The organism is Pseudomonas sp. BP11-1-1 (assembly GCF_052112105.1).
Lineage (GTDB): Bacteria > Pseudomonadota > Gammaproteobacteria > Pseudomonadales > Pseudomonadaceae > Aquipseudomonas > Aquipseudomonas alvandae.
Genome location: NZ_JAUTYU010000003.1, coordinates 229,197 through 459,882, shown reverse-complemented (window position 1 = coordinate 459,882; position 230,686 = coordinate 229,197). Strand labels below are relative to the sequence as shown.

179 protein-coding genes and 5 pseudogenes (2 of these 184 only partly in view) are annotated in these 230,686 nt (G+C 62.5%); 75 read left to right on the top strand and 109 right to left on the bottom strand.

The window, feature by feature from the left end:
* On the bottom strand, positions 1–178 hold the 5' end (the start) of the coding sequence (gene gspK, locus Q7C33_RS08710) for a type II secretion system minor pseudopilin GspK (RefSeq protein WP_407683299.1). Its footprint begins 767 nt before the window's first position; the window shows 178 of its 945 coding nt (coding positions 1–178); it begins with the start codon at positions 176–178; its stop codon lies beyond the left edge, outside the window.
* A 26-nt stretch (positions 179–204) separates the two neighbouring features.
* Complete coding sequence (gene gspG, locus Q7C33_RS08705) at positions 205–654, bottom strand: type II secretion system major pseudopilin GspG (RefSeq protein ID WP_264432253.1); 450 nt, start codon at positions 652–654, stop codon at positions 205–207.
* A gap of 173 nt (positions 655–827) precedes the next feature.
* On the opposite strand from gspG, the gene gspI reads away from it, so the two are divergent.
* Entirely contained in the window at positions 828–1,208 is a 381-nt protein-coding gene (gspI, locus tag Q7C33_RS08700; RefSeq protein WP_217859629.1) for a type II secretion system minor pseudopilin GspI, read from the top strand.
* A gap of 1 nt (position 1,209) precedes the next feature.
* Here gspI and Q7C33_RS08695 read toward each other — a convergent pair whose 3' ends face one another.
* A complete protein-coding gene (locus Q7C33_RS08695) occupies positions 1,210–1,638 on the bottom strand; it encodes a type II secretion system protein N (RefSeq protein ID WP_407683218.1) in 429 nt (142 codons plus the stop codon).
* Between the two features lie 92 nt (positions 1,639–1,730).
* On the opposite strand from Q7C33_RS08695, the gene gspH reads away from it, so the two are divergent.
* Positions 1,731–2,189: a type II secretion system minor pseudopilin GspH gene (gene gspH, locus Q7C33_RS08690; RefSeq protein WP_407683217.1), complete on the top strand. Its 459-nt coding sequence runs from the start codon at positions 1,731–1,733 to the stop codon at positions 2,187–2,189.
* Positions 2,189–2,800, top strand: coding sequence for a prepilin-type N-terminal cleavage/methylation domain-containing protein (locus Q7C33_RS08685; protein WP_407683216.1), 612 nt, complete (start codon positions 2,189–2,191; stop codon positions 2,798–2,800). Before gspH ends, Q7C33_RS08685 begins: the two co-directional genes overlap by 1 nt.
* Positions 2,801–2,822: 22 nt before the next feature.
* Here the strand turns inward: Q7C33_RS08685 and Q7C33_RS08680 are convergent, their stop codons facing one another.
* Genes Q7C33_RS08680 through Q7C33_RS08670 form a run of 3 tightly spaced genes read right to left on the bottom strand, consistent with a single transcriptional unit; the run spans position 2,823 to position 5,104 of the window.
* Positions 2,823–3,779, bottom strand: a complete 957-nt coding sequence (locus Q7C33_RS08680) for a FecR family protein (RefSeq protein ID WP_407683215.1) — start codon at positions 3,777–3,779, stop codon at positions 2,823–2,825.
* 54 nt (positions 3,780–3,833) lie between these two features.
* Positions 3,834–4,379 carry an RNA polymerase sigma factor gene (locus tag Q7C33_RS08675; protein WP_198796762.1) on the bottom strand — a complete coding sequence of 182 codons (546 nt, stop codon included), beginning with the start codon at positions 4,377–4,379 and terminating at the stop codon, positions 3,834–3,836.
* Positions 4,376–5,104 carry an STN domain-containing protein gene (locus Q7C33_RS08670; protein ID WP_407683214.1) on the bottom strand — a complete coding sequence of 243 codons (729 nt, stop codon included), beginning with the start codon at positions 5,102–5,104 and terminating at the stop codon, positions 4,376–4,378. The genes Q7C33_RS08675 and Q7C33_RS08670 overlap by 4 nt, the downstream gene beginning before the upstream one ends.
* Positions 5,105–5,265: 161 nt before the next feature.
* Between Q7C33_RS08670 and Q7C33_RS08665 the strand changes: the two genes are divergently transcribed.
* Complete coding sequence (locus Q7C33_RS08665) at positions 5,266–5,574, top strand: hypothetical protein (RefSeq protein ID WP_181289710.1); 309 nt, start codon at positions 5,266–5,268, stop codon at positions 5,572–5,574.
* 9 nt (positions 5,575–5,583) lie between these two features.
* Here the strand turns inward: Q7C33_RS08665 and Q7C33_RS08660 are convergent, their stop codons facing one another.
* Entirely contained in the window at positions 5,584–6,507 is a 924-nt protein-coding gene (locus tag Q7C33_RS08660; RefSeq protein WP_407683213.1) for a transcriptional regulator GcvA, read from the bottom strand.
* Between the two features lie 114 nt (positions 6,508–6,621).
* Here Q7C33_RS08660 and gstA point away from each other — a divergent pair, with 114 nt between their 5' ends.
* Positions 6,622–7,233 (top strand): glutathione transferase GstA, encoded by a 612-nt coding sequence (gstA, locus tag Q7C33_RS08655; RefSeq protein WP_030140567.1) that lies wholly within the window; start codon positions 6,622–6,624, stop codon positions 7,231–7,233.
* Here gstA and Q7C33_RS08650 read toward each other — a convergent pair whose 3' ends face one another.
* Entirely contained in the window at positions 7,234–7,611 is a 378-nt protein-coding gene (locus tag Q7C33_RS08650) for a hypothetical protein (RefSeq protein ID WP_407683212.1), read from the bottom strand.
* A 167-nt stretch (positions 7,612–7,778) separates the two neighbouring features.
* Positions 7,779–8,120 (bottom strand): hypothetical protein, encoded by a 342-nt coding sequence (locus Q7C33_RS08645; protein ID WP_030140565.1) that lies wholly within the window; start codon positions 8,118–8,120, stop codon positions 7,779–7,781.
* Positions 8,121–8,263: 143 nt separating this feature from the next.
* Here Q7C33_RS08645 and Q7C33_RS08640 point away from each other — a divergent pair, with 143 nt between their 5' ends.
* Both Q7C33_RS08640 and Q7C33_RS08635 read left to right on the top strand, forming a co-directional pair.
* Positions 8,264–8,506: a hypothetical protein gene (locus Q7C33_RS08640; RefSeq protein ID WP_033864527.1), complete on the top strand. Its 243-nt coding sequence runs from the start codon at positions 8,264–8,266 to the stop codon at positions 8,504–8,506.
* 148 nt (positions 8,507–8,654) lie between these two features.
* Positions 8,655–10,052 carry a hypothetical protein gene (locus Q7C33_RS08635; RefSeq protein WP_407683211.1) on the top strand — a complete coding sequence of 466 codons (1,398 nt, stop codon included), beginning with the start codon at positions 8,655–8,657 and terminating at the stop codon, positions 10,050–10,052.
* A 162-nt stretch (positions 10,053–10,214) separates the two neighbouring features.
* On the opposite strand, the gene Q7C33_RS08630 is transcribed toward Q7C33_RS08635, so the two are convergent.
* Positions 10,215–11,402 carry a XylR family transcriptional regulator gene (locus Q7C33_RS08630; protein WP_030140562.1) on the bottom strand — a complete coding sequence of 396 codons (1,188 nt, stop codon included), beginning with the start codon at positions 11,400–11,402 and terminating at the stop codon, positions 10,215–10,217.
* Between the two features lie 154 nt (positions 11,403–11,556).
* Between Q7C33_RS08630 and xylA the strand changes: the two genes are divergently transcribed.
* The 6 genes from xylA to leuD all read left to right on the top strand — a co-directional run bounded on the left by xylA (position 11,557) and on the right by leuD (position 19,061).
* Positions 11,557–12,873 (top strand): xylose isomerase, encoded by a 1,317-nt coding sequence (xylA, locus tag Q7C33_RS08625; RefSeq protein WP_407683210.1) that lies wholly within the window; start codon positions 11,557–11,559, stop codon positions 12,871–12,873.
* A gap of 148 nt (positions 12,874–13,021) precedes the next feature.
* On the top strand, positions 13,022–14,023 hold the full coding sequence (xylF, locus tag Q7C33_RS08620) for a D-xylose ABC transporter substrate-binding protein (protein WP_030140560.1): 1,002 nt from the start codon (positions 13,022–13,024) through the stop codon (positions 14,021–14,023).
* A 158-nt stretch (positions 14,024–14,181) separates the two neighbouring features.
* On the top strand, positions 14,182–15,738 hold the full coding sequence (gene xylG, locus Q7C33_RS08615; protein WP_407683209.1) for a D-xylose ABC transporter ATP-binding protein: 1,557 nt from the start codon (positions 14,182–14,184) through the stop codon (positions 15,736–15,738).
* Positions 15,739–16,875 carry a sugar ABC transporter permease gene (locus tag Q7C33_RS08610; RefSeq protein WP_030140558.1) on the top strand — a complete coding sequence of 379 codons (1,137 nt, stop codon included), beginning with the start codon at positions 15,739–15,741 and terminating at the stop codon, positions 16,873–16,875.
* Positions 16,876–17,030: 155 nt separating this feature from the next.
* The gene (gene leuC, locus Q7C33_RS08605) at positions 17,031–18,452 is read left to right on the top strand and encodes a 3-isopropylmalate dehydratase large subunit (RefSeq protein WP_407683208.1); all 1,422 of its coding nucleotides are present in this window, start codon (positions 17,031–17,033) and stop codon (positions 18,450–18,452) included.
* A 3-nt stretch (positions 18,453–18,455) separates the two neighbouring features.
* Positions 18,456–19,061 (top strand): 3-isopropylmalate dehydratase small subunit, encoded by a 606-nt coding sequence (gene leuD, locus Q7C33_RS08600; protein WP_407683207.1) that lies wholly within the window; start codon positions 18,456–18,458, stop codon positions 19,059–19,061.
* A 597-nt stretch (positions 19,062–19,658) separates the two neighbouring features.
* On the opposite strand, the gene Q7C33_RS08595 is transcribed toward leuD, so the two are convergent.
* Together Q7C33_RS08595 and treA are read right to left on the bottom strand one after the other, a co-directional pair.
* Entirely contained in the window at positions 19,659–20,576 is a 918-nt protein-coding gene (locus Q7C33_RS08595) for a LysR substrate-binding domain-containing protein (RefSeq protein ID WP_030141551.1), read from the bottom strand.
* A gap of 62 nt (positions 20,577–20,638) precedes the next feature.
* A complete protein-coding gene (gene treA / locus Q7C33_RS08590) occupies positions 20,639–22,243 on the bottom strand; it encodes an alpha,alpha-trehalase TreA (RefSeq protein WP_407683206.1) in 1,605 nt (534 codons plus the stop codon).
* Between the two features lie 147 nt (positions 22,244–22,390).
* On the opposite strand from treA, the gene Q7C33_RS08585 reads away from it, so the two are divergent.
* Complete coding sequence (locus tag Q7C33_RS08585) at positions 22,391–23,692, top strand: SDR family oxidoreductase (protein ID WP_407683205.1); 1,302 nt, start codon at positions 22,391–22,393, stop codon at positions 23,690–23,692.
* Between the two features lie 16 nt (positions 23,693–23,708).
* Here Q7C33_RS08585 and Q7C33_RS08580 read toward each other — a convergent pair whose 3' ends face one another.
* Positions 23,709–25,709: a sigma-54-dependent Fis family transcriptional regulator gene (locus Q7C33_RS08580; RefSeq protein ID WP_258647406.1), complete on the bottom strand. Its 2,001-nt coding sequence runs from the start codon at positions 25,707–25,709 to the stop codon at positions 23,709–23,711.
* 179 nt (positions 25,710–25,888) lie between these two features.
* On the opposite strand from Q7C33_RS08580, the gene Q7C33_RS08575 reads away from it, so the two are divergent.
* From Q7C33_RS08575 to Q7C33_RS08565, 3 genes are read left to right on the top strand one after another with little or no spacing between them, the layout of a single operon-like run.
* A complete protein-coding gene (locus Q7C33_RS08575; protein ID WP_217859645.1) occupies positions 25,889–26,911 on the top strand; it encodes a Gfo/Idh/MocA family oxidoreductase in 1,023 nt (340 codons plus the stop codon).
* Positions 26,908–27,699 carry a TIM barrel protein gene (locus Q7C33_RS08570; RefSeq protein WP_407683204.1) on the top strand — a complete coding sequence of 264 codons (792 nt, stop codon included), beginning with the start codon at positions 26,908–26,910 and terminating at the stop codon, positions 27,697–27,699. The genes Q7C33_RS08575 and Q7C33_RS08570 overlap by 4 nt, the downstream gene beginning before the upstream one ends.
* 59 nt (positions 27,700–27,758) lie before the next feature.
* Positions 27,759–28,685 carry a sugar ABC transporter substrate-binding protein gene (locus Q7C33_RS08565; protein WP_030141556.1) on the top strand — a complete coding sequence of 309 codons (927 nt, stop codon included), beginning with the start codon at positions 27,759–27,761 and terminating at the stop codon, positions 28,683–28,685.
* 168 nt (positions 28,686–28,853) lie between these two features.
* Here the strand turns inward: Q7C33_RS08565 and Q7C33_RS08560 are convergent, their stop codons facing one another.
* Positions 28,854–30,284, bottom strand: a complete 1,431-nt coding sequence (locus Q7C33_RS08560; RefSeq protein ID WP_198796750.1) for a diaminobutyrate--2-oxoglutarate transaminase — start codon at positions 30,282–30,284, stop codon at positions 28,854–28,856.
* Between the two features lie 37 nt (positions 30,285–30,321).
* Entirely contained in the window at positions 30,322–30,537 is a 216-nt protein-coding gene (locus Q7C33_RS08555; RefSeq protein ID WP_030141558.1) for an MbtH family protein, read from the bottom strand.
* 199 nt (positions 30,538–30,736) lie between these two features.
* Here Q7C33_RS08555 and fhuF point away from each other — a divergent pair, with 199 nt between their 5' ends.
* Positions 30,737–31,474: a siderophore-iron reductase FhuF gene (fhuF, locus tag Q7C33_RS08550; protein ID WP_407683203.1), complete on the top strand. Its 738-nt coding sequence runs from the start codon at positions 30,737–30,739 to the stop codon at positions 31,472–31,474.
* Between the two features lie 9 nt (positions 31,475–31,483).
* On the opposite strand, the gene Q7C33_RS08545 is transcribed toward fhuF, so the two are convergent.
* The 10 genes from Q7C33_RS08545 to Q7C33_RS08500 form a co-directional block, all read right to left on the bottom strand.
* A complete protein-coding gene (locus tag Q7C33_RS08545) occupies positions 31,484–33,127 on the bottom strand; it encodes a cyclic peptide export ABC transporter (RefSeq protein WP_407683202.1) in 1,644 nt (547 codons plus the stop codon).
* On the bottom strand, positions 33,124–36,906 hold the full coding sequence (locus tag Q7C33_RS08540; protein WP_407683201.1) for a non-ribosomal peptide synthetase: 3,783 nt from the start codon (positions 36,904–36,906) through the stop codon (positions 33,124–33,126). The genes Q7C33_RS08545 and Q7C33_RS08540 overlap by 4 nt, the downstream gene beginning before the upstream one ends.
* Positions 36,903–45,920 (bottom strand): non-ribosomal peptide synthetase, encoded by a 9,018-nt coding sequence (locus tag Q7C33_RS08535; RefSeq protein WP_407683200.1) that lies wholly within the window; start codon positions 45,918–45,920, stop codon positions 36,903–36,905. Before Q7C33_RS08535 ends, Q7C33_RS08540 begins: the two co-directional genes overlap by 4 nt.
* A gap of 11 nt (positions 45,921–45,931) precedes the next feature.
* A complete protein-coding gene (locus Q7C33_RS08530) occupies positions 45,932–55,396 on the bottom strand; it encodes an amino acid adenylation domain-containing protein (protein WP_407683199.1) in 9,465 nt (3,154 codons plus the stop codon).
* A 41-nt stretch (positions 55,397–55,437) separates the two neighbouring features.
* On the bottom strand, positions 55,438–60,252 hold the full coding sequence (locus Q7C33_RS08525) for a non-ribosomal peptide synthetase (protein WP_407683198.1): 4,815 nt from the start codon (positions 60,250–60,252) through the stop codon (positions 55,438–55,440).
* Between the two features lie 70 nt (positions 60,253–60,322).
* On the bottom strand, positions 60,323–61,276 hold the full coding sequence (locus Q7C33_RS08520) for a TauD/TfdA family dioxygenase (RefSeq protein WP_407683197.1): 954 nt from the start codon (positions 61,274–61,276) through the stop codon (positions 60,323–60,325).
* A 159-nt stretch (positions 61,277–61,435) separates the two neighbouring features.
* The gene (locus Q7C33_RS08515; protein WP_030141567.1) at positions 61,436–62,365 is read right to left on the bottom strand and encodes an iron-siderophore ABC transporter substrate-binding protein; all 930 of its coding nucleotides are present in this window, start codon (positions 62,363–62,365) and stop codon (positions 61,436–61,438) included.
* 63 nt (positions 62,366–62,428) lie between these two features.
* Positions 62,429–63,478 (bottom strand): FecCD family ABC transporter permease, encoded by a 1,050-nt coding sequence (locus Q7C33_RS08510; RefSeq protein WP_198796743.1) that lies wholly within the window; start codon positions 63,476–63,478, stop codon positions 62,429–62,431.
* Positions 63,475–64,458, bottom strand: coding sequence for a FecCD family ABC transporter permease (locus Q7C33_RS08505; protein ID WP_030141569.1), 984 nt, complete (start codon positions 64,456–64,458; stop codon positions 63,475–63,477). The genes Q7C33_RS08510 and Q7C33_RS08505 overlap by 4 nt, the downstream gene beginning before the upstream one ends.
* Positions 64,455–65,258, bottom strand: a complete 804-nt coding sequence (locus Q7C33_RS08500) for an ABC transporter ATP-binding protein (RefSeq protein ID WP_217859654.1) — start codon at positions 65,256–65,258, stop codon at positions 64,455–64,457. Before Q7C33_RS08500 ends, Q7C33_RS08505 begins: the two co-directional genes overlap by 4 nt.
* A gap of 290 nt (positions 65,259–65,548) precedes the next feature.
* Here Q7C33_RS08500 and Q7C33_RS08495 point away from each other — a divergent pair, with 290 nt between their 5' ends.
* On the top strand, positions 65,549–67,777 hold the full coding sequence (locus Q7C33_RS08495) for a TonB-dependent siderophore receptor (protein ID WP_407683196.1): 2,229 nt from the start codon (positions 65,549–65,551) through the stop codon (positions 67,775–67,777).
* Positions 67,778–67,973: 196 nt separating this feature from the next.
* A complete protein-coding gene (locus Q7C33_RS08490) occupies positions 67,974–69,188 on the top strand; it encodes a multidrug effflux MFS transporter (protein ID WP_030141572.1) in 1,215 nt (404 codons plus the stop codon).
* 7 nt (positions 69,189–69,195) lie between these two features.
* Here the strand turns inward: Q7C33_RS08490 and fabF are convergent, their stop codons facing one another.
* The 3 genes from fabF to Q7C33_RS08475 are packed head-to-tail and all read right to left on the bottom strand — an operon-like array spanning position 69,196 to position 74,647.
* Positions 69,196–70,482 (bottom strand): beta-ketoacyl-ACP synthase II, encoded by a 1,287-nt coding sequence (fabF, locus tag Q7C33_RS08485; RefSeq protein ID WP_407683195.1) that lies wholly within the window; start codon positions 70,480–70,482, stop codon positions 69,196–69,198.
* Complete coding sequence (locus tag Q7C33_RS08480; RefSeq protein ID WP_407683194.1) at positions 70,479–73,541, bottom strand: efflux RND transporter permease subunit; 3,063 nt, start codon at positions 73,539–73,541, stop codon at positions 70,479–70,481. Before Q7C33_RS08480 ends, fabF begins: the two co-directional genes overlap by 4 nt.
* Positions 73,538–74,647 (bottom strand): efflux RND transporter periplasmic adaptor subunit, encoded by a 1,110-nt coding sequence (locus Q7C33_RS08475; RefSeq protein ID WP_407683193.1) that lies wholly within the window; start codon positions 74,645–74,647, stop codon positions 73,538–73,540. Before Q7C33_RS08475 ends, Q7C33_RS08480 begins: the two co-directional genes overlap by 4 nt.
* A gap of 218 nt (positions 74,648–74,865) precedes the next feature.
* On the opposite strand from Q7C33_RS08475, the gene Q7C33_RS08470 reads away from it, so the two are divergent.
* The gene (locus Q7C33_RS08470) at positions 74,866–76,326 is read left to right on the top strand and encodes an efflux transporter outer membrane subunit (RefSeq protein ID WP_407683192.1); all 1,461 of its coding nucleotides are present in this window, start codon (positions 74,866–74,868) and stop codon (positions 76,324–76,326) included.
* Between the two features lie 131 nt (positions 76,327–76,457).
* Here Q7C33_RS08470 and Q7C33_RS08465 read toward each other — a convergent pair whose 3' ends face one another.
* Both Q7C33_RS08465 and Q7C33_RS08460 read right to left on the bottom strand, forming a co-directional pair.
* On the bottom strand, positions 76,458–77,078 hold the full coding sequence (locus Q7C33_RS08465) for a TetR/AcrR family transcriptional regulator (protein ID WP_030141577.1): 621 nt from the start codon (positions 77,076–77,078) through the stop codon (positions 76,458–76,460).
* 103 nt (positions 77,079–77,181) lie between these two features.
* Positions 77,182–78,138: a threonine dehydratase gene (locus Q7C33_RS08460; RefSeq protein WP_407683191.1), complete on the bottom strand. Its 957-nt coding sequence runs from the start codon at positions 78,136–78,138 to the stop codon at positions 77,182–77,184.
* 104 nt (positions 78,139–78,242) lie between these two features.
* Here Q7C33_RS08460 and Q7C33_RS08455 point away from each other — a divergent pair, with 104 nt between their 5' ends.
* The 3 genes from Q7C33_RS08455 (at position 78,243) to Q7C33_RS08445 (ending at position 81,147) form a co-directional block, all read left to right on the top strand.
* Entirely contained in the window at positions 78,243–79,037 is a 795-nt protein-coding gene (locus Q7C33_RS08455) for a helix-turn-helix transcriptional regulator (protein ID WP_198796736.1), read from the top strand.
* Between the two features lie 145 nt (positions 79,038–79,182).
* Complete coding sequence (locus Q7C33_RS08450) at positions 79,183–80,187, top strand: response regulator (protein WP_407683190.1); 1,005 nt, start codon at positions 79,183–79,185, stop codon at positions 80,185–80,187.
* A gap of 3 nt (positions 80,188–80,190) precedes the next feature.
* Entirely contained in the window at positions 80,191–81,147 is a 957-nt protein-coding gene (locus Q7C33_RS08445) for a sensor domain-containing diguanylate cyclase (RefSeq protein ID WP_407683189.1), read from the top strand.
* 469 nt (positions 81,148–81,616) lie between these two features.
* Here the strand turns inward: Q7C33_RS08445 and Q7C33_RS08440 are convergent.
* Positions 81,617–82,588 (bottom strand): annotated as a pseudogene (locus Q7C33_RS08440) (hypothetical protein); the annotation flags it as partial.
* A gap of 18 nt (positions 82,589–82,606) precedes the next feature.
* Positions 82,607–84,166 carry a carbohydrate porin gene (locus Q7C33_RS08435; RefSeq protein WP_407683188.1) on the bottom strand — a complete coding sequence of 520 codons (1,560 nt, stop codon included), beginning with the start codon at positions 84,164–84,166 and terminating at the stop codon, positions 82,607–82,609.
* 168 nt (positions 84,167–84,334) lie between these two features.
* Between Q7C33_RS08435 and Q7C33_RS08430 the strand changes: the two genes are divergently transcribed.
* From Q7C33_RS08430 to Q7C33_RS08405, 6 genes are all read left to right on the top strand, one after another.
* The gene (locus Q7C33_RS08430) at positions 84,335–85,609 is read left to right on the top strand and encodes an ABC transporter substrate-binding protein (RefSeq protein ID WP_407683187.1); all 1,275 of its coding nucleotides are present in this window, start codon (positions 84,335–84,337) and stop codon (positions 85,607–85,609) included.
* Between the two features lie 21 nt (positions 85,610–85,630).
* Positions 85,631–86,596, top strand: a complete 966-nt coding sequence (locus Q7C33_RS08425) for a carbohydrate ABC transporter permease (RefSeq protein ID WP_407683186.1) — start codon at positions 85,631–85,633, stop codon at positions 86,594–86,596.
* Complete coding sequence (locus Q7C33_RS08420; protein ID WP_407683185.1) at positions 86,593–87,435, top strand: carbohydrate ABC transporter permease; 843 nt, start codon at positions 86,593–86,595, stop codon at positions 87,433–87,435. The genes Q7C33_RS08425 and Q7C33_RS08420 overlap by 4 nt, the downstream gene beginning before the upstream one ends.
* A gap of 31 nt (positions 87,436–87,466) precedes the next feature.
* Complete coding sequence (locus tag Q7C33_RS08415) at positions 87,467–88,606, top strand: ABC transporter ATP-binding protein (protein ID WP_217859677.1); 1,140 nt, start codon at positions 87,467–87,469, stop codon at positions 88,604–88,606.
* A complete protein-coding gene (locus tag Q7C33_RS08410; RefSeq protein ID WP_258647469.1) occupies positions 88,603–90,105 on the top strand; it encodes a glycoside hydrolase family 32 protein in 1,503 nt (500 codons plus the stop codon). The genes Q7C33_RS08415 and Q7C33_RS08410 overlap by 4 nt, the downstream gene beginning before the upstream one ends.
* 75 nt (positions 90,106–90,180) lie before the next feature.
* Entirely contained in the window at positions 90,181–91,173 is a 993-nt protein-coding gene (locus Q7C33_RS08405) for a LacI family DNA-binding transcriptional regulator (protein WP_407683184.1), read from the top strand.
* A gap of 70 nt (positions 91,174–91,243) precedes the next feature.
* Here the strand turns inward: Q7C33_RS08405 and Q7C33_RS08400 are convergent, their stop codons facing one another.
* Positions 91,244–91,669, bottom strand: coding sequence for a VOC family protein (locus Q7C33_RS08400; protein ID WP_030141599.1), 426 nt, complete (start codon positions 91,667–91,669; stop codon positions 91,244–91,246).
* Between the two features lie 122 nt (positions 91,670–91,791).
* Here Q7C33_RS08400 and Q7C33_RS08395 point away from each other — a divergent pair, with 122 nt between their 5' ends.
* Positions 91,792–92,670 (top strand): LysR substrate-binding domain-containing protein, encoded by an 879-nt coding sequence (locus tag Q7C33_RS08395; RefSeq protein WP_407683183.1) that lies wholly within the window; start codon positions 91,792–91,794, stop codon positions 92,668–92,670.
* Between the two features lie 27 nt (positions 92,671–92,697).
* Here the strand turns inward: Q7C33_RS08395 and Q7C33_RS08390 are convergent, their stop codons facing one another.
* The 15 genes from Q7C33_RS08390 to Q7C33_RS08320 form a co-directional block, all read right to left on the bottom strand.
* Positions 92,698–94,308, bottom strand: a complete 1,611-nt coding sequence (locus tag Q7C33_RS08390; RefSeq protein WP_323154927.1) for a gamma-glutamyltransferase family protein — start codon at positions 94,306–94,308, stop codon at positions 92,698–92,700.
* A 43-nt stretch (positions 94,309–94,351) separates the two neighbouring features.
* Positions 94,352–95,131, bottom strand: a complete 780-nt coding sequence (locus tag Q7C33_RS08385; RefSeq protein WP_024616526.1) for an amino acid ABC transporter ATP-binding protein — start codon at positions 95,129–95,131, stop codon at positions 94,352–94,354.
* Positions 95,132–95,133: 2 nt separating this feature from the next.
* On the bottom strand, positions 95,134–95,910 hold the full coding sequence (locus tag Q7C33_RS08380) for an amino acid ABC transporter permease (RefSeq protein ID WP_323154928.1): 777 nt from the start codon (positions 95,908–95,910) through the stop codon (positions 95,134–95,136).
* 12 nt (positions 95,911–95,922) lie between these two features.
* Positions 95,923–96,729 carry an ABC transporter substrate-binding protein gene (locus Q7C33_RS08375; RefSeq protein ID WP_407683182.1) on the bottom strand — a complete coding sequence of 269 codons (807 nt, stop codon included), beginning with the start codon at positions 96,727–96,729 and terminating at the stop codon, positions 95,923–95,925.
* Positions 96,730–96,807: 78 nt separating this feature from the next.
* The gene (locus Q7C33_RS08370) at positions 96,808–97,476 is read right to left on the bottom strand and encodes a GntR family transcriptional regulator (protein ID WP_323154930.1); all 669 of its coding nucleotides are present in this window, start codon (positions 97,474–97,476) and stop codon (positions 96,808–96,810) included.
* Positions 97,477–97,697: 221 nt separating this feature from the next.
* The gene (locus Q7C33_RS08365) at positions 97,698–98,639 is read right to left on the bottom strand and encodes a helix-turn-helix domain-containing protein (protein ID WP_407683181.1); all 942 of its coding nucleotides are present in this window, start codon (positions 98,637–98,639) and stop codon (positions 97,698–97,700) included.
* A gap of 187 nt (positions 98,640–98,826) precedes the next feature.
* A complete protein-coding gene (locus Q7C33_RS08360) occupies positions 98,827–99,591 on the bottom strand; it encodes a 2-keto-4-pentenoate hydratase (RefSeq protein WP_030141602.1) in 765 nt (254 codons plus the stop codon).
* A complete protein-coding gene (locus tag Q7C33_RS08355; RefSeq protein WP_407683180.1) occupies positions 99,588–101,195 on the bottom strand; it encodes a bifunctional 3-(3-hydroxy-phenyl)propionate/3-hydroxycinnamic acid hydroxylase in 1,608 nt (535 codons plus the stop codon). The genes Q7C33_RS08360 and Q7C33_RS08355 overlap by 4 nt, the downstream gene beginning before the upstream one ends.
* A 14-nt stretch (positions 101,196–101,209) precedes the next feature.
* Positions 101,210–102,061 (bottom strand): alpha/beta fold hydrolase, encoded by an 852-nt coding sequence (locus tag Q7C33_RS08350; RefSeq protein ID WP_407683179.1) that lies wholly within the window; start codon positions 102,059–102,061, stop codon positions 101,210–101,212.
* 26 nt (positions 102,062–102,087) lie between these two features.
* Positions 102,088–102,690, bottom strand: coding sequence for an amino acid synthesis family protein (locus Q7C33_RS08345; protein ID WP_198795894.1), 603 nt, complete (start codon positions 102,688–102,690; stop codon positions 102,088–102,090).
* Between the two features lie 14 nt (positions 102,691–102,704).
* Positions 102,705–103,154 carry a VOC family protein gene (locus Q7C33_RS08340; RefSeq protein ID WP_217859683.1) on the bottom strand — a complete coding sequence of 150 codons (450 nt, stop codon included), beginning with the start codon at positions 103,152–103,154 and terminating at the stop codon, positions 102,705–102,707.
* Between the two features lie 11 nt (positions 103,155–103,165).
* The gene (locus Q7C33_RS08335) at positions 103,166–104,206 is read right to left on the bottom strand and encodes a VPS10 domain-containing protein (RefSeq protein ID WP_407683178.1); all 1,041 of its coding nucleotides are present in this window, start codon (positions 104,204–104,206) and stop codon (positions 103,166–103,168) included.
* Positions 104,207–104,219: 13 nt separating this feature from the next.
* Positions 104,220–105,014 (bottom strand): SDR family NAD(P)-dependent oxidoreductase, encoded by a 795-nt coding sequence (locus Q7C33_RS08330; protein ID WP_030141608.1) that lies wholly within the window; start codon positions 105,012–105,014, stop codon positions 104,220–104,222.
* A 26-nt stretch (positions 105,015–105,040) separates the two neighbouring features.
* On the bottom strand, positions 105,041–106,531 hold the full coding sequence (locus Q7C33_RS08325; RefSeq protein WP_407683177.1) for an aldehyde dehydrogenase family protein: 1,491 nt from the start codon (positions 106,529–106,531) through the stop codon (positions 105,041–105,043).
* A 10-nt stretch (positions 106,532–106,541) separates the two neighbouring features.
* On the bottom strand, positions 106,542–108,083 hold the full coding sequence (locus Q7C33_RS08320; RefSeq protein WP_323154937.1) for an acetolactate synthase large subunit: 1,542 nt from the start codon (positions 108,081–108,083) through the stop codon (positions 106,542–106,544).
* A 275-nt stretch (positions 108,084–108,358) separates the two neighbouring features.
* Between Q7C33_RS08320 and Q7C33_RS08315 the strand changes: the two genes are divergently transcribed.
* Positions 108,359–109,111 carry an IclR family transcriptional regulator gene (locus Q7C33_RS08315; protein ID WP_217859686.1) on the top strand — a complete coding sequence of 251 codons (753 nt, stop codon included), beginning with the start codon at positions 108,359–108,361 and terminating at the stop codon, positions 109,109–109,111.
* Between the two features lie 197 nt (positions 109,112–109,308).
* Here Q7C33_RS08315 and Q7C33_RS08310 read toward each other — a convergent pair whose 3' ends face one another.
* The 4 genes from Q7C33_RS08310 to Q7C33_RS08295 all read right to left on the bottom strand — a co-directional run bounded on the left by Q7C33_RS08310 (position 109,309) and on the right by Q7C33_RS08295 (position 115,032).
* Positions 109,309–110,634, bottom strand: coding sequence for a hypothetical protein (locus tag Q7C33_RS08310; protein ID WP_030141612.1), 1,326 nt, complete (start codon positions 110,632–110,634; stop codon positions 109,309–109,311).
* Positions 110,635–110,716: 82 nt separating this feature from the next.
* Complete coding sequence (locus tag Q7C33_RS08305) at positions 110,717–112,066, bottom strand: aminotransferase class III-fold pyridoxal phosphate-dependent enzyme (protein WP_407683176.1); 1,350 nt, start codon at positions 112,064–112,066, stop codon at positions 110,717–110,719.
* A gap of 11 nt (positions 112,067–112,077) precedes the next feature.
* Complete coding sequence (locus Q7C33_RS08300; protein WP_407683175.1) at positions 112,078–113,499, bottom strand: aldehyde dehydrogenase family protein; 1,422 nt, start codon at positions 113,497–113,499, stop codon at positions 112,078–112,080.
* 84 nt (positions 113,500–113,583) lie between these two features.
* Positions 113,584–115,032 carry an APC family permease gene (locus Q7C33_RS08295; RefSeq protein ID WP_030141615.1) on the bottom strand — a complete coding sequence of 483 codons (1,449 nt, stop codon included), beginning with the start codon at positions 115,030–115,032 and terminating at the stop codon, positions 113,584–113,586.
* Between the two features lie 493 nt (positions 115,033–115,525).
* On the opposite strand from Q7C33_RS08295, the pseudogene Q7C33_RS08290 reads away from it, so the two are divergent.
* From Q7C33_RS08290 to Q7C33_RS08275, 4 genes and pseudogenes are all read left to right on the top strand, one after another.
* A pseudogene (locus Q7C33_RS08290) lies at positions 115,526–116,719 on the top strand (PDC sensor domain-containing protein); the annotation flags it as partial.
* Between the two features lie 102 nt (positions 116,720–116,821).
* The gene (locus Q7C33_RS08285; protein WP_407683298.1) at positions 116,822–117,577 is read left to right on the top strand and encodes a methyl-accepting chemotaxis protein; all 756 of its coding nucleotides are present in this window, start codon (positions 116,822–116,824) and stop codon (positions 117,575–117,577) included.
* 100 nt (positions 117,578–117,677) lie between these two features.
* A complete protein-coding gene (locus tag Q7C33_RS08280; protein ID WP_323154943.1) occupies positions 117,678–118,847 on the top strand; it encodes an efflux RND transporter periplasmic adaptor subunit in 1,170 nt (389 codons plus the stop codon).
* Positions 118,848–118,850: 3 nt separating this feature from the next.
* Entirely contained in the window at positions 118,851–121,946 is a 3,096-nt protein-coding gene (locus Q7C33_RS08275) for a multidrug efflux RND transporter permease subunit (RefSeq protein WP_407683174.1), read from the top strand.
* A gap of 12 nt (positions 121,947–121,958) precedes the next feature.
* On the opposite strand, the gene Q7C33_RS08270 is transcribed toward Q7C33_RS08275, so the two are convergent.
* The gene (locus tag Q7C33_RS08270; protein ID WP_407683173.1) at positions 121,959–122,456 is read right to left on the bottom strand and encodes a winged helix-turn-helix transcriptional regulator; all 498 of its coding nucleotides are present in this window, start codon (positions 122,454–122,456) and stop codon (positions 121,959–121,961) included.
* Between the two features lie 162 nt (positions 122,457–122,618).
* On the opposite strand from Q7C33_RS08270, the gene Q7C33_RS08265 reads away from it, so the two are divergent.
* Together Q7C33_RS08265 and Q7C33_RS08260 are read left to right on the top strand one after the other, a co-directional pair.
* Positions 122,619–123,245, top strand: coding sequence for an isochorismatase family cysteine hydrolase (locus Q7C33_RS08265; protein ID WP_407683172.1), 627 nt, complete (start codon positions 122,619–122,621; stop codon positions 123,243–123,245).
* A gap of 11 nt (positions 123,246–123,256) precedes the next feature.
* Positions 123,257–124,552 carry an MFS transporter gene (locus Q7C33_RS08260; protein ID WP_407683171.1) on the top strand — a complete coding sequence of 432 codons (1,296 nt, stop codon included), beginning with the start codon at positions 123,257–123,259 and terminating at the stop codon, positions 124,550–124,552.
* 806 nt (positions 124,553–125,358) lie between these two features.
* Here Q7C33_RS08260 and Q7C33_RS08255 read toward each other — a convergent pair.
* From Q7C33_RS08255 to Q7C33_RS08235, 5 genes are all read right to left on the bottom strand, one after another.
* Complete coding sequence (locus Q7C33_RS08255) at positions 125,359–126,249, bottom strand: hypothetical protein (protein WP_030141623.1); 891 nt, start codon at positions 126,247–126,249, stop codon at positions 125,359–125,361.
* A gap of 186 nt (positions 126,250–126,435) precedes the next feature.
* A complete protein-coding gene (locus tag Q7C33_RS08250) occupies positions 126,436–127,284 on the bottom strand; it encodes an ureidoglycolate lyase (RefSeq protein WP_407683170.1) in 849 nt (282 codons plus the stop codon).
* Between the two features lie 25 nt (positions 127,285–127,309).
* Positions 127,310–128,050: an SDR family oxidoreductase gene (locus tag Q7C33_RS08245; RefSeq protein ID WP_407683169.1), complete on the bottom strand. Its 741-nt coding sequence runs from the start codon at positions 128,048–128,050 to the stop codon at positions 127,310–127,312.
* On the bottom strand, positions 128,047–129,429 hold the full coding sequence (locus tag Q7C33_RS08240; RefSeq protein WP_407683168.1) for an MFS transporter: 1,383 nt from the start codon (positions 129,427–129,429) through the stop codon (positions 128,047–128,049). Before Q7C33_RS08240 ends, Q7C33_RS08245 begins: the two co-directional genes overlap by 4 nt.
* A gap of 298 nt (positions 129,430–129,727) precedes the next feature.
* Positions 129,728–130,666, bottom strand: a complete 939-nt coding sequence (locus Q7C33_RS08235) for a LysR family transcriptional regulator (RefSeq protein ID WP_030141627.1) — start codon at positions 130,664–130,666, stop codon at positions 129,728–129,730.
* Between the two features lie 114 nt (positions 130,667–130,780).
* Between Q7C33_RS08235 and Q7C33_RS08230 the strand changes: the two genes are divergently transcribed.
* The 4 genes from Q7C33_RS08230 to Q7C33_RS08215 all read left to right on the top strand — a co-directional run bounded on the left by Q7C33_RS08230 (position 130,781) and on the right by Q7C33_RS08215 (position 134,892).
* Entirely contained in the window at positions 130,781–131,962 is a 1,182-nt protein-coding gene (locus Q7C33_RS08230; protein WP_407683167.1) for a fumarylacetoacetate hydrolase family protein, read from the top strand.
* Between the two features lie 46 nt (positions 131,963–132,008).
* Complete coding sequence (locus tag Q7C33_RS08225) at positions 132,009–133,793, top strand: IlvD/Edd family dehydratase (RefSeq protein WP_323154952.1); 1,785 nt, start codon at positions 132,009–132,011, stop codon at positions 133,791–133,793.
* Between the two features lie 143 nt (positions 133,794–133,936).
* Positions 133,937–134,437, top strand: a complete 501-nt coding sequence (locus Q7C33_RS08220; RefSeq protein WP_030141629.1) for a type VI secretion system amidase effector protein Tae4 — start codon at positions 133,937–133,939, stop codon at positions 134,435–134,437.
* The gene (locus Q7C33_RS08215) at positions 134,437–134,892 is read left to right on the top strand and encodes a type VI secretion system amidase immunity protein Tai4 (protein ID WP_030141630.1); all 456 of its coding nucleotides are present in this window, start codon (positions 134,437–134,439) and stop codon (positions 134,890–134,892) included. Before Q7C33_RS08220 ends, Q7C33_RS08215 begins: the two co-directional genes overlap by 1 nt.
* Before the next feature lie 10 nt (positions 134,893–134,902).
* On the opposite strand, the gene mug is transcribed toward Q7C33_RS08215, so the two are convergent.
* From mug to Q7C33_RS08190, 5 genes are all read right to left on the bottom strand, one after another.
* Positions 134,903–135,421, bottom strand: a complete 519-nt coding sequence (mug, locus tag Q7C33_RS08210; protein WP_407683166.1) for a G/U mismatch-specific DNA glycosylase — start codon at positions 135,419–135,421, stop codon at positions 134,903–134,905.
* A gap of 229 nt (positions 135,422–135,650) precedes the next feature.
* The gene (locus tag Q7C33_RS08205; protein WP_407683165.1) at positions 135,651–137,387 is read right to left on the bottom strand and encodes an OPT family oligopeptide transporter; all 1,737 of its coding nucleotides are present in this window, start codon (positions 137,385–137,387) and stop codon (positions 135,651–135,653) included.
* A 248-nt stretch (positions 137,388–137,635) separates the two neighbouring features.
* Positions 137,636–138,121, bottom strand: coding sequence for an ester cyclase (locus tag Q7C33_RS08200; RefSeq protein WP_033864606.1), 486 nt, complete (start codon positions 138,119–138,121; stop codon positions 137,636–137,638).
* Between the two features lie 62 nt (positions 138,122–138,183).
* A complete protein-coding gene (locus tag Q7C33_RS08195; protein ID WP_030141634.1) occupies positions 138,184–139,662 on the bottom strand; it encodes an APC family permease in 1,479 nt (492 codons plus the stop codon).
* 61 nt (positions 139,663–139,723) lie between these two features.
* Positions 139,724–141,217, bottom strand: a complete 1,494-nt coding sequence (locus tag Q7C33_RS08190; RefSeq protein ID WP_198795872.1) for an aldehyde dehydrogenase — start codon at positions 141,215–141,217, stop codon at positions 139,724–139,726.
* A 277-nt stretch (positions 141,218–141,494) separates the two neighbouring features.
* Here Q7C33_RS08190 and Q7C33_RS08185 point away from each other — a divergent pair, with 277 nt between their 5' ends.
* The 6 genes from Q7C33_RS08185 to Q7C33_RS08160 all read left to right on the top strand — a co-directional run bounded on the left by Q7C33_RS08185 (position 141,495) and on the right by Q7C33_RS08160 (position 146,770).
* Positions 141,495–142,229 (top strand): FadR/GntR family transcriptional regulator, encoded by a 735-nt coding sequence (locus Q7C33_RS08185; protein WP_198795871.1) that lies wholly within the window; start codon positions 141,495–141,497, stop codon positions 142,227–142,229.
* A 102-nt stretch (positions 142,230–142,331) separates the two neighbouring features.
* Positions 142,332–143,075 (top strand): PDC sensor domain-containing protein, encoded by a 744-nt coding sequence (locus Q7C33_RS08180; RefSeq protein ID WP_030141637.1) that lies wholly within the window; start codon positions 142,332–142,334, stop codon positions 143,073–143,075.
* Between the two features lie 97 nt (positions 143,076–143,172).
* Positions 143,173–143,943 carry a substrate-binding periplasmic protein gene (locus Q7C33_RS08175; protein ID WP_217859701.1) on the top strand — a complete coding sequence of 257 codons (771 nt, stop codon included), beginning with the start codon at positions 143,173–143,175 and terminating at the stop codon, positions 143,941–143,943.
* Between the two features lies 1 nt (position 143,944).
* On the top strand, positions 143,945–145,291 hold the full coding sequence (locus Q7C33_RS08170; RefSeq protein ID WP_217859702.1) for a diguanylate cyclase: 1,347 nt from the start codon (positions 143,945–143,947) through the stop codon (positions 145,289–145,291).
* A 25-nt stretch (positions 145,292–145,316) separates the two neighbouring features.
* Complete coding sequence (locus Q7C33_RS08165) at positions 145,317–146,051, top strand: substrate-binding periplasmic protein (protein WP_407683164.1); 735 nt, start codon at positions 145,317–145,319, stop codon at positions 146,049–146,051.
* 188 nt (positions 146,052–146,239) lie between these two features.
* Positions 146,240–146,770, top strand: coding sequence for a cupin (locus tag Q7C33_RS08160; RefSeq protein WP_407683163.1), 531 nt, complete (start codon positions 146,240–146,242; stop codon positions 146,768–146,770).
* A 30-nt stretch (positions 146,771–146,800) separates the two neighbouring features.
* Here the strand turns inward: Q7C33_RS08160 and treS are convergent, their stop codons facing one another.
* Positions 146,801–148,867 carry a maltose alpha-D-glucosyltransferase gene (treS, locus tag Q7C33_RS08155; protein ID WP_407683162.1) on the bottom strand — a complete coding sequence of 689 codons (2,067 nt, stop codon included), beginning with the start codon at positions 148,865–148,867 and terminating at the stop codon, positions 146,801–146,803.
* A 284-nt stretch (positions 148,868–149,151) separates the two neighbouring features.
* Here treS and Q7C33_RS08150 point away from each other — a divergent pair, with 284 nt between their 5' ends.
* Entirely contained in the window at positions 149,152–149,985 is an 834-nt protein-coding gene (locus tag Q7C33_RS08150) for an SDR family oxidoreductase (protein ID WP_407683161.1), read from the top strand.
* Between the two features lie 5 nt (positions 149,986–149,990).
* On the opposite strand, the gene Q7C33_RS08145 is transcribed toward Q7C33_RS08150, so the two are convergent.
* From Q7C33_RS08145 to Q7C33_RS08125, 5 genes are all read right to left on the bottom strand, one after another.
* Positions 149,991–151,244 (bottom strand): lipase family protein, encoded by a 1,254-nt coding sequence (locus Q7C33_RS08145; RefSeq protein WP_407683160.1) that lies wholly within the window; start codon positions 151,242–151,244, stop codon positions 149,991–149,993.
* Entirely contained in the window at positions 151,241–152,224 is a 984-nt protein-coding gene (locus Q7C33_RS08140) for an alpha/beta hydrolase fold domain-containing protein (RefSeq protein WP_407683159.1), read from the bottom strand. The genes Q7C33_RS08145 and Q7C33_RS08140 overlap by 4 nt, the downstream gene beginning before the upstream one ends.
* Positions 152,221–153,237 carry a phosphoglycerate dehydrogenase gene (locus tag Q7C33_RS08135; protein WP_030141646.1) on the bottom strand — a complete coding sequence of 339 codons (1,017 nt, stop codon included), beginning with the start codon at positions 153,235–153,237 and terminating at the stop codon, positions 152,221–152,223. The genes Q7C33_RS08140 and Q7C33_RS08135 overlap by 4 nt, the downstream gene beginning before the upstream one ends.
* 30 nt (positions 153,238–153,267) lie before the next feature.
* A complete protein-coding gene (locus Q7C33_RS08130) occupies positions 153,268–154,665 on the bottom strand; it encodes an OprD family outer membrane porin (RefSeq protein WP_407683158.1) in 1,398 nt (465 codons plus the stop codon).
* A gap of 84 nt (positions 154,666–154,749) precedes the next feature.
* The gene (locus Q7C33_RS08125) at positions 154,750–156,039 is read right to left on the bottom strand and encodes a CitMHS family transporter (RefSeq protein ID WP_181286378.1); all 1,290 of its coding nucleotides are present in this window, start codon (positions 156,037–156,039) and stop codon (positions 154,750–154,752) included.
* Between the two features lie 257 nt (positions 156,040–156,296).
* On the opposite strand from Q7C33_RS08125, the gene Q7C33_RS08120 reads away from it, so the two are divergent.
* Positions 156,297–157,502: a citrate synthase gene (locus Q7C33_RS08120; RefSeq protein WP_030141650.1), complete on the top strand. Its 1,206-nt coding sequence runs from the start codon at positions 156,297–156,299 to the stop codon at positions 157,500–157,502.
* A gap of 61 nt (positions 157,503–157,563) precedes the next feature.
* Here Q7C33_RS08120 and Q7C33_RS08115 read toward each other — a convergent pair whose 3' ends face one another.
* The 3 genes from Q7C33_RS08115 to Q7C33_RS08105 all read right to left on the bottom strand — a co-directional run bounded on the left by Q7C33_RS08115 (position 157,564) and on the right by Q7C33_RS08105 (position 160,732).
* On the bottom strand, positions 157,564–158,937 hold the full coding sequence (locus Q7C33_RS08115; RefSeq protein WP_407683157.1) for an MmgE/PrpD family protein: 1,374 nt from the start codon (positions 158,935–158,937) through the stop codon (positions 157,564–157,566).
* Positions 158,938–159,011: 74 nt separating this feature from the next.
* Positions 159,012–159,320, bottom strand: a complete 309-nt coding sequence (locus Q7C33_RS08110) for a DUF4387 domain-containing protein (protein WP_198795860.1) — start codon at positions 159,318–159,320, stop codon at positions 159,012–159,014.
* Positions 159,320–160,732 (bottom strand): acyclic terpene utilization AtuA family protein, encoded by a 1,413-nt coding sequence (locus tag Q7C33_RS08105; RefSeq protein ID WP_407683156.1) that lies wholly within the window; start codon positions 160,730–160,732, stop codon positions 159,320–159,322. Before Q7C33_RS08105 ends, Q7C33_RS08110 begins: the two co-directional genes overlap by 1 nt.
* Positions 160,733–161,217: 485 nt before the next feature.
* On the opposite strand from Q7C33_RS08105, the gene Q7C33_RS08100 reads away from it, so the two are divergent.
* Entirely contained in the window at positions 161,218–161,466 is a 249-nt protein-coding gene (locus Q7C33_RS08100) for a hypothetical protein (RefSeq protein ID WP_030141654.1), read from the top strand.
* A gap of 21 nt (positions 161,467–161,487) precedes the next feature.
* Here the strand turns inward: Q7C33_RS08100 and Q7C33_RS08095 are convergent, their stop codons facing one another.
* Positions 161,488–162,363, bottom strand: coding sequence for a LysR family transcriptional regulator (locus Q7C33_RS08095; protein ID WP_198795858.1), 876 nt, complete (start codon positions 162,361–162,363; stop codon positions 161,488–161,490).
* A gap of 123 nt (positions 162,364–162,486) precedes the next feature.
* Between Q7C33_RS08095 and Q7C33_RS08090 the strand changes: the two genes are divergently transcribed.
* From Q7C33_RS08090 to map, 5 genes are all read left to right on the top strand, one after another.
* On the top strand, positions 162,487–163,356 hold the full coding sequence (locus tag Q7C33_RS08090) for an NmrA/HSCARG family protein (protein ID WP_407683155.1): 870 nt from the start codon (positions 162,487–162,489) through the stop codon (positions 163,354–163,356).
* A gap of 122 nt (positions 163,357–163,478) precedes the next feature.
* Complete coding sequence (gene chrA / locus Q7C33_RS08085) at positions 163,479–164,840, top strand: chromate efflux transporter (RefSeq protein ID WP_198795856.1); 1,362 nt, start codon at positions 163,479–163,481, stop codon at positions 164,838–164,840.
* An 89-nt stretch (positions 164,841–164,929) separates the two neighbouring features.
* Positions 164,930–165,202: a hypothetical protein gene (locus tag Q7C33_RS08080; protein ID WP_407683154.1), complete on the top strand. Its 273-nt coding sequence runs from the start codon at positions 164,930–164,932 to the stop codon at positions 165,200–165,202.
* Positions 165,203–165,367: 165 nt separating this feature from the next.
* Positions 165,368–165,580, top strand: coding sequence for a ParD-like family protein (locus Q7C33_RS08075; protein ID WP_030141658.1), 213 nt, complete (start codon positions 165,368–165,370; stop codon positions 165,578–165,580).
* A complete protein-coding gene (map, locus tag Q7C33_RS08070) occupies positions 165,577–166,353 on the top strand; it encodes a type I methionyl aminopeptidase (RefSeq protein WP_030141659.1) in 777 nt (258 codons plus the stop codon). Before Q7C33_RS08075 ends, map begins: the two co-directional genes overlap by 4 nt.
* Before the next feature lie 27 nt (positions 166,354–166,380).
* Here the strand turns inward: map and Q7C33_RS08065 are convergent, their stop codons facing one another.
* From Q7C33_RS08065 to Q7C33_RS08045, 5 genes are all read right to left on the bottom strand, one after another.
* The gene (locus Q7C33_RS08065; protein ID WP_407683297.1) at positions 166,381–167,283 is read right to left on the bottom strand and encodes a LysR family transcriptional regulator; all 903 of its coding nucleotides are present in this window, start codon (positions 167,281–167,283) and stop codon (positions 166,381–166,383) included.
* A gap of 184 nt (positions 167,284–167,467) precedes the next feature.
* Positions 167,468–170,485 (bottom strand): EAL domain-containing protein, encoded by a 3,018-nt coding sequence (locus Q7C33_RS08060; protein ID WP_407683153.1) that lies wholly within the window; start codon positions 170,483–170,485, stop codon positions 167,468–167,470.
* Positions 170,473–171,492 carry a substrate-binding domain-containing protein gene (locus Q7C33_RS08055; RefSeq protein WP_030141662.1) on the bottom strand — a complete coding sequence of 340 codons (1,020 nt, stop codon included), beginning with the start codon at positions 171,490–171,492 and terminating at the stop codon, positions 170,473–170,475. The genes Q7C33_RS08060 and Q7C33_RS08055 overlap by 13 nt, the downstream gene beginning before the upstream one ends.
* A gap of 286 nt (positions 171,493–171,778) precedes the next feature.
* On the bottom strand, positions 171,779–172,186 hold the full coding sequence (locus tag Q7C33_RS08050; protein WP_030141663.1) for a VOC family protein: 408 nt from the start codon (positions 172,184–172,186) through the stop codon (positions 171,779–171,781).
* A gap of 23 nt (positions 172,187–172,209) precedes the next feature.
* Positions 172,210–172,635: a YciI family protein gene (locus Q7C33_RS08045; protein ID WP_030141664.1), complete on the bottom strand. Its 426-nt coding sequence runs from the start codon at positions 172,633–172,635 to the stop codon at positions 172,210–172,212.
* A 296-nt stretch (positions 172,636–172,931) separates the two neighbouring features.
* On the opposite strand from Q7C33_RS08045, the gene Q7C33_RS08040 reads away from it, so the two are divergent.
* A complete protein-coding gene (locus tag Q7C33_RS08040) occupies positions 172,932–173,627 on the top strand; it encodes an EthD domain-containing protein (protein WP_225936047.1) in 696 nt (231 codons plus the stop codon).
* A gap of 100 nt (positions 173,628–173,727) precedes the next feature.
* Here Q7C33_RS08040 and Q7C33_RS08035 read toward each other — a convergent pair whose 3' ends face one another.
* From Q7C33_RS08035 to Q7C33_RS07940, 20 genes are all read right to left on the bottom strand, one after another.
* On the bottom strand, positions 173,728–174,861 hold the full coding sequence (locus Q7C33_RS08035) for an FAD-dependent oxidoreductase (RefSeq protein WP_407683152.1): 1,134 nt from the start codon (positions 174,859–174,861) through the stop codon (positions 173,728–173,730).
* A gap of 391 nt (positions 174,862–175,252) precedes the next feature.
* Entirely contained in the window at positions 175,253–176,722 is a 1,470-nt protein-coding gene (locus Q7C33_RS08030; RefSeq protein ID WP_198795852.1) for an NAD-dependent succinate-semialdehyde dehydrogenase, read from the bottom strand.
* Positions 176,723–176,738: 16 nt separating this feature from the next.
* Positions 176,739–177,755 carry a dihydrodipicolinate synthase family protein gene (locus Q7C33_RS08025; protein WP_198795851.1) on the bottom strand — a complete coding sequence of 339 codons (1,017 nt, stop codon included), beginning with the start codon at positions 177,753–177,755 and terminating at the stop codon, positions 176,739–176,741.
* 25 nt (positions 177,756–177,780) lie between these two features.
* Positions 177,781–178,791, bottom strand: a complete 1,011-nt coding sequence (locus tag Q7C33_RS08020) for an ornithine cyclodeaminase family protein (RefSeq protein WP_198795850.1) — start codon at positions 178,789–178,791, stop codon at positions 177,781–177,783.
* Between the two features lie 98 nt (positions 178,792–178,889).
* Positions 178,890–179,840 (bottom strand): LysR family transcriptional regulator, encoded by a 951-nt coding sequence (locus tag Q7C33_RS08015; RefSeq protein ID WP_261978301.1) that lies wholly within the window; start codon positions 179,838–179,840, stop codon positions 178,890–178,892.
* Complete coding sequence (locus Q7C33_RS08010) at positions 179,837–180,562, bottom strand: FadR/GntR family transcriptional regulator (RefSeq protein WP_258647560.1); 726 nt, start codon at positions 180,560–180,562, stop codon at positions 179,837–179,839. Before Q7C33_RS08010 ends, Q7C33_RS08015 begins: the two co-directional genes overlap by 4 nt.
* 2 nt (positions 180,563–180,564) lie before the next feature.
* On the bottom strand, positions 180,565–181,350 hold the full coding sequence (locus Q7C33_RS08005) for a cyclase family protein (protein WP_030141671.1): 786 nt from the start codon (positions 181,348–181,350) through the stop codon (positions 180,565–180,567).
* Positions 181,337–182,344, bottom strand: a complete 1,008-nt coding sequence (locus tag Q7C33_RS08000; protein ID WP_030141672.1) for an NAD-dependent epimerase/dehydratase family protein — start codon at positions 182,342–182,344, stop codon at positions 181,337–181,339. The genes Q7C33_RS08005 and Q7C33_RS08000 overlap by 14 nt, the downstream gene beginning before the upstream one ends.
* On the bottom strand, positions 182,335–183,327 hold the full coding sequence (locus tag Q7C33_RS07995; RefSeq protein ID WP_258647564.1) for a fumarylacetoacetate hydrolase family protein: 993 nt from the start codon (positions 183,325–183,327) through the stop codon (positions 182,335–182,337). The genes Q7C33_RS08000 and Q7C33_RS07995 overlap by 10 nt, the downstream gene beginning before the upstream one ends.
* A complete protein-coding gene (locus Q7C33_RS07990; protein WP_407683296.1) occupies positions 183,324–183,896 on the bottom strand; it encodes a cupin domain-containing protein in 573 nt (190 codons plus the stop codon). The genes Q7C33_RS07995 and Q7C33_RS07990 overlap by 4 nt, the downstream gene beginning before the upstream one ends.
* A 63-nt stretch (positions 183,897–183,959) precedes the next feature.
* Positions 183,960–184,913, bottom strand: a complete 954-nt coding sequence (locus Q7C33_RS07985) for a PDR/VanB family oxidoreductase (protein ID WP_407683151.1) — start codon at positions 184,911–184,913, stop codon at positions 183,960–183,962.
* Entirely contained in the window at positions 184,910–185,956 is a 1,047-nt protein-coding gene (locus Q7C33_RS07980) for a Rieske 2Fe-2S domain-containing protein (protein ID WP_407683150.1), read from the bottom strand. Before Q7C33_RS07980 ends, Q7C33_RS07985 begins: the two co-directional genes overlap by 4 nt.
* Positions 185,953–187,026, bottom strand: a complete 1,074-nt coding sequence (locus Q7C33_RS07975) for an aromatic ring-hydroxylating dioxygenase subunit alpha (RefSeq protein ID WP_198795845.1) — start codon at positions 187,024–187,026, stop codon at positions 185,953–185,955. Before Q7C33_RS07975 ends, Q7C33_RS07980 begins: the two co-directional genes overlap by 4 nt.
* 45 nt (positions 187,027–187,071) lie before the next feature.
* On the bottom strand, positions 187,072–188,274 hold the full coding sequence (locus Q7C33_RS07970) for an MFS transporter (protein ID WP_030141678.1): 1,203 nt from the start codon (positions 188,272–188,274) through the stop codon (positions 187,072–187,074).
* 126 nt (positions 188,275–188,400) lie between these two features.
* On the bottom strand, positions 188,401–190,935 hold the full coding sequence (locus Q7C33_RS07965; RefSeq protein ID WP_030141679.1) for an efflux RND transporter permease subunit: 2,535 nt from the start codon (positions 190,933–190,935) through the stop codon (positions 188,401–188,403).
* Positions 190,936–190,939: 4 nt separating this feature from the next.
* A complete protein-coding gene (locus Q7C33_RS07960) occupies positions 190,940–192,034 on the bottom strand; it encodes a WD40/YVTN/BNR-like repeat-containing protein (protein WP_407683149.1) in 1,095 nt (364 codons plus the stop codon).
* Between the two features lie 70 nt (positions 192,035–192,104).
* Entirely contained in the window at positions 192,105–193,469 is a 1,365-nt protein-coding gene (locus Q7C33_RS07955) for a DUF1329 domain-containing protein (protein WP_030141681.1), read from the bottom strand.
* 12 nt (positions 193,470–193,481) lie between these two features.
* Positions 193,482–195,161, bottom strand: a complete 1,680-nt coding sequence (locus Q7C33_RS07950) for a DUF1302 domain-containing protein (RefSeq protein WP_198795841.1) — start codon at positions 195,159–195,161, stop codon at positions 193,482–193,484.
* A 184-nt stretch (positions 195,162–195,345) separates the two neighbouring features.
* On the bottom strand, positions 195,346–195,711 hold the full coding sequence (locus tag Q7C33_RS07945; protein WP_030141683.1) for a Rieske (2Fe-2S) protein: 366 nt from the start codon (positions 195,709–195,711) through the stop codon (positions 195,346–195,348).
* A 15-nt stretch (positions 195,712–195,726) separates the two neighbouring features.
* Entirely contained in the window at positions 195,727–196,665 is a 939-nt protein-coding gene (locus Q7C33_RS07940; protein ID WP_030141684.1) for a VOC family protein, read from the bottom strand.
* Positions 196,666–196,984: 319 nt separating this feature from the next.
* Here Q7C33_RS07940 and Q7C33_RS07935 point away from each other — a divergent pair, with 319 nt between their 5' ends.
* Both Q7C33_RS07935 and Q7C33_RS07930 read left to right on the top strand, forming a co-directional pair.
* A complete protein-coding gene (locus Q7C33_RS07935; RefSeq protein ID WP_030141685.1) occupies positions 196,985–197,896 on the top strand; it encodes a LysR family transcriptional regulator in 912 nt (303 codons plus the stop codon).
* 216 nt (positions 197,897–198,112) lie between these two features.
* Positions 198,113–199,270: an alpha/beta hydrolase family protein gene (locus Q7C33_RS07930; protein ID WP_407683148.1), complete on the top strand. Its 1,158-nt coding sequence runs from the start codon at positions 198,113–198,115 to the stop codon at positions 199,268–199,270.
* Between the two features lie 87 nt (positions 199,271–199,357).
* Here the strand turns inward: Q7C33_RS07930 and Q7C33_RS07925 are convergent, their stop codons facing one another.
* A complete protein-coding gene (locus Q7C33_RS07925; protein WP_442095324.1) occupies positions 199,358–199,900 on the bottom strand; it encodes an NADPH-dependent F420 reductase in 543 nt (180 codons plus the stop codon).
* 72 nt (positions 199,901–199,972) lie between these two features.
* Positions 199,973–200,284, bottom strand: a pseudogene (locus Q7C33_RS07920) (SDR family NAD(P)-dependent oxidoreductase); the annotation flags it as partial.
* A 4-nt stretch (positions 200,285–200,288) separates the two neighbouring features.
* Here Q7C33_RS07920 and Q7C33_RS07915 point away from each other — a divergent pair.
* Positions 200,289–200,630, top strand: coding sequence for a winged helix-turn-helix transcriptional regulator (locus Q7C33_RS07915; RefSeq protein WP_407683145.1), 342 nt, complete (start codon positions 200,289–200,291; stop codon positions 200,628–200,630).
* A 39-nt stretch (positions 200,631–200,669) separates the two neighbouring features.
* Here the strand turns inward: Q7C33_RS07915 and Q7C33_RS07910 are convergent, their stop codons facing one another.
* Complete coding sequence (locus Q7C33_RS07910) at positions 200,670–201,557, bottom strand: LysR family transcriptional regulator (protein WP_030141688.1); 888 nt, start codon at positions 201,555–201,557, stop codon at positions 200,670–200,672.
* Between the two features lie 94 nt (positions 201,558–201,651).
* Here Q7C33_RS07910 and Q7C33_RS07905 point away from each other — a divergent pair, with 94 nt between their 5' ends.
* The 5 genes from Q7C33_RS07905 (at position 201,652) to Q7C33_RS07885 (ending at position 206,700) form a co-directional block, all read left to right on the top strand.
* On the top strand, positions 201,652–202,698 hold the full coding sequence (locus Q7C33_RS07905) for an Ldh family oxidoreductase (protein ID WP_198795838.1): 1,047 nt from the start codon (positions 201,652–201,654) through the stop codon (positions 202,696–202,698).
* Position 202,699: 1 nt separating this feature from the next.
* Positions 202,700–203,428, top strand: a complete 729-nt coding sequence (locus tag Q7C33_RS07900) for an ABC transporter substrate-binding protein (protein ID WP_030141690.1) — start codon at positions 202,700–202,702, stop codon at positions 203,426–203,428.
* Between the two features lie 51 nt (positions 203,429–203,479).
* Complete coding sequence (locus Q7C33_RS07895) at positions 203,480–204,784, top strand: CitMHS family transporter (protein WP_030141691.1); 1,305 nt, start codon at positions 203,480–203,482, stop codon at positions 204,782–204,784.
* Between the two features lie 148 nt (positions 204,785–204,932).
* Positions 204,933–205,817 (top strand): glycosyltransferase family 2 protein, encoded by an 885-nt coding sequence (locus tag Q7C33_RS07890; RefSeq protein ID WP_407683144.1) that lies wholly within the window; start codon positions 204,933–204,935, stop codon positions 205,815–205,817.
* A 187-nt stretch (positions 205,818–206,004) separates the two neighbouring features.
* Entirely contained in the window at positions 206,005–206,700 is a 696-nt protein-coding gene (locus Q7C33_RS07885) for an NAD-dependent epimerase/dehydratase family protein (RefSeq protein ID WP_407683143.1), read from the top strand.
* 152 nt (positions 206,701–206,852) lie between these two features.
* Here the strand turns inward: Q7C33_RS07885 and Q7C33_RS07880 are convergent, their stop codons facing one another.
* The 4 genes and pseudogenes from Q7C33_RS07880 to Q7C33_RS07865 all read right to left on the bottom strand — a co-directional run.
* Positions 206,853–209,009 (bottom strand): glycosyltransferase, encoded by a 2,157-nt coding sequence (locus Q7C33_RS07880; protein ID WP_407683142.1) that lies wholly within the window; start codon positions 209,007–209,009, stop codon positions 206,853–206,855.
* Complete coding sequence (locus Q7C33_RS07875; RefSeq protein WP_030141695.1) at positions 209,002–209,688, bottom strand: 2OG-Fe(II) oxygenase; 687 nt, start codon at positions 209,686–209,688, stop codon at positions 209,002–209,004. Before Q7C33_RS07875 ends, Q7C33_RS07880 begins: the two co-directional genes overlap by 8 nt.
* Positions 209,682–211,028, bottom strand: a pseudogene (locus tag Q7C33_RS07870) (polysaccharide pyruvyl transferase family protein); the annotation flags it as partial. The pseudogene Q7C33_RS07870 and the gene Q7C33_RS07875, both read right to left, overlap by 7 nt.
* A gap of 138 nt (positions 211,029–211,166) precedes the next feature.
* A pseudogene (locus Q7C33_RS07865) lies at positions 211,167–212,390 on the bottom strand (ABC transporter ATP-binding protein); the annotation flags it as partial.
* 183 nt (positions 212,391–212,573) lie between these two features.
* Between Q7C33_RS07865 and Q7C33_RS07860 the strand changes: the two are divergent.
* From Q7C33_RS07860 to Q7C33_RS07815, 10 genes are all read left to right on the top strand, one after another.
* Positions 212,574–213,392, top strand: a complete 819-nt coding sequence (locus Q7C33_RS07860; RefSeq protein ID WP_030141697.1) for an ABC transporter permease — start codon at positions 212,574–212,576, stop codon at positions 213,390–213,392.
* Positions 213,393–213,538: 146 nt separating this feature from the next.
* Complete coding sequence (locus Q7C33_RS07855; protein WP_334597870.1) at positions 213,539–215,989, top strand: glycosyltransferase; 2,451 nt, start codon at positions 213,539–213,541, stop codon at positions 215,987–215,989.
* Positions 215,990–216,235: 246 nt separating this feature from the next.
* Positions 216,236–218,644: a phospholipid carrier-dependent glycosyltransferase gene (locus Q7C33_RS07850; RefSeq protein WP_407683141.1), complete on the top strand. Its 2,409-nt coding sequence runs from the start codon at positions 216,236–216,238 to the stop codon at positions 218,642–218,644.
* 12 nt (positions 218,645–218,656) lie between these two features.
* A complete protein-coding gene (locus Q7C33_RS07845) occupies positions 218,657–219,679 on the top strand; it encodes a glycosyltransferase family 2 protein (RefSeq protein ID WP_198795832.1) in 1,023 nt (340 codons plus the stop codon).
* Between the two features lie 32 nt (positions 219,680–219,711).
* Positions 219,712–220,458, top strand: coding sequence for a class I SAM-dependent methyltransferase (locus Q7C33_RS07840; RefSeq protein ID WP_407683140.1), 747 nt, complete (start codon positions 219,712–219,714; stop codon positions 220,456–220,458).
* Positions 220,455–220,862 carry a GtrA family protein gene (locus tag Q7C33_RS07835; RefSeq protein ID WP_030141701.1) on the top strand — a complete coding sequence of 136 codons (408 nt, stop codon included), beginning with the start codon at positions 220,455–220,457 and terminating at the stop codon, positions 220,860–220,862. The genes Q7C33_RS07840 and Q7C33_RS07835 overlap by 4 nt, the downstream gene beginning before the upstream one ends.
* Positions 220,862–222,145 (top strand): NAD-dependent epimerase/dehydratase family protein, encoded by a 1,284-nt coding sequence (locus tag Q7C33_RS07830; RefSeq protein ID WP_407683139.1) that lies wholly within the window; start codon positions 220,862–220,864, stop codon positions 222,143–222,145. The genes Q7C33_RS07835 and Q7C33_RS07830 overlap by 1 nt, the downstream gene beginning before the upstream one ends.
* A complete protein-coding gene (locus tag Q7C33_RS07825) occupies positions 222,135–223,721 on the top strand; it encodes an FAD-dependent oxidoreductase (RefSeq protein ID WP_407683138.1) in 1,587 nt (528 codons plus the stop codon). The genes Q7C33_RS07830 and Q7C33_RS07825 overlap by 11 nt, the downstream gene beginning before the upstream one ends.
* The gene (gene wecB / locus Q7C33_RS07820) at positions 223,718–224,827 is read left to right on the top strand and encodes a non-hydrolyzing UDP-N-acetylglucosamine 2-epimerase (protein WP_407683137.1); all 1,110 of its coding nucleotides are present in this window, start codon (positions 223,718–223,720) and stop codon (positions 224,825–224,827) included. Before Q7C33_RS07825 ends, wecB begins: the two co-directional genes overlap by 4 nt.
* Entirely contained in the window at positions 224,818–225,945 is a 1,128-nt protein-coding gene (locus tag Q7C33_RS07815; RefSeq protein WP_407683136.1) for a glycosyl transferase, read from the top strand. Before wecB ends, Q7C33_RS07815 begins: the two co-directional genes overlap by 10 nt.
* 1 nt (position 225,946) lies before the next feature.
* On the opposite strand, the gene metC is transcribed toward Q7C33_RS07815, so the two are convergent.
* The 4 genes in view from metC to Q7C33_RS07795 are tightly spaced (at most 44 nt apart) and all read right to left on the bottom strand, a layout consistent with a single transcriptional unit that may run on beyond the window.
* Positions 225,947–228,697, bottom strand: a complete 2,751-nt coding sequence (gene metC / locus Q7C33_RS07810; protein ID WP_407683135.1) for a cystathionine beta-lyase — start codon at positions 228,695–228,697, stop codon at positions 225,947–225,949.
* Between the two features lie 44 nt (positions 228,698–228,741).
* Positions 228,742–229,341, bottom strand: a complete 600-nt coding sequence (locus tag Q7C33_RS07805) for a cysteine dioxygenase (protein ID WP_198795826.1) — start codon at positions 229,339–229,341, stop codon at positions 228,742–228,744.
* A gap of 27 nt (positions 229,342–229,368) precedes the next feature.
* Positions 229,369–230,205: an amino acid ABC transporter ATP-binding protein gene (locus Q7C33_RS07800; protein ID WP_030141708.1), complete on the bottom strand. Its 837-nt coding sequence runs from the start codon at positions 230,203–230,205 to the stop codon at positions 229,369–229,371.
* A protein-coding gene (locus tag Q7C33_RS07795) for an amino acid ABC transporter permease (protein WP_407683134.1) crosses the window boundary here: on the bottom strand, positions 230,192–230,686 show its 3' portion. Its footprint extends 294 nt past the window's final position; only the last 495 of its 789 coding nucleotides appear in the window; the start codon falls outside the window, past its right edge; the stop codon is at positions 230,192–230,194. Before Q7C33_RS07795 ends, Q7C33_RS07800 begins: the two co-directional genes overlap by 14 nt.

The following is a 230,686-nucleotide window of genomic DNA, read 5'->3' as shown; positions in this document are numbered from 1 at the left end:
AGCGTTGCTGCCAGAGCGCCTGGCGGGTCCATTCCAATACGCCATTGGACAGCCAGGCGCCCCGCACCCGCTGGCTTTCGCTTTCCACGCTACGAGTCACCTGGACCTGTCGGGCGATCATGCCAGCGGCGATCACCGCGACCACGGTCGCCACCAGCAAGGCGCTGATCACCGCCATGCCACGCTGGGCTGAGCGATTCACGACTAGAGCTGCCAGGAGCCGATATCAGCGTTGACACCTTCGCCGTCGGGCTGCCCATCGGCGCCGAGGGAAAACACATCGACCTCACCGTTAGTGCCCGGATTGAGGTAGTTGTAGGCGCGGCCCCACGGGTCCTTGGGCAGCCGTTCCAGGTACGCGCGCCAATTGCCGCTGGTGGCGTTCGCGGGTTTTTCCGCCAGGGCCTTGAGCCCTTCGTTCATGGTCGGGTAGCGCCCTTGGTCGAGACGGAACAGCTTGAGTGCCTGCATCAGCCCCGCAACATCCTGGCGGGCCGCCGTGGCCCTGGCCTGGTCCGGGCGGTCAAGCACCTTCGGCACGACCATGGCGGCAAGGATGCCGAGGATGACCACCACGACCATGATCTCGATCAGGGTAAAACCTTGCTGCCGGCGAGGGCCACGTGTGGGACGGCCAGACGATGCGACACCCATCTCGACACTCCTTGGCTGGCGCCGCATTCTGGCGCTGGTTGAGGTTTCCATTCGCTGCGGATTGTTCCAGCGGCATATGTCACTGGTATAAAAAATCCTCAGGAGCTTTGGTCAGCAATCCGTCAAACGCGGGCATTAGGCTGAAGCACATTTCCCCGACGATGCTCATTGCCATGACCCGACAGGTACCCCGGCAACGCGGCTTTACCCTGATCGAAGTATTGGTGGCGCTGCTGATCGTGGCGGTGGCGATGTCAGCGGCTGTTCGCGCCAGTGCACAAATGAGCCAGAGCAACGCGCTGTTGCGGGATCGCTCGATGGCGCTGTTGGCGGCCCAGAACAGCCTGGCCGAATTGCGTCTGCGCGGGGCCACAGATAAGGGCAGCGCCATGCAACGCTGTGATCAAGGACGCTTGAAACTCAGCTGCGAGCAGCAGGTAACCCGCAGTGGCGACCTGCTGAGCGTGAAAGTGCTGGTGCATGAACGTGAACATGACGGACCGCCGCTGGCGCGCCTGGAAACGCTGCTCAGCCGCCCTGTCACCCCGCCATGAATCAGCGCAACGACGGCAGCGCCACCGGCGCCGGCAGACGAGCCATCGACAGGCGAGACTCCACGCCGGCCCGCTCGATGACCACGGCATCAGCCTCGATTCCGCGCAGTCGCACACCTTCGCCCAATGGCTCACCCGCACGAAAAGCCCGCGGCGGCGAGTCCTCGATGCTGAGAATCGCCACCGCGCCATGGGGTCCGGCCAGCAGGCCACTGAGCTTGATCTCCAGGTTCTGCGGGGAACTGGCGAACCATTGCGCCGCGGCTTGGCCAGTCGCTGCCAAGGGCGGCAAGGGTTCGCTATTGGCCTGGGCTTGCACGGGCGCCGAATCGTTGAGCAAGAAGCCCCAGGTGACAAGCCCCGCCACGCTGGCCAATACGGCGACAGCCTGGACCAGCGTGGCCGGATCGAGGCGATGGAAATGGCGCATGAGCGGATCCTCCGTGACGTCCAGTGCTTCAGGCTACCAGCGCTTTCTCACGGTTTTATTGCAAATTCACCCCAGCGAAAGGCGTAGCGACCATGAATGAATGGCGACACCGACAACGCGGCTTCACGCTGATCGAATTGATGGTCGTGCTGGTGATCATCGGCATCGCCAGCGCCGCCATCAGCTTGAATATCCACGCCGACGCTGCCAGCGGCCTGCGCGAAGATGCCAAGCGCCTGGCCTTGCTGCTGGAAACCGCCCAGGCCGAAGCGCGCAGCGATGGTCGTCGCATCGCCTGGGTCGCCGACAGCCAGGGTTACCGTTTCGTGCGGCTGGACGCTGTCGGCGCACAGGATCGGGAGTTCATCAACGACCCGCAACTGCGCCCCAGGCACTGGAGCGCGGGACCGGTGCAGGTGCGCATCCACCCAGGGAAAACGCTGGTGCTCGATGCCGAATGGATTGCCCCGCCCCTGCACGTCATTCTGTCCAGCAACCAGGCCAGCGTATCGGTGACGCGCACGGCGGCTGGCCGCATCGAGGTGCATTGATGGTCCGGCAGAACGGCTTCACGCTGATTGAAGTGATGGTCGCCATCCTGCTGATGACCATCGTCAGCCTGATCGCCTGGCGCGGGCTCGACGGTGTGACCCGCGCCGACGCCCACCTGCAGGACAGCGCCGAACAGCACGCGCAACTGATGCGCGCATTCAACCAGCTGCAGCGTGACTTCGCCCTGCGCGCCACCACTGAACTGGCCGAGCCGCCACCGCCCGATGAACCCACCGCCACCCGCCCCTCGGCGCCTGCCGCGATCAGCATTCGCAGCAGCGACAGCGACCCTTTGCAGTTGGAATTGATACGCGCCGCGGCGGACCAGGACGGCAGGATGCAACGGGTGAGGTGGTGGATTGAAGACGGCACGCTTTTCCGTGCCTCGGGCGTCGCCCGGTCACGCTATCCCCTCCCCGCGCCCAAGGAGCGTGTCGCGGTGTTGAGTGAGCTTGAGCGCGTTGATGTGCGTGTATGGCGCGCCGACCGGGGCTGGCGCCATCTGACTGGCAGCAAGGAGGAAAATCCGGCGGGTCTGGAAATCAGCTTCAGCCGTCGCACGGCACACGGCACCGAGCGCTACCGCCAGGTGCTGGCACCGCTTCAATAGCAGCCCACTGGAATGAAAACGCCTAGCTGACCAGCACCACGCCGCCCGGTAGCTCGGTGATGGTGGCGCCGTAGGCATCGCGAATCAGTACGGCGACATTCGCCAGTTGCGCCAGGCTGAAGCGCGCCTGAACCTTGCGCCGCCCGAGCTCAGCGTTCATCAGCACGATCATGCCGGGACGGTAGCGATTGATCTCATCGATCACGCTCGCCAGGGGGGCATCGTTGAACACCAGCATTTGCTGACGCCAAGCCATGACTTGCTGGGTATCGAAAGAGGTGGGTTGGCCTTGTCGCTGCGCGGTATAGGTCAATTGTCGGCCCTGCTCCAGGTTCACGCGCCGCCCCTGATGCTTCAGTTGCAAGCGGCCCTCCAGGCACGTCACGCACACGCTACCCTCGGTGGCCCGCACATTGAACCGCGCGCCATCGGCGAACAACTCGCCATTGCCGGCAAGCACACGCAACGCCGTGCTGGCCTGGATTTCCACTTCACCGCTCAGTACTTCGATGGCGGCGTCACCAAGGGCCTCGCTGCGCTGGCTGATGCGCGTCTGGGTATTGAGTTCAAGCACCACGCCCTGCGTCAGGTCGACGTGGCGTTGCTCGCCGACACCGGTATGAAAATCCGCGCCCATGGGCCAGCCATCCAGCAGTGACGGACGCATGACCAGCACCGCAACCGACGCGGCAATCGCGCCGCCGAGAAACGCTCGGCGCCCGAAACGCCGCGGGTGGTTGACGACCTTTGCCGCCTGCTCCTGCTGGAGCATTTGCTCGGCGGGCGCCATGGCCTGCCACAACTGGCGGGCCAGGAAAAAGGCACGGGCGTGCTCGGAACTTTGCGCACTCCAGCGCCGGAACGCCTCGGCGTCGGCGTGGGTGGCGTGCCCTGAAGTCAAGCGCACCAGCCAATGGAACGCTTCTTCCCGGAGCTGGTTAGCCGTGGCACTGGCCGATTCAGATGCGCTTATAGACATGTTTTTCAAACGTGAAATGACTCAAGAAGGAATGCGCGACGAGCGCCTTATTACCTAAGACTGTTTTCCCGCGCCGGGACCGAACCGCTGAATCACTTTTCTTTCCAGGCGATCGGCACAGTATTGCAGCGCAGCCTTGAGTTCCTTCTCGACCATCCGGGTGGAGATGCCGAATCGCTGGGCGATCTCCTGATGCGGTGTCTGCTCCATGCGTGATGCCATCAATATTTGCCGGCGCCGGGGCGCAAGCTCGGTCAGCGCCTGCATCAGCGCGCGAATTTCAATCTGGCCACCGACGATCACCGCCGGGTCCTGATGTTCGTCGGCGGTTTGCATCAGTTCTTCGATTTCAGTGCCGGTGAGCAAGCGTGCATCCTGCGCACGACGGTCAGCCGCGATGTTCAGGGCCATGCGGAACAGGTAGGCGCCCGGCTTCTGCACATCTGCCGGAGGTTCCATGCGGTCTACCCGAAGATAGGTTTCGTGCAATACGTCGTTGGCCAGGTCATCGGAGCCCAGACGTCGGCGCAAGCGTGCGCGAAACACATCATAGGAAGCCAGGAACACCTTGAGCATGGCGCTCTGCTCCTTTTCCGTCATGGCTTTACCGCTCCTTCCCATGGGTTGCATTCCGTGCCTGCCGAAGCGGCGCCCGGCACCACCAGCACCGTCACCGGCTGCGGCAACGAAGACGGCGGGACACGGCCGATGTCCAATGTGCTCAGGCCCTCGATAATCGCCGCATCGCGCCGGGCGTCACCGGTGGACGCCAGCAAGCGACTCTTGCGCACCTCGCCCGATCCTCCGACCCACAGCTGTAGCGCCACTCGATAATGGCCCGGACGCGTCACCGCAGAACGGCAAAGCGCCTGCTCCAACGCGACCTGCAATGCACGGGCAAAATTGTCCTCGCGCACCGTGGAACCACCGTTGCGCGAAGACGCATCGGCGCGGCTGGGTAGCTCTGCCTTTTTCACGGTAAAAGCATCCGCACCGGTATAGAGCGCCGCCAAGCCGCTACCGGCCAGCAACTGTTCCAACGCCTGGCGGGCATTCAGACGCCCGTGCACAGCGGTCGAACGTCGCCCGTGCGCCAGTTGACGGTCCACCAGGATCGCCATCCCGCTGGCCCTGCTGTACAGGTCAAGGGCGACGGTCATTTCCTGGGCGGGTATCGCAAACTCGACAGAACGCGCCAGCCTGTCGCCCGCCTCGTGGGGCGCAGGCGTGGCAGACCACGCGTCGCGTTGCGGCATCAATGCATGGAGCAACAGGAACAGTACCGTGGGCGCGAGGCAGCACCTGCTCAGCGCTTCTCTTGACATAGACATCTTCCGGCCCGAACGGCGTGTCGACGCCCTGCGTTGGCGCATCATGAGACGTGTACATGTCGTTTGTGTGACTGGCGCTGCAAAAAAAACATCGTCATACCTTGCTCCAATACGAGGTAGATTCAGGCTTCTACCGTTGGAAAAGGAGCTTCGCCATGGACTGTCGTGTATACGCGCTGCTGCTTGCTGCCCTTCCCTTGTGGGCCCAAGCCGCCGAGCCGGCGAATGAGGGATGCATCAATGTCGAGGTGAACGGCTACAAGGCGCTGTCCTACGAATGCCTGAGCGAACAGATGGCCAACCCGAAGGGTACGGCGGCAGCGCGCAAGAACCAGGAAGCGTTGAACGTGCCGATAGAGCAGCGAGCGCCGAACAAGCTGGGTCTGTACAACCAGTCGGCCACGCGGATTCGCATGGGCAATACGTTCGGCCACTCGGCGTTGCCGCAACGTCCGCCGCAGTAGGATGGACGTTTAATCCAGCGACAGAGTACCCGGTGTGTTTGCCCCCCTGATCGAATCGATCAACCAGGCCCTGAACGCCTCGACCTTTTTCGAGTGGGCTGCTTCGATGGGTGTCACCAGATAGAAACCGAGATCGGACTTCAACCTCAGGGCAAACGGCGCGACCAGTCGACCCGCCTTCAGATCGTCGTCGACGTAGGTCGAGCGGCCGATGCAAACGCCCAAGCCGTCGATGGCCGCCTGCACGGCCATCATCGCCAGGTCGAAGGTCAACCGTGAGCCTTCGGCCAGGGCGCTCGGTTGGCCGGCGGCCCCCAGCCAGAGGCTCCAATCGTCCCGCGTCATGCCACTGACCTGCAACAAGGTGTGATGGGTCAGATCGCCGGGCGCCTTCAGCGCATTGGGTCCCACCAGCAGATTCGGACTGCACACTGGAAAAACCTCATCGGACATCAGCCAGTCAGCGCGCAGGCCCTTCCAATCTCCGGAGCCGTAACGAATGGCCGCGTCGATTCCAACCTTGCGAAAATCCACCAGGTCGGTGGAAGCCGAGACACGTACATCGATGTTGGGATAGGCCTCCTGGAACGAGGCCAATCTAGGCAGCAGCCATTTTGATGCGAAGGACACCAGGGTACTCACCGTCAGCGCACTGTCATGGACCGAATCCAACAAGGTTTCGGTGCAATGACGCAACTCATGGAATGCCGAACGAACGCCTGGAAAATAGGCGCGACCTTCATCGGTCAATGCGAGGCCGTCCTTGAGCCGCAGGAACAGGCGCACGCCCAGTTCGTCCTCCAGCCGCCGGATCTGATGACTGATCGCTGTCTGGGTGACATTCAATTCGAGGGCAGCCTGGGTGAAGCTCATGTGGCGCGCGGCTGATTCGAACGCCTTCAGGCCGTTGAGTGAGGGGATTTTGACGGCCATGGAGGTCAACGTTGCTCATGAGATTTTGTCATACGCTAGCACTCGAAATGTCCTTTGAAAATCTTCCGGTTGGCGCCGATCCTCAGCGGCACTCAACGCCATCAGGAAAATCCCATGAAATTGTATTTCGCGCCCATGACCTGTTCATTGTCCCCGCACATCGTGCTGCGGGAACTGGGCATTGCCTTCGAGCTGATCCGCGTCGACAACAAGACCAAGCGAACCGTCGGCGGGCAGGACTTTCTCGCCATCAATCCCAAGGGCTACGTCGCGGCGCTGATGCTGGATAACGGTGAAGTGCTGACCGAAGGTCCCGCCATCGTCCAGTACCTGGCCGATCAGGTTCCGGGCAATCACTTGGCACCAGCCAATGGCACCTGGGAGCGGGTTCGGTTGCAGGAATGGCTGAACTTCATCAGCTCGGAAATCCATGGCGGCTGTGCCCCGCTGTTCAACGCCGAGATCCCGGAAACGACCAAGGCCATCTTCAAGCAGAAGCTGTTCAAGCGGCTTGATTACCTGGCCGGCGCTCTCGAACAACACAGCTATTTGCAGGGGGATTTCGGCCTTGCCGACGCGTATTTGTTCACGGTGCTCAAATGGCTGCCGTTTTTCGCCATCGACATCGAGCATTGGCCGGCGCTGGCGTTGTATATGGCTCGGATCGAGACGCGCCCCAGCGTCAGGGCTGCGATCGAAGCCGAGGCGAACGCCGGCCAAGGCTGATCATTGGGCCACGAAAGGATAATGCTCGATACGACAAGGATGTTCGTTGCCGTCGCCTTTGCAGATGCCGTCCAGGTAGCGGTATTTGATCCGGATCGCCTGGTCTTTTACAGGCCATTTGCGCCGGGCAAGCGTGGCCTGGTAGTCAGCGGTTTCCGGGATGAAACTGATCACCGCACCCTCTTCCGGACATTCCACGTCGGGCGAGGCAGGGCTGGTTTTCAGAACCTGGGCGCGGAGACCGGGGAACGGCTGTTTCACCACCTCAGTGACCCGCAATTGCATGTCGCAGATTTGCCACGTCGCGGCGTGCACCGGGGCGCAGAGGGCAGCGAACGTCAGGAAGAATGGCACGGAGTGCGCTGGGAACAGGTTCATCTCAGTCCTTTTTGTCGAGGGTGGCGTCGAATGCGCCATCCTCTCACACCACGATACGCAAGGCGCGCCGGACAAAAAAAGCCCCGCGACCGAATACGGTGCGGGGCAAGGGAATTGGTTGGTTGCGGCCAACCAAAGGAGCACGGAGAAAAGCGTTTACGGACCGGTCAGATGCAATCCTGGGCGGCGCGCTCAAAATTCGAAGGCAGGAAGTTGGAAGCCAGCAAATGCCGCTCATAGACGAACACCTTGCCGCCGCTACCCGCCTTGTAGGCTTCCAGCACGTTGTCCGCCGCCACTTTGCTCGGCACGACGATGCGGTAGCTGCGCTGGGTCTGCGAGACCGTCGGATTCAGCGCGCGGTCCTGCAATTTCGGTACGACGCATTCGGCGTATTCGGCCGGCGTCTTGCTGGTCTGCAAGGTCAGGGTCGGATCGTTCGGAGCCGAGGCACATCCGGCCAGCAACAACGGGGGCAAAGCCAGGGCAAGGAAAAATAAGGGGCGCATGTTTCAGGTCCTGCGGTGTTGGGCTGCGTTTCGATGGGGCTGATTCTCCAATGAACGCCGGCAAAGCAGAACTTGCATTTCGTAATGGTCACTATTACTGATGGCAATAGTTGCAAGCCCTGAAAAAACCTATGAGGTATCTGATGAGAACATTTGATCTGATTCGCGGTGCGGTTTTGCCCGACTTCCGGGAACGGGTGGCGGAGTATCTGGTCCCGTACGAAACCGTGCTGCTGGGCGACACCGAAGCCGACCCGCAACTCAACCGGGACACGGCGAATCAACTGCGCGGTTATCTACGCGGCCTGAATACCACGCGAGTGTTGGGCATGGCGGACTGGGAGGAGCTGGACCGGCGGGTCGTTAATACCTGGCTATCCAGCTGAATGGCTGGCCCTCGGTGGAGAGAATCCGTCACTGGCCAAACGCAGGTAAACCTCTTAATCTGCGCCCCCCTGAAAGCGCTCGGCCAGGATGGCACTGATGGACCTCCCCCGACGCAGTTGACTGACTCCACACTGATCAAGGACGTTCATGCTTCATCTATCCAGAATATCGACCGCCACGCTGCTGGCTGCCCTCTGCGCCTCGGCCCTGGTGGGCTGTGCGTCTCGATCCGATAAAATCGCCGAGCACAACAAACGCGTCGCTGCCGAACGCGACGCGCAGAACCTGGCCATGACGGCCCGTGTACTGGCCCAGCCCCTGCCTTTGGATAACACCTTGCGAATGGGGCCCACCGCAGTGCTGATGGTCGACGTGCCCGCCGCGGGCACCCAGCCGGCCACCCAGGCGCGACTCTTCGCCAATTGCGAGGCCCTGATGTTAGCGATGGACTATCGCCAGGCAGAAGGCTGGTACAAGCCTTTCGTGTTGCCGGCGGACCCGCAGCAACCAGCACGCACCACGGCTCAGCAAATGTGCCAAGCAGTGGAGGACGGCGGATGGAGGCAGCTTCCTGGCGATGGTGAAGACATCTTAATGGTCGACTCCGGCAGCCTGGACCTGGACAATGCTCGACGCTCGATATGGGCAGGCATCGACTTTGCTCGCCTGCGCCTGGAGGCAAGCAAGACCTACGACCGTCAGCTTGAGCGCGTCGAGATCAATTGTTCTACACAGCAGGCCAACACCCGCCAGGTCTATCGCATGAGCAACCAAGGCCTGTTGCCGCCGCCTCTGCAGCCGCTCGACAGCGCTTTGAATGCGAAGCAACGTACGCGCTTGGTTGGCGCTGTTTGCGCCGAACCCGCCAAGCTGGCAAAACTCGACACAGTGGGCGCACTGCGCAAGAAACTACCGCCGGACATGCCTACGCCAGAAATACCGTCAGCGTTGCTGGCACAAGTCAGCGCATTGCCCCAAGGACACCCGACCCGCACGCTCAGTCACCTGCAATTTACCTATGACGCCACTTCGCCCATGGCGCCAGGCGCCGTGGTCAAGAACACCCCTATGGATCTCTATTTGCAGCCAGGCCCGGCTCGCGGCATCTGGCGCGAGCAGGCCATGGGCGCATTGGGCAGCGAAAAGCTCAGCGTTCGCTGGCGCGGCCTGATCGAGCTTGCCTCGGCGAGTAGCGCTGAGCCAAAGGTTCCAGCCGAGCGAACAAGCCGTCTCATGCGGATCGATTTGAAGGGGGATTGGCAAAACCTCAAGCCAGGTAGCGCCATCGGCTACAGCAAGAGCTTTGTGAGCAGTGAGGGCAAGCCTTTCGAGCAGACCTTTGAATGTTCAGTCGGTGAGTCCTTTCCCGCCGCGCAGAAAGTTGCCTCATTGCAAGGGTCGGCGCTCAACGTGAATTGCAACGCGGACAATGGACTCAAAACCAGCAGTTCGTACCTCTATCTGGAGGCTTATGACCTGTTCGTGGAAACCGCCGATCGCTCCATGCTGCTTGTCCAAGAGAAAACCCTCAAGGCAGCGGATTGATGCCTCACGAAAATCCTGTGGCGAGGAAGCTTGCTCCCGCTGGGCTGTGCAGCAGCCCCAAAAAGGCCAGTCGGGATCAGCCTGGCTCACCGCAGTGATTGGCTCAGGGGCCGCTTCGCGGCCCAGCGGGAGCAAGCTCCCTCGCCACAAGAACCCCTCGTACTACTCGCCCGCCATATTCGTGCCTTGCTGATATTCTCGTGGCGTACAACCGAACTCCCGACGAAACACCGTGTGCAGGTACTGCGCCGACTTGAAGCCACAATTGCGGGCGATGTCGGCGATCGCTGAGTCGGTATTCTCCAGACCACTGGCCGCCGCAGCCAATTTGAAGCGCAGGATTTCGTCGTGAACGCTGCACCCGCGCACCTTGCGAAAATGCGCTTCCAGGGATGAACGCGACACGCCGACATACGCCGCCACCTGGGCGGTCTTGATGCCCTGGCAGGCGTATTGGCGAATGAACAACAGGGCCTGCATGACATAAGGATTGCCCAGCGGCTGGTGCAAGCTCGACGCCTGGACGTTGATCGCCTCCGGCGGGATCAGCACCTGCGTGCCCGTGGACGGCATGCCATGCAGCATCTGGTGGAGCAGTCGCGCAGCGGTCCGGCCCATGGTTTCGGTGCCCTGCACCACCGAGCTCAGCGGCACCCGCGTCAGGCTGCGGGTCAGTGGATCGTTATCGATGCCGATCAACGCCACCTGCTCCGGCACGGCAATGCCTGCGGTCAGGCAGGCCTGCAGCAGCTGCCGGGCCCGCGCGTCGCTGACGGCGATGATGCCGATGGGTTTGGGCAGGCTTTGCAGCCAGGCGATCTGCTGCTCGACAGCGCTGTCCCACAGCGGCGCGCTAGTGCCCATGCCGCGATAGACCTCGGCTTGCAGGCCGTCGCGTTGCATCAATCGGCGAAAGGCCTTCTCCCGTTCCTGGGCCCAGCGATTGGCTTGGGATTCCGGCAGGCTGAAGCAGGCGAAGCGCGTCAACCCGGCTTCGATCAGGTGCTCGTAGGCCAACTTGATCAGCGCATGGTTGTCCGTGGCGACATAGGGAATGCCCTTGGGATAGGCGCGCTCGTCCTGGTACGAGCCGCCCACGGCTACCACCGGCATCTTGATCCCGGCCAGCGCCTCGCCGATCAGCGGGTCGTCGAAATCGGCAATGATCCCGTCGCCCTGCCAGCGCTCGATCCCCTTCAACCGACAGAGGAAATCTTCCTCGAGGAACAAGTCCCAGGACGCGCGGGTGCTGCTCAGGTAGTTGCCGATGCCGCTGATGATGCCGCGGTCGTAGATCTTGCTGCCGTTGAACAACAGGGCGATGCGGTGGACGGGCGGGACGATTTTCATTATTTGAACCCTGGACCGATGGACAGAGCCTAGGCGCGCCAGCGGCGAATCTCAATACTCAAAATCGAACTGTCCTTTGGTGATTTTCATAATCAGCAGGCCCAGGGCCGGCGTTAGTATCGGGACACCGCCAAGAATAAAAAGGAATCCGTCCATGTCGTACTTTCCCGATGTCCAGCCGATTCGCTTCGAGGGCACAGGCAGCGACTCGCCGCTCGCCTTCCGCCATTACGATGCCGACAAGATCGTGCTCGGCAAACCCATGCGCGAACATCTGCGCATGGCTGTCTGCTACTGGCACACCTTTGTCTGGCCAGGGTCCGATGTGTTTGGTGCCGGGACCTTCAAGCGCCCCTGGCAGCACGCCGGCGATCCGCTGGAGTTGGCGATCGGCAAGGCCGAGGCGGCGTTCGAGTTTTTCTCCAAGCTGGGCATTGATTACTACTGCTTCCACGACACCGATGTCGCGCCGGAAGGCCAGTCGCTGAAGGAATATCGCAACCACTTCGCGCAGATGGTCGACCACCTTGAGCGCCACCAGGAACAGACCGGGATCAAATTGCTCTGGGGCACCGCCAACTGTTTCAGCAACCCGCGTTTCGCCGCCGGCGCCGCCAGCAACCCGGACCCGCAAGTCTTCGCCTGCGCCGCCGCCCAGGTGTTCAGCGCCATGAACGCCACCCAGCGTCTCAAGGGCTCGAATTATGTGCTGTGGGGCGGTCGCGAAGGTTATGAAACCCTGCTCAATACCGATCTCAAGCGTGAGCGGGAACAGTTGGGCCGGTTCATGCGCATGGTGGTCGAGCACAAATACAAGATCGGCTTCAAGGGCGACCTGCTGATCGAGCCCAAGCCCCAGGAGCCGACCAAGCATCAGTACGATTACGACACCGCCACGGTGTTCGGCTTCCTGCAGCAGTTCGGCCTGGAGAAGGAGATCAAGGTCAACATCGAGGCCAACCACGCGACGCTCGCCGGGCACAGCTTCCACCATGAAATCGCCACCGCGGTCTCCCTGGGAATCTTCGGCAGCATCGATGCCAACCGAGGCGATCCGCAGAACGGCTGGGACACCGATCAGTTCCCCAACAGTGTCGAGGAAATGACCCTGGCCACTTATGAAATCCTCAAGGCCGGGGGCTTCGGCAACGGCGGTTTCAACTTCGATTCCAAGGTCCGTCGCCAAAGCGTCGATGGCGTCGATCTGTTCCACGGCCACGTTGCCGCCATGGACGTGCTCGCGCTCTCCCTGGAACGCGCGGCGGCCATGGTGCAGGACGATCAGTTGCAGAAATTCAAGGACCAGCGCTACGCCGGCTGGCAGCAGCCGTTTGGCAAGGCGCTGCTCGCAGGTGACTACAGCCTCGAAACCCTGGCCGAGCACGCATTTACCAACGACCTGAATCCGCAAGCCGTCAGCGGTCGCCAGGAGATGCTCGAAAACGTCGTCAACCGCTTCATTTACTCCTGACAGCGGACAACGTTGCGGGCGCGGCAAGGCTGTTACATTCGCGCGACAAATCTGTGCCCGCAACGCCAAGCAACGCTCTACAGTTCTACCGGCATCACGTTCATCGTCAGGCAGTGTCTTTCAAAAAACAATAAAAGGACGCACCACCATGAAAACATTCAAACGTACCCTGCTCGCCGGCGCGCTCGCCCTGCTATCGCTTCCCGTCATGGCCGACGCCGCCCACCCGAAAATCGGTTTCTCCATCGATGACCTGCGCCTGGAACGCTGGTCGCGGGACCGTGACTACTTTGTCGCGGCGGCGGAAAAACTCGACGCCAAGGTCTATGTCCAATCCGCCGATGCCAACGAGCAGAAGCAGATCTCCCAGATCGAAAACCTGATTTCCCGTGGCGTCGACGTGATCGTCATCGTGCCGTTCAACGCCACCGTGCTGACCAACGCCGTCGCCGAAGCCAAGAAAGCCGGGATCAAGGTCGTCTCCTATGACCGGCTGATCCTCAACGCCGACATCGATGCCTACATTTCCTTCGATAACGAAAAAGTCGGCGAGATGCAGGCCGGCGGTGTATTGAAGGCAGCGCCCAAGGGCAACTATTTCCTGCTAGGCGGCGCACCGACCGACAACAACGCGAAGATCCTGCGCGAAGGCCAGATGAAGGTGCTGCAACCGGCCATCGACAAGGGCGACATCAAGATTGTCGGCCAGCAATGGGTGAAGGAATGGAACCCCACCGAAGCCCTGAGCATCGTGGAGAACGCCCTGACCCGGAACAACAACAAGATCGATGGCATCGTCGCCTCCAACGACGCCACCGCCGGCGGCGCGATCCAGGCCCTGGCCGCGCAAAAGATGGCCGGCAAGGTGCCGATCTCCGGGCAGGACGCCGACCTGGCGGCGGTCAAGCGGGTGATCGACGGCACCCAGACCATGACCGTCTACAAGCCGCTGAAACTGATCGCCTCCGAGGCCGCCAAACTCTCGGTGCAACTGGCGCGCAATGAGAAACCCACCTACAGCTCCCAATACGACAACGGCAACAAAAAGGTCGACACCATCCTGCTCACGCCTACTGCGCTGACCAAGGACAACATCGACCTGCTGGAAAAGGACGGGTTCTACACCAAGGCGCAGATCGCCGGGCAGTGACCTGACCAGGCAATCAAGTGAAAAACTGTGGGAGCGAGCTTGCTCGCGATGACGGTGGTTCAGCTTGCATCAATGCTGGATGTACTGCCGCTATCGCGAGCAAGCTCGCTCCCACAGGTTCAGTGACGCCCGGAGCCCCTTTTTTACGAGCCCTCGCCATGTCCGAATACCTGCTGCAAATGAACGGCATCGTCAAGACCTTCGGCGGTGTCAAGGCCCTCAACGGCATCGACATCAAGGTCAGGCCGGGTGAGTGCGTCGGCCTGTGCGGCGAGAACGGTGCCGGCAAATCCACCTTGATGAAAGTCCTCTCGGCGGTCTATCCCTATGGCACCTGGGAGGGCGAAATCCTCTGGGACGGCCAGCCGCTGAAGGCGCAATCGATCAGCGAAACCGAAGCCGCCGGCATCGTCATCATCCACCAGGAACTGACCCTGGTTCCCGACCTGTCCGTGGCCGAGAACATCTTCATGGGCCACGAACTGACATTGCCCGGCGGCCGCATGAACTACCCGGCGATGATCCACCGCGCCGAAGCCCTGATGCGCGAACTCAAGGTGCCGGACATGAACGTCTCGCTGCCGGTCTCGCAGTACGGCGGCGGCTACCAGCAACTGGTGGAGATCGCCAAGGCCTTGAACAAGCAGGCGCGCCTGCTGATCCTCGACGAACCCTCCTCGGCCCTGACCCGCTCGGAAATCGACGTGCTGCTGGACATCATCCGCGACCTCAAGGCCAAGGGCGTGGCGTGTGTCTACATCTCCCACAAGCTCGATGAAGTGGCTGCCGTGTGCGACACCATTTCAGTGATCCGCGACGGCAAACACATCGCGACCACGGCCATGGCCGACATGGACATTCCGAAGATCATCACGCAAATGGTCGGACGGGAAATGAGCAACCTCTACCCCACCGAACCCCATGAAATCGGCGAGGTGATCTTCGAGGCGCGCCACGTCACCTGCTACGACGTCGACAACCCCAGGCGCAAACGGGTCGATGACATTTCGTTCGTGCTCAAGCGCGGCGAAATCCTCGGCATCGCCGGGTTGGTCGGCGCCGGCCGCACTGAGCTGGTGTCAGCGCTGTTCGGCGCCTACCCCGGCCGCCATGAGGGCGAAGTCTGGCTGGACGGGCAGCTTATCGACAGCAGCACGCCGCTCAAGTCGATCCGCGCCGGCCTGTGCATGGTCCCCGAAGATCGCAAGCGCCAAGGCATCATCCCGGACCTCGGCGTGGGCCAGAACATCACCCTGGCGGTGCTGGAAAATTTCTCGAGGATGACCCGCATCGACGCAGAAGCCGAGCTGGGTAGCATCGACCGGGAAATCTCGCGCATGCACCTCAAGACCGCGAGCCCGTTCCTGCCCATCACCAGCCTTTCCGGTGGCAACCAGCAGAAAGCCGTGTTGGCGAAGATGCTCCTGACCAAGCCCCGGGTATTGATTCTCGACGAGCCCACCCGAGGTGTGGATGTCGGCGCCAAGTACGAGATCTACAAGCTGATGGGCGCGCTGGCGGCCGAAGGCGTGTCGATCATCATGGTGTCCTCGGAACTGGCCGAAGTACTGGGTGTATCCGACCGTGTGCTGGTGATCGGCGAGGGCCAACTGCGCGGCGATTTCATCAATCAGGAACTGACCCAGGAACAGGTGCTTGCCGCCGCGCTCAGCCATCCCGAAAGCAATAACAACAATGATCGGAAGTCCGCGTAGATGAATCAGGTCAAACAAGTCTTCACCCGCTACAAAATGCTCGCGCTGGTGATCGCCGTGGCGGTTATCTGGCTGTTCTTCAGTTGGCAGACCGAGGGCGGCTTCCTGACCCCGCGCAACCTCTCCAACCTGCTGCGGCAGATGTCCATCACCGGCATCCTGGCGTGCGGCATGGTGCTGGTGATCATCAGCGGCGAGATCGATTTGTCGGTGGGTTCATTGCTCGGTTTGCTGGGGGGGCTGGCGGCGATACTGGATGTGGTCTATCACATTCCGCTGCTGGCAAACCTGAGCCTGGTCGTCCTGTGTGGACTGATGATCGGCCTGGCCAACGGCTATATGACCGCCTACCTGCGCATCCCTTCCTTCATCGTCGGCTTGGGCGGCATGCTGGCGTTTCGCGGGATCCTGCTGGGCATCACCGGCGGCACCACCATCGCCCCGGTGTCGCCGGAGCTGGTGTATGTGGGCCAGGGTTATCTACCCCACGCGGTCGGCACCGGCCTGGGCGTGTTGCTGTTCGCGCTGACGCTGTTCCTGACCTGGAAACAGCGCCGCAATCGCGCCCTCCACGGCCTGGCAGCTCATTCGCTGGTGCGTGACGTGGTGCGGGTGGTGTTGATCGGCGCGGTGTTGGCCGGGTTCGTCTACACGCTCAACAGCTACGACGGAATTCCGGTTCCGGTGCTGCTCCTGCTGGTCCTGCTGGGGGTGTTCAGCTACGTGACCAGCCAGACCGTGTTCGGCCGACGCGTCTACTCCGTGGGCAGCAACATGGAGGCCACGCGCCTGTCCGGGATCAACGTGCAGGCGGTGAAACTGTGGATCTTCGGCATCATGGGCGTGATGTGCGCCCTCGCCGGCATGGTCAACACCGCGCGCCTGGCAGCCGGTTCGCCCTCGGCCGGCAATATGGGCGAACTGGACGCCATCGCCGCCTGCTTCATCGGCGGCACGTCCATGCGCGGTGGCTCGGGCACGGTCTATGGCGCGCTGCTGGGGGCGCTGGTCATCACCAGCCTGGACAACGGCATGTCGATGCTCGATGTCGACAGCTACTGGCAGATGATCGTCAAGGGCAGCATCCTGGTCCTGGCGGTGTGGGTGGACGTCAGCACCCGCACCGCCCGACGCTGATCCACGCCGGTTCGGGCGGCCATGGAAGGGCCGCCCCGCTCGCCCGTCATGATTGATCACAATCCGTGTGCAACGCCTTCACTCCCGTGCGCTTGATGCGACGCCGGCAGTCAATATGCTGTGTGCAGACCCGCCAGGAATGAAGAAGAGCCTGCATGAACAGCCCCCGAACGCTTTATCAGAAGCACATCGACAGCCATACCGTATGCTCGCTGGATGACCAGGGCCACGTGCTGCTGTACATCGACCGCCAGGTCGCCAACGAATACACCAGCCCTCAAGCCTTCAGCGGCCTGCGTGAAACCGGCCGCAGCGTGTGGCGGCCGAGCGCGACGCTGGCGGTGGTCGATCACGTCAACCCGACGGCGCCCCAGCGCATCGCAGCCATGCCGGATGCCGGCGGCGCCCGGCAGGTGTCGTATTTTGCGGAGAACTGCCGCGACTTCGGCATCGAGCTGTTCGATGTGCTGGACAAACGGCAGGGCATCGAGCATGTCGTCGCCCCTGAGCAGGGTTTCATCCTGCCGGGCATGGTGGTGGCCGCGGGCGACAGCCACACCACCACCTACGGTGCGCTGGGGGCTTTTGGCTTCGGGATCGGCACGTCTGAAATCGAGCATTTACTGGCGACGCAGACGCTGGTCTACAAGCGCCTGAAAACCTTGCGCGTCACGGTCAACGGCACGCTCGGGGCAGGCGTCACCGCCAAGGACATCATCATGGTGCTGATTGAAAGAATCGGTGCCTCGGGCGCCACCGGTTATGCGATCGAGTTCACCGGCCCGGCGATCACCGCCCTGAGTGTCGAAGCCCGCATGACCATTTGCAACATGGCCGTTGAAGCCGGCGCTAGGGGCGCGTTCATGGCGCCGGATGACAAGGTGTTTGACTATCTGCAAAGCAAACCGCGCGCGCCCCGTGGCGAGTTGTGGGAGCGGGCCGTGACCAAATGGCGAGCGCTGCACAGCGATGCAGGTGCAGTCTTCGACCGGGAAGTGACGCTCGATGTTGATGCGCTGGAGCCCATGGTCACCTGGGGCACCAGCCCTGATCAGGCTGCAGCGATTGGCAGTCGTGTACCTGACCCTTCGACAGAACCCGACCTGATCCTGCGCCAAGGCCTGCAGCGCGCGCTCGATTATATGGGCCTTGAGCCAGGCATGCCGCTCGCCGACGTGGTGATCAACCATGCCTTCATCGGCTCGTGCACCAATGCGCGGATCGAAGATTTGCGCGATGCGGCACGGGTCGTACAGGGCAAGCACGTTGCCGCCCATGTGCGGGCGATGATCGTGCCCGGCTCGACCTTGGTCCGTGAGCAGGCCGAAGAGGAAGGCCTGGCGGCGATATTCCGCGACGCCGGTTTCGAATGGCGCCAATCCGGCTGTTCGATGTGCCTGGCGATGAACGATGACGTTCTCGCGCCTGGAGATCGCTGTGCCTCCAGTACCAATCGCAACTTCGAAGGACGCCAGGGCGCAGGCGCGCGCACCCACTTGATGAGCCCGGCCATGGTGGCCGCCGCCGCGATTGCCGGTCACTTGACCGACGTTCGTCCACTGTTGCCGGAGGCCTGAAGCATGCAACCTTTCACCATCGTACGCGGCACCGCCGCGCCGCTGCTGGCCGCCAACATCGACACCGACGTGATCATGCCCAAGCAGTTCCTCAAGGGCATCGACCGCAACGGGCTGGACCGTGGCGTGTTCTTTGACTTGATGTGGCTGGAGCCTGGCGTTCCCAACCCTGAATTCGTCCTCAACAAACCTGGCTGGCGCGGTGCAACGTTCCTGGTGGTGGGTGAGAATTTCGGCTGCGGCTCAAGCCGGGAACACGCGGTGTGGGGCCTGAAGCAAATCGGCATTCGGGCGCTCATCGGCAGCAGCTTTGCGGGGATCTTCTACGACAATTGCCAGCGCAACGGGGTGTTGCTGATTCAACTGCCTGAAGCGCAGCTCAGGAAAATCGCCCAAACGGTCAGCCGCGCCGAAACCGCCAGCATCAGCGTCGATCTGCCAGCGCAACAGATCAGGTTGTCCGGTGGCGAGGTGATTGCCTTCGAGATCGATGAACTGCGCAAGCAATCCTTGCTGCTCGGGCTGGATGCCATTGGCACGACGCTTCAACGAGCGGAGCAGATACGCCGCTTCGAAAGCAGGCACCTGGCGGAGAATCCCTGGCTGTAGCGCAAGGAAGACTGTGGGAGCGAGCCTGCTCGGGAAGAGGCCGGCATATCCAACATTGAAGTTGGCTGACAGACCGCTTTCGCGAGCAAGCTCGCTCCCACAGGGGTTGCGGTGCCCCTGCAACGCGTGGTCTGCCATAAATTCAATGTGGGAGCGAGCCTGCTCGCGAAGAGGCCGGCACATTCAACATTATCGTCGACTGTGATTCCGCTTTCGCGAGCAAGCTCGCTCCCACAGGGATCTGAGGTGGCCACACAATTCGTGTCTTCCAGAAATTCAATGTGGGAGCGAGCCTGCTCGCGAAGAGGCCGGCACATTCAACATTATCGTCGACTGTGATACCGCTTTCGCGAGCAAGCTCACTCCCACAGGGATCTGAGGTGGCCACACAATTCGTGTCTTCCAGAAATTCAATGTGGGAGCGAGCTTGCTCGCGAAGAGGCCGGCACATTCAACATTATCGTCGACTGTGATACCGCTTTCGCGAGCAAGCTCGCTCCCACAGGGGTTGCGGTGCCCATGCAACGCGTGGTCTGCCATAAATTCAATGTGGGAGCGAGCTTGCTCGCGATGGCGGTTTCGCTGTCGCCTCTACCCCTACCCAGCCGACAGATCCCGAAAATACGTCTCAAGAAACTCGACACACACCCGCAGCTTCGCCGACTGGCTGAGCCGGGTCGGATACACCGCCCAGACATTGGCACTTTGCGAATACGCCGGCAGCACCTGAACCAATCGCCCCTGTTCAAGCAGGGGCCCGGCGTCCCACATCGAGCGCAGCATGATGCCGCCGCCGCTCAACGCCCATTCAAGGACAATCTCACCATTGTTGGAAGACAACGGGCCACCGACGCGCACCGTCTCCTCCCGCCCGTTCTTGCTCAACGTCCAGATACCGAAGGCGTTGTCGCGCTCCTTGAGCACCAGGCAATCATGGCCCTTGAGGTCTTCCAGCGACTGCGGCGTGCCGCGTCGTTGCAAATATTCGGGAGCCGCGCAGAGCACGCGCCGATTGCTCACCAGCTTGCGGCCCAGGTGCTGGCCCGGCAGGTCATCGCCCACGCGGATTTCCAGGTCGAAGCCCTCGCCAACGATATCAACGACGCGGTCAAACACATCCAGGCGGATGTCGAGGCCAGGGTACGTCTGTGACAGCTTGCCGATGGCCGGCGCGACATGATTGCGGCCGAAACCGAAACTGCTGCAGATGTTCAGCGAGCCGGTGGGTTGATGACGTGCGTTGGCGATTTCGCCGACGAACTCTTCGAAATCCCCCAGCAGCCTTTCGGCCCAGATCCACACACGCTCGCCGTCGCCGGTCAAGGCAATGCGCCGGGTCGTGCGATGCAGTAACCGCGTGGACAACGTCGACTCCAGGACAGCAATGCGCTTGCTGACATAGGCCGGGGAATACCCCAGCGCCTCTGCGGCGTTGGCAAAGCCGTTTTTCCGAATGACGGTCACAAAGACCTTCAAGTCTTCCGGCGAGGGGAACTGGTGACGATTCGTGTTCATTGATCCAATCTCGGTGCTATTCCTCACGGATTTCGCGAAGAATAGCACCGAACCGGCCCGACTCAACCGCCGTATTTACCGAGCAGTTTCAGCGTTACCCCGTTCGTCCAGCCGAAGCCGTCCTGCAATTCATATTCACCGCCGCCTCCGCCGCTGCCTTGTCCGGACACGTCGTATTTCTCCACCAGCTTGTCTTCCTTGCGATAAAGCGCCTGGACCTGTTGCAGGAAGCGGCGGCCAATCTCCCGGGCCAGATCCGTTTGGCCGTAGCGCTCCAGTCCCTCGACGGCGACCCATTGCAGAGGCGCCCAGCCATTGGGTTCGTCCCACTGCTGGCCGTTGTTGACTTGGCTGGTGGCGATGCCGCCCGGACGCAGCAAGCCCTTGCGCACGGCGTCGGCGGTACGGTTGGCCCGTTCGCTGGAAGCCAGGCCGGTATAGAGCGGGAACAGCGTCGCTGCGGTGAGCGCCGGGCGCTGGCGGTTCTGCTGCCAATCGTAGTCCACGTAGTAACCACCGTCGGCGTTCCACAGGTGCGTCTCGATAGCGCGTTGACGCTGCTCGGCGCGCTGCCCATAGGCGTTGACGCACGCGACGTTCTCTACGGTTTCACAGGCCTTGGCGATGGTGCGCTCCAGGTGATACATCAGGCTGTTCAGGTCCACCGGCGCGATGGACGTCGTGCGGATGGTCGCCAGGTCCTTGCCATTCCCCAACCAACGGGAACTGAAATCCCAGCCGCTTTCGGCACCGGCACGCAAGTTGCGCCAGACTTCGTCCTTGGGTCGGTCGGCTGCCTGTTCAGCGGTCTTGACGTCCTGCAACCACGACTCCTGGCGAGGCGTCGGGCTGGCGTCCCAATAACGGTTGAGCACGCTGCCGTCGGCAAGCTTGACGACATGGCGCCCAGCCTCGCCCGGCTTGAGGGTCTGCGCCCCTTCCATCCAGTAGGCGTATTCCTTTTGCAGTAGCCCAAGGTAGCGCCCGTAGGCCTGCTCGCCTTCGATGTGCGCCTGCAACTCCACCATGTAGGCGAAGAATGGCGGCTGCGATCGACTCAGGTAATAGCTGCGATTGCCGTTGGGAATGTGCCCGTAGGTGTCGATCATATAGGCGAAATTCTCCGTCATCTGGCGGACCTGCGCCCTGTCACCGCTTTGCTCCAGCCCCAGCATGGTGAAATACGAGTCCCAGTAATACATCTCGCGAAAACGTCCGCCGGGCACCACGTACGGCTGCGGCAAGGGCAGCAGGCTGCTGTACTGCGGGACTTGCGTGTAGGTTCGGCTGAGCACCGGCCAGAGGTTATCGATGTGCTCGTCGATCGGCGCGCCGGGCTTCGGCGTCGGACTCTCCGCCTGGCCGGATTCGATGAAGTTGTCCTTTACGAAGGCGTCGAGATCGAAGTCAGCGCTGCCCCGGCGGGCCAGGTAATCCGCGCGGATCTGCGAGGGGTCGCGCTTGGGCAGCGCGTCGACGAAATGCTTCTGGTCGGTAAAAAGCTGTTGCCCTTGTACCGCTTCAAACAGCTCGGGGTATGCCTGGTCGGGCGGCACCGGGGTGCGACTTCGCGCGTCCTCGTAACTCCAGGTCGCAGGCGGTTGGCTTGAACACGCGACGCAGAGCAGCGCGGTGAAGGACAGGCTGGCGAGATAAACAGAACGCATCTCAGGCTCCTTGATGGGGTGACTTCCTGAAAAAGTGACTGACGGGAACGAACCTCGGTTCACTCGGATTTCCTTTCCTCACTTCGATGGAACCCCGGTTTCACCCCCGCTCTCTATCGCAGAACCAACAGAGCGGAGGTATTGATCATGATTTCCCCGGCAACCGGCATGAGGACGGGCGAGCGCTACGCCGTCGAAAGCGTCGAGCGAGCGCCGCATTTTCCCGGCTTCTTCCTCGATGGAAAGTATTACCTGGGCCCTGAACTGAACACGGCGGTGGGTTGGCTGGAAGGCCAGACATTTATCTACGACCAACTCGATCCCGAGGGCGAACCGGTGTACCCCAACAGGGTCGCCGGCACCATCGAGGACCTGACGCTGGTCATGGCTGACGGTGTGCGCCTGAAGCTGACGCCGTTGCAGCCCGAAATCGACCGGCCTGCGGTCGGCGCAGGCCCCTCCGGACAATCCAAGTCGTCTCCCTTGGCCGAAAAACTCGTGGTCATCACCGGCGCCTCCAGCGGCATCGGCCGCGCCACCGCGCAAGCGTTCGCCCGGCAGCGGGCGCGCCTGGTCCTGGCGGCGCGCGACCGTGCGGCGCTCGATGAGGTCGTCGCGGAATGTCAGGCAGAGGGAGCCCGCGCGCTTGCGGTGTGCACCGATGTCACCAGCAGCGAGCAGATGCAGGCGCTGGCCGCCGAAGCCGCGACGTTCGGTGACGGTCGCATCGACATCTGGATCAACAATGCCGGCGTGGGCGCGGTGGGCGATTTCGAGCAAACGCCGCTGGAAGCCCATGAGCAGGTCTTGCAAACCGATTTGCTCGGTTACCTGCGTGGCGCCTACGTGGCCTGGCCGTATTTCAAGAAGCAAAAACGCGGCATCCTGATCAACACGCTGTCGTTGGGCAGTTGGGTCGCCCAGCCTTATGCCGCTGCGTATTCGGCGAGCAAGTACGGACTGCGCGGTTTGTCCGAAGCCTTGCGCGGTGAGCTGGGGGAATACCGGGACATTCACGTTTGTGACATCTATCCCGCCGTCATGGATACGCCGGGCTTTCGCGATGGCGCCAATTTCACCGGCCATGCGCTCAAGCCACCACCACCGGTGTACGACCCGCATCGCGTCGCCGAGGCAATGGTCAGTTGTGCCCTCAACCCCAAGCCCACCACCACCGTCGGCAGTGCGGCGGTACTGGCGAGAGCCGCACACTTTCTGCTGCCGGGTTTCCCGCAACTCTCGGGCTGGCTGACGCGCTGGGGACTGAACCGCAGCCCGGCATCGGACACGTCCTCGGGCAACCTGTTCGCCCCACCCAGCGGCCAGCGACGTGTCGAAGGCGGTTGGCGCAAGCCGGCGCGGCGACCCACGCCCTTGCTGGTGGCGGGTGCCGCGTTGTTGCTGGGCGGTTGCCTGGTGGCGTTGGGTCGCGAACGAGGTCGAGGCTGAATCAGCCTATTTCGGATCAGTCCAATCCCGAACGGAACGCTTCGACCTTGAGCCCGAATCGGCTCATCTTGTTGTACAAACCGCCACGGGACACGTTCAACTGTCGGGCGGCCAGGCGGATATTGCCTCGCGTGTCCCTGAGGGCGGCGATAATCGCGTTCATTTCATGGGTGCCAAGATCCACGGCCGCTCGTGGCGCGGGAGCGGAATGCCGCGCCAACGGCTGGCCTCCCTGCCTGATGTCCAGTGCAAGATCGGTCGCCTGGATCAGCTCGGTGGCGGCCAGGTTGGTCGCGCGCTCGATGACGTTTTCCAGTTCGCGGACATTGCCCGGCCAGTGGTACGCGCCCAAGCGTTCCAGCGCCTCGGCTGACAGGTCGCGCATGGGTTTCCTCAGCGACCGGGCGCAACGCGCGAGAAAATGCCGTGCCAGCATCGGCACATCTTCAAGGCGCATCCGCAGGGGCGGCACCGTCAGGCCCAGCACGTTGAGTCGGTAGTAAAGGTCCTCGCGAAAGGCGCCTTCGGCCACGGCCTGGCTCAGGTTGCGGTGGGTGGCGGCGATGATGCGGACGTTGACCCGCAACGATTTCTTCGCCCCCACGCGGGTGATTTCGCCTTCCTGCAGGACGCGTAGCAAGCTGACTTGCGCATCGAAGGACATGTCACCGATCTCGTCGAGGAAAATCGTCCCGCCGTCCGCCAGTTCGAACTTGCCCGCCGAGCCGCCGCGCGCCGATCCGGTGAACGCGCCTTCGACGTGGCCGAACAGTTCGCTCTGCACCAGGTCGCGGGGAATGGCGCCGCAATTCACTGCGACGAAAGGCCCGCCGCGACGCTCGCTGGCATTGTGGATGGCTTGGGCGAACAGCTCCTTGCCAGTGCCGCTCTCACCGAGAATCAGCGTGGTCGAGTCGCTGCGGCTGGCGATTCGGCCCAGGTGCAACGCGTCCTGGATAGCGCGTGAATGGCCCTGGATGGTTTCGAAGGTGTAGCTGGCCTGGGTGCCGATGATGCGGCGGGTGATTTCGCGGATGCGCCGGTTCTCGCGCAACGAAACAACGCGACCGCCCTGCTCCAGCGGACAGACCGACACCAGGCAGGCGAGGTGGCTTCGATCGTGCAGCTCGAACGTGCAGTCCAGGTCCCGCACCCCTTCCCCGGTGCTGCGCAGGATTTCACCGCTCAGTTCGGTCTGCCCCAGGCTCTGGAACGGCTTGCCCAGCCAGGCAGGGTCGACACGAAACAACTGCCGGGCGTAATGGTTGAGGGCCTTGATGTCGCCGTTTTCGTCCAACACCACCAAGCCTTCGTTGAGCACTTCCAGGACCGTTTGCTGTTCTTCCAGCAACGCATGCAGCGTCATTTGCCGGGCGACGGCTTCGGCCGCGGCCTGGACGGTGCCCAAGGTGTGGAAGTGAAACCAGCCGGGTTCGGCGGTCAAGGTCAACATCGCCAGCGTCCGACCGTGGGCGTCGCGGATCGGCGCGGCGGCGCAATGCATATGCCGCTGGCGCAGGCCTACACCGAAGTTCTCGCCAGCCAGCACATACACCAGACGGTCTTCAACCAGCGCCAGTCCGGTGCAGTTGGTGCCTTGTACCGTCTCCAGCAACCGACTGCCGATGGGCGTGAGGTCCAGGCCGCAGAAGTACAAGGTGGTGCCTTCGGCATCCGTCAGGTTGATATGCCCGTTGGGGTTGTAGGCAAGCAAGCCGCGCATGACCTGCGCCGCCGCGGCAATCAACAGTCGATTCGCCGCCAGCGTCTCGGTCAACTCAGCGGGCGCGACGAAACGGTACTCGCCGTCCTCCGGATCGAGGCCGGCATCGACGCTGCGCCGCCAGGAGTTCCAGATCACCTGCCTGACACCCGCGGGACGCTCGGTGATGCCCTTCAAGCAGGCGCGCCAGGCCTTATCCAGCGCCGGGCTTGATCCGCCATTCAACGACGCGGGGCCAAGGGCGGTCAGGTAGTCACGGTCTTCGAGGTTCAAGGCCATCGGCTGTGTGTTCATGGCGGGCTCTATGTTCATATTTTCGACATGTCAGTATAGACATGTCATTCAAATGAACACCCTTGCGCATCAACCATCAATAAAACCTATAGGTTTCAGTCAGTTAGAAACTGGCACAGCGCTTGCTCCCTACCTTGTACCGACAACGAGTCGCGAACAACAAAAAAAGGGAGTCATTCATGAGTACGTCGAACACCCTCCGCCTGGGCCTTATCGGTGCGGGTCGCATGGGCAGTTTTCACGGCCTGACCGCCGCTCGGCACATCCCAGGCGCATGCCTTGCCGCCATTGCCGATCCTACGCCGGGCCAGGCCGCACGCCTGGCAGCGGAACTGGGTGTGCAGAAGGTCTATACCGATCCGAAGCAGTTGCTGGACGACCCGGACATCGACGCCGTGCTGATCGCCGCGCCCGCCCGCAGCCACGCCGAACTGGTGATCAGCGCGGCGCAGGCCGGCAAAAGCGTGTTCTGCGAAAAACCCATGGCCATCACCCTTGAGGAAGCCGATCGTGCCATTGCCGCCGCTGCCGATGCGAGGGTGACGCTGCAAGTGGGTTTCAACCGGCGCTTCGCCAAGAGCTTCCGCACGGCCCACCTGGACGTGATCGCTGGCCGGATCGGCACGCCACAATTGCTACGCTCGCTGACCCGCGATCCGGCGCTGAACAATCCCGCTGCCTCGCCGCAATGGGTGATTTTCCTGGAAACGTTGATCCACGATTTCGACACGTTGCGTTATCTCAATCCGGGTGCCGAAGCGGTCGAGGTGTTTGTCATGGCCGACGCGCTGATTGCGCCGGATTTCAAACACAAAGGGTTCCTCGACACGGCAGTGGTCACGATTCGATTCGACAACGGCGCCATCGCCACGGCCGAGGCGAACTTCCAGGCCGTATACGGCTACGATGTTCGCGGGGAAGTGTTCGGCAGCGCCGGCATGCTGACCATGGGCAGCGTCAACGACGGCGACTTGCTGCGCTACCTGGCCAGTGGCGTGCAGGCCGATACCCAGCGCATGGACACCGACTTGCTGCGTGACGCCTATGTGGCCGAGCTCAATCACTTCGTCGATTGCGTGCGCAGCGGCGAAAAACCCCGCGCCAGCGGTGAAGACGCCCGGGCCGCGCTGGCGATTGCCCGCGCCTGCATCGAGTCTTTCCAGCAAGGCAAAGCGGTGCGTGTTCAAGGAGCGCTTTCATGAGTGTCATACCGTTCAAACTGGCGGTCAGCGCCGAGATGGTGTTCCTCGACCTGCCCTTTGTCGAACGCGTCAAACGCATCCACGCGCTGGGCTTCAGCGTCGAGATCTGGAACTGGACGACCAAGGACATCCAGGCCCTCGCTGCCACTGGCGCTGACTTCACGTCGATGACCGGCTACATCGCAGGCAACCTGACCGACCCCGAGGACATCCGGCAATTGCTCGAAAGCGCCCGGGAATCCTTGGCCGTCGCGGCGCAATTGGGGTGCCCGAGCCTGAACCTGCACGGCACCGGCCTGGGAGACCAGGGTTTGCCGGTAAAACCCGTCGCCCAAGCCACCGGCCGCATGTGGCTGAGCGCCTGCAAGACGCTGGAAAAAATCGCCCGCCTGGGGGAAGACGCCGGCCGGATGTTCCTGCTGGAAAACCTCAACACCGAAGTCGATCATCCCGGCACACCGTTCGCCCGCGCCGACGACACGTTGGCGCTGATCGAGGCCGTGGGCAGCCCGCACTTGAAGATGAACCTGGACCTCTATCACGCGCAGATCGGCGAAGGAAACCTGATCGAGCTGATCCAGCGCGCCGGCGACGCCATCGGTGAAATCCAGGTCGCCGATGTGCCTGGCCGGATGGAACCGGGCACCGGTGAAATCAACTATCCGGCGATTGCCAGGGCGTTGTCCGGCATGGGATACAGCGGTGTGGTCGGCCTCGAAGGCTGGGCCAGTGGGGACAGCGAAGTCGCGCTTGAGCGCTTCAGGCAGGCCTTTACGCTGGATGGGTGAGGTCCGTGCAGAAAAATTCTTGATGTCGTTCACTTCATAACAACAAAAGGAAAACCATCATGCGTCGTTGCACACTGCTGTTCGCCACGCTGCTCCTGATCTTCAGCCAATGGGCCGCCGCCGACTATCGCATCGGCGTCAGCATCGCCAGGGTCGACGATAACTTCATGACCTACGTGCGTAACGGCCTCGACGAGGCCGCCAAGAAGGACGGCGTCCAGATCCAGTTCGAGGACGCCCAGGGCGATGTGGTTCGCCAGCTCAACCAGGTCCAGGGCTTCATCAACCAGAAAGTGGACGCGGTCATCGTCCTGCCGGTGGACACCTCCGCCACCGCCAATATCACCCGCGCCGCGGTCGAGGCGAAGACGCCGCTGGTCTACGTCAACCGTCACCCCGACGAACGTACGCTGCCCAAAGGCGTGGTCACGGTGGCGTCCAATGACATCGAGGCCGGCCAACTGCAGATGCGTTACCTCGCCGAAAAACTGGGGGGCAAGGGCAACCTCGCGATCATCATGGGCGACCTCGCGCAAAACGCCACCCATGACCGCACCGAAGGGGTCAAGCAAGTGCTCAAGGACTTTCCCGACATCAAGGTGGTCGAGCAACAGAGTGCCGAGTGGCAGCGCAACAAAGGCATGGACCTGACCAGCAACTGGCTGCTCGCCGGCAGCCGTTTCGATGCCATCGTCGCCAACAATGACGAGATGGCCATCGGTGCGGCCATGGCGTTGCAACAGTCCGGCAAGGCCAAGGGTGAGGTTGCGATTGTCGGCATCGACGGTTTGCCGGACGGCCTCGCGGCGATCAAGCGCGGAATGTTGGTCGCCTCGGTGTTCCAGGACCCCAAGGCCCAGGCGACCAGCGCAGTACAGGCCGCCCTCAAGATGATCAAGGGCGAGCCGGTGGAATCCGAGGTGTGGGTGCCCTTCCAGTTGATCAAGCCTGAACAACTGGCGGTGTTCGAGCAGCGTTACAAGTAGCAACCTCGATACGGTGACGTTGTTCAGATGGCAAGACGATGGGTGGCGAGGGAGCTTGCTCCCGCTGGGCTGCGCAGCAGCCCTAAAAATCCTACGGTTGCTACGCAACCGAGCGGGAGCAAGCTCCCTCGCCACGGGTTGGTCGACTGCCTTGATGAACAGCGGTGATCAAGCGATGTGCAACGCCCTGCCCTTGGTCTCGGCGAGGGCATTGTTCAATGCCACGCGGAACAGTTCGACCAGCACATCGATTTCTTCGGCCTGGATGATCAGCGGCGGCAGGAATCGCACCACGGCGCCATGACGCCCGCCCAGTTCCAGGATGACACCCAGACGTAGGCATTGACGCTGGATGGCCTGGGCCAATGCGGTGTCCGCAGCGGGAACGCGGCTGTCGCTCGGCGTGTCGCTGACCACTTCCACGCCCACCATCAACCCGCGGCCGCGCACCTGGCCCAGGCAAGGGTATTCGCCCTGCAACTGGCGCAGTTGCTCCATCAGGCGCTGCCCCATGACCTCGGCGTGCCCTGGCAGGTTCTCGCTGATGATATGGCGCAACGTCGCGGCACCCGCGGCCATCGCCATCTGGTTGCCACGGAACGTGCCGGCATGGGAACCGGGTTTCCAAGTGTCCAGCTCTTCGCGGTAGACCATCACGGCCAGCGGCAGGCCGCCGCCGATGGCTTTGGAAAGCACCAGGATGTCCGGCTCGATGTCGGCATGCTGGAAAGCGAACAGCTTGCCGGTACGACCCAGGCCGGTCTGCACTTCGTCGATGATCAGCGCCACGCCATATTTGCGCGTCAACTGACGCAAGCCTTGCAGCCAGCGTACCGGCGCCGGGATCACCCCGCCCTCGCCCTGCACCACTTCCACGACCACCGCCGCCGGGGGCAACACGCCCGACTCCGGGTCGCTCAACAGCTGTTCGATGAAGTGCAGCCCGGCATCGATGCCGGCTTCACCGCCGATGCCGAACGGGCAACGGTAGTCATACGGGTATGGCAGGAACTGCACGTCGGCCATCAGCGAGCCCAGCGCCTGTTTCGGCCCCAGGTTGCCCATCAGGCTCAACGTGCCCAGGGTCATGCCATGGTAGCCGCCGGAGAACGTCAGGATCGGCTTGCGCCCGGTGGCGATCCGCGCCAGCTTCAGCGCCGCCTCGATGCCATCGGCACCGGTCGGGCCGCAGAACTGGATGCGCGCGTGACGGGCGAAGTTCTCCGGCAAGGCGTTGAACAGGTCCTCGACGAAGCGATCCTTGACCGGCGTCGTCAGGTCCAGGGTGTGCAAGGGCAAGCCGGAATCGAGCGTCTGGCGCATGGCCGCAATGGCCACCGGGTGGTTATGGCCCAGCGCCAAGGTGCCCGCGCCGGCGAGACAATCCATGAACAATTGACCCTGGGTGTCGCGCACATAAAGACCATGGGCTTCCTGCAGGGCCAATGGGATACGTCGCGGATAGGAACGCGCATTCGATTCCCGGGCCGCCTGGCGTTGCAGGTACGGATTGGTATTCAGTTCACGCGGCGCCTGGTGGCGGAACTGCTCCAGCGTGAAGGTGGCGCTGGAGGATGAACGGGGCTGGACACTTTCCATTTTGACTCCCTGAAAATGAGAACGCGGTCGTGGGCGATCAACCCTGTCCTTGTGCCTGCATGGCTTGGCGCAGGCTCAGCGGGCGCATGTCGGTCCAGACCTTTTCGATGTAGGCCAGGCACTCTTCCTTGCTGCCCTGCATGTCCACGGTGCGCCAGCCCTCGGGCACGCTGCGGTAGTCCGGCCAGATCGAGTACTGCTCCTCTTCGTTGACGACAACCAGAAACCGCGTATCCGGGCTATCCAAACTCATTGCTTGCTCCTTGACTGGCATGACGGGAAAGATCGCTACGATACAATACTAATGGTAGCGATTCTCATTAATATTTTAAAAAACTTACATGGCTCGCCTATTTCAAGGTCGGCGAACAGTCGCAAGACGCTGGTGTGCTGTTTATACTTCGCCCCCTCTGAACGATAACCCCTCTCAATTCGCGGTCACGGATGAGTCAATGATTCCCAGCCTTGCTCCGCTGTTCACCGGGCCGCTCGCAGCCTTCGAAGAGAAGCTGCAATTGCGCAGCCATCCGCAAACCGACCTGTCGGCGGACCTGTTCTTCCAGCCCGAGACGTTCAGCGCGTTCGTCGACGAACTGCTGGCGCGCTACAAGACCGATGAGCGCCTGGCCCTGGTGTCGCTGTGGTCCAAGTGGTATTTCAGCACCTTCCTCGCGCCGGTGATGGCGGCCAATCTGCTGCTGCAACGGGAGCTGCCGCTCGCCCTGAACGACGTCGGGCTGAAACTTGGCGACGACGCCAGGCCACAGGCCTTGCACCTGCGCGATGCCGGGCAACCCCTGCTGGAATGCATGGCCTTCGAACGGTTCCATACGCTGATCGAGCAGCACCTGGAACCGGTCATCGAAACGCTGGCGAGCGTCAGCCGCGCATCGCCCCGCTTGTTCTGGAGCAACGCCGGCAACACCTTCGAGTTCGTCACCACGCGGATCGACCTGCACCCCCTGGCCAACTCCGACAGCACCCTGCCCGCCCGGGAAATCCTCAGCGCCCGCCTGCGTCCCGATGGCCGGCGCAACCCGCTGTTCGCCCCCGTGCGCTATCACGACGTCGGCGAAGACGAGCCCCAGCGCCTGCGGCGGATCTGCTGCATTCGCTACCGCCTTCCCGGCGTCGGCTATTGCAGCAGTTGTCCCCTCGATGAATGCAAACGGCAGGATCAGGACGCCTGAGCGCGCCGATCATTTCGCCAACTGAAAGGGGCTCTCCGTCGCTCGGTCGTAATCAACGAGGTGACCGTAGTCGAGACGATAGATCCGGTCCGCGACGTCGAAATAACGGTCGTCATGGGTAATCGCGATCACTGTCTTGCCGGCCGCCTTCAGTTCGGGCAGCAACTCGTTGTAGAACACATGGCGGAACACCGGATCCTGGTCGGCCGCCCATTCGTCCAGCAGGAACACTTCACGGCCTTCCATCATCAGCAGCAGCAACGCCAGGCGTTTGCGCTGGCCTTGGGACAACGCGGTGGTGGACAGGCGTCCGGCGGCGAATTCGACCTTGTGGGCCAGCCCCAGGCGGTCGAGATAATGATCCACCCGAGCCTCCAGTCCTTCATGGTCGCCCGCCTCACCCAGCACATCGGCGAACAGATAGAAGTCGGCGAAGATCGCGGCGAAGTGCTCGCGGTGCCATTCGCTGGTGCTGGCATCAAGCACCACGCCATTGAGTGATACCTCGCCAGCAGCGGGCACATAGAGCCCGGTCAACAGCTTGGCCAGGGTCGATTTGCCGCTGCCGTTGCCACCGACGATGAAAATCAACTCGCCGCGCCGGATCGTCAGGTCGATCGGCCCCAACTCAAAAGCAAACTCCTCGTTCTTGCCGGCGTAACGGTAATGCACGTCCGACAGGCGCAGCTCGCGAAACGGCTGCGCCGCCTGCGCTGGCGTCTTGAACTCCACCGTCTCGCCCAGCGCCAGGGCGTCGATGGCCTGCAACGCAACATGGCCGCGAATGACCGCGGGAATGGCGTCGAGGATCATCGAGATCGGCGTGCGCAGGAACATGATCGCCAGGACGTAGCCGACCACCACCTGCTGGCTCAGCAACCCCAGCCCCTGGCCGAGGAAAAACAGCGTGCCGATCAGCACGAAGACCAGCAACGTCGTCCAGTTCAGGTTAATCGCCCACAAGGTGTCGGCGCGTACCGATGCGTCCAGCGAGGCCCGGGCGATGGGTTCGAGCTTGCGTTGATAAAGCAGGTGCCGGCGCTCCCGGCTCAGGCCCAGTTCGCAACGCCCCTGGATCGCGGCTTCGAACTGCTCGGTGAGTTGGTCGTCCTGTTGCCGGACGGCCTGCATCAAGGTCTTGACCTTACGTCCGAGCAGCACGTCAAGGCCGACGCCGGCGGCGATCACCGCTAGCGTCAAGGCGAAAAACGGCAGGCTCAACCAGGCCATGTACGCCAGCCCCGCCAACAACAGCAAGCCGTTGTACAAGGAAATCGGCAGTTGCTTGAAGGCCGTGGCGACGGTGGTCACGTCCTTGGTCAAGGCGTTGTAGATGCGTGGGCTGCCCAACCGCTCGATGCGTTCCAGCGCAGTGCCCAGCACCTTGCCCACCAGCCGCAGGCGCAGCTGGTACACCAGCCGATGGCCGATCTGCACCAGCAACCATTGCGAGGTGACCCCGCTGATGAACAACAACACCAACAAGCCACCGAACAGCAGCAAGCCCTGGCCGAGATTATCCAGCCCTTGTTCCAGGCAACGGTTGATGTAGCCGATCAGGCCGATACTGGTGGCCGCGCTCAAGGCACTGCTCAGCACCGCGAGGAAAATGCGCCACCGCGCGTCATGCAGCAGTTCTTTCAATAACATCATGGGACCGACACCACCTTGGCAGAGGTTTGCAACAGTAAAGGCAGCAGGTTTTCCGCCAGTCGCGGATCGCCGAGCATCTCATGATGCCCCACATCCAGCGTCCACTGGCTGACGGGTTGTCGTGCGAGGGCTTGCCACTGCGAGCGCAAGTCGCCGTGGGCATTGCCGCGCCATAGCCAGACCGGCACGTCGACGATGGGCAAGGCCTGCTCATACAAACGGGTCTTGATCGCGCGATATTGCGTCATCAGCGCCAGCAGCCCAGCATCCGCCGCTGCCCATTGCAGATGCCCGCGCACCTGCTCATCGTCCAACAACCGAGCGACACCCTCGGCATAGTCAAGGCCGGCCAACAGGCCAGTCAATCGCTCCCGTAGCGATTCTCCGATCGGCTGGCCGTGGCTGCGGCAATAAAACGCGAAATCGGCAATCAACTGACCGGCTTCGTCGCCCTCGCCGGCCAGGCTGCGCTGAGCATCATGATCGAGCACCACCAGGCCTTCGACGCTGAAGCCGCTGGCTTGCAGATGCGGCACCAGCAACAAGGCAAGGCGCGCCGCCAGGCTCCAGCCCAACAGCACCAGCGGACGCTCCTTGAGCTGGACCGGGATACTCGCCACGTATTGCCGCAACAGCGCGTCCATATCGTCGTCGGCCCAGCCATTTTCCAGGGCGGCAAGACCAAAGACTGAAACTTCGCCGCGCAGGTTGTCCACCAGCGGCTGATACGCCTGCAAGTGCCCTTGCGCGCCATGCACCACCAGCAAGGCCGGTGCCTGCGGGTCGGCATCGCCCAGGTTTTTCCATGGACCGCTGCTCTTCTCGCCCAGGCCCTGCACGAGATCACGCACTGTGTGCCGTTCGAACAAGAGGTTGGTCGGCAGGCTGAGGCCCAGCCGTTCGCGGATCAGCGACACCACTTTGATCGCCGCCAACGAATGCCCGCCGACGGTGAAGAAATTGTCGGTGACGCCCAGGTCATCGACACCCAGCACGTCGCACCAGATCGCGAGCACGGCGGTTTCCAGTTCGCCCACCGGCGCCACGCGGGTGTTCTGCAGGCGCTGCCGGGCGCGTTCGAGCAGGTGCTTGCGATCGAGCTTGCCGTTGCTGTTCAGCGGCAAGGCCTTCAGCGCAAAGATACCGCTGGGCAGCATGTAGTCCGGCAGTTGGCGAGCCAGGCTGGCGCGCAACGGGTCCGTCCCCTGGAACTGAACATCGTCCGTGACCACGAAGGCCAGCAACCGAGCGTGATCGCCTTCGCCATCCAACAGCACAGCCGCCTGCGATACGCCCGGCTGGGCCAGCATCGCTTGCTCGACCTCCGCCAGTTCAAGGCGAAACCCGCGGATTTTCACTTGCTGGTCGTTGCGACCCAGAATGCGCAGGGCTCCGTCGGCCTGGCGCAAGGCCAAGTCACCGGTGCGGTACAGGCGTTGACCGCTGGCGGGATCGACACCGAAGGCAGCGCCACCGACACTGCCGACGTAACCCCTGCCGACACTGGCGCCACTGATGCACAACTCGCCGGCCTGGCCGGATGGCACTGGCCGTTGCTGCTCGTCGAGCAAATGAACGCGGTTGTCCCCCAGCACCTCGCTCAAGGCGCAGCCATCCACGCCCTGCGCCAGATCAATGGCCCGCCACAGCACGCCGACGGTGGTCTCGGTCGGACCGTAGTGGTTATACAGCCGGCAAGTCGGTCCGGCTTGGGCCAAACGTGTCAGCAACGCCTCGCCGATCGGTTCTCCGCCCAGCACCAGCACTTGGCGCGGAAGGACGTCGGCGGCCTGCTCGCCCATCAAGGCTGCGAGGTGCGACGGGACGATTTTCAGCACGTCGAGGGGATAACGCCGAAGCTCTTCGGCAAAGGCCTGGGCGTCGGTCACGGTCGATTGCGCCAGCACGTGCACGCAGCCGCCCTGCAGCCACGCCGGGAACAACACGGTGTTGCCCAGGTCCGCGAGCAGCGAGGACACCAGCCCGTAATGCCCGCCCTCGGGCAGTTGCAGCGCACCGGTCACTTGGGTGACGTAATGACGCAATTGCCCTTGTTCGATCTGCACCCCTTTGGGCTTGCCGCTGGTACCCGAGGTGTAGAGCACGTAGGCCAGGTCTTGCGCAGTGCCGGAGTGCGGCGTATCGAACAGCGGCCCGTTGCTCGCCTGGGACCAGCACAGCGTGCGCGCCGACGTTTCCGGCGCCAGGCCCTCCAAGTGCAGCAGCAATGCCGGTTGAGCATCTTCGAGTATCCCGGCCAGGCGCAGCGGCGGCTGCTGGGGATCCAGCGGCAGATAGGCGGCGCCGACCTTGAAACAGGCGAGCATCGCCACCAGCATTTGCGCGCCGCGTGGCAGATACAGCCCCACCACCGCTTCACGGCCCACGCCCGCCTGATCCAGGCTGCCGGCGACGCGGTCACTCAGGGCATCGAGTTCAGCGTAGGAAAACAACTGGTCGGCATAACGCAGCGCCGGCCGATTGGGGTGTGACTGGGCGTGCCGGCGCAGGGCCGCGACGATGTCCAGGTCCGCTCCGAAGTCAGGACGCGTCGACGACGCCAGGGACTCCTCGGGCAGACGCGCATCGAAGCCGTCGACAAGTCCATTGGGTGATTGCACCAATTGGCCGAGCCAATGTTCGAGACGCTTGAGCAACGCCTGCATTTGCTCGTCGCGATACACCCCGCAATCATAGGCCAGCGCCAGCTCGCCATTGCCCTGGGCGTCAAGGCTCAATTGCAGTTGCAGCTCGACCGGCGTGTCGAACGACAGCCACTGCAACGCGCCCAGTTGCGGCACGTGCACTACCTGCAACCCGGCCTGGAAACTGGCCCGCCACTCCGGCAACAACTGCGCCTGGCCGACGTATTCCTGCCAGTCGACGGCACTCTCCAATTGCCGGGCCAGTTGCCGGGCCAGGTTCACCAGGGTGCTGTGCTCGGACAGTTGCACCACCATCGGCAACGTCTGTTCGAACACCCCAAGCGCGCCGGTCAATTCCTCGTAGTTGTCACGGGGGTCGTGCTGCACACCGAGTTGGCCTTGGCGTTGGCCGTTGAGCCTGCCTAGCAGCGATCCCCAAGCGGCTAGCACCAGCTGTTCGATGGCCACGCCTTCACGATCGGCCAATGCCGTAAGCAGCGGCGCAAGAGTCGGCGCCAGTGGCTGGCGGACCACCGCGTGACGTCCGCTGGCAATACCGTAGCGCTCGACGAGGCGCATGCCCGGGATGTCCTGCAAGGCCAGGTTGCGCCAGAACTGCGCGCCCTGCTCGGCGTCTTCATCCAGTTGCAGGCCATTGATCCACTCGACGTAGTCCGCGTACTGCATAGGTTCGTCATCGAGCAACGCGGCGCGACCGAGCAAGTGCTCGCGCAACTGGACCAGGCTGCGCGCGTCCAGCGAGTACACCGGGACCGCCAGCAACAGCTGATCATCGAGCAGCCAGGCGAGCATGTCGGGCTGTTCGGCCTGGCAACGACGCTGGGCCTCGTCCAACCATTTTTGCCCATCGTGGCCGTCGACCGTGCGCCCCTGGCGCCAGTCCAGGCGCAATGCCTGGGGCTCGATCACACGTTGGCGCAACCCGGTGGCGCCCAGCGGACGCTCGTAGCGCAGGCACAGCGCCTGGTGCTGCGCCAGGCTGTCGCGCAAGCATTGCTCGACGGTGCCTTCGGCAACGCCTGTCAATGACATGCGCACCCAGCGCCAGGCGTGCGGATTGGCCTGGGCCAGTTGTTTCTGCTGGGGTGAAAGCGTGAGTCCAAGGTCCATCATGGGGTCAACTCTTCAAGTGTTTCTTCGATCTGCGCCGGGGCGGCCATGACTTGGTGGCGGGCATAGATTTCACCCATCGCCACGACGATTTTGCGCTCGCCCTCGAACGGATCCCGGGCGTGCGCCGCCAGCATGTTATCGAGCATCACCACGTCGCCCTGTTGCCAGTCGAAGCGCACCGCGCAACGGTCGTAGGCGGCATTGATGGCGTCGATCGCCGCCGGTTCGAGCTCCGAGCCGTCACCGTAGAACACTTGCCTCGGCATGGCGGACTCGCCGTCGCGCAGGAACTGTTCGCGGATATCCGCATCGAGAAATGCCGGATGGTACAACTGGATCTGGTTGAAGAAGCTCTCTTCGCCCGTCAACGGGTGCAAGATCACCGCCGGGCACACCTGGCGGGTGTGCAGGTCGTTGGCGCCGCGCCATTGGAACTCTATGTTGCTCTCACGGCAGATCCGCTCGACCTCGGCCCGATCTTCGGTCTGGAAGAAGTGCTGCCAACTGACGTCCAGGCTGGTGCTGAAATTGCGTACATACATCAGTTGCTTGCGGCGCAGGTTGGCCTGCAGCCAGGCCGGCAGGTCACGATAGACCTGGCGGCTGTCGACGATCGGCGTCGCGCCACCGGACGTCGCCGGCGTCTCGCAGTAGAACCACTGCCGACGTGGCCAGCGGTGTTGGTGCGCACTCTCGTTATGGAACAGGATCATCCGATCCTTGGGGTATGGCGTCGACTTGTAGATGTTCTTGCCGCCCTCTTTCTTCGGCAAGTCACCGTACTGTCCGTACAACTGCGGACACAGCGCCTGGCAGAACGCCTCGAAGTCCGCCGGGGTCGGCAGGTCGAAGCCACGGAACAGGATGCCGCCATGCTCACGCAACCAGTTCTCGACCTTGTCGCGGTTGGCTTCGGCCCAGATGGCCGGGGCCAGCTCGCGGTCGCGCAGGGAAACCAGCAACGGAAACTTCGAGTCCTCTCGCAGAGGTCGGGCTTCGATGGGCTCCCGGGTCGCCGCCGATCCGCTCTGGCGCATCTTGCCCAATTTGCTCATTTTGCGTTGCAGCGGATTGTCCGTGGACATGGCAGCAGCTCCTTTTACAGTCGCAATCATGGTATCGATGGGGGTGTCCGGCGCGCCAAGGGCCAGTTCCAGCAGCGACTCGAAAGCGCCGCGCAAGCGTTCGACGGTGGCCGGGCGGAACAGGCTGGTGCGGTACACCCAGCGCAGGCTGATCGCATCAGCGTCTTCGCTGGCGAACAGCGCCATGTCGAACTTGGAATGGTGTTGCTCGCCCGTCAGCGGCTCGACCTGCAGATTGCCCAGTTGGCGCTGCTGGCGCGGCGTGTTGTCGAGCACGAACAGGGTCTGCAAGAGCGGGTGCACATTGGCCACGCGCGGCAGCTCCAGGCATTCGACGACCCGTTCGAACGGCGTGTCCTGCCAGGCGAACGCTTGCAGGCACAGCTCGCGGACTTGCAAGGCTTGCTCACGGAAGCTCAATTCCGGTTGCACACGGATACGCAAGGCCAGCAGGTTGACGAAGAAGCCGATCAGCGATTCGGTGGCCGGATGGTCACGGTTCGCCACGTCCGTTCCGATCACCAGGTCGCGGCCCTGCGTCTCGCGTTGCAGCACAGCGGCGTAGCACGTCAGCAGGACCATGAACGGCGAAGTGCCGCTGTCCTGGGCGAAGGTTTTCAAGCGGCCCACCGTGGCGGGCGACAATTGGAAATCCACCGCCGCCCCGGCGCCGCTGTCACGCTCCGGACGTGGAAAATCGAACGGCAGTGGCACCTGCGCGGGGATGCCCGCCAGGGTCCGTCGCCAGAAATCCAGGCCTTCGCGCTGACGCAACTGGACCGCAGCCGAACCTTGCCAAACGGCGTAGTCGACGTACTGGATCGGCAATGCTTGCTGGGCCGGCAGCACGCCGGAGCTGTAGGCCTCGTAACCTTCGATCAGCTCATCGACCAGCACCGCGCCGGACCAACCGTCGGAGGCGATGTGGTGCATGACCATCTGCAACACATGATCCTCTTCGCCAAGGCGATACAGGACCACCCGCAGCGGCGCGTCGTTGCCGAGGTCGAATGGTCGCAACGCCATGTCCCGGGCGTCGACTGTCCACTGGTCTTCAGTCGACGCAACGGCTTCCAGGACCACCGTCGACTGCGGGTGGATGCGCTGGCGCAACTCGCCGCCACGGGAGTGATAGGTGGTGCGCAGGATGGCATGGCGATTCACCAACCGCTGCAACGAACGCTCCAAAGCCTGGGCATCCAGTTGCCCACGCAAACGGACGTTGCTGCTCATGTTGAAGCTGCTGTCGGCCAGATCCAGTTGTTGCATCAACCAGACCCGTTGTTGCGCCGAGGACAGTGGCTGTTCGATGCCTTGGTCAACCGCCGGAATCGTCAGGGAAGCCAGATCCTGCTCGGCGGCGAGGCCCTCGATTCGCTCGGCCAGTTGCGCCAACACGGGTGTTTCGAACAACCAGCGCAAGGGCACCTCGAAGCCCTGCTCGCGCAGGCGACCACGGACCTGGGCGGCCATCAGCGAATGCCCGCCCAATCGGAAGAAATGCCCGTCGGCTGGCACATCCCGCACGTTCAATATCGAAGCCCAGATCTGCGCCAGCAAGGCCTCGCTGGCCGACAGTGCGCGCCCGGTCGCTGGCACGCTGCCGACAACCGATTGCAAGCGCGGCAGTTGTTTGCGATCGACCTTGCCATTGCTGTTGAGCGGCAGTCGGTCCAGTGCTTGCAGGTGCGTCGGCACCATGTAGACCGGCAAGCGCGCCTGCAAATACTCGCGTACAGCCGCTTCATCAGGTGCAGCGTCCGGATCCGCGACCCAAAACGCGACCAGGTGCTCGCCTTGCACCGCCACGACAGCTTGCAGCAACTGGGGATGGCTGAGCAGGACGGCCTCGATTTCCCCCAGCTCGATGCGATAGCCACGCAACTTGATCTGGTCGTCGGTCCGTCCCAGGTAGTACAGCTGGCCGTCAGGCTGCCAGCGCGCCAGATCGCCAGTGCGGTACAAGCGACCGCCGTGACCGAACGGGTCGGCAATGAAACGCTCGGCGGTCAGCCCCGGCTGCCCGGAGTAACCCCGGGCCAAGCCGTCCCCGGCGATATAGAGTTCACCGACGCAGCCTGGAGGCACTTCGCACAGGTGTTCATCGAGGACATGGCAGCGGGTGTTGAGGAGCGGCCGGCCTATCGGCGCCACTGGCAATTGCAGCGCGTCGATGGGCGTCTGGGTCGACCATACCGTGGTCTCGGTCGGGCCGTAGACGTTGATCAATCGAGCGACATGCTGCTTCAGTTCGCTGGCCAGTTCCGCCGACACCGCCTCGCCGCCGGCCAGGGCCAATCGCCCTTCCAGCACCTGGCGATCACCTTGCAACAACATCGCCCAGGTGGCGGGCGTGGCCTGGATCAGATCGACCGATTGTTCCTTGATCAAGCGTGCCAGCAACTGCGGATCCTGGCGCTGTTCCTCGTCCGCCAGTACCACGGCGCCACCACGCACCAGCGGCAGGCATAGCTCCAGGCCGCAAATGTCGAAGGTGACGGTGGTCAAGGCCAGGTAACGCTGCACATTGTCCAACGGCAAGGCCTGCTCCATGGCCAACAGGAAGTTGGCGAAGTTGCCACGACTGATCTGCACGCCCTTGGGCTGTCCGGTGGATCCCGAGGTGTAGAGGGTGTAGGCCAATTGCCCGAGGTGCGTCGGCAGTCCCGGCGCCTGCGCGGCGAATTGCGCCAACGGCAGGTCCGTCCACGGGCAAACGCGCAGCTCGGCAGGCCAATCGGCCGTCGCCGAATCGCAAAGCAGCAAATGCGGCTGCGCCCGGTTGAGCACCTGCGCCTGGCGGGCCGGGGGATGGGCTCGATCAAGCGGCAAATAGGCGGCACCGGCCTTCTGGATGCCCAACATACACACCAGCAAGCGTTCATCCCGAGGCAGGCAGAAGGCAACCAACGATTCGCGCCCGACGCCCTGGGCCAGCAACCAATGGGCCAAGCGGTTGGCTTGGGCCTCCAGCGCGGCGTAGCTCAGTTGACGGTCGGCGCAGTACACGGCGATGCGCTCGGGATGCACGGCGGCTTGCACTTCGAAGCGCGTCACCCAATCCGCTTCGCCATGCAATGGCAACGACTGCCCTTCAGTCGCCAAGGCCGCAACCGAGCACAGCGGGATCTCCAGCAAGCGCGCATCAAGATCCAGGCTCGCCAGGCTGGCGAGCAACGCCTGGTAATCCTCCACCAGACGCCGAGTGATGTCGGGTCGCAACAATGCCGTCGCGTATTCGACGATCAAACCGGTGCTCGCCTCGGCACCGCGCCCTTGGGTGAACAGGTTGAACGTCAGGTCGAACTTCGCGCTCACCACGCCACCCGGCAGCGCCAACGCCTGGGCACTGATGCCGGGCAGGTCCAGGCTGCGGGAATCCTGATGATCGACCTGATAGTTGAACATCGTCTGGAACAGCGGTGTGCGATCCAGGCTGCGCTCGACATCCAGCACGTCCAACAACTGCTCGAACGGCAGCGATTGATGGGCCAGGTCCTCGCTCAGCTTGCTGTTCAGGGCTTGGACGAACGCTTGCAGGCTCTGGCGGCCATCGATCTGCACACGGTGGGCCAGGGTGTTGACGAACAGCCCGACCAACGCCTGGCTCTCGACTGATTCACGCCCCGCCACCGGCAAGCCCACGGCAAAATCATTGCGCCCGCCGTGGCGCCAGAGCAGCAGCTGATAAGCCGCGAAATACAGCACGAACGGCGTGACGCCAAGCGCCCTCGCCCGGGCTTCGACCGCAATGCTCAGCGAGCCGGGCAGGACATATTCGTCTCGCGCGCCAGCGTACGCCTGCACCGCGGGACGGGTGGGTTGCTCGGGCAGTTCCAGCGGCTCGTTGCCCAGGCCTTCCAGGCGCTGTTGCCAATAGGCCAACAAGTCCTTGCCATGCGTGCCCTCCAAGCGTTGCCGCTGCGTCTTGATCAGCGGCAGCAAAGCGCTTGCCGCCGGCAGGCTCCTCTCTTGATAAAGCGCTGCCAGGTCCTGGACCAGCAAGCCCATGGACCAGCCGTCCACGGCGATGTGGTGCACGTTGAACAGCAGGCGGTACTCAGCGGGTGCAATACAAAACACATCGATGGCCAGTAGCGGCCCCTGCGTGAGGTCGAACACGCGCTTGGCCGCGCTGGCAATGCTCGCTTGCTGTTCCGAGTCACTCAGGGCGCCGATGTCATGGACGCTGAAGATCGGCGCGGCCATATCGTCCAGGCGCTGCCAGACTTGCCCTCGTTCTTCGAAGAAACGGCAGCGCAACGCGTCATGACGGGCCACCAGCGCCTGGCAGGCGCGTTGCAGGCGAGGCACATCCAGCTCGCCGCGCAAGGCCAGCAACTGGGTGACGTTGTAGGCGGTTTCAGCCGGCTCGAACTGCTGCATGAACCACACCCGTTGCTGGGCATGGGACAGCGGCTGCGGTTGCTCCCCATCGCCGTTCGACTCAACGGCTTCAACGACCGGCGCGACGACCGGCGCGAGCACTTTGGCCAGTTGCCGAGGGGTCGGGTTTTCCAGCAATTGCCGCGGCATCAGGCGCAGGTCGGCCTGACGCAAACGCGCGATCAACTGCAAGCTGAGAATCGAGTCGCCGCCCATGGCAAAGAAATCGGCGTCCGGCCCCAGGCCAGGTTGTCCGAGCATCTCGCGAAAAGCCGTCAGCACGGCAAGCAATGCCGGCTCGGCGCGGCAGTCGATGCACAGGGCCATGGCTGCCAGGGTCGGATGCTGCAAGACATCCCGCGGTTGCAGCTTGAGGCCTTCCCGGGACGCCAGGCCGATCAATTGCAGACTGAGGATCGAGTCCCCGCCGAGGGCGAAGAAATCGTCCGTGCGGCCGACCTGCGCACACCCGAGGACCTGGCACCACAGTTGCGCCAGGCGCTGTTCGGTGGCGCCGCTCGGTTGCTCGGCGGCTTCGGCGGCTGGTTCATCGGTGGCCGGATCAGGCAATGCACGCCGATCCAACTTGCCGTTGGCCGTCAATGGCAGCGTGTCCAGTGCCAACCAATGGGCCGGCACCATGTGCTCCGGCAGTTGACGCTTGGCTTCGGCTTGCAGTGTGGCCAAGGTTTCGGTGGTCATCGTAGGGCTGAGATAGGCCACCAGTTGCGTCCGCCCTTTTATCTCACACGCCAGCACCGCGCCTTCGCGAACCTGAGGCTGGCCATTGAGCCAGGCACTGATCTCGCCCGGTTCGACACGGAAACCGCGGATCTTCACTTGGTCGTCCTGGCGCCCGAGGAACACCAGACCCCCATGGCGATCCAGGCGAACCCGGTCACCGCTGCGATAAAAACGCTGGCCGTGGGCATTGGAGCCGAACGCACGCGCCGTCAATTCAGGCTGACCGAGGTAGCCTTGGGCAACCTGGGGACCACCGATCAGCAGCTCACCGGCGACACCGAGCGGCACCGACCGGTCGTGGCCATCGACGATACGCAATTCACAGCCGGACAGCGGCTGGCCCAACGGCAGATACTGCCCCGCTTCGAACACGTCGGCGTCGAAGATTTCTCCGCAGACCACACCGACCGTGGTTTCCGACGGGCCATAGTGGTTGAAAACGCGCAGTTGCGGCGCCAGTTCACGCACCTTGGCGAACAGCGCCTGGTCGAAACCTTCGCCACCGAGGATCAACAGGTCCTTGGGCAAGACACGACGGGCGTCGTCCAGTGCCAGCAAGCCACGCAGATGCGAAGGGGCGATCTTCAGGCAGTCCACCGGATGCTGGTCGAGAAAATCCGCCCAGCCGGGCGGATCGAAGGCCAACGGTGCCGGTGGCAAGACCAGCGTGTCCCCTGCGTTGAGCGCGGCGAAAACCGAGGTCAAGCCAAGGTCGGCGGCGACGGTTGCCAAGGTCGCCCAACGACTGCGCGGTTTGGCTTGCAAGCGTTGGCCGACGGCATTGGCATAATGCGCGAGGTTGGCATGAGTGACCTGCACGCCTTTCGGCTGGCCGGTCGAGCCCGAGGTGTAGATCAGGTACGCAGGCAATTGCAGCTGGCTGAGGCTTTGGTTCTGGCCGATGTTCGCATTGACAGACCAGTCGGCGGCGCTCAGCACCAGGCGCGGGAGGTCCACGCCGGTCTCGGGCGCTTGCGCCAATGTCAGCCACAGGCTCGCGCCGCTGTCTTGCAGCAGTTGCGCGAGTCGCCGGGCCGGTTGCGCCGGATCGAGAAACAGGCAAGTCGCACCACGCTGCCAGCACCCCAGGGTCGCCAGCAGTTGTTCGGCACAGCGCGGCATGCACAGCGCGACCACCTGCCCCGGCCCAACACCCTGCCCGGCCAGCCGTGCGGCCATCTGACGACTGGCCGCGCCAAGCGTGGCGTAATCGATGCTCTGCTCCGCGCTGCACAACGCCACCGCGTTCGGCGTGTGCGTGGCCCAGTGCAGCACTTGCTGGTCCAAGGGCAACGCAGTCGCTTCCAGGGCAGGACCGCGCAGTTCGCTCGGCGTGGACACCAGTTGCAGCTCCGACAGGCGCCGCTGCGGATGAGCCGAGCCCTCGTGGAGAATCGCCAGCAAGTCGTCGAGCATTTGCTCGACCGTGGCCGCGTCGAACAATTCGTCGCTGTATTCCAGTTCGCAGCGCAGCTGTGCGTCAGCGGTACGGACCATGCGCAACGTCAGGTCGAAACGCGCGTGGCGTTGCGGCGGGTCGAGCACTTCGACCGCCACGCCGGGCAAGGCCAGGGTGCGGCTTTCCGGCAGATCGACCTGGACGAACATGACCTGGAACAGCGGGTTCGAACGCGGGCGCTCAAGGCTTTCGAGGATGTTTTCGAAGGGCAACTGCTGATGGTCGAACGCCGCCGCAACGGTGTCGCGAGTGCGCACCAATGCACTGCCGAAGTCCGGGTTGTCTTGCAGGCGCTGGCGAATCACCAGGGTATTGAGCAATGGGCCGATCAACGGTGCGAGTTCCGGACGGTCACGTTGCGCCGCCGAGGTGCCCAGGCACAGGTCCGTCTCGCCGCTGTAGCGCGACAGCAGGCAGCTGAACGCTGTCAGGCCGTAGATGTACAGCGTCACCCCGTGATTACGGACGGCCGCCTCGATCGCCGTTGTGAGGTGCGGCGGGAGTTCCCGGGCCAGGACCGCGCCACTGTGGCGGCGTTGTGTGGTCAAGGGGCGCGGGCGGTCCAGCGGCAACGCCATTGGCGCCGGTGCATCGGCCAGTTGGTCGCGCCAAAAATCGATGTGCTGTTGGCAACTGTCGCTGTCCAGCCATTCACGCTCCCACGCGGCGTAATCGGCGTATTGGATGGCCAACTCGGGTAGCGCGACAGCCTGGTTCGAGGCGAGCGCCCGGTAAGCCCCCGCCAATTCGAGGGTGAGTTGCTGGGCCGACCAGGCGTCATAGGCAACGTGGTGAATGGTGAAAAACAGCCAGGTGGAATGCTCCTGGGCGTCGCTGAATGCTTGCCAGCGCCAAGGCATCGACTGCGCCAGGTCGAAGGGTTCGGCGAGTTGGCGGGCGTATTCATCGGCGCACCATTGCTCGTGTTCGGATGCGGCGACGGTCAAGCGCTCGACGCCCGGCAGCTGCACCTGTTGTGGCGCGCAATGGGGCTGCAACTGTCCGCTGGCATCAGGGCTGTAGCGCGTGCGCAGGATCTGGTGGCGATCGACCACCTGCTGCATTGCCTGCTGCAAACGCGCGCCGTCCAGGCGTCCATCGAAGCGCAGCACCGAGCACAGGTTGTAGAGCGCGCGACTGCTCAGCGCTTCAGCCGACAGGAAACGCCTTTGCGCCTGCGCCAACGGCCTGTGCTCGCCGTCGTCGAGCACGGCGGGGACAATCGGCAGGCGCCAGCTGTCGATGCCCTTCTCGGCCAGGCGCTGGCGAAAGACCTTCTTCTTGTCCGCGGGCAAGGATGCCAGCCGCTGCGCAATCTCCAGGAAAGCTTGTTGCGTCATCGTACTCATCCTCACATTTCCATCTCGGCCAACAGGCGCTGCATTTCGTCCAGGGCTTCGTCGGTCGACGGCCCCTGGGGTTTTTCTATCTGTTCGGCGAGCGCGGCGATCGTCGGGTTCTGGAACAGGCTGCGCAGTTCGAGCTTGACGCCGAAACGGCTCTCGACTTGCGTCATCAAGCGCATGGCCAACAACGAATGACCGCCCAGCTCGAAGAAGCTGTTGAACACCCCGACCTGCGGCAACGCCAGCAGCTCCTGCCAGATGTCCGCCAATTGCTGCTCCAGCTCGCTGCGCGGCGCTACACCCTGGATCGCCACCGGCTGCGGTGCCGGCAAGGCCTTGCGATCGATCTTGCCGTTGGCGTTAAGGGCCAGGCGCGGCTGTTCGATGAAGCCAGCCGGAATCATGTAGCCCGGCAACACGCCTTCCAGATACCGACGCAGCGCCGCCTGATCGACCGGGTTCGGTGCCTGCAACCAGGCAAACAGACTCTGACTGCGCGAGTCGATCATCACCACCGCCTCCTCCACGCCGGGGTAACGGCGCAGCAGCGATTCGATTTCACCGGGCTCGATGCGGAAACCGCGCACCTTGACCTGGAAATCACCGCGACCGACATAAGCCAGCCGCCCGTCGTTGCGGCGGCGTACCAAGTCGCCGGTGCGGTACATGCGGCTACCCGCTTCGCCGGCATAGGGGTCGGGCAAATACGCCGCCGCCGTGGTGGCCGGCGCGTGCTGGTAACCCCGGGTGACGCCGGAGCCGGCGATATACAGCTCGCCCGTCGCCCCCAGCGGCACCGGGCGGAGCATGTCGTCGAGCACGTAGCAGAGGGTATTGAGCAGAGGCATGCCGATGTCGGCGACGCCGGACGGCACGTCCTGCAATGCCTGGGTGGTCGACCAGACGGTGGTTTCCGTCGGGCCGTAGGCGTTGATCAGCGCCACGCCACGGCTGCGCAGTTCATTCACCAGCTCACCGGGCACCGCCTCGCCACCGATCAGGCCACGCAGCGGCGGCCAATCGACCTGGCCGGTTTCCAGCAGTATCTGCCAACCCGCGGGTGTGGCCTGGAATACCGTGGCCCGGCGCAGCAGCCCGAACAATTGATGTCCATCAACCACCTGCTCGCGGCGCGCCAGCAGGATAGCCGCGCCGTTGACCAGCGGCAGGAACAGCTCCGGCTTGCACATATCGAAAGCGTACGTGGTGCTGGCGAGCCAGACATCCTCGGCGCCGAGCGGCAGCAAGCGATCGAGGCCGGCCAGCAAGTTGCTCAGGTTGCCCCGGCTGACCTGCACGCCTTTCGGTGTGCCGGTCGAGCCCGAGGTGTAGATCACATAGGCGCGCTGCTGCGCATCGATCGGCAACGCGAGGTTGGCGTCGCTGCGGGTGTCCAGCGGCAACCGGTCGAGCAGGACGTGATCGACGTCGCCTAAAGCCTCGGCGCACAGGCTTTCGCTGAGCACCAGGGCCGGACGCGCATGCCCGATGATGAAGCCCAGCCGCTCGCTCGGGTGCTGCGGATCCAGTGGCAGGTACGCCGCGCCGGCCTTGTGGATCGCCAGCAGGGTTGGCAGCAGCCATGGGCCACGACTCAGGCAGACGGCAACCAGGTCATCGGTGCCGACACCTTGCGCACGCAGCCAATGGGCCAGGCGATTGCTGATGGCGTTGAGTTGCGCGTAGCTCAGTTGCTGGTCCTGGCAATCCACCGCCAGCGCCTCGGGCGACAGGACGACCTGCTGTTCAAAACGGGCGATGACGTCCATCACCGGCGCCAAGGATTGCGCAGGTCGATTCCATGGGCGCTGGGCCAAGGCATGATCGGCGTTGGCCAGGTCGATGTCCCAGAGACGCGCATCCGGTTGTTGCAACATGCCTTCGAGCAGGCAGCGGAACTCATCGGCATAACGTTGTGCGGTGTGTGCCAGGAACAGGTCGGTGTTGTATTCCAGCACGCATTGCCAGTCCTCGCCCTGCTGCTCGATGTGCAGGCCGATGTCCACCAGGGCACTGTCGCTTTCAACGTTGAGCCGCTGTGCCGGCAAGCCGGCGAAATGCTGCTCGAGCGTTGCGTTGGCGTCGCGCTGGATCAGGTTGAACAACGCCTGGAACAGCGGCGTGTGGCTGAGATCGCGGCGCACTTGCAGAGCTTCCACCAAGCGTTCGAACGGCACGTCGGCATGCTGTTGCGCCGCCAGGTGCGTGGCTTGCAATTGCTGCCAGAACTGCTCGACCGATTGCCGGGGATCGAGGTGGCTGCGCAGGACCTGGGTGGTGGCGAAATAGCCGATCAGGTTGTCGGTGTGGGCCTGATGTCGATGGGCGACCGGCAGGCCGATCCAGATGTCCCGTTGGCCCGAGTGTCTGGCCAACAAGGTTTTCCAGGCGGCCAGCAACGGTGCGAAAGCGGTCAGGCCGTGGCGCTGCGCCGTCTCGCGCAGGCGCTTGACCAGGCTCGCCGGCAGGTTGAAGCGCAGGCGCTGGCCCTTGTAGCCCTGCTCGGCGGGCCGCGGCATGTCGGTCGGCAGGTTCAGCACCGGCGGCTCGCCCGCCAAGGTACGGCGCCAGTAGTCAAGCTGCGATTCGATCCGCGCCTGCCCCGCGGGGCTTTGCCAACTGGCCGCGATGTCGAAAAACTGCAGCGGCAAGGCTGGCAGGCAAGCGTCGCGTCCTTCCAGCAAGGCTTGGTAGATGTGTTGCAGTTCGGCGAAGAGGATTTCCAATGAGCGCGCATCGGCAATGATGTGGTGCAAGGTCACTTGCAGCACGCTTCGGCCCGGGCCTTGGTACACCCGCACCCGCCACAGCGGCGGCGCGGTGAGGTCGAACGGACGCTGCGCCTCCTGGCTGAGCTTCTGGGCGAAGCCGCTGGAATATTCGTCGTTTTCCAGCGGTTCGAAGCTCAGCGGCATCGCGCCGAGGTCTTCGACATGCTGGCGTGCGCCCTCGGCGGTGTCGCTGAACACCGTCCGCAGGCTGTGTTGGCGAATCACCAGGTGCGCCAGCGCCTGTTCCAGCAATGCGGGTTGCAGGAGGCCGTCCAGGCGCAAGGCCAGGGACAGGTGATAGGCCTGGGTATCGCCCTGCAAACGGTCGAGGAACCACAAGCGTTGCTGAGTGAAATGCAACGGTGCGAGGGGGGCTTCGAACGGACGCAGAATGCCGTCGGCCTCGGTGCTGGCCTCGGCCAATGTCGCGGCGAGGTCGCGCAGCACCGGTTGTTCGAACACGCTGCGCAACGGCAGGCGCCGACCATGCTGTTCGGCGATTCGTGCCACCAGCCGCGCCGCCAACAGCGAGTGCCCGCCCAGGGCAAAGAAATTATCGTCCGCGCCAACGTCGGTGCATCCCAGCAGCTCTTGCCAGAGGCCAGCCAAGGTCTGCTCCCACTCGCTCGACAATGCGCCCTGCTGGCCGTCACGCTGCTGCGGTGCTGGCAGAGCCTTGCGGTCGACCTTGCCGCTGGGGCTCAACGGCAGGGTGTCGAGGCGAACGAATTGGCTGGGCAGCATGTAGTCCGGCAACTGTGCGCCGAGGCTGGCGCGCAGCGTCGTTTCGTCCAGCGCATCGCCAGCGTAGTAACCCACCAACCGCGCCGATTCCCCGCTGCCGAGCAGCACCACGGCCGCCTCGCGAACCCCGGGGACGCGGGACAACAGCGCTTCGATCTCACCCAGCTCGATACGGAAACCCCGCAGCTTGACCTGGAAGTCCAGGCGCCCGAGGTAATCCAGGCTGCCATCGCTATTGCGGCGCACCCGGTCACCGGTACGGTACATGCGCGCGCCGGCCACGAACGGATCCGGCAGGAACGCCGCGGCGGTCAGGCGCGCGGCAGCGAAATAGCCGCGACCCAGGTTGGCCCCGGCCAGGTACAGCTCACCGGGCACGCCGGCGGCGACCGGTTGCAGGTCGGCGTCGAGCACGTAGGCGGAGGTATTGGCCACCGGTTGCCCGATCGGCACCTCGACCGCGCTTTCGTTGCCACTGCGCACTTCGAAGGTGCTGTAGACGGTCGCTTCCGTCGGCCCGTAGCCGTTGATGACCTTGGCGCCCCTGCCCTCGATGGCTTCGGCCAGCGCGCACGGCAGGGCTTCGCCACCGGAGACGGCTCGCACGCCCTGCCAACTGCGCGAGGTGTGCGCCACCAACATCCGCCAAGTGGCCGGCGTGGCCTGCATGACGGTGGGTTGTCCGGTCAGCAACAATTGATCGATCGCTTGCGGATCCCGCGCCTGCTCCCGATCGGCCAGGAGGATGCTGGCGCCATGGGCCAAGGGCAGGAGCAACTCGACGATGGCAATGTCGAACGTCGCGGTGGTCAGGGCCAGGACCCGGTCGCGGGGCGTCATCGGCAAGACCTGATCGACGGCCAGCATCAGGTTCATCAGGTTGCCACGGCTGATCGCCACGCCTTTGGGCCGGCCGGTGGAACCCGAGGTGTACAGCACGTAGGCGAGTTGACCGGCGATGCAGGCCACAGGCTTGCACGGGAGGGCCGAGCCGCTGGCGTCGATGTCCAGCAACGGCAGCCCGGTGTTCCACTGCGCCAACACGCCGAGGCTCGCGGTGGTGCCCAGGCATAACGTGGGCTGCGCCGCTTCGAGAATGTGACGGCCACGCTCCGGCGGCGTGTCTTCGGCCAGCGGCACATACGCCGCACCGGCCTTGAGCACCGCCAGCATGGCCATAGGCAGGCGTGCGTCGCGGGGCAGGCTCAACGCCACGCGGTCTTCGACACCGACGCCATGGGCTTGCAACGTCGCCGCGAGCGCCTCGGCGGCCTGGTCCAGCTCGGCGTAAGTCAGTTGTTGATTGCCGGCCACGACGGCAATCGCCTCCGGCTGGTGGGCAACCTGAAGCGCGAACGCTTCGAGGATGTCCCGTTGACCGGCCACCGCGCGGCCATCGATCCGCGCCAGCGCCCGTTCGGCGGGCTGCCATGCCAGTTCACCCAGCGGCTCGGCAGCTTGCTCGATCAGCGCATCGAGCAAGGCCAGGTATTGCTCGGCCATGCCTTGCACGGTCTGCTCGCGGAACAGATCGCTGCTGTATTGCAAGCTGAGGCTGATGCCATGCTCGCTGTCGCGCACGTCCAGGTGCAGGTCGCACAAGGCGCTGTCGGGGCGGTTGTCCAGCGGTTCGGCGATGACGTCGGTGAGTTCGAAACGCTCCAGGGCGTTGCCCGGGAAGTAGTTGAACATCACTTGGAACAGCGGGTTGTAGCTCACCTGCCGGACCACGCCCAGTTGTTCGATCAAGTAGTCGAACGGCAAGTCCTGGTGGGACTGGACCGACACCGACAAGGCCTGCAACTCGTTCATCAGTTGCAGCGGGCTGCGCTCGCCAGAGATTCTCTTGCGGTACACCAAGGTGTTGACGAAGCAACCCACCAGCGGTTGCAGCGCCGCATGGTGCCGGTTGGCCGCCGGTACACCGACGAGGATGTCGTCTTCGCCGCTGCGACTGCGCAATAACAATTGGAAAGCGGTCATCATCGGAATGAAGTTGCTCCAGCCATGACACGCGCTGAAGGTCCTGAGCCGTGCCGCCAAGTCCTCGGACAAGCGACACTCGACGCGTCCACCAGCCTGGCTGGCCTGGGCGGGACGAGGAAAATCGGCGGCCAGGTCGAGCACCGGCAGCTCGCCGGCCAGTTGCTCGCGCCAGTAGGCCAGCTCTTGCTCACACGCCTTGCTGCCCATCCATTGGCGCTGCCACACGGCGTAGTCGGCGTATTGCATTGCCGGGGCGGGCCGTGGGATCGCGACGCCCTTGCGACGATTGCGGTACTGCTCGCAGAGCCCGTCGATGATCAGTTGCAGGGACCAGCCATCGGCAACGATGTGGTGGCAATTCAACGACAAGACGAACGTCTCCGGCGCCAGGCGATACAGCCTGGCGCGCAGCAGCGGCGCCGCGTCGAGGGCGAACGGCGTCATGGCGTCGCGGCGCAGTCGTTCGTGCAGCGCGTCTTCGCTCGCCACATCGATGACCGGCAACTCAATCTCGCTGTGCGCCAGGACAACCTGGCTCGGCCCTTGAGCCGCGCCGATGAACCCGGTGCGCAGCACCTCGTGCTGGTCGAGGATCGCTTGCAAGGCCGCGTGCAGGTCAGCGACGTGCAGCTCGCCGGTCAGGCGCACGGCGCCGGCCAGGTTGTACGCCGGGCTGTCGGGGTCGAGTTGTTGCAAGAACCACAACCGTTGCTGGGCAAACGAGAGCGGCAGCGTTTCCGGACGCGGCAGCAACGTCGGCGACGGCTTTACCGCGCCGGCCTGGTTCTCCAGCCAATCGGCCATGGCGGTGATGGTCGGACGCTCGAAGACCACGCGCAACGGCAGGTCCTTGCCGCTGAGCTTGCCGATCAGGCCGATCAACTGGGTCGCCAGCAGCGAATGGCCGCCCAGCTCGAAGAAGTTGTCCTCGACACCCACCTGTCCCAGGCCGAGCACGCTTTGCCAGGCTTCGACCAACTGGCCTTGCAGCTCGCTGCTCGGCGCCACATAGCGGGCCTGGCTTTGCGCGGCAAAATCCGGCGCGGGCAACGACTTGCGGTCGATCTTGCCGTTGCCGTTGAGCGGGAAACGCTCCAGGAACACGAATGCGCTCGGGATCATGTAGGCCGGGAGATTGCCCAGCACATGCTCGCGCAACGCCTCGATACTGCTGGCGTCATCGGCCACGACGTAAGCCACCAGCACCTTGGCGCGCTGCTGGTCGTCACGGGCCACGACCACGGCTTCGCGCACGCCGGGGTAACGGGTCAGGCAAGCCTCGATCTCGTCCAGCTCGATGCGATGGCCGCGAATCTTGACTTGGTGGTCGGTGCGTCCGACGTATTCCAGGTCGCCGTTGGGCAGGAAGCGCGCCAGGTCACCGGTGCGGTACAGGCGCGAACCGTCGTTGGCGATCGGATCCGGCAGGAAGACTGCCGCCGTACGCGCCGGGTCGGCCATGTAGCCGCGCCCGACGCCGACGCCGGCGACGAAGATCTCCCCGACCGCGCCCACCGGTATCGGCTGCAAATCAGCATTGAGCAGGTACAAGCGATTGTTCAGCGTGGCACGGCCGATCGGCACGTTGATGCGTTGTTCCGGCAAGCGCTCGAGCAGCGGATGAAACGCTACGTCATCGGAGCATTCCGCCGGCCCGTAGGCGTTCATCAGCGGGATCGCCGGGTAGCGCTCGAACCAACGACGCGCCAAGGCTGGCGGCAAGGCCTCGCCCGTGGCGAGCACCCAGCGCAGGGGGGACGTTTCCAAGCCGGCGTCCAACAGACTTTGCATCAGGGACGGCACCGCTTCGAGGATGCTGATGCCGTGGCGTCCGATGGCCGAGGCCAGTGCCTCGGGATCCTGCACGACGCAATCGCCAAGGATCACGGTGCGGGCCCCGAGCACCAGCCCGGCGAGGGTCTGCCAGACTGAAATGTCGAAGCACTGCGGCGCAGTCTGGGCGATCACGTCGTTCGCATCGAGCCCCAGCCCCGGCAACTTGCCGAGAATGTTATTGAGCATGCCCGCCTGCGCCACCATCGCGCCCTTCGGCGTGCCGGTGGAGCCGGAGGTGAAGATGCAATAGGCCAACGATGTGTCGTGCACGGCGATGTTCAGGTCATCGTCGCTGTAGCTGCCCAGTACCGAAGGGTCGTAGCGTACGGCCTTGGGGCGCTGGTCGAGCAGGTCGAGGGCCTGCATCGCCAGCTCGCCCTGCCCTGCGCTATGAATCAGCAACGGTGTGCGGCTCTGGCGCAGCACCTGGGCCAGGCGCTGGGCCGGGTTGCGCGGATCGAGCGGCAGCCAACCGGCACCGGCCTTGAGCGTGGCGACAATCATCACCACCAGGTCCAGGCCCCGCTCGTCGAACACCGCGATCAAGTCGTCACTGCCCACACCTTGGGCGCGCAAGTGCCGGGCCAATCGGTTGGCGGCGCGGTTCAACTGATCGAACGTCAGGCTTTGCTCACCATGGACCATGGCGACGCGCTCTGGGGTCTGGCGAACCTGTTCCTGGAAACGCTCGACGTACAGCGGTTGCAGCAGTTGCTCGTCGGGTTCCAGCCCGCCACCGGCCCAAACCTTGTGCTGGTGGGTGATTTCACTTGCATCGAGCATCGCCAGTTGATGCAACGGCGTGCCGGCGTTTGCGTCGAGGGCTTCGCCCATGTTCAACAACAAGGTGCGGAAATGCCGCAGCATCTGCTGGACTTCTTCGCGCAGGAACCAGTCGGTTTGATAGGTCAACTGCAGGTGCAGGCGCTCGCCCGGCACGATCACCACCGTGATCGGGTAGTTGGTGTGGGTGCGGTTGGCCATGTCACTGATCAGGTAGTCCAACTGCCCCTGGCGCAGGTCGGCGGCAATGGGCGCATTCTCGAACACGAACAGGCTCTGGAACAGGTCCTGGCGCTGCACGTCGCTCCAGCGCTGGATGTCCGCCAGGGAAACACTCTCGTGCTCGCGCAGGCTCAGGTTCTCGGTCTGCAAGGCTTTCAGCCACGGGCCAAGCCCATCCTCCGGGCCACAACTCCAGCGCAGCGGCAAGCTGTTGATGAACAGGCCGACGATGCTTTCCATGCCTTGCAGGTGCACCGGACGGCCGGCAACCGTAATGCCGAACACCAAGTCGCGATCGCCGCTGTAGCGCGCCAGCAACAAAGCCCAGGCGCCTTGCACCAGGGTGTTGAGGGTCAGGCCATGCCGGGCCGCGACGTTCTGCAATGCCTGGGTCTGCCCGGGCTCCAGGAATTCGACACAGTCCTCGACCGGTTCGGCAGCGCCTTGGACACGGCCGACGTGACCGAAGCCAAACTCGTTGGGCGTGTCGAAGCCCGCCAAGCGCTGTTGCCAGAAAGCTTGGTGATCTTCCGGTTTCTGGGTTTCCAGCCAGCGAATGAAGTCGCGATACGGGCGCGGTGTCGGCAAGTTCAGTCGACGTCCTTCCCGGGCGGCGCGATAGCCGTTGAGGAAGTCCATCATGATGATCGAGAAGCACCACGCATCCATGAGGATGTGGTGGTAGCTGCGCACGAACTGGTAGGTGTCGGGCGCCAGCTTGTACAACCGGACGCGCATCAGTGGCGCCTTGGTGAAATCCAGCCCTTCGGCGCGTTCTTCGCCGAGCAATTGCTCGAGGCGGTCCTGCTGCTCGCCTTCGCTCAGGAGCGACCAATCCTCGTAGGTGATCGGCAGTTCGACCTGCTTATGCACCACCTGCATCGGGCGCTTCTGCTGCTTCCAGACGAAGGAGGTGCGCAGCAGTTCATGGCGCTCCACCACCTGCGCCCAGGCCTGGCGGAAGGCCGCGAGATCGAGGTCCGGCATGACCATGACATGGCGATATTGCAGCAGATACATGCCCTTGCCAGGGTGCATCAAGCTGTGGAACAGCAATCCTTGCTGCATGGGAGCCAGCGGGTAGATCGCTTCGATGTTGCGCGAAAGAGCCTTGACCTTGTCGTTCATGCTGACGGTATCCGAACCTGTAATGTTTGGGACGCGGGGGCTCATTGCTCGAGTTGTTCGAGCAGCCCCAGGAATTCATCGTCGGACAGGCCTGAGTCGGCGAAATCCGAAGCCGTGGCGCGGCCCACCGAGGGGGCCTGGCAGTGCTCCAGCAAGGCGCTGATCCGCTGCTGGAACTGACGCGCCAGTTCGTTCACCAACACCGGGTCGTGGACCTGCGGTGCGTAGCGCCACTCGACATGTAGCTGGCCTTCGTTGACCAGCGCCGTCACATCCAGCCAGTGCATGCGGTGGGTGCTCTCGGCGCGCATGCCGGGGCACATCGGCCGCGCGAGACGCCAGAGGCTCGATGCGCCGATCCATTGGTCGACCCGCCCCAGGTAGTTGAAGGTCAGCAGCGAGGCGGCACCCAGGCCGTGGGCCGGATCCTGGCGCAACAGGCCGTAGCCGATGCCTTGTTCGGGGACGCGGCGCAGGGCTTCCTTGGCCGCGATGATCGACGACTCCAGGTCCCACGAAGTTTCGACCGCCAGCGGGTAGCGGCTGGTGTGCCAACCGATCGAGCGCGACAGCTCGGGGCCTTGCTCCCAGCCGCTGCGGCCGTGGCTTTCCAGCTCAAGGGTGACGCGCTCGCGGCCCTGCCATTGGCCGATGACACCGGCCAATGCGGCCACCAGCAGATCCTGCACCTGGGTGCCGTAGGCCGCGTGGCAATCGCCGAGCAGTAATTGCGTTTGCTCCACCGACAGTTGCATGTCCAGTGTCCGGCTTTCGCCGTATGCATTGAGCTGTTGAGAAACGTTATGTTCGGCGGCCAACTGCTCATGCCAATAGCTGACCTGGGCCAGGACGGCGGGCTCCAGGCGATGTTGCTGCAAGGCCTCGCTCCACACATGGAAACCCGCCGAAACACCAGGCAACGCCACGCTTGGTTGCAGGTAGAGACTTTCCAGTTCTTCCAGCAGCACCTGCCAGGACACGGCATCGACAAGCAGGTGATGCGCCGTGCACAACAATGCATGGCTCTGGGAGAAATACACCCAGCGAATCAATGGCGCCTTGCCCAGCTCGAAGCCTTGTTGCCAACGCTGCAACAGCGCGTCGTCCAGCGGTTGGTCCTCGACCTGGAATAACCCGTCGAGCAGGCTCGGGGAAAAGGCCTGGTAGCGTTGCTGCCAGCCTTGCGGCGAGGTTTCGAAGACCAGGCGCAAGCTCGCGTGACGCTGCAGCAACGCGCCCACGGCCTGGATAAATCGCGGCTTTTCCAATGGCGCGTTCAACGCCAGCAGCAAGGATTGGTTCCAGTGCCCGGATTCGGTTTGCTCCTGGGCGAAGAACCATTGCTGGATCGGCGTCAGGGCAAATGCGGTGGCAGGTTCAAGCACGGCTGGCGTAGCGCCCGCCTTCACCGCGCCAAGATCAACCACCTGCTCGGCCCAACCGCGCACGGTGGGGAACTCGAAAATCTGCTTGGGCTTGAGTTGCAGCCCCTGCTGCTTGGCCCGGGCGATGATCTGCAAACTCAGGATCGAGTCGCCACCGACACTGAAGAAGTTGTCATCGACCCGCAGGTCGGGGTTATTGAGGATCTCGCGAGCGATGTCGAGCAGACGCTGTTCAAGGCTGCGCTGTGGCGTTTGCACCACTCGGGCCAAGGCGCGTACGGTCTGTTCGGCGAACAGTTGCTTGGGCGTCATCAGGATATGTTGCTGGCGCGCCAACGCGATGATCTGCAGGCCGAGGATCGAGTCGCCGCCCAAGGCAAAGAAGTTGTCATCGGGCCCCAGGTCAGGATTGCCGAGCAGCCCGCGCCAGATGCCGAGCAACGCGCTTTCGACCGCGTCCAGAGGCTCCACGATTGGAGACACTTCCTGCGCGGTGGCCGGCGCTTGCTCGGCCAACTGCAGCAATGCCTTGCGATCCACCTTGCCGTTGGGCAACAAGGCAAACCCATCGAGGCAATGCCACTGGGCCGGCTGCATGTAGTCCGGCAGTTGCGCTTGCAGGGCGGCTTGAATATCCGGCAACGCGCTCGACGGTGCGACCAGGAACGCCACCAGGCGGTTGCCCGTCAACGGCGACGGGCTGTTCAGCACTTGTACATCGCTGACGTGCGGCATCGCCCTCAGCCGTGCCGCGACTTCCGCCGGCTCTACCCGGTAGCCACGAATCTTGACCTGCTCATCGAGCCGGCCGAGAAACTCCACCTGCCCCAGATGATTGAGCCGCACCCGGTCGCCGGTGCGATAGCCATGGGCTCCGAAGCGGGTGCGATCGGCGTCGCTGGCGCTGAGATAACCCAGCGCAACGGTCTTGCCCTGCACGCAGAGCTCGCCGCTGACACCGATCGGCAACAGACGGCCGTCGGGCGAACGCACGCTGACCTGGACATTGGGCAGCGGTCGACCCAGCGGTGCCGCGCCATCGATATCGACCTCATGGGTCAACACCCCGACGGTGGTTTCACTGGGTCCGTAGTGGTTGACGATACGCAGGTCCGGCTTCAATGCCCGCAAGCGCGAGACCAGTTCATGGCCCAAGGCTTCGCCACCGGTTACCAGGCATTGGCGCGGCAGCAAGCGTTGCGGATCGTTGGCGACCAGCAAGGCGTTGAGGTGTGAAGGCACGATTTTCAGCAGGTCCACGGGCTCGCGCTCAAGCACGGCCGCCAGCTCCTCGGCGTCGAACGCCAGTTCCTCGGCCAACAGTCGCAGGCGACGGCCGCTGAGCAATGCACCGAACAAGGCCGTGTGCCCCAAGTCGGTGGCGCAACTGGCCAGGCTCGCCAGGCTGGCATCGGCTGGCAGGGCGAGGCGTTCGAGGCAGCCCGTCACGTAATGGATCAGGTTGCCCTGGCTGACCGCCACGCCTTTCGGCCTGCCGGTGGAGCCGGAGGTGTAGACGACGTAGGCTGGAAGGTCCGCAGCCAGGGATGCGCGCAACGGCGATCCATTCGACAACCCGGCACTGGGCAACGACAGCCATCGCACCGCTTCCGGCAGCCATTCCGGTCGCAGGCCCTCGCCGACCCAGACCTTGGGCGCAGCGTCCTGGCAGATGTCCTGCAAACGCGACTGCGGCCATTGCGGATCGAGGGCCAGGTAGGTGGCGCCGCACTGCCAGGCCGCGAGCATGTGCATCACCAGTTCGCGGCTGCGGGGCAGGCACAGGGCGATGCGCGCGCCCTCCAGGTTCGCGCTTGCCTGCAAGCGCTCGCCACGGGCCGCCACCGCCTGGCCGAGTTCGGCATAGCTGAGCGTACCTTGCTCGTCTTGCAGGGCAATCGACGCCGGCTTGTGGGCGCACTGCTGGGTAAATGCCTGCCAGGCGTTGCTGACCGGGACCGACATGTCCTCGCCGCTGAGGAGCGACTGCTGCGCCGGTGCCAACCAGTCGAGCTGGGCAAACGGTACGCCCGGCTGTTCGATGACCGCGTGGACCAGGGCAACGAATTGATCGCAATAGCGCGCGACCGTTTCACGGCGATACAGCGCCTTGCTATAGCGCCACCGGCAAAGGAAGCCCTCCTCCTCGTCGATCACCACCATGTTCAGCTCATGGGCCGCGCCGCGCTGCTCCGACAGCAGGCGGTCGACATACTGCTCGAACGGCGCGATGCGCTCCTTGTTGAGGGTGAACATGTGCTGGAACAGCGGCGCCCTGCCCATCTGCCGTGGCAGGTCCAGCTGTTTGACCAGGCGCGAGAACGGATAGTGGCGGTGCTGCAAGGCCTGCTTGACGGTGGCGTCCACCTGCCTGGCCCAATCGCCGCTGGACAGCTCGCGTTGCAAGCGGCAACGGATCGGCAACGGGTTGACCAGATACCCCGGGAGGTTGACGTGCTCGCGGCGCAAGCGCCAGCCGCTGGGCGTGCCCAGGACAAAATCATCCTGCCCGGACAGCACGCCGAGGAACTGCTGGAATAACGAGAACCAGCAGATATAAGGCGTCACACCCCATTGGCGGGCCACGGCACGAATCCGCGCCGCAGTGGCCGGATCGAAACGAACCGACAACTCTCCGCCCTGGAACGCCTGGTTGCTGCCGTAGTGAAAATCGGTCGGCAATTCCAGTGCCGGGGCATCGGCCAATTGCGCTTGCCACCACGCCAACTCCACCGGTTCGGCGGCTTCGCTGCGCACATGCAGGTCGCTGCAATAGTCGCGATACGCGCCCGGATTCACAGCGGGCAGCGCTTGCTCATTGATCAATGCGAACAATTCGTTGAGCACGATGTAGAACGTGGCCAGGTCGGCGGCGATGTGATGAATCACCAGCAGCACACTGTGCTCGACATGACCGGCCTGGCCATTGCTCAACAGGACGACCCGACTGACGTCGCCGGCCTCCAGGTTGAACGGCTTATCGGCCCACTCGGTGATGTGCTGCTGCAATGCCTGGGCATCGGCCGCCTGCAACGCCACGCGCTCCAGCGGCCGGACGTGCTCACGATGGCTCCACTGCAACAGGTCACCATTGCGCTCGGCATAGGCGGTGCACAGCATCGGGTAGCGCCGCTGCACCGTTTCCCAGGCGTCTTGCAGGCGCTGGGGCAAATCTTCGGTGACGAACTGCGCCTTGATGCGTCCGGCGTAGGCGATGTTATAGGCGCAGCTGTCCGGCTCCAGGCGCTGGAGAAACCAGAGCGCCTGCTCGTTATCCGTCAACGGGCGCGCCGCAAAATAATCGGGGTGCAAGGCCAGCCATTGCAGCACCTCGGCGCTGCGCGCCGTCAGTTCGCGAGCCAATTCATCATCCAGCGCCTTGGTTGATCCGGGCGTGACAACCAGTTGGCCTTCGGCTTCCGACAGGCGAATTCCACGCAGCCAGCAGCGATGCATCAGGCGATCGAGCATTTGATGTCCTTCATTTTGCTTGTTTGGAATAAGCCGCCCAATGCGGCGGCTTAATGCAAGAGCGTCGGGCTCAACCCGCGGAAGCAGGCTCGGCCATGGCGACCACGACCTTGCGCGCGCCCTGGAATGTCGAGCGGCCGTGGGCCACCAGCATGTTGTCGAGCATCAGCACGTCACCCGCCTGCCAGGGGAAGCTCACCTGGCAGCGCTGCAATACCGCACGGACATGCTCCAGGGCTTCGAGCTCGATAGGCGAGCCATCGCCGTAGAACACGTTACGCGGCACGCCCTCCTCGCCGACAATGGAAATCAGCGTCTCGCGCACGGGCGCGGCGAGATTGGAGATATGGAACAGATGCGCCTGGTTGAACCACACCCACTCCCCGGTCACCGGGTGCTGGGCCACGGCCTGGCAGACTTGGCGTGTGGACAGCTCACCGTCATCCTTCCATTGGAACTGGATCTGGTTGGCGCGGCAGAAATGCTCGACTTGGGCGCGATCTTCAGTACTGAACGCCTGTTGCCAGGGCAAGTCGAGGCCATTGCCATAGTTGCGCACGTACATCAGGCGCTTCTCGGCAAAGCGCTGGCGGACTACGGGGTCGAGTTGCTGGTAGACCTTGCGGCTGTCGGCGATAGGGGTTTCGCCGCCCACCGGAGACGCCTGCACGCAATGGAACCAGATTTTCATTGGCCAGTTGAGCGAGTAGGACTGCTCGTTGTGCAGCGGGATGACCTGGTGGGCGGGGTATTCGGTGGAGGTGTAGACCCGGTTGTTGAGTTTGGTGCGCGGCGTCGAGGCGTAGTCGTAGGTCAGCAGTTCGTGACCGAAACTGCGGGCGAACTCTTCAAAATCCGCTTCGCCCTTGAACGCAAAACCACGAAACAGAATGCCGCCCGCAAGCGGCAACTCGGCCTCAACCGCGTGCAGGATCTGCGCCCGGCTATCCTGCCAGACAGCCCCCGCGCCTGGCGCCTGGAAAATGAACGGCAAGGTCAGTTCGTCACCCGGTACGCCTTCCATGGATTGAACCTGTGCACGCGCCAAACCCGTTTCCATCTGTGATCCCTCGCCATTCCGATGAGCGTGTTTTTTTCGAGAGCACAAACTAATACAAACGAGTAACAACCGCAATAGAGAATCATTGTCATTAATGACTTTTGTATGACAATCGATACAAAGTCACTTGGCCTGAAGCACGCGTTCTCGCTCAGCAATATGGGACATCAGCAGGTAGGCGGAACCCAGCAAGCCCTGCATCGTATCGGCATAGCGGCTGCGGTTCAGGTAGAGAAACTGGCGGTTCTTCACCGCAAACAGGTTCTGCCATTGAGGCGACTGGCGAAACGCAGCCGTGCTGGCTTCCGAATCGAGCAGTTCCTCATAGGTATCGATAATGAAATCACTGTCGAAGTCGCCGATTCGCTCCAGGCTGTAAGGCACGTTCTGGCGCGCCTCGCGATACGCGGCGACACGGCCCAGGCCGAAGTCCTTGATAACGTCATCCATACCGCCACGACCGATCAGCTGGAAACCATCGGTATAGACTTCGAGCGTCGTGACCGTGATGCGCGAAGGGTCCTTGACGCGCTTCTTGAACTCGCTGACGACCCATTCGTATTCGTGGAGCATTTCTTCGTAGCGCTGCTGCTTACCGACCAGTTCGGCGAGCTGCCTGGCGTAGGTCTTGATGTCGCTTTCCCGCGAGGGCAACAGCACGACCGGTGCGATTTTGCTGAGCTTTTCCTTGAGGTCCGCGTGGTACGACAGGCCGATGATCAGGTCCGGCTTCAACGCAGCGATGGCTTCCAGGTCGGGGGCCTGGTGCGAGCCGATGTACTGGATGCCCGTCACGTCGAAGCGCTCCTGCGCACCACGGAACACCACGTCCGAGAACAGCTTCTTGCGGCCGGTCGAGCCGCAGGGCTTGATACCCAGCTCCAGCAACTGATCGGTCAAGCTGAAATCGTGCAGGGAGACGATGCAGTGAGGTGAAACAGGTACTTCGACCCGCCCGAAACTGTTCTCGAACACCTTGGTTTCAGCCGCGCCGGCGTGCATCGACATCAATGCCAACGGCACGCACAGCATGCCGAGCAATCCCTGGAACATTCCCTTCACTCTTTCCCGCACGCGTTTTTCTCCAATGTTTTCAAGATATGCATCGCTGTGTCTTCAGCGACTGCGTTGACGCGCCAACAATAGGATCAGATAAGGCGCGCCGATGATGGCGACCACCAGCCCCGCCGGCAACTGCAACGGCGGGAAAAGCCCCCGCCCCAGCGTATCGCCCGCCAATACCAGCAACGCCCCCACCAACGCCGACAACGGCATCAGCGCACCGTGACGATCACCCGCCAGTTGGCGCGCCAGGTGCGGAGCCACCAGCCCGACGAAGGTCATGGTGCCGACATTCGCCACGGCGGCCGCCGTCAGCATGACGCTGCACAGCAACAGGAAAATCATCACGCCGGTGACGTTCAGGCCACGGCTGAGCGCGACTTTTTCGCCCAATTGCAACAGGTTCAACTGACGGTGGAAAAACAGCAACGGAGCCCCCGCCAGCAGCAGCCAGATACCGAGGCTGCGGACCTGAGGCCAACCGGCCCGGTGCAAGCTGCCGCCCAGCCACATCAGCGCCGATTCCACCTGATCGATGTTGCCGTAGGTGATCAACAGGTCGGCCACCGCACTGAGCATGGCAGTCAGCCCGACGCCGACAAGAATCAACCGCAGCGGTGAAATGCCCTGGCGCCACGACAGCAATGCGACGAACAATGCCACGGCCAACCCGCCCGCCAGTGCCGCCAACGGATAGAGTTCCAGCGGCAGCAGCGTGGGCCAGAGCACGATGATCAGCAGCATCGTGACACTGGCGCCCGATTCCACCCCCACGAGGCCCGGCGCCGCCAGCGGATTGCGCGTCAACGACTGCATCAACAGGCCGGCCAGCGACATGGCCATGCCGGCGAGGATCGCCAGCGCGACACGCGGCAAACGCAACTCCCAAAGCAGGTTGCGCATCGCCGAGTCGACTCGCCCAGGGGACCACAAGGCTTGCCAGGCCTGGGCGACACCCAACGAATAGCTACCGACGGTCAAGGCGTACAACGACACGGCCACCAATGTAAACATCAACACCAGCACCCAGATCACATCGATCGGCCGGGCCACCCAAGGCAACAAGGGCAGCGTCCTGGGCAAGGTCAGTCCCAGGCGCGTCATTTGACTTTCCTCAACACCAGCGCAACGAAAATCGGCCCGCCAATCAGTGCCGTGACAATCCCGGTGTTGAGCTCGAAGGGACGCACCACCGTTCGTGCGGCGATGTCCGCCAGGATCAGCAGCAGCGCGCCGAGCAAGGGCGCGGCCAGCAACAGCCGTCGATAATCGTCGCCGAACAACAGGCGCGCAGCGTGAGGCACCACCAGCCCGACAAAGCCGATCGGCCCCGCCAGAGCGACCGCGCACCCCGACAGCAGGACCACGGAGGCCAGGCCGAACAGGCGCATTTTCAACAGGTTGACGCCCATGCCGGCGGCAGCCTGTGGACCCAGTCGATGGGCATTCAGTGCTCGGACATTGACCAGGCACAGAAGCATGCCCAACACCACGTACGGCCAGACCCACGCCTGCATCGAGCCGCCGGTCACGCCAATCGACCCGGTGAGCCAACGGCGCAGGCTGTCGAGCCCCTGCTGGTCGAGCAACAGCAGGATCGAAGTGATGGCGCTGAACAATGCCGCAATCATCGCCCCGGACAAGGTCAGCCGGATCGGGTTATGCCCGCGGCCCGCCAGCAGCAGGACGCCGACGGCTGCCACCAGCGCGCCACTGAACGCGAACAGCGGGATCATCGACAGGTCGTGCCCCGGCAACACCAACAAGCCGAACACCACGAACAATGCCGCGCCGCTGTTGATGCCGAGGATGCCCGGATCGGCCAATGGGTTGTCGCCCACGGCCTGCATGATCACCCCGGCCAGGCCAAGGCTGGCACCCACCAGCATGGCCACCAACAGGCGCGGCAAGCGGCTGCCGCGAATGACGCTCTGGTCGGCGTTGTCCGGCGCATAAGCCACCAGCGCCTGCCAGGCTTCGCTCCAAGGGATGCTCTTGGCGCCAACCGCGAGGTGCAGCAGCGCGGCCAAGCCGATGGCGACCAGCAGGCCCAGCCACACCGGCAATCGCAAACCGTGACTCACATCGCCTCCCGCACAGCCGAGGGCTGGCTACGGGTGGTTTGCGGCACACACAGCGGATCGCCCGAATAAGGGTCGGTGATGATGTGCGCGTCCAGGTCGAAGACTGCCTTGAGATTCTCGCGGGTGAAGACGTCGGCGGGCGTGCCCTGGGCCAGCAAACGGCCTTCGCGCATCATCACCAGGTGATCGGCATAACGCGCGGCCTGGTTCAGGTCATGGAGCACCGCAACGACGGTCTTGCCTTGCTCGCGCAGGTCCACCAGCAGTTCGAGCAAGGTGATCTGATGGGCGATATCGAGAAACGTCGTGGGCTCGTCCAACAGGATCACTGGGGTGTCCTGGGCCAAGGTCATGGCAATCCAGCATCGCTGCAATTGGCCGCCCGACAGCGTGGCCAGCGAACGATCGAGCAAAGGCGCGATGCCCGCCAGGTCGATGGCACGGTCAATGGCCTGCTGATCCTGCTCGGACCACTGGCGCCACCAGCTCTGCCAGGGAAAACGCCCCTGCATCACCAATTCCCGGACGCTCATGCCGGCCGGCGAGGTGGTGCGCTGGGGTAACAACGCCATGCGTTGCGCCAGCGCCCGGCGCGAATACTGGCCCAGGGCCTTGCCGGACAGCTGCACCTCGCCCGCGCTGGGCCGCAGCATGTGCGCCAACACATTAAGCAGCGTGGTCTTGCCGCAGCCGTTCGCCCCGATCAACGCCGTGAAGCAGCCTTCGGGAATATCCAGGCTGACACCGTTGAGAATCTGTTGCTCGCCATAGCTCAGCCGCACGTTGCTGGCTTTCAGCATGACCGTCCCTCCACCGCCCTAGAGGGCCTGATCGAATCGTCCATCGTACCGAACCCTCGCAATCGTTTCCCGGTGACAGCACCGCGAAACCCATCGAGGGCCAAAAAGTGGGGCACAGAATATGTCGAAACTAAAATAATTTCCCTACAAGACTGACAATATTAATGCAAACCCTTATCATTCACAGTCAGATTATGGCCAGTAGACACTAACCTCGCTTGCCTGCCTGACGCCGCTGGACCGGGACAGCAGGCTCGCGAAGATGAAAAACAACCCCAAGGACTTCCTCGATGCTCGAAAGAAAAACAACAGTTGGCACCGATAAACATTACGTCTCGCGTCACCCAGCTTTTCACCTGAGCACTCTGGCCCTGGCCTTGGGGAGCATCTTTTCAGCCCAGGCGATCGCCGCACAGGAAGAGGCCACCGCCAACGCCCCTCTTCAGCTGGGCGAAATCAACATCAATGCCGCCGCGGTGGAAAACCCCACGGCTCCGCTGGCCGGCAAGGTCGCCCTGCGCAACGGCAGCGCCACCAAGTCCAACGCGGCCATTACCGAAACGCCGCAGTCGGTGTCCGTGGTTACCGCCGATGAAATGCGCGATCGCAAGTCCGACACCCTGGCGGACGCCCTCAGCTACACCCCGGGCTTCACCAGCCAGCCAAGCAGCTTCAACCGTACCTCCGACCGGTTCCGCATGCGCGGCTTCGACGTCGAGTCCGCCACTGGCGGCTCACTGCGCGACGGCATGCGCCTGCAGAACAATTCCTACGATGGCGTCCAGGAACCCTATGGCCTGGAACGCGTGGAAGTCGTCCGTGGCGCGGCTTCGGTACTCTACGGCCAACTGTCGCCTGGCGGCTTCGTCAACGGTGTCAGCAAACGACCGACCGAAACCCCGCTCCATGAATTGGGGCTGCAATACGGCAACCACGATCGCAAGCAACTGACCGCCGATTTCAGCGGCCCGCTCGGTGACAGCGATGTCCTCAGCTACCGCCTGACCATGCTCAAGCGTGACAGCGACACCCAGCAGGACTACATCAACGACGACAAGCTCTACATCGCCCCGGCCCTGACCTGGCGCCCCGATGAAGACACCTCGCTGACCCTGCTCTCGTTCTATCAGAAGAGCGACACGCGCTTTTCCGCCCCGCTGCCCTATCAATTGGTCAAGGGCGTGGGCAACGGGCCGTTCACCATTGGCCGCCACGATTTCATCGGCGAACCCGACTACGACGACATGAATGGCGAGATGTCCGCCATCGGTTATGAGTTCGAGCACCGGTTTGACGAACACACCCGAATCAGCAACAAGCTGCGTTACTACGAAGCGGATGTGAAGTGGAAATACATGCAGGCACAGACCAGCGCGACGGCCATCAACGGAGCGGCCAATACCGGAATCCTTCGTCGCCAATACAGTGACCGACATGAGCGTTCCCGGGCTCTGGCCAGCGACACCAACATCGAGACGCGTTGGAACATTGGGGGTGTAGAGAACACCTTCTTGGTGGGTGCCGACACCTACGATGCCTCATATGATTCGCATAACTTCCGAGACAGCCGCCCGTTCCCGGGAAGCCCGCCTATTAATATTGGCGACTACAACTACGGACAGCCGGTGATAGTGGACAAGAGCCGGAGCCGCGACCGTGGTTCGCAGATCGATACCTTCCAGACCGGTATCTACCTGCAAGACCAGATCAAGTTCGACGATCACTGGCTCCTGTTGCTCGGCGGCCGCCACGACTGGGCCGACCAGGACCAAAAAGGCTTCGCCACCGGCCAGAAACTGAGCCAGGACGACGAATCCACCACCTGGCGCGCCGGCCTGGTGTATCAGGCAGATAACGGCCTGGCCCCTTACATCAGCTACAGCGAATCGTTCTTCCCGGTCGCGGTGGCTGAAGCAACGGGCCGGACCTTCGATCCGACCGAAGGCAAGCAGTACGAAATCGGCATCCGCTACCAGCCTCCTGGCAGCAACACACTGCTCAGTGCAGCCGTCTATGAGTTGACACAGGAAAACGTCGTGAAGCGCGACTTGGCTGGCCTCAATCCCCAGCAGATTGGCGAGCAGCGCTCCCGTGGCCTGGAACTGGAAGCCAAGTCCGACATCACGCCTCAACTGACGGTCATCGCGACGTACGCCTACACCGATGCGCGCATCACCAAAAGCGTAATCCAGAGCGAAGTGGGTCAGCGCAGCGAAGATACGCCTTACCACCAAGCCGCGCTGTGGGCTGACTACAACTTCGCCCTGTTCGGCGTGCCACAGCTGAAAATCGGCGGCGGCGCGCGCTACAAGGGAACCACCCAGGCGTCCGGCATCGATTCGCAAATGCCGGCCTACACGCTGTTCGATGCCATGGCGAGCTACCAGATCGACAAGAATTGGGACATCGCCCTCAACGCCAACAACGTGACGAATAAAAAATACGTCTATTGTGAGGCTGCCATCTGCCGCTACGGCGACGAGCGTGAATTGGTGACCTCCGTCAACTTCCGCTGGTAAAACCCCTGGCTCGGTCGGCGCCGACAGGCGTCGACCGGAGTCATTTCACACCGTACAAACACCTCTCTGCGCCCGTTCGAATTCCCTTCATCGCCCCTGTCCTGCTGAATCCTCTTTTGACCTTGACGCACCGGATTACGATCGTCATATTACGATCATCATAAGCCAGACAAAAACCGGCCAAGGGGATTGATCCATGGAAACTGGAACTGCATCAGCGATTGCAGACGCGCAGCCACACGCATCGAGTCCAGCCCTGACCGGTCGAATCGTCGCACTGCTCGCCGGCCTCGCGGCCATCGGCATGCTCTCCACCAATATCATCCTCCCGGCGTTCCCGGTCATCGGCGATGACCTCGGCGTGACTGCCCGCGAACTGGGCCTGACGCTCTCCAGCTACTTCGTCACGTTTGCCCTGGGCCAGTTGGTGGTCGGGCCGCTGGCTGATCGTTATGGGCGGCGCAAACTGGTGCTGGGCGGACTCTTGGTATTTATCGTCGGCACCGTCATCGCAGGACTCGCCACCACGCTCGATGTCATGATCGCCGGACGCATCGTCCAGGCATTGGGCGTGTGCGCGGCCTCGGTGCTGTCGCGCGCCATCGCTCGGGACCTGTTCGAAGGCGAGACCTTGGCCCGCGCCCTGTCGTTGACGATGGTCGCCACCGCCGCCGCACCCGGTTTTTCGCCGCTGGCCGGCAGCGTCCTGTCCGTCACGCTCGGATGGCGCGCCATCTTCATCCTGGTGGGATTGGCCGCCGTGGTGCTGGCGTTCTTCTATGTACGCGATCTTGGCGAAACCCATCCCGCCGACCGCCGCGCACCGCACTCCACCGCCAGCGTCGTGCGCGCTTACGCAAGGCTGATGGCGGACAAGCGCTTCATCCTCCCAGCCCTGTCGATGAGCCTGTTGCTCAGCGGCCTGTTCGCCTCTTTCGCCGCCGCCCCAGCCATTCTCATGAAAGGCATCGGCTTGACCTCGGTACAGGCCGGCCTGTATTTCGCCTCGACGGTGTTCGTCGTATTCGCCGCCGGCATGGCCGCACCGCGCCTGGCCCACCGTTACGGCCCGCAAAACATTGCCTTGCTGGGGATTACCTGCGCTATGGTCGGCGGTGGGCTGCTCATCATCGGGCCGGCCCATCCGGGTCTGGGCTGGTATGCCGTTTCGATGGTGACGTTCCTGTGGGGGATGGGGCTGGCGAATCCGTTGGGTACGGCGATCACCATGGGGCCTTTCGGCAAAGAGGCCGGAATGGCCTCGGCGCTGCTGGGTTTTCTCTCCATGGGCGCAGCCGCGTTGACCACCTGGCTCGCCTCCGTGTTGAGCTTTTCGCCCATCACCACGCTGGGCGCGATCCAGGCGTTGACCTGCCTGGTCGCGCTGGTGCTGTTCTTCTTGCGCCGCTGACGCGGCGTCAGTCTTCCCAACGACGGAACAACACGCTGGCATTGACGCCACCGAAGCCGAACCCATTCGACAACGCATGGGTGATCGGCATTTTCCGCGCCTTCAGGCCGACCAGGTCGAGCCCGTTGGCCGTCTCATCGGGATGGTGAAGGTTCAGCGTCGGCGGCACGACCTGATCGCGTAGCGCCAAGACCGTGAAAATCGCTTCGATGCCGCCCGCCGCACCTAACAAATGGCCGGTGGCGGATTTCGTCGACGTAATAGCCACGCCCGCGCCTGCCCCGAACACCGCACGAATCGCCGCCAGCTCACCGGCATCGCCGACCTGGGTGGATGTCGCATGGGCATTGATGTGTTGCACCTCGGCGGGACTGATATCGGCCTGGCGTAGCGCCTGTTCCATGGCGCGGCGGGCGCCGTTGCCATCCTCGGGGCCAGCGGTCAGGTGATAGGCATCGGCGCTGGTCCCGTAACCCACCAATTCTGCCAATGGCTTGGCGCCACGGGCCAGGGCGTGTTCCAGCGACTCGATCACCAGCAACCCGGCACCTTCGGCCATGACAAAACCGTCTCGATCCCGATCGAACGGCCGCGAGGCCTCTTGCGGACGCTCGGCAAATCCCGTGGACAGCGCCCGGGCCGCGGCGAAACAGCCCAGGGTCACACGATCGATCGCCGCCTCGGTGCCACCGCAGATGGCAATGTCCGCCTCGCCACTCCTGATCAGCCGGGCGGCGTCGCCAATGGCTTGTACGCCAGCAGCGCACGCCGTGACCGGCGCACCGAGCGGCCCCTTGAAAGCATGCCGGATGGAGACCTGCCCCGCCGCCATGTTGGCCAGGAAAGCCGGCGCGGTGAACGGCGACAACCGCCGCGGACCGCGCGCATCGGTGGTGCGCACCGCATCGGCAATCGTGGCGAAACCACCGACGCCCGAGGAGATGATCGTGGCGGTCCGCTCCTGATCGACGGCTTCGACCGGGTGCCAGCCCGCCTGCTCCAGGGCTTCGTGAGCCGCCACCAGGGCGAACTCGATGAAACGGTCCATCTTCTTGCGATCCTTGGGCGCGATAAGGCGCTCCGGGTCGTAACCGGCGACGCCATCCTCTTCCAACGTCGGCACCTGCCCGCCCACGGCGACGCCCGTGCCTTCGGTGACATCCGCGGACAGGTTGCGAATGCCGGAATGCCCGGCCAGCAACCGCTTCCAGACCTCTTCGACAACGCAGCCCAGCGGTCCGACCATGCCAACGCCGGTGACGACGATGCGTTTTTGACCTTCGCGATTTTTCATGAAGCCCTCTTCGTCTCAGGACGGATCTTGAACCAGATGGAATACATCGCTGGCAGGAACACCAGCGTCATGATGGTGCCGACGAACGTGCCGCCGATCAGGGTGTAGGCCAGCGTGCCCCAGAACACCGAATGCGTCAGGGGAATGAACGCCAGGATCGCCGCCAGCGCCGTGAGCAACACCGGCCGCGCCCGCTGCACCGTGGCTTCGATCACCGCGTGGAACGGATCGAGACCTTCGCTGGCGTTGTGATGGATTTGCCCGATCAGGATCAGCGTATTGCGCATCAGGATGCCCGACAAAGCGATCAGGCCGACCAGCGCGTTGATACCGAAGGGTTGGTTGAAGATCAGCAACGTCGGCACCACGCCGATCAGCCCCAGCGGCGCGGTCATGAACACCATGATCATCGCCGAGATCGAACGGACCTGCAGGATAATGATCAGCAACGTCATCGCGACCATGATCGGCACCAGCGGCACGATGGCCTTGCCGGCCTTGCCCGACTCCTCGATGGCACCCGCCTGCTCGATCCGGTAACCGGCGGGCAACCTGTCGATGACCGGTTGCAATTGCTTGATGATCGCGCTGGAGACGTCCGGTGGTTGCAAGCCCTCGGCGATGTCGCCGCGCACGGTCATGGTCGGCGTGCGATCACGACGGCGCAGGATCGGGTCTTCCATGCGCACATCGACTTCGCCGACCTGGGACAGCGGCACGCGCTGGCCCGTTGCGCCCACCAGGGTGAAGCCTTCGATCTTGGCGGGATCGAGGCGGATGTCCCCCGCTGCGCGGCCGACCACCTGCACCGAACGGATGTCCTCGCGAACCGCGGTGATCGGCACGCCGGTGAGCAGGAATTGCAACTGCTGGGCGACCGCGTTGGAGGTCAGCCCTACGGCCTGCAAGCGGTCCTGGTCCAGGTTGAAATGCAGGGTCGGCACCAAGGGTCCCCAGTCGGTGTTTACGGTCCTCATCAGCGGGCTCGCCTGCATGATGCCCTGGACCTGGCTGGCGATCTCGCGCAGCTTCGAAGGGTCGGGCCCCATCACCCGATACGCCACCGGGAACGGTGAGTACGGGCCAAACACCAGTTGCGTCACCCGCACCCGCGCCTCGGGCGCGAGCCCATCGGCGACCGCTTGGCGGAGGCGGAACTTGAGGGCTTCGCGCGCCTCCTGGCTGTCCGTCAGCACGACAATCTTCGCAAACGACGGATCGGGGAGTTCCGGCGCCATCGCGAGGTAGAAACGCGGCGCGCCTTGGCCGATATAAGCAGTGACGATCCGAGCCTCTTCCTGCTGATGCAGCCAGGCCTCGACCTTGGCAGTGGTGGCGCTCGTCTGCTCGATGGAGGTGCCGTACGGCATCTGCACTTCCACCAGCACCTCCGGCCGGTCCGAAGTCGGGAAGAACTGTTTCTTGACCAGGCTCATGCCGAGGATCGCCACCACGAATGTCGCGATCACCGTACCGGCCACCCACCATTTGCGCGCGATGACCCGCGTCAGCACCTGGCGGAAGCGGTTGTAATGGCGAGTGTTGTAGATGGCCGCGTGGCCGCCTTCGACCTGCTTGATGTCGGGCAACAGTTTCACGCCCAGGTACGGCGTGAAGGCCACCGCGACCACCCAGGAAGCGATCAGGGCAATGCCGACGATCCAGAACATGTTGCTGGTGTACTCGCCGGCGGTCGACTGCGCGAAGCCGTTGGGCATAAAGCCGATGGCGGTCACCAGCGTGCCGGAGAGCATCGGCGCGGCGGTGTGGCTCCAGGCATAGGCGGAGGCCTTGATCCGGTCGTAGCCCTCCTCCATTTTCACCACCATCATTTCGATGGCGATGATCGCGTCGTCCACCAGCAACCCGAGCGCGAGGATCAATGAACCGAGGGTGATGCGGTCGAAATTCTTGCCGGTGGCGGCCATGACCACGAACACCACGGCCAACGTCAACGGCACAGCCGCTGCGACCACGACACCGACGCGCCAGCCCATGCTGAGGAAGCAGACGATCATCACCACCAGCAGCGCGACGAAGAACTTGACCATGAACTCGCCGACCGCCGAGTCGATGTTCACCGACTGGTCGGTGACTTTGCTCAGGGTCATGCCCAGCGGCATGCCTTCGTTGATCTTGCCCGTCTCGGCGTCCAGCGCCTTGCCCAGGTCCAGGCCATTCCAGCCCTCGCGCATGATGACGCCCAGCAGCAGCGCCTCTTCGCCGCCGCTGCGCACCAGGAATGAGGCCGGGTCTTCATAACCGCGCTCGACGGTGGCCACGTCCGACAGTTTCAGCGAGCGCCCCTGGACCGTGACCGGCGTGTCGCGAATCTTCTGCAGCCTGTCGAAGGCACCGTCCAGGCGCAGGAAAACCTGCGGCCCGGCGGTTTCGATGGAGCCGGCGGGCGTGAGCATGTTCTGGCTGTTGAGGGCGGCAAAAATATCCTGGGGCGAAACACCGAGGGTCGCCAGGCGATCATGGGAAAACGACACGAAGATCCGTTCGGCCTGCTCGCCAATGATGTTGACCTTCTTCACGCCCGGTACGTGCAGCAACCGTTGGCGCAACGCCTCGGCATCGCGCACCAGCAAGCGCTGCGGCTCGCCCTTGGCTTTCAGCGCGAATAACGCGAAGGTCACGTCGGCAAACTCGTCGTTGACCATCGGCCCGATGACACCCGCCGGCAGCTTGATCGCCTCGTCGGCCAGTTTCTTGCGCGCCTGGTAGAACTCTTCCTGCACCTGCGACGGCGGCGTGCGATCGACCAGCGACACCATGGTGAAGGCAAGTCCGGGGCGGGTGTAGGTTTCCGTGCGGTCGTACCACTTCAATTCCTGCAGGCGTTTTTCCAGCGGTTCGGCGACTTGGTCCTGCATCTCCTGGGCCGTCGCGCCCGGCCAGGCCGTGATGACCGTCAGTTGCTTGACCGTGAACGGTGGATCCTCGGCGCGGCCCAACTGGAAGAACGCGAGGACACCCGCGACGGCGATCAGGAACAACAGGAAAACGGTGATGGAGCGCTCGCGAACGGCGAGCGCGGACAGGTTGAAGCTCATGGGTGATTCCCCGCAACCTTGACGTCGCCCGGAGGAGCCACATTCACCGCCTCGCCTTCGTGCAACAGATGCGTGCCCAGCGCGACGATCCGCTCACCCATTCTCAAGTCGCCGGAGACCTGCGCGGCATCGTCGCTCAAGCCGAGGACCTGGACGGGGCGCCAGGCGACTTTCGCCGGCTCACCCGTGATAACCCAGACGCCGGTGCCCTTGCCTGCATCATGCACGGCGGCAATCGGTACTTGCATCACCTGCCCTTGTCGAGCGCCCGCGGCGATCCGAAGCGTGACGGTCGAACCCAGCGGCGCATTGCCCAGCGCGCCCTCCAATACATACCGCGCCTCAAAGGTACGCGTCACGCGGTCGGCGGAATCCGACAGCAACCGCAACTTCGCGCTGACCACTTGCGAAGCGTTGCCATACAGCGTTGCCTGCGCAGTGGCCCCCGGGGCGGGCCGCAGCGTTTCGGGCAATTGCACAACGGCTTCGCGTTGACCGGCCCGCGCCAGTCGAACCACGATTTGTCCTGGGGCAACGACTTGCCCGGGCTCGGCCAATGTCTCCATCACCACGCCATCGGCGTCGGCGAGCAGCACGGCGTAGCCGGAAGCGTTGCGGGCCACATCGGCCTGGGCCTGGGCCGCGCTGAGCTGTGCCTTTGCAGTATCGGCGGCGGCCTTGATCTGGTCGTAGCCCGAGGCAGAGATGGCGCCGGCGGCGACCAGTTCCCGATAACGAGCCTCATCGTCGGCGGTCTGCTTGGCCCTGGCCCGGGCGGCGGCGACAGCCTCTTCCTGGGCCCGCGCCTGCAGGCCGAGATCGATAGGGTCCAGGCGCATCAGCGGTTGCCCGCGCTTGACGGTCTGGCCGGTATCGACCAGGCGCTCCAGCACCTTGCCCGACACGCGGAAACCCAGGTCGCTCTGGACCCTGGCCGTGACTACGCCGGTGAAGGAACGTGAGATTTCGGGGGAACCCAATACTTCGGCCACCCTCACCAAGGGCGCCGCCATGCGTGGATCTTTCGCGGTGGATGACTCGCCACACGCCGTCAGGACGAGAGGCAACAGGCAAGCGGCAAGGGTGACAGGTCGACGCCGAAGCATAGGATCCCTTTCTTGAACGGACAGGATGGAGAGCGCATTCTCATTCTCGTGACCATTTCTGTCAATCGTCACAAACCAGTCAATTTGCCTCCCCCCCAGGATCCCTTGTTACCGGACCACCATCCTCATGAATCCCGTCGACCGCCCTAACGAGCACGATTGACAGGATGTGACCATACCGTAATATGGTCACAATCTACGTCCCCCAAGGAAACGCCATGCCTCCCCTCCGCCCACTTGCTCTTCTACTGGGCACCTGCTTGATGGCAGGGTGCGCAGTCGGCCCGGACTACCATCGTCCGGTCGCCCCGCTTTCGAGTCGGTACCTGGGCCAACCTTCGGTCGAACAGCGGTCCTCGACCAGCCAGGCCGATTTGATTGCCTGGTGGGAAAGCTTTGGCGACCCCATGCTTGCCGGCTTCGTCGTCCAGGCGTTGGAACAGAACCTGGACCTGGCGCAGGCATCTGCGCGGGTGATGCAGGCTCGGGCGGGACTGGGTGCGGCGAACGCCGCTTTACTGCCCTCGGGCAACATCAACGGCCAGGCCGCGCGCGCCTACCAATCGGTCGAGACGCCGCTCGGCCAGGTGCTGGATTCCACGCCTGGCTATGATCGATACGGAAGTTCCTACGAGCTCAACCTCGGCGCCAGTTGGGAGATAGACGCCTTTGGTGGCCTGCGGCGCGGACGCGAAGCGGCGCTGGCCGATTACCAGGCATCCGAGGCAGGCGCTGTCGCCACACGACTGGCCGTCGCCGCGCAAATCGCCGATACCTACATCACGGTTCGTGGATTGCAGGCCCGGCTGGACATTGCCAACCGACAGGTCAGCACGCAGCAAGACCTGCTGGAAAAAGTCCAGTTGCTCTACAGCAAGGGCCTTGCTGCCAGTTATCAGGTTCGCCAGGCCGAGGGGCAATTGGCACAAGTCCAGGCAACGGTACCGGTCCTGCAGACCGGGTTGGATGCAGCGATGAACGCCCTGGATGTCATGCTCGGCACGCCGCCCGGCACTCATCGACCACAACTGGCCGAGCGCCGCGAGATTCCCCTTGCGCCGCAAGTCACTGCCATGGGAACCCCTGCGGACCTGCTGCGCCGCCGGCCAGACCTCATCGTCGCCGAGCGCCGCCTGGCGGCGTCCAATGCACGCATCGGCGAAGCCGTCGCCGAGTACTATCCGAAGTTCTCCCTGAGTGCCCTGCTCGGCAGCGCCACGGCAATATCGAGCGGTAACCTGTTCAGTGGCGGCGCCAGCCAGTCGGCGGGCGTGCTGGGCCTGCGTTGGAGGCTGTTCGATTTTGGCCGCATCAACGCCCGGATCGACCAGGCCAAGGGACAGGAAGCCGAAGCGCTGGCCGCTTATCGCCAATCCGTGCTGCGCGCCACCGAAGACGTCGAAAATGCCTTCAGCGCCCTGGTCAATCGCGAAGCCCAGGCAACCACCCTCACCCAAGGCGAAACATCCTTGAGCGAGGCCCGCCAGTCATCCTTCGTCGCCTATCAGAAAGGCACCGCGAGCCTGATCGATGTGCTCAATGCCGACGAGACGCTGTTGCGCACCTCCGATACCCGGGCGCAGGCGCGAACGGAATCGGCACGTGCAGCGGTCGCGGCATTCAGGGCGCTTGGCGGTGGTTGGCAGTCGCCAGGGGAAGGTTCGCTGGCGACTCGGTGAGCGTGGAGCGTCCTGACTGCAAAACAGACTTGAGAACGAATCCGTAGCCACAAGCGTGACCATCACACAAAATGGTCACGCTTCTGTTCAATCTGCTTTAGGACCGCATGGACGCGCCGTCAGTCGAAGCCTCAGGGCATCAGGCTGCGCAAAATAAGATTGGCGGTCAGCGCTGGGCCCTCTTCGACGAAGTCCAGGCTGTGCTGCAGCAATAACGGATTGACGAAAGGCCGCAGGGTCAAGTGGATGGCATCCACGGTTTCGTCCAGTGGCGTGCGACGTTCAAACTCACCGAGTTCGCGGCCCTCGCGAATGATCTGCAACACGAATTCCTTGATCCTGGCGTCGTAGACGCGGGAGCTGGGCCAGCGTTCCGAAGCCGAGAAGGCCGCGATGTCGTAGAGCTTCCGGTCGTTGAAGAACAGGCTCACCCCGGTAACCACCAAGGTCTTGACCAGCCGACGAAAACGCTCGGTCGCCGAAATTCCCTCTTCATTGATGGCCTTGTCCACGGCGTCGACGATCGTCGACAGACAATTGGAGCAGATGGCTTCGCCAATTGCCTGCTTGGAGTCGAAGAACTTGTAGATGTACGCCTTGGAAAAGCCGATGGCCTTGGCCAGGTCGGAAACCGTGGTCTTGCCGAAGCCGTACTGGCTGAAATGTTCGTGGGCAGCCGCGATGATCTGGTCACGAATTTCGTGATCGGCTGGGCCGCGGGCGCTGGGCGGTGCTATCGATGGCTGGTTCATGGGGGCAGCTTACGCATCCCAAGGAGGGTTGACAACTTATGACCAAATTAAGATTCAGTCACAAACTGACCGCCAGTTGCTTCGATAAACCGCCATACCGCAGCTACCCGATCACCCGCGCATACACCGACCTGTCGACATTGCCACCGGACAGAATAACCCCGACCTTTTTCCCCTCCATCTCCGCGCGCTCCTGGATAAGCGCTGCCAACGCCGCGGCCCCGGCCCCTTCGGCCAGATTGTGGGTGTCGGTGTAATAGACGCGCATGGCCTCGGCAATCTCCTCATCGTTGACCGCTACGATCCGCGCCGCCCCGGCGCTATAGATGGCGAAGGCTTCTGGAATCGGCTTGCGCACAGCGAGACCGTCGGCGAAGGTATTGGCCGAGGGGGTTTCGTGGATTTCAGCCGCTTCAAACGATCGTTTCGCCGCCATCGCCTCGGTGGAGACCACGCCCACGATTTGGCTCTGCAAGCCGAGGGCATCGCGGGCGGCGATGACCGCGCAGATTCCCGAGCCACAGCCAATCGGCACGTAGACGGTGTGCAGGTCAGGCGCAGCCTTGAACAACTCCAGCGCATAGGTGGCGACGCCCTTGACCAGCTCGGGGTGAAACGGTGGTACGAGATAGAGCCCATGGGTTTGCGCCAGGCGCGCCGCCTCTTCCCGGGCCTCGTCAAAATCGCGGCCATATTCGACCACCTCGCCGCCGAAGCCGCGCATGGCGTTGTTCTTCTCGATCGAGTTGCCCTCCGGCACCACGATCAACGCCCGCAGCCCCGCCGCGCTGGCAGCCAGCGCCAGGCTCTGGCCGTGGTTGCCCCGGGTCGCGGTGACGATCCCGTTCACGTGCGGATGCTCGCGCTTGAGCCACTGCATGAAGGTGATGCCGCCGCGCACCTTGAACGCGCCCGTCGGGGTGTGGTTTTCATGCTTGACCCACACCGTGCAACCCAACCGCTCCGCCAGCAAGGGCCAGGCATACTGCGCGGTGGCGGGCATGACCTGATAGACCTGGCGAGTCGCTTGTTCGATATCGTCGTACGTCAATGTGTGCATGGTCGGTCTCCTGTGGTTTTGCCCAGTCTAGGCAGGGTCATCGAACCCAGGCTTTCAAAAAACCGACCTGACTTTTATGCCGCCCCTTCACTACTATGGACACCATGAGCCATCGAAACCGCCCCCAGCCACCACGCCCGACTGAATCGACCCGTCGCATCGAGGCCGGCCCGTGGTTGATCGAATTGCTCCCCGGCAGCGCCTACGCGGCCCGATACGTCGCGACCCAGGCGGCGATCGGCTTTGCCTTCGACAGCCAGCGCGGCCAGCACGCCATCGGCAGTGATCGGGTACTGCCTTTCAATGCGATGCCCAACGGCCTGGCGTTCGTCCCGGCCCAGTGTGATGTGTATTCCGAGTCGCCCCACGGCGGTGAATACCTGCGGGTGATGCGCACCGACGGCGTCGTGTTGGCGGGCGATCGAGCCTTCAACAACCGCATCGACCCGCGCGCCATCGCCCTCGCGCAACGCATGCGTCGTGCGCTGCTGCTCGGCTCGTTCGACGACGATTGGGAAGCCTGGGCCCACGCGCTGGCTGAACGCGCAGCATCGGAAAAAGCCCTGTCGGCACGGCCCCAAGGCTCTATCACCGACAGCCGCATGCGTCTGCTGGATGAGTTCATCGATGCCGGCCTCGACCAACCGTTGGGCGTGCGAGCCATGGCGCAACTGCTGGGATTATCCGAGGGGTATTTCATGCGGGCCTTCAAGATCGCGACCGGTAAAAGCCCCCACGGCTACCTGATCGACCGACGCCTGGCCAAGGCCCGGGCGCTGATACGAGACTCCTCGGCGACCCTCGCAGAAATCGCCCACGCCTGCGGCTTCAGCTCACAGGCACACATGGCAACGACGTTCAAGCAGCGTCTTGGGGTGAGCCCGACACGATTGCGTTAAATGACGAAGTGCATTTGACGCCTTTGACTTAATGGTCCAGTTTTTAAAAGAAGCTACAAATTGCATTCCATTCGTTAATCAGAGGGCCACTGCCGCCTATGAGTGATGTACGAAGGACCTTCCCCACAGTTGAACGTCGTTGGGCATGCCAGTGCCGTTGATTCCCCTGGTTGTGTGTGACGACTCCACCATGGCGCGCAAGCAAGTGCTGCGTGCGCTGCCGCAAGACTGGCCGGTTTCAGTCACCGAGGCGGTCAATGGCCGCCAGGCCATGGATGCCATACGCCAGGGCCTGGGCCACGTAGTACTGCTCGACCTGACCATGCCGGAGATGGACGGCTACCAGGTTTTGAGCGCCTTGCGCGCCGAGGGCCTCACGGCGCAAGTCATCGTGATTTCAGGGGACGTCCAGGACGAGGCCGTGCGCCGCGTCCATGAACTGGGCGCCTTGGCCTTCCTGAAAAAACCGTTCGACGAAAACGAACTGCGCCAGACCCTCAACCGGTTGGGACTGCTGACCCAACCCGGCAAGACGCCGCTGCAGAACCGGCCGGCGTCGAACGCGACCATCAGCTTCCAGGACGCGTTTCGCGAAACGGTCAACGTTGCCATCGGCCAGGCGGCGGCGCTGATTGCCAAGGTGCTGGGGGTCTTCGTGCAACTGCCAGTGCCGAACGTCAACGTTCTCGAGGTGGGCGAATTGCACATGGCCTTGAACGACGTCGGCAACTCCCAGCAACTCACGGCCATCTGCCAGGGATTCATCGGCAGCGGCATCGCTGGCGAAGCCCTGCTGATCTTCCATGACTCGGAGATTGCCGACATCGCGCAACTGATGCAGCGCCAGAGCGCCGATTACTCTGACCTGGAAATGTTGGTGGACCTGTCGAGCATCCTGATCGGCGCGTGCCTGAGCAGCATTGCCGAGCAGATCGATGTGATTTTTTCCCAGGGCCATCCGCAGATTCTTGGCCAGCATGCGGCTATCGAAGAACTGATCCAGGCGAACCGCGTCCGTTGGAAAAAGACCTTGGCGGTGGAAATCAGCTACAGCCTGGAAGGGCAGAACATCCGGTTCGATCTGTTGCTGCTGTTCACGGAAGACTCCATCGAGCGGCTGATCCACAAACTCGCCTACCTGATGAACTGAGCCATGAACGAATCCATCGATCTGAACGAATTCCACTGGTTGCTGGCCATCGTTCAAAGCATCGACGTCGGCGTGGTGGTGCTCGACCGCGAGTACCGCGTGCAAGTCTGGAACACCTTCATGGAGAACCGCTCCGGGGTCCAGCCCAAGGACGCCCAGAACCGGAATTTCTTCAGCCTGTTCCCGGAAATCGACCGCCAGTGGTTCAGCCGCAAGGTGGAAAGCGTCGCGACCCTGGGCACGCCCGCGTTCACCGTCTGGGAGCAGCGCCCGTACTTGATGCGCTTCAAGAGCTACCAGCCGATCACCGGCCAGGAAGAGTTCATGTACCAGAACACCACGCTGCTGCCGCTGCGCTCGCCGGACAACCGCATCAACCACATCTGCCTGGTGATCTACGACGTCACCGATGTCGCCACCAATCGCCATCAGATCCAGGCTGCCAATGCTCAGCTGCAGCTGCTTTCCAGTACCGATCGCCTGACGGGCCTGTACAACCGCGGCCATTGGGAAGGCAGCTTGAAGGCCGCGTACGCCCGACACCAGCGCTACGGCAATGCGCTGAGCCTGGTGATGCTGGACATCGACCACTTCAAGCACGTCAACGACACCTACGGCCACCAGGCCGGCGACAAAGTCATTGAGCAGCTCGCCCAACTGCTGCGCGAGCATGCTCGCGAGTCCGACGTGGCCGGGCGTTACGGCGGCGAGGAGTTCGGCGTGGTGCTGTCGGACACCGACCAGGCCGGCGCACGGATTTTCGCCGAACGCTTGCGACAGGCCGTCGAGCAGTTGTTGGTGCAGTACAACGGCCAGGACATCCGTTTCACCATCAGCCTGGGCGTGGCCGACCTTAGCGCGCCGGCGAACGACCATGCCGAACTGATCGCCCGGGCCGACCAGGCGTTGTACACGTCGAAGAAAACCGGACGCAATCGCGTGACAGTCCACGGTCACTGACCCACCAAGACTTTGTGGGAGCGAGCCTGCTCGCGAAGACGTCGGCATATCCAACATCACTGCAAGCTGATCCACCGCTTTCGCGAGCAAGCTCGCTCCCACAGGGATCTTGGGTTCCCAGGAGCTTTGCATTCAGCGCAGGACTATTGTGGGAGCGAGCCTGCCCGCGAAGACGTCGGAATATCCAACATCACTGCAAGCTGATCCACCGCCTTCGCGAGCAAGCTCGCTCCCACAGGGATCTTGGGTTTCCATGAGCTTTGCATTCAGCGCAGGACTATTGTGGGAGCGAGCTTGCTCGCGAAGACGTCGGCACATCCAACATCACTGCAAACTGATCCACCGCTTTCGCGAGCAAGCTCGCTCCCACAGGGATCTTGGGTGTCCATGAGCTTTGCATTCAGCGCAGGACTATTGTGGGAGCGAGCTTGCTCGCGAAGACGCCGGCATATCCGACATCACTGCAAGGTGATCCACCGCTTTCGCGAGCAAGCTCGCTCCCACAGGGATCTTGGGTGTCCATGAGTTTTGCATTCAGCGCAGGACTATTGTGGGAGCGAGCTTGCTCGCGAAGGCGTCGGCATATCCAACATCACTGCAAGCTGATCCAGCGCTTTCGCGAGCAGGCTCGCTCCCACAGGGATCTTGGGTTTCCAGGAGCTTTGCATTCAGCGCGGGACTATTGTGGGAGCGAGCTTGCTCGCGAAGACGTCGGAATATCCAACATCACTGCAAGCTGATCCACCGCTTTCGCGAGCAAGCTCGCTACCACAGGGATCTTGGGTTCCCAGGAGCTTTGCATTCAGCGCAGGACTATTGTGGGAGCGAGCTTGCTCGCGAAGACGTCAGCACATCCAACATCACCGCAAGCTGATCCACCGCTTTCGCGAGCAGGCTCGCTCCCACAGGGATCTTGGGTGTCCATGAGCTTTGCATTCAGCGCGGGACTATTGTGGGAGCGAGCTTGCTCGCGAAGACGTCGGCACATCCAACATCACTGCAAGCTGATCCACCGCTTTCGCGAGCAAGCTCGCTCCCACAGGGATCTTGGGTGTCCATGAGCTTTGCATTCAGCGCAGGACTATTGTGGGAGCGAGCTTGCTCGCGAAGACGTCGGAATATCCAACATCACTGCAAGCTGATCCACCGCTTTCGCGAGCAAGCTCGCTCCCACAAGGGGTGTGGCGTACGCAAGATCTGTGAGCAACTCGGTAAAACTGTGGGAGCGAGCTTGCTCGCGAAGGCGTCGGCACATCCAGCATCATTGCAAGCTGATCCAATGCTTTCGCGAGCAGGCTCGCTCCCACAAGGGGTGTGGCGTACGCAAGGTCTGTGAGCAACTCGGTAAAACTGTGGGAGCGAGCTTGCTCGCGAAGGCGTCGGCACATCCAGCATCATTGCAAGCTGATCCAATGCTTTCGCGAGCAAGCCCGCTCCCACAGGTTTCAACTGGCGGGCATCAGAACCAGGTTTCCATCTGGATACCGTACTGCCACACACCGCCAGCGTTGAAGTCAGTCTTGCCAAAGGAATCCGTGGCGCTGTACCTGTCCAGGTCCGACGACCAGTTCATGACGCTGGCGAACACGCGCAACTCGGGGCGCGTGAGCAGATCGCCCAGGTCGGGCTTGAAGGTCGGGGCGATCGTGAACTTCCAGAAGTTGCCGTCGACTGCATTGCGTTGCAAGTAGCCCTTGGGGTCGAGCTGCATGGTTTGCCAGCTCATCTCGTAGGCCATTTCGAAATTGCTGTTGATCGCATTGGCCAACCGCACGTTGAGCGTCATCCAGCGGTAGTCATCACCCTTGACGTAGCGGTCCTTGCTTTGCTCAGCCAGCAGGCTCGGGCCGATGCGCCAGTTGGGCGCCAGGGGCGTTTCGCCGTACAGCGCCACGCGCAGGGCACGGGCGTCGTCGATCAGTTCACCATCGGCGCCAATGTTCTTGACCTCGGCCCCCAATCCCTGGCCATAGAGCAGCGCCGTCTTGAAGAAGCCTTCGCGGCCGAAAAAGGTCTTCTGGTGATTGGCGACCATGCTGTGCAAGCCAGAGTCGGCTGGCGCCAGCCCTGCTTCGTTGACGCGGGTGCCGAAGTCGTTTTTCTTCGAGCCGATGGCGTTGAACATCCATTGCCACTGCCCACCGTCGAAAAATTGGTTGGAGGTCAGGATGTAGCTTTCCACATCGGCATTGACGCCGCCCTCGCTGAAGTCCCCGTAGTTGCGACCGATCAATGAGTAGTTCGAGCGCCAGTTCCTGTTCATCTGTACATCGTAGATACCGCCGCCGGTACCCGCCAGATAGACAACATCGGAGTCCAACCAGTGGATGTCGAAATTGTCCCTGTCGAAGCGCTTGCCTGCCCACAGGGTCGAATTTTCGAACATCGCGTTGCCCTTGAATGCCGCGAGGTGATCGAGTTCGGTGAACACCTGGCGCACGTTCAGGTTGCTTTCCTCGGCAGTCCAGTCATTGGAGCTTTCCACGCCGTCGGCAATGGACACGGTGAATTTGGAGCGGGTGCCGTTCTGCGCGTACAGCTCTTTCGACAGGTCGATGCGCATGTAGGTGTCGTCCTCGTTTCCGAGTCGCCCGACGGCGCCACCGACAGAACCGGCCGGCGTGGTGTATGGACCGCCACGACCACCGCCCAAGCCATCGTTGATCAGCAAGCCGGAGCGGGCGTAGCCCTTGAAGCTGAAGCCGTCCGTGAGGTGTGCGCCACTGCCCTGCTTTTCCGTGCTTTGCTGGCGGGCTTCGAGTTTTGCCAGGCGCGCATCAACGGTCGGCGTCGCAACCGGGGCAGCAACGGCGACAGCAGCCGCTGGCGTGGCGAGTTTGATTTGCTGCAGTTCCCTGGCGAGGGCCTGGGTTTGCTGTTCGGCAGCTGCGGCGCGTTTTTCCGCTGCGCTGGCACGGGCTTCAAACGCCGCCATTCGCTCTTCGAGAGTAGCGGCCTGAGAGGTGACTGCCGAGGCGCCGAGCGCGCTTGCGAGTAGCCAGCTTGATGCTTTCTGCATGTGGATTTCCCTGTCTTGTTTTTATTGTTCTGTTGCCGCAGCCGGTCTTTTCCCCAAGGTCCGGATTTATCGATCCTGAGGAAAAAAAGGATGCCTCGTTGCTAATACACTGCTACATTTGGCGATGTTAACGTTAACTTTTCCAAAAACAAAAATAAAGAGGGCTTTATGAAACAGTTCAAATCGCTCGTCCCGACGGCGCTGCTCAGCCTTTGCATCGGGTTTCCATCCCTGTCGATGGCTGCCAACCTGACGATTTCCTGCGGTGCCGTGGGTGCGGAATTGCAACTGTGCAAGGAGGCTGTCGAGGCGTGGTCGAAACAGACGGGCAACAGCGTCGAAGTGGTTTCCACGCCTAACTCGGCGACCGAGCGGTTGTCGTTCTATCAACAGATCCTCAGTGCGCAATCCAGCGACATCGACATCATCCAAATCGATATGGTGTGGCCGGGCATGTTGGCCAAGCACTTGATGGACCTGCGCGAAGTGCTGCCGGCCAACGCCACCCAAGGTTATTTCCAGGCCCAGGTGGACAACGCCACGGTGAACGGACGCCTGGTGACGATGCCGTGGTTCACCGACTCGGGGCTGCTGTATTACCGCAAGGACTTGCTCGAGAAGTACAACAAGCCCGTGCCCCAGACCTGGGAAGAAATGACGATCACCGCCAGGGTCGTCCAGCAGGCCGAGCGTGATGCCGGGAACGCTAACGCATGGGGTTACGTTTTCCAGGGGCGCGCCTATGAAGGCCTGACGTGCAATGCGCTGGAATGGATCAGCAGCCAACCGCAAGGCGGGCTGGTCAACGCGCAAGGCGACATCGTCGTGAACAGTCAGGCCTCGAGGGCGGCGTTGACCCTGGCGAAAAGCTGGGTGGGCGACATCGCCCCGCGTGGCGTGCTCAATTACACCGAGGAAGAAGGACGCGGCGTCTTCCAGTCCGGCAATGCACTGTTCATGCGCAATTGGCCGTATGTCTGGGCCCTGGTGCAAAGCCCGGACAGTGCCGTCAAGGACAAGGTCGGCGTCGCTCCCCTGCCCCGCGGCGGCGCCACGGGCAGCCACGCGTCCACCCTCGGCGGCTGGGGCCTGGCGGTGTCGCGCTACAGCGCCAATCCGAAGCTCGCCGCCGAACTGGTGAGCTACCTGAGCAGTGCCCAACAGCAGAAACATCGCGCCCTGGTGGGTGCCTACAACCCGGTGATCGAGTCGCTCTACCAGGACCCTGAGTTACTCGCCGCCATGCCCTACTACAAACAACTTCACAGCATTCTCAACGACGGGGTCATGCGCCCCGCCTCGATCACGGCCGACCGCTATCCACGGGTGTCCAATGCATTCTTCGATCAAGTGCATGGCGTGCTCGCGGACGAGCGGCCGGTGGACCAGGCGCTGGCCGAGTTGGAAAGCGAACTCACACGGATCAAACGCCGGAGCTGGTAAGCCCCAAGGAAGGAAATCACCATGTCTGTCTCCACGACTCTCGCCCACGACGATGGCGAGCAACTGCTCACCCGGGAAACACCGGTACAACGCCGCCGCGTTCGCGCCGCCTGGCTGTTTCTGACGCCGATGCTGCTGTGCCTGGCACTGGTGGCAGCCTGGCCGCTGCTGCGCACGTTCTGGTTCAGCCTCACCGACGCCAGCCTGGCCGACACCGGCGACGCGACCTTTGTCGGCTTGAGCAACTACCTGTTTCACAGCAGTGCCGGCTGGTCAGGCATCCTGGTCGATCCACAGTGGTGGAATGCGGTGCGCAACACGTTGCATTTCACCGTGGTGTCGGTGGGGCTGGAAATCGTCCTCGGGCTGCTGGTGGCGCTGCTGCTGAACGTCAAGTTCACCGGTCGCGCCCTGGTGCGGGCGTTGATCCTGATTCCCTGGGCGATCCCGACCATTGTCTCGGCGAAAATCTGGTCATGGATGCTCAACGACCAGTTCGGCATCATCAATCACCTCATGCTCGGCCTCGGCCTGATTGACGTGCCCCTGGCCTGGACAGCCGACGCGGACCTGTCGATGTGGGCGGTGATCATCGTCGACGTCTGGAAGACCGTGCCCTTCGTCACGCTGCTGATGCTCGCCGCCTTGCAGATGCTGCCCAGCGATTGCTACGAAGCCGCGAGGGTCGATGGCATTCACCCGGTCAAGGTGTTCTGGTGGGTCACCCTGCCGCTGCTGATGCCGGCATTGTTAGTGGCAGCGATCTTCCGCATCCTCGATTCCTTGCGGGTGTTCGACGTCATCTATGTATTGACCTCGAACTCATCGAGCACCATGAGCATGTCGGTCTATGCCCGCCAACACCTGGTGGAATTCCAGGACGTCGGCTACGGCAGCGCCGCCTCGACCTTGCTGTTCCTCGTCGTGGCGGTGATCGCCATGGCATATCTGTACCTCGGACGTCGTCAACTGGAGGTGCGCTCATGAGCCCTCGCCTGTTGAAAAAAGCCTTGTTGCGCCTCGGCTTCTGGAGCCTGATCGGGACCTTGCTGGTGTATGCGGTCTTCCCTTTCTATTACGCCATCGTGATGTCGTTGAAGCCGTCCAGCGCCTTGTTCCAGGTGAGCTACTGGATCGATAACCCGGACTTCTCCAACTATGTCGCCGTGCTCAACCAGGCCTCGTTCCTGCGGGCCATCGGCAATTCGCTGGTGGTTTCGCTGTGCGTGGTCGCGCTGGCGCTGTTCCTCAGCTTGACCGCCGCCTATGCCTTGGGCCGGGTGAAGTTTCGCGGGCGCGGTCCGGTGTTGATGATGGTCCTCGGTGTCTCGATGTTTCCCCAAGTCGCGGTGCTGTCGGGATTGTTCGAAGTGATCCGTGCCCTGGGCCTGTACAACACGTCCTGGGCATTGATCCTGAGCTATACGATTTTCACCCTGCCCTTCACCGTCTGGGTGCTGACCACCTTCATGGGGCAACTGCCCCATGAGTTAGAAGAGGCCGCGATCATGGACGGTGCGTCACCCTGGGTCACGCTGACCCGCGTGCTGCTGCCGCTGCTCTGGCCGGCACTGGTCACCACGGGGCTCTTGGCCTTCATCGCCGCATGGAACGAGTTCCTCTTCGCCCTGACCTTCACCCTCACCGACTCGCAACGCACGGTCCCGGTCGCCATCGCGCTGATTTCCGGCGGCAGTCCCCATGAGCTGCCTTGGGGCTTGTTGATGGCGGCGTCGGTGCTGGTCACGGTGCCCTTGGTGATTCTGGTGCTGATCTTCCAGCGCCGCATCGTTTCCGGCCTCACTGCCGGTGCGTTAAAGGGTTGAGGCCCAACACAGACAACAAAGGAACAGCATCGTGATCAAGTTGAAGCTGGATAACGTGAACAAACAATTGGGCGGCGCACACATTCTTCGTGACGTCAGCCTGGAAATCTCGGCAGGCGAATTCGTCGTCTTCGTCGGCCCGTCGGGTTGCGGAAAGTCCACCCTGCTGCGGCTGATCGCCGGGCTGGACTCGATCTGTGGCGGCGACCTGCTGATCGACGGACGCCGGGTCAACGACCTGGAGCCGCGCGAGCGTGGCGTCGGCATGGTGTTCCAATCGTATGCGCTGTACCCGCACATGAGCGTCTACGACAACATCAGTTTTGGCCTCAAGCTGGCCAAGACCGAGAAGACCAGCCTGCGCGAGCGCGTGCTGAAAACCGCGCAGATCCTGCAATTGGACAAACTGCTGCAACGCAAGCCAAGGGAACTGTCGGGCGGCCAGCGTCAGCGCGTGGCGATGGGCCGGGCCATGGCGCGGGAGCCGGACATCCTGCTGTTCGACGAGCCGTTGTCCAACCTCGATGCCTCGTTGCGCGTGCAGATGCGCAACGAAATCGCCCGCCTGCATGGGCGACTGGGTTCGACCATGATCTACGTGACCCACGACCAGGTCGAAGCGATGACCCTGGCCGACAAGATTGTCGTGCTCAACGGTGGACGCATCGAGCAGGTCGGCTCGCCGCGGGAACTCTACGAGCGTCCGGCCAGCCGTTTTGTCGCCGGTTTCCTCGGCTCGCCCAAGATGAATTTCCTGCCGGCAAGCCTGCATCACCCAGGCGAAACCAGCCTGATCGACAGCCCCTTGCTGGGGATGACGCGCCTCCCCATCGACAGCACCCACCTGGCGACGAACAGCCCGCTGAGCCTGGGGATTCGTCCGGAGCACGTGTCACTCAACGTGGCCCAGGGAAACACCGGAATCGTCGTGGCCGGGGTCGAATACCTGGGCAGTGAAACCTACGTCCACCTGGAAACAGGCGGCGATGAACCGCTGATCTGTCGCTGCGAAGTCAACGCTGGATGGCGGGTGGGTGACCGGGTCGAGCTGCAACTGGATATCGACCACCTCCACGTCTTCGACGCGCACGGCACGGCGTTGAAGCGCCGCGCCATCGAAAACCTGCCCGACGGCCTCGCTCCGCGCTCGGCCCATGCGGGCGCCCTATGACCTTGTCCTTGAATACCATGAGCAATCCAACACCCGCTTCTCTCGAAATGGCCCAGCAGGCTCTGGAAGATGGTCTGCCGCGCCTGATCCACGACTATCGACCCGACTATCACCTGGCCCCGCCAACCGGTTGGATGAACGACCCGAACGGGGTGGTGTTCTTTCGTGGCGAGTACCACGTGTTCTACCAGCACCATCCCTTCGACGCCCAATGGGGCCCGATGTATTGGGGCCACGCCAAGAGCGCCGACCTGGTTCATTGGCAGCACCTGCCCATTGCCCTGGCGCCGGGCGATGACTTCGACCGCGACGGTTGTTTTTCAGGGAGTGCGGTGGTGTGTGGCGACACCCTGGCGCTGATCTACACCGGGCATACCTGGTTGGGCGACATCGGTGACGAACGCTTCATCCGCCAGGTCCAGTGCCTGGCCACCAGTGTCGACGGCGAGCGGTTCGTCAAGCATGGCGCCGTCATCGAGCACGCGCCGCAAGCGGGAATCATGCACTTTCGCGACCCCAAGGCCTGGCACGCGGATGGCTACTGGTACCTGATCGTCGGGGCGCGCCTGGCCGATACACCACTGCTGCCGCTGTACCGCTCCACCGACCTGCGCGCCTGGGAATTCCTCGACTACGCGTCCAGGGGCACTGACGGCGATGGCTACATGTGGGAATGTCCTGACCTGTTTCGCCTGGACGGACGCGACGTATTGTTGTACTCGCCGCAAGGCATGCAACCGGCGGGATACGAACGGCTCAACAAGTACCAGACCGGTTATCGCATTGGCCGCCTCGACAGCGACTGGCACTTCACCGGCGGGCCGTTCATCGAACTGGATAACGGTCACGATTTCTATGCTGCGCAAACATTGGCAACCGTCGATGGCCGGCGCCTGGTGTGGGCCTGGCTGGACATGTGGGAAAGCCCGATGCCGAGCCAGGCCCATCACTGGTGCGGCATGCTCGGCTTGCCGCGCGAGCTGGAACTGCAAGGCGATCGCCTTGGCACGTTCCCGGCACGGGAACTGGTCGCGCTGCGCCAGGCGCCATTGCCGAGCGTCGCGCCGTGGGGCGAATCTGGCTACTGTTCGGTGCCGCAAGTGACGGGCGACAGGCTCGAAATCCATGTGCACCTGGACCTGCTCGGCTGCACCGAAGGCCAATTGGGCGTCGCCTTGCGCTGCAGTGCCGATGGGCAGGAACAGACCTTGCTCTATTACGATGCGGCACTGCGACGCCTGGTGCTAGACCGCGGCCGCTCGGGTGCGCAAGTGAGTGGCCAGCGCAGCGTCTCGATAGCGCCCGAGGAAACGCAACTGCACCTGCGGGTGTTCCTCGATCGTTCGTCCATCGAGGTGTTTGAGGACAACGGCCGCTTCAGCCTCAGCAGCCGCATCTACCCACGGCCCGATAGCCTCGGGGTGACGCTATTGGCAAACGGGACGGGTGGGCGTGTCGCCATTCCCAAGGCGTGGCCGCTGGGGTCGGGATGGCTGTGAGTCGGGTCATTCGAGTCGCGAGAAACCAGGGGCCTGTGTCATGATTCCACGTCAACCTGACTGGCCACACTTCGCATGACTTCCGTGAAAGACGTTGCACAGCTGGCCGGCGTATCCCTGATGACGGTTTCGCGCGCGCTCAACACGCCGGAAAAACTGAGCCCCGAAACCCTTCAACGGGTACGTCGCGCCATCGATGAATTGCAGTTCGTACCGAGCCTGTCGGCGCGCCGGATGCGCGGCGACAACTTGCAGGCGCGCACCATCGGTGTGTTCGCACTGGACACCGCGACTACGCCGTTCGCCGTCGAGTTGCTGCTGTCCATCGAACAGACCGCGCAGCAGGCTGGCTGGAATGTCTTCATCCTCAACCTGCTGAGCAGCCCGCCCACCGACCAGAACATCGACTTGATGCTGTCGCACCGCCCCGACGGCTTGATCTTCAGCGCCATGGGGTTGCGCCAGGTGAGCATTCCCGAGCGACTCAAGAGCAAGCCCCTGGTGCTCGCCAATTGCCTGGCCGATGACAGCCAACTGGTCAGCTATGTGCCGGACGATGAAGCTGGACAGTATCGCGCCGTGCATCACGCGCTGAGCCAAGGCTACCGGCGTCCGCTGTGCATCAATCTGCCCAGGAAGAGCGTCGCCTGGAGCCTGCGTCAACAGGGCTTGCAACGCGCCTGCCAGGCATTCGGGCTGGCGCCTGGCGCACTGTTGCAATACGACCTTTCCGACCACGATGCCTATGGTGAAACCGCCGCCATTCTCGAACGGCATATCGTGGAAGGTCGTCCGCAATTTGACATCCTGGTCTGCGGCAACGACCGCATTGCCTTTTGCGCCTATCAATGGTTGTTGGGCCGTGGCCTGAAAATTCCCGATGATGTGGCTGTGCTCGGCTATGACAACATGATCGGCATCGCCGAATTGTTCATGCCGCCACTGACCACAGTCCAACTGCCGTACTACGAGATTGGTCGCCAGGCGGCCACGCACCTGATCGAGACCCTCGACGTCTCGGGCACCCGGCCCGTGGATTGTCCACTGGTGCTCAGGGCATCGTTGTAGTCCCACAGGGATAGTGAGTGTTCATGAGCTTTGCATCCAGCCTGCTCCCACAGTCTTGAACGCCCAATCGTTATTTCGCGAATAACTGGCTCATGTCCTTGAACGCCTTGAACTCCAGCGCATTGCCGCACGGATCGAACAGGAACATCGTCGCCTGCTCGCCGACCTGGCCCTTGAAGCGCACGTAGGGTTCGATCACGAATTGCGTGCCGAAGGACTTCAACCGCTCGGCCAGCGCTTCCCACTCAGCCCAGCCCAAGACCACGCCAAAATGCGGCACCGGCACATCGTGGCCATCCACCGCGTTGCTGTGCACGCTTTCCTGGGACGCGGTCTTGGGATGTTCATGAATCACTAGCTGATGCCCGTAGAAGTTGAAGTCGACCCACTGCTCGCTGGAGCGGCCCTCCTCCAGTCCAAAGACTTGGCCATAAAAAGTGCGGGCTGCCGCCAGGTCATAAACCGGAATCGCAAGGTGGAAAGGTGAGAGGCTCATCGGGACTCCAGGAACGTTTTTTGTTTATCGGGTACGCACCGGCGCGTGCATTCCATCGTAGGCGCGCAGGCACAACAAAAAAATCAATATAAATTTCTTAGAAACACAACTAATGTTGATCAATGATCAAAGAACTCAAGACCCTCATCGCCGTGGCGCGCGAAGGCACCTTCGCCGCCGCCGGGCACAAGATCGGCCTCACCCAGGCGGCGGTCAGTGCGCAGATCCAGCGCCTGGAAACCGAGCTGGGCTTCGACCTGTTCGACCGCAAAGGCCGCTCGGCCCACCTCAACAAGCGTGGCCAGCAGATACTCCTGCAAGCCCAGGAGCTGATTCGCCTTTACGAGAATCTCGGTTCCACGACGCCCGGGCTTCCACCCAGCGTATTGGTGAATATCGGTGCGATCGCCTCAGTCCAGCGCGCCTACCTGCCGGACGCCCTCGCCAGGTTTCACCAGCAATGTCCCCAATGCCGCACGCGTGTCGTGCCCGGCCTCTCGGTCGAGTTGATCAACCTGGTGGACGCCGGCGAGATCGACATGGCGGTGATGATCCGTCCGCCGTTTTCGCTGCAAAGCGATCTGCGCTGGACGACGCTGGCGCTTGAGCCTTATCGGCTGATCGTCCCGCGTAAGATGCCGGGCGAGGATTGGTCGGCGCTGCTGTCCGGCCAACCCTTCATTCGTTATGACCGCTCTTCCTTCGGCGGCAGGCAAGTCGATCGCTTCCTGCGGCAGATGCATTTCACACTGCGTGAGGTGTGCGAGCTGGATGAACTGGACGCGATCATCAAGCTCGTCGAGAAAGGCGTCGGTGTCGCCCTGGTGCCGCAGACCTCAGCCCATCAACCATGGCCCAAGGGCGTGCGGGCACTCGACCTCGGGGCGCACACGTTTCATCGTGATATCGGCCTGATCCACCGGTCGCGACAGAGCCTGGCCGACCCCGTCGCGATCCTGGCCGAACTGGTCATCGCGCAGGCCGGCGGCGGGATCGGATAGACCAGCCGTGGACCTGCATGACCCTCCTCACCAGACCGCGATATGTGAATCCGCCCGAGGCTCGGTCCCGCCGCACAGCACGCCGCTGACGGGATCGCGCAGGATGATCTGGCCGCGTCCATAGTCGGTCAGGTCACTGGCAACCGTGACTTCATGGCCGCGTCTTGCCAGCGCATTGATCAAGTCCCGGGAAGCCCCCTGCTCGATCCCGACCTTCATTCCGCCCAGCCATTGCCAGCGCGGCGCGTCCAGGGCCGCTTGCGGGTTCAGGCCGAAATCCACCAGGTTCATGACCATCTGCACATGCCCCTGGGGCTGCATGTAGCCGCCCATCACGCCGAACGGGCCGAGGGCCTCGCCATTGCGGGTGAGGAAACCCGGGATGATGGTATGAAAAGTCTTCTTGCCCGGGGCCAGGCAGTTGGCGTGGTTCGGATCGAGGCTGAATTCCTGACCGCGGTTCTGCAGGGCAATGCCGCTGTCGGGTAGCACCACGCCGGAGCCGAATCCGTGGTAGTTGCTCTGGATGAACGAGACCATGTTGCCCTCCCCATCCGCCGTCGCCAGGTACACCGTGCCACTGGCGTGGGGATCGCCGGGCTTGGGCGGTTGGGCCTGCTCGCCGATCTGGCCGCGACGGCGGGCGCTGTAGTCGGCGCTGAGCAGATCGGCGACCGCCACGCGCATGTGCAGGGGGTCGGTGATGTGGTGCAGGCCGTCGCTGTAGGCCAGCTTCATCGCCTCCAGTTGGCGATGCCAGGTCTGTTGGCTGTCGCGGTGATCGAAGTTGAAACCCTCCAGGATATTCAACGCCATCAACGCCACCAGGCCCTGCCCGCTCGGCGGGATTTCCCAGACATCCACGCCTCGGTAATTGACGTGGATGGGCTCTACCCACTGGGCGCGATAGTCCTTGAGGTCCGAGGCACGCAGGTAGCCGCCGCTGGCCCGGGAATGGGCGTCCAGGCGCTCGGCCAATGCGCCGCGATAGAGGCTTTCGCAGCGGGTATCGGCTAATTCCTGCAGGGTCTTGGCCTGGGCCGGATTGCGAAAAATCTCCCCGGCCCGAGGCGCGCGGCCATCGATCAGGAAGGTCTCGAACCAGGTGTCCAGCACGGCATCGCGATGGGGCGTGAACTCGTTCACCGCGACTTGCCATTGATGGGCGACCACCGGTGACAAGGCAAAGCCGTCCCGCGCCAGGCTGATGGCCGGTTGCAGCAGCTCGGCGAAGGGCAGTTTGCCGAAGCGTCGGGACAACTCGGCCCAGGCTGACGGGCAGCCCGGGACCGTCACCGGTGTCCAGCCATAGACCGGCATCTTTTCATGGCCGGCGGCCTTGACCGCCTCGATGCTCAAGGCGGCCGGCGCATGGCCGTTGCCGTTGAGGCCATGCAGCTGGCCCTTGCACCAGACCAAGGCAAAGGCGTCGCCGCCGATGCCGCAGCCCGTGGGTTCCACGACAGTCAATGCTGCCGCCGTGGCGATGGCGGCGTCGATGGCATTGCCGCCTTTTTGCATGATTTCGATGCCCGCCTGAGCGGCCAGGGGCTGGGACGCGGCGACCATGCCTCGACGGGCGAAAACGCTCTGGCGTTGCGATGGATAAGGGTACTCATGGGCAGAAAATTTCAGCATGGCGAAAGGCTCTTCAATGCGGCAATTCAGTCGCTGGAAAAAGTCAAAGCACCCGGCTGAGAAACGCCCGGGTACGCGGATGAATGGGGTGGCAGAAAATCTGCTCCGGCGGCCCCTGTTCGATCAGCTCGCCCTGATCGAGCACTACCACGCGGTCGGCCACTTCCCGGGCAAAACCCATTTCGTGGGTCACCACGACCATGGTCATGCCCTCCTCGGCCAGTTCCTTCATCACCTGCAGCACCTCGCCGACGGTCTCCGGATCGAGGGCGCTGGTAGGTTCGTCGAACAGCATGGCCTGGGGTTTCATCGCCAAGGCACGGGCAATCGCCACCCGCTGCTGCTGGCCGCCGGAAAGCATCGACGGATAATGATCGGCCTTGTCCGCCAGCCCGACCCGCTCCAGCAACCCGCGGGCCTGTTCCAACGCGGCGGCGCGCGGCACGCCGAGCACCTGGATCGGCGCCTCGATGATGTTTTCCAGCGCAGTCATGTGCGGGAACAGGTTGAAGCGCTGGAACACCATGCCGATGTCGCGCCGCTGCCGGGCGATGTTGCGCTCTGACTCACGCACCAGGCTGCCATCGGCCCGCTCGCGATAGCCCATGGCGCGACCATTGACGCGGATGCGTCCGCCCTGGATGTCTTCCAGCAGATTGATGCAACGGATGAAGGTGGTCTTGCCCGAGCCCGACGCACCGATCAGCACCACCACTTCGCCGCGCCGCACTTGCAAGGAGATGCCCTTGAGAATCTGCAACTCGCCAAAGGACTTGTGAACGTCCAGCGCCTCGATGATCAACTCTTCGCTTTTGTGCGCCATGGTCAACGTGCCCTCAGCAGGTTCAAGGTGCTGCGACCGAACATCCTCGTCGACGCAGGCGGTGGCGACGAAGGCCGGTCCGACTGGCCGAAGCGGGCCTCCAGCCAGCGCTGGAAGAAGCCCCACAACGTGGTCAGCAAGAGGAAGTAGATCGCCACCACCAAATACAACTCGAACACCCGGAACGTCGCCGACGTGACCATCTGGGTACTGAGCAGCAATTCCTGCACACCGATCACGCTGACCAGCGTGGTGTTCTTGAGCATCACATTGAACTCGTTACCCAACGGCGGCACGATGACCCGGAACGCCTGGGGCAAGACGATGCGGCGCATCAGCTTGGCGAAGGTCATGCCCAGAGAGCGTCCGGCCTCGTATTGGCCCTTGTCCACCGCGCCGATGCCGGCGCGAATGATCTCGGCCATGTACGCGCCTTCATTGAGGCCCAGGGCGATGATCGCCGCCTGGATATTGCCGGGGATCACCAGGCCAAAGAGTTCGATGTCTTCGAAGCGGAAGATCCCGCCGGCGGCCAGCGCCGTGTAGAGGAAGACGATCTGCACCAGCAGCGGCGTACCGCGCATCAGCCACACGTAAAAACGCACCGGCAGATGCAGCAACGGGTTCCTCGACAGCCGCAGCAGCGCGGCGGCCAATCCCAGCACGCAGCCCAGCAGCATCGCCAGCACACTGATCACGCAGGTCAGCCAGAGCCCGGTGAGGTACACCCCGCTGGGTTGCAGCAGGTACTGCCAGAACACATCCCAATTGAAATTCATCAAGGGTCTACCTCAATCAAGTGTGTCACTGGCGACATGCCATTTGCCGAGCAGTTGGCTGTAGCTGCCGTCGCCGCGCATGTCGCTGACGACTTGCTGCACGGCGGCGGTCAGTTGTGGATCGTCCTTGCGAATGCCCAGCCCGGTGAGAATCCGACTGAAGGCTGGCACGCCTTCCTCGAACAACTCGGGCGCCATTGCCGCGTAGTAACCGGCGGTTTCCACGGTGGTGCCGTAGGCGTGGACCTGGCTGATGCGCAGGGCCTGGAAGGCATCGGTGTCGGTGTTGTAGACCACCAGTTTCATCGGCGGCTTGCCGGCCTTCGCCAGGCTTTCGTTCTCGGCGTCGAGCAGGGTCTTGATGGTGGACCCGTTGAGCACCGCAACCTTGTGTCCGGAAAGATCCTTGAGCGTCTTGAGGCCCTTCGGATTGCCCTTGGGCACCACCACCGCCTGGCTGGAATACATGTAGTTGACGATGTCGATCACCTCACGGCGCTCGGGCTTGTCAAACAACTGGTCGACGATCATGTCGCACTGCTGGGCCAACAGCGCCGGCAACAATCCGGAAAACGGAATCACCCGCCACTCGACCTTCTTGTTGCCCAGGCGCTTGGCGATTTCCAGCCCCAGGTCCACGGTCAATCCCTTGGGTTTCTGCGCCTCGTCGAAGGACACCAGCGGCGGCGAGTCCATGCCCGAGCAGTAGACGAGTTTATCGGCCTTGAGCAGGCGCTCCGGGACAACGGGCGCGGCAATCGCCCACTGAGCGCAGAAACCCAAGGATAAAGCGGCGACCAACAGGCGAGGCTTATGCATGACCAGACACTCCAGTTCATTAATGACGGGCAGTACTCAAAGTCAAAACACGGGCGGGTTCTAGTTCCCCCGCTCTCGTTATTTTTTCGATTGCAGGAACTCGATCAATTCAGGAACGGTGCCTTCGATGTGCGCACGCACCACCGCCTCGGCCTTATCGGCATCGCCCGCACGCAGGGCATCGAGGATCAGCATGTGTTCCTGGCGCGCACTCAGGGGCTTTTCGACGTGCTGCAGCCACAGGCGCATGGGCGCTTCGATCAGCGAATAAAGCGCGCTGATCTGCTTCAGCAAGCGCGGTCGACCGCTGAGGCTGCACAGGTATTCATGGAAGGCGCGATGACGGCTGACCCACTCGGCGCTTTCCTCGCGATAGTCGTCCATCTCGTCCAGCAGGCGCTCCAGGGCGGCCAGTTGGCGTTCGCCGATTTTCGCCGTGGCAACGCGGACCGCCAGGCCTTCGAGGGCGCTGCGCATTTCGAAGACTTCGTGCAGTTCGTCGATGTCCAGCCCACTGACCACCGCGCCGCGATTGGGCCGCAGCGTCACCAGCCCCTGGGCATCCAGGCGCCGGAAAGCCTCGCGCACCGGCATCCGGCTCATGCCGATCTCATTGGCAATGTCCTCCGCGATCAGCCGGTCACCCTTGCGCAGGCGACCGCCGCAAATGGCGTCGAGCAGAAAGTTGTAGGCTTCTTCTTCGGCGGTGATTGGCGCACGTTCAGCGTAGGTCGGGGCAAACTGCATGGCAGCACCTTCTGCATTTTTGTATCCAATTATCCATGGATTCATAAAAGCAGAATGCGTGCCAACCGCACCGCTGGCTGTGCAAGGGATTGATTTTGAGGAAGTTGTCGAGGAAAACGGCGGGCGCGCTACCGGCTGGGTCGCACCCGGTGTGCTACCAAACAGCTCAGCGGCTGCCTTTTATGGGTGCAGGGCGGGATGGTTTGGTAACACCGCGCCCATCAAGCCGGGGCCCGGCGTGTGTCCGAAGGCGACTCACCAAACAGTGCCCGGTAATGGGCGGCGAAGTGACTCAGGTGGAAAAACCCCATCGCCACGGCGATCTCGCTGACATTCAGTGCGGCCGCACGGGTGCTGATCAACCGTCGACGCACGGCGTTGAGCCGCAGGTTGCGCAGGTACTCCACCGGACGCATACCGGTGACGGCCTGGAAGCTGTTCTGCAGGGTCCGGCGGCTCACGCGCAGTTGCTCGCACAGATCCAGGATGCTCAACGGTACTTCGGTGCTGGCCATGACCATTTCCTGGCAGCGCTTGACCAGGTAGGCATTGACCGCAACGTTGCCGCGACGTCCACGCGCCTCGTCCGAGGCGTGGCAGAACAGATCGAGGAACGCATTGAGCAGCACGTCTTCGAGGATTTTTTCCATGACCGGATTGACCGCGTCCGCTTGTTCCAAAAGGTGACGAAACAGCGGTTGGATCTGCTGCTGGACCCTCGACAGCACCGCTTCATCCACGCTGATTTGCGAAACGCTCTTCAAGCGCTTGAGCTGCTGGTCCGGCAATTCATACGCCGCCAGCTTGGCGAAACGCACCGTGTCGACGTTGGCCGCGAAGAAGTGCGTGCCTTCCGGGGCGTGCAAGACAAAATCCTCGCCATCGCGCAACAGCACGACACTATGGGCGCCGACTTGGCGCCCTTGGACCACCGGCGCGTTGCCCAGCGACAGGGCAATGCACAAGCGCCCTTTCGGCGCGCTGCCGCGTTGCACCACGCGCTTGTCCAGCACCTCCTGGAAGATCTGGAAGCGCTCGGCGCACACCTGCCGCAATTCGCTGGACAGGCAGCCACGGCCCAGTTGGTCGTAGACCTGCTGCCAGCCCAGGATCGAACCGGCGTGCTGCTGGGGATCATGGAAAGTACGGACTTCGGCAAACATGATCGTTGTTCCTCGGTGGAGCTGTGCTTATTGTCCGATGCTGATATCCAAAGAAATCGATTAACCCGTGGCGAGGGAGCTTGCTCCCGCTGGGCTGCGAAACAGACCCCTTTCTGTGAGCGCTTCGCACTCAAGCGGGAGCGAGCTCCCTCGCCACGGGCTCATCGCGTCCTTGAGAGAATTGTTCTTATCGCTGGAAAAACAAAGCCAGTTCCATGCCAAGCATGTGCAAGCGGTATTCAGCGGTCTTGATGTCCAACGGTGCCAATAACGACCCGGAAAGCACCACCTGCCCCGCCTCAACGCATTGCCCGTCCGCCAGCAATCGCCGGACCAACCAACACAGGTTCGCCACCGGCGTGTCCTCGCGCGCCAGGACGTTTCCTTCGCCGCACGCCGCCCCGTCGCATTCCAACCGATAATTCACCTGGGACAATTGATCAGGAGTGAACCTCACCCGTGGCCCCAGGCAATAAAGCCCCGCGGCGGCATTGTCGGCGAGAAACGCCCCGACGCCGAAACGCCAGCCCTGCCACCGGCAATCGGCAATTTCGAATGCCGGCGCGATCTCGGAGATGGCGGCGAGAATATCCTCATCGCTGTAGAAACCCGGCACCAGCGCGCGCCCCAGGACAAACGCCAGTTCGATTTCCAGCTTCGGCTGGATCAACCGTGCAAGCGGCACCGTACCGCCGGGCTGCAAGGCCATGGCGTCGGTCAACGCGCCCAACACTGGCTCGTCAATGCCAAAACGCTCCTGCGCCGCGCGGCCGGCAAAGGCGACTTTCCACCCCGTCAACCGGTCGCCACCGGCCTGGCGCCGGCGCAATGCCTCGCGCTGCAAGGCATAACCCGCCGACACGTCGTAAGCCTCTGGCGCCAACGACGGTAACGGGTGTGCGGTCCGCCCGGCGTCATGAAGCCGCACCAATAGATCGTCTTCGCGCCTCATGACAATTGCTCCGCCAACTTGCGCAAGACACCGTCGAGCCTCTCCGGCGTGGTGATCGCCGCGACAAACCGATCCGGCCGCACTACCACGATGCAATCACGCACCTTGGTAAACCACTCGCCCAGGCGATTGTCGACGTCTTCGATGCAGATGGCGCCGCTGGCCGACAAGGGTTGGTTGCGCCCCACACCGCTGCGCGAGCGATTGATCTGGATGAAGCGCGTACCCCAGCGCGCCCAGTAGGCGGCGGTGTCTTCACCCAGGTGCGCCGCGGGATTGACCCGATAACCGAGCACCGCGTACGAGTGTCCCAGCACGTCGTCCAGATGCCGGCGCTGTCCCTGGGCGTCTTCCACGGCCGGCTGGATGAACAGTTGCCCGACCAGATCATCCTCGTGCAGCTCGGCACGCTCGTGATAGACCAGACCCTTGGTGATGGTCGCCTTGGGTTTGAATTTGAATTCGAGCAAGTGCGAGCGAAGGTTGTCGACGCTGTTCACGGCCTGGAACAGCCAGTCCCGCACGCCGGCCATCAGCGGGTTGGTCAGCCCCAACACCGCGCCCATGTTGTCGGCCAGCGCAATGAGATCCGTGGCATGGCCGCGACGCTCCTGGTCGTAGCTGCCGAGGATCGACGGCGACGCCCGGCGCTGGAGAATCGCCGCCAGCTTCCACGCCACGTTGACCACGTCCCGCAGCCCCGAATTGAGCCCCTGCCCGGCCCACGGCGGGGAGATGTGCGCCGCGTCGCCCACCAAGGCCACGCGACCTTCGACGAAACGCGCCGCCACCCGGGAATTGTGGGTGTAGGCGCGGATCCGAATGATCTCCAATTGATCGACGGCCTCGCCGATATGACCCCGGATCAACGTGCGGATCGTCGCCTCTTCGCACATGCGGGCCTCGTCCTCGCCTTCCAGCAGCATGAACTCCCAGCGCCGCTGCTGGTACGGCAAATAGATGCAGACGAAGGGTCGCTGGGGATCGGCGTGCAAGGCCGTATAAGGCGCATCCAGGGTGTCGTTGGCGGTGTCGACCACCACCCATTTGCGCGGATGGGTCAGCCCCAGCAGCTCGATGCCGAGTTTCTTGCGCACGCTGGAACGCCCGCCGTCGGCGCCGATCACGTACTGAGCCTGTAGCTGATACAGCTCACCCTGGGCATCGCGCACCTGCAAGGTCACGCCCTGCTCGTCCTGTTCCAGGTCAAGCATTTCATGGCCTTGGCGCAACTCGACACCCGAATGCCTGCCCAACTGCTCGCGCAAAGTCCCTTCAAGCAACTGCTGCATGAAGATGTTGCGCATCGGCCAGCCGTAGTGGGCCGTGCTCGGCTTGACCTCGGCAAAGCACACGCCGCGTGCATTGTAGTAACGCAGGGGCACGTTGCAGATCATGTCCCGCGCAGCCAGCTCCGCGATGCCGATGCCTTGCAGCACGCGCAGCGCTTCGTCGTCCATGCCCACCGCCCGGGGATACGGCAGGATGCCTTCGGCCAATTCAAGAACGATGCAGTCGATCCCGTACAGCCCCATGTAATGCGCCGCCGTGATCCCGTTCGGGCCGCCGCCCACGATGACGACCTGGGTTTTGTCCTGCTTCATCGCTATCCACCGCTTTATTGTTGTAATTGCAAGAGTTGGCCGCGCAGGTAATCCGCGACGACCTGGTTGAACACTTCGCTCTGGTCGTCATGAACATAATGGCTGGCGTCGGCGATTTCCGCTGTCTGCACCTGCGCATTGGCCTCCTGCATCGCCTCCAGGGTTGCCAATGGGAGAAAATCCGAACGCGCGCCACGAATGAACAGCGTCGGGCAATCCAGCGCTCGCACCGCTGGCCACAGGTCAGTCGGCGTAATGCTCAGGCGCGCCTCGGCGATGCCTTTCTGGTCGTGACGCCATACGATGCCTTCCGGCGTTTGCTTCATGGAATAGGTCAACCGCGACGCCAGGCCGTCGTCCGACAAGCCCGGTCGCGATTGCCGCCAGAATTGCGCGGCGCTGTCCCAGTCTGGAAAGACCAGCGGCGTCTGGCTCATCTCCCGGCGGATGCGCTCGGCGCCCTCGCCGCGGATCGACGAGCCGGGGCCGATGTCCTCGATCACCAACGCATGCAGCCGTCCGGGATTGAGCCGGGCGTATTCCAGGGCGTTGGTGCCGCCGAGGGAATGCCCCACCAGGACAAAACGCTCCAGCCCCAGGTGCGCGACCCAGTCTTCCAGGTCGCTCACATAGGCGTCGGTGCGATAGCTGGAAGCCTCGGCCCAATCACTCTGGCCACGGCCGCGCTGGTCCAGGGCGAGGCAGCAATAACGCTCGCCCAGCGCATCGGCCAGGGGCGCCCAGGTCTGGGCATAGGAACGCAGCCCGTGCAGCAGCAAGACCGGAACGCCGGATGGGTTGCCCCAGCGCAGGTAATGCAGGCGCATCCCCGATCGGTTGGTGAAAAACTGGCTGTTTTCGGACATTGGTCATTCCCCTCGATCAGCGCGCCTCAGTACAGGCCGTCATTGCCCTTGACGTCCGCCGCCTGCAAGCCGCCCAGGCGCGCGTGCAACCGCCCACGCGTGGCGAAGGCCCAGATGATGACCAATTCGTCCGCCGCCGGACCGTCGCCGAACGACAACGAAATGCTGTCGTAGTGGGAACGGACATACAGCGCGTCCTTGTGGGCCAGCGGCACGTCGATGGTCACGCCAGGCCCGCCACGCTTGCCGGTGGACGGCACCCAGGACTTGCCGCCGCCCAGCGCAACCCGGATCGGATCCGCCGCCGGGTTGGTCAGCAACGCATTGCCATGCTCGTATTCGCCCTGGCTACCCACCAGGCACGCTTTGCCGTAGCTGACGATCTCGCGCTGCCCAGCCATTACCCGAATGCGTCGGCCAAACTCCTGGCCCAACAACGGCGAAGGCTCGACCAGCTCCGCCAGGCTTTCGCTGAAGCGTCCGGCATACGGGTTGGCGATCACCGCACCAATGGCGTACTTGAACAGCGGCTCGCCATCGGCCAACTGGCCGGTTTCGTTGGCCAGGGTTTCCTCGACGAAGCTGTACCATTTGCGGATGTGATAGCTGGCGAAATTCGCGGTTTTCATAACAGAAGCCTCATTCAAAGTGGATCGAGATCGAAATGCCGGCTGGGGGCGCCAGCGGCCTTGAAGCGAGCCTTGCCGCGCGCGTCGTCGTGTTCGGACTCGAGGAAGAATTCCATGCGGTTGCCATCGGGGTCGTTGAAATACACCCCGTTGCCGATCTCGTGATCGGTGATCTTCACCACCTCCACGCCCTTGCTCAGCAACATGCCGTAGAGCTTGCGCAAGGTGGTCATATCCCCGGCGATCTCCAGCCCGTAGTGCTGCAATCCCAGGCCGCCCTGGTGGGCGCCGGGTTCTGCGCGGATCAAGGCAATGTCGTGGTGCTTGGCACCGAACGCCATCATGATCCAGCTTTCACCCCTGGCGCTTTCATGCATGCCCAGCACGTCGGCGTACCAACGTGCCGACACTTCAGGGTCGCTGACGAACAGCGACAGATGAGTACGAACGACTTCGACTTTCATCGCGCGGTACCTCAGTTCTTCTTGACGATGGATTGATGCCCGGACTTGATCTGCGCCACGGCGGGCGTCCAGAGCACATCAGCGATTTCGCTGAACTCACGCCACTGCTTCTGCCAGCCGTCGCCACCGTTCTCGGAAGTGAACAGGTGGCCGTACTTGGTGCCAGCGACAATCTGCCGAGGATTGGCCGGGTTCAAGGCAATCGCCCAGACACACGAGTTGGGCTGCTGCGGCAGCGGCAGCACTTCCCAACTGATGGCAGCGTCCCTCGACACCAGGACTTTGCTGGTCGTGCCCGGGGTGCCGTCGGAGATGCTCAGGTAGAGGGTGTCTTCGCTGCCCAACGGCGCGTTCATGGCCCGTACGTAATACAGGCCGAAGGTTTCCCGGGCGATGATGCCGGTCCAGGTCTGCCCTTCGTCGAGGCTGCGGTAGACGGCGTTGACGCAGACCACCACGATGACTTTTTGCCCGTGGTTGGGCAGCACCAGGATGTTGTGCACGTCCGAATTGAAATCCCACAGCAGGCGGTCATCGACACGGGTCCAGCTATCGCCACCGTCGCGACTGTGAAACAACCCGCCCTCTTCCAGGCCGAACCAGAGCTGGTTGCGATCCGTCGGGTCGTAGGCGAAGGCCAGCAAGCGCGGCCGGCTGACGCCGTCGCAGAACTCCGGGATCTCCACCGGGGCACGATCCCAGCTTTCGCCGCCGTCGAGGGTGCGCCACAGCACGGCGCGGGAAGGCGCGCCGGTGCCGACAAAAATGCGCTGGGCATCCTGGGGATCCACCGCGACTTTCCAGACGGTCTGCCCGTTGAATGGCGCATCCACCTGCTGCCAATGGCCGCCGGTATCGCGGCTGACGCACAGGCCGATATCGGTGCCGGCATAGATCACTTCAGGCGTATCGGGATGGACACTCAGGGACCGGGTGATCGCGTCGAATTCCAGGTCCTGGCCCAGACCCAGGCGATGCCAGGTGCGGCCATCGTCGGCACTGCGGATGATCGCCTGCCCCACGGTGGCGACCAAAAGGGTTCCGTTACTCATCACGGGTTGCTCCTCAAATGAAGATGCCGCGGGTCAAGCCGCCATCGATGCCAATGGACTCCCCGGTCACGGCGCCGGCCTTGGGGGATGCAAGGAAGCCGATCAGCCAGCCCATTTCGATGGGCGCCAGGGTGCGCCGGATCGGCGTCGCGTCGATGTAGCCCTGCTCCACCTGCGCGGGCGTCTTGCCCTGCTTGACGCCTTCGCGTTCATACAACTCCTGGATGTGCGGGGTGTCGACCACGCCGGGGTGGATCAGGTTGACGGTGATGCCGGCGGGGCCGAGTTGATCGGAGAGGGTCTTGGTCATGTGGGCGATGGCCAGGTTGCGCATGCCCGAGAGGACCTTGCTGCCGCGCCCGGTCAGGCCACCGATGTTGATGATCCGTCCGAAGCCACCAGCCTTCATGTGCGGGGTCACGGCCTTGGCGCAGCGGAAATAGCCGATCACTTTGGTGTTGAGGTCCGAGAGCAATTCATCATCGCCGGCATGTTCGATGTCGTTGCGCACCACACCTGACGGGGCGGCGGCGCCGTTGACCAGGATGTCGATGCGACCGAAGTGCTGGTGAGCCGCCTCGACCATGTCGGACACCGCCGTCATCTGGTTGGTGTCACAGAACAGCGGCAATACCTCGTTGCCGGTTTGCGCAGTGATTTCCTCGGCGGCCTGCTGGAGGTATTCCATGCGCCGCGCGCAGATCACCACCTTGCAGCCTTCCTGGGACAGGAAGCGCGCGACTTCCTTGCCGATGCCCATGCCACCGCCGGTGACGATCGCGACGCGGCCCTTCAATTCCAGATCCATAGCAGTTCCTCTTGTGATTATTCGGTTCAGGCCAGATCGACGAAGACACTTTTGGTTTCGGTGTAGGCATCGATCACGTTCTTGCTCATTTCCCGCCCCCAGCCGGATTGCTTGTAGCCACCGAAGGGCGAAGCCGGGTCGACGACGTTCCAGCAGTTGATCCACACCGAGCCGGCCTTCAACTGCGCGGCCACGCGATGGGCGGAACGCAAGTCACGGGTCCACAGGCCGGCGGCCAGGCCGTAAGGCGAGTCGTTGGCGCGCAGCACCAGTTCGTCGATGTCGGTCCAGCTCATGACGGTCAGCACCGGGCCGAAGATTTCTTCCCGGGCGACACAGGCGCGCTCGGCGCGGTCGAGAAATACGCTGGGGCGAATGAAGTGGCCGCGTTCAAGGTGGGCCGGTCGGTCGCCGCCGCAAATCAGCTCCGCGCCTTCCTCCTGGCCCCGCTGCAAGTAGCCACGCACCGTGCCCAGTTGCCGGGCCGAGACCAGCGGGCCCATGCTGCTGGCTTGATCCAGGCCGGGCCCGAGCACATGGGCGGCCGCATGGCGCTGGAGTTCTTCAAGTACCTGGTCGAGAACGCTGGCATGCACATACAGGCGCGATCCGGCGGTGCAGACCTGGCCCTGGTTGTAGAAGATGCCATCGGCGGCACCCTTGGCGGCGCGGACGATGTCGGCGTCCGGCAGGATGATGTTGGGGGACTTGCCGCCCAACTCCAGCGAGACCTTCTTCATGTTGCCAGTGGCCGCCTGGGCGATCAGCCGGCCCACCTGGGTCGAACCGGTGAAGGCGATCTTGTCCACGTCCGGATGCTGGGCCAGCGGTGCGCCGGTCTGGGCGCCGAGGCCGGTGAGCAGGTTGACTACCCCGGCCGGGAAACCGGCAGCCTCGATCAATTGCACCAGGCGAATCGCGACCAGCGGCGTCTGTTCGGCGGGCTTGAGCACCGCGACACAACCGGTCGCCAGCGCCGGGCCGAGCTTCCACACGCACATGGTCAGCGGGAAGTTCCACGGCACGATCAACGCGCAGACACCCACCGGCTCGCGCAAGGTGTAGTTGAGCATCGGTGCGCCGCTGGCGGGCGATACGGGCAACGTGCTGCCTTCGATCTTGGTCGGCCAGCCGGCGAAGTAGCGAATGATATTGGCGGCGCTGGCCGCTTCGCCTCGGGCTGTCGCGATCGGCTTGCCGTTTTCCAGGGTGATCAGTTGCGCCAGTTCTTCGCGATGCTGGTCGAGCAGTTCCGCCAGGCGAAACAACAGCAACCCACGCTGGGCCGGCGAATGCTGCGCCCAGGCACCGGTGAAGGCCACACGGGCGGCGGCGACAGCGGCATCCACGTCACGCTCGCCGCCGGCGGCCACCTCGCTCAGGGTGTCTTCAGTGGCCGGGTTTTCCACGGCAAACCGGCGACCATCGGCCGCGTCCTGCCACGTGCCGCCGATAAACAGGCGTCCGGGTTGCGACAGGAACTGCTCGACCGCAGGCAACAGTTGAATCTGACTCATATCCTCTTCCTCACAGCGCCATTTCAATCAGGCAAGGACCACCGTCGGCCTTGGCGTTGGCCAGGGCGCGCTGCAACTCGCCGTTGGTGTGCACGGTGCTGGCCGGCAAGCCGTAGCCTCTCGCCAGGGCCTTCCAATCGATGCGTGGGCGATCCAGCACCGTCAGGCTCAGGGCTTCGGGGCCCAACTCGGTCATGCCGAAGCGGCGCAGTTCGTTCTGCAAGATGGCGTAGCGGTGGTTGGCCGCGATCAGGATCACCACCGGCAATTGCTCCCGGGCGATGCTCCACAAAGTCTGGATGGTGTATTGCGCACTGCCGTCCGATTGCAGGCAGAACACCTTGTTGCCGCGCTCGGCCATCGCGGCGCCAAAGCCCACCGGGATGCCCTGGCCGATGGCCCCGCCGGTGTTGGTCAAGACCCGATGGCGCGCGGCATGGGCCGAGGCGGTGAAGAATGGATAGCCGCACGTCCCGCCTTCCACCGAAACGATGCTGTCGTCCGGCAACGAGGCGGCCAGTACCTGCCCTACCGACTGCGGCGTCAGTTCAGCCTCGGCGGCAGGCAATTCAATGCCCATCGACGTGGGCACATGGGCCGGCGCCTCAAGCGCATCGGCCAACGCGGTGAGCGCCCCGGCCACGTCGTCTCCCACCTCGGCCAAACACAGCAGGCGATCACGCTCGGCCAGCCGGGAGGCAATGCCTTCGTAGCCGAAATAGCTGATGGGTTCGGGGACGCCGGCGCACACCACCGCGTCGTATTGGTCGAGGATCTCGATGGCCACTTCGGGGAAGTACGGCAGGCGATCCAGGTCCGGCAGGCCGCCACCGCGATAACTCATGCGCGGGAAGGTCTCGGCGAACATCCGCACGCCCGCCAACTGGGCCAGGCGCCCCGCCGCTTCCAGGCCTGCGACGGACAAGCCCTGGTCGCCGACGATAAATACCAGGCGCCGGCCATCACGCAGGGCCTGGGCGACCGCCTCGATCCGGTCACCGGCAAAACGCCGGATCGGCGCCTGCAACGCTGTGAACGCGCTTTCGTGTTGCACGGCATTGGCTTGCAGGTCCATCGGCAGGATCAGGCTGGCGATCTGGCCCTTGGCTTGCCAGGCCGCACGCACCGCCTCTTGCAAATCCTCCCCGACGCCAGAGGCCGTGCGCGACGTGCGCACCCACCCGGATACGCTCCCGGCCAACGCCTGGATGTCACTGGCCAGCGGCGGATCGTAGTTGACGTGCCAGGACGCGTGGTCGCCGATGACGTTGACGATCGGCGTGTTGGCGCGGCGGGCGTTGTGCAGGTTGGCAATGCCATTGGCAAAGCCTGGCCCCAGGTGCGTCAGGGTCATCGCCGGCTTGCCGGCAATGCGCCCGTAGCCGTCGGCGGCGCCGGTGCAGACCCCCTCGAACAACGACAACACCGGCTTGAGGGCTGGCGCGCTGGCCATGGCCGCCACCAGGGGAATTTCGGTCGTCCCGGGATTGGCGAAGCAGTATTCGATACCGCTCGCCACCGCCGCCTTCACTATCAGTTGCGCACCATTCATTTCCAGCCCTCTTCATCGAGCGTTTGCAATGGCTGAGATTTATCACACAGCGAAATCGACAAAACAAGCTATTTTTTACACATAAACTCGTATTTTGAGATTTATGCGTATTTCAGATGAATTTATTCCAGTCGATCAACTTGCATTTCTCAGATCTTCAGTTACCGTGACAGCGCGCTACAGACCGACCCTGCGGGCTTTTCATCATCGATGTGTCTACCTATAGTGCTCACCCAAACGGCCACCCACGCGCCACTCCCCCCTTTAGGAGCGAAATGAGCAGCCTGAGCAAGATGCTGAGCGTCCTGGACCTCTTCGGCCCGGATCGACTGAAGATCGACCCCGACACCATTGCCGAGCGCATGGGCCTGTCCCGGGCGACCGTGTACCGCTACGTGAAGGACTTGTGTGACGCTGGCCTGCTGGTGCGAGTGGATGCCGGCAGCTATGGCCTGGGGCCGCGGATCATCGAGCTCGACTGGATGATGCGTCAGTACGATCCGATCCTTGTCGCCGGTCGCGAGCTGATGCACGAGCTGTCCGAACGAACCGGCCTGGCGGTGTTCGCCAGCGTTTTCTATGACGGCCACATCATCAACACCTACATCGCCGAGCCCGACGACACCTACCAGTTCTCGTTCGGCCGCGGCCATCCGTTGCCATTCTTTCGCGGCGCGCAGTCCAAGGTGTTGATCGCGTTCCAGAAAGGTCGGCGCTTGCAGCGCCTGTTCGAAGAGCACCTGGCCAACGAGCCCGACAATCCCTATGACTGGCCGGGTTTTTCCAAGGCGACGAAAAAGATCCGCAAGGACGGTTATTGCCTGACCCACGACGAACTCAACCAAGGGCTGACCGGTATCGCGGCACCGATCATCAACCCCGGACTCGACGAAGTGGTGGGCAGCCTTTCCGCCGTGGGCAGCACTGACAGCTTCAAATTGCTGCGTCAGGAGACCGTGATTGAAATGGTCGTCGAGACCACACGGCGGATTGCCGAGCGGATGCAGCATCCGCCTACCATGAGCTAGAAAGCAGGGACGCAGCTCACTCAAGAGAAACAATGCCCCTGTGGCGAGGGGATTTATCCCCGTTGGGCTGCGCAGCAGCCCCATACAGGCAACTCAATCTACCTGACACACCGAGTTGTTTGGCTTTTAGGGCCGCTTCGCAGCCCAGCGGGGATAAATCCCCTCGCCACAGGAGTTTTGCCGTCCAGCCCTCTGCCTCAAAACGGCACGGCCACCGTTACCTGGCTGTACACGTTGGTGCCATTGCCCGCCACTTGATTACCCCCTGTCGTTGCATCCCGGTCCGGCTTGTAGAGGCCGATCAGCGGCGTGACGATCAAGTGCTGGTTCACGGCCCACTCGGCATAGAAATCCAGCTCACGGGCATCCAGGTTCAAGGCGTTGTCCTTGCGCACGGTGTTGTAGTCGAAGTACAACGCACCGAGGGTCAGGTTCTCCAATGGCGTGGCCTTCAAGCCGACATGGTGAATGCCGGTGTTGCTGTTGAAGGGCCCGGCATAGTTGCCCGCGACCTCGCCCTGGAACCAGGTGCCGTAACCGGTGCTCTGGCCGGTGAACAGCGAGTCCCACTTTTGCGAATAACGGGTATAGCGATAGGTCAGTTTCGGCGCCCAGGCTATATCCGCGAAGGTGTAGCCAGCCTCGGCGTACCAGGCGTTCTGCGGGCCGGCGTCCTTGTCCTGCCAGGCGTATTCGAAGGCCAGGCTGGCGTTCTCGATACCGGCGTCGCCTTCACCGCGAATGCTATAGACGTCCATGCCCTTGCGTTGCCGCTGGAAATCGCTGGCCCAGCGGTCGTTCACATCAAGGCCATGGATCCAGGTCAACCCCAGTGTCCCGGCCTTGGCGGTGTAATCCAGCGTGCCGGCAGCGAGTTCGGTTTCGGCCTGGGCGCGGTTGTCCGATTTAAGCCACACCACGCTGCCATGTAGGCCATCCTGCCCACCCAGGCGCAACACGGCGGTTTGATCGAACGCGTGCCGTGCAGCGAGGTAATAGGCGCCGCCACGATTCAAGCGCCCGTCGGCCGGGCCTTTGCCAAGGTTCGGCCCATCATCGTTGATCAAGAACCCCCTGCCCAACTTGACGATTTGGCGTCCGCCGGAAATATCGACACCATCCTGCCCCAGCAGCGGGAACAGATCGGCGGAGCGCCAGCCCAGGTAGGCGTCCTCGATTTTTGTCGTGCGCTCGCTGCCCAGCGTGTTGCCGGCCGCGTCGCCATCGCCCCAGGTGGCGGAGCTGACCAGGCTGAAGGCGCCATAGGCGGTGCCCTGGCCGGCGAGGCCCTGGTCGCCGCTCACACCATATTTGATGAAGCCTTCGCGCCAGGTCGAACCGCCCGACCTGCCGTCATAATTCCTGCGGCTGTTGAAGTGGCCGAACACCGCCAGCAGGTCGGCGTTGAGGTGAGTGTCGTCATCGGCATACAGCTCGTAAGCCTGGACCTGATTGGCGGCATAGAACGCCAACGTGCAGGCCAGGCCACTGCCGAAAAATCCCATACGCGATAGAGACCGCATGGCTTGAACTCCTTGAGGTGCGCCTTGACAGGCTGTTTTTATATTGGGAAGCCGGCACCGCAAACGGCGCCGGCTGGCCGGGCTAGCGGCAGTTGGCGAGCGCGTCGTCCAGCGCGCCGACCATCACGCCGGCCTCGTCGGATGTGAGGGTCAACGGTGGCGACAGGACGATCTTGTTGCCGATCGGGCGCACCAAGACGCCGGCCCGGCGCGCATGCTCGGCAATCCGCGACGCCAGGCCGTTGGCGGGATCCAGCGGTTCGCGGGTGACCTTGTTCGCCACCAGATCGAGGGCAATCATCAGGCCCTTGCCACGCGCTTCGCCGACCAGCGCATGGCGTTCGGCCAACGGCTGCAGTTGCTCCAGCAACTGGGCGCCAACCTTGCCGGCGTTGCCTGGCAAATCCTCGGCCTCGACGATGTCCAGCACCGCCAGCGCTGCGGCGCACGCCGTCGGGTGTCCGCTGTAGGTGTAGCCATGCATGATCACGCTGGTGAAACCCGGGCCGTTTTCGATGGCATCGACCATGCGCTGGTTGAACACCGTGGCGCCCATGGGGATGTAACCGGCGGTGATGCCCTTGGCCAGGCACAACACGTCCGGCGCGACGCCCCAGCCGCGACTGCCGAGCATGCAACCGGTGCGGCCGAAGCCGGTGACGACTTCATCGGCGATCAGCAGGATGCCGTGGCGATCGCAGACTTCGCGCAATTTTTTCCAATAATCGGCGGGGGGTACGATCACGCCGCCGGCGCCCTGCACCGGCTCGGCGATCAGCGCCGCGATGGTCTGGGCGCCGAGCAAGGCGATCTGGTCTTCCAACTGGCGAATGCAGTGGGCGGTCAATTCCTGCGGGTCACGGCAGTCCCAGGGATTGCGGTACAGCCACGGCGTATCGAGCAGATGGCAACCGGCCAACAGCGGCCCATGGTTGTAGTGATAGACGCCGTTGCCGCCCACGGAGGTGCCGCCCATGTGCACGCCATGGTAGCCATTGCGCAACGACAGGAAGCGCGTGCGCCCTGGCTCACCACTGGCGATCCAGTATTGCCGAGCCATTTTCAGGGCCGTCTCGACCGCGTCAGAACCGCCGGAACTGAACAACACCCGCGCCATGTCTTCCTGGGCGAACATCGACGTGAGTCGTTCGGCCAGATCGAACACCCGAGGGTGGGCGATACCGTCGAAGGTCTGGTAATACGCCAACTCGTCCATTTGTGCGGCAATGGCCGCCTTCACGCAAGCGCGGTTATGCCCCACGTTCACGTTCCACAAGCCGCCGACTCCATCGAGCATGCGGTGGCCGTCGATATCGGTGATGTAGTTGCCGTCGCCACGGGCGATGACCAAGGTCTTGGAGCGGTTGGCCGGCGCCGACGAACTCATCGGGTGCCAGAATTTCTTTTGCGCTGTCTTGTAGTGCTCGTACATGGTTGCTGTCCTCACTGTGTTTCACGCTTGCGTATGTACAGCAGCTGCTGGCCGGTGAATTCCAGCAACCCTTCAAGGCCGAACTCGACGCCGAACCCGGACATCTTGCTGCCACCAAATGGCGTGTTCGGTTGGATCTGCGCATGGCAGTTGACCCAGGCGACGCCGCTTTCAAGGCGACTGGCCAAGGCCTGGGCCTGCTCCACATCGCTGCCCCAGACCGAACCGCCCAGGCCCATGTCGCCAGCGTTGGCGCGGCGCAGAACATCCTCGACGTCCTGGTAGGCAATCAGCGGCAACACCGGGCCGAACTGCTCTTCGTCCACCAGGCGCTGGCCGTCGCTAACATCGGCGACGAGGGTCGGCGGATAAAAGAAACCCGCTCGGTCCAGGCGTACGCCGCCACACAGCACGCGCGCGCCCTGGTCCCGGGCATCCGCCACCAGTGCTTCCACCAGCGCCAGTTGTTCAGCGTTTTGTACCGGACCGAAGGTGACCTCCGGCTCCAGGCCGTCGCCAACGACCTGGCGCGCGGCGATGAGTGTCAGTGCGTCGGCGAACGCCTCGTATTGGGATTGGTGCACGTACAAGCGCTTGAGGGCGGCGCAGGTCTGCCCCATGTTGAGAAAGGCCGCCTGGAAAATCTCTTCGGCCACCGCCTCGACCGACGTGCCGGGCAGGACGATGGCAGCATCGTTGCCGCCCAGCTCCAGCGTCAGGCGCTTGAGATTCGCCGCAGCACCGCGCATCACGCTCTGGCCGGTGGCTGTCGAACCGGTGAAGACAATTTTCTGGATACCGGCGTGGGCCGTGATCGCGCTGCCAAAGCCCTGTTCGCCGGTCACGACATTGATCACGCCCCGGGGCACATGACAGGCGATGATTTCCACCAGGCGCAGAGTGCTCAGGGGCGTCAGGCTCGACGGCTTGCTGATCACGCAATTGCCGGCTCGCAGCGCCGGCATGATGTGCCAGACGGCAATCATGAACGGCCAGTTCCAGGGCGTGATCGAGGCGACGACGCCCAAGGGCTTGCGGTGCAGCTCGATGCGCTGGGTCGGGGTTTCTTCCACCAGCTCCACCGGGATCTGTTGTTCGGCGGCATAACGCGTCCAGGCCGCCGCGCCCATGACTTCAGAAAACGCCAGCGCCAGCGGCTTGCCTTGTTCGAGGACGATGAGCCGGGCCAGCGCGTCGGCGTCCTGCTCGATGTCCGTCGCAATATCCAGCAGACGTTGGCGGCGATCTTCATGGGTGCTCTGCCGCCACTCGACAAAGGCCGATTGCGCCGCCTCGACCGCGCGGTCCAGTTGGCCCAGGGAACCGGCCGGGCATCGGGCGAACGCAGCGCCCGTCGCCGGGTTGACCACATCGAAATGGCCGTTTTCACCGTCGACCCGCACCCCGTTGATGAGCATTTGATAATCGTGCATGGAACCTTCCTTTCACGCGCCGCCGGACCGTCCCGAACGACAGCGCAGTTGTTTTTTGTGTGGTGTGAAGCGCTCGCGTGGCGGCTAGAGCTTGTGGCTACCCAGCGCCGCGAATCGCTCCGGCGAGACCTTGCGCAGGCGCACGGCAAGGAACACGCCGACAACCAGCGCGACAGGAATGACGGCGCAGAGACCGTAGGACAGGCGCTGGCTGGCGCCCGTGAGCACATCGAAATGAATCACCGCAAGGGCCAGCACCGCGAGCAAGGCCAGGCACGCAAAGCCTGGAAGAATCCGACCGCGCCAAAGCCCCAGCTTCAATTCCGGGTGGCGCCGGAAGTAGACGAACACCGCCGCCGACGTCAGCGCCATCAGCAGGATCACGCAGAGGGTGGCCAGGTTGGAAAACCAGGCGAACAACTGCAGGATTGGGTCGGCGTCCAGCGCGGCGAAGATCAGCACCACCACGGCGGCGATCAGGCTTTGCAGGACCGAGCCCATGTGCGGGCTCTGGTGCACGCGGTGGGTGGTGCCCAAGCGGCTATGCAGCAAGCCGTCCCGGCCGATGGCATAGAAATAACGCGCCGCGGCATTGTGGAACGCCAGCAGTCCGGCGTAGATGCTGACCATGAACAGCAGCCGGATGATCTGGGTCAGGTGCGGGCCGACAAAGTGATCGGACAGGCCGTAGATGAACGTGGTCGGATCCTGCAGGGCTTGCAGCGTCGGTACGATCTTGTCGGCCCCGACACCCACGATCATCGACCAGACCGACAGCGCATAAAAACCACCGATCAACAGCACGGAGCTGTAGGTGGCGATGGGAATCGTGCGGTGCGGATTCCTCGCCTCTTCTCCATAGATCGTCGTGGCTTCGAAGCCGATGAACGCCGCGAAACAGAACAGCAGGCCGATGGATGGCGTGCCGCTGAAGACGTGGCTGCGGTCGAACGAATCGAGATTGATGCCGCTGTCGCCACCGGTCTTGAGGATGGCGAAATCCAGCGTCAGGATCGCCAGGTACTCGGCGATCACCACCACAGAGAGCACACGAGCCGATAAGTCGATCTTGCGATAACCGAGGATCGCAACGCTCGCCATCGCCAGCAGCGAGTACGTCCACCACGGCAATTCCAGGCCGAAGACACTGGCCATCGTGCCGCTGACCACGCCGCCGAACATGCCGTACAGGCCGACCTGGAGAATGTTGTAGGCAAACATCGCCAACACCCCTGCCGCGCCACCGGCCAAGCCACCCAGGCCGCGAGAGGTGAAGGCGTAGAAGCCACCGGCGTTGGTCATGTGCCGGGACATGGCGGTGTAACCCGCCGAAAAGGCCAGCAACACCAACAGCGCCAGCAGCAACAGCGCAGGTGTGCCGGCGCCATTGCCAAGCATGATGCCGATGGGAAAGCCGCCGGCGATGACACTCAAGGGACTCGCCGCCGATATCACGAAGAAGATGATGAAGCCGACACCCAGTGCGCCGCGCTTCAGCTCCGTCGAGCTGCTGATCGGGAAAGATACGCTCATTGTTCTTGACCTTATTGTATGAGGCAGTGGCTGCTGGATCGGAGTCGGCCAGCTTCACCGGCTTCCAGAATCTTGTTGTTCTGCTTGCACGCTGGTTTCGATGCTATGCCCTTGCCAAAACCCTTCGCTATCCCAAAACGGCAGCATCAAAAGCAGTGCCCCAAAACAGGCCAGCCCCATCAGGGAAGGACATTCCTGTGGCGAGGGGATTTATCCCCGCTGGGGCGCGAAGCGGCCCTAAATGCAGGCAACGCGGAGTATCAGAATACTGAGTTGACTGTTAGGGGGCTGCTGCGCAGCCCAGCGGGGATAAATCCCCTCGCCACAAGGACGTCGGCGCCTTAAGTGAACCGCATGCGCTCAATCTCGGCGCACAACCGCTGCCGATTCGGGATAACGGGGAGGCGCTTCCTGCCGCAAGATAACCTTGCCCACCGTTCAGACAGTGCTGGGCTCAAAACAATAAAAACCCCTAAGCCCAGGAAACCTCAGCATGTTTTTCGCTCGTCTCTCTATCCAATGGCGGATCACCCTTCTGAGCGGCCTGAGCCTGCTGGCGGTCGTCGGGGCACTGACCGGTGCCTCGCTGTATCAGAACCAGCAAGGCGCCACGCTGCTGAAACGGCAAAGCAGCCAGCTACTTGGACAATCGGCGTTGGAGGGCCTGCAAGCACAGGCCTTGGCCCACGGTCAGCGGGTTGAGCGCTTTTTCAGCGAAACGGCGATTTATGGCGAAGGTTTTGCCCAGCAGGTGCTGCAACTGCGCGCCCAGGCGCAGAACGGACGATTGACGGCCGCGCAACTGCGCCACGACCTGATTGGCTTGACTCGCGAGGCGCTGCTCAAGCGTGAAAAAGTCCTCGGTTTCTATGTCGTGCTGCTGCCCGACGCCCTGGCGACCGAGGATGCCAGCTTGGCCGGACAGCGCGACCTCGCCAGCAACGAAAAAGGCCGCTTTGCCCTGTACTGGTCGCAAAGCCAACCCGGGCACCTGATGCAGGAAGTGCTCAGCGAAGCCCAGATCAGCGCCAACACCGCGCCACCGGGCAGCGAGCCGGAAAACGCCTGGTACGTCTGCCCGCAAAACCAGGGGCATACCTGCGTGACGGAGCCCTACGCGATTGAAGTCGAAGGCAAGCAGACCTTGATGAGCAGCATCTCCATACCACTGCTGGACCAAGGCAAAGTCATCGGCGTGGTAGGCATGGACATCAGCCTCGATACCCTCCAGCAACTCGCCGCCAGCCTGGCGAACGACCTGTATCCCGGCGACAGCGAGGTCAGCATCCTCTCCCCGTCGGGGCAAGTGGCCGGCCACAGCGGCGCCGTGACGGAGGCCTCCATCGACGTGCGCCAAGCCGTGCAGACCGCCGCGGCAAGCCACCCCTGGCAACTGCAGATCCGCGTGCCGGAAGCGCTCGTGCAAGCGCCCGCCTTGCACATGCAGGCGCAGCTCGACGACAAGCATCGCCAGTCGAACTGGTTCAACCTCAGCCTGGGCCTGCTGGCTGCCGGCCTTGGGCTGCTGCTCATCTGGCTCACCGCCTACGGCGTGACACGGCCATTGTTGCGGGTGGCTCATATGCTCGACGCCATTGTCGAAGGTGACGGCGACCTCACCCAGCGCCTGCCCGACGAACGCCACGATGAACTCGGTCAGTTGGTGCACGGCTTCAACCGTTTCCTCGACAAGCTCCAGCCAATCATCCGGGATATCCAGCAAGCGTCCCGGGACACTCGGGACACCGCCGACACGTCTGCGCGGGTCGCCGGAGAAGTCAGCGCAGGCATGCAACAGCAGTACCGGGAAGTCGAATTGGCGGCGACCGCCTTGCACGAGATGAGCGCCAGCGCCCAGGAAGTGGCGCGCCACTCCCACCAGGCTGCCGATGCCGCAACGGTGGCGGAAAATGCCAGCCGATCGGGACAGGAAATGTTCGCCAACGCCGTCAGCAGCATCGACGCCCTCGACCGGCGCCTGGAGGCAACGCTTGGGCAGGTCAAGGCACTGGCGGACAACAGCCAACAGATCAGCCAGGTGCTGGACGTGATTTGCGCCATTGCCCAGCAGACCAACCTCCTGGCCCTGAACGCCGCCATCGAAGCAGCCCGGGCCGGCGAACAGGGACGTGGCTTCGCGGTGGTGGCCGATGAAGTCCGGCATTTGGCGAGCAACACCCAGAATTCCGTCGAGCAGATCCGCACGGTGATCGAAGCCTTGCAGCAGCTGAGCCAGGACGTGGTACTCAGCACCCAGTCGAGCCGGGAACTGGCCAGGGGCAGCGTCGTTCACGTCGAACACACCCATGGCGCGCTGCAGCACATCACCCAGGCCGTGGAAGTGATCGAACAGATGAACCAACAGATCGCCAGCGCGGCCCTGGAGCAAAGCTCAGTGGTGGAAGACATCAGCCACCGCGTCAGCGGCATTCGTGGCATCAGCGAAACCCTGGCCGGCCGGATGCAGGAAGCTTCCCAGGCGAGTCACACGCTGCACGCCATGGCCAACCACCAGCAGGCGTTGGTGGGGCATTTTCAGATTTGATTCCAGGGGCGTTACACAATTTCACAGAGCCGCTACAAAGCTTAACTCCTGTCATCGGCCCGGTTCCCTACCATGGGCGGTTCAATAGTGGGGAAGCACCATGTCCAAGAAACCTGCCGTCACGCTGGGCCTGTTGATCGGTGCGCTGTTGCTCAGCGGCTGTGATGACACCTCGACCTCGGAAGAATCCGCACCGCCGGCCAGCGTGCGTATCGAGACCGTCCAGGCTCGATCGCTGTCCATCAGCAACGAGCTGAGCGGCCGGATCGCCGCACCGCGAGTGGCCGAAGTCCGCGCCCGGGTCGCCGGCGTGGTCTTGCAGCGGGTCTACCGCGAAGGCAGCGACGTCAAGCAGGGGCAAGTACTGTTTCGCATCGATCCGGCGCCGTTCAAGGCCGACCTGGACAGTGCCGAGGCGGCGTTGCGCAAGGCCGAGGCCAATGCGTTCCAGGCCCGGTTGCAGGCGCAGCGCTATGCCCAACTGATCGATGACCAGGCCATCAGCGGCCAGGACTACGACAATGCCCGGGCCAACGTGCGCCAGACCGCAGCCGATGTCGCCGCCAACAAGGCCGCCGTGGAACGGGCCAAGCTGAACCTCGGCTACGCCACGGTGACCGCGCCGATTTCCGGGCGCATCGGGCGCGCCCTGGTGACCGAAGGCGCACTGGTGGGGCAGAACGAAACCACGCCATTGGCACTCATCCAGCAACTGGACCCGATCCACGCCGACCTTACCCAATCGACCCGTGAACTCAATGACCTGCGCCGCGCCTTTCGCGCCGGCCAGTTGCAAGCGGTCGGCCGGGGCCAGGCCAAGGCCACCCTGATCCAGGACGACGGCAGCCCCTATCCGCTGCCCGGCAAGTTGCTCTTCACCGACCTCAGCGTCGACCCTGGCACTGGCCAGATCACCCTGCGCAGCGAGTTCCCCAACCCGGACCTGGACTTGCTGCCGGGCAGTTTCATCCGGGTGCGCCTGGAGCAGGCAGTGAACAGCCAAGGCATCACCGTGCCGCAACGGGCGATCCTGCGCGACAGCGCCGGCATCGCCCAGGTTTTGCTGCTGGACGCCGAGCAGAAGGTCAGCCAGCAACCGGTGCAATTGGGCGCCGCTCAGAATGATCGCTGGATCGTCACCGAAGGCTTGAAGCCGGGCGATCGCATCGTCGTCGAAGGTGTCCAGCACGCACGCCCCGGTGAAAAAGTCCGGATCGATGATTCCCCTCTTCCTCTCGCCCAGGCTTCCGGGCCACAGGCAGGACACTAAGCCATGCCGCAATTCTTCATCGACCGCCCGGTGTTTGCCTGGGTCGTCGCGCTGTTCATCCTCCTGGCCGGGATCCTGGCCATTCCACAACTGCCGGTGGCGCAATACCCGGTCGTGGCGCCGCCGCAAATCGAGATCTACGCGGTGTACCCGGGCGCGTCGGCGCAGACCATCGACGAGAGCGTGGTCAGCCTGATCGAGGAAGAACTCAACGGCGCCGACAACCTGCTGTATTTCGAATCCCAGAGCAGCCTCGGCAGCGCCACAATCACCGCGACCTTCCAACCCGGGACCAACCCCGAACTGGCCCAGGTCGACGTGCAGAACCGCCTCAAGGCGGTGGAGTCGCGCCTGCCGCAAGCGGTAACCCAGCAGGGCTTGCAGGTGGACAAGGTTTCCGCCGGTTTCCTGTTGCTGATCACCCTCACCTCCAGCGACGGCAAGCTCGATGACGTGGCGCTCAGCGATTATCTGGCGCGCAACGTGATGAACGAGATCAAGCGCCTGGACGGCGTCGGCAAGGCCCAGTTGTACGGCGCCGAGCGGGCCATGCGGATCTGGATCGATCCGCGCAAGCTGGTGGGTTTCAACCTGACCCCGGCGGACGTCAATGCCGCCATCGTCGCGCAGAACGCCCAGGTCTCGGCCGGCAGCCTCGGCGACCTGCCGAGCCGCAGCACCCAGGAAATCACCGCGACCATCGTCGTCAAGGGCCAGCTCTCGACGTCGCAGGAATTCGCCGACATTGTGCTCAAGGCCAACCCCGACGGTTCGACGGTGCGCATCGCCGATGTCGCGCGGGTGGAAATCGGCAGCCAGGAATACCAGTTCTCCACGCGCCTGAACGGCAAGCCGTCGACTGCCGTGGCGGTGCAGTTGTCGCCGGGCGCCAACGCGTTGAACACCGCCACCCTCGTACGGGCGAAGATGGATGAGCTGGCGCGCTACTTCCCGGCCGGCGTGGAATACAAGATTCCCTACGACACGTCGCCGTTCGTCAAAGTCTCGATCACCAAGGTGGTCTATACCCTCGGCGAGGCGATGTTGCTGGTGTTCGCGGTGATGTACCTGTTCCTGCAGAACATCCGCTACACGCTGATCCCGACGCTGGTAGTGCCGGTGGCGCTGATGGGCACCTTCGCGACGATGCTCGCCCTGGGTTTCTCGATCAACGTATTGACCATGTTCGGCATGGTGCTGGCCATCGGCATCCTGGTGGACGATGCCATCGTGGTGGTGGAGAACGTCGAGCGGATCATGGCCCAGGAAAGCCTCTCTCCCAAGGACGCGACGCGCAAGGCCATGGGCCAGATCACCGGGGCGATCATCGGCATCACCCTGGTGCTGGTGGCGGTGTTCATTCCGATGGCGTTCATGCAGGGTTCTGTGGGGGTGATCTACCAGCAGTTCTCGCTATCGATGGCGACGTCGATCCTGTTTTCGGCGTTTCTCGCCCTGACCTTGACCCCAGCCCTGTGCGCGACCCTGCTCAAGCCGATCGCGCCAGGCGATCACCACGCCAAACGCGGGTTCTTCGGTGCGTTCAACCGCGGCTTCGATCGATTCGGCGACCGCTACCACGGTTGGGTGGCCTACGCAGTGAGACGCAGCGGCCGTTATCTGTTGATCTACGGCGTGCTGCTGGTGGGCATGGGCCTGCTGTTCAGTCGCCTGCCCTCCTCGTTCCTGCCGGTGGAAGACCAGGGCTACACCATCACCGACATCCAGTTGCCGCCGGGCGCGAGCAAGAACCGCACGGTACAGGTCGTCGAACAGATCGAGGCGCACAATGCCGGCGAGCCTGGCGTTGGCGACAGCACGGTGATCCTCGGCTTCAGCTTCTCCGGCAGCGGGCAGAACGCGGCCCTGGCGTTTACCACGCTGAAGGATTGGTCGCAGCGCGGCGGCGATGATTCGGCGGCGTCCATCGCCGATCGCGCCAACCAGGCCTTCGGCGCGATCAAGGACGCCATGGTGTTCTCGGTGCTGCCGCCGCCGGTGGACGGCCTCGGTACTTCCAGCGGTTTCGAGTTTCGCTTGCAGGACCGCGGCGGCCTCGGCCATGCCACGCTGATGCAGGCCCGTAGCGAACTGCTCGCCGCCGCCGAAAAAAGCCCGGTGCTGATGAACGTGCGCGAAAGTGCCCTGGCGGAAGCGCCGCAGGTGCAACTGGAGGTCGATCGCAAGCAGGCGAATGCCTTGGGGATTTCCTTTGCCGATGTCGGCGGCGTGCTGTCCACGGCGGTGGGCTCGGCCTACATCAACGACTTCCCGAACCAGGGGCGCATGCAGCGCGTGGTGGTCCAGGCCGAAGGCGACCAGCGCAGCCAGGTGGAGGATCTGCTGAAGATCCACGTGCGCAACAGCAATGGACAAATGGTGCCGCTGTCGGCGTTCGTCCAGGCCCGCTGGACCCAGGGGCCGGCGCAACTGACCCGCTACAACGGTTACCCGGCGGTGAGCATTTCCGGCGAGCCGGCACCGGGCTACAGCACCGGGCAAGCCATGGCCGAAATCGAACGGTTGGTCGCCCAGGGACCAAAAGGCATGGGCCAGGAATGGACCGGCCTGTCGTTGCAGGAACGCTTGTCCGGCAGCCAGGCGCCCATCCTGCTGGGCCTGTCGCTGCTGGTGGTGTTCCTGTGCCTGGCGGCGCTGTACGAGAGTTGGTCGATCCCGACCTCGGTGTTGCTGGTGGTCCCGCTGGGCGTGCTCGGCGCGGTACTGGCGGTGTCGTTGCGCGGCATGCCCAACGACGTGTTCTTCAAGATCGGCCTGATCACCATCATCGGCCTGTCGGCAAAAAACGCGATCCTGATCATCGAGTTCGCCAAGAGCCTGTACGACGAAGGCCACGACCTGGTCGACGCCACGCTCCAGGCCTCGCGCCTGCGCTTGCGGCCGATCATCATGACCTCGTTGGCGTTCATCCTCGGCGTGGTCCCGCTGGCGATCGCCACGGGGGCCAGCTCGGCGAGCCAGCAAGCCATTGGCACCGGCGTGATCGGCGGGATGATCAGCGCCACCCTGGCGGTGGTGTTTGTCCCGGTGTTCTTCGTGGTGGTGATGAAGCGCGTCACGCGTCGCAAATCCGATTGAGGGTTGGCGGCGCTACCTGCCCTTGAACGCTTCCCGACGGGCCGTGCGCTCGGCGAGGAAGCGTTCACTGATCGACGGTTGCAAGTCCTTGCGTTCAACCGGCACACCGCAACTGGGGCAAACACTCGCCACCCCCACGTCGTGACCACAAGCGCGATGCACAAAGTGCATCGCCAACCCTTCATCCTCGCCCTTGCACCATTTCTCACCCCAGGCGCGCAACGCGTAGATCACCGGATAGAAATCCCATCCCTTGGCGGTCAGCTGGTACTCGTAGCGCAGGGGTTTTTCGTTGTAGGGGCGACGCTCCACAAGGCCGTCGGCTTCCAGTGCCTTGAGGCGCGAGGTGAGCATCTGTGGCGTGGCGCCGGTCTGGATCTGGATCTCCTCGAAGCGTGTCGTGCCCATGTACAACTCACGCAACACCAGGATCGTCCACTTATCACCGACCACACCCACCGAACGCGCCACCGGGCACACCGTCTCGTTTGTCTCGTCGTGCTTGTTCATCACTTTTCCAGAATCCGCAAAGCCACTATTTTTTTCATAGTAACACGGCGATTGCGGATACGATTCGGCTGTAAAAAATGCGATGTACACCGCTAGATCATTGACTATATGATTTTCATAGTTAGTATTGAGCGTGCCTTTCCCAACCGGAGCATCGAAGACATGACCCAGCCTGTGTACTCCCCGTCCCGAACCGGCCTGCTGCTGGTCGACCCCTATAACGACTTCCTGTCCGAGGGCGGCAAGCTCTTTCCCTTGCTGGAAAAGGTTGCCCAGGACGTTCACCTCCTCGACAACCTGCGCGCCGCTGTGGCGACCGCTCGGCAACAAGGCATCCAGGTGTTCTACGTGCCCCATCGCCGCTGGCAACCCGGCGACTACGACAACTGGAACCACCCCAATCCGACCCAACGCCTGATCCAGCAACGCCATACGTTCGCAAAAGGCACCTGGGGCGGCGAATGGCACCCGGACTTCGTGCCACAGGACGGCGACATCATCGTCCAGGAGCATTGGGGCCAGAGCGGTTTTGCCAATACCGACCTCGATTTCCAGCTCAAGCAACAAGGCATCACCCATGTGATTGTGATGGGTTTGCTGGCGAACACCTGCATCGAGTCCACCGCACGTTTCGCCATGGAGCTCGGTTACCACGTGACGCTGGTGCGCGACGCAACCGCCGCGTTCAACCCGGAAATGATGCACGCGGCGCACGAGTTGAACGGTCCGACATTCGCCCACAGCATCGTCGATACAGGCACGCTCATTTCGACCTTGCAACCGCACTGAAGGACCGCGCCATGCCCGCGTCGAACGTGATCCCCGCGCGCCTGGTCGGCGTGATGGCCGTGTGTTGCGCCCTGGCCGTGTCGACCCTTTACTACCATCAACCGTTGCTGCCGATGATGGCCGCGTCGTTCGGCCTGACCTCGACCCAAGCCGGGCTGATCGCCACGCTGACGCAACTCGGGTATGGGACGGGCCTGCTGCTCATCGTGCCCCTCGCCGATTGCCGACAACCCCGCCGCTTGGCATTGCGGGCCATCGGGGCAAACGCCGTCGCGCTGCTCGCCTGCGCCGCGGCGCCGAGTTTCGCGCTGCTGTGCGTCGGCAGTTTCCTGGTTGGGGTCACGGCGATTACCGCACAGCTGATCATCCCCGCCCTGTCGGGTCTGGCCGCGCCCGCGGAACGCGGCCGGGTGGTAGGGGCGTTGCTGAGCGGATTGTCCGCCGGATTGCTGTTGGCGCGGACCTTCGGTGGCCTGCTCGGCGAGCACTGCGGTTGGCGATCGGTGTTCTGGGTGGCCTCGCTCATCGATGGAGTGCTGTTGTTGATCGTTGCTGGAAATCTACCCGCTCTGACGAGCCTTTCTCCCATGCGCTATGGCGCGCTGATGCGTTCCCTCGGCAGCCTGTTGCGCGAGGAGCCGGTACTGCGCTTCTGCGCCGCGAGCGGCTTCCTGATTTTCGCCGCCTTCAGTGCCTTATGGGCCACGCTGGCCGCGCTGCTGACCCAGCCGCCGTACACGTTCGGCTCGACCACCATTGGCCTGTTCGGCCTGGTGACAGTGTTGGGCATCGTCGCATCGCCCCGCATCGGCACGTTAGTCGATCGCCTGGGCGCCCGGACGCTGACCGTCGCGGGTGCGACAGTGCTGGTCGTCGGTTTCGTCTTCATCGGGGCCGGCGGACAGCACCTGGGCTGGCTGATTGTCGGCATGGTGCTGTTGGACTTCGGCAACCGGGTCGGGCTGGTGGCCAATCAGGCACGCGTCCAGACCCTGCGCGCCGAGGCCCGCAGCCGATTGAACACGGTGTTCATGGGTTCGTATTTCCTGGGCGGTGCACTCGGCGCGGCCTTGGGTAACTACGGGGTCCATCGGAGCGGCTGGATCGGGCTCGCCACCGTCGGTGCGTTGCTCGCCCTGGCGGCAACCGTCACCAGCGCCCTCGCGCCCCGAGATACCCGCGTCACGTTGGCGGACGCTCAGCCGCGACAGCCGTTCGCTGGGGCTGTGGACCAGTGTTGCCGCGCGCCTTGTCCACCAGCGCCTTGTCCACCAGTCGCTGCACCCAACCGGCGTCCCGGTCGTTGACCACGGCGTAACGGTCCGGCGGGAAAAAGCCCCAGCGATGGGATGCTTCGGCGAGGCGGCTGAACTCATCGGCGGACAGCCAGTACGAGGATTCCGTCAGCGGCAAAGGCGCACCGTCAAAGCGCTGGCCCAGCATCAACTGGGTCCCAGGGGCAAAGGCAATCGCCAATTGCTGCTGGGGCTTCATCCGCAGGTCGGACGCAGGCATTCGCCTGGCCTGTCCATGGCGGAAGACGCCGGGAATTTCCTCCGTGAGCACCAGCCAGTGCCCGGCCGAGGTCATGGCCAGGATCCATTGCGACACGCCGCAGCTTTGCACGCGCACCAGCTTGTCGTCTTGCCAGAGCGTGAGGCTGAGGGCCTCGGGATTATCATCGCAGGACCACAGGCTGATGCCCGCGACCAGCGTATGACGCTCAAGCTCGACCACCCCTTCATCCGGCATCGAGTGCCAGTAGCGCTTGGTCGGGTCGCGTGAATCGCGCCGGTAATTGGACGAGGCCCAACCGGCGATGAAAAGCACCGTCGCCAGCACCTGCCAGCCCCAGGATCCATCGATGACCCGGTCGACATCCAGGCCGGGGACGAACCATTTCTCGACGAGGCCCAGGCCAATCACGAACGCCAGGCTTGGCAGCATCAGGCCAACGCTTACCGGTGCCGCCAGCACCATGACCCAGCTGAAGCGGTGCATGGACGCACGCTCGCGCGCCCTGGCCGCCTCCTCTGGGAGCATTGGTGATTGCTCGCGAGGGCCGATGGCTGGATCAGGCGTCTCGAAGCGGATCATTTGCTTGTAGAGTTCGTCACTCATGCTGAGGCCCGACACTGGCTTGTGCCCTGTCCACCAATCGTTGCACCCAGCGGGCGTCCTCGGTATTGACCACGGCGTAACGGTCCGGCGGGAAGAAAATCCAGTGATGGGCGGCTTCAGTGAGGCGCTTGATCTCATCGGCGGACATCCAGTAGGGCGTTTCCACCAAGGGCACAGGCGCACCCTCAAAGCGCTGGCCCAGCATCAGCTGGGTTCCGGGTGCGAAGGCAATCGCCAAGTGCTGGCGGGGTTGCAGCTGCTTGCCCTTCTCGGGCATCCGCCCTTCTCGCCCATAGCAGAAGTCACCGGGGAACTCGTCCTTGAGCACCAGCCAGTGGCCGGCCGCGGTCATGGCGAGGATCCACTGCGACACGCCGGAGCTTTGCACGCTCACCAGCTTGTCGTTCTTCCACAGGGTGAGGCTGTTGCAGTCCGGGTCAAAGTCGTTGGCCCAAAGGCTGATGCCCGAGACCAATGTATGACGCTCAAGCTCGACCAATCCTTGGTCCGGCAACGATTGCCAGTAGCGCTTGGTCGGGTCCCGTGAGTCGCGCAGGTAATTGGACACTGCCCAAGCGGCAACGAAAAGCACGGTCGCCAGCGCCAGCCAGCCCAGGGAATCACCGACGATCCGGTCGACATCCAGCTCCGGGGCGAATAACTTCTGGGTCAGGCCCAGGATCGTCAAGTACGCCAAGCCTGGCAGCACGAGGCCCATGCTCAACGGCGGCAACAGCACCACGAACCAACTGAAACGGTGCATGAACGCACGCTCGCGCGCCCAGGCCAGCTCCTGCGGGAGCATCGGTGATTGCTCGCGTGGAGGAATGCTGGGATCCGGGGTTTGAAAACGGGAAAACCGTGCGTGGGAGTCGTCGCTCATGGGTCGAATCGTTCTCTCGAATCAGGCGCGCATCTTCGAGGATTTTTCGTGGCGAGGACAGTGCCTATATCTTCGGCAACAGAACTACCGCCATCGCGAGCAAGCTCGCTCCCACACGGTTATCTGCACCCTAGAGATCTCCTGTGGGAGCGAGCTTGCTCGCGATAGCGGCAGCGAAACCAGCGATCAATCCGCCTGCACGGTCACCTGACGCTGCTCGCCCAAGCCCTCGATACCAAGGCGCATGGTCTGCCCCGGGCGCAGGAACACCGGGTTGGGCTTGATGCCCAGCCCAACGCCCGGTGGCGTGCCGGTGGAAATGACGTCGCCCGGTTGCAGGCTCATGCACCGGCTCAGGTAGGCGATCAGTTGCGGCACGCTGAAGATCAGCGTCCGGGTGTTGCCGTCCTGATAGCGATGCCCGTCGACTTCCAGCCACAGGTCCAGCGCATGCGGGTCGGGGATTTCATCCTTGGTCACCAGCCAGGGTCCAAGGGGGCCGAAGGTGTCGAAGCCCTTGCCTTTGTCCCACGTGCCGCCGCGTTCGAGCTGCCACTCGCGCTCCGACACATCGTTGATCACGCAATAACCGGCGACATGTTCCAGGGCGTTCGCTTCGTCGATGTAGCGCCCGCCCTTGCCGATGACCACGCCCAGCTCGACTTCCCAATCGGTCTTGAGCGAGCCGCGGGGAATCTGGATATCGTCATTCGGCCCGCAGATGGCACTGGTCCATTTATTGAAAATGATCGGTTCCTTCGGCACCTCCATGTTCGACTCGGCGGCATGGTCGGCGTAGTTCAGGCCGATGCAGATGAACTTGCCGACCTGCCCGACGCACGGACCGATCCGCGGCTGGCCGGCCACGACCGGCAGGCTGCGCGGGTCGATGGCGGCGAGTTTTGCCAGGCCTTCCGGCCCAATGACATTTCCGGCGATGTCCGGCACATGGCCCGACAGGTCGCGGATCTGATTGTCGTCATCCAGCAGCCCGGGGTTTTCCAAACCTTTTTCGCCGTAACGCAACAGTTTCATGAAGTGCTCCTGTTCAAGTGAAAACTCAAAGGCTCATGCCGCCATCGATCACGTGCACGGCGCCCGTGGTATAGCCGGATGCGTCACTGCCCAGGTAGAGCGCCAGTTGCGCGATTTCTTCGGTATTGCCAATTCGTCCCATGGGCTGGCGGTCGAGAAACTGCCGGTAGACCTGTTGCTCCTCGACACCCTGCTGCGCGGCCTGGTCGGCAATGCGCTGGCGCAGCGATGGAGAATCCACGGTGCCAGGACAGATCGCGTTGCAACGGATGCCCTGGCTGACGAAGTCGATGGCGACGGATTTGGTCAGCCCCACCACCGCGGCCTTGCTGGCAGCATAGGCGAAACGATTGGGCACGCCTTTGACGCTGGACGCCACCGACGACATGTTGATGATCGAGCCGCCGCCACGGGCCAGCATGCCCGGCAGGAAGGCGCGGATCATCCGGTACATGGCCGTGACGTTCAGATCCATCGAGCGCGCCCAGGCCGCTTCGTCACAGTCGAGGATGGTGCCGCTGTGCACGACGCCTGCGCAGTTGAACAGCACGTCCAGCCCGCCGAGGCGGTCGCGGGCCGCGTCGATAGCGCTGGCCGAAGTGACATCCAGGATCATCGGCTTGACCCCATCGATACCCGCCAGCGCGCGAATATCAATGTCACTGGCGAACACCTCGGCGCCGGCCTGGGCGAAGGCAACCGCGCTGGCCAGGCCGATGCCCTGTCCGGCCGCCGTCACCAGCACCCGTTTGTTCTGCAGGCTCATGCTGTCTCCAATTGCGCCGCCGAGGCCGCGCTTTTCGGTGTCCGGCCGAGCATCGAGGCCGGGATGGCCAGGATCAACCCGCCACTGACCAACAGGCACAGCGCCAGGACATAGGTACCGTTGTTGATATTGCCCGTGAGCGTCTCGGCCACGGCGGTGATCATCGATCCGGTGAAGCCCGACAGGTTGCCGATGGCGTTGATCATGCCGATCCCGGCAGCGGCCGCGACGCCCGACAGCACCGTGCCGGGCAAGGTCCAGAAGATCGGCATCAGGCTGAGGATCCCCGAGGCGGAGACGCTGAGGAACAGCACTGACATCACCAGGTTATCGGCGAAGTAAGCACTGAGGATCAGCCCCGCGCCACCGATGAAGGCGGGAATCGCCGCGTGCAGTCGGCGCTCGCCGGTGCGATTGGAATGCCGGGCGTTGAGCAGCATCGCCACCACCGCCACCGAGTAGGGAATGGCGGTGAGCAAACCGATGTGCAGGCTGTTGGTGATGCCGGTGCTCTTGATGATCGACGGCATCCAGAACGCCAGGCCGTAGAAGCCGGTGTTGAACGTCAGCAGGATCAGCACCAGCAACCACACCCGAGGGTTGAAGAACACCTCGCTCAAGCGTGTGGCCTTGCCGTGGTTGTCGGTTTGAAGATTGGCCTTGAGCATGGCTTTTTCCGCCGCCGAAAGCCACTTGGCCTTGTCGATGTTGTCCGCCAGGCAGACAACCACCACGACCGCCATGATGATCGAAGGAACCCCCTCGATCAGCAACATCCACTGCCAGCCGGACAGGCCGTGCACACCCTGCATGCTGTTCATCAGCCAGCCGGACAATATGCCGCCGAGCGTCAGGCTGACCGGCAATGCCAGCAGGAACCCGGACATCACCCGGCTCTGCCGATGGGTCGGGAACCAGTAGTTGAGGTAGAGGATCACGCCAGGAAAAAAGCCCGCTTCGCAGATCCCCAGCAGGAAACGCAGCACGTAGAACATCGTGCTCGATTCGATGTGGAAGAACGCTGCCAGCGGCACGGTGTAGGCCACCGCCATGGAAATCACCGCCCAACTGAGCATGATCCGGGCGATCCAGAACCGCGCGCCAAAGCGATGCAGCAACAGGTTGCTGGGCACTTCGAACAGGAAATAGCCCCAGAAAAACATACTGGCGCCCAGCGCGTACACGGTGTTGCTGAATTGCAGCTCGTTGAGCATGTCGAGCTTGGCAAAACCGATGTTCACCCGGTCGAGGTAGGCCGCCATGTAGCACAACAGCAGGACCGGCAGGATTCGCCAGATCACCTTGCGGTAGGTCCGGTCCTCGAAATCGAGTTCGCCGGCTTGCGCCTGGGCGGGCAAATGCTCGGAGATGGTTTGCATGAGGTAACCCCTGATTGTTTTTATTGGGTCACGTCGAATGAGCGAGTCATCCGGCGATTGAACGAGGACTCTACTGTCGGGAAGCGATTCTTTCCCAATGGCATTTTTGGATTAGTTGATAACGGGGTGTTATCACAGTTCTGAAAATCCGAACGAGACCTGTGGCGAGGGGATTTATCCCCGCTGGGCTGCGCAGCAGCCCTAAGAAACTCACCGCAATCAACCTGACGGAACGCAGAGGCTGGGTTTAGGACTGCTTCGCAGCCCAGCGGGGATAAATCCCCTCGCCACAGGATATTCAGCTATCCAATCGGGCGTTCTCCTTGAGGATCTCGGCAAACTCCAGCGCCGCGCCCACCAGCGGCTCGTCCTTGCGGGTGAGGATGCCGTAGTCCTGCGGCACCAGGTGCAGCGGTGTGTCGAGGGTCTTGAGCTGGCCGCTTTCGAGCAGTGGGTCGACCATCGCATTGGGCAACATGCCGATCATGGGCCCGCGTTGCAGCACCTGGAGGAAGGTCTGCATGGAAATCGTGTCGATGGTGTTGCGCGGCATGCCCACCCCGGCTTCGGCGAAGGCCAGTTCCATGCGCGCGCGAATCGGCGTGCCGACCGGATACAAAATCCACGGCAGATCCACCAGTTGCTGCAACGACGTCGGCCCGGCATCGGCGAGCGGATGGCGATCATTGACCACGATGCAGAACGGTTCGGGGGCCAGGGGTTGGAAGTCATAGCGCTGCTGCTGGCTCTGATCGGTAAAGCGCGCCACGGCCAGGTCGAGCTTCTTTTCTTCAAGCATCTTCATCAGGTGATTGCTGGTCTGCTCCACCACCTCGATGGACAGCAAGGGCCAGCGCTGCTTGATCTGCAAGATCGCCTCGGGCAGCGCCACCGCCGTCGCGGCGAAAATACCGCCGACCTTGAGGTAACCGTGGCCGCCCTCGCGCAGGCTGCTGATCTGTTCGACAAACGAGCGCGCGTCATTCAGGGCGATTTGCGCGTAGCGCAGCACGTGCTCGCCCAGGGCGGTGGGCGGCATGCTGCGCGGGCGACGCTCGAACAGGGCGAAGCCGAGCAGGTTTTCGATTTCCTTGAGCATCTTGCTCACGGCCGGCTGGCTGAGGTTCATCTGCTCGGCCGCCAGATGCATGTTGCAGGTGCGTCCCAGGGTGTCGATCAGCAACAGATGGCGAAATTTGAGCCAGCCGCAAAAGCTGGAAAAGGACAGATCTGACATGGACGTTCCTCAACGGCGCAATAACCAGGCGTTATCAGATACTGAATATATCTCATTGGAGTTCATCGACAACGGGCCCTAGCGTGAAGGCTTTACGAACCAGGAAGCCTGTCCATGTCGCTATTGCTTACCCCCGAGAACACCCTGCCGGTCGATGGCGTGGCCGGTACCCTGATCGGTCGCGCCTGGGTCCCGGGGCGGATCGCCGGGCCTTCGCCGATCGTGCTGCGCAGTGACGGCGTGTTCGACCTCTCGGAGCATTTCGCGACCTTGAGCGATCTGCTGGAAACGCCCTCACCCCTCGCGTCGGCGCGACAGGCGCCGGGCACCTTCCTCGCCAGCGTCGAAGACCTGTTGGCCAACACCGGCCCACACGCCGATTCGGCCAAGCCGTTCCTGTTGCCGCCGCTGGATCTGCAAGTGATCAAGGCCGCCGGCGTGACCTTCGCCGCGAGCATGATCGAACGGGTGATCGAGGAACAGGCCGGCGGCGACGCGGCCCGGGCCGAAGCCGTGCGCGCCACGGTCCACGGCGTGATCGGTGACAACCTGCGCTCGATCGTGCCGGGTTCCGAGCAAGCCATGCGCCTCAAGGCGTACCTCATCGAGCAAGGCATGTGGTCGCAATATCTGGAAGTCGGCATCGGCCCGGACGCGGAAATCTTCACCAAGGCGCCGGTCCTGGCCGCCGTGGGCAGCGGCAGCCAGATCGGCATTCATCCGGCCTCGCAATGGAACAACCCGGAGCCCGAAGTGGTGCTGGCGGTGGACAGCCGGGGCCGGATCCACGGCGCGACCCTGGGCAACGACGTCAACCTGAGGGACATCGAGGGCCGCAGTGCGCTGTTGCTGAGCAAGGCCAAGGACAACAACGCCTCGTGCGCCATCGGGCCGTTCATTCGCCTGTTCGACGAGCAGTTCAGCCTGGACGACGTGCGCGCTTGCGAAGTCGACCTGCAAGTACACGGCGAAGACGGCTACCGCCTGCACGGCTGCAGTTCCATGAGCCAGATCAGCCGCGATCCGCAGGACTTGGCCAGCCAGACACTCAACGCCAACCATCAATACCCGGATGGCTTCCTGCTGTTTCTCGGTACCCTTTTCGCCCCCACCGAGGACCGTGATCATGCCGGCGGCGGTTTCACCCATAAACTCGGTGACCGGGTCAGCATCAGCAGCCCGTTGCTGGGCGGCCTGCATAATCAGGTGAACCACAGCTGCAACGCCGCACCGTGGACCTTCGGCGTAGGCGCCCTGTTGCGTAATCTTGCCGCACGGGGACTGCTCGACCGCTGAGCCCGACCGATCGTCGATTCATCCAATTACAAGAGAGAAATGAATCATGAGTGACACGCCAAGACGCCGCCTGCGCAGCGAGCAATGGTTCAACGACCCGGCCCACGCGGACATGACCGCGCTGTATGTCGAACGCTACATGAACTATGGGATGACCCGCGAGGAACTGCAATCGGGACGGCCGATCATCGGCATCGCCCAGACCGGCAGCGACCTGACGCCCTGCAACCGCCATCACCTGGAACTGGCGCAACGGGTCAAGGCCGGTATCCGTGATGCCGGTGGCATTCCAATGGAATTCCCGGTTCACCCCATCGCCGAACAGTCTCGCCGGCCCACGGCGGCGCTGGACCGTAACCTGGCTTATCTGGGCCTGGTGGAAATCCTCCACGGTTATCCGCTGGACGGCGTGGTGCTCACCACCGGTTGCGACAAGACCACCCCCGCCTGCCTGATGGCGGCGGCGACCACCGACCTGCCGTCGATCGTGTTGTCCGGCGGGCCGATGCTCGACGGCCGCCACAAGGGCGAGCTGATCGGCTCCGGCACAGTGCTCTGGCACGCACGCAACCTGATGGCCGCTGGCGAGATCAACTACGAAGGCTTCATGGAAATGACCACGGCGGCCTCGCCCTCCGTCGGCCACTGCAACACCATGGGCACCGCCCTGTCGATGAACGCACTGGCCGAAGCCCTTGGCATGTCGTTGCCAGGTTGCGCAAGCATCCCGGCGCCTTACCGCGAGCGCGGACAGATGGCCTACGCCACCGGCAAGCGCATCTGTGAACTGGTGCGCCAGGACGTGCGCCCCTCGCAGATCATGACCCGCGAAGCGTTCGAGAACGCCATCGCTGTCGCTTCGGCATTGGGCGCATCGAGCAACTGCCCGCCGCACCTGATCGCCATCGCCCGGCACATGGGCGTCGAATTGAGCCTGGACGACTGGCAACAAATCGGCGAGGACGTGCCGCTGTTGGTCAACTGCATGCCCGCCGGCAAATACCTGGGCGAAGGTTTCCACCGTGCCGGCGGCGTCCCGGCGGTCATGCATGAACTGCAAAAGGCCGGACGCCTGCACGAACACTGCGCCACCGTCAGCGGCAAGACCATCGGTGAGATCGTCACCGGCAGCCTGACCTGCGACGCCGATGTCATCCACCCCTTCGAGACCCCGCTCAAACACCGCGCCGGCTTCATCGTGCTCAGCGGCAATTTCTTCGACAGCGCGATCATGAAAATGTCGGTGGTGGGCGAAGCGTTCCGCAAGACCTACCTGTCCGAACCCGGCGCCGAGAACAGCTTCGAAGCGCGGGCCATCGTCTTCGAAGGGCCGGAGGACTACCACGCGCGCATCGACGACCCGGCACTGGACATCGACGAGCGCTGCATCCTGGTGATTCGTGGCGCCGGCACCGTGGGCTATCCCGGCAGCGCCGAAGTGGTGAACATGGCCCCGCCAGCGGCGCTGATCAAGCGCGGCATCGACTCCCTGCCCTGCCTGGGCGATGGCCGCCAGAGCGGCACCTCGGCGAGCCCGTCGATCCTCAACATGTCCCCGGAAGCCGCCGTCGGCGGTGGCCTGGCGCTGCTACAGACCAACGACCGGCTGAGAGTCGACCTGAATACCCGCACCGTGAACCTGCTGGTGGACGAGGCCGAAATGGAGCGACGGCGCCTCGCATGGACGCCGAACATCCCGCCTTCGCAAACGCCTTGGCAGGAGCTGTACCGGCAACTGGTCGGGCAGCTGTCCACCGGGGGCTGCCTGGAGCCGGCCACGTTGCACCTGAGGGTGATCGCTCGCAGCGGGGAGCCGCGGCATTCTCATTGATCTTGGTGAACAGGCACGCTGTCCTTCCGCAACCAGATGAAGTCATGGACAGCGGCCTTTGATGATCCGGCTATTTGAAGCTATCTTTCGTTTCAGCAAAGAACCAACCGCAGCCGTATGCTGCCTGAAATCAAGGATGAATCATGATTCGACCCTCCTTTTCCAGCGCGTGGGCGGCCTCGCAACGGATCTACGACCCCATCAATCCATCTGAAAAAGTTGCGACAATTATCGGGGGCAACGTGGCCCTGAACATCAACAGCAGTCACCCGACCGCCAGGTGGGTCAACACTTGTGCGGTTCGCATGAGCTACATCCTCAATTACTCCGGCTCACTTATCCCACATATACGGGGAAAAACCGTGTCGGGTGCCGACAAGCGTTGGTATTTCCACCTCGTCAAGGATTTGATTTCATATCTGGAACAGCAGTGGGGACGTGCCGAGACGGTCAAGTATCCGGCTGCGGATGGCGGCACCCTCGCAGGGAAGAAGGGGCTTATCCTGTTCGAGATCTCCGGTTGGGAGGACGCCAAGGGCCACGCCACGTTGTTTGACGGCAGGATGTGTTATGACCACTGCTATTTCAATGAACCGGGCGTGAACTATAAAACCGACCAGGCGAACTTCTGGAGCTTGCCGTGATGAAAGCCTTCACCGCACTCCTGTTATCGGCCTGGGCAATCGCGCCTGGCGTGAATTGGGCCAAGGATGGACCGAGCGATTCCCCCCAGGCAGGCGGACGCACCTACGCGCAAAACTACAAGGACATGGTACTGGCGGACTGCATCGCGACAGCCTACAAAGGTGAACCTGACGCGGCCCAGGATGCCGGTAGCAGCGCCAGTGCGCTGATGGACTGGACGTATTTCGACCTTGAGCAAGCGCCCCAGGTCGGCAAACCGTTGATCGATCAATTCCTGGCCCGTGATTATCGCAATCCTGTGGTGGAATCGGAACGTCCGGGGGTCCGCTTCGAGCTGCTCAAATGCCTCGATCTTTATCACAGCAAAGAACTCGACAATCAGGTCAAGCAACTGGTTATCGATCCTGATCACACTTACCGCCAAGACAATCCGCCACGGCAGAAAAGCAACTGACGCGATCTAATCATGACGGAGTCTGGTATTGCATCGCCTGGTACAGCACCCGATATGCCGCCACCAACTGCCCCAGCGTGAACGCCCGGTTGCGTCCGCTGGGGTTGGGCAAGACCCAGACCTCGGCGCCGCCGAACGCTTGCGCCTGGCGCCCCCATGCCACGTCCTTTTTTCGCACCAACCCGGCGTAGGCAGACTTACCGAGGAACGCCAGGCAGCGGGGTGCATGGCGGATGATCTTCTGTTCGAAGCTCGCCGCCACCGAGGTGAACTCAGTGAAGGACAGTTGATCCGCCCGCGCCGTCGGTCGCTGAACCACGATGGTCAAGCCACAACGGTATTGCAGGATTGACCGATCGTCCTCCGGCAGTAAGCGTTGCGGGGTGAACCCGGCGAGGTGAAGCGTGGGCCAGAACCGATTGCCTCGACCGGCAAAATGATGCCCCTGGGCCGCCGCCATCAGGCCAGGGTTGATACCGCAAAACACCACCGCCAGATTTTCCGCGAGGATGTCTTCGAGGCCTGGCATCAGGCTGCCCGGCCGCACATGAGGCTGATCGCGGCGCGCGCAAGGCCGTCAAGTTGAGTGGACCGCTTCAGCCTGATTGCTGGCGGCCTGGAGACGATGATAAGAACTGCGGCACGGGCTAAAAATGGAGCGCCGGGACAAACACTGTTGCCAGAATTCATATGAATAGGCGTCGCGCCCGACTGCACGTTGCCGGGCCTTCGGTGGACATGAGCGGCGCTTGCCGTGCTCAGAGGTTCCCGAGCATTTCCCACAACGACGCACCCACCCCTGTGATGCTCTCCCCGGCGATCAACCCCGCCGCCGCGGTAATCGCGAAGCGTTCGGTGAGGCTCGGCCAGCGGCAGCTCACCAGCCAGGTGAGCACGGCGCCGAGGGCCATCATCAGCGAGACCGAGGCCGGCAGCACAAATGCCAGGCCCAAGGCTGCGGTGCTGGGCAGGTAGCGGGCGCGATGGGCCGGCAGCAGGCTGTCGAGAATGCCCAGCAGCAAACCGGCGAAACCACCGATGAAGATCGCCCAGCGAATGCTCGCCGACAACGAGTCCAGGCCATGGGTCAACGTTTGCGCCACGGCCTTCCAGGTGGCGACTGCCGGGGCTGGCCATTCTTCGGTGAGTAGCATGGCTTGCGGGTCGGGGATCAACGCCAGGTAGGCCAGCACGCCGACGATACTGCCGATGAAAATCCCCAGCGTCTGGGCCAGCAGTTGCTTGCGCGGCGTCGCGCCGATTGCCCGGCCGACCTTGAAGTCGTTCATCAAGTCCGTGCATTGCCCGGCCGAACCGCCGGCCGTGTTGGCGCTCATCAGGTTGATCGGCACCTGCCCCGGCGCGACGATGCCGAAGCTCAATTGGGACAACTGCCCGATGGCGCCGATGGGCGGGATACCCGTGGCGCCCACCACCCGGGCCGCCACCGCCGCCAGGCAGATGGCCAGGGGAATGGTCAGCAACGCCATCCACGGATTGATGCCAAACAACACCGCTTGCAGGCTGACCACCAGAACGATCGCCAGCAAAAACCCAATCGCGGGCCCGGCCTTGGGGATCGCCCAGGTTGTCCCGCCGCTGGCCTTGGTGGACGCGTGCAGCGTCCACAGGCGGATCGCCAGGGAAGCCAGGGTCGAGCAGACCATCAGGCTCACGCCCGGCCACAGCAACCATTCCACCAGCACCGCGAATTGTGGGCCGCTGCTGCCGGGCGGCATTTGCACCAGGCCATTTTCCAACAACCACGGCGCCAACCCGCCCCACGCCAGCAGTGCGCCGAGCAATAGGGTCAGGCCGACACGGATGCCGATGATGCCGCCGAATCCCACCAGCAACAGCGAAGGGTCGGCGGTGAATGTGAGCCGTTCCAGCTGGGCGCTCGGCGACCAGCGTGGGATAGCCCAAACGAACGTGTCGACCCACTTCGCCAGCCCGGACAGCAGCGTCGCACCCAACAACACCTTGAGGCGCGTCGCCGCTTCATGGCCATGGTTGTAGATATGCAGCAGGGTTTCCAGGGTCGCCATGCCCTCGGGAAACCTCAGGGCCTTGTCGTTGAGCAGCGAGGGCCGCAGGTACCAGGCGATCCAGATGCCCAGGAAACTCACTGAAAACACCCAGGCGACCATTGGCAAAGCGTCGAGTTGCTGGCCGGTCAGCAAGGTATACGCCGGGATCGGCGCCACCAGCCCGCCGGAGATGATCGACGCCGCGGCGGACGCCACGGTCTGGTTGATGTTGCTTTCATGCAGCGTCCAGGGCAACCCGGCAGCCGAGCGCTTGGCCAGGCCTTGCCAGACACCGTAGCCGACCAGCAAGGCAATGATCGACATGTTGAACGACCAGCCGATCTTCAATCCCGCGTAGACATTGGAGGGCGTGAGGAGGATACCGAGCACGATCCCGGTGATCACCGCGCGCGGGCTGAATTCACGCTCTACAGCGTGGACGTGCGGGGTCGAGGTTTGATCCATGCGAATTCCTTATCGGCAAAAACAGCACGGTCACCTGAGGTGACGACCTAGGCTCTGTACGAAATGTGTTCGCGCGAAGGCCAGACAAGGCGAAACGGGGCGAGGAAGCGGAGTGTACTGGAGTACATGAGCATTCCGAGCCTCGTTTCAACGCAGTATGGGCGAGTGCGGATACATTTCGTACAGAGCCTAACAAGTGAGCGCTGTATTGCCGTAAGGTTCATCCAGAGGGCAACCCCGGCATCGCGTTACCAACCCAGCTGCTTGTTGAAACCAAGGGCGTCGTAGTAGTCGTGCTGGGTGAGGATCTTGCCGTCCCTGAGCCGTATGAAACTGACGCCCTTGAAGCTCAAGGGGCGTCCCGTGGCCGGGGTTTCAGTGCTCCATGGCCCGGTATTGTTGCCCTTGAACTCCCATTCGAAGGCAATCCCTTCGCCTTTGAGAATCGGGTCGCCAAGCATTTTCCATTGCAGGTCGGGCACCGCCCGCATGAACACCTCGACCACCTGGCTCTTGGCATTTTCACGCCCCACCTGAGGCACGCCCACCGAGGCGTCGAGGAACTCGACATCCGGGGCGAAGAACTGGGCCGCCGCTTGGGCGTCGTGGGCATTCCAGGCCTTCATGTAGCCGTGGATGATATCCAGCGTCTGTTCCTGGCCAGCCGCCAGGACACCATGGCTGGCGAGGATCAGGAGCAGGCCAAGCAGCATTGATTGGATTCGAGAGGTCATAGCGTCCAGCCTTTTCCAAGAGGTGTCGCCTGCCGTCGGAAACGACAGGCGTTCGAGCGCGTCTAGCGTTGCTTCCAGGCATCTGAAGCGGGGGCCGTGCCCTTCTCGTAGGGACGGAACAGCGCCATGTAGACGAGGCCGGCAAGAATCACGATGGCGCCCACCAGCACGATGCCGTAGTTCACGTACCAGGGCGCATCGGGTGTGCGTGGCCACGACATGTTGACGATGGCGAACACGCCGTAGCAGAGCGCGGCAATGTTCACGATCCAGCCCCAACGTCCGAGGGTGAATTGGCCCTGGGGTTTCCAGCCACGCAGGCGGGCATACAGCACACCGCTGACAATCATCTGGAAGGCCAGGTAGATGCCGATGGCGGCAAAACTCACCACCATCGCGACGGCGTTCTGCAAGTAGAAGCCAACGCACACGATGATCGCCGGCAGCACACCGCAGACCAGCAACGCCGCTGTCGGCACGTGGGTCTTGGGCGAGAGTTTTTTCAGCGTCGCGCTGCCCATGAGCATTTCATCCCGGGCGTAGGCGTAGAGCAGACGACTGGCCGAGGCCTGCAGGCTCAGCACGCAGGAAACGAACGAGACGGTGATCACGCCCATCACCACCCGGGACATCACCGGGCCGAACGCCGCGCCGAAAATCGTCGACATCGGGTCCTTGTCCTGTCCGGAAATCACCGCGGCGATATCAGGCACCGCGAGGATCAAGGCGAGCGCAGCGAAGATCGAAGCGGCGCCGCCGATCCAGATGGTCATGCGCATCGCCTTGGGCACCTGGCGGCTGGGGTTCGGTGTTTCTTCGGCAACGTCGCCACAGGCTTCGAAACCGTAGTAGAGGAACATCCCCGCCAAGGAAGCCGCGAGGAACGCCGGCCAGTAGGCCCCGTCGATGGAAATATCAAACGTATCGAACAGCACGCTCAAGGGCTGGTGACGCTCGAAAATCAACAGGTAGCCGCCGATCACCAGGGCACCGACCAACTCACAGAGAAAGCCGAACATTGCCACCCGTGCCAGCAGCTTGGTGCCGCTGAGGTTCAAGACCGTCGCGGCGGCGGTCAGCACCAGGGCCACCAGGGTGTTGGTGACCGGCGAAGGTTCGAAACCCAGCAGGCTGGCGATATAGGGACCGGCCCCCAGCGCCACCGCCGCAATGGTGACGCACAGCGAAATGGCGTAGATCCATCCGACCATCCACGCCCACTTCTTGCCCACCAGGCGCCGGGCCCACGGGTAGACGCCACCGGAAATCGGATACTGGGACACGACTTCGCAAAAAATCAGGCACACCAGCATCTGGCCGAACCCCACCAACAGGTAGGACCAGAACATCGGCGGCCCGCCGGCCGCCAGGCACAAACCAAACAAGGTGTAGACGCCGACCACCGGCGACAGATAAGTGAAGCCGAGGGCAAAGTTCTGCCACAGGCTCATGCTGCGTTCAAAATTCGAGGTGTATCCCAGCGCACGGAGTTGCTCCGCATCCTGGTCCACCGCCACCGAGGCATTCATCGAGCTGTTCATTTCACCATCCTTCAGCAGGAAAATTGTTGTTGTAAGCGTCGAACAGGCCGCATCCCAGCGCTTAGAGCTGTATCCAGGTGGCCTTGATCTCGGTGTATTTGTCGAAGGCATGCAAGGACTTGTCGCGGCCGTTGCCGGACTGCTTGTAGCCACCGAACGGCGCCATCATGTCGCCGCCGTCGTACAGGTTGACCCAGACACTTCCGGCCCTGAGCGCACGGGCGACGTTGTGGGCACGGGACAGGTCAGCCGTCCAGACCGCAGCCGCCAGCCCATAGGGCGTGTCATTGGCGATACGCACCGCCTCCTCGGCATCGTCGAATTCGATCACCGAGAGAACAGGCCCGAAGATCTCCTCCCGAGCGATCTTCATCCCATTGCTGACATTGTCGAACAGCGTCGGCTCGACGTAGCTGCCACCGCTCTCCTCCAACGCCACGCGCCCGCCCAGCAATAACCGCGCGCCCTCCTCCTGCCCGCCCTGGATACGTTGCAACACCCCTTCCAGGTGACGGCTGTCCACCAGCGCGCCGACATTGGTATCGGGATCGAGTGGATGGCCCGGCTTCCACGCCTTCAGCGCCTCGATGACCATCGGCACGAACCGTGCCTTGATGGACGCCTGGACCAGCAAACGTGAACCGGCGGTGCAGACTTCGCCCTGATTGAAGGCGATGGCGGCGGCCGCCGCTTCGGCAGCGACCTGCAGGTCGGGCGCGTCGGCGAACACGATGTTCGGGCTTTTACCGCCGGCCTCGAGCCAGACCCGCTTCATGTTCGATTCGCCGGCGTACACCAAGAGCTGCTTGGCCACTTGGGTCGAACCGGTGAACGCCAGGGTGTCGACGTCACGGTGCAGGGCCAGCGCCTTGCCGACGGTGCCGCCGTAACCCGGAAGAACATTGAGCACACCCGCCGGCAAACCCGCCTCCAGGGCCAACTGGGCGATACGGATGGCGGTCAGCGGCGAACGCTCCGAGGGCTTCAGGATGACCGAGTTGCCGGTCGCCAGCGCCGGTCCCAGTTTCCACGACGCCATCATCAGCGGGAAATTCCACGGCACGATGACCGCCACCACGCCAACCGGTTCGCGGGTCACGAGGCCGAGTTGGTCAGGCGCCGTGGCGGCGACCTCATCGTAGATCTTGTCGATGGCCTCGCCACACCAGCGAATACTGTCGATGGAACCGGGCAGGTCCACCGCCAGCGCATCGCTGATCGGCTTGCCCATGTCCAGGGTTTCCAGCAACGCCAATTCCTCGGAATGGGCCTCCAACAGATCGGCAAAACGCAGCATGACCGCCTTGCGCTTCGCCGGTGCCAGGCGCGACCAGACGCCCGAATCGAAGGCCGACCGGGCATTGGCGACCGCCAGGTCGGCATCTGCCCCATCGCAACTGGCAACCGCGCCCAACAAACGCCCATCGATTGGGCTTATGCAATCGAAGGTCGCCCCTGAACAGGCCGGCACATAGCGTCCGTCGACAAAGGCACGTCCTTCGATGTCCAGCGCGTTGGCTCGGGTTTCCCACTCTGCTCGGCTCATGTGACTCATGGTGAAGGGTGCTCCTGGGTTCGATGATGCGATCTGGGCTCGCTTAAACCTATGGAACCATATCTTTTAGACCCTGAGAACCCCCGCCGATACGAATAAAGGTACGATTCTTTGACTTGCAGTGCCCAGGATCCCTAGAATCCCCAGGCGTCCGAGAGACGAAAGCGGATTAAAAACTGAAATAGAATTTTTAAGCACACGCGGAACCGTTCGCGCTTGACGCCACATCGGACGCTTGCCACAGGTGTCAATGACCCCGTTTATGAATGAATCGACCATGAGCCCCACATCGAGCCTCATACGCGTCAACCAGGAAGGGAAAACGGAATCCGTCACCCGTCGCCTGATTGAAATGATCGACCTCGGGCTGCTCGTCGAGGGCGAACAGCTGCCCAGCGAAAACAGCCTGTCCACCCAGCTCGGCGTTGCTACGGTCACGCTGCGCGATGCCCTGGCGGCGTTGCGCGAGCGCGGGGTGATCGAAACCCGGCGCGGTCGCAACGGCGGGAGTTTCATCTGCGCCGCGCCCGTGACTTCGGAGGAGGCGCTGTTCGACCAGTTGCGGGAAATCAGCACTTTGCAGTTGCGCGACCTGGCCGATGAACACTGTGCAATTTCAGGTGCTGCCGCCCGGTTGGCGGCCCAGCGTGCCGGCCCGGAGCAACATGCGCGGCTGGACGGCTTCATCGAGGCCTTGGCAAACGCCAAGGAGCGTCGAGAGCGGCGACGCGCCGATGCCCGGTTTCATATCGAGATTGCGGTGGCGGCGCAGTCCGTGCGCCTGACCCACAGCGAGGCGCGCTTGCAAGCCGAACTGGGCGAACTGCTGTGGCTGCCGTTCGCCGGCCAGCCGGATCCCCAAGCCATTGAACGCGAACACCGGGCCATCCTCGAAGCCATCATTGCCAACGACAGCAACCTGGCCGGCGCCCTTGCCGAAGCCCATGTGGCCCGCGGCATCCGCCGCTTGAGCAGCGTGCGGTTGCAACAGATGGCGCAGGACGCCGGATGACTGGAACAGAACTTGCTGAACGAATGACTCGCCCTGCAGCTCGACGTCCAGCCCGCGTCGCCTGCCTCCCGCAGCATACCCTCCGAGTCATGAGGTAGAGCCATGGCCAATGAAATGTCGGCACACGAACTGACCCAATGCGCAGCGCTGATCAACGCTTCGATTAGTAACGTCTTCAAAGGCCTCGAGGCACTGGGTGCCCAGGTATCGAGCATTTGGGAACAGCAACGGTGCAAGGCGAAGCAACCCGACCAAGGCGATCTCAAGCCGCTGCTGGCGGTCGTCCGGCGGATCCTCGACTCCGAAAGCCTCAAGTTCCACGGCGCCGGCGTGGTCTTTGCGCCGGGGGAACTGAAGGATTGCGAGATGCACCTGCAATGGTGGTGTCGCACCCAGCAGGAAGCGATACAGCCGCTGAAGCTGAACCTCAACAGCCGCAGCGATCGCTTCTACGACTACCTGCACATGCCGTGGTACACCCGTCCCCAGCAAACCCGCCGGCCGTCCATCGAAGGGCCTTTTGTCGATTTGTATGGCACCGAGCAGTACATCGTGGCGTTTTCGCTGCCAATCTTCTTCGATGATCGTTTCATCGGCGTCGCCGCTGCCGATATCTCTCTGCATTCCCTGGAGCCCTTGCTGGTGCGCAGCCTCATGCGGATCAGCAATGAAGCGCTGCTGCTCAACGCCGAGGGCCGGGTGCTTGCCGCCAACACGTCGAGCTGGCTGGCCGGCGATCTGATCCGCGACACCTTGAACCAGGACATGGAACACAGCCGGGTGTTGAGCCTGATCGATACGTCGTCCTATTGGAGCGTGGTGGAACGGCCCGCCCCACGAATTTGACCACGGCCCTCAAGCAGCCCCTGGCCCAGCCGATAACCTCAGTGACGAAGGCCCTCAGGCCTCGCCCGGCTCTGCTGGTTGCATAGGGTAATGATCAATGGCTTGGCAGCTTAATCGCTTACTGATGTTCGGCGTCCTGATGCTCCTGGTTGCAGGGGGATCGGCGTTGGCCATCGCGGCAGAGCCGCCGCTGCGCATCGTCACCGAGGAATTGCCGCCCTACAACATGACGCAGGACGGGCGCGTGACTGGCATGAGCACCGAGGTGGTCGAGGCCGTGCTCAAGGAAGTCGGCATGACAGCATCGATCCAGCCTATGCCCTGGGCGCGGGCCTACGAACTGGCGCTCAATGAAAGCAACGTCCTGATTTATTCGATCGTGCGCACGCCTGAGCGTGAATCGCTGTTCCAGTGGATCGGCGCCATCGCTCCGACCAAGTGGTACATCTACTCGCTGGCCGACCGGCCGGTGAAACTCAACTCCCTGGCCGACGCCCACGGGCACCAGATTGCGACCGTCAATCAGGACGTGGGCGAACAATACCTGGTCTCGAAGGGCTTTCGCATCGGCGAGGAACTGCAGTCCAGCACCAAGTACGAACACAACTACCGCAAGCTCAAGGTCGATCACGTAGAGCTGTGGATTTCCAACGAACTCAACGCGCTGTACCTGACCCGCCAGAATGGCGAAGATCCGGACAAAGTCCTGATCCAGTCGCTGCCCCTGCCCGAACTCAGCAGCGCCGACGGCCTGAACATGGCGTTCAGCCGCAAGACGCCGCCGCAGACCGTGGAAAAATTCCGCGCCGGCCTGGAGGCCATTCGTCGCAACGGTGTCTACGATGCCATCGCGCGCAAGTGGTTGTGAAATGGACGGTAGATTCCGCCCGTCTCCGTCCGTGCAACCACAGGCCAAGGCACTCAGCTCGCTCGGGCGGAGGCTGGTGCTCGCGACCTTGTTGTTCTGCCTGCTGTTCACCCTGGCAATGGTGACGTGGCGAACCTGGCTGGCGTGGGAGAACAACCTGGCGGAGATGAACTCCGAGCTGGGACTGATCGACCAGGTGTTCCGGGACACCTTGGCCCATGCGATCTGGGAAATGGATCGCGAATCCCTGGACAAGCAACTCACCAGTGTCGCGAGCGCCGCGCCCGTCGGACGCGTGGTGCTGAACATCCTGCGGCCCGGTCGATCACCGGAGATCATCGAGCTCAATCGCTACGCCTCCGGTGCCGCATCGGGTGCGGCGCCGGTGCTGCATCGCGAGCTTGTCGCCGAACCCTACCTGGGCGCCCATGAAAAAGTCGGCGAGCTGACCATCGAAGGCGACAACCGACTCCTGTGGGAGCGTCTTTGGGGAGAAGCACGCAGCATCGTCATCACCCAGATCATCCAATCCATGTTGCTGGCCGGGTTGGTGATGACCATGTTCAATCGCCTGGTGACCATTCATGTGGTGCACATCGCCCGGCATCTGGGCGCGCTCGCGCCGCAGACGCTCCAGCGTCACCTCAAGCTGCAGCGCTCGGTCAATCGCCAGGATGAACTGAGCCTGCTGGAATCCCAGGTCAACGAACTGCAGGACAACCTCCGCGCACACCTGGAGCGCCAGCGCACGGACGAACTGGCGATTGCCGCCAGCCGCGACCAATTGGTGGAGCTGGTCGAGGCGCGTACCGCAGAGCTCAAGGCCGCCAACGACGCCCTTGAAACCTTGTCGCGCCACGATGCCTTGACGGGTTTGGCCAACCGTCGTCATTTCGACGAGTTGAAGGAAGTTGAATTCAACCGCGCCATCCGCCATCGGACGCCCCTGGCCCTGCTCATGTGCGACGTGGATTTCTTCAAGATCTACAACGACACCTACGGCCACGTGAACGGCGACCAATGCCTGCAACAGATCGCCGACACCCTGCGTGAGGTGTACGGGCGCTCCGGCGAATTGACCGCGCGGATCGGCGGCGAGGAGTTCGTCGTGGTGCTGCCCAACGTGGACACGCAGCAGGCCTGCGATGCGGCCCAACGGCTGCGCGCCGCACTGGCCGAACGCCAATTGCCCCACAGCGGCTCATCGGTCTCCCCTTTCGTCACCTTGAGCATCGGCGTCGCCCAACTGGACCCCGAAGCCATGGACCATTTCGATCAACTGATGCAACGCGCCGACCAGGCGCTGTACCGGGCCAAGCACCAGGGGCGCAACCGCGTTTCCCTCTGAACACAACGCCAGCCACGAGGTTTGTATGCGCCACCACCTGATGCTCTACGCGTTCGTATTGCTGGCCCTGGTCACCGTCAAAAGCCAGGCCGATACCATCGAAGTCGTCACCGAAGACTCGCTGTACGCCTACCTGCTCGACGACAAATTGGTTGGCCCCGGCATCCACATTGCCTCCGACACGCTGAAAAACGCCGACCTCGGCGATTTCCACATGACCCTGTATCCCTGGGCACGGGCCTACGAAATGGCCCTGCGCGAGCCCAACGTACTGATTTTCCCCCTCGACCGCACGCCGGCCCGGGAGCAACTGTTCAAATGGGTCGGTGAAATCCATCGTTCCACCAGCCGGCTCTACAAACTGCGAGACGCCGAACCCATCAGGATCGGTAATCTCGAAGAGGCCAAGCAGTACAGCATCGGTGTGGTGCGCAACGACGCCAAGCAGATCTACCTGCAGGATCGCGGCTTCAAGAGATTGGTCGTGTCGGCGGACAACCACGATAACTTTCAGAAGCTGCTCAATCATCAGGTGCAACTGGTGCCGATGCCCGAGAACACCGCACGCCTGATGAGCCAGGATGCCCAGATGGATTTCAACCTGCTGGAGGAAGTCTACTCACTGGATGAACAACCCCACCGGGTCTACCTGGCGTTCAGCCTGAACACGCCGGACGAAACCGTCGCCAAGGCCCAACGCGCGTTCGAGCAACTCAAGGCTTCGGGCGAGGTGGAGCGCATCATGAAGGAAAAACGCTGACGGGCGACAGCGGTCAGCGGCGTTGAACTCTGCTATCGAAAACCCGTCCAGACCTTCACATGCCAGTGGGAGCGAGCCTGCTCGCGAAGACGTCGGCCCATGCGACATCGACGGGCGCTGACACACCGATTTCGCGAGCAGGCTCGCTCCCACTGTCCGGGTTTTGCTACCTGCGGTGGAGACTTTCGATGAGCGCGCTGAACACAATGCCGGATGCCATACAGACGCTGATGCTGGAGCGTAACGACTGGGTGCCCAACAACCCGCGCCTGCCCGTGATCATTTATCGGAATGCGATGACCAGCCAGGCAGGCGACCTGGCCACCCGCATCGAAGAGGTCTTTCGCGCCAACGGCTGGCCGCCGCAATGGCGCTACGGGATCTACGACTTCCATCACTACCACACCCAGGGCCACGAAGCCCTGGGCGTCGCCAGCGGCCAGGCGCGCCTGATGCTCGGCGGGCCCGATGGGCAAGTCCTCGAGGTCAAGGCCGGCGATGTATTGCTGCTGCCCGTCGGCACCGGACATTGCAACCTGGGCGCCAGCGATGATTTCCTGGTGGTCGGGGCATACCCGCCCGGCCAGGAGGCCGACATCCGCCGCGAAGCGCCGAACGAGGCGCAACTCGCGGCCATCGACACGCTGCCGTTTCCTGATCGGGATCCGGTGCTAGGCAGCGAGGGTGGCGTTACCCGGTACTGGTCGGATCCCCACTGAGATTTCACCCCATCGCGCTCATCGTCCGTCCTAGATCATCGGCGAACTGCTCACCACCCGCAGCGCCAGCCCTTCGAACGCATCCAGGGTAATGGTGAACTCGCCCTCGTCCGTGAGATCCCCTTCGACCCGCTCATTGATGATGTCCACCACCGGTCCCGGTGCGATACCTGGCAGGTGCAGAGTTTCAGTGATCGGCGTCGAGCCGAAGTTCAGCGCGGTGATCTGCGTGCCTTTGCCGGCCGGCAGCTCGTGGACCATGATCAGCAACCCCGGATGCTCGACGTCCGGAATCAGTATCTGCCGGCTCGCCGCGATGTCGTAGGCCCGGCGTGCGGCCAGGATCCTGCGCAGTTGCGAGGCGAACGAATCCGGATCCTTCAATTGACTTGGCAGGCTGCCGTACAACGTCCTGGCCCGGGGCATCTGCCCAGCCGACAACGGCGCCTCCGGATTGAGGTCCACCAAGTCATAGGCACCGCGATGAATCCAGCGCGTGTCGCCGTCGCGCATCAGGTGTTCGACCTGCTCCGCCGGCAACGGCAACGCTCCCACCAGATCCCAGCCCGACAAGGCGAACACGCCCGGCTGCATGGCGTTGAACATCACCAGCAACAGATGGACCTGGCGAATCTGCTGGATATCGGCGGCGGTGATCGTATCGAGGTCGCGAATGCCCAACGCGGCGGTGATGATACTGGCCGTGGTGCAGGACACGCCGTTGGTCACGAACCTGAGATTGTACGGGGCGTGTTCCCCGGACAGGCGCTCATACATTTGCTCGCGAATGTGCTCGCGCAAGATGCTGCCGGGGAACGTCTGGCCTTGGTACAGGTACGTGTCGTGGGCGTGCAGCGTCCAGAAATGCACCAGCTCCAGGGTCAATTCGTCGTGGTTCTGCAACGCGTGGATCAGCGACCCTGGATCGATGCCGAAGGCGTGCATCTGGCGCAGCATCAACCGCAGGAATTCGGTGTCGCCCATCAGCAACGCGTGTTGGTAGGCCGGGCGCGTGATGAAGTCATAGGACAGGTCCGCCCCGCCGTGGGACATGGCGGCGATGTCATCGAGGGTCAGGTTCAGTTCCTGGAAACTGAAACCTCCGGCCTTGCGAATCGCACCGCCGAGCAACTGGTTGCCGGTGATCGACAACGGATGGCTCTCGGACCAGGCGGTACCGTCGAGCTTGCGTTCCACGCCAAGGAAACCGTTGGCGTCCAGGCGCAGGATCTTCGCGCCCATGCAATCGATGGCGTGCAGCGCATCGCCGATGATCATCTGTTGCGCGGCAAAGCTTGGGTCGAGCCAGTTCAACGACGGCTGGCCTTCCTTGAAATAATGCAGGTAGACCCAACGCCGCGGCTTGCCATCGACGCCTATGACGACAGGAGTCGCACTCCAGTCGGTTTCCTTGACGCCGGGCTCGAAGAAAATCACCCGCTGCAACTGGCCGACAATGTAGTGTTTGTCGCGCAGGGCATCCACCTGTTGCGCGGTGAGGTTCTGCGCATCACGCCCCTCCTCGACCTCCGGGAGCAGCGGCCAGTCTTCCTCGCGGATCTCCACCATATGGTAGAGCCCCGGATAATCTTCATAGGCCATTTCCGCCAGGCGAAAGTCCGCGCCCTTGCCGGTATGGGACGGGATGACATCGTCGATGACCACCGCGTTGTGGGCGGCGGCCATGCGCGTCAATGCCTGTAGCTGGGCCTCTGTGCCCAATTCCGGGTCGATGTCGAAGCTGATGCGGTCGAAGTTGCCGTCGATGGTCGGCGTGTATTCGGCGCCGCGCAGGCCGCCCGATTGCTTCAGCGGGCCGTTGTGGATGCCCTGGATACCGATTTTCGACAGCGCATGCCACAAGGTTTCATCCCCCAGCGCTTCCAGCACCGTGCCCTCTTCCCGGGTGACGATGGAAGCCGGGTACGCGGTGAACCACACGGAGGATAGCGCCGAGGCGTCGCGGGGCCGGGTGTGCGCGAAGGGCTGTTGCCATAGACGTCCCTGCCCCGAATAGAGCTTGGCCCGCTGCCTCGCAGCCTTGAGCATCGATTGTTCGACCAGCCAGTCAATATGGTTTTTCTCAGCCATCGTCATGTAAACAATCACCTGTCGAGATGAAAAAACGCAGCAGTCCTGGGGTTCAAAGCTGCGGCTCGTTAGTCATCAGAGGCCTTGGCCTGGCATTCGTTGCATTGGGACAGAGGGCGGTTGTCATTCGCCGGACGGTCTGTTCGGCGTGAACTCTGAAAGGCCTCCCCTGGACAAATGTGGGAGCGAGCAGGCTCGCGAAGAGGTCCTTTCTGCCCACACCTCATGCCTGACCCACCGCCTTCGCGAGCAGGCTCGCTCCCACAGGGTATGTCCAAGGAGAGTGCACGATGAAAACTTGGTTGATTACAGGTACATCCACCGGCCTCGGTCGTCTTCTCTGCGAGCAGTTGCTCGAACGCGGCGACCGTGTCATCGCCACGCTGCGCAAGCAAGGTGCGCTGGACGACTTGCTGGCGCTGCACGGCGATCACTTGCAGATACTGACACTCGACGTCACCGACACAGCGGCGATCATTGCGGTTGTCTCACAAGCGTTCGAAGCAGCCGGACGGATTGACGTGATCGTGAGCAATGCCGGCTACGGGCTGTTCGGCGCCGCCGAAGAAGCCAGCCCCGAGCAGATCGAACGCCAACTCGCGACGAACCTCACCGGCTCCATCCACCTCATCCGCGCGGTACTGCCGCATCTGCGCGCCCAAGGGGGTGGCCGTATCGTCCAGGTGTCCTCGGAGGGCGGCCAGATCGCTTATCCGGGCTTCAGTCTTTATCACGCGACCAAATGGGGGATCGAAGGGTTCGTCGAGTCCGTGGCCAAGGAGGTTGCGCCGTTCGCGATCGATTTCGTCATCATCGAGCCTGGCCCCACCGCCACCCATTTCGCCGAAGGGCTGGATCGCACCACGCCCATGGCCTGTTATGAAGCCACCCCGGCTGGAGAGGTCCGCCGGGCATTGGCCACGGGTGCCTTCGCCGTCAAGGGCGACGCAGGCAAAACCGTCGAGGCCTTGATCAACGCGGCAGACATGACCCATCCGCCGCTGCGCCTGACCTTGGGCAGCACAGCCTATTCCTCCATCAGCGAAGCACTCGCCGAGCGAATCCGGTCGCTGGAGAAATACAGGCACGTGACGTTCTCCGCAGACATCGACGCGAAGGCCTGAACGTCTCAATCGTCATTGAACGGCGCATCAGGGTCTCTTTCACCGGGCGGACCGGGTCTCCGCAGGGTCGTGCAATTGGCGCCATAGCCCTGCCCGTCCAGTCGGGCCCCGACGAAGGCGAAGGCATCTTCCAGCGAACCATGCAGTACCCCGTCGTGCCCCAGGCCCTCATACGTGCGCCAAGTGACTGCGTTGCCGGCGGCGCACAACGCCGCTGCGACCGCGTACTGCCGCTCCGGGGTAATCGTCCGATCAGCCTGGCCGGTGGCGATGAACAGCGGGAAGGCGATGGATGCCTGCGGCATGTCGGTGGTCGGGATACGAAGGGCGCTCAGCGTCTCTGGGGTGACGGTCAACAGCTCGGCAAACGAACTGATCTGCAATGCCTTGGACTTGATCGCGATGTCACGGGTACAGCCCTGCCGGGCGGCCTCCAGCAATTGGAGACCCTTGGCGGTCAGGATGTCTTCTACTCGCGGTCCGTCGTCGCGTAATCCGCCGGACGCCAGCGCCAGGAACACGGTGTTGGACTGGCGCGGTGGCAGCGAAATGGGGCCTTGGGGAAAGGTGCTGTTCGGCGCCGTCAGCAGCGCGCCCAGGATAGGCAGCTCCGGCGCGTAGCTTGTGGCAAGGATGGCCGCGCCCAACGCCGCTCCGCCGCCCTGGGATTGACCGGCGAGGAACGTGCGATTGGCAATCAGCCCTGGCCGGATGGCGCGGGCTGCGCGAATCGAGTCGAGGACGGAGCGTCCCTCGGCTTGCCAGAACGTATAAGGATGCGGTCCCGGCCCGCCCAGGCCTTGGTAGTCGGTCACGACCACAGCAAAGCCATGCGCCAGCCAGCGATTGATATACGCTGCGTCACGCTCGCGCAGCCCCGTCCAGGAAGGCGCGCACGCGTCGGCGATCCCCAGCGTGCCGTGGGCCCAGGCCAGCAGCGGCCAGCCTTCGGCGGGGGGATTGCCCGTCGGCAGGTACAACGCGCCACTGACCGCAACGAAACCGAAATGCCAGCGCTCGTCGGTGGAACTGTAGAGCAGTCGCAACGCCTGCGCGGCAGCAGGCATCTGTGCCTGCACTGGCATGCTCTCGCTTCTCAGCAGTACGCCGGGCAACGCGGGCATTGCCTCAGGCCCGCGATAGAAGGCCGACAGCTCGGTATCCCCTGCGGCAGGCCCGACCGGCAGCGTGCCGGCGGCCATGGCAACGGACGCTCCTAGGCAGGCACAGGCAAAGGCCACGATTCGGAAAAGCTTCATGGGAGGTTCGCCTCCCTGGAAAGCGCCGCACGCAAGGCGCTGCCCTGCTCGGCAATGACGCTGCGGGCGACGGGCGCCCTTTCATTGAAACGGACAAAACCGTGAGTCATGTTCGGCAAGACTCGCAGGGTCGTCGCCACCCCCGCGTCTCTCAACCGCTGCGCCAGTTCGCGATTTTCATCCAACAACGGGTCCAGCTCGCCGACCACCAACCGTGCCGGCGGCAGCCCTGTCAGATCAGCAATGATTGGCTGAACCCGCCAGTCGTCCTCGTCATTGGCCAGGTAGCTTGCCCAGTAGGCGCTCATGGTCTCGACCGACAGGTTCTGTCCTCCGTACCCACCCAGCCTCTGCCACGAAACGGAGCTCATGTCCCGCGAGAAGCTGCCATAGAACAATAACAACTGCCGCAGCGCATCAATCCCCGAATCGCGCAACGCTATCGCAGCCCCCAAGGCCAGGTTGGCGCCTGCCGAATCGCCGCCCATGGCGTAGCCGCGCACCGGGCAATCGGTGATTGTCCCCAGCTTGATGACACGGCTGACGATTGCCACCACCTCGTTGAACGCCACGGGAAAGCGATACTCCTGCGACAACGCGTAGTCGATGGAGAGCACCGCCAGGCCACTGTCGCGAACCAACTGTCGCAGCGGTGCATCCCAACCGGCCAGTGAGCCATGGCGAAATCCGCCGCCGTGGCAGTAGAACATCAGGCAAGGCGTCTCATCGCCCTCCGGCCAATAGAGCTTGCACGGCACCGTCCGACCGTCAACGGAAAACCCCAACGTGCGCTCGTAGCTCAGAGCGACGCTGGGTTGCGCCGCCCAGGCATTGATCCGTTCCAACTGCGCCCGGACGCTTTGCACATCGCCATGAACCACAGGCAGCAGGCCGGCCTCGCGCAACGACGCCGCCACTGCCAGCAAGTCAGGATGAACCGGCGGGCGTGAGCCCGCTGGCAGGTTTTCGCCAGGACTCATGGCTGTTCACCCTGTGCGACGGTTCGACGCCCGTCCGCGATAACGCAATGGCCGGGTGGGCTGCGCCCTTCCAGCACAGCCACAACACATTGGGCGGCAATCAGATTGGTACGGTTGAGCCCCTCGACCGTCGAGGCCCCGACATGGGGCGTCACGACCACGTTCGGCAGTTGGATGAGTTGTTCAGTAACGGGCGACAGCGCGGGATTGGACTCGCTTTCAAAGACGTCGAGCCCCGCCCCTGCCAGTCGCTTTTCCGTCAGGGCCTTGAGCAGTTCCGCATCGCGTACCAACCCGCCCCTTGCGGTATTGATCAGCACCGCGGAACGCTTCATCCATTTCAGCGCCCGCTCATCGATCATCCCCTGGGTTGCGGGATTGAGCGGCGCATGGAGCGTGACGAAGTCGCTTTCCCTCAGCAGCGTCTCCAGGTCCACAACGCTACCTTCGGCTTGAGCGCTGTCGGGGCGGGAGGTGTGGATCAGCGGTTTCACCTCAAACCCGGACAAGCGCTGCAGCACGCCCCGGCCGATCCGGCCCAAGCCGACGATGCCAACCGTCTTGCGGTACAAATCACCGCCCAGGGGGATCGACCAATCATTGGCGGACAAGCCCTTCTGGCATTGCTTGAGCTGGCGACACACCGCGAGCATCAACGCAACGGTGTGGTCGGCAACGCTGGCGTCGTTACCGCCGATCGCGATGGTCGCCACTTTCCCCGCCGCCTCCACCGCTGCCGTGTCGACCCGTTCATAACCCACGCCACGCCGGGCGATGACTTGCAGGCGCGGTAACCTGCTCAACAGACTTGCGGTGATATTCGCGTGGCCGACAATCCAAGCGTCGGCGTCGGCGAGGAGCCCGATCAGTTGGGATTCGCTCAAGTCGCCATCGGCTTGTCCCGGCGGCAGGTCCGCGACCACGACATTACAACCATGGTGGTCCAGGAAATCAGCAGCCGTTGAGTCGAAGAATCGCTGTGTAACCACTACGTTATGACGAGATTTAAGCATCACCGGTCTCTCGGTATATAGGTTCAACGGTCAAAATGCATAATCCAGATAGACCCGCGCCTCAGAACCGCTCACGACGTTGTCGGGTTGCGCGGAGACAAGTGCGACAAAGTCCTGGTCAATCCGGTAGTTGAGATAAATCAAACCCACTGAAAGTCCGGCGTATTCCTTTTCGTCGAAGCGATAATAGAGGCGGTATTCGTTCTGCCGTTCATGCACATCGGTTCGGCGACCACTGAAAGGATCGGTGGCGTCAAACGCGCCTTGTTTATAGATAGCCATGACTTTAAAACCGTCCAGCGATGTTCCCAATAACGAATGCCCGCCCAGGTCATATTCGGCACCTAGTTGCCAAGTGCGCTCGCCATGGTTATTGAAGTCATTACCGGAGCGCGTCCAGGCGTCCATCCTGCCGTCGACATTGTCGCCATGATCGAAATAGGCGTAACCCAGTTGCCCATTGCTCAACTTGGCATTTGTCTCGGAAAACGAAACGCCCAGACGCAACTTATCGAGCAATAAACCCAAGTTGATATTCAACCAGCTCGCGTCATCATCATAAGCGGCCTCGCCGGCCTCCCAATCACGCTCCCAGATTCGCCCGGCTTTTTTGAATTGGTAATATTGAGTGTCCAATACCACACCGGCCTTGTCGCCGAGGGGTGCTTTCAATGTCAGCCCATAACGGGTGTTTTCATTGAAATCCCGCGCCACGCCATGGGCGTAACCCAATTCAACGGCTTTCAAATCGTAATTGATGCCGTAGGTATACAGGTCCTTTATTTCCTCCCCCGTCTGGCTCAGCAGGTGCTCGAACTCTTCCCGGTCCCGAGGCGAAGTACGGTTGATATACGCGGTTTCGAACCCCAGCGTACCGGGTAGCGGGCCAATACCCATGTTGGTGAAATTCAGGTGGGCCCGGCCGCCCTGATAGGAACCCGGCACAATCCGAGTATCGAGAGTGACCAACGTCCCCGCATCGAACCGGCCCCGGCCTATCTGGGAGTCGGCGTTCCAACCGTCCCCTTCATAACGCAGTTTGAAATAACCCTGTCCGATTTTGGCGAAGCCGCCGTTAGTACCATCGGAGTCGTCAAACAAGTCTCGACCGTTATCTTTCGAATCGATCATCGCCACGCCGTACAACGACGCGTCAAACCCGACGACCCCGGCCCAATAACTGGAGTTGTAATCCAGGATCGCGCCGATCCCTGTCCCTCCCAATTCGGCACCGTCGGGAAATCCTTCAAAACGGTCTTCAATCAAGTCATTGGATATCCGCGTATTGATATACATCGAACGAAGATACGCATTCAACTTGCCTTCATGCTGAAACCTGTCTGGATTACTGATGCTTGCTGAAAGACAAACATCAGACACACACAATGTCGACAGCAACGTCATAGCGACGGCGTTAATCGATTTCATCGACCACCTCATCTATTATTTTTATTTTGACGTGAGCAGACGCGAACAGGCGTCCTTGAAACTTCGGCGCAGTGAACTAGTTGATCAGATAATTGCCCGCGTCATAGCGGCCGTTATAATCAGGACAAGACTGCTGCCTATGGCCCAGAGCAGGCAATAGCGTTGCATATCGCCCATGTCACGCTTGATGATTCCACTAATGAGATAAACCGCCGCAACCAATGGGCTTAATGCATGGACCGGTTGCCCCAGCACCGCCGCGCGCGCGATATGCATCGGGTCGATGCCGTATTCGGCAGCCGCTGCCCCGAGCACCGGCAAGATACCGAAGAAAAATGCGTCATTGGACAGCAGGAAGTTAAGCGGCAAGGCAACCAGTGCGGTAATGATGCCGAAGTATTGGCCACCGCCCTCGGGAATCAGCTGGACGATTTTCTCTGACATGCCGTCGACCATCCCGGTGCCTGACAAAATCCCCGTGAAGGCACCTGAGGCAAATATAAGCGCGATCACCATCAGCACGCTTTCCGCGTGAGCCGCGACTCTCGCTTTCTGCTCCGCCAGGCGCGGATAGTTGATCAACAGCGCCAGGGAAAACCCTACCATCATCAACATCGGCAAAGGTGCCAGCCCTGTCGCCATCGAGTACATGAGGCCGGCGGTAAGCGCCAGGTTGATCCAGAAAAGTTTCGGTCGATGGGTTTCACTCTGCACGGTCGGTAACGCGGCCTCCTCCGGTGCGGCGTCCTGGGTACCGGGCGTCCATCCCAAGCGGCGCCGTTCCTTGCGGCCTATCCAGAACGCCACGAGAAACGCGTAGACAAGTCCGGCGAACATTGCCGGCACCAACCCCAGGAACATCTGCGCCACATCGAGGTGAAGTGCACTGGCGGCGCGGGCGACCGGCCCTCCCCACGGAATCAGGTTGACCACCGTGTTTGTCAGCAAGAGCATCAACGCCAGAATAAGCGGGTTCATTCCGAGGCGCAGGTAAAGCGGCAGGAATGCGGTCGTTACGATCAGGACCGTCGTTGCGCCATCCCCATCAAAAGAAATAACCGTGGCCAGCAGTGCAGTGCCAAGTACCACTCTAAGGGGGTCATTGCCTACGTAGCGAAGAATGCGTCGCACGGCGGGTTCGAAGAGCCCAGCGTCGAACATGATTGCGAAATACAGGATTGCAAACATCAGCATCAATGCGGTGGGCGCTACTTGCTTCACGCCATTCATCACCATCCCGCCCAGTTCCGGTCCTGCCCCACTGGCCAGCCCGAAGGCAACCGGAATCAGGATAAGTGCCGTCACAGCAGAAAGCCGCTTGCTTATGATCAGTGCCATAAACGTGACGACCATTGCGAAACCTAACCAAGCCATGCGTTTCACCTTTTCGTTATTATTTTTATCGATGCATCGAAATCAATGTGAACATCTCTTGCGCAGCCGAAATCTACATAGGGGGTGAAACCCTGTAAATCTTGATTTTTTTCGTCAACATCCCGGCTGGATCGGGCTTATCAGCCGTCAGTCGCCTCACAAACCCAGACTGGGATTTTTCCGCCAATACACATTGACGACATGACGGCATATCTAATAAACATGTACGCCTTTCAATCAACTTGAGTGGGCCCGTCATGCCAGAACAAGAAGGCCTTTACCTCTCCGCAGACGAGGCGGCCGCCCTGCTCCGGGTCAGCCTGCCAACGCTGTACGCCTACGTCAGCCGCAAGAATATTCGCTCCATCAAGATCGCCGGGACGCCCAAACGTCGCTATTGGGCCGAGGATATCCAGCGGCTGGTGAAAGTCCCGGCGGCCGAGAAACCCGTGGCAAAACGCTCGCCGCCGTCGGACAGTGCAATTACGCTGATCACCGATGATGGGCTTTTTTATCGCGGCCATGACGTCGTCGAGCTCGCTGAACGCGCAACGGTCGAAGAGGTGGCCGAATTGATCTGGCAGGTGCCTTCGGCATTCGGCGAGTCGCTGCCTCGGGCCCCGAAGGACAGCGTCCAACTGCTGAAGATTTATGAGCATATGTCCGCCCAGGAAAAAGCCATCGCGCTTTTCCCCCTGGTTCAGCGAGAGAACCCCAAGGCGTTCGACCTATCCCCCGACAGCTACGCCCGTACAGGCGCCGATGTCGTGAGATGGTTTGCCGCGCTGGTCGTAGGGGCGACCGAGCCGAGCACGCAACCCTTGCACGAGTTCATCACCCGGTCTTGCGGTGCCCCGCCCGCCCATGCCGATCTGATTCGTCGCCTGCTGATCCTCAGTATCGACCATGAGCTGGACCACACCACCCACAGCGTCCGCGTCGCCGCCACGACCGGCGCCACCCCGTACTACGCCGTTATCGCCGCACTCGCCGCCGCACGGGGCCATAAGGTCGCCTATGGCAGGAATGAGGCAGCCAGCCGGATGATCGAAGAGATTTGTACCGCCGTAGACCCTACGCGGCCGATCTTGCAGCGCTACAACCAGGACGGACACATCGTCGGATTCGGCCCCAACGTCCACTCGATCAACGACCCGCGGGCCAGCAATCTCTTGGCCGCGCTGACCGCTGCCTTCGATGGCGACAGCGAGTTCATCAAGCTGCAAAAGGCTTTTTCGGTGGCCTCGGAGCTCGTTGCGTACCCACCGGAATTCATTCTCATGGTGAGCTTCATCGGCAGGAAACTGGGATTGCACGGGCAGGAAATTTCATTGGGAGGCGTAGGACGCTCCATCGGCTGGATTGCCCACGCCAGTGAGCAATACAACCAGCACCACGAGGGCCGGCCTCGCGCTCGCTACACCGGGATGTTGCCAACGGCGACCCATACCGGACGCCGCTGATTCCGCCTCGGGCGCTCCTTTTGGCGATGCCATTGGAGCGCAGGCACTTTTCGTACAAACCCTAGGAAACAGCCATCGCCATAAACAACGACTCGAACTCGGTTTGATCTTCAAGCCTCGCCACGAACCCAAGCACTGCGGCCTGTGCCGATGCGTCGATATGAGGCATCGCCATACGCCGGAACTTGCGTTCGAAGTCGCTATCGGTCATCGGCGTTTCTACCGATCCGGGCCCGGTGATCATCTCGCTCACCACTTGCTCGCCGGAAACCAGGGTCACGCGAACACGGTTGGCAAGGTGCCGTGGGAACAGCGCCGTCAGCGCCGGGTCCTCGACGACACTGGTCTTCTCCATCAAGGCAATCGCCGCAGGGTCGGCGATCTTCTCAGCGGCGTAGGAGCCGACTGAGATGTCACCGTCCAGCAACGCCCGGGCGACGTTATAAGGCAAGCTGTGGTCAGCCGTTTCGCGGGTTCTCGGCAACCATTTCTCAGGGGTATCGGCGAGCACTCGACGGTTGAATTCGGACGTTTCGATTGAAATCGCGACAATGTCCTTCACACCGTCAATCCGCTTGCGGATATCCAGCGCCGCCCAGACGGCGGTGTGCAGCTCGCCGTTGGTGGGGAACGTCTTGGTCAGGGAGCGGCGTATGGCGTAGTCGCCGTTGTCGGGTGTACCGAAACGATCAACATCCAGCTCGAATCGCCCCGAAACCTGTTTGAAGAAGCCCATCTCGCCTTCAAACACCGGCGACGGCCCTGTCATGCCATGACGCGCCAACTGCGCTGCGAAAATAGCGTTGCGCGCCGCATTGGCTGCGGAACAGCCCTTCCAATCGGACAGCGAACCGCTGCGCACTTGGCGCATTGCCAGGTGCCCACTCAGGGCGATGTTGATGGCTTGCTCGGTTTGCACCACGTCCAGCTTCATCAGGTTGGAAGCCGCTGCGGCCATCGCGACGTTGATGTAGTTGACGTGGTCCCAGCCACGCTTGTTCAAGCTGGCCGCATCCTGCAGGCGCATCTGGATTTCATAGGCCAGGACGATGGCCGAGACCAGCGCGGCGCCGGTTGCGTTTTCGGCTTGCGCCAGCGCCAGGCAGGCCGGGATGTTGTCGCTCGGGTGGCCGGGCTCCAGGCCCATGTAGCCATCGTTGTAGTCCAGGAAACGAACCATCAGGCCGTTGGTGAAGGCGGCGATTTCGGCTGTCGTCCTGAGGCGGGTGCCGAATACGCTGGAGGATTGCGCCGTATTCGCGGCGGCGTAACACAACGCTGCCTTGACCGGATCAGCCCCGTAGGCGCCCAGCACGCACGCCAGGCTATCGATAAAACGCTGGCGTACCAGCTTGATGATGTCTTCGGGCAGTCGCTGCTCCCGGAATTCGCAGGCGTAGCGCGCGAGCCGCCTCGCAACGGTCGAGTCCGTCATGATGACCTCAGGGGGTTGAATTGAATGGGCCTCGTCCATGAGGCGACTATGTCAAAGCGCGGGGCACCGCAGCCTCAGTCGATCACCACATCGAGCAGGCGCACATATTGCTGGCCGGCGTGCATGTCCCGCTCGACCATTCCGCCTTGGGGCGTTGTACGGGGATAGGAAATCTTGACCATTTCCAGGTCGGGCACGGCGATGCGCTTGACCCGTTCGGGATCAGCTCCGTAGAGACTTGCGAATTGCGCCGGGGACAGCGCCGCGCAGTCGCTATAGCGCTCGAAACTCTCGCGCCCGTTGAAAAAGACATCGAACGTGATCCAGAACGGTCCCGCCTGTTTGGATCGCACATGTCGGCAGACATCACGCAACTTGGTCATTATGCAAGCTCCTTAACAGCCATCGATCTATCCGATAAATCAATCCACGCCAAGCGGACCAACTCCAAAGGATCTTCAAGTTGCACCACATGATTCAATTTGAATTCAAATATCTGCCCGCGAGGTATATCAGCCGGCGTAAAGGCAAATCCGTAGGACGGCAGTTCCTTGCCCATGACACTTGGATAATGGAAGAAATAAGGATTACAGGCGTGAGCAATGGTATTGGCCATTTCCTGAGTGGCGGCCGTTGCCACAAATAACATGCCTATTTCAGGTGGCGGCAATGTTCCAGCGGCGGGCTTTACACCGGTAACAGCATTCCATCCATACATCCGCAGGGAAATATGAAATTCACCCAACTCCTCGGACGGAATGGATTGCCGGGTTCTTTTATAGAGCGCGTCCAGCAAACGATCATGAAAACCGTCAATATCCTTGAGCACGTCGGGGTCCTGTACGCCCACCAACATGATGGTCTGATACATACCGGCCGCGGCGCCTTCCAACTTCATGGTGTACGGCATGGGTTCCCACCGCGAGCCTTCTACCCGGACAGCACGGCCATTCAAATCGGTGTAGCGCGCATCGGCAACATTCAAGATGCCGCCGGGCTCCAGCAACCGAAACGGGTCGCTGTTCTCGTACAACATATGGGCCGAGACACTGTGGGGCGTGCACTGGTTGTCCTGGCTCAGCGGCTCGACTTCGAAGCCATTCGCGTCGACGCTCAACAAGATGCCCGACCCCAGCGTCGGGTTGACGGCACACTGCACGCCACATTCCCCGGTCTTGCCTGCGTGCCACGACGGGCCCCAAGGCGCGCCTTTCCAGATGGGGTAGCAGCCGATGACTGCGGTATCGGTCGAGCGGCCGGCCAATATGATATCGGCGCCTGCATCCAGGGCAGCGAGAAAGGGCTCTACACCGAGTGCCGCAACAATGTGCTCACAACTGTCCACCGTCTCATCGTCCAACTCGGTATGAGGTGGGAGCGGCTTGATACGACCTTGTGCATTCAAGCGTTTAATTGTCTGCTTGTCCTGCTCGCAATAAATGAGCGCAATCTTCGGCGACACGCCTAACTCCCGAGCGATCTCCACGGCAATATCCCGCGTCCAATCCAGATTGAGATCGCCGCCCGCCTGCCCCGCGGTCCCCACAATAATCGGTACACCGGACTTAGCCTGCGCCTTCATTAGAATGGTCAGGTCGCGCTTGACTGCACCGCGATTGTTCTTGGACTTCCCAAGTGCGAGATAGGCCGCACCGCTGTCCGTGGAACCTGCGTCCGTGGCAATGACTTGGGCCCCTGCCGCCAACCCGTATTCAATTTCTTCTTCGCGAACACCTGCTCCCAAAGAACCACAGGGAACGATTACCTTTACGCAACCTTCAAATAACTGCTCCATAACACCCTCTTCTTGGCGACTCAGTGGGCCAATAATAGGGGTTGTAATTACGTTGACAAGTGGACAGATTTTGTCCACATAGTCCTAAAAAAACACCATCAGGTATTTATCAAAGGGACTTTCCCAAGCAACTTTCCCTGGAACTATCGACCAACACAAAGATCCGTCGAATGGCAGATAAAACGCGTTGGCGTGGAAGGGTTTTTCTTATATGACAGGGCATTTTTTTGAATCGGTGCCAAAGCCGGATCCAGCCCTGAAATCGCATAAAAGCGCCCTTCATGGCGCCAACAATCCGTCACCAAACACCCACATGTAAAAACTTTTAAATAAGGTGCCATTTTCCCGACAGATGGCACAGGCGTCCCATTGCTGAAGGTTTGAAGGCAGGCTCATCATCCGCCGGGAAATCGCTGTGCGTTCAGGCGCCAAACCGCGCTGACACAGGACGTAATAACCGCATCGCTCAATGGAGCAACATTAGGATGATGACTGTCTATTTTCTTGTCATGACGATCTGTAGTGGCATGGAAGGCTGTGTGGAAGAGCGAAAAACCGGGCCGACCTACGCATCCAGGGAAATCTGCATTGAAACGGCCAAGGACATAACGCCGCGCAAAGGCGTTAAATATAAGTGCCGCAGCGAGCGGCTATGGGTTTCCAACGAAGTGAAACCCGTTGGAAGTTACGACGCGGTCGTTTCAACCAAGGTCAAGGAGCAGCCTCTACCCTGAGTTGGGCGCAAACGCTTCGCGTCATCCCTCCAGTACCAGCGACATGTCCGGGTACCGGGCGCACATGAAATCGACGAATGCCCGGACTTTCGGAGCGGCCAGGCGCCTGGACGTGTGCAGGACCCAAAGCTGCGCTTCGACCGTCGACACTGTCCCCCACTGAACCAATTCCCCACGGGCCAGTTGGCTCCAGGCAATGGACTGCGGAACAAGTGCCGCTCCACCACCGGCCACCGCGGCGTCGCGAATCATCAGGAACGAGGAAAACCAGAGCCTGGGGATCGGCTCCAGGATCAGGCGCCCATCGTCGAGGTTCCACTGGGTCGGCTGGAAGTTGGAGAACACGATAGCGGGAACGGCGCTGACTGCGCCGGGTTCTGGCTTGGCGACACCAGGCGCGGCCACGACCACCAACCGGTCCTTGGCGAAGCAGCGCCCGACCAGATTGCTGTCCGGGCGTGGGTTGATCCGGATGGCGACGTCAAATTGCTCCTCGACCAAGTCCACCAGGCGATCCTCCGCCAGCACTTCGATCGACACCTGCGGATAAGCCGCGCAGAACTCCGCCCCGATGCGCCCCATCGCCAGTTGCGAAAACAACACCGGAGCCGCCACTCGCAAACGCCCACGCGGCGTCGAGACGCCTTCCTGGGCCGCTGTCATGGCTTCGACGACTTCGCCCAACGGACCTTCGGCCCGGGCGATCAGCATTTCGCCGGCTTCGGTCAGCTTCAGTCCCCGGGCACTGCGCTCGATCAGCCTGACGCCCAATTGTTCTTCCAGCTCGGCGATGCGGCGCGACAGCGTAGCTTTCGACCGGCCGCTGGCACGGCTGGCCTTTCCCAATCCTGAATGGGTGGCGACCAGCGCAAAATCGATCAACGCGTTCAGGTTCATGGTGTTCCACTTTTGAAACGAGGTGTCTGCATTCTGGCGTCTTCGTTTTACCTCTGCAACGGCCTATCGTCTGCTCACTGCAATCGAAATCCCCCCTTGATAGCCGCGACAGGAGATTCATCCATGAGCATTTTGATCACAGGCGCCACCGGCACCATTGGTTCACTCATCACCGCACGACTCGCCGAGCAAGGCGCCGATGTAAAAGCGCTGGTGCGCCAGCCCGCCAAGCGGGAGTTTCCGGCAGGCGTCACCGAAGTCGTCGGCGACCTGACGGACGTAACCTCGATGCGCGCAGCCCTTGCCTCGGTGCGCACGCTGTTCCTGCTCAATGCCGTCACGCCCGACGAAGTGACACAGGCATTGATCGCGCTGAACCTGGCCCGTGAGGCCGGCATCGAGCGCATTGTCTACCTGTCGGTCATACACGCCGACAAATTCACTAATGTTCCGCACTTCACCGGCAAGCACACGGTGGAGCGCATGATCGACAGTCTCGACATTCCGGCGACTGTCTTGCGCCCGGCGTACTTCATGCAGAACGAGCTCATGGTCCAGCAGACCATCCAGGACTACGGGGTCTACCCGATGCCGATCGGCTCGGCGGGTGTCTCGATGGTCGATGTGCGCGACATCGCCGACGTCGCCGTCGCCGAGTTGCTGCGGCGCGACCGGGCGCCTGCTGCGCTTGGGCGCGTCACGCTGGAACTGGTCGGCCCGCACGCCTTGACCGGCGCCTCCGTGGCGCAGACCTGGCATTCAGCCCTGGGTCGCGAAGTCGCCTATGGCGGCGACGACGTGGCCGCCTTCGAAGCGCAAATGGCCTCGTTCGGCCCGGGCTGGCTGGCCTATGACATGCGCCTGATGATGGCCGGTATCCAAAGGTTCGGCATGAACGCAGAAGAAGGGACGGTCGAGCGACTGCAAGCCATCCTGGGCCGGCCGCTGCGCACTTATGAAGACTTTGTCCGCGAGGCTGTCGGCAACGCCTGAATGCTCAGGTGTTGTGTTCTGCCGGTGGGAAGCCATTGCTTTCCACTGCGGCCGACAATTAGCTTCCCATTTTTCGATGAACCGATACTGTAGCGACATCTCATTTTTCCGAGCTGTCCCTCATGAATCCCGAGCTTGCCAAATCTGCCGTCGAAACCGATCTTCCGAGACCTGAGCCCATCAGCTTGCGCGTTGCCTTCTGGTTCTGGCTGAAACTGGGTTTCATCAGTTTCGGCGGCCCCGCGGGGCAGATTTCGATCATGCACCAGGAGCTGGTCGAGCGGCGACGCTGGATCTCCGAGCGACGCTTCCTCCACGCGCTCAACTACTGCATGTTGCTGCCCGGGCCCGAGGCCCAGCAATTGGCGACCTACATCGGCTGGCTGATGCATCGTTCCTGGGGCGGCGTGGTCGCCGGCGCCCTGTTCGTCCTGCCCTCGCTCTTCATCCTGATCGCGCTGTCCTGGATGTACATCGCCTTCGGCGAAGTCCCGGTGGTGGCCGGCCTGTTCTATGGGATCAAGCCCGCTGTCACGGCGATCGTCGTTCAGGCGGCGCATCGAATCGGTTCGCGGGCATTGAAGAACAATTGGCTGTGGGCCATCGCCGCGGCTTCGTTCACGGCGATCTTCGCGTTCAACGTGCCCTTCCCCCTGATCGTGCTGGGCGCCGCATGCATTGGTTACGTTGGTGGCCGCCTGGCACCGGAGAAATTCCAGGTCGGCGGGCATGGCGCCGCGAAAAAGTCGTTCGGCCCGGCCCTGATCGATGACGAAACGCCCACCCCCGATCACGCCCGTTTCAGTTGGCCGAGGCTCGCCTTCCTGGCGATGCTGGGTGTGTTGTTGTGGAGCCTGCCGATGGGCTTGCTCACCGCGCTGTTCGGCTGGGAAGGCACGTTGACGCAGATGGGCTGGTTCTTCACCAAAGCTGCCCTGCTGACCTTCGGCGGCGCCTATGCAGTGCTGCCTTATGTCTATCAAGGCGCGGTCGGCCACTACGGCTGGTTGACCCCGACCCAAATGATCGACGGCTTGGCGCTCGGCGAAACCACGCCCGGACCGCTGATCATGGTGGTGGCTTTCGTCGGGTTTGTCGGCGCCTATGTCTCGCAGGTGTTTGGCGCCGACCAGGTGTTCCTGGCGGGTGCCGTTGCGGCAGCCCTGGTGACCTGGTTCACCTTCCTGCCCTCCTTCCTGTTCATCCTGGCGGGCGGCCCGCTGGTGGAATCGACCCACAACGAACTCAAGTTCACCGCACCACTTACCGCGATTACCGCGGCGGTGGTCGGGGTGATCCTCAACCTCGCGTGTTTCTTTGGCTATCACGTGCTCTGGCCAAGCGGATTCAGTGGAAGCCTCGACTGGCCTTCGGCACTGATTGCGCTGGCGGCGGCGATCGCGCTGTTTCGCTTCAAGCGCGGCGTGATCCAGGTGTTGCTCGGTTGTGCGCTGGTGGGCTTGGCCGTGCACCTGATGCGCTAGGGGCCAGAGCATTCTCCAGAGGCAACTTTTCCAGAAACAGATGTCTACCGGATGCGCGGTGCTTGCCGCCTCACTGGAGACGTTTTCCCATGCGCCCCCTCACCACCTTCGCCTTTGCAATCATGTGCGTGACGGCGCAGCAGACCCATGCTGAAGACCTCGACCGGGCCCGGGAGCAATATCGGCGTTATTGGGCACAACAGCGGGAAGCGGAAAAAACCGAACGGGAGAACGATTCGCACCAAAAGGCCCAGGAGGCAATGGCTCGGGAAAAACGCAGGCATTACGAGCAGAGCCAGCGTGACGACGCCAGGCGCAGGGCGGAGTTCTATCGCCAGCGCGACAACGCTCGTCGCCAATGAATGGAGCATGACGGTTGTGGAGATGAAGCGCGTCGCGTGAAGGATCTTGCCACGCGTCGAGGACCTGGCCTGACCGGTCCCTTGAGGCGCGGCAGGAAAAAAGACGCTGGCCCATGAATATATGAAACGTATATGCTTCATCTACGTTTCATATGGGAGCTACACATGGGCATTGTCAACATCGACGACGAACTCCACGATCAGCTGCGCAAGGCAACCAAGGTGTCCTGCCGCTCGATCAACGCGCAGGCGGCCTTCTGGATCAAGGTCGGCATGCTGTGCGAGACCAGCCCGACCCTCAGCTTCAACGAGATCATCCAGCGCGAGCTCAGTGACGCCGGTGTCACCGCGCAGCCACTGGAGGCCAGCTATCAATGATCAAGCGACCCGAGGAAGTGGCCTTGATGGCTGAATCCGGCCGGCTGCTGGCGTCAGTCTTCGAGCGGCTGGACCGGACCTCTTTGATCGGCTTGTCGACGCTTCAGATCGATGAAATGGTCGAGCATATGATTGTCCGGGACCTCCAGGCCCGCCCTGCCAGCAAAGGGCAGTACGGGTATGGCTTCGTGCTGAACTGCTCGATCAACGAGGTGGTCTGCCACGGAGTGCCGTCGCGCTCGCAGGTGCTCCAAGACGGCGACATCGTCAATCTCGACATCACCTTGGAGAAGAACGGCTATATCGCCGACTCCAGCAAGACGTACCTGATCGGCAACGTCGATCCAGTTGCCAGGAAACTGGTCCGGGTCACCTACGAAGCGATGTGGAAAGGCATCCGCAGCGTCCGCCCGGGTGCGCGCCTGGGCGACATCGGCTCAGCCATCCAACGCCATGCCACGCTCAACGGATATTCGGTAGTCCGTGAATACTGCGGCCATGGCATCGGCCGGCAAATGCACGAAGAACCCCAGGTGCTGCACTTCGGCAGGCCGGGGACCGGGCTCGTCCTGCGTGAAGGCATGGTCTTCACCATCGAACCGATGCTCAACCAGGGTGCGCCGCACGTCAGGACCGAGGCCGACGGATGGACCGTGGTCACGAAGGACGGGGCGCTTTCTGCGCAATTCGAACATACCGTGGCGGTGACGCCTTGCGGTTTTTCGGTATTGACGTTGCGTGCTGATGAATCGGGCATGGTGGACGACCGATAGTTTCAGCGTGATGGGCACCGCTATCATTCAATCGCTGAGATAACGTTCGAAACGCGCTGCCAGAAAGGCCCTCAACATCTGTACCGCAGGCGTCAGCGAAGTGCGGTGGGCGCACACCAATTGGAGCGGTGCTGGCTGGCCATAGTCCGGCGGGAAAACTTCCACCAGGCGGCCACTGCGCAGGTCGTCCACGACGTCGAGCCTGGATTTGTAGACGATCCCCTGCCCCGATACCGCCCAGCGCCTGACAATATCCGCATCATCGCTGATGCGATTTCCGGCAACCTGGACCGTTTCCACACCTCTGGGCGTCTGGAAACTCCAGCGTTCGAACGTCTGGTCCCCCATCACATAACGAAGGCAATTGTGCCGGCTCAACTCGGCGGGCGTCTGTGGCCGGCCATGGCGTGCGATGTAGTCCGGGGATGCGCACACGGTCCGCCTGTTGGAAGGCTCCAGCGCCAAGGACACGAGGCTCGAGTCGGCCAACTGGCCGTAGCGGATGCTCGCGTCGAGGTGCTCGCTGAACAGATCCGCCACCTGGTCGCTGACGCGCAACTGCAACAGCACCTTGGGGTGCAACTGCTGGAACTCGTCCAGCCACGGCAGCAACAGGTTGCGCCCGATGTCCGAAGGCATCGACAGCCGCAGCGTCCCGGCCACTTCGTCGCGTCCCTGGGCCAGGGCAAGCTCGCCGTCCCCCAACGCTTCCAATGCCTGCCGCGCATGCGCCAGGTAGCGCTCGCCGTCATCCGACAGACGCAGCCGCCTCGTGGAGCGCACGAACAACCGCACCCCAAGGCTTGCTTCAAGCCGTTGCACCGCGACGCTGGCGAGTGCCGGGGAGATGTCCAGCAACCGCGCCGCCGCGGAAAAACTGCCGACGTCTGTGGTGGTCACGAATACCTGGAGGTCATCGACTCGAATGATTTTTTTCACGCTGTAGGGTCTCTCGACAGAGCTTCACCAACCGGGGCAATTGGCGTTTTCATGGGCTTCGATGAAGATGCGGGCAGGATGTGCTGGCTCGGGTATCGCTCGGTACAAACGGGTAAATCGTAACGCGTTTGCCAGGCAAACGACTACGCCTGGATCGACGCCATGACACGTCGAACTAACGCCCAGGCATTGGACGGCCCGGGCGTTTTACACCGTGCGCCTGTCCTGTCGAGTCCGGATTCAGGGTGCGGCTTGACTGAGGCAATCGTGGCATACGCAGCAACAGGCTGATTTCCTCTGCGCTGACGGCCTTGCTGAAAAAGTGACCTTGAATTTCATCGCAGCCGTTTTCCCGCAGGAACGTTTGTTGCTCTTCGGTTTCGACACCTTCGGCGATCACTTTGAGGTTCAGTTTGTGCCCCAACGAAATCACCGCGGTGGCGATAGCCTTGTCGTTTTCGTTGTCGGGCAGGTCGCGCACGAAAGACTGGTCGATCTTGAGCCTCGCAATCGGGAAGCTCTTCAACGCTGCAAGGCTGGAATAACCGGTGCCGAAGTCGTCGATCGAGAGACTGGTGCCCATTGACTGCAGCGCCTTCATTTTACTGATGGCTTGCTGGAGGTCTTGCATGATCAGGCTTTCGGTCAGCTCCAGCTCAAGGTACATCGGCTCAAGCCCGGTTTCCTGCAGGGCATGGTTGACCCGGTCGATCAGGTTCCTTTCGACGAACTGGCGCGCCGAGATGTTCACCGACACGGTGATCGGCGGCAAGCCGGCCGCCTGCCACGCCTTGTTCTGTCGGCACGCGGTGTGGATCACCCAGTCGCCGATGGGCACGATCAGGCCGGTTTCTTCGGCCTGGGGAATGAACTTGATGGGCGACACCATGCCAAGCTCGGGGTGCTGCCAGCGAATCAACGCTTCCACGCCAATGATCTGGCCCGACTGCAAGTCCACCTGTGGCTGGTACAGCAGCAGGAACTCGTCATTGTCGAGGGCGTTTCGAAGCCCATCCTGCATGGCCAGCTTGCCCTGTACCTGGGTGTTCATCTCGCTCGTGTAGAACTGGAAGCTGTTGCGACCCAGCTCCTTGGCCCGGTACATGGCGGCGTCCGCATTGCTGATCAACGTATCGGTGTCTGCGCCGTCGGCAGGGTAAGTCGCCAGCCCCATGCTGCAGGTGACGTGGAGTTTATGGCCGCTGAGGTGGATCGGTTGCAGGATGGCTTCCTGGAGCTTGTGCAGGACGGGCGTCACGCCGTCGAGGTCCGAGGGCTGGTCGAACAGGATGATCACGAATTCGTCGCCACCCAACCGCACAACGGTGTCGGTCCGGCGGACGCACTCGACCATGCGCTGGGCCACCGTCTTCAGCAGTTCATCACCGGCACTGTGCCCAAGGCTGTCATTCACCAGTTTGAATTTGTCCAGGTCGAGAAACACCACCGTCACCAGCCGGTTATAGCGCTGGGCATAGAGCATGGCCTGCTTGAGACGGTCTTCGAGCAGCGTGCGATTCGGCAGCCCGGTCAGCACGTCATGATCGCCCATGAAGCGAATGCGCTTTTCCGTCAACTGGCGTTCGATGGCAATCCCGGCGAGGGGTGTCGCCAGATCGATCAGTTGCGTCTCGGCCCGGCTGGGGCTGCGCACGGTCTTGGCATACAACGCAAATGTCCCCAGTACCTTTCGCTCATGGGACAGGATCGGCGTCGACCAGCAGGCACGAAACCCGTAGGGCTCGGCGATTGAACGGTATGCCTCCCACAGCGGATCCTGCTGGATATCCGTGACGATCACCGGTTCTCGGCGATACGCCGAAGTACCACATGAACCGACGTTCGGACCGATTTCGATCCCGTCGATGATCTGGCTATAGGCTTTGGGCAAACTGGGCGCGGCCCCGTGGTGCAGGTGCTTGCCTTCCTCATCCAGCAAGAGGATCGACACCATCATGCCCTCCAGCTGGGACTCGACCAGGTGAGCCAGGCTGTCGAGCACCTCGGCAAGCTCGGTGCTCCTGGCGATCAGCTCCAGGACATGGCCTTGTCCGGCACGAATGATCGCCTCCTGCTCCAGCCGGCTGTTCTGCACGGCGAGCCGTTCAGTGGCGATGCTCAATTGGGCGGTTCTTTTTTCCAACTGAAGCCGGTCCTCAAGAAACTGATTCACCGCCCGCGCCATGTTGCCGATCTCGTCGTTCCCATGGTCCGCCATCATCAAATGCGTTTTGTCCGCATGCTCCTGGCGCAACTGCCGGCTTATCTCATTCAGGCGCACGAGCACATGGCGGCCCATGAAGACCCGGGTCACGAACCAGGCGAGCACCAGGCTGGCGCCCAACATGATCAGTACCCATTGCTGGCTACGGTTGGAGTCCTCCACCAGCCGCTGCACGGCTGCGCGATAGTCCTCGGTATAGGCATTCGATTGCGCACGGGCCAAGGTGACCAACACCCCGGCCTGATTCTGCAACTCCTCGTTGAAGCGCTTTATGACGTTGTGCTGATCGACGAGCATCCCGCGCAGGGAAAACAGATCGGGCTTGCCCATGTCAGCGTCAAGGGAAGCTGCCTCGGGTGACAAACGTTCATAGCGCATCCGCAGTCGTTGCACCGCCTCACCGTCAGCCGTCTGCGACAGATCGAAAAGCAACACCGCCCGCTCCAGGCTGGCCGGGGTACTGGCCGCCGTTAACCGGGCGGTGCGATCCTCAAGGGCCTGCTCGAACGTGATCTCGGTTTGCAGCAGGCTTTCACGCAACTGTGCAACGATGGTGGCGGTATTGCGGAACAACTGGCTCGACTGATGCATATCGAGTATCGCTACGGCACTGTTCGCGGCGGTCAACTGCTGAACCAGTTGGTCCAGGGCGCCAAGCTGTTCGACGGTCGCGGCATAGCTTGATCGCAGGACGTCTGGTGAACGGGTAGTCAGGAGCTGGTCAGTCTGGCGTTCGATCAGCAATGTACGCTGGACCATGTCCTGGCCATATTGCATGCGGACCAACCGCTCATCCGTCAGTTGGCGAGTGGCGTTGTTCGAGGAGCGCAACGCGTAGACCGCCGTGGCTCCCCCCGCGAGAATCAACAGCGCCAGCGCCACAAACGCCAGCGCAAACTGGGCGCGGAGTGATTGTGGCCAGAGCTGGCGTCCAAGCCGGGAAAAAATATCCAACATCAGGGGTTCCATTGGCGGCGATAGATGTCTCGATAGCCGTTATCCGGATCGTACTGGGATTTTTTTCCACCATCGAAGGCGACATTGTCGGCGTTGACCAAGTGGATCGGCGCGATGAAGCCGCTCACCGGCTGGCCTGCAAACAACCGGTTCAATTCGTCCATTACTTGCCAGCCATGCAGGTTGAGCGGCTCGGCGACGGTAACGGTCTGGTAGGTTTTCGCCTGGATGCGCAGGAAAGCCGAAGCGCTGCCATCCCCGGCAGACAAAAGACTGATGCCATTGCTGGGTATCGCGGCGCCGGTCAACGAGGCAATCGAATAGTCGAAATAGATATCGTTGATCGCCAGCGTGTGGGTCCAGCGCTTGCCATAGCGCTGGAGCAGTTCCCGGGTCACGGCAGGCATCTTCTCGCTGCTTTCGGAGATCGCGACATCGCGCACTTCCAGCATCGAACACCCCTGACAGGCCCGAATGACGTCCTCCATGGCCTTGGCTTTGGTCATGGCGATGCTGTACTTGGAGTCAGTGAGAATGACCACGCCGGCCTGTCCGTTTGACTGCGCCACCGCCGCCATGGCGGTAAGCCGTGCCACTTCAAGCGGGTCGCTCGTGACGTTCATGGCCACCGGCGTACCGTCAATCGGCCCGGGGTGCGCCCCGGCGTGCCAGCCGACCACCGGGATGTCCTTGTCGGCGAAGCGCATCAGCGCCGCGTTGTTCTCAAGGGCATCGGAGCCGCACAGCATGAGACCGTCGGGCTTCGCCGCCAGGGCATCGGAAAAAGCCTTGGCGCGACCGGACGCGGAGCCTGCGCCATCGAATATCCTCAGCGTCCAACCCATCGCACTGGCTGCCTCCCGGGCCCCCTGCGCGACACCGACAATGCCACCGTTGCGCAAGTCCTCTGCGACCAGCGCAATACTCTTGCCCCGCTGGGCTGGCGGACCGGCCTGCGGACCGCTCCAGCGGACGGCCCCGAGGGTGGCCTTGGCTACGATTTCCTGGGCTTGGGCCACCGTCACCGTGGCAGCCGCCTCGTTCGGTTGCTCCTGGCCGTAGCCGGAAGTTGCCGCAAGGAAACAGGACACCGCAATTGACGTCATCCAGCGTAGCGACGGCCCGATCAAACAGGTTCGATCACCCCAAATGAGGCGGGATCCAGGGCCGGTGGCGCGTTCATAGTCTGGCATGGCGTCCCTTTGCCAAGAATGCAGTACCGAAAGGATAGCCGGGTTCTGCAACTATCAAGTCCTTTTCAGGTCGCCGGCCGCTTCCAGGCCGGCGACCCTGGCTACGCCCGGCCTATTGGCGCCCCTCGTAGTTGACCATCCAGGCGATCCCGAAACGGTCTTCGAACATGGCGAAGCGTTCCGCCCAGAACGTCTTCGCCAAGGGCATGTGCACGCTGCCCCCCGCACTCAAGCCCTTGAAGAGCCGCTCGGCCTCCTCCGCGCTGTCGACGTTGAGAGAAACCGACACGCCTTGCGGCTTGCGATACGGCTGGCCTGGCGGGCAGTCGGACGCCATCAGGCTGAAGTTGCCCACGGTCAGGCAGGTGTGCATGATCAGGTTCGGGTCCTTGGGCATGCCGACATCTTCTGGCGCCTCGGCAAAGGACATGGAAAACAGCTCGCCGCCCAGCACGTCCTTGTACAACGCAAAGGCTTCCTTGCAACGGCCATCGAAGGTCAGGTACGGAATGATTCTCATGGTGTGCTCTCCTTTCATCGGTTTCACGACTGACTGGATATCTGCGCCCGCAGGCGTTCTTCCTGTGCCTGTAGTTCAGGGGTAAAACTCTCGCCGAATTCCTCGAGTTCGAAGATCTGGCGGATCTCGATCTCACTGTCGCTGACCATCGGGTTCGGACAGCGCTTGACCCAGTCGATCGCCTCTTGCAGTGACCGGACCTTGAAAATCCAGAACCCGGCGATCAACTCGCTTGTCTGGGCGAATGGCCCCTCGACGACGGTCCGGTCCTTGCCGGAAAACCGTACGCGCACGCCCTGGGCACTGGGATGCAGGCCTTCGCCGGCGAGCATCACCCCCGCCTTGACCAATTCTTCGTTGTAGGCACCCATGGCAGCCAGCAGCTCCGCGCTGGGCATTTCTCCGGCTTCCGACTCCGGACTGGCCTTGACGATCACCATAAATCGCATGCTCATATCTCCTGGGGAATGAATGGATCAGGCCGTCCGTGTGGCGGCTCTACAGGGTAGTCGAATGGCGATGACTCGAATCGACAGCGTGGCGGCGTTTTTTTTTCGAAGCGTGGTAAAGCCCGGGAATGAGTTGATCAGGCATGGCATTGCGCGATACCTGGCAGCCGAAATAGCGATTGGTTAGCCGCCCGACCCTCGCCTTATATTTTCAGGGTCAAAAAGTCCGTCGATGATAATAAAGCGAGAGTCCGCTCATGATTAAGATGCTAGCCGCTGTGCGCAGGAAACCCGGCATGACCCATGTTGAATTCCTCGACTACATAGAGCACCAGCACGGAAAGATCGCCCAAGCCAAGCCCCTGGGCGTCAAGCGCTACGTCCAGAACCACGTCATCGACGCAGCCTTTGGCGTCGATTCCGATAACGCCTACACGCAAACATTTCACAGGGATTCCATAACGGAATTGTTCTTTGAAAACATGTCGGACCTGATCGCCACCTTCAGCGACCCCTATACCCAGCAAACCACGGGACCTGATGCCAAGAACTTCGCTGACCTTTCCAAACAGGTTGCGCAACTGATGGATGAGGTCGAACTGTCCGAAACCGGCACATTGCCCACGAATTGGAAGGCCATGCTTTTCCTCAAAAAGAACCCCGCGGTGCAGCTCGAGGCTTTTTTCAGCGCCTGGGATCGCGCTCATGCTGCGGCAGCGAGTGAATGTCCGGCGTTCCAGAAGGCCCTGCGCAGGCACGTTCGCGCCCGGTATATGCCCGAAGGTGACCGGGTGACGTCTTATTTCGGGCCGGACATAGGCGTCTACGAAGGCGTTTCCAGCCTGTGGTTCGAAAACGAAGCGGACCTTCAAGGTTTTCGGCAGTACCAGAGGTCGTTGTTCCAGCAGCTTTCCGACGAAGGGATCGCGCTGTCGTCAGAATCGTTTTTCGTCTACGTGAAGGAAGTCGTCATTCTCGATCTGGGCCAATAGACCTTCAGCCATTACCGCCGGACGATTGTGAAATCAGGACCGGCCCGGAATAAAAAAGGACGACTATCAAAGCCGTCCTTTTATTTATGCCGGCCCGGGCTCAAACAGGCTCGGCCAATAGCGCGGTGGACTCGCGCATGATCTGGGCATGCTCGTCTTTATCACCACCATTCTTTTCCAGCTCGCACAGACGCGCGGAGTTCTCCACCACCAGTTGGCACCGCTCCCAACGTCGCGCTTCGAATCGGGCCAGGGCTGTCTGGAGATCACTTTCGGCGAGCAGTTCCTCAGCCAGCACGATGGCGCTCTCGATGCCAATTCCAGCCCCGGAAGCCAAGTGCGGCGTGGTGGCGTGCACGGTATCCCCGATCATCACGATGCGGCCTTGGTGCCAGGGTAACGGCACCAATAGATTGGCCAGCGGACGATAGTCGATACTGGCGCCCGACTCGTACAGCTGCGGCACCAGCGCTTGCAGGATCGGGGCTGGGAACTCGCCCAGCAGACGGGCCATCTCACCCGGCCAGGTGGCCGGATCGATCCACTCGGAAAAATCGCGGTTCTCCATCAGGAACATGTACATGTGCGTGTCGGAAATCGGATTGACACCGACCTTGGTGCGCCCCAGCCAGTGAGTCGGGCGGACGATTTCCGGCGGGCGCCTCAGCACCGCGCGCCAGACACTCTGATGGATGGGTTTTGGCGACGGTGCTTGCGGGAAAAATTCCTTGCGCATCCGCGAATGCACACCGTCAGCGGCGATGACCAGGTCATAGCGTCCAGCAGTCCCGTCGGTGAACGACACTTCAATGCCATCGTCCTGGTGGCTGATGGTGTCGTAGCTGATGCCGAGGCGCACGCGGGTGCCCACTTCCCTGGTTTTTTCGGCGAAGATCCGGGCCAGCACCGGGCGCAGGATGCCGCCGCCACAGGGGATCGGTTTATCGCTGACCGGAGGTCGAAGTGCCAATTGCACGATCAGCTCGCCTGCCGGTGAAAACACATCGAAGTTGGTCGACAGGTACCCTTCCCCAGCCACCCGCTCAAGGATTCCAATCGTATCCAGCGCTCGCAACGTAGGCCCACTGAGGGTGATACCCGCCCCCAGCGGACACCACAGCGGGTCTATTTCCACCAGATCGACTTCGACGCCCTGGCGGGCGAGCTGGATAGCCGCGGTCATACCGGAAAACCCGCCTCCGATCACCAGGACCTTATTGACTGCTGCAATCATCGCGCTCTCCTAATTATTCTTATTTCAATCGGGCGGACATTGCCTGGCGCACCGACAGGCTCTGCGACGACATCGAATCAACGCCGCAGAATCATGAGAATGCCGACGAAAAATGCCGGATCAGCCACGAGACTATCGAATCGGGAATCAGCGCTGAAATCGCTTTGCACAATCCGAGGTATCGCTGCCGGCGATGGGTCTGGCCAGTCCACAGATGACCAGCCACCCCAAACCCGTGGCGAGGGAGCTTGCTCCCGCTTGGGTGCGAAGCGCCCACAAGAAAGGGCCGTTACGCAGCCCAGCGGGAGCAAGCTCCCTCGCCACAAAAGCGCTCGGCGGTGCATCAGCCAAGAAGGTGCAAGCCCAGGCATCCATGGACCAGGCACAGGTTTCACACGCTTTCCAAGCCATCCCAGCAGAGGTATTTCACTTCAAGGAACTCGTCGATGCCCAGGTGGGATCCCTCTCGCCCGAGACCGCTCTGTTTCACGCCACCAAAGGGTGCGACTTCATTTGAAATCAGGCCGCAGTTGATGCCCACCATGCCCGATTCGATGCGCGCGGCGTTGCGCCAGATGCGTGCCGCGTCACGGCTGAACAGGTACGCCGCCAAACCGAACTCGCTGTCATTGGCCATCGCGATGGCCTGGTCATCGTTGTCGAAACGCACCAGCGGCATGACCGGGCCGAAGATCTCCTCGCGAGCGACCCGCATCCCGTGGGTCACATCGGTGAGCAAGGTGGGCTGGAAAAAACACCCGCCGAGGGAATGAGGTTTGCCACCCGCCAGCAGCCGGGCACCTTGTGCCAGTGCATCATCCACCAACGCCTGGGATTTTCGTACGGCCGCGTCATCGATCAACGGCCCGACCTGCACGCCAGGCTCCAGGCCATTGCCCACCTTCAGGCGCGCCATCCGCTCAACGATGCGCTCGGCCAATGCGTCATGAACCCCCGACTGCACCAGCACCCGGTTCGCGCCGATACAGGATTGCCCGCCGTTGCGAAACTTGGCCACCATCACGCCGTCGGCTGCCGCATCGAGGTCCGCATCGTCGAAGACAATGAACGGAGCGTTGCCGCCCAGCTCCATGGAGCATTTCTTGACCGTCTGCGCCGCTTGCGCCAACAACAGCCGGCCCACTTCGGTGGACCCCGTGAAGGTGAGTTTGCGCACCAACGGGTTGGCCGTGAGCTCACCGGCAATGTCGCGAGTGTCATTACCGGTGATGACACTGAAAACGCCGCCCGGCACACCCGCGCGCAGGGCCAGTTCAGCGAGCGCCAACGCGGTCAAAGGTGTCTGGCTGGCCGGCTTCACCACCATGGTGCAACCGGCCGCGAGGGCTGGAGCGGCCTTGCGCGTGATCATCGCGGCCGGGAAATTCCAGGGCGTTATCGCCGCGCAGACGCCGATGGGCTCGCGCAGTACGACGATGCGCTGAGTGTCCTTCACCCCCGGAATCAGATCACCGCGCACCCGTGTGGCTTCTTCGCCAAACCATCGCACGAAAGACGCCGCGTAATCGACTTCACCGCGCGCCTCCTCCAGTGGCTTGCCCTCCTCCAGGGTAATCAGCGTGGCAATGTCCTCGCGATGTTCGACCATCAGCTCATACCAACGGCGCAACACCTCGCCACGGCGCTTGGCCGTCAAGCGACGCCACGGGCCGAAGGCGTCGTGCGCCGCATCGATAGCCTGCCGGACTTCAGCTTCGCGACAGCGCGGCAACTCGGCCAGCACCGTCTGATCCACCGGGTTGCGCAACGTGTACCGACCGTGCGGCGTCTCGGCCAGCCATTGTCCAGCGATGTAGGCGTCGGTACGCCACAGCGTGGGATCCTTGAGTAAATGTTTCACTGTGCAATCCTCCCCATCAGCACGGATGGCGCCCGATCATGAAGGCGCTGTCCGGGTCCGAAGTCACCGGCAACCCCGACGCAACCAAGCCTTGGCGCAGCGACTTCATGAAGCGATCCGGGACGCGCATCGCCGGGGCACGCAACGGGCCGCCATTGAAGCCGGCGAGCCAGTCCTGGTATTTCCACATCGTCCGGTTAAGCACACCGGTACCGCCGGCGTAGCTCTGCGCGGCAGCGCCGTTGGCACTGCGGGCCGGATTGACCTTCCAATACAGTTCCATCGCCTCTTCAAAGCGCCCCGTGCGCGCCAGTTCGAACGCTTTCGGGTAGTAGTCGCTCATCCAGGCGGTGTTGCTGGTGCCAGAAAACTGCAGTTTCATCAGGCTCATCAAGGGGATCGCGTCACCTTCGATCGGGCAACTGATCACCACCTGATCACGGAAGTGGTAATACATCTCGCAAATGCCCGCCGGCAGTGGGAACCCTTGCTCCGATTTGATCGCCGCGATGTTCGGGCAATCAGCCAACAGCCGACGGACCAACTCCAGGGACATACCCGCCGGATGCACCCGTTCAAAACCCCACAACGGAATCGGAAACAGCATCACGGCAAGGTCCGTCGCGTCGCAGAACGCCTTGGTGTAGTCGTAGATTTCCTGCTCGTTGGTCGGCCAGAACTGCGGTGGATAGGACAGCAGGACAATATCCGCACCGGCATTCTCGGCGAGCTTCACCGCCTCGATGTTCTCGGCAAGCGTCCCAAAAGCCGCGTGGAAGAACAGGATCAGGTTTTTCCCCGACTCACGGGCCCAGGCCGTGAACTGCGCGTTCTCCTGGGGAGAGATCGCCAGTTCGCTGCACAGCAACGTGGCGCTGTAGCCCAGGCCGACCGTATGTTCAATGTCGTGGCGAATGCCACGTTCGTTGAGTCGCTTCAGATCGGCACTGAAGCTTGGGATGGTGACAGCCGAGCAGCCCACCAGGTTTTCCCGCGCCCAGGCACGGGCGTCCGCTTTCTTGTATGTGGCCATGATGATTTCCTTTGGACAGTGAGGGTTATTTCGAGACAGGGACAATGCTGGCCGGCAGCTCGATGCCGAGGCCTTGTTGCCGGGCGCGCTCGTACAGCGCTTGGGCGATGACGACGTCCTGCAGCGCCGAGCCCACCGATTTGTAGAGAACGATGTCGCTTGCCTGCTGGCGCGGGGTGACACGGCCCGCGACCAGGTCCGACAGCGCGACCAATTTGTCGGCGACATACACGCCGGCACTGATCGCGGCGATGGCGTCACCGGTATCGTGGAGCACCTCTTGCGGCATATCCGCGACAATGCAGGCGGCTCGCTCCATCGTGACCGGATCAACCTCCCGTTGCTCAGGCAAGGTGGAACCCAACGACACGACCGTGGCGCCCGGGCAAAGCCACGCGCCTTGCAACACCGGAGACTCGTCACGGCTGCGGGCGGCACAGATCACCACGTCAGCGTCCCGCACCGCCTCCTGGGCGCTGCTCACCGCCTGGATATCCAGCCCGGGCCTGAAGCTTTCGGCAAAACGCTCACGGCTCGCGGGCGTTGGACTAAACACCCGGACATGGGACACGTCGCGCACCGACTTGAGGCAGTCCAGCGCACCCCGCGCCTCGAACCCGGCGCCAATCACCCCCACCCGCAGCGCTCGCTTGGGCGCCAGCAAATCGACCGCCAGCGCAGCGGTGGCGGCGGTACGCAGACCGGTCACCCGGTTGCCGTCGATCAGCGCACTGAGGGCCATGGTCTGCTGGTTGAACAAGGCGATCAGGTAGCTGGCGCAGCGCGCCCGCATGGAAGCGGCAATCAACTTGCAGCCCATCTGGCCACCGGTGGGTGGTACGGCGGTCAAACTGCGCAGCCAGAGCCCGTCGCCACGTGCCATGGAACGAGGCGGCACCATCGCGTCGGACGTCGGATGGGCATACGCCTCGGCGAGTGCGGCGACGGCAGTGCCCCAATCGGCGAGAGAGGCAACATCGGCATCGCTGAGGAAAAGCGTCGGGGCGATGACTTGGGATTCTTGAGCGTGATGCATGGTGCGAACCTCGCAATCGGTATCAATCGTTGGTTGACTGACACCCTACGAGGCGCTCCCCGCACCGAATACTGCTGGGGAGCGAAAGCAGCTATCGCTTAAGTCGATGGCATGGACAGGTTGCAGATCAACCGGCGCACCTCACGGGAGGCACGCGTCACCGGGCGCCGGGGCGACTCCGCCAGGACAACGAAGCGCTCGAGGACCGGCTCGACGATTCGCGATGAGACCAATCGCTGATCCAACGAGCCCGGCAGCACCGACGCAATGGCATAGCCGCCCCCCGCCGCCACGACTTCGTACTGCAGCTGGACGGAATCGGCTTCCACGGCCACGGATAATTCGACACCTTGATCGTCGGCCAAGTGGTCGAGCCTGGCCCTCAACAGATGCGGTCGCCCGGGTACGACCAGGGGCAATCCAGATAACTGCTTCAACGGAATGTCCCGACTGGCGAAAAGAGGATCGACGGCAGGCCCCACCAGATGCAGTGGGAGCCTGGCCAGCAGATGCGCTTGCCCGATGCTCGCCTCGCTCTCGCGCAGCACCAGCGCCATATCCAGGCGACCGTCGTGCAACTGCTCTTCGAGTTGAGCACTGGCGCCCTCGATCAAATGCAACCTTACCCCGGGCATCTGCGCCCGCACCGTGGAAAACAGCGTCCCCGCGAACCGCCGCACCGCTGAGGGCAACATGCCCACGACCACCTCGCCCACCGGTTTTCCACGCAGGTTGCGAATGTCGTCGGCAAGGCCCTCCGCGTCCGCGAGCAGACCTGATATGCATGGCAACAGCTGTTCACCGAATTCGGTCAGGACCACGCCTCGTCCGGTGCGATGGAACAGGCGTTCACCACATTGCGACTCGAGCAAGGCGATATTGCGACTGACCATGGATTGCGGCATATCCAGCAATACGGCCGCTTTGCTGAGGCTGCCCGCCGCCACGACACGGACAAACAAGGTCCAGCGCGGATCGATGATGGTCAGCGCCGAGGCGGGGTACTGCGTTGTCGTTTCCGGCATCTGGGCGTTTTGGATGGTTGTCATGTCAGCAGCTCGTTGCGGGCCTGATGCAGGTACTCGCGACTGTCCTGGAGGTGCAGGCGCATGGCCGCGCGTGCGTATTCGGCGTCTTGATTGAAGATCGCCTGGTAGATCTGCTCATGCTCGCTTTGCATGCGCTGCTCGTAGTGCAAAGGCTCATCGTGGAACAGCCGCGCGGAATCCAATCGGCTGCGCGGAATGATGACCACGCCCAGGTTGAGCAGCGTGTTGGCGATGTAGTGATTGCCGGTCGCCTCGGCGATGCCCAGATGGAACTGGAAATCCAGCGCCGCCCGATCATTGAGGCTGACTGCCGGCTGTCCGAGCTGATCGAGCAGCGCTCGCAAACCGGCCAGCTGATCCGGGCGGCGGCGTTGCGCGGCGAGCCCGGCGGCTTCGACTTCCAGGCCAATCCGGAACTCCATGATCGCCAGGGAATCGACGATGACACCAATCGTCGCCGGGTCGATGAAGGTCTTCAATGACAGCGTGCTATCGCGCACAAACGTACCGATGCCGTGGCGTGTCTCGACCATTCCGGCGGCCTGCAGACGCGACATCGCCTCGCGCACCACGGTCCTGCTGACCCCGTGTTCGTGCATGAGGGCCGACTCGGTGGGCAATTGTTCTCCGCTACGCAGTCGCCCCTCGATGATGTGCTCGGAAAGCAGCACCTCAAGCCCTCGGGAAAGACTGCCGCGTTTTTTTCCTTCCGACGCACGCACGGTCATTCCTCGAAAATCGCCACGGCGCGGACGAAGCCGGCCGAGGCGTGCCTGATTTTGTAGGGGAAACAGGACACCTGAAAGCCATGGGCGGGCAGGCATTCCAGGTTCGCCAGTTTCTCCATCTGGCCGTAGCCGATGTCGCGTCCGGCCTTGTGCCCTTCCCAGATGATCGAGGCGTCGCCGGTGGCGGCGAAGCGTTCGCGCGTGTACTTGAACGGCGCGTCCCAGCTCCAGGCATCGGTGCCGACCACGCGTACGCCGCGCTCCAACAGATACAACGTGGCCTCGCGGCCAATGCCAACCCCGGCATCCAGATAACCTGGCTGGCCGAACAGCGCACCGGCGCGGGTATTGACCAGGACGATGTCCAACGGCTGGAGCACGTGTTCGATGCGCGCCAGCTCAGCCTGTACTTCGGCGGCGCTGACCACGTGACCGTCAGGCATATGGCGAAAGTCCAGTTTCACCCCCGGTTGCAGGCACCAGTCCAGCGGCAACTCGTCGATGCCGAACGCCGGCTTGCCGCCGTCCGTGGTCGAGGCGTAATGCCAAGGGGCGTCCATGTGCGTACCGCTGTGGGTGGTGATTTGCAGGCGCTCCGCCGCCCAGGATTCGTCGCCAGGCAGTTGCGCCTTGGCCAGGCCGGGAAACATCGCGGCCATCTCCGGCCAGCCTTGTTGATGGTCCATGTAGTCGATTTTCGGCAGCAACGGCGGCGGATCAGTGTAAGGGTTGTTGTCCAGGGTCACGGACAGGTCCACCAGACGGCGTTTAGTCGGTTGCATGATCGGTCACTCCAAGCGCCACCCGCCCCCGCGCACGACGCGCCGAGCCAGCAGGCTTCAAACTGTTACGTATCAAGGCGGCAGCCGAGCCGTCATGGCGAAAGCCAAGGGCCCGGGCCAGTGGGGTTTTCATCGCCGGGAAACTGCCGAACAAGGCTTGCAGCCCGGCATCCGGTAAGAAGCTGATCAGTCCGCGGCGTTCCTGGCCGTAGGCAGCGGCCAGGGCATCGATGAGCTGGGCAATGGACAGGTGCAACAACGGCAGTTGCCAGACACGTGAGCCGCCGAGTTCGGCGGTCGGCAGCTCGGCGGCTCGCAGCAGGTTATCGACGCAGCACCGCACCGACATCCACCACGCCTGCGCCTGCGGCGACACCGGGCAGCAATACGGCTCGCCCTGGGCAAACGCGTGCAGCAGATCGCTCATGAATGCCGAACGCAGGCCGTTGGGTTCACGTGGACGCGCGACGATGCCGGGCAGGCGCACGGCACGACCGTCCACCTCGCCGCGCCGAGCCAGATCGTTGAGGGCCGTTTCCACCATCACCTTGTGCGCGCCATAGCTTATTTGCGGGTGTGGCACGGCACGCTCATCCATGCGCGCCGGCAGGTCGCCGCCGTATACCGCCACGCTGCTGGCGTACACCAGCACCGGCACGCCAGGCTGTTCGCGCAACTGATCGAGCAACTCAAGGCTCGCCAGCAAGTTGACCTGATAGCCCAGTGAATACAGCTGCTCGGCCGCGCCGCCCGGCACGCTCACCAGGTGGAACACCACATCGATGCCATCGGCCAGGGCGCGACGCAGCAACGCGGCATCGGTGACGCTGCCACAATGACGGCGCACGCGCTTGTCGTCTGTAAAGCCCGCCAGTTCCTTATCCAGCAGGATCAACGCGCTGATGGGCTGGCCTCGCAGCTGATTCGTGTCGAGCAGGCGCTGCACAAGTGCCCGCCCGACAAAGCCGTTGGCACCGGTAATCATCACGCGCATGGGCGGTCTCCTCGGACGACACGCTGGTCTATCGCGCCAAAGACCGACTGCCCTTGCGCATCGAGGACGTCCATGCGCACCCGGTCGCCAAAGCGCATGAAGGACGTTTTGGGCGCGCCCTGTTCAATCATCTCCACGGCACGACGTTCAGCGATGCAAGCCGCGCCAACGCTGGGGTCGGCATTGGAAACCGTGCCGGAACCGATCACGCAGCCGGCCCTGAGACGCCGGGTCAGCGCTGCATGGGCGATCAACTGATGGAAGCCGAAATGCATCGCGCCACCGTGGGCATGCCCGAACCACTGGCCATTCCATTCAACCTTCAGCGGCAAGTGCACGCGCCCGTCGCGCCAGGCTTCGCCCAACTCGTCGGGGGTGATTGCCACCGGGGCGAAGCTTGACGAGGATTTGGCCTGGATAAACCCGAAGCCGGTCTTCATCTCCCGGGGTGCAAGTGCGCGCAAGCTGACGTCGTTGACTTGCACGATGAGACGGATATGGGCGAGGGCTTCTTGCGCCGAGCAGCCCATGGGAACTTCATCGACCACCACGGCGAATTCACCTTCGAAGTCGATGCCATGGGTTTCACTGGGCAGCACGATGTCATCGTGGGCGCCGAGGAAGTCATCGCCGCAACCCTGGTACATCAGGGGCGTGTGTTCGACACCTTCGATGGGATCCAGCGAAAACGCTTTCTGCATCCGCTCGCCATGGCTGAGAAACGATGAAGCATCCAGCCACTGCCAGGCACGCGGCAAGGGTGCGGCGGCTTGTTGCGGATCAAAGGCAAAGGCCCCGACCAGCGCGCCTTCGTTCAGGGCGTCATAGCGAGCGCGCAAAGCGGCCTCGACGCTCGGCCAATGCTCGATGGCCTCCTGCAGCGTCGCCGCGAGATCACTGGCATCCACGGCCCAGGCCAAGTCGCGTGATACCACCAACAGGCGACCGTCGCGGCTGTGATCCTTGAGAGTACTGAGCTTCATGCTCGTTCTCCTTGCAGTTCGGGGGCGAAGCGACCGTCGAGCAGCACGAAGAGCATGCGTGCCATCTGCTCGGTGCGATTGCTCCAAGCGTGATTGGTGCCGCGCTGCACGACGATGTCACCGCGCTTGAGGTGCACCTCTTCGCCATCGAGGACCAGCCAGACCTCGCCCTCCGTCACCACGCCGTAATCCAACGTTTCGGTGCGGTGCATCAGTTTGTGCGTGGAGTCCGCCTGGCCCGTACCGGCGTGGGCCTGGCCAATTTCGGCGAAGGCTGCCGCGGCATCCTCGGCACTGACCTGGTTCTGCACGCTGTCGGGCGGGATATCCACCACGCGGATGACGCTGCCCAACGGGGCCGGACTCAATTGAAGCGGCTTGCGGGTGGGGTCGTCGCCGTTGTCGAGCGTGGCCGGGCTGGCGCCGCTGTTCCAGATCTCGTGGAAGACCGTGCCGGGCACGGCCTTGAGCGGGAAGCTGTTCGGCGTCGGTCCGCTGAACGCGACCACCGCCCGCCCCTGGGCATCGTGCCCGGTGACCACGCGTTTGAAACCAGGAAGCTGTTGCATGTTCAAGTCCTCGATCTGTTGGTGGAACGTGCCAGCGGGTAAAAATGGATTCATGGGAAAGCCTTAAAGATCGAGCACCAGCCGCGCGCTCCTGGCGCGCGAGCAGCACGGCGTGAACTGGTCGTTGCGTGCTCGCTCGGCATCGGTCAGAAACATATCGCGATGCTCCGGCTCGCCTTCCAGCACCCGTGTCAGGCAAGTGCCACAGATGCCCTGCTCGCAGGACAACGGGATGTCGATGCCGGCCTCCAGCAGCACCTGGGCCACGCTGAGCGCGGCAGGCACCTGGAAGCATTGCCCGGTGCTTGCCAGTTGCACCTCGAACCCGCCCGCCTCGCTGGCCGGCGCAGCGGCAGCGGTAAAGTACTCACGGTGCAGCTGCGCCTCGGCCCAGCCCTGCGTGCGTGCGGTATCCAGCACATGGTCCATGAAGCCATTCGGGCCGCAGACATACAGGTGACGATCACTGGCCGGTGCGGACAAAACCCGAGCACTGTCGAGGCGCTGGATGGCCTCGCCATCGTCCAGATGAACATGCACGCAATGGGCGAACGCGCAATGACGGATGTACTCCATGAAGGCCATCCGCCCGGCCGAGCGACCGCAGTAGTGCAACTCGAAAGGCGCGCCGATCCGCGCCAGGCGCTCGGCCATGCAAAGGATCGGCGTGATGCCGATACCGCCCGCGAACAACACGCTGTACCCCGCCCCATGTTCCAGCGGGAACAGGTTGCGCGGCTCGCTGATGCGCAGCCGGCTACCTTCGTGGACCTGCTCGTGCATGGCCTGCGAACCACCGCGCGACGCCGGGTCGAGCAACACCCCCAGCAGGTAGCGGTGGCGTTCTTCCGGGTGATTGCACAGCGAGTACTGGCGCACCAGGCCATTGGGCAGGTGCACGTCGATATGCGAGCCGGCGCTGAAGGCAGGCAGCACGGAATCGGCGGCCGGGGCCAGTTCGAAGCTGTAGATGCCTTCGGCTTCGCGCCGCTTGCGAGTGACGATGACTTCGATCATCCCTTGGCACCCACAGGCTGCTCGGCAGCGATCAAGCGATCGAGTACACGCCGCGCGCGGATGGCGCCTGCATCACCGACCAGCAGGACCGGCTTCAAGTCCCAGAACGACGCATCGCCCATCATGCGCTGCTGCGCCTCAAGCATCGGCAAGTCTTCATCGGCAAAGGGTTGGTTGATCGCGGCCGCTTGCTCGTCAGCGAATCGCTCGGCGAACTCGCCCATTGCCTTGGGGAAACAAACTGAAAACCAGTAGTGAGTCGTGGCCTCGGTTTCCGGGGTGAACAGATGCGGAATCGGCGTGGAAACGCCCTGCTCCCTGGGGAGCCCTGTCGCCACCGCACCGGAAAACAACAACATGTTCGCAGGCGCATCCCAACGCACATCAATCCAACGGTCCACCGGAGTGCCCTGGGGAATGTTCCAGGCGGCGTAGAGAAATTCCGGCATGATTTCCGCGACGGTCTGGCGGTTGGACCAAACGGTGTTGCCCTCCTCCTGTACGCTGGTCAACGCGCTCTTGACGCCATCACCACCCAACGTTGACGGGTGCAGGAACTCGATATGACTCAGGTCCATGATGTTGTCGGTTTCCAGCACGTAGTTGGCTCGCGCGTGCAAATAACGTTTGCCGACATACCAAAGGTCTTCGTCCATGCAACTGAAATCCGGAATCAGCGTCGCGTCGGCCAGACCTGCATCGCCCATCCAGATCCACAACAGGCTGTGGCGCTCAATCAGAGGGTAAGCCTTGACCTTCGCCGCCTTGGGAATGGCGCCATCGCCGTGGGGGTTATGCATGCAGGTGCCGCTGCCATCGAATTCCAGGCCGTGGTACGGGCAACGCACCGAATCGCCTTTAAGCGTTCCCATGCCCAGGGGCGCGAAACGGTGGGGGCAGCGATCGGCAATGGCCTGGGCGGTGCCCTGGGTATCGCGAAAAAACACCACGGGTTCGTTGAGCAGGGTTCGTTGGAACAGCTCTCCGGCGTTGACCTCGGTTCCCCAGGCGGCTGCGTACCAGACGTTGCGTAGGAAGCTCATCGCAATACCTCTTTTCCAAAGCTTGATGACGGGTTGGCGTGCGTCGCCGCGCGCTCGGTTTCAATCAACCGACGCAGCACCCGCCGACAGCGCACGGCCCCGGCATCGACGGGCAGCAACACCGGGTTGAGGCCCAGCAAGTCAACCTCACCTATCTGGCGCTGCTGGGCCTCGACCATGGGTTTGTCTTCACCGGCGAAGATGCCGATCAACATGTCCTGGACGAAGGCGTTCAATTGCGCGTTGTCCTGCTCGAAACTGCGCGTGTTGGCGAAGAAATAATGGGTATTCGTCGCATCCTGCGGGGTCATCAGGTGCAGGTTCCAGGTCACCGGTCCCTCTTCCCTGGGGCGCCCTGGCGCGGTGGCGCCACTGCCCAGCAGCATCAGGCCAGGCGCGTGCCAGATGACTTCGGCCCAGACGTCTGCCCGGCTCGGATCTTCAAGGTGAGCGCCGAACGCCGGCGGAGGAACATCATCTGCGGCCCACCAACTGATGCGCACTCGATCGTTGGCCAGCTCCTCGACGGCGGCGCGGGTGCGTGACAACGCTCCGCCACCGAGCGTATCCGGGTGCAGGAAATCAACATGGCTCAGGTCCATGATGTTGTCGGACAGCAGCTCGTAATGCGCGCGTGTAGGCAGGTACCCGTGTCCCTTGGCATGGGTGGGCGCCTGCTCGAAAAAGGAAAAGTCAGGAATCAGCGCATCGCTGGCCAGGTGACGCTCACCCAGCCAGACCCAGATCGCGCCGTGGCGTTCAACGACCGCGAACCCGCGGACACAGGCCGCCTTGGGGATGTTTCCCTCGCCATGGGGGTTGTGCGTGCATTGGCCACTGCCGTCGAAACGCAAGCCGTGGTATGGGCACTGGATGCTGTCGCCAACAATCGTGCCCATGTGTAGCGGGGCAAAACGGTGCGGGCAACGATCGGCGAGCGCTTGGATCGCGCCCCGGCTGTCGCGAAAGAAGACCATGGGTTGTTCGACGATGGTCCTGCCCAGCATCGCCCCTGGCGCCAACTCGTCCGCCCACCCGGCGATGTACCAGGTGTTGAGCAAATAGCTCATATCGTTCTCCTCTTGTTCTTGTTCTTGTTTTTTTGGGATGTGGAATCAGCGATCAGGCTTTGCCGCAACCGCAGCGGGAAAAACCGACTCGCCGCCACGCAACCGAATACAGGCCACGGCCACCAGGAGTTGAACGCCGGCAACGATGCCCAGCGCGGCGGGCAAGGCGCTGGTCACCCCACCGGTGATCGCCAGCACCACCAGCGGGCTGACAAACTCCCCGGCGAAGAACATCGAGGTGAAACCACCGGCGGCGCGGCCGCGCTGCTGGAAGTCGACCTGGGCCATGATCCAGGTGAGCAGGGTCGGCATCATCAGGCCGATACCCAGGCCATTGATCAGTACGGCGATCACCACCCATCCATGGCTGTCGGCCACCGCCAGCAACCCACCGCCGATGCCAGCGGCGACGAAGGCCAGGAGCATCTGCCGGTGCGCCGGCACGCCACTGAACAGGCGGAAACTCAACGCGCCGACCAGTACGCCGAGCTGGCTGGCGCCCATGGTCAAGCCAATCTGCTGCGACCCTTCGACATGCAGCAGGTTGAGCAGATAACCAACTTGTACCGGCACGATGAACAGGCTCAATCCGGCAAGGAATGCCAGGCCATACAACGGTGCCAAGGCGCGCCAGGGAAACGTCGCGCCTGCGGCTTTTTTCGCCGCGACGTCACGCCCATGCGGCTCCCACAGCAGCCAGGCCATCAACGGCAGCAGCACCAGCCCCAACCCGTACAGCGCAAACGGTGTGCGCCAGCCGTACTCGCCCAGCACGCCGCCGATGGCAATGAAAATCGCCGCCGACAACGAGGTCGCGACCATTTGCAGGGCGAACATGCGTTCACGCCGCGCGCCGCTGTAGTAGTCGCCCATCATCGTGGTGCAACACGTCATGATCGCCGCCTCGGCCAGGCCGATGCCGGCGCGGCTGACGACGATCGCCTGCAACGAATCCAGCCAGAGCGGCAGCACCCCACAGACGGTGTAGAGGCACATCGCGCCGATCAGCAACGGCTTGCGTCCGAGTCGGTCGGCAATGATCCCGGCGAAAGGTGCCAACAGGGCAATCATCAGCGCCGGTAGCGTCAGGGCGATGGGAACCAGCACCGCGACGCCCGGGGTGTCGGCGAAGTGTTCCTGCATGCGCGGCAGGACGGGGGCCAGCAGCACCGCGCCGAGGACCGGCAGGCAGCTGCCGAGCAACAGCAACAAGGACTGCGGCAGCCGCGCCTGGCGTTCAACGTTCATCACGCACCTCCGGCGGTTGGGTCGCGCAGAACGCCACCCCGAAGGCGACCAGACCGGTTCGAAGCGCTAGCCAGAGATACTGCTGGAGCTGATAGATGCGAGGCATGGGAACGTCCTTTCTTATTGTCATGACGCAATGGGTTGGGCGCAGGGCGTTGCGCGTTGATCGTGTCCCGGGGTTTGCGGACAAAGGGCCTGTTGCAGGCAACCGCCCTCCTCGACCACGGCAGGCGTGAGCGCCAAGCTGGTCGGCGGGATGGGTTCAGCCAAGGTCTGTTCCCGACTGATCCGTTCGCTCGGCAACAGGAAGTGCGCCAGGGCCGGCAAAAGGACCAGGGCGCCGACCATGTTCCAGACGAACATGAACGCCAGCAGCACGCCCATGTCGGCCTGGAACTTGATCGGCGAAAACATCCAGGTGGCGACGCCGATCGCCAGGGTCACACCGGTCAGCATCACCACCTTGCCGGTGGACAGCAGTGCCCGGTAATACGCCTGCGACAGGCTGGTGCCCTGGCGCATGTGACCGAGCAGGATGCTCATCACGTACAGCGCATAGTCGACGCCGATGCCCACGCCGAGGGCGATGACCGGCAGGGTCGCGACCTTGACGCCGATGTCCAGCCAGACCATCAGCGCTTCGCAGAGGATCGAGGTGAGCATCAGCGGAATCACCGCGCACACCGTGGCACGCCAGGAGCGGAAGGTGATCAGGCAGAGCAGGATCACCGCACCGTAGACCCAGAACAGCATTTCCCGATTGGCCTGCTTGACCACGATATTGGTCGCAGCCTCGATTCCGGCGTTGCCGGCAGCCAGGAGGAACTGGACGTCGTTGGTATTGTTCGCCGCCGCGAACTGTTCGACATGCTCCACCAGGCGGGTCAGGGTTTGCGCCTTGTGGTCGGAGAGGTAGGCGTACAGCGTCAGCAGGCTGCAGTCTTCGTTGTAGAGACCGCGTGGCGCCCCGGCGGTGATCATGTTGAGCATCGCCTGGTTGTTCTGCAGCTCGTACCACTTCGGGCTGCCTTCGCTGAGGCCCACCAGCATTCGACGGTTGAGCAGCGCCAGGGAATTGGTCGAGTCGACACCCGGCAAGGTACGCAATTGCCAGTCGAGGGCATCGACCTTGTTCAGGATGTCATAGCGCGAACAGGCGCTGGCAGGCGTCTTGATCATCACCGCGAACAGATCGCTGCTCGCGCCGTAATGCCGGGTCAGGAAGGCATCGTCCTGGTTGTAGCGCGAGTCAGCACGCAGTTCGGGAGCGCCTGCATCCAGGTCACCCACCTTCAATTGCAGGCTAACCACGAAGCCGAGCGTCGCCAGCGCCAGGCTCAAGGCGATGCACAATGCCGCCCAGCGACGCTGGGTGAACAGATCGAGGAAGCGCCAGAATCCATGGCGATGTTGGCCGGCTTGCTCGGCGTGCTCGCTTTTCAGGCTCAGTCGCGCCGCATGGCCGCTGACCCCGATATAGGAAAGCAATATCGGCAGCAGGATCAAGTTGGTGAAGATCAGTACCGCGACGCCGATGCTGGCGATCATCGCCAGGTCCTGGATCACCTGGATCTTGATGATCATCAGCACCGCGAAACCGACCGCATCACAGAGCAGCGCGGTGAGCCCGGCGAGGAACAGGCGGCGAAAGGTGAAACGCGCGGCGACCACGCGGTGCATGCCGCGACCGATGTCCTGCATGATCCCGTTCATCTTCTGCGCCCCATGGCTCATGCCAATGGCAAACACCAGGAACGGCACCAGCACCGAATAGGGGTCCAGCTGATAATCCAGCAGCGGCAGCAGGCCAAGCTGCCAGACCACCGCCACCAGCGAGCAGAACACCACCAGCAAGGTGCTGCGAATGCAGCGGGTGTACCAATAGAGCACGACGGTGGTGATCAGGATCGCCACGGCGAAGAAGATCAGGATCTGCCGCAGGCCGGCGATCAGGTCACCGACTTTCTTGGCGAAACCGGTGATATGGATATCAACGCTGTCGCTCTGGTATTGGCTGCGCAGCGATTCCAGTTGTTGCGACAACCGGGTGTAGTCCAAGGGCCGGCCGTCGGGAGTGCGCTGCAACAGCGGGACCTGGATGATGCTCGAGGCCTGGTCGAATGCCACCAGCTGGCCGATTTCGTTGGACAGCTGCACATTTCGCCGCAAGGCCGCCAGGCTGGCGGAACCACCGTCGTAGTTATCCGGGATCACCGGCCCGCCTTCCAGGCCGGCTTCGGTCACGGCGACCCAGCGCGTGGCGGGCGTCCACAACGATTTCATGTAGGCGCGATCGACACCGGGCAGCAGGTAGATCTTGTCGCTCAACGCCTGCAAGGTCTTGAGGTAGTCAGCGTCATAGATCTCGCCCCGCTTGTTCACCACGGCGATGCGCAAGGCGTTGCCCAGCCCACTCAACTCCTGCTGGTGCTCAAGGTAGTTGGCAATGTACGGATGATGGGTGGGGATCATTTTTTCGAAACTGGCATTGAGCTCGACGCGGCTGGACTGCCAACCCAACACCAGCGTGGTCGCCAGGCACAGCAGCAACACCCACAGGCGATGATTGAACAATGCCCGTTCGAGCACCGAGCCGGAACGCGGATCGAAATCGTCGAACGCATTCGCAGGGGATTGGGGGAACTTACCAGGGGACGTCATAACCTCACTCCGAAGCGGCAGTGGCTGGCTGCGCAATACGCTGCAGCCCGGTGAAACCGGCAACGACCAGGCTGCCATCGGCGGCCTCGATCAGACTTGAAACAGGCTTGCCCAACGGCTTGCCAAATGGCAGCAGCACCTGCCCGCCGTTGCGAAACAGCGTGCCGGCCTGGTTGACCAGCAACACCTGACCGTCGGCCAGGCGGGTGGCGTCGTTGAAGGAAATCGGCACGGGAACGGACAGGCGCTGAAAGCTTGTGCCGGCATCGTTGGAAATAAAGGCGTTGCCCTTCAGGCCGGCGACGAGCAGCGCGCCATCGGCACGACTCTGGAGGGTGAAGAAACTGCCTTCGTAAGGGCTGTCCAACTGGCTGAACGACGTCGCGTCGTCGTCCGAGCGCGCCAGGTAACCCTGCTCGCCCGCCAGGAACCAACGCGGGCCCTGGCGACTGATGGCGTACAAGTGCAAGCCGTTCGGGTTGGCGATGCGCCCCATCAATGAATGCCAGGTCGCGCCGCCATCGGTGGTCTGCAGCGCCAAGCCATAGGCCCCGACGATCAACCCACGGTGTGCATCGATGAACTGGAGCGCCAGGAAGGGCTTGTCCGCCCCATCGGCGACCAGGCGCTCGGCACTTTGTACCCGTATCAGGGCGTCGTCCGGGTTGGCTGCCGTGGCCTGCTCGGCCTTGGCGGCCTCCAGTTCCAGCTGTGCCACGCGCACGCCGTCGAGCTGCAGCGTCCAGTGCTCGCCGCCATCGTGCGTCGTCAGCACCACGCCTGCGTGGCCGACCGCCCAACCCTGCTGCGCATCGACAAACTGCACCGCCGTCAGGCTGACCGACACCGGCACCGAAGCCTGGCGCCAGCTCTGCCCGTTATCGTCGGAAAACACCACCAGCCCGCGTTCACCTACGGCGACGAGACGTGTACCGGCGCGCGCCAGGTCGATCAAAACGCCTTTCTGCGCACCCGACACCTGCATGGCGGGAGTATTCAGCGGCACGTCCACGGCAGCCGTCCCGGCCAGGCATTCGCTCGCGGCGACGGGCAGGCACAGGGCCAAGAGCAACGCGCCCGCCTGACTGATTCTGTTCATAACCCACCTCGGAAAAACATTCATCCCCCAAAGGGCAGGCCGACAGGCCCGCCCCTGGCTCTCGGCCCGATCAACGCACGCCGCGACCCGCCATCGCCGCGGGCGAGAACTCCGAGGCCTTGTAGCGATCAACCGCGCGATACTGCTCCGGCAACCCGGCATAGAGGTTCTGGATAAACCACGCACCGGAAGTCAGGTCGTAGAAACCGGATGACAGTTGCACCAGGCCTGGCAGGTCGGGCAATACGGAAGGCAGCGACCAGAGGGTCTTGGCCAGTTGACCGCTGGCGTCCCAACGATCGCCGAGCAGGGCTTGCCAAGTGTCCTCGTCGAGGTAGTAGCGGCCCTTGGGCAACTGGTGGCGCTTGCCGGCGGCCACCGTCGACTCGACCACCCAGACGCGGTGCAACTCCCAGCGCACGTAATCCGGGTTCAGATGGTGCTTGCCCAACAGGTCCTGCGGCTGGGCAGCGTTCTGCACCTTGTTGGTGTTGTAGGGAACGTAGATTTCCTGCTTGCCGACCAGTTTCCAGTCGAACCGGTCCGTACGACCGCCCCACACACTCAACTCATCGAAGGACATGACCCCGGCGGTGGAAGGCGTCGGCGTATCACAGCAGGCGTTGGGCAGCGTGCGCACCCGGCGCTGGCCGCTCAGGTAGACATGGGCCTGGGATTTGTCGCCGTTGATGTTTTCACGCCCGAGGATCTGCTCGCCGGCACGAATCGCCGGGCCGAGGTTGACGAAGTGCACCAGCCAGTAGTCGCCCGAGTAGTTTTCAGGACCGCCCTCCTGGAAGTAGTAGGGCATTTCCTGGGTCAGCAGGCCGTCGCTGGTCATCACCTGGTTGCCGTCGGCGGTCATCAGATAGTGGCGAAAATGCCCCGCCACCGAAGTGCCGCGCCAGTTCAACACGTGGTTCCAGATGGCTTCGGTGCCGTTCTGCGGAATCGGAAACGGAATCCCGCCATAGGCACCGTCGGGAATCAGGCCGGCACTGCTGTTGATCAGTTTGGCCCGAGTCGCATTCTTGAAGGTGTTGTCGTAGACCCATTGCGGCGCGGCCGCCGTGCGCCGGGTCGGGTAGACATCGATGCGATAGGTCTCCGGGAAGCGCTTGAACAGCTCCTTGGTGCCGTCGCTGAGCTTGTCGGCGTACTTGGTCAGGTTCTGTGCAGTGATGCTGAACAAGGGTTTATCGGCGGCAAACGGATCGCTGCGCTTGGCGCCCGGGACATAGCCCGGCTCGACCTTGGTGTAGCCACCGTCCCAGGCCGGGATGCTGCCGTCGGCATTGCCAGCCTTCTCGGCACCGAAGGGCGTCAGGGTCTTGCCCAGCGCGGCGGCTTGTTCGGCGCTGGCGGCCAGGGCGATCGGCGCGGCGGCAGCCAGCAGGGTTAAGCACAAGGCCTTTAGAGTGAACTGAATGGTCATGCGCGAATCCTCTTAAAACGTGGTCTTGACGGAGAAAGCCAGGTAATCCCGGTCCTTCAGCGACTGCTTGTAGTTGAACTGGTTGGCGGCGTTGAGGCTGGTATCCTCGGGACCGTAGAAGTGGGTGTAGGTCAGCCCCACGGTCACTTGGTCCAGGTAGGTGGCGGAGACGCCGATGTTCATGTCCCCTCCCCGATCCGGCCCGAACCCACTGATCACCGCCGACTTGCCCATGGGGAAATAGCTGATGCCCACCGGCACGCTGATATCCACGCCTGGGAAGAACTGGCGATAGGTGGGTGTGTAAACCAGCTTCAAGCCCAGGCCGTCATCGGTGGCGTTGGGGTCCAGCGCGGCACGATTCCTGGTCACGGCCAGCAGGCGGTTCCAGGCGACCTCGCCCACCAGGCTGGCTTCATTGGAAACAAAGGAAGGGCCCAGCGAGGCCAGGACGTTGAGGTTGACGTGGGCCGTGCGGCCGACGGCGTAGAGGGCGTCATCGTTGTTGTCCGCGTCGACGCCCGGCAGGACGGTCTGGGCGTTGGAGACCAGCGGCATGTTCCAGCGCATCGACGCTTCGCCGGCAAAGCTATACTCGTTCACCGACGTCGCGAAGCTGGCCCCCAGGACCCGGATATCTTCCGGGTAGACCCAGGAGTATTCGCCGACCTGCCCGGTGCTGAAGTTCGGCCCGGTGGCATTCGGCTTCAAATACAACGTCGGGGTTTTCTCGTGGTACTGCAGCGCGTACAGGCCGTAATCCGTCGTCCCGGTGTTGTACTTGAGCTGCAGGCCGCCCTGGCCGGAGCTCCTGGCCTTCTTGTCCTTGCCATGGAAAAACGCCGCCGGGCTGTTGGCATTGCCGCCCAGGAAATCCGGGAATGGCCCGCCTGTGATCAGCCGTTCATTGCCATCGCCGATGGTATCGCTGGTGGAGAAATAACTGCCGGCGCCCGGCAAGCGGGTGGCCTCCCACTCCAACTGGTAGAAGGCGCCCAATGACACATCGTCGGTCAGTTGGTACGCGGTGGAGAGCTGGTTGACCGGCCGGGTGATTTCCTTGAACTGCGTGTTGGGCACCGACTGCGCCTTGACCACGTCCACCGGCGCCATGGCCCCGGCAATCCCGTTGCCGCCGAAGAACAGGCTCTCGCCCCAGATCAGGCCGTGGCGCCCCGCGCGAACCGACAACGTACGGTCGGCCAGCTCACCGTTCCAGTAGACAAAGGCGTCCAGCAGTTCACCGTCGCCACCGTGCAATTGCTGGGTGTCGTGGGTGAATTCGTCGAAGCCCACCGACCGTTGGTTGGCGCTGGCCGCGTCGTTGTTGTCGTTGCGGTCCTGGTACACGGTGTCGTACCAGGCGGCGCCGCTCAGACGGGCACCGAAGTTGTGAAAACCGATGTCCAGTTCGGAAAGAATGTCCAGGCGATTGGAGATCAGCCCCTTGCCGAAGTTATGGTCGCCGTCATTCTGGTTCAGCGCCGTCTGGCCCTCGCTGAGTTTGCTGCTGGGATCCTTCAGCCGCCAGGCCGCGCTGTACTTCAGCGTATTGTCCCAACGCAAGCTGAGGTCGGGATTGCCGGTGTCGATCTGGAAGGCCTGGGCAGCCGAAGCGCCCAGTCCCAGGCTCGCAGCAAGGGTCAGGGTAAAGGGGACGCGCCGCGACGCAGCGATCTTGCGAGTAGCCATCGAAGTAACCCTCTTATTGTTTTTTTTGTATGTCAGTTCTTCTGGTAAAACCGTGCCGCAATCCAGCCAGGCCTACCGACTGTTTTTGCACGCATTCGCTGCCGGGTTGTGTTCACTTTCTCGGCAAAGCAGGCGTTTGACTAATCGCATGTAGGGATACGATGTATCAGAAACCGCGATACATTCATGACCCCGCAGGCACCTCCAGTTGGCCGGCTTCGAGCACCAGCCAATCAGCCTCCGCGTGCCATTGCAGAGCACTCAGGCTTTCGCCCAGGCACGGCCCGTAGACGCACAAACCAGTGTCCGGAAGGAACCTGGCACCGTGGGCGTAACAGATGACCTGGCGGCCATCGACGCTGAGAAAACGGTCCTTGCGGTACTCCAGGCGCACCTCCAGATGCGGGCAACGGTTGCGATAAACCCGCACCTCGCCGTCATGGCGCAGGGCAAACACGCTGTCTTTTCCGGTGCCCAGAGGGTCGAACCCGCGGGACTGCCCTTCGACCAGTTCATCCAGGCGACACAGCACCATCGCTTCATGACCCATGGACGAAATCCGCACTCAGGCCTGCTTCGGCGGCGGACCGCTCGGGAACCATTTTTCCCGGGAGGTGAACAGGAACAGCTGCGAGTTATCCGCCGACAACGAAGCCTGGCGCGCTTGCCAGTCGTCGTCGTGCTTGTCCATGTCGGCGTCATATTCGATATGGCAGCCCAGTGGGCTGTTGAAATACCAGAACCAGTTGGAGCCGAAGAGGTGGCGGCCCGGGCCCCAGAAACTGGTCCAGCCTTGCTGTTCGAAACGCCGGCCCGCCAGCAGCACTTCCGTGCCGCTGCCCAGGTGAAAGGTGAAGTGCTCGCAGCCCTTCATGTGCGGCGGGGTCTGGATCATGAACAGACAGTGATGGTCATCGGAACCGGCCGGACGCATGAACGGGCCCGCGCCAACGAAAGCATCCGTGGTCACGAAGCCCAGGCGCTTGTAGAAGGCTTCGGCCTTGACCGCATCCGGCACGAAATACACCACGTGGGACAATGTGCGTGGCAGGGCCTGCATGTCCGGGTTGACTGCCGGCTGGTTGACCGGACGCTGGGGAGCATGGCCCGGTGCGTTGGTCAGGTCGGCGGGCGCGCTGTACGGGCGTCGCACACTGACCTGGAAACCAATGGCGAAACCCATGTCGTCCACACTGTGCACGGAACCATCGGCACCGCGAGTCACCAGGCGGTCGCGCCCCAACTCATCGGCGATGGCCTCGAGATCCGCCACGCCGGCCACGCCATAGACGGTTTCACGAATCGAGGGTGCAGGCCCGATGGCCGCTGGCAAACGGACGTCATCCGCCCGACGGATAATCACCGCCGTGCCGTCGAGCGCTTCGAAACGACCGCCCTCGCTGTCGACATCGACAGGTTGCAGACCGTAGTCACGCAGGCAATGCGTACAGGCTTCAATATCGTCGACGCCAAAAATCAAGGCATCAAGACCGATGATGTTCATGGTTACCACTCCGTTGTAATTATTCGCATGAGGCCAGCACCCGCTCTCAAGGCTGCAGGCTATGCGCTGCCGAGCCGGGTCCTGGAGTCGGCAAGGCCTCACGGTCGGCCGACTGTGGGCCGATACTGAAGGGGTAGGAATTCACTGACTAATCGCTTGTCGGGATGCGACCTATCGGCAAATGCGATACCTGGCTGCGCCGCACAAGCGGCGGGGAATATCGAATCGGCGATACTCGATTCGCCCGCTTGCGGGACTTGACGCCGCGATAGGAAGGTCGGAATGTATTTACAAAATAAATACAAGAATCGAGACCGCCATGCGTTTCAACCACCTGGATCTCAATCTCCTGGTGGCGCTTGATGTGTTGCTGGAAGAGCAGAACATCACCCGCGCCGCCGAACGCCTGCACATGACTCAATCCGCCACCAGCGGTGTACTGGGCAGGCTGCGCCTGTATTTCGAAGATGAACTGCTGGCGCAGGTCGGGCGCAAGATGCAACCCACGCCCTATGCCCGGGAACTGGCGGCGCCGGTGCGTGAAATATTGCTGACGATCCAGTCCTCGATTACCGCCAAACCGGTCTTCGATCCAGCCACCAGCAAGCGCCACTTCCGCTTGATCACCTCGGACTACCTGATCAGTGTCCTGTTCGCCCGGGTTATCCAGAAGATTTCCCTGGAAGCCCCGCACATCACCTTCGAGCTGCTGGGCCCCGGTGACACCTCCACCGAGCTGCTGATGCGCGGCGAAGCGGACATGATGATCGTGCCCGAGCACTACCTCATCGAAGGCCACCCGTCGCAGTTGCTGTTCGAAGAAGAACACGTTTGCGTTGTGTGGGATGGCAATACCCTGGTGGGCGACAGCATCACGCTGGATCAATACATCGAGATGGGCCACGTCTCCGTGATTTTCGGCCGCAACCGGCAACTGAGCGTCGAAGAATGGCTGATGAGCCAATACGGCCTCACCCGCCGCATGGAAGTGGTGACCCACGACTTCAATACCCTGCCACAACTGATCGTCGGCACCCAGCGTATCGCGACCATGCTCCAGCGAATGGCCAGGCTCTACGCCAACTACCTGCCGCTGCGCATCGTGCAACCACCGGTAAAGATCCCGGTGATGCGTGAGTTCATGCTCTGGCACCGCACGATGGAAGGCGATCCGATGCACCGCTGGCTGCGGGCGAAAATCAGCCAGATCATCAACGAACTGGAGCAGTAGCGACCGCCCGCTGCTTGAGCTTTTTGTTGGCGTGCGGCCCCTGGCCCCAAACCGATGGTGCACGCCCCCTCCATCGCCGTTCGCAATACCTCCCATCCCGACTCGCGATTGGCCAAACAACTGGCCTCCCCTTAGCCTGCTTCGAACTGTCAGGCCTGGCGATCCTCGCTCCGGTCCTGGCCGCCTGCATTTGCTTGCATAAGGACAACAACAATCATGTTTCGCTACTTTCCAACCAACTACGTGTGGAACCTTTCCGTCGACCTGGCCATTGAAATGGGCGCCCGCATCGGCGAAATCGAGGAAATGTGCGCGCCATTGCAAGAAGCCGCCAGGCAGCCGGATGCCGCCGGCAGCCAGGCTTTCCGTGAAACCTGGGCGAACATGGCCGACAAGCTGTGCGGCTTGGCAGAAGAAGATGAAGGCAAGGGACGGATGTTATCCGCCGGTGAAAAGTACAACCGCGCCGCCACTTATTACCTGAGCTGCGAACGCCTGCAGGCCCATGGTGCGCCGGGCCGCACGGAGCTTTACCAGCGATTTCTACAGACCTTCCAGCGCGGCATCGAATTGTCACGGGAAAACTGTGAGCGCGTGGAAATCCCCTACGAGGGCAAACACCTTTCCGGCCTGCTGGTCCGTGCCGAAGGCGTCAGCGGCCCCGCGCCAATCCTGGTGCAGGTCAATGGGCTGGATTCCACCAAGGAAATGAAATACCGCGTCGGCCTCCCCGCCTGGCTGGCGAAACGTGGCGTGTCGTCGTTGATCATCGACCAGCCCGGCACGGGCGAAGCACTGCGCCTGCATGACCTGACGGCACGTTTTGACAGCGAACATTGGGCCAGTCGCGTGGTGGACTGGCTGGAAACCCGCGACGATATCGACGCCAGACGCATTGGCCTGGAAGGCGTGTCGCTCGGTGGTTATTACTGCCCGCGCGCCGTGGCCTTCGAGCCGCGCTTTGCGTGCGGTGTGGTATGGGGCGCCAATCATGACTGGCGCGACGTGCAGAAGCGTCGCCTGGAAAAGGAAGGCAGTTTCCCGGTGCCGCATTACTGGTCCCATGTGTCCTGGGTCTGGGGCGCCAAAGACACGGACCAGTTCATGGCCATCGCCGAGCAGGTCCATCTGGACGGCATCCTGGATCGCATCAAGGTGCCCTTCCTGGTGACCCATGGCGAGAAAGATTCACAGATCCCGTTGAAGTGGGCACACCGCACGTACGACCAGTTGGTCAACAGCCCGAAACGCGAACTGAAAATCTTCACCGAACGCGAGGGCGGCGTGCAGCATTCGAGTTTCGACAACAGTATCAATGCCGGCCAGTACATTGCCGACTGGGTGGCTGAAGTGCTCGGTGGCCGTACGGCATGAGCGGCGTCTGACGAGCTACTACGATCAGGCCCTGGCGGGCCTTTGTCCGCCTGAGCCTGATCGAATCAGAACAGCCAGCCCGACTTATCAGTCGAACTTGATCAAATCCTTGAAGATCAGCTTACCCCAGCTGTTTCCACGCGCCTGTACAAGCATTCCTCCTTCCGAAAGCCCACCCAGCCTGATGGGGGCGAACCCGAAGTTCTCCGCAAGCGCACCCACCTCTTCCGCTGCGCGCTCATCGTCGCTCGCCAGGAACACCACTCTCCTGCCGCCCTGTACCGTCGGCTCCTGTTCGAGAACGCTGGCGATCAAATGGTTGAACCCCTTTACCAGCCGCGCCCCCGTGAAGGCCTGCTCGACCACCTTGGAAGAAGGCAAGCCCCGAGTTCTTCCGGGGATACGCCATAGGCATTGGTCACATCGATGATCGTCTTGCCCTCCCAGCTCGGCAGCGCCTTCGCAACATCCCGGTGCGACTCGTAGCGAACAGCCAAAAAAAGGACGTCCGCGTTGACCGCCTCCGCCAGCCGTTTGGGAATGAGCCCCGGGCCGATCGCGGCCGCTTCGGGCGAATGCCTTGGCAAGCGCCTGGCCAATCTTGCCGAAGCCGATAATTGCGTAGCTCATGGATGGTTCCTCGGGTCACTGCGCCCTGCGGGCTCCGGATTTCGAATGGAGCGACTGGCCGGGCGCGAAAAATCAGATTTGCGCCAGGCCGCCATCAACGGCAACTTCGCTGGCGGTCATGAAGCTGCTGTCTGCCGAGGCGAGGAAGGCGGCAACGGCTCCGATTTCTGCCGGATCGGCCATGCGCTGGAGCGGGTTCATCGAGGCGAAGACCTTCATGCCCTCCTCGCCCAACGCTTCCTTGGCCAGCTCGGTCGCCGTCGGCCCAGGCGACAGCACGTTGACCCGAATACCGGTGCCCTTCAAGTCCTCCGCCCAGGTCCGTGCAAGGTTGCGCACGGCTGCCTTGCTCGCGCTGTAGACGCTGAATGCCGGGGCGCCGGTCAGGATGATCGGCAAGTGTAAACCGCTGGTCCTGTTTTTTCTGCGCAACGGCCCGAAGCGCTACGGCGAACTCAAGCGCCTGATCCCAGGCGTCAGCGACAAAGTGCTGATCCAGCAGTTGAAAGACCTGGAAGCCGACCGCGTCCTGGCACGGACCGACTACAAGGAAGTGCCGCCACGGGTGGACTACGCACTGACTCCGCTGGGTTGCAGCCTGGCCGAAGCAATCATCCCCCTGTGCCCATGGGGAACCGAACATGCGGCGGAAATGGCAAGCATCTTCGCCGAACGCGACGCGTTAGCTACGCCAGAGCCCCAGGAATCGCTAGATCCACAAACTGCCTGAGAGCCGTCATCTGCGGCTGTTCCAGGGACGCGGCGGTCGTTACTTCCCGATCCCCATCAACAGGTCGAAAAGCAATTGCGCGACCGGGGACAGTGTTCGCCCGCGGCGTGATATCAGCCCCAGGGTTCGGCTGATTGCGGGATTCGTCAGCGGGCGCGTGACCAAGGTCGCATGCCCTTCCGCCGGCATGGCCAGCTTGGGCACCACACCCACGCCCAGCCCCGCCTCTACCAGGCTGACCAGCGCCGGAACATGCTTAACCTCACAGAACGACCGGGGCCGGATATCGCGGTTGGCGAGCGCCTGGTCGATGAGGAAACGATTGCCGCTGCCCTGCGCGAGGCTGATGTAGTCCACCGTCGTCAGGTCGTCCCAGGTCAGTGACTCGCGTTCGGTCAGTGGATGGCCGACTTGCAAGGCGACGACAAACGATTCCTCCAGCAACGGCTGGAACACCACATCGGCATCCTGGGTGCCGATGTAGGTCAGGCCAAAATCCGCCTCCCCCCTGGCCACCACCGTCAGGATCGCAGACGACGACTCATCGATGACCCGTACCCGGATTCCCGGGTATTTGGCGTGATATTGACGGATGACGTCCGGAAGGAAATACGCCACCGCCGAGGGTACGCAGGCGATGGTGACTTCCCCGGAAAGCCGGTAGGCCAGGTCGTGAAAACCAATCAGCGCATTTTCCACTTCGTTCAGCACATTGCGCGCGCGGGGAAGAAAACCACGGCCGATGGTGGAGAGTTCCACTCGACGGGTGGTGCGCTCGAACAACTGCACGCCCAGGGCCAGTTCAAGCTTGTCGACCCGACGCGACAGCGCGGATTGCGACAAATGCAGCGCCTGGGCAGCCGCGCTGAAACTACCCAGATCCGCTACGGCGAGAAAACCGCGTAAATCCGCGAGATCAAAATTCATGCGTTTCCCTCATAGATCCAACTTTTATTTGCATTTCTCTTTTTAATCAGCGCCCGGCAACCTGTCAACTCAGTCGAATCCATGAGTCATTTCCATGCACAACAAAAACGAATCCGCTGATGTTGCCCTTGAAGACCTGCGCGAACTGGGGCGTCTTGCCTTCCAGGGCTTGGGGCTTGCGCCAGAAGCCGCCGAACAGGTTTGCCAGGTGTTGGTGCTTGCCGACTTGTTCGGCTTGACCACCCACGGGCTGAGCCGCATCGAGTCCTATGGCGAGCGCCTCGAGTCCGGCGGCATCAGTGCCGCAGCCGAGCCGACTGTAGAGGCGCTTGCCCCCGCCATCGCACGGGTTGATGGGCGCAATGCCGTCGGCCCATTGGTTGGCATGACAGCCCTGGAGGCCGGAATGAAGATCGCCCGGCAGTTCGGCATCGGCCTGGTCCTGGCGCGCGGCAGCAATCATTTCGGCCCCGTCTCGCCCTATTCCTACATCGCGGCCGAGCAAGGTTTTGCCAGCATCATCGGCAGCAACGCGACCACTACGATCGCACCTTCGGGCGGTAGCGACGCACGCCTGGGCAACAGCCCCCTGGGATTCGGCGTACCGAATCCGGATGGCAATCACTTCATGCTGGACATGGCCATGAGCGTCGTCGCGCGGGCGAAGATCCGCAACGCCCTCGCCCGCCAGGAAAGCATCCCGGACAACTGGGCAACGGACGTCAGCGGCAGGCCCACCACCGATCCCCGTGCGGCGCTGGACGGCTTCCTGTTACCCATCGGCGGTCACAAGGGCTACGGGCTGGCGCTGGTGGTTGATTTGCTGGCGGGGTTGCTTTCGAACGCGGCCTATCTGACCCACGTGAAATCCTGGGTCGATGCGCCGGATGAGCCGCAGAACCTGGGGCACTTTTTCATCCTCATCGATACCGCACGCCTTGGCTCCGCTGGCTGGCTGCAGGAACGCATGCGCGACTTCGCATCGATCCTTCACCAAAGCCCCCCCATCGAACCCGCGTCGCCGGTCATCGTTCCGGGGGAGATCGAACTGAAGAAGATGCGGCGCTACTTGCATGAAGGCGTGCCGGTGGATGCCGCCACCCGACGGCTGTTGGATCAATACGCAAGTCGGGTGGCCTGAGATGACTTCATCCCACAAAAACCTTGCGACCGCCTTCAGCCCCACTGGCGTGCTGAGGGCGTCGATCAACGTGGGCAATCCCATCCTCGCGCGGCTGGACGAAGCCGGGAACGCGGTCGGTGTATCGGTCGATCTGGCCGCTGCCTTCGCCGAGGAACTGGGGCTGCCGCTTGAGCTGCGCGTGTTCAAAAGCGCGGGGGAATCCGTCGCGGCGGTTTCCGAGGGCCGGGCCGATTTCGGCTTCTTCGCGATCGACCCGCTTCGTGCCGAACAATTGGCCTTCACCGAACCCTATGTGCTGATCGAAGGCTGCTACCTGGTCAGGGAGGATTCGCACTTGAGCAGCATCAATCAGGTGGACCAGCCAGGCCTGGCGTTGGTGGTCGGCAAAGGCAGCGCTTATGACCTGTACCTGACGCGCGAGCTCAAGCACGCCACGATCATCCGCTCGCCGACTTCACCCACCGTGGTCGATACCTTCCTGGCCGAGGGGGCCGATGTGGCGGCAGGCGTGAAGCAACAGCTTGAGTTCGATACCACACGCTTCCCCGGCCTGCGCCTTCTGCCGGGGCGTTTCATGGAGATCCGCCAGGCCATGGGCGTTCCCCATGCCTATGGCAAGGACGCCGCCGAATGCTTGCGACGATTTGTCGATCGGGCCAAGGCCAGCGGCTTCGTTGCCGAAGCCATCAAGCGCCACGGCATCGTGGGCGCCACGGTCCCCGGCTGACGACCACGCAAACGTCCTGCGCCCTCTCCAATAAAAACAAGAGTAACTGACATGTTGGCATTCCTTGGCTTATCGATGGTCGTGGTATTTACCTACCTGATCATGGCGAAGCGCCTTTCGCCTATCGTTGCGCTGATTGTCGTACCGGTGGTCTTTTCGATCATCGCGGGCTTCGCGCTCACCACCGACAAGATGATGCTCGACGGCATCAAGATGGTCGCCCCCTCGGCGGCGTTGCTGCTGTTCGCGATCCTGTTCTTCGGCGTCTTGTTCGACGCCGGACTGTTCGACCCGATGATCAAGACGATCCTCCGTGTGGTGAACGGCAATCCGGTGAAGATTGCCGTCGGCACGGCCATTCTCTCGTTGACCACCGCGCTGGATGGTGACGGCACGACCACCTACATGATCACCTGCGCAGCGATGCTGCCGCTGTATAAACGCATCCAGATGAACCCGATGATTCTTGCCAGTATCTGCGTGCTTTCATTGAGCGTGATGGGCGGGATGACACCGTGGGGCGGGCCGGCCACTCGGGTCATCGCGGTGCTCGGGCTGGACGCCGCCGAGTTCTTCATTCCGCTGTTGCCGACCATGGCCACCGGCGCCGCCGGGGTGCTTTACATCGCGTATGTACTGGGCCGGCGCGAGGTTCGGCGGATCGGTGTGGTGACCCTGTCCAGCGGTGGAGATGACTGCTACATCGATTCCATCGTCGGCCAGGGGGAGCATAAAAAACCGAAGAACGTAGTGCCCAACCTGATACTGGTATCGATGGTGATGGTCTGCCTGGTCACCGGGCTGCTGAATTCGGTGATCAGTTTCTTGCTGGGATTCGTGATCGCCCTGGTCATGAACTACCCGAACCTGAACCTGCAGAAAGAACGGATGCTCGCCCACGCCGGCAATGCCATGGTCGTTGTGTTGCTGGTATTCGCAGCGGGGGTGTTCGCGGGTATTTTTTCCGGCACCAAGATGGTCGATGCAATCGCACAACTGCTGGTCAATACCATCCCGCCGTCCTGGGGCCATCTGTTTCCGCTGGTGGTGGCAATCACCAGCATGCCGCTGACGTTCCTGCTGTCCAACGATGCCTATTATTTTGGCGTCGTGCCCATCCTTGCCAATGCCGCGGCAGCGTACGGGATCAGCCCGATGGAAATCGCCCGCGCCTCGGTACTGGGCCAACCCGTGCATCAGATCAGCCCACTGGTGGCGTCGACATTGTTGCTGGTCGGTATGATCGATCGAGACCTTGGCGACTTCCAGAAGAGCACGATCAAATGGGCGGTGTTGCTTTCGCTTTTGATGACGGGGTTGTCGCTGCTGACCGGGGCGATCAGCCTGTTTACTTGAGGAAAGTGTCGGCGGAACTGGTCGAAGCCCACGGACCTGCTATCTTCATCAAAGACCTGAGTAGTTGCGATCCCATACGTATCCAGGTCTGTACAGGGAGTGGGTGAAGTTGGAAGCAGTGGAACTGCTCGCTATTGACGAACGGCTCATGCCATCGCCCCATGGCGAGTGTGATGTGGTCATCGTCAATTACAACGCTGGTGAGCTGTTGCTGGCGAGTGTCGGATCGGCCTTCGCCGCCGGCGCCTCCAGGGTGATCGTCGTGGATAACGACTCCCACGACGACAGCCTGAGGTTGCTCGAGCGAACCCACGCCGACGGCGACTCGCTTCGAATCGTTCGCAATGCCACAAATCTCGGCTTTGCCGTGGCGTGCAACCAAGGCGCCCACCTCTCAGCGGCCCCCAACGTGCTTTTCCTCAACCCTGACACCGAGCTGGCCGCCGATGCCTTGGAGCGCATGCTGCAAGCACTGCGCAGCTCACCCGGAATCGGCATGGTCGGTGGATTCCTGTGCAATCCAGATGGCAGCGAGCAGCCCGGTGGACGTCGGGTATTTCCGACACCCAGGCGTGCCTTCATGCGAGCGTTCGGACTTTCGCGACTCTCAGCCCTTTTTCCATCGGTGCTGTCCGACTTCCTGCTGCACAAGGAACCGCTACCCAGCACCCCCGTTGTCGTCGAGGCCATCTCCGGGGCTTGCATGTTGGTCAAGCGCGAAGCGATCGAGAGCGTCGGGCTGTGGGACGAAGATTATTTCCTCCATTGCGAGGACCTGGACTGGTGCATGCGCTTTCATCAGGCCGGCTGGCGCGTCCTGTTCGTGCCGGATGCCCGGGTGATGCATGTGTTTGGAGGCTGCAGCCGTCATCGGCCCTATTTCGTCGAATGGCACAAACACCTGGGATTCCTGCGTTTCTATCGCAAGTTCTTCCGTCGCAAGTACCCAGCCGTACTGTGGGTCAGCGTGGTCATCGGCGTGTGGTTTCGATTCGGCCTGATGGTTGTTCGCCACGCGACTTCCCGGCTCTGACATTCATGGAACCAGCGGTAAAGAGCGTTCAATGCGGATAGGAGTATTAGGCGGCTCCAGCCTCCTGGGTAAGCACGCCCTGCCATTGTTGGGACAAAACGGCCATTCGACCAGCGCGTTTACCCGAGGCGTGCCCAACGTATCTTGCCCCGGTGTGACGTGGCGAAACGCAGATGACTGGCACGGATTGACGCTGGACACGTTGCTGTCGTTTGCCCCCCTCTGGGTGTTGCCCGACTATCTGGAGCACCTTGCCAACACCCAGGTCAAACGTGTTGTCGTCCTCTCCTCCACGAGCCGCTTTGCCAAGCACGCATCGCCCGATGCCCAGGAAAGGGATGTGGCACAACGTTTGACCAATGCAGAGGAACAGCTCCAGCAGTGGGCGACCAAACGGCAGGTTGAATGGGTAATCCTGCGACCGACCCTGGTCTATGGTTTTGGCCGCGACAAGAACGTTTCGGAAATAGCGCGTTTCATTCAACGCTTCGGATTTTTTCCGCTCATCGGCGGCGCGACTGGTTTGCGCCAACCGGTGCATGGTGATGACGTGATCCAGGCGTGTCTATCCGCCATGAGCACACCGGGCCTGCCCAGTGGCGGCTATAACCTCTCAGGGGGAGAAGTTCTGCCCTATCACCTGATGGTGAGCCGGATATTCGAAGCCATGGGACGCCCGCAGCGAACATTGGTCCTCCCCGCCACCGTCTTGAGCAAGGGCATTTCGCTCCTGCGCTGCCTGCCACGCTACCGGCATCTTTCAAGCGCGCTGGTGACGCGGATGAATCAGGACCTGGTATTCGACCATTCCCAAGCCAGCGAACGGCTTGGCTTTGCTCCCAGGAAGTTTCACCTGGGGAGCGAGGACTTGCCTGAACGCTAGATTTTGACCTTCGATGGCTAACGCATTTCCCCTGTGTGCGAGCCTGCTCGCGAAGGCGACGTCACCGTCGATCAAGTTCCTGGGTGTGCCGACCTTTTCGTGAGCAGGCTCGCTCCCACCAAAAGGTTCCGCGAACCTCCATTGCCTCCCACCTAGCCCTTCTCCACGCCAGGCATCTGCCGTTGAACATGGGCCTGCCAAGCGCCCCATTTGCTTTCGAAGTACGCCTGGTTTTTATCCCAGAGCGCCTGGTACTCGCCGCTGGCGATCAACGTCCTGAACGATGCCTGCCCATAGTGATGGATAAAGGAATCTTCAGCACACACAGTCCGGTAGCCCGCTGCCTGCACGCGACGGCTGTAGTCGTCGTCCTCGAACATGCCGATCCCGAATGCCTCATCCAGATCCCCCACTTCCTCGAGGATGCCCCGGCGAAAGGCAACACAAAACATCGCGAGCATCGGAATATCGAATGACCGTCCCTTGCGGGATTCGGTATAGCGGTCTGCAAACGCTTGCATCTGTTGGATATCGGTGTAGGAAACCTCGATTTTCGCTTCGTTGCCGACCGCATTCGTGACCGGCCCCACCATGCCGATACTGGGCTCTCTCAAATGCATGACCAGCGGATCCAGCCAGCCGCCCGGCACTATCGTGTCGTTATTGAGCAACAGCAGGATGTCACCATCGGCTTCTCGCAACCCTTGGTTGTTGGCCGCCGCGAAGCCACGGTTGTCCGGGTTGAGGATGATCTTCGCGGTCGGCACCTCGTTGCGCAGGCGCTCAAGGTAATCCGCCGTGCCGTCCTGCGAGCCGTTGTCGATCACAAGGAGCTGGTAATTGGGCCAGGTGGTATTGCGAAGAATGCTATTGATGCATTGAATCGTCAGACTGAGATTGTTGTACGTCACGAGCACGATGGAGACTTTTTCATACAGTCCGGCGATAGCCAGTTGCAGGCTATTGAATCGATCCTTCCAATCATTGGCCCGGGCGAGCTCCACGCGCCGCTTGTACAAGGCCAGGTCGCGTTCGGCCAGGGCCCGCTCGATCTGCTCGATGAACTCATCGACTCCGGTTGCAAAGTACAGCAAGTCTTCATAAATGCTCATCTCCGCCAATGGCGTGGAGATCACCGGCTTTCCTGCACTGATGTACTCGTAGAACTTCACCGGATCGACCGCATGCGTCACGTTGTAAAGCCTGAAGGGAATCAGGCAGGCGTCGAAATGGTCCAGGTAAAGCGGCATCTGCGCGTAAGGCTTGCGGCCCAGCAACTGCACGTTGGGCTTGTGCTCGAGGCCCGCCAGATCGTCGACGAAAATGTCCCCCACCAGAATGAAGTTCCACTCGGGTCGGCGGTCCGCCAACGCCGCCAGCAATGGATAATCGAGCCATTGCGCCAGGGCGCCGTAGTAGCCAATGACCGGGCCGACCAGTCCATTCAGCAAATCATTGGTGAAACAGTTCTGCCGGAAAAAATCGAAGTCCACCGCGTTGCGGACCAGCATGCAGCGGGGGTTGTGGGCGCACCACTTCTGGTAAAGCAGCCCGGCGGAAACGGTGACCAGATCCGCCTGCACAACCAGGGCTTTCTCCTCATTCAGCAATTGTTCGCCGATGTTTGGAAAACCATCCCAGTCATCCATGCAGTCGTAGTGCACGCGCCAGCCATGCAGGGCACGCAGGCTGAGGGCCACGGGGCTCCAGTAAGCGATATGCACCACCGAGAGGGCGGTTCTGATCTGCATATCGGCGACCAACGCAGCCAGGGCATGCAGCAAGGCCTGATGATTCTCAGGCGTTACCACCTTTTCGTAGTACGCCGCTTGCGCCTCGCGTTGCAGGGCCACTTCAAAGATATTCGGCGCTACCAACGTCAATCGATACAGCTGCCCCTCCTCCGGCAGGCTGGAGGGCACGATATAAAAAACCCGATGACCATTGCTCGCGAACTGCCCCATCAATTGCTGCGGTCGCTGGAAGCGTGCGGCCCAATCGATGTTGGCGAAGCAGAGAATATCCAGGCGCCCTTTCGTGACGAAATCAGCTTCCACACCAGGACTCGGCAACGGCCGCGGCGCTGTTGGGTAGGCCGTCGCGGCGACCGGCTCGGGCAATTCATGCGTGGCGCCAAAACCATAACGCATCATCCGGAAAAGCGCGCGCAGGGGCCGGGTCAAACGCCACGAACGGGTGTTCTGCAGGAAATCCACTTGTGCCAGGGCGATATCGCGCTCGTTGATGGCCGCGTCTCTTTGAGCCAAGGCGGCGTCACGGTCGATCTGGCTGCTGTCGATCTTAAGCACGTGGGTACCCATGCAACGGGGTGTCGTCGCCCGCCGGCCACATCGAACTGAGGGAACCCGGTCGATAGAACGTCGCCGTCAGGCTTCGGCGGGAAGAACGGCAGCCGCTCACCACGGGCGTGACCGCATGCCAGGAATTATCCGAACGCACCAGGATCGCCGAGTTGCCCACCAAGGGCTCGATCTCGGCCGCCACGGCGCTGGGATCGTTGCCGCGCAGGATGCTCAGGCACCCGCCGTCGTTGCGATCCCAGGACTCATTGAAATAAAGGATATGGGTGACCAGTTTATCCGGCAGGTCCGGATGGGCCCCCAGGCTCGCGCCGGGGCCGTAATGAAAGACGTTGACCTCCATCGGCACGCTGCGCAGGTCGATCCCGGTCATCTCCGACATGGCCTCTCGATAGCCCGCCGAGCCCAGGTCCTGCGCCAGTTCCAACCACGCCTCGCTCAGTTCTTCGGGGAACGCGATGGCATGGGTGCCCATGCTCACCAGGGCGCGGGCTTCATAGTCATAGTTTTTCTCTCCACCGTAACCGCTCACCGTCTTGAAGTGATCATGGGGAAAGGAGGCCGCCAACGCGGCGGCATCCTCGGGCGAATACAGGCCGCCGATTTCAGCCCATGAGAACGGGTGAGCCTTGAGCGCCGCAGGCGTGAGACGAGAGAGATCTAGCATTGTCTGTTCTTGTTCACTGTGAGGTTTCTGATACCACGGGCGATGGAGCGCAGTGGCGCGGTCATTCGGAACGAGTTGGAGTTCTGCAACTCAAGCATCCTGGCATCACTGAGGGCCAGTTGCTGGCTGAGCTGGACAATCCGTTGCTGCTGAGCAAGGTTGGGTGGCGGCTCGAGGGTGCCTGGCTCCGGCACGACGGGCTTGATCGACGATTCAGCCAGCGCTGGCTCACCCCCCTCGGCCGCGGCCTCGAGCAGATTGGGCAGGTGTTGCAGGAACGCTCCCAAAACCGGCTGGGATGAGGTTTTACCCTGGCGAATAATCGCCGCGACCCGATCCCAGTGATCGACCAACTGATCCGCCGCTGCTTGCGCCGCCAGCGATGGGCGGGTCTTGCCCAACCGCGCGACGAACCATTGCGGGTCGATTGTCGCCGGGTCCGGCAACGCATGAAGCGAGTCGAACCCAGCCAGGGCCGTGTACTTGCCGGTGGTCAGGTCTGCCGAGCAAAACACCGGGACACCAAACGCCAGGGCGGTGATTGCCAGGTGGTAGCTGTGGCCGATCACCGCTTGTGCCTGGCTGATGATTTCCGCCATCAGCAACGGTTCCGGCCAGAACGACAACGTGATGGCCCCGGGCAGACGCCCGGCGATGACCGACGGATCGTCGCCCAGCACGGGGCCTATCGGGACCACCAGGAACTGATAATCCTGGAACGCCTCGGGGTGGTTTTCGAACAGTTTCATGAATGACTCCACGACATGAATGGCGTGGATCACGATGTACGGCCCAGTCAGCCCGGCGTGCTCGCGCAGGCGAATGAATTCTGCGGAGGGCTGCTGCTCATCGATCAGGTTCGGCAAGCCAAACGCGGTATCGGGCAGCACGTCGATGTCGGCATGCTGGGCGAGCGCGCCGAGCGTATCGCGCGTCAGTGCATCACGGACTCGCACGTACTGGCTTTGTTCGAGGGCCATCGTCAATAGCGGCCTGGCCCAGGGGGGAACGTCGTTGCAGTGCATACCGGGGGCATTCCATATCACTGGAATAGCATGCTGCAACGCGATCAACGCAGGCGTCAGCCAATAACCGGTCGGGTGATGGATATCGGCAGTTGGCGGACCATAGCCATGGGCCACGACTTTATCGAAGCGGATCAGAAAACCACCGCCGATCAGGACGCCATCCAGGCTGGCCGCCATACCGGGCAGTTCCATCAGCGACGTCACTGCGTAGGGCCATTCAGGGCGGCGTTTTTCATGATAGGAAAACCGATGCAGCTCGACTGGCCCCAAGCGCCGGCCCAGCTCCGCCTCGGCAATGATCGGAAACAACAGGTCGCCGTAGTTTTCGACGTCGAAGGTGCCGAATATGGCGACCTGCCACCCTCGCTCGTCCTGGTGTCCCGCCAAAACCGTTTCTCCTTGAGCCCCGCAGGCGTTGAGAAGCGACTGGACCGATGGAGGATCGATTCTCTTCAGTCCCAGGTCGACCATGCCCAGGAATTGCCTGGGGCTTGGCAACATGTCGAACGCCAGCGGCGCAACCTGTTTCTCGATCAGTTGCGAAGTGTCTTCCGTCGCCCCGTGCAACAGCTTGAGGGTGACATGATAGCGGCCCTCGGCGAGGTTGGCCGGGAAGCGCACCGTGATCGCCGCCCGCCGCCAGCCGTTCTCGACCGGGCCTGGTTGCAGGGCGAAATTGCCACCACCAATCACCAGCAGCCTGGCCTCCTGGACAGTAAAGCTGATGTTGGGTTGAGTGATCGACTCATGCAGCATCGCCTCGACGCGAATCTCGATGTCGTCGCCATACAGGTAGCTGGAGCAAAGCTGCTCGGTATTGGTGAAGCAGGCAGCGCTGATATGCCCCTCTTCGGTTCCGAAGGCTATCCCCTCCTGCCCGCCGATAAACGACTTGCGTGTCACCGGTATGACCCCGCCGCTGGCCCAGCGACGTTGCTCATCACGCATGTCGAGCAAGTGCAGCTCGGCCATTTCGTCAGGCGAGCCGCTGGCCACGACCCGGCCCGCACGCAGGTAGATGACTCGGTGGCAAAAGCGCTTGACCATGCTCATGTCATGGGAAACGAACAGCAGCGTCGTGCCCTTCGCAGCCAGTTCTTCCAGCCGGTTCAGGCATTTGAATTGAAAGGACGCATCGCCGACCGAAAGAGCTTCATCGACGATCAGGATCTCGGGTTCCACACACACCGAAACGGCGAAGGCCAACCGCACCAGCATCCCGCTGGAATAGATCTTGGTGGGTTGGTCGATGAAGTCGCCGATATTGGCGAAGGCGAGGATATCATCGAAGCGAGCGTCGATTTCCGAGCGACTCAAGCCCAGCACTGCCGCGTTCACATAGACATTTTCCCGCCCGGTGAACTCTGGATTGAAACCAGACCCCAGCTCAAGCAGCGCGGCAATCCGGCCATGTCCCTGGACACTGCCCCGGGTCGGCATCAACGTTCCGCAGATCAGTTGCAACAACGTGGACTTGCCGCTGCCGTTACGGCCGATGATTCCGACGGTCTCGCCCTTGGCGATGGTCAGGGAAACATCATCCAGGGCCCAGAACTCACGGTAGAAACGCTTCCTGCCGCGCACCAGCATCTGCAACAGACGGTCCTTGGGCGCATCGTAAATCTGATAACACTTGCTCAGGTTCTCGGCGCGGATGGCCACTTCAAACGACATCGGCAAAACCCTTCCATGAAACACGACCCATATTACGGCGCCGCTGAACAGTTCCTTTGTCGGGCGCTGCGGATGAGTTAAGCACAGAAACGGGAAAAAACGCCGGATGAATCTACACTGGGTCTACCTCCATGAAGAAGCCACTCAAGGAGCCCCGAATATCGCCTCAAGGATCACGCAACAATGCAGTCGTTCAACACGTCCCCTGCCGCCATGGTCAAGAGTGTCCTGATCAATCGCCTGTTGATCTTCGTGTTGATCCGCAGGGAAGTCGCCGGTCGTTACAAAGGCTCGATGCTCGGTATCTTGTGGTCGTTCTTCACACCCGTGTTCATGCTGGTGGTCTACACATTCGTGTTCAGTGTCGTGTTCAAGGCCCGCTGGTCGGGCGGCGGCGAGTCCAAGAGCGAATTCGCCCTGGTGCTCTTCGCTGGCCTGCTGGTCTTCAACCTGTTTTCCGAATGCATGAATCGTGCGCCGGGCCTGGTGCTGGCCAATACCAATTACGTCAAGAAAATCATATTCCCACTGGAAACCCTGCCCCTGGTGTCGCTCGGCGCAGCACTGTTCCACATGGCCATCAGCGTGCTGGCCTGGCTGATCTTTTATGTCGTCCTGTTCGGCCCCCCGCCGATAACCGCCCTTCTGCTGCCACTGGTGCTCTTTCCAATGGTGTTGCTAACGCTGGGGCTCTCCTGGTTCCTCGCCTCGATCAGCGTCTACCTGCGCGATATCGGCCAGTTCATCGGCATCATTGTCACGGCGATGCTGTTCCTCTCGCCGATTTTCTATCCACGCTCGACGCTTCCGCACAGCTATCAGGCCGCCTTGCAGGCAAACCCGCTGACGTTGCCGGTGGAAATGGTTCGCGATGTGCTGTTCTGGGGCAGACCGCCGCAATGGGATCAATTGGCCACCTACTCGGCGATCGCCGTGCTGGTCGCCTGCGCCGGGTTTGCCTGGTTCCAGAGGACCCGAAAAGGCTTTGCCGATGTCATATGAGCCCGTTGGCGTGGCGCGCTGGGCAGCACCCGCTATGATGATTCATGGCACGGCTGGAGCCTGTGCCTGCCTGGTGATTGAAGTCGACAACGATCCCGAGACACCTGGGGTGCGTTGCCGTAATGACCAAAGGACCGAAGGAACGCATGGACCCAATCAACCGTCTTGTTGATCGCATTGACCAGCTGACTCGCTCGACACAATCCAGATCCATAGAAGCCTTGCAGTTGGTCAAGGAGATCGAGAATCGGGATCTGCTCATCAATCAGCTGCGCCTCGATTCCAAAGCGCTTGGCACTCGTCTGTCACTTCAAGAGTATGAAGCCCGACGGCTGCGCGAGCGGCTGCGGCTGGCTGAACAGCGCCTCAAGAACGCCGAGGCGTTGCTCAAGACGAAACAGCGCGAGGCGGTCGCGCTGTCAGATTGGGCGGTGGATCTGCGTGCCCAACTGGCGGCGAAGCAGGCTGAGCTGTTCAAGCTCTGCGACTGGGGCAACGCCATCGAGCGCGCACCGCTGCGTTATTCGATACGCAAGATGGCGTATCGACTGTCACGCTGGGTCTACGCGTGGCTGCCCCTCACCGCACAGGTGAAAAGCAAGCTGGCGCGCCGGCTTCGAAACGGGCTCAAGCAGCGCAAGGCAAAGCCAGGCGAAACAGCGGCATCCGCAAGCCTCGCCCCGCTGCCGTCCCTGCCACCGTCGCCGGACCTGGCTGTGCCGTCCAACGCCGGACAACCCATGATCCTGATGTTCGGCGTGATTGACTGGCACTTCCGTATCCAGCGCCCGCAAAACCTGGCCAAGGAATTGGCCAGGGCAGGACAAACGACTTTTTATATCTCCAACCACTTTATCGACGATGATGACCCCGGTTTTGAAGCCGAGCCCTTGGCGGGTTCCCATCGGCTGTTCCAGATTCGTTTCAAGGTACGCGGCGCGCCAGCCATTTATCATGCCCCACCGTCAGCCGCCGCGATCCGCCAGTTGTGCCAAGGCTTGGCGATGTTGTTGGAGTCAGCGAATGTCGGTGCCGTGGATTGCATCGTCCAGCACGCCTACTGGTTCCCACTGGCCAGGCGCGTCCCCAACTCCACGCTGGTCTATGACTGCATGGATCATCATGAGGGCTTCGGCAATGTCGCCCAGGAATTGCTCGACCTTGAAATCGCCTTGATGCGCAGGGCGGACCTGCTGGTGGCGACATCCGACTGGATCGAACAACACGGCAAGCGGGAAAACCGCAACGTGGAGGTGATCCGCAACGCCTGTGAGTTCAGCTTCTTCAGCCAACGTCCAGGCAAGGTCTATCAGGACCCCGCCAACAGAAAGATCATCGGTTATTACGGTGTCATTGCCGAATGGTTCGATCTGGACCTGGTCAGGCAAGTCGCTCGATCGTTCCCGCAACACCTGATCCTGCTGATCGGCAGCGACACCGTCCAGGCAAGGAAATATTTCAAGCGCTGTCCGAACGTGGTCCTGGAGGGCGAAGTCCCGTACGCCTCCCTGCCCTACTATCTGCACGCCATGGACGTGTGCCTGCTTCCATTCAAGGTGATGCCGCTGACCCTCGCCACCAACCCGGTCAAGGTCTATGAGTACCTGAGCGCGGGCAAACCGGTGGTCTCGGTGAAACTGCCGGAGTTAAGCCAGTTCGGCAAACTCGTCTGGGCCGTTGAACAGCCGGATGAGTTTATCTTGGCCATACGCAATGTCCTGGATGCGCTGCCGGAGGCCCGCGCCCTGCGGCAGGCGCGTCAATCATTCGCTCGGGGCCAGACCTGGCGGCATCGGGCCATCCGCCTGCGCCAGGCCATCGAGACATTGCCACTGCCCAAGGTCAGCGTGGTGGTGCTGACCTATAACAACCTCGAACTGACCAAGGCCTGCCTCGACAGCCTGTTGACCCAAAGCCAATACCCCAATCTGGAAATCATCGTCGTTGACAACCACTCCAGCGACCAGACCCCAGCGTATCTCTGCGCCTGGGCCGAAGGGCACCCGGACCGGATCGTCATCCTCAACCCGGACAACAAGGGCTTCGCCGCGGGCAACAACGTGGGTCTCGCGGCAGCCAGTGGTGACTACCTGGTTATCCTGAACAACGACACGATCGTTACCGCTGGCTGGATCAAGGGCTTGATTCGCCATCTACGGGACAACAAGGAAATCGGCATCATCGGCCCGATCACCAACAACATCGGCAATGAAGCCAAGGTCGGCACCCGCTATGACCGGGTAGACGACATGCCCGCCGAAGCCGCGCAAATGACTCGCGCCCGCATGGGCGAATGGTTCGAGATCAATACCCTGGCGTTTTTCTGCGTGATGTTCCCGCGCTCGACCTACGAGCAGATCGGTGGCCTCTGCGAAGAATACGGCCTGGGTTTTTTCGAGGATGACGATTACTGCCGCCGCGTACAGCGTCGCGGCATGCGCGCGGCCTGTGCCGAGGATGTCTTCGTGCACCATCACCTGTCCGCCTCGTTCAACGCCTTGGGGGCCCGGAAAAAGCAGGCACTTTTCGAGAAGAACCGGGCGATCTACGAGAGCAAGTGGGGATCCTGGGTTCCGCATACGTACCGAGACGCCTGAACGTCCTTCGCATGCAACGCTATTTACTTAAGGGAGCAGATGAATGTGTGGCGAGGGAGCTTGCTCCCGCTGGGCTGCGTAGCGGCCCTTAGCCCAGCCACCGCAGCGTGCCAGATTGCTTGCATTCTGCCTTTTGGGGCCGCTGCGCCCGAGGCGTCGGACCGGCCCAGCGGGAGCAAGCTCCCTCGCCACGAATCTTTGGTTTGCCTTAATGAACAGCACTGTCCCTTCAGCCGAGACGATAATTTGCCCAGATACAGCCTGAAATACGCAGTGGTGTTATTGGTTCTACTGGCGAGTGTGGCGGTCGGCGCCTACGGGTTTTCGACGCTTGAAATGGTGTCCATGAACAGCGGCGCCCGGACGATACTGCTGTCCTTGGGAAGCCTGGCTGTCCTCACCGTCTTCACTCGCCGAACACCGTACATCCTCTGCCTGGGTTTACTGGCCTGCTTGTCCATCGTCTGCGCACAGGTGTGGCCGGTGATGGTCGTCGCGTTGTTGGCACTGTCTGCCACTGTGCTCGGCAAGTGGATGCTCAAGCGACACAACACGGCCGACTGGAGCGTCCATCTGCTGGTGGGAGCGGGCACGCTCGGAACCTTCACAGGCTGGGCGGCGTACCTGCCGATCAACTACCCCTGGCTGTACGGCGCGCTGCTGTCGTTGCCACTTCTACTGGGGCGCAAACACGTGATCTCGCTAGGTCACGAACTGCTGGAGCACACCCGGGCTGTCCGCTCGGCGCAAACACCTATCCAGACGGGGCTCGACGTACTGATTTGCGGCTTCGCCTGCCTTTACGTCCTGGTCGCCTTCATGCCCGAGGTCGGCCACGACGCCTTGGCCATGCACCTCTTCATCCCTTCACACATGGCGCAGCGGCATCAGTGGTCGTTCGACGCGAGCACGTACGTGTGGGCGGTCATGCCCATGCTGGCCGACTGGATCTACAGCATCGTCTACCTGCTGGCCGGCGAAACGGCATCACGCTTGACCAATAGCGCATTCACCCTGTTGCTGGCGTGGCAGATCCACAACATGACCCTCTGGGCCGGAGGCTCTGCCACGAGTGCCCGCTGGGCAAGCCTGATCTTTCTCTCGACGCCCCTCGCCTTCGCCGAAAGTAGCAGCCTGCACATCGAGTCGGCGTGGACGGCCTTCATGATGGCCGGGACGCTGGCGATCCTGAAGGTTTCCAGCTTTACACCGGAGCCCAGGGAGCGCTTGTCGCAATTGCTCTTGGCTGGCCTCCTGCTGGGCTTCGCCCTGGCGACCAAAGCCGTGACCTTGAGCGTGCTGCCGGTCCTGTTGGTGGTTCTCTTGTTTCAGTACAAGGCCTGGGCCATCCAAGGGGTCGTCAAGACGCTGCTGCTGGGCGGCGCCGGCCTGATGTTGGCCGGTGCGCCCCCCTACGTCTCGGCCGGGTACCTGACCGGCAATCCGGTATTTCCGTTTTTCAACGCCATTTTCCATTCACCGCTCTGGCCGGACATCAACTTCGAACCGCCGGCCACTTTCGGTACGGGGATGAGCTGGGACACGCTGTACCGGATGGTCTTCAAGTCGCCCGAGTTCATCGAAGGGCGAGTCGGCGCGGCAGGCTTCCAATGGTTGTTGCTGCCGACCGCTGCGGTCGCCGCGCTGTTGAGTGGCAACAGAAAAGCCCTGTGGATCCTGCTGGTCGCCGCCGGCGCGATGTTCGTGACGTTCCACTCAACGGCCTATCTGCGTTACGTGTTCCCCTCCTTCGCCCTCTTCTCGGTGATCCTCGCCCTACCGTTTTCCGACAGCAGGATCTTTCCGCGCAGCCTCGCCATGGTCGCCGGTGCCTTGTTGATCCTGACCAATACCCGTTTCATCCAGGCCGCCACCTACTATGGCGACATCAAGCCCTCCGCGCTGTTGAGCCAGGCCGGTCGGGAGGGCTATCTGCTGGAGCGCCTGCCCCTGCGGAAAATGGTCGACACCGTCAACGCGTTGAACACCGGCCATCAGCCCGTGGCGATCTTCGCGTCGCCTTTGATGGCGGGCTTGCGCGGCGATGCCCTTTACGCCTCCTGGTACAACCTCAAGTGGAAGGGCGAGGTCGACGCGGCGACTTCATCTTCGGAGCTTGCCCGGCGCTTGCGCCAGCGCCAAGTGAATTGGCTGGTGATCGACCTCAAGTCCCTTCCCCAGGCGCGACTGGACCTGCTGCTCAACGTGTCAACCTCCTATGCCCGACTGGGTGACCTGGACCTGCGCAAACTCAACGTCACGCACTACGAGCATCTGCTCAATCCGCAGCTGTCCAGCCTGGACGGCTGGAGCCTGACGACACCTTCGAGCTACGACCCATCGCGCAAAACCCTCACGGTCAACGTCAAGGCCCCGGCGACGCAACGGGTCGAGGTGACGCCGGGGCTGACGTACATCAACAGCGTATCCGCACGCTGCGCAACGACGCCCACCAAGGGAAGAATCCAGGCCAACTGGATGGACGCCCAAGGCGCCTTCATCACGGCCAGCATCGAAACGTTTGATTGCACCACGCAATGGGAGACCCACGAAATGAACGTCATCGCCCCCGCGAATGCCACCTCCGCGATCATTTATGCCTCCGGCCACACCGACACTCCGCTGGAGTTCAAGTCACTCTCATTCAGGCGATAGCGGGCGATCACGATGAATTCAAAAACCGAGCTTTTCACGGATGAACAGCGAGTCGCCGTGGTCATCCCCAGCTATCGGGTCACCGCGCACATCGTCGATGTCATAGACGCCATAGGGCCGGAGGTCTGGCGCATCTACGTCATCGACGATGCCTGCCCGGATGGCTCGGGCGGGCATGTGCTGGCCTCCTGTAACGATCCTCGGGTCAAGGTGCTGCCCCACGACGTCAACAAGGGCGTGGGCGGTGCGGTCATGACCGGCTATCGAGCAGCCCTGGCCGACGGTGCAAGCATCATCGTCAAAATCGACGGGGACGGCCAGATGGACCCGACCCTGATCCCGCTGTTCATCGAACCGATCCTGGCCGGTGAAGCCGACTACACCAAGGGCAACCGTTTTTTCAATCTTGAAGAAGTCCAGTCGATGCCGCGGCTGCGCCTGTTCGGCAACGCCGTATTGTCGCTGATGGCCAAACTGTCGACCGGTTACTGGGACCTGTTCGACCCCACCAACGGCTACACGGCGATTCACCGCGACGTTGCCCGGCTGCTGCCCCTGGACAAGGTCAGCCAACGCTATTTTTTCGAGACCGACATTCTGTTCCGACTGAACACCGTGCGCGCCGTCGTGGTGGATGTTCCGATGGAAGCCCGATACGGCGACGAAGTCAGCCACCTCAAGATCTCGAAAATCATTGGCGAGTTCCTGTTCAAACACCTGCGCAACTTCACCAAGCGCGTGCTCTATAACTACTACTTGCGCGACATGTCCCTGGCTTCGATCGAACTGCCGCTCGGGGTCCTGATGTTCTTGTTCGGCATCTTCTTCGGCAGCTACCACTGGTTCGAATCGGCACAGAATGGCGTCGCGACGCCAGCCGGAACCGTGATGCTCAGCGCACTGCCCATGCTCATGGGGTTGCAATTGATCATGGCGTTCCTTGGTTATGACATCGCCTCGGTGCCCAACAGGCCCAGGCACTCCAGGCGCAGTAAAGCAACGTCGTTACGGGAAGAAAACTCATCAAAGCATTAAGGGATTTTTTATCGGACCCGTCGCTCAAGGCGTTGGACGTCGATGGCATCGAGCGCCTCGAACTTCACGACAAAGTGCTCGGGCGCAAACGGATGCTGCGGGAAGTCTTCGTGGAGTTCCACCACGCGTTCCATCGCCTGGCAGCGCGCTACTTCACAGCGCAAGGCCTTGAAGTGGAGCTGGGGGCCGGCATCGCGCCCATGCGCAACTCATACCCGCAAGTGCTGGCGACTGACATTGTCTGCACCGAGCGACTGGACATGGCGCTCGATGCCGAAGCAATGAACCTGGGCGATCGTTCGGTCCGGGCATTTTATGGCCAGAACTGTTTTCACCACTTTCCTCACCCGGATCGTTTTTTCAAAGAGCTGGAAAGAACCCTCAAGGTGGGTGGCGGCGCCATTTTGATCGAGCCGTTCCACGGCCCGTTTGCGGCGTTTCTCTATAGGCGCTTGTTCAAATCCGAAGGGTTCGACATGCAATTCCCCTCCTGGGAAACGCCCTCGACCGGCCCCATGAACGGTGCCAACCAGGCCCTCAGCTACATCGTCTTCGTGCGCGACAGGGAGGCGTTCGAGCGCAATCACCCCGGCCTGAAAATCGTCCATCAGGAGATCTGCGGCAACTATCTGCGCTACTTGATTTCCGGCGGCCTGAACTTTCGCCAGTTGTTGCCTGATGCGCTGATCCCCGTGCTCAAAGTCACCGAAAAATTGCTGCATCCGTTGCGGCGGGTATTGGCGCTGCATCACATCGTGGTGCTCAGGAGGACGTCTTGACCTTCATCCGATACGGCGCCATCCAGCTCATGGCCTATACGTTGGACATGGGTGCCTTTTTGCTGTTGATCACGTTTTTCGAGGGGCACCCCGTCCTGGCCAACATCGCCGGCAAAGTCACCGCCGGTGTGTTCGCATTTTTCCTGCATCGACACTTCACGTTCCAATCGACCCACGGCAGCGGCAAGGCCCAAGCGGTGCGCTATTTTTCATTGCTCGCCATCAACATCCCAGTCGCTTCGGCACTGTTCAGCGTGGGCCTGTATTTCGTCGACAGCCCTGCCCCGGTGAAATTGATCTGCGACGTGGTCTGCGTAGCCTTGACCTACTGGATCAGCAAACTGTTCGTGTTTCACTCCAACACGCCCCCGCCCGCTCCCGCTGACCGCGCGGAGGGTGCTTGATGAAACTGGTGATTACCGGCGCGACCGGCTACATCGGACAACGTTTGGCCGCCCTCGCGGCAGCCAGCGGACACGAGGTCATTTGCGCCACGCGCCAGCCATGCCCCGCCCGTTACACCTGGCTTCCCTATGACCTGCGGGGCCCGGCCCCCGATTTCCCCGTTGGCACCCAGGCGTTGATCCATTTGGCGGCCGATACCTCCAACACTGCCCACCGCGACGCGGACGACGAAGTCAGGGCAGCCCAGGCGCTGATCGAACGCGCCCGCCAAGGCTCGGCCAAGTTCATCTTCATCTCCAGCCAAACCGCCGAAGCCACGGCCCCGAGCGTTTATGGCAGGACCAAGTGGCGTATCGAACAACAAGTGCTCGCCGCTGGCGGCGCCGTGATCCGTCCCGGCCAAGTGTATGGCGGTCCCGAGCGCGGGCTCTTTGGCCTGTTGTCCGGGATGGTCCGGCGAAGCCCGTTCATTCCGATCCTCGTGCCTGCGCCTTGCGTGCAACCCATCCATGTCGATGACCTCGCGGCCTCGATACTGGCGGTTGTCGAGCGGGACGACATGCGTGCCGAAATCCTCAACCTGGGCGCCGTGCAGCCCATCGCGTTTGGCCGTTTCCTCATGTCGATCGCGACGCACCGGGCCCGTACCACTCGCCTGCCGATCCCGGTGCCCGTGGTATTGCTCAGGCTATTGCGTCGCTCACTCGGCCAGTCGTTGAGTACGAAAGTGGGCCTGGAGCGAATGTTTTCCCTCATCCAACTGCCGCCCATGGACAGCGAGCGCTCCCTGCAAAGAATCGGCATCGCGCTGCGCCCCCTTGCCTACGGCATGCATCGTTCCGGCCATGGTCAACGTCGAGGTCTTCTCCAGGAAGCTGCGGTTGTCTTGAGCTACCTGCTCAAACACCCGCCACAGAAAAGCCTGGTCCGCCGCTATGCGCGGGCACTGGAGCGAGCCGGCAAGCGGCATCCTGTCCTCCAATCGCGCCTGCTGACGCGCTGGCCAATATTGCTCGCGCTTCTGGACAACTCCGGCGTCCTGCTCAAGCCTGATGGCCGGGAGCTGGCCTGGCGCCTGCACGTTGCACTGGGTATCGCCGAAGCCAGCCGCCAGGGTGCACTCGCGTTTCTCGGCGACCAGCAGCCGCGAAGCCTGGTCGCCACGGTGGTTGCGCTGGGACTGACCGCACTCAAGGCGCTGGTATGGAAGCTGGCGGCGTTGGCGTGCCGTCCCTTTGCCCGCCAACTGATGCTTGAAAGGGAAACCCCGCGTGGCGCCTGAATTCGACGTCATCATTGTCGGCAGCGGTCCGGCGGGGACTTCGGCTGCCTATCCGCTGGTCAAGGCGGGCCTGAAAGTCCTCATGGTCGATGCCCAGGCCGATACGGGGTCAGCGGCGCTGCCAAGCCGTCCGTTTCTCGACGCCAGGGCCAACGACGAGCACCAGTGGAAATGGCTGATCGGCGAGAACTTTCACGCCTTGAACCAGCTGGACGCGGTATCGCCCAAGCTGAAGACGCCGACCCATGCCCATGTCTTCGAAGGGTTCAGCGCCAGCAATCACATCGAGACCGACGACTTCATCGGCATCGGCTCGCTGGCCACCGGCGGCCTGTCCAATGCCTGGGGCTGCGGCGTGGCAGCACTCGGGGCCAACGAGTTCGCCGGGCTGCCCATCGATTATTCGCAGATGCAGGCATCCTACGAAACGGTCGCCCGCCGAATCGGTATCAGCGGTCGGATCGTCGATGACCTGTCGAGCTATTTCGGCCTCGATGAATGGTCGCAACCGCCCCTGCCGCTGGACACCTTGCATCAACGCCTGCTCGACCAGTACACCCGCCGCCACGCGGCATTTCACGAGCACGGGTTTCGCCTGGGCCGCTCCAGGGTTGCCGTCCTGAGCCAGCCCATGGACGAGCGCAAGGCCTGCGATCTATCTGGAAACTGCTTGTGGGGCTGCCACAACCAGGCCTTGTACAGCGCGTCGCAAGAATTGAAGAAACTCAAGCAATACCCCGGCTTCCAGCACGTCCAGGATTTTCTGGTGGAGGACTTGCTGGAACAGGAGGGTTCATGGGCAATCATCGATCGTCGTTCAGCCCGTCGCTTGCGCGCTACGCGCCTGCTGTTGGCGGCCGGCACCCTGGCCTCGACCAGGCTCGCCCTCAAGGCCCTGAACCATCGCGACTCGATACCGCTGCTGTCATCGCCGACGGCGGCGTTCCTGCTGTGGCTGCCAAAAATGCTCGGCACCCCCAGGACCTCGACATTTGGCCTGGGCCAGCTATCGTTCGCCCTGCAGCTATCGTCCAGCACCACCGCGTTCGGCTCGACGTTCAGTACCACAGGCTTACCCATGAGCGAGTTCGTCAGCCGGATCCCCCTGAGCAAGCGCTACAGCATCGAACTGCTGAGGAACCTGCTGAGCGCTTGCGTCGTCGGAAATATTTTCCTTCCCGGGCAGTTGTCCAACAACACAGCGGTCTTGCGTGCCGATGGTTCGTTGCACATCCACGGCCAGGTACATCCCGAGCTACCCGGACTCATGAAGGCTGCCGAGGCGAAGTTGCGCCGGTTCTATTGGACGTTGGGCGCGCTGTTGATGCCCATGAGTTTCACCGTCGGCCGTCCCGGGGCGGATATCCATTACGCGGGAACCCTACCGATGCGCTCGATGCCGAAGATCGGGCAGACCGATCGCCTGGGCGAAATCGCAGGCCTTGGCGGCGTGCACATTGTCGACGGCGCGTGCCTGCCCAGCCTGACCGAAAAATCCCACACGCTGACACTCATGGCCAATGCGGACCGGATAGCCCGCTCACTTGCCACCACGATAGGAAATCAGAAGGCATGACCCACAAGGTACTCTGCATCGTCGGCACGCGCCCGGAGGCGATCAAGATGGCCCCCGTGATCAAGGCGCTCCAGGCCGAAAACAATATTGAATGCCGGGTGCTCGCGACCGCCCAGCACCGACGTCTGCTGGACCAGATCCTGGAGGGCTTCGCGATCACAACCGACCTGGACCTGGACATCATGCGTCCCGACCAGTCGTTGGCCACACTGACCTCACGCTTGACGCTTGAACTCGACGGCGTACTGCAATCGGAGAAACCGGATGTCGTACTGGCTCAGGGCGACACGACCACGGTCATGTGTGCAGCATTGACGTGTTTCTATCGGCGGATTCCCTTTGGCCACGTCGAAGCCGGCCTGCGGACCGGCGACCTCTGCAACCCGTTTCCCGAAGAAGCCAATCGAGTGATCGCCAGCAAGCTGACCCGCTGGCATTTCGCGCCCACCCAGCGCGCCGTGGACAACCTGTTGGGCGAAGGGGTCGCCAACAGCGATATCAGCCTGACCGGCAATACCGTGATCGACGCCTTGCTGATGACCGCCGAACAGGACTCAGCCTTGGCTGCCCCGCTGGATGCCAGCAAACGCCTGGTGCTGGTGACCGCCCATCGACGGGAGAACTTCGGCGAACCGTTCCGCAATATCTGCCAGGCCCTCAAGCGACTGGCCGAACGAAACCCAGGCATCCAGATTCTCTATCCCGTCCATCCCAACCCGAACGTCAAGGATGTCGCGCATCGCCTGCTCGGCCAAACCCCAAATATTCTTCTCTGCGCGCCGCTGGATTACGCGGCGTTTATCGCGGCGATGAAACGCTCATACCTGATCATCAGTGACTCCGGCGGGGTGCAGGAAGAAGCGCCAGCCCTGGGCAAACCCGTGCTGGTGTTGCGGGAGGAAACCGAACGCCCGGAGGCGGTCGAGCTCGGCGTGGTCAGGCTGGTCGGTGCCAACCCGGACACCATCGTCGAACAGGCCCAGCGCCTGCTCGATGACCCGCAGGCTTACCGAGCCATGGCCCGCGGGGTATCGCCCTATGGCGATGGCAAGGCCGCAGCCCGCATCGTCGAAGTCTTGAAGCGGTACTTCCAGTCATGCGCATGATCTATCTGTCCCCGGTGCCGTGGGCCAGCTTCAGCCAACGCCCTCATCACTTCGTCAACTGGTATCACCACCAGACCGGGGCGCCGGTGCTCTGGATCGATCCGTATCCGACGCGCTTACCTGCATTCAATGATTTCAGGCGCAAGGCGCCTGTTGCCCAGCCGCAAAATGTCAGCGTTCCCTCCTGGCTGCAGGTCTGCAAACCCCGAAGCCTACCCATCGAGCCGCTCTGGGGCTCGGCAATGGTCCTGAAGCAGCTCTGGCGCAACACGTTCCAGGAGGCCAGCGCATTCTCCGCAGAAGGCTCCTGCAGGGTGTGCGTCGGAAAACCTTCCGAACTGGCCTTGCAACTGCTGGCGCTCATCCCCGCAAGCCATGCCATCTACGATGCCATGGATGATTTCCCGGCCTTTTACCAGGGCCGGTCGCGCAAGTCCATGGAGCGTCGCCAGGCACAGCTCATCCAACAAGTAGACAAAGTACTGGCCTCCTCCAGGCCGCTTTACGACAAGCTCCGGGGCATGACCGACCAGATAGAGCTGGCCCTCAACGCCTGCGACGTGCAGGGGCTGGCGCCTGTCGATAGCCTCGACCTGGGCGCCAAACAACAAGTGCTCGGCTACGTCGGCACGCTGGGTCGCTGGTTCGATTGGGACTTGGTCATCGCGCTGGCGCAGGCTAATCCCGGCAACCAGATCCGGCTGATCGGCCCTCTTTTCACTGCGGTGCCTCGCCTATTGCCAGCCAATATCGAGTTGCTTCCCGAGTGCTCCCATGCCAGCGCGATCGCGGCCATGGCGACGTTTTCGGTTGGGCTGATCCCTTTCAAGCTCAACCGCCTCACCGCCTCGGTCGACCCTGTCAAATACTACGAATACCGCGCCCTCGGCCTGCCGGTCATCTCTACCCGCTTCGGTGAAATGGCCCTGCGCGATCGGGAGCCGGGGGTCTGGATCGTCGATGACGACGCTGATTTGCGTAAGGTCGCCGTCGAAGCGCTTGGCAGTCGAAGTGATCACTCGGCTGTTGAGCAGTTTCGTGAAGCCCATCGTTGGGCCCAGCGTTTTTCTGCGGTAAACCTCACGCAATCCTCCCTGGAAAAACCAAAGATGTCGTAGCTCATCCGGCGGCGATAAACCCCCGCTGCAAATCCTCGATCAATACCCCGACGTCCTCCAACCCGACATGCAACCGGACCACCGGATTCAACGCCCGGTCCTCGGTACTGTTCCGATCCTGGGTGTCAGCAACCGTCACCAGGCTCTCGAACCCGCCCCAGGACGCCCCCAACCCGAACACCTGCAAAGCGTCGATGAAGCGTTCCAGGTAAGCGTCGTCCTTCTCGCGAAGCTCGAAGGACAGCAACCCGTTGCTGCCCTTGAAATCCCGTTGCCACAACCTGTGACCGGGATGCTCGGGCAGTGCCGGATGGAAGACCCGCTTGACCTGCGGTTGCGCCTGCAACCAACGGGCGATCTCCAGTGCCTGGCGCTCATGCGTCTCCAGGCGTGGAGCCAGGGTACGGGCGCCGCGCAGGACCAGGTAAGCGTCATCCGGGCTGACGGTATTGCCGAAGGTGTCACTCATGGCCGCGAGTACCGGCCACGCCTCCTGCCGTGTGCAAACGCTGCCCATCACCACGTCGCTATGGCCGCCCAGGTATTTGGTCAGGGCCATGATCGAGATGTCGGCGCCCAACGCCAGTGGCCGGTACAGCACGCCCGAGCCCCAGGTGTTGTCCACGGCCAGCAAGATGCCGCGGGATTTGCAGAGTGCGGCGATGGCTGGCAAGTCGCATAGCTCGTACAACAGTGAGCCGGGCACTTCGGTGTAGACCATCTTGGTGTTGGCTCGCAGCCGTCCGGGCAGGTCGCAGCCATCGGGAGCGAAGTACTCGACCGCTACGCCGAAGGCTTCGAGGAAATCCCGTGCCACGCGCCGTACCGGGGCATAGACCGCATCGGTGATCAGCACATGATCCCCAGGTCGCAGGTAGGCCAGGAAGGTTTGCGCCACGGCGGCCAACCCGGTGCCAAACAGCCGGGCGCGGTAGCCTCCCTCCAACTCAGTGACCAAGTCTTCCAGCGCGAAGGCCGTCGGATTGCCGCGGGCGCCATACGTCAGGACTCGCTCGCTGTCACGCCGGGAACGGGCGTCACGCATCTGTGCCAGGTTGTCGAACAGCACCGTGCTCAAGCGGCTGACGGGTACGTTGACGGTTCTCGCACCGCTGCCCTTTTCGGTGCGTGCGCCATGGATCAGACGGGTGCGGAGTCGCTCGCCCACAGCGCCTTGAACCGGTTCGTGCAACGGCTTGAGGCTGGCGATTTCCTCGGCGTTCATTTGCGCCAGCAAGCCGATCTCCCAAGCCAGGTATTGGCGCGCCGCATCCTTGTTGCCCGCGTGACGGTCATGGGTGAAGAACAGAAAATCGATGCACTGGGCATCCGGCAGCGTGTCCACGCCTTCTCCCAGCGCCAGGCCCACCGCACGCCAGGCATCAGGACCGCCCTCCAGCAAGCGGACTTCAGCTTGCGGTAGCTCGAGTGCCGCCAAGGCCGCCAGGCGAGGGTCATCAGCCACCAACACCAGTGGCCGCTGCTCCCCCCCCGCCAGCGCACGCGACAGTAATGGCCGGATCGACCAGCGCGCCCCGGCAATATGCCCGTGGCGATACGCCCGACTCGAACGCAGGTCGATCAAGGCCACCGCGTCATCCTTCAGGGCATCGGCCAAGGCCTGCACGCTGATCAGCGGCAGCCTTTCAGGCGTGACGATAGCTGGAGCCGGCAAAACCAAGCCACTACTCAACCCATCTGATAGGACAAAAGCCTGGTGCCCCAGTTGCCGCAGCCAACTGGCGATGATCGGTGCACGCACGCCGTCGTTGTCGAACAGCACCACGCGCGCCTGGCGCACCCCCACATACAGATCGGTGGATTGGATCAACTGCCCGCCCGGTGTGTGTTGCGCACCCGGCAGCGTGCCGGCGGCAAACTCCTCGGCGGTGCGCACATCGCAGAGGAAAAGGCTGCGCCCGGCATCCGCTGTCCACTGCTCGACCTGGGCAGCCCCGACGACAGGCACTCCAGCCCGCGCGGCCAGTCGTGCCGCCGCCAAGCGCTGGCCTGGCAACGCGCTGCGTGACACCTCATCGGCATATCGACGCTCGCTGCCGTGTTCCAGCTGGAGATTTGCCAGGTCCCAGCCTTGCGTACCGTTCTCCAGGGCATAGACCGGGTTTTTCAAACCCAGGTCGATCAGCGTCTGGGCACCGATGATGCTGCGGGTCCGACCGGCGCAATTGACCACGATGGGGGTTTGCTCGTCCGGTACCAAGTCGTGCACGCGATAGCCCAATTCACCATTCGGGCAACAGATCGAACCGGGAATGGTCATCTTGCGATACTCCTCCAGCGGTCGGCCGTCGAGGATCACCAGCGGTTCACCCTCGGCTTGCCATTGCGCCAGTTGACGGGCAGTGACGTGAGGGGTGTGACGCACCGCCTCCACCTGCTCGCCAAACGCCTTGGAGGGCACATGCACACCGGCGAACAGCTGATAGCCCGCAGCCTGCCAACCTTCGGCGCCGCCCTCCAGGATGTGCACATTCACGTAATCCAAAGCCCGCAGGCGTTGCGCCGCGCGCGCTGCGAGGTCTGTGCCATCCTGGTCGTGAATCACCAACCGGACCTTGGGGTTGGGTGCCAGCCGCCGAGCGTCCAGCTCCAGGCGGCTATAGGGCAGGTTCACCGCGAAAAACAGATGGGCTTCGCCATACTGGCCGTGCTCGCGCACATCAAACAGGGCGATTTCCTGCCCGTCGAACAGCCACTGCTGCAGTTGCTGGGGGGTTACGATCTGGCTCATGGGGGTCCCGTCGGAAGAAATGGAATGACTGAATTCAAGGGGCGTCAGTGGGCATAGGCCTTGATCGACGGTGCCATTTGCGAGGCGTTGTAATTGAGGATGCGCCCGTCGGCCTCGACGCCGTAGCGGCCGTTGAGCGATTCCAGCGGCAAGCCATAGAGATGGAAATGCAGGGTCGGTTGCTCCCCGGCCACGCGGATTCCATGCACGTCCTCACCCAGGAACGCGATGGACGTCCCCGGCTGCACGACGACTTCCTTTTCCAAGTGCAACGTGGTGTAGCCCGGCTCGCGCCCTTCGTCATCACGTCGATAGACGTAGTTGATTTCCTGGCCTTCGACGGCACTGATGATCGCCCACGTCTCATGGTTGTGAGGGATCGTGCTTTTGCCGGGCAACAGCGAGTTCAGGTAGAGGGTCGGGGTGTCGCCGTCGTCATTGAGGCGATAGCGGAACGCAGTGCTGCCCTGCCCCGGGACCGGCGCGGGGAAGGCCTCGAAGTTGAACAGGTCGCGGCGCTCGGCCAGGCCTTCCAGGAGCACGACGATGTCCTCCAAGGCCGCGCGATCCACACCGCGCTGGTGGATGACGCGCACTTTCTGCAGGAAGTCTTCGATGACGTCGGGACGCTTGAAAATACTCATGGGGCGGGCTCCTTGTTTAACGGAAAGTCAGACGGACAGGCTGTAGCGGCTCAGGTTGGTCAGCAGATAAGGATCAGCGCCGATGGGCGGTCGCCGCCCTGGGTCACCCAAGGCATGGCGCAAAAACTCCCGAGTGCGCTCGCTGGTAGGCCGCTGGAAAATCCGGGCGGCGCTGCCGTGCTCGACGATCACGCCGTTCTCGGTGAAATAGACGACGTCGCTGATCTCCTCGGCGAAGCGCATCTCGTGGGTCACCAACACGCAAGTCATGCCCTCTTCCGTCAGCTCGCGGATCACCGCCAGTACCTCACCGACGGTTTCCGGATCCAGGGCCGAGGTCACTTCATCGAACAGAATCAGCTCCGGACGCATCGCCAGTGCACGGGCGATCGCCACCCGTTGTTGCTGGCCGCCGGAGAGCTGCCCCGGGTAGGCATCGGCCTTGTGTTCCATGCGCACCTTGGCGAGCAAGGCACGGGCGTCCTTCTCGGCGTCGGCCCGGTGGCGGCCCAGCACCTTGCGCGGCGCGATCACCAGGTTCTCCAGCACCGACAGATGCGGGAACAGGTTGTACTGCTGGAACACGAACCCCACGCGCTTGCGCAGCTCGATGCGCTGGGCCTCATGGGCCAGGGTGTGGACCTCGGTGGCGCCGACGCGAATGCTGCCCTTTTGAGGCTGCAACAGGCCGGTGATGCACCGCAGGATGGTCGACTTGCCCGAGCCCGACGGGCCGATGATCGACACGGCCTCGCCACGGCGCACGTCCAGGTCAATGCCCTTGAGCACCGGGTTGCCGCCGAACGAAAGGTGCAGGTCGCGCAGGCTGACCAGGGGTTCTGCGACGGTTTCAGTCGAAGGCATAACGTCGCTCCAAGTATTGGGTGAGGCGGGAAATCGGGTAGCAATAGGCAAAGAACAGCACCAGCAGGCTCAGGTAGATCACCACGGTGAAGCCGGTCTGGTTCACGGTGTTGCTGGCGATCTGCGCGGTGTCGATCACGTCGTGCACACCCACCAGGGAGGCCAGCGCAGTGCCCATGGTGATCACTGCGTAGAGGTTCATCCACGGCGGCAACATGCGCTTGAAGCACTGCGGCAGGATGATCGAGCGGAAAATCTGCCCACGGCTGAATGCCAGGGACCGTGCCGCCTCCCATTGGGTGCTGGGGGTCGAGGCGATGGCGCCACGGAAGATTTCCGCGACATTGGCGCTGGCTGGCAAGGCCAGGCCGAGGGTGACCTTGACCCAGTCGGGAAACGCGACATAGGTGCTGCCGATACGAATCTCGAACGGGAACACATAGGTGGTGAAATAGATCAGCACCAGCCAGGGCGCGTTGCG

What these genes read in the sequence shown, in the direction of transcription:
- Q7C33_RS08480 (WP_407683194.1), bottom strand. Translation starts at nt 73,541, where the DNA reads ATGAGCTTCAACCTGTCCGCGCTCGCCGTTCGCGAGCGCTCCATCACC.
- fhuF (WP_407683203.1), top strand. Translation starts at nt 30,737, where the DNA reads ATGATTCCCAGCCTTGCTCCGCTGTTCACCGGGCCGCTCGCAGCCTTC.
- Q7C33_RS08120 (WP_030141650.1), top strand. Translation starts at nt 156,297, where the DNA reads ATGCCAGAACAAGAAGGCCTTTACCTCTCCGCAGACGAGGCGGCCGCC.
- Q7C33_RS07800 (WP_030141708.1), bottom strand. Translation starts at nt 230,205, where the DNA reads ATGCCTTCGACTGAAACCGTCGCAGAACCCCTGGTCAGCCTGCGCGAC.
- Q7C33_RS08095 (WP_198795858.1), bottom strand. Translation starts at nt 162,363, where the DNA reads ATGAACCTGAACGCGTTGATCGATTTTGCGCTGGTCGCCACCCATTCA.
- Q7C33_RS08670 (WP_407683214.1), bottom strand. Translation starts at nt 5,104, where the DNA reads ATGTCAAGAGAAGCGCTGAGCAGGTGCTGCCTCGCGCCCACGGTACTG.
- Q7C33_RS07900 (WP_030141690.1), top strand. Translation starts at nt 202,700, where the DNA reads ATGACTTCATCCCACAAAAACCTTGCGACCGCCTTCAGCCCCACTGGC.
- xylF (WP_030140560.1), top strand. Translation starts at nt 13,022, where the DNA reads ATGAAAACATTCAAACGTACCCTGCTCGCCGGCGCGCTCGCCCTGCTA.
- Q7C33_RS07815 (WP_407683136.1), top strand. Translation starts at nt 224,818, where the DNA reads ATGCGCATGATCTATCTGTCCCCGGTGCCGTGGGCCAGCTTCAGCCAA.
- Q7C33_RS08140 (WP_407683159.1), bottom strand. Translation starts at nt 152,224, where the DNA reads ATGAGTCCTGGCGAAAACCTGCCAGCGGGCTCACGCCCGCCGGTTCAT.
- Q7C33_RS08630 (WP_030140562.1), bottom strand. Translation starts at nt 11,402, where the DNA reads ATGAAAATCGTCCCGCCCGTCCACCGCATCGCCCTGTTGTTCAACGGC.
- Q7C33_RS07985 (WP_407683151.1), bottom strand. Translation starts at nt 184,913, where the DNA reads ATGATCGAAGTCATCGTCACTCGCAAGCGGCGCGAAGCCGAAGGCATC.
- Q7C33_RS08400 (WP_030141599.1), bottom strand. Translation starts at nt 91,669, where the DNA reads ATGAGCCTCTCACCTTTCCACCTTGCGATTCCGGTTTATGACCTGGCG.
- Q7C33_RS08370 (WP_323154930.1), bottom strand. Translation starts at nt 97,476, where the DNA reads ATGCAGTTTGCCCCGACCTACGCTGAACGTGCGCCAATCACCGCCGAA.
- Q7C33_RS08145 (WP_407683160.1), bottom strand. Translation starts at nt 151,244, where the DNA reads ATGAAGCTTTTCCGAATCGTGGCCTTTGCCTGTGCCTGCCTAGGAGCG.
- Q7C33_RS08675 (WP_198796762.1), bottom strand. Translation starts at nt 4,379, where the DNA reads ATGACGGAAAAGGAGCAGAGCGCCATGCTCAAGGTGTTCCTGGCTTCC.
- Q7C33_RS08365 (WP_407683181.1), bottom strand. Translation starts at nt 98,639, where the DNA reads ATGTTTGCCGAAGTCCGTACTTTCCATGATCCCCAGCAGCACGCCGGT.
- Q7C33_RS08410 (WP_258647469.1), top strand. Translation starts at nt 88,603, where the DNA reads ATGACCTTGTCCTTGAATACCATGAGCAATCCAACACCCGCTTCTCTC.
- Q7C33_RS08360 (WP_030141602.1), bottom strand. Translation starts at nt 99,591, where the DNA reads ATGAGGCGCGAAGACGATCTATTGGTGCGGCTTCATGACGCCGGGCGG.
- Q7C33_RS08195 (WP_030141634.1), bottom strand. Translation starts at nt 139,662, where the DNA reads ATGAACAGCTCGATGAATGCCTCGGTGGCGGTGGACCAGGATGCGGAG.
- Q7C33_RS08350 (WP_407683179.1), bottom strand. Translation starts at nt 102,061, where the DNA reads ATGTCCGAAAACAGCCAGTTTTTCACCAACCGATCGGGGATGCGCCTG.
- Q7C33_RS08240 (WP_407683168.1), bottom strand. Translation starts at nt 129,429, where the DNA reads ATGCAAACCATCTCCGAGCATTTGCCCGCCCAGGCGCAAGCCGGCGAA.
- Q7C33_RS08495 (WP_407683196.1), top strand. Translation starts at nt 65,549, where the DNA reads ATGCTCGAAAGAAAAACAACAGTTGGCACCGATAAACATTACGTCTCG.
- Q7C33_RS08325 (WP_407683177.1), bottom strand. Translation starts at nt 106,531, where the DNA reads ATGAGTCAGATTCAACTGTTGCCTGCGGTCGAGCAGTTCCTGTCGCAA.
- Q7C33_RS08490 (WP_030141572.1), top strand. Translation starts at nt 67,974, where the DNA reads ATGGAAACTGGAACTGCATCAGCGATTGCAGACGCGCAGCCACACGCA.
- Q7C33_RS08585 (WP_407683205.1), top strand. Translation starts at nt 22,391, where the DNA reads ATGATTTCCCCGGCAACCGGCATGAGGACGGGCGAGCGCTACGCCGTC.
- Q7C33_RS08075 (WP_030141658.1), top strand. Translation starts at nt 165,368, where the DNA reads ATGGGCATTGTCAACATCGACGACGAACTCCACGATCAGCTGCGCAAG.
- Q7C33_RS08335 (WP_407683178.1), bottom strand. Translation starts at nt 104,206, where the DNA reads ATGAGTAACGGAACCCTTTTGGTCGCCACCGTGGGGCAGGCGATCATC.
- Q7C33_RS08610 (WP_030140558.1), top strand. Translation starts at nt 15,739, where the DNA reads ATGAATCAGGTCAAACAAGTCTTCACCCGCTACAAAATGCTCGCGCTG.
- Q7C33_RS08220 (WP_030141629.1), top strand. Translation starts at nt 133,937, where the DNA reads ATGATTCGACCCTCCTTTTCCAGCGCGTGGGCGGCCTCGCAACGGATC.
- Q7C33_RS08020 (WP_198795850.1), bottom strand. Translation starts at nt 178,791, where the DNA reads ATGCATCACGCTCAAGAATCCCAAGTCATCGCCCCGACGCTTTTCCTC.
- Q7C33_RS07875 (WP_030141695.1), bottom strand. Translation starts at nt 209,688, where the DNA reads ATGCTAGATCTCTCTCGTCTCACGCCTGCGGCGCTCAAGGCTCACCCG.
- Q7C33_RS08685 (WP_407683216.1), top strand. Translation starts at nt 2,189, where the DNA reads ATGGTCCGGCAGAACGGCTTCACGCTGATTGAAGTGATGGTCGCCATC.
- Q7C33_RS08385 (WP_024616526.1), bottom strand. Translation starts at nt 95,131, where the DNA reads ATGGCGCACAAAAGCGAAGAGTTGATCATCGAGGCGCTGGACGTTCAC.
- Q7C33_RS08200 (WP_033864606.1), bottom strand. Translation starts at nt 138,121, where the DNA reads ATGACCTCTCGAATCCAATCAATGCTGCTTGGCCTGCTCCTGATCCTC.
- Q7C33_RS08645 (WP_030140565.1), bottom strand. Translation starts at nt 8,120, where the DNA reads ATGCGCCCCTTATTTTTCCTTGCCCTGGCTTTGCCCCCGTTGTTGCTG.
- Q7C33_RS08005 (WP_030141671.1), bottom strand. Translation starts at nt 181,350, where the DNA reads ATGCAACCGACTAAACGCCGTCTGGTGGACCTGTCCGTGACCCTGGAC.
- Q7C33_RS08445 (WP_407683189.1), top strand. Translation starts at nt 80,191, where the DNA reads ATGAACGAATCCATCGATCTGAACGAATTCCACTGGTTGCTGGCCATC.
- Q7C33_RS08660 (WP_407683213.1), bottom strand. Translation starts at nt 6,507, where the DNA reads ATGGCCGTCAAAATCCCCTCACTCAACGGCCTGAAGGCGTTCGAATCA.
- Q7C33_RS08635 (WP_407683211.1), top strand. Translation starts at nt 8,655, where the DNA reads ATGCTTCATCTATCCAGAATATCGACCGCCACGCTGCTGGCTGCCCTC.
- Q7C33_RS08185 (WP_198795871.1), top strand. Translation starts at nt 141,495, where the DNA reads ATGAGCCCCACATCGAGCCTCATACGCGTCAACCAGGAAGGGAAAACG.
- Q7C33_RS07950 (WP_198795841.1), bottom strand. Translation starts at nt 195,161, where the DNA reads ATGGCTACTCGCAAGATCGCTGCGTCGCGGCGCGTCCCCTTTACCCTG.
- Q7C33_RS08545 (WP_407683202.1), bottom strand. Translation starts at nt 33,127, where the DNA reads ATGATGTTATTGAAAGAACTGCTGCATGACGCGCGGTGGCGCATTTTC.
- Q7C33_RS08270 (WP_407683173.1), bottom strand. Translation starts at nt 122,456, where the DNA reads ATGAACAAGCACGACGAGACAAACGAGACGGTGTGCCCGGTGGCGCGT.
- Q7C33_RS08040 (WP_225936047.1), top strand. Translation starts at nt 172,932, where the DNA reads ATGACCCATGTTGAATTCCTCGACTACATAGAGCACCAGCACGGAAAG.
- Q7C33_RS08125 (WP_181286378.1), bottom strand. Translation starts at nt 156,039, where the DNA reads ATGGCTTGGTTAGGTTTCGCAATGGTCGTCACGTTTATGGCACTGATC.
- Q7C33_RS07940 (WP_030141684.1), bottom strand. Translation starts at nt 196,665, where the DNA reads ATGAACATCATCGGTCTTGATGCCTTGATTTTTGGCGTCGACGATATT.
- Q7C33_RS07855 (WP_334597870.1), top strand. Translation starts at nt 213,539, where the DNA reads ATGGACCCAATCAACCGTCTTGTTGATCGCATTGACCAGCTGACTCGC.
- Q7C33_RS08345 (WP_198795894.1), bottom strand. Translation starts at nt 102,690, where the DNA reads ATGAAAACCGCGAATTTCGCCAGCTATCACATCCGCAAATGGTACAGC.
- Q7C33_RS08205 (WP_407683165.1), bottom strand. Translation starts at nt 137,387, where the DNA reads ATGGATCAAACCTCGACCCCGCACGTCCACGCTGTAGAGCGTGAATTC.
- Q7C33_RS08170 (WP_217859702.1), top strand. Translation starts at nt 143,945, where the DNA reads ATGGACGGTAGATTCCGCCCGTCTCCGTCCGTGCAACCACAGGCCAAG.
- map (WP_030141659.1), top strand. Translation starts at nt 165,577, where the DNA reads ATGATCAAGCGACCCGAGGAAGTGGCCTTGATGGCTGAATCCGGCCGG.
- gspG (WP_264432253.1), bottom strand. Translation starts at nt 654, where the DNA reads ATGGGTGTCGCATCGTCTGGCCGTCCCACACGTGGCCCTCGCCGGCAG.
- Q7C33_RS08395 (WP_407683183.1), top strand. Translation starts at nt 91,792, where the DNA reads ATGATCAAAGAACTCAAGACCCTCATCGCCGTGGCGCGCGAAGGCACC.
- Q7C33_RS08100 (WP_030141654.1), top strand. Translation starts at nt 161,218, where the DNA reads ATGATGACTGTCTATTTTCTTGTCATGACGATCTGTAGTGGCATGGAA.
- Q7C33_RS08470 (WP_407683192.1), top strand. Translation starts at nt 74,866, where the DNA reads ATGCCTCCCCTCCGCCCACTTGCTCTTCTACTGGGCACCTGCTTGATG.
- Q7C33_RS08455 (WP_198796736.1), top strand. Translation starts at nt 78,243, where the DNA reads ATGAGCCATCGAAACCGCCCCCAGCCACCACGCCCGACTGAATCGACC.
- Q7C33_RS08515 (WP_030141567.1), bottom strand. Translation starts at nt 62,365, where the DNA reads ATGTTCCAGGGATTGCTCGGCATGCTGTGCGTGCCGTTGGCATTGATG.
- Q7C33_RS08565 (WP_030141556.1), top strand. Translation starts at nt 27,759, where the DNA reads ATGCGTCGTTGCACACTGCTGTTCGCCACGCTGCTCCTGATCTTCAGC.
- Q7C33_RS08235 (WP_030141627.1), bottom strand. Translation starts at nt 130,666, where the DNA reads ATGTCAGATCTGTCCTTTTCCAGCTTTTGCGGCTGGCTCAAATTTCGC.
- Q7C33_RS08230 (WP_407683167.1), top strand. Translation starts at nt 130,781, where the DNA reads ATGTCGCTATTGCTTACCCCCGAGAACACCCTGCCGGTCGATGGCGTG.
- leuD (WP_407683207.1), top strand. Translation starts at nt 18,456, where the DNA reads ATGCAACCTTTCACCATCGTACGCGGCACCGCCGCGCCGCTGCTGGCC.
- Q7C33_RS08650 (WP_407683212.1), bottom strand. Translation starts at nt 7,611, where the DNA reads ATGAACCTGTTCCCAGCGCACTCCGTGCCATTCTTCCTGACGTTCGCT.
- Q7C33_RS08245 (WP_407683169.1), bottom strand. Translation starts at nt 128,050, where the DNA reads ATGAGCCTGCAGAACAAACGGGTGCTGGTGACGGCGGCCGGACAGGGC.
- Q7C33_RS08060 (WP_407683153.1), bottom strand. Translation starts at nt 170,485, where the DNA reads ATGGAACCCCTGATGTTGGATATTTTTTCCCGGCTTGGACGCCAGCTC.
- Q7C33_RS08380 (WP_323154928.1), bottom strand. Translation starts at nt 95,910, where the DNA reads ATGAATTTCAATTGGGATGTGTTCTGGCAGTACCTGCTGCAACCCAGC.
- mug (WP_407683166.1), bottom strand. Translation starts at nt 135,421, where the DNA reads ATGCCAGGCCTCGAAGACATCCTCGCGGAAAATCTGGCGGTGGTGTTT.
- Q7C33_RS08295 (WP_030141615.1), bottom strand. Translation starts at nt 115,032, where the DNA reads ATGAGCGTATCTTTCCCGATCAGCAGCTCGACGGAGCTGAAGCGCGGC.
- Q7C33_RS08190 (WP_198795872.1), bottom strand. Translation starts at nt 141,217, where the DNA reads ATGAGTCACATGAGCCGAGCAGAGTGGGAAACCCGAGCCAACGCGCTG.
- Q7C33_RS08180 (WP_030141637.1), top strand. Translation starts at nt 142,332, where the DNA reads ATGGCCAATGAAATGTCGGCACACGAACTGACCCAATGCGCAGCGCTG.
- Q7C33_RS08135 (WP_030141646.1), bottom strand. Translation starts at nt 153,237, where the DNA reads ATGCTTAAATCTCGTCATAACGTAGTGGTTACACAGCGATTCTTCGAC.
- Q7C33_RS08250 (WP_407683170.1), bottom strand. Translation starts at nt 127,284, where the DNA reads ATGAAACTGTTGCGTTACGGCGAAAAAGGTTTGGAAAACCCCGGGCTG.
- chrA (WP_198795856.1), top strand. Translation starts at nt 163,479, where the DNA reads ATGAATCCCGAGCTTGCCAAATCTGCCGTCGAAACCGATCTTCCGAGA.
- Q7C33_RS08150 (WP_407683161.1), top strand. Translation starts at nt 149,152, where the DNA reads ATGAAAACTTGGTTGATTACAGGTACATCCACCGGCCTCGGTCGTCTT.
- Q7C33_RS08310 (WP_030141612.1), bottom strand. Translation starts at nt 110,634, where the DNA reads ATGCGGTCTCTATCGCGTATGGGATTTTTCGGCAGTGGCCTGGCCTGC.
- Q7C33_RS08355 (WP_407683180.1), bottom strand. Translation starts at nt 101,195, where the DNA reads ATGAAGCAGGACAAAACCCAGGTCGTCATCGTGGGCGGCGGCCCGAAC.
- Q7C33_RS08525 (WP_407683198.1), bottom strand. Translation starts at nt 60,252, where the DNA reads ATGCTCGATCGCCTGATGCATCGCTGCTGGCTGCGTGGAATTCGCCTG.
- Q7C33_RS07915 (WP_407683145.1), top strand. Translation starts at nt 200,289, where the DNA reads ATGATCGGCAAGTGTAAACCGCTGGTCCTGTTTTTTCTGCGCAACGGC.
- Q7C33_RS08015 (WP_261978301.1), bottom strand. Translation starts at nt 179,840, where the DNA reads ATGACAACCATCCAAAACGCCCAGATGCCGGAAACGACAACGCAGTAC.
- Q7C33_RS07830 (WP_407683139.1), top strand. Translation starts at nt 220,862, where the DNA reads ATGAAACTGGTGATTACCGGCGCGACCGGCTACATCGGACAACGTTTG.
- treS (WP_407683162.1), bottom strand. Translation starts at nt 148,867, where the DNA reads ATGACGATGGCTGAGAAAAACCATATTGACTGGCTGGTCGAACAATCG.
- Q7C33_RS08090 (WP_407683155.1), top strand. Translation starts at nt 162,487, where the DNA reads ATGAGCATTTTGATCACAGGCGCCACCGGCACCATTGGTTCACTCATC.
- Q7C33_RS07805 (WP_198795826.1), bottom strand. Translation starts at nt 229,341, where the DNA reads ATGAGTATTTTCAAGCGTCCCGACGTCATCGAAGACTTCCTGCAGAAA.
- Q7C33_RS07860 (WP_030141697.1), top strand. Translation starts at nt 212,574, where the DNA reads ATGCAGTCGTTCAACACGTCCCCTGCCGCCATGGTCAAGAGTGTCCTG.
- Q7C33_RS08080 (WP_407683154.1), top strand. Translation starts at nt 164,930, where the DNA reads ATGCGCCCCCTCACCACCTTCGCCTTTGCAATCATGTGCGTGACGGCG.
- Q7C33_RS08475 (WP_407683193.1), bottom strand. Translation starts at nt 74,647, where the DNA reads ATGCTTCGGCGTCGACCTGTCACCCTTGCCGCTTGCCTGTTGCCTCTC.
- Q7C33_RS08435 (WP_407683188.1), bottom strand. Translation starts at nt 84,166, where the DNA reads ATGCAGAAAGCATCAAGCTGGCTACTCGCAAGCGCGCTCGGCGCCTCG.
- Q7C33_RS08570 (WP_407683204.1), top strand. Translation starts at nt 26,908, where the DNA reads ATGAGTGTCATACCGTTCAAACTGGCGGTCAGCGCCGAGATGGTGTTC.
- Q7C33_RS08330 (WP_030141608.1), bottom strand. Translation starts at nt 105,014, where the DNA reads ATGGATCTGGAATTGAAGGGCCGCGTCGCGATCGTCACCGGCGGTGGC.
- Q7C33_RS07910 (WP_030141688.1), bottom strand. Translation starts at nt 201,557, where the DNA reads ATGAATTTTGATCTCGCGGATTTACGCGGTTTTCTCGCCGTAGCGGAT.
- Q7C33_RS07930 (WP_407683148.1), top strand. Translation starts at nt 198,113, where the DNA reads ATGTTTCGCTACTTTCCAACCAACTACGTGTGGAACCTTTCCGTCGAC.
- Q7C33_RS08130 (WP_407683158.1), bottom strand. Translation starts at nt 154,665, where the DNA reads ATGAAATCGATTAACGCCGTCGCTATGACGTTGCTGTCGACATTGTGT.
- Q7C33_RS08315 (WP_217859686.1), top strand. Translation starts at nt 108,359, where the DNA reads ATGAGCAGCCTGAGCAAGATGCTGAGCGTCCTGGACCTCTTCGGCCCG.
- Q7C33_RS08280 (WP_323154943.1), top strand. Translation starts at nt 117,678, where the DNA reads ATGTCCAAGAAACCTGCCGTCACGCTGGGCCTGTTGATCGGTGCGCTG.
- Q7C33_RS07895 (WP_030141691.1), top strand. Translation starts at nt 203,480, where the DNA reads ATGTTGGCATTCCTTGGCTTATCGATGGTCGTGGTATTTACCTACCTG.
- gstA (WP_030140567.1), top strand. Translation starts at nt 6,622, where the DNA reads ATGAAATTGTATTTCGCGCCCATGACCTGTTCATTGTCCCCGCACATC.
- Q7C33_RS08320 (WP_323154937.1), bottom strand. Translation starts at nt 108,083, where the DNA reads ATGAATGGTGCGCAACTGATAGTGAAGGCGGCGGTGGCGAGCGGTATC.
- Q7C33_RS07890 (WP_407683144.1), top strand. Translation starts at nt 204,933, where the DNA reads ATGCCATCGCCCCATGGCGAGTGTGATGTGGTCATCGTCAATTACAAC.
- Q7C33_RS08000 (WP_030141672.1), bottom strand. Translation starts at nt 182,344, where the DNA reads ATGCGCGTGATGATTACCGGTGCCAACGGCTTTGTCGGGCGGGCACTT.
- metC (WP_407683135.1), bottom strand. Translation starts at nt 228,697, where the DNA reads ATGAGCCAGATCGTAACCCCCCAGCAACTGCAGCAGTGGCTGTTCGAC.
- Q7C33_RS08540 (WP_407683201.1), bottom strand. Translation starts at nt 36,906, where the DNA reads ATGATGGACCTTGGACTCACGCTTTCACCCCAGCAGAAACAACTGGCC.
- xylA (WP_407683210.1), top strand. Translation starts at nt 11,557, where the DNA reads ATGTCGTACTTTCCCGATGTCCAGCCGATTCGCTTCGAGGGCACAGGC.
- Q7C33_RS07970 (WP_030141678.1), bottom strand. Translation starts at nt 188,274, where the DNA reads ATGAACGTTGAACGCCAGGCGCGGCTGCCGCAGTCCTTGTTGCTGTTG.
- Q7C33_RS08215 (WP_030141630.1), top strand. Translation starts at nt 134,437, where the DNA reads ATGAAAGCCTTCACCGCACTCCTGTTATCGGCCTGGGCAATCGCGCCT.
- Q7C33_RS08390 (WP_323154927.1), bottom strand. Translation starts at nt 94,308, where the DNA reads ATGCTGAAATTTTCTGCCCATGAGTACCCTTATCCATCGCAACGCCAG.
- gspH (WP_407683217.1), top strand. Translation starts at nt 1,731, where the DNA reads ATGAATGAATGGCGACACCGACAACGCGGCTTCACGCTGATCGAATTG.
- xylG (WP_407683209.1), top strand. Translation starts at nt 14,182, where the DNA reads ATGTCCGAATACCTGCTGCAAATGAACGGCATCGTCAAGACCTTCGGC.
- Q7C33_RS07845 (WP_198795832.1), top strand. Translation starts at nt 218,657, where the DNA reads ATGAATTCAAAAACCGAGCTTTTCACGGATGAACAGCGAGTCGCCGTG.
- Q7C33_RS08560 (WP_198796750.1), bottom strand. Translation starts at nt 30,284, where the DNA reads ATGGAAAGTGTCCAGCCCCGTTCATCCTCCAGCGCCACCTTCACGCTG.
- Q7C33_RS08035 (WP_407683152.1), bottom strand. Translation starts at nt 174,861, where the DNA reads ATGATTGCAGCAGTCAATAAGGTCCTGGTGATCGGAGGCGGGTTTTCC.
- Q7C33_RS07925 (WP_442095324.1), bottom strand. Translation starts at nt 199,900, where the DNA reads ATGAGCTACGCAATTATCGGCTTCGGCAAGATTGGCCAGGCGCTTGCC.
- Q7C33_RS08265 (WP_407683172.1), top strand. Translation starts at nt 122,619, where the DNA reads ATGACCCAGCCTGTGTACTCCCCGTCCCGAACCGGCCTGCTGCTGGTC.
- Q7C33_RS07995 (WP_258647564.1), bottom strand. Translation starts at nt 183,327, where the DNA reads ATGAAGCTCAGTACTCTCAAGGATCACAGCCGCGACGGTCGCCTGTTG.
- Q7C33_RS08680 (WP_407683215.1), bottom strand. Translation starts at nt 3,779, where the DNA reads ATGTCTATAAGCGCATCTGAATCGGCCAGTGCCACGGCTAACCAGCTC.
- Q7C33_RS08450 (WP_407683190.1), top strand. Translation starts at nt 79,183, where the DNA reads ATGCCAGTGCCGTTGATTCCCCTGGTTGTGTGTGACGACTCCACCATG.
- Q7C33_RS08225 (WP_323154952.1), top strand. Translation starts at nt 132,009, where the DNA reads ATGAGTGACACGCCAAGACGCCGCCTGCGCAGCGAGCAATGGTTCAAC.
- Q7C33_RS08375 (WP_407683182.1), bottom strand. Translation starts at nt 96,729, where the DNA reads ATGCATAAGCCTCGCCTGTTGGTCGCCGCTTTATCCTTGGGTTTCTGC.
- Q7C33_RS08520 (WP_407683197.1), bottom strand. Translation starts at nt 61,276, where the DNA reads ATGGAAGGCGTACCGGGTGACGAACTGACCTTGCCGTTCATTTTCCAG.
- Q7C33_RS08695 (WP_407683218.1), bottom strand. Translation starts at nt 1,638, where the DNA reads ATGCGCCATTTCCATCGCCTCGATCCGGCCACGCTGGTCCAGGCTGTC.
- Q7C33_RS08555 (WP_030141558.1), bottom strand. Translation starts at nt 30,537, where the DNA reads ATGAGTTTGGATAGCCCGGATACGCGGTTTCTGGTTGTCGTCAACGAA.
- Q7C33_RS07905 (WP_198795838.1), top strand. Translation starts at nt 201,652, where the DNA reads ATGCACAACAAAAACGAATCCGCTGATGTTGCCCTTGAAGACCTGCGC.
- Q7C33_RS08110 (WP_198795860.1), bottom strand. Translation starts at nt 159,320, where the DNA reads ATGACCAAGTTGCGTGATGTCTGCCGACATGTGCGATCCAAACAGGCG.
- Q7C33_RS08105 (WP_407683156.1), bottom strand. Translation starts at nt 160,732, where the DNA reads ATGGAGCAGTTATTTGAAGGTTGCGTAAAGGTAATCGTTCCCTGTGGT.
- Q7C33_RS08595 (WP_030141551.1), bottom strand. Translation starts at nt 20,576, where the DNA reads ATGAACACGAATCGTCACCAGTTCCCCTCGCCGGAAGACTTGAAGGTC.
- leuC (WP_407683208.1), top strand. Translation starts at nt 17,031, where the DNA reads ATGAACAGCCCCCGAACGCTTTATCAGAAGCACATCGACAGCCATACC.
- Q7C33_RS08165 (WP_407683164.1), top strand. Translation starts at nt 145,317, where the DNA reads ATGCGCCACCACCTGATGCTCTACGCGTTCGTATTGCTGGCCCTGGTC.
- Q7C33_RS08160 (WP_407683163.1), top strand. Translation starts at nt 146,240, where the DNA reads ATGAGCGCGCTGAACACAATGCCGGATGCCATACAGACGCTGATGCTG.
- Q7C33_RS08405 (WP_407683184.1), top strand. Translation starts at nt 90,181, where the DNA reads ATGACTTCCGTGAAAGACGTTGCACAGCTGGCCGGCGTATCCCTGATG.
- Q7C33_RS08305 (WP_407683176.1), bottom strand. Translation starts at nt 112,066, where the DNA reads ATGTACGAGCACTACAAGACAGCGCAAAAGAAATTCTGGCACCCGATG.
- Q7C33_RS07955 (WP_030141681.1), bottom strand. Translation starts at nt 193,469, where the DNA reads ATGACCATTCAGTTCACTCTAAAGGCCTTGTGCTTAACCCTGCTGGCT.
- gspI (WP_217859629.1), top strand. Translation starts at nt 828, where the DNA reads ATGACCCGACAGGTACCCCGGCAACGCGGCTTTACCCTGATCGAAGTA.
- Q7C33_RS08460 (WP_407683191.1), bottom strand. Translation starts at nt 78,138, where the DNA reads ATGCACACATTGACGTACGACGATATCGAACAAGCGACTCGCCAGGTC.
- Q7C33_RS07965 (WP_030141679.1), bottom strand. Translation starts at nt 190,935, where the DNA reads ATGACGTCCCCTGGTAAGTTCCCCCAATCCCCTGCGAATGCGTTCGAC.
- Q7C33_RS08500 (WP_217859654.1), bottom strand. Translation starts at nt 65,258, where the DNA reads ATGCTGAAAGCCAGCAACGTGCGGCTGAGCTATGGCGAGCAACAGATT.
- Q7C33_RS08340 (WP_217859683.1), bottom strand. Translation starts at nt 103,154, where the DNA reads ATGAAAGTCGAAGTCGTTCGTACTCATCTGTCGCTGTTCGTCAGCGAC.
- Q7C33_RS08430 (WP_407683187.1), top strand. Translation starts at nt 84,335, where the DNA reads ATGAAACAGTTCAAATCGCTCGTCCCGACGGCGCTGCTCAGCCTTTGC.
- Q7C33_RS07975 (WP_198795845.1), bottom strand. Translation starts at nt 187,026, where the DNA reads ATGAGCTATTTGCTCAACACCTGGTACATCGCCGGGTGGGCGGACGAG.
- fabF (WP_407683195.1), bottom strand. Translation starts at nt 70,482, where the DNA reads ATGAAAAATCGCGAAGGTCAAAAACGCATCGTCGTCACCGGCGTTGGC.
- Q7C33_RS08640 (WP_033864527.1), top strand. Translation starts at nt 8,264, where the DNA reads ATGAGAACATTTGATCTGATTCGCGGTGCGGTTTTGCCCGACTTCCGG.
- wecB (WP_407683137.1), top strand. Translation starts at nt 223,718, where the DNA reads ATGACCCACAAGGTACTCTGCATCGTCGGCACGCGCCCGGAGGCGATC.
- Q7C33_RS08510 (WP_198796743.1), bottom strand. Translation starts at nt 63,478, where the DNA reads ATGACGCGCCTGGGACTGACCTTGCCCAGGACGCTGCCCTTGTTGCCT.
- Q7C33_RS07935 (WP_030141685.1), top strand. Translation starts at nt 196,985, where the DNA reads ATGCGTTTCAACCACCTGGATCTCAATCTCCTGGTGGCGCTTGATGTG.
- Q7C33_RS08580 (WP_258647406.1), bottom strand. Translation starts at nt 25,709, where the DNA reads ATGAACACACAGCCGATGGCCTTGAACCTCGAAGACCGTGACTACCTG.
- Q7C33_RS08285 (WP_407683298.1), top strand. Translation starts at nt 116,822, where the DNA reads ATGCAACAGCAGTACCGGGAAGTCGAATTGGCGGCGACCGCCTTGCAC.
- Q7C33_RS08530 (WP_407683199.1), bottom strand. Translation starts at nt 55,396, where the DNA reads ATGAACGACAAGGTCAAGGCTCTTTCGCGCAACATCGAAGCGATCTAC.
- Q7C33_RS08175 (WP_217859701.1), top strand. Translation starts at nt 143,173, where the DNA reads ATGGCTTGGCAGCTTAATCGCTTACTGATGTTCGGCGTCCTGATGCTC.
- Q7C33_RS08260 (WP_407683171.1), top strand. Translation starts at nt 123,257, where the DNA reads ATGCCCGCGTCGAACGTGATCCCCGCGCGCCTGGTCGGCGTGATGGCC.
- Q7C33_RS08575 (WP_217859645.1), top strand. Translation starts at nt 25,889, where the DNA reads ATGAGTACGTCGAACACCCTCCGCCTGGGCCTTATCGGTGCGGGTCGC.
- Q7C33_RS07945 (WP_030141683.1), bottom strand. Translation starts at nt 195,711, where the DNA reads ATGGGTCATGAAGCGATGGTGCTGTGTCGCCTGGATGAACTGGTCGAA.
- Q7C33_RS08275 (WP_407683174.1), top strand. Translation starts at nt 118,851, where the DNA reads ATGCCGCAATTCTTCATCGACCGCCCGGTGTTTGCCTGGGTCGTCGCG.
- Q7C33_RS08420 (WP_407683185.1), top strand. Translation starts at nt 86,593, where the DNA reads ATGAGCCCTCGCCTGTTGAAAAAAGCCTTGTTGCGCCTCGGCTTCTGG.
- treA (WP_407683206.1), bottom strand. Translation starts at nt 22,243, where the DNA reads ATGCGTTCTGTTTATCTCGCCAGCCTGTCCTTCACCGCGCTGCTCTGC.
- Q7C33_RS07960 (WP_407683149.1), bottom strand. Translation starts at nt 192,034, where the DNA reads ATGAACAGAATCAGTCAGGCGGGCGCGTTGCTCTTGGCCCTGTGCCTG.
- Q7C33_RS08665 (WP_181289710.1), top strand. Translation starts at nt 5,266, where the DNA reads ATGGACTGTCGTGTATACGCGCTGCTGCTTGCTGCCCTTCCCTTGTGG.
- Q7C33_RS07980 (WP_407683150.1), bottom strand. Translation starts at nt 185,956, where the DNA reads ATGAGCTTCCTACGCAACGTCTGGTACGCAGCCGCCTGGGGAACCGAG.
- Q7C33_RS08025 (WP_198795851.1), bottom strand. Translation starts at nt 177,755, where the DNA reads ATGGCCACATACAAGAAAGCGGACGCCCGTGCCTGGGCGCGGGAAAAC.
- Q7C33_RS08465 (WP_030141577.1), bottom strand. Translation starts at nt 77,078, where the DNA reads ATGAACCAGCCATCGATAGCACCGCCCAGCGCCCGCGGCCCAGCCGAT.
- Q7C33_RS08115 (WP_407683157.1), bottom strand. Translation starts at nt 158,937, where the DNA reads ATGACGGACTCGACCGTTGCGAGGCGGCTCGCGCGCTACGCCTGCGAA.
- Q7C33_RS08300 (WP_407683175.1), bottom strand. Translation starts at nt 113,499, where the DNA reads ATGCACGATTATCAAATGCTCATCAACGGGGTGCGGGTCGACGGTGAA.
- Q7C33_RS08535 (WP_407683200.1), bottom strand. Translation starts at nt 45,920, where the DNA reads ATGACGCAACAAGCTTTCCTGGAGATTGCGCAGCGGCTGGCATCCTTG.
- Q7C33_RS08425 (WP_407683186.1), top strand. Translation starts at nt 85,631, where the DNA reads ATGTCTGTCTCCACGACTCTCGCCCACGACGATGGCGAGCAACTGCTC.
- Q7C33_RS08045 (WP_030141664.1), bottom strand. Translation starts at nt 172,635, where the DNA reads ATGCGATTTATGGTGATCGTCAAGGCCAGTCCGGAGTCGGAAGCCGGA.
- Q7C33_RS08255 (WP_030141623.1), bottom strand. Translation starts at nt 126,249, where the DNA reads ATGAGCGACGACTCCCACGCACGGTTTTCCCGTTTTCAAACCCCGGAT.
- Q7C33_RS07990 (WP_407683296.1), bottom strand. Translation starts at nt 183,896, where the DNA reads ATGCAACAGCTTCCTGGTTTCAAACGCGTGGTCACCGGGCACGATGCC.
- Q7C33_RS08050 (WP_030141663.1), bottom strand. Translation starts at nt 172,186, where the DNA reads ATGAGAATCATTCCGTACCTGACCTTCGATGGCCGTTGCAAGGAAGCC.